This is a genomic window from Ensifer meliloti (genome assembly GCF_030064585.1).
GTDB classification, from domain to species: Bacteria; Pseudomonadota; Alphaproteobacteria; order Rhizobiales; family Rhizobiaceae; genus Sinorhizobium; species Sinorhizobium meliloti.
Genome location: NZ_CP120365.1, coordinates 2,560,655 through 2,783,934, shown reverse-complemented (window position 1 = coordinate 2,783,934; position 223,280 = coordinate 2,560,655). Strand labels below are relative to the sequence as shown.

Below are 223,280 nucleotides of genomic sequence, written 5' to 3'. Positions count from 1 at the left end.
AGCACCCATCGGACCCACTCGATTTAGGGTGTCATGCGGCGATTCATGAGCACGCCGCCGGCGCCCGGGAATTGACTTTATCGGGTTTTTGTCCCTATAAGCCGCGCACGTCCGGTGGAGCCGCCCGTAGGCGGAGCCATGCCCGGCGCGTAAACGCTCTTGCATCATGCAAACCCAAGAAGGACCGCACACCGCGGTATTTAAATAAATGAAGCGTACCTACCAACCGTCCAAGCTTGTTCGCAAGCGCCGTCACGGCTTCCGTGCACGTATGTCCACCAAGGGTGGGCGCAAGGTCCTCACAGCCCGCCGGGCTCGTGGCCGCAAGCGTCTTTCGGCGTAAGCCGGATCTGCCCGAAACCTTATGTCCGGGCAAATGACGACAGATAAAGACAAGATGGCTGTCGGGCGGCTGAAAAGCCGTCCGCAGTTTTTGGCGGTCCGGGCTGGAGAAAGCCGCAGGGGCCCGCTATTTCTCCTCGAAGTTCTCGACCGGAACGATCCGGAGGGAGAAGCCCGCGTCGGCTTCACCGTTACCAAGAAACACGGCAATGCCGTCGAGCGAAACCGAATGCGCCGACGACTCAAGGAAGCCGTGCGGCTTTCGGCCGGGTTTGCAATGAAACCCGGACACGACTATGTGATTGTCGCCCGGCGCGATCTCCTGAATGCCCCTTTCGACGCATTGACTCGGGCGCTTCGGGATCGCATCGAAAACAAGCCGAAACAGAAGCGGCCACCGGCCGGTTCCAGGAAATCATGATGGAAAACAACCGCAATTATTTCGTGGCGATCGCCCTTTCCGTGCTGATCCTCATCGCCTGGCAGTTCTTCTATGTCAGCCCGAAGATGGAGAAGGACCGCATTGCCGCGGAACAGGCGCAGCAGGCGCAACAGACCCAGCAACAGCCAGGCGCCCAGCCGGCTGCACCTGGACAGGCGCTGCCCGGCGGTGCGATCCCGAGCGCAGGCGAAAGCCGCGATCAGGCAATCGGGAAATCGGCCCGCGTCGCGATCGACACGCCGGCGCTTTCCGGCTCCATCAACCTGACCGGCGCACGCTTCGACGACCTGAAGCTCAAGGGCTACCGCGAAACCGTCGACCCGAAGAGCCCGGTCATCACGCTCTTCAGCCCGGCGGAGACCGCCGACGGCTATTTCACGGAAATCGGCTATATCGGATCGGATGCGACCGGGTCGGTTCCGGGTCCGCAGACCACATGGACGCTTTCGGGCGGCGACAAGCTCACCCCCTCGACGCCGGTGACGCTCAGCTACACGAACGACAAGGGCATCACCTTTGCCCGGACCATCTCGGTTGACGACCGCTACATGTTCCAGGTGGTCGACAGCATCAAGAACGAGACCGCGGCGCCGGTTTCCCTGTCTTCCTACGGCCGCGTCACGCGCTTCAACAAGCCGAGGACTCCGAGCATCTACGTGCTCCACGAGGGCTTCGTCGGCGTCGCGGGAGAGCATGGCCTGCAGGAAGTCGGCTATTCCAAGGTCGAAGACGACGAGCCCGTCGAACCGGGTAAGTCGACCGGCGGGTGGCTGGGCATCACCGATAAATACTGGGCCGCGACGATCGTGCCGCCGCAGGCGACGCCCTTCGACATCCGCTTCTCGCATTTCGCCGACGGGCGCCCCCGTTACCAGAGCGACTACAAGAGCGATGCGGTTACGGTTGCCCCGGGCCAATCCGTGGAGCTGAAGAACCTCGTCTTCGCCGGTGCCAAGGAAGTCCCGGTCGTCGACAATTACGAAGTGGCCTATTCGATCCCCAACTTCGACAAGCTGATCGACTGGGGCTGGTTCTACTTCATCACCAAGCCGATGTTCAAAATGATGGATTTCTTCTTCCGTCTCTTCGGCAATTTCGGCATCGCGGTCCTGATCACCACGATCGTCGTCAAGCTCATCTTCTTCCCGCTCGCCAACAAGCAATACGCATCGATGGCGAACATGAAGAAGGTTCAGCCGAAGATGGAGGAACTGAAGAAGAAATTCGGCGACGACAGAATGGGGCTGCAGCAGGCGATGATGCAGCTCTACAAGGAAGAGAAGATCAACCCGCTGGCGGGCTGCTGGCCGATCCTCATCCAGATCCCGGTGTTCTTCGCGCTCTACAAGGTGATCTACGTCACCATCGAGATGCGGCATGCGCCCTTCTTCGGCTGGATTCAGGATCTCTCGGCCCCGGATCCGACGACGATCATCAACCTCTTCGGTCTCCTGCCGTTCGAGGGGCCTGCCTTCCTTCATCTTGGCATCTGGCCGATCATCATGGGTGTCACCATGTTCCTGCAGATGCGCATGAACCCGACGCCGCCGGACCCGACCCAGGCGATGCTTTTCACCTGGATGCCGGTGGTCTTCACCTTCATGCTGGCGTCGTTCCCGGCCGGTCTCGTGATCTACTGGGCCTGGAACAACACGCTGTCGATCCTGCAGCAGGGCATCATCATGAAGCGTCAGGGCGTCAAGGTCGAACTCTTCGACAATCTGAAGTCGCTCTTTTCGAAGAAACCGAAACCGGCGGAATAGAGCACTTCCGGGACAAGCGTGTAACGGTTTTCGTCCGGAAGCGCGCAGTGAATGCGTTGGAGCGTTTCATTGAATCGGTGAAACGCTCCGATCGGCAGGTCCTCTCGCATGGAAGCCTCGGAGCGACGCGTTCCGGGGCTTTTCTTTTAGGTCCTGCTGCATGTTTCCTTTAATCCTATCCGATTAAAGGACAAAAACATGCAGCAGATCAAAGCGCTACAGCGACCTTTGCGCGTCTGATAAGACGCGCGGCGCTGTAGGGATCCGCCGCCGGTACCGGCAGGCGCTCTAAAGCTTGACAAGCCACCCCAAAAGCCTGATGCCGACGAGGCAAAGAGGAAACGCCAGAACATGTCCGCGACGAACAAGCAGAATGCCGCAAGCGTCTTCGGCCGGCCGTGGATCTTCATCCGCGGCGTGCCGTCGATGAAGTTCCTGCCACCTGAGGGACCGACGGAGATCGCCTTTGCCGGCCGCTCCAACGTGGGCAAGTCGTCGCTGATCAACGCACTCGTGGGCCATAAAGGCCTGGCGCGCACCTCGAACACGCCCGGCCGCACCCAGGAACTCAACTATTTCGTGCCGGACGGCTATTCCGGCGAGGCCGGCGACCTGCCGCCGATGGCGCTCGTCGACATGCCGGGCTACGGCTACGCACAGGCTCCCAAGGAACAGGTCGACGCCTGGACGAAGCTGGTCTTCGACTATCTGCGCGGCCGCTCGACGCTGAAGCGCGTCTATGTGCTGATCGACGCGCGCCACGGCATCAAGAAGAACGACGAAGACGTGCTGGCACTCCTAGACAAGGCTGCGGTTTCCTACCAGATCGTGCTGACCAAGACGGACAAGATCAAGGCGGCCGGCGTACCGCGCCTCGTCGCGGAAACGCTCGAAAAGATCAAGAAGCGGCCGGCGGCCTTTCCGGAAGTGCTATCGACATCGTCGGAAAAGGGCGAAGGCATCGAGGACCTCCGCGCGGCGATCGAGCTCGCCGTGACGCGCTGAGGCGCGAAACGGCGCCGCTGAAGGGCGAGCCCCCTCGTCTTCGGTCTCCGTCACTACCCTGACATGAAAAGCGCTCTATCTCTGCTTCGCGGCGGCAGATTGTCTGCCCGAAGGATCAGGAGAGAGACATGTCCGATTTGATTGTCGTGGGATTCGATTCGACGGGTGAGGCCGACAAGGTCCTCTTGAAGCTCAACAGCCTGAGGAAGGAATATCTGATCGATCTGGAAGATGCGGTCGTCGTCGTGCGCGACGCCGACGGCAAGGTGCATCTGAAGCAGAGCATGAATCTGACCACCGTCGGCGCCACGTCCGGCCTTCTTTCCGGCTCCCTCTGGGGCGGGCTCGTCGGGCTGCTCTTCCTTAATCCGCTCGCGGGTTTCGCCCTCGGCGGCGCTATCGGCGCCGGTGCGGGTGCGCTTTCCGGATCGCTCGTCGATTACGGCATCGACGACGACTTCATCAAGTCGCTCGGCAACACGATCCCGAACAATTCCTCGGCGCTCTTCGTCCTGGTGCGCAAGGTGCAGCCGGAAAAGGTGCTGGCCGAATTCTCCGGCCTGCGCGGCCGCGTGCTGAAGACGTCGCTCTCCCCGGAGCAGGAACAGAAGCTTCAGGCTGCCATTTCCGAGGCGCAGACGCCGTCGCCGCAGGCGGGGACATTCTGATCGGTTGCTGAAGGCGATCGGCCCTCATCGCACAACGATCTTCTCGCCGGAGCCGGCGAGAAGACAGCCACGCTCAGGCCGTCTCCGGTACGAATGACAGGGCGAGCCCGTTGATGCAGTGCCGCTTGCCGGTCGGCGGCGGGCCGTCGTCGAAGATGTGGCCGAGATGACCGCCACAGCGGCGGCAGTGGCATTCGGTCCTCGTCACGAACAGGGTGTCGTCCTCGCGCGTGCCGATCGCGTCGGGAAGCGCCTGCCAGAAGCTCGGCCAGCCGGTACCGCTGTCGTATTTCGCGTCAGAGGAATAGACGGGCAACTCGCATCCCGCGCAGTGAAAGACTCCGTTTCGCTTTTCGTTGTCGAGCGCGCTGCTGAACGGCGGCTCCGTGCCCTCCTCGCGCAAAACGCGATAGCGATCCTCGCCGAGCAGCGCCCGCCACTCCGCGTCGGTCCTGGTGATTTCAAAGGCTTCGCCGGCGACGGCGCGTACGGGCCATACGAGACCGCGCAGGGCGACCACCGCGGCCAGGGCCGCGCCCGCCATCAGCAAGTCGCGCCGGCTGATCATCGGAACCTCCATCGGGGCCTGATGTCGTAACTTATGCGGCCGCGGCACTCCTGCCAAAACAAGGCCGATCAAACCGGCGTGACTGAGTGGCCGCCGTGGAACCAGACTTAGAAGGCGCGCGCCGTGCCTTGCGCGATGACCGCACCGGTGGGCGAGCCGGTCGCCGAGCCACCCTTGGGCTCGACGCTGACGGAGAGCCTGGAGCCCGCGACAATCTGGCTTCGCATTCCCGGCTCAAGCACGATTTCCCCCTCGCCGGACGGCGGCAGCACGCCGAGCGAGACCGGCGGATCGTCACCATTGATCAGCCAGAGTTCGAGCGATTTCTCCTCCATCTGTCCGGCGGCGGCCGGCGACAGTCTCAGGCGCCCTGTGGCCGGTTCGAAGTGCGTGACGAGGTTGATGGCGCTGCCATGCGCTTCGAGGCTCACAACGAGTGGCGTACCGCCTCGGCGATCGCTGAAAAGTCCTGCCAGCGCGCCTGCCATCACGACGACCGCCGAAAGCGATACGAGGGCTGCGCTGCGCCAGAGGGGAAGCGAGCCCCAGACACCGCGGGGGTCGTCTGCGCCCCGGCCCGCTTCGAAGACCGCGCGCTCGGAGGAGCGAAACCTGCGGCGCGGCGCGGCCGACTCATATTCGTCGCCGAAGGCCGCAAGATTGTTCTGCCAGCGGATGACCATGGCGGCGAAGTTGCGGTCCGTTGCCATGCGCGCCTCGGCCTTCCGGCGGTCATCGGCAGACAGCGCGCCGAGCACGTACTCTCCCGCGATCACCTCGTCGCGGCGGGAATCTCCGCTTTCGGGCTTCTGCGTCGTCATGGCTCCCTGCACTCTCTCAGCTTCAGAGGGCCGGCACGATTCCCTTCGATCTCTTCCAGGCAAGCTTCGATGCGCCTGCCCTCGGGACTGCGGCGGTCCTTTCCGGATCAATGCAGGATCAGTCAAATCGCCAGCGCCGTCAATCGGCTTGTCGGCCATGCCGCGCACGCCGCAAGCACTTCGGCACAGCCGAGCGACCGCCGTCACAATGGCTTTATGTTGCGTCCGGATCATTCCATCCGCCAGAGAGTTGCGCTAAACAGCAGCCGGTATTTTTCGAGGATCCGCCATGTCCGCATCAGAAAGTGAAATTCAGGCCCGCCTGCTCGCCCAGGCCCTGCCCTATATGCAGCGCTACGAGCATAAGACGATCGTCGTCAAATACGGCGGTCACGCCATGGGCAATGCCGAACTCGGGCGCGCCTTTGCCAGCGACATCGCGCTTCTGAAGCAGTCCGGCGTCAACCCGATCGTCGTTCACGGCGGCGGCCCTCAGATCGGCGCAATGCTCAACCGGATGGGCATCGAGTCCAAATTCGAGGGCGGGCTCCGCGTCACCGACGAAAAGACCGTCGAGATCGTCGAAATGGTGCTTGCCGGGTCGATCAACAAGGAGATCGTCGCGCTCATAAATCAGACGGGCGAATGGGCGATCGGCCTTTGCGGCAAGGACGGCAACATGGTCTTTGCGGAAAAGGCGAAGAAGACCATCCGCGACCCGGATTCCAACATCGAGCGCGTGCTCGATCTCGGCTTCGTCGGCGATGTGGTCGAAATCGACCGCACCCTTCTCGATCTGCTCGCCCGCTCCGAGATGATACCGGTGATCGCGCCTGTGGCGCCGGGACGGGACGGCCACACCTACAACATCAACGCGGACACCTTCGCCGGCGCCATCGCCGGCGCGCTCAATGCGACGCGCCTGCTCTTCCTCACCGACGTTCCGGGCGTCCTCAACAAGAAGGGCGAACTCATCAAGCAGCTCTCCGTCGCCGAGGCGCGGGCGCTGATCGCCGACGGCACCATTTCGGGCGGCATGATCCCGAAGGTGGAGACCTGCATCGAGGCGATCAAGGCGGGCGTCCAGGGCGTCGTCATCCTCAACGGCAAAACGGCACATTCGGTGCTGCTCGAAATCTTCACCGAGCACGGCGCAGGCACGCTGATCGTGCCGTGAGGCGCTCCTTGTTTGCCGTGATTTGCCCCTCACCCTAACCCTCTCCCCGTTCTGACGGGGAGAGGGGACGTGCCCTGCAAGACGCCTCTCGATAGTGCGGCTAGGCGGCGCCACGAGTCCCTTCTCCCCGTCATGACGGGGAGAAGGTCGCGGCAGCGGGATGAGGGGCGAATCTCTTAACTCGCCCTATAAACCTTCTCCGCCTCGCCGCGCAGCCGGGCGATCATCTCCCGGTATGGGAACGGCCCGTAGCTCACCCGCCCGACGCCGGCGGCCGCAAGCGTGGCGATGTCCGGCGCCCCCGGCTTCATCATTACGTTGACCGGCAAGGGAGATGCCGCGCAGAGCCTGGCGATCAGGTCTCGATCGGCGAGGCCCGGTGCGAAGAAGCCGCTCGCGCCCGCATCCGCATAGGCCTCGGCGCGGGCGATCGCATCCTCCATCAGGGCCGCGTGGCGCGCCGCGTCGCTCTCCTGCAGGAAGAGGTCGGTGCGGGCGTTGATGAACAGTGCAATGCCCTGTCGCTCCGCCATCTCTCGGATCGCGCGGATGCGGGCCGCCTGCTTGTCGATCGGATGGACGCCGCCTCTGCCAACCATCTGGTCCTCGAAATTGATGCCGATCCCGCCGGCATCGATCACTTGCGCGACATTGGCCGCGGCCTGGGCCGGGTCCTCCGAATAGGCGCCTTCGAAGTCCACCGAGAGCGGCAGGTCCGTAGCCGCGACGATCTCGCGCACGGTCTCGAGCAGCAGAGGCAGCGGCAGTTTCTGCCCGTCCCCATATCCATGTGCCGCCGCGACCGACCAGCTCCCGGTGGCGAGCGCCTTGGCGCCGGCCTCGGCCACGCACTGGGCGCTGCCTGCATCCCAGATGTTGTACAGAACCACCGGATCGCCTTTCCGGTGCAGTGCCCCGAAGGCAAGCGCTCTTTCTTCCTGGCTCATCGTATCTTCTCCCAGTCCGTCAGGTTGATCGATCCCGTTACATCGTTGGAGTGGCGGCCTGCACAGGCTTCTCCCCGTCCCACCCTCTGAAAAGCCCGACAGGACGCATTCTGCCCTCGTGGCGAAGCAGCCATTGCTTGCGCCGGAGCCCGCCCCCATAGCCCGTCAACGATCCGTCAGCGCCGATGCAGCGGTGGCATGGCACGATGATTGCGAGGCAGTTGGAGCCGTTGGCCCTGGCCACGGCACGCACCGCCTGCGGGGTTGCGACCTTCCGCGCGATGTCGCTGTAGGAGCGTGTCTCGCCCACGGGTATCGCAACGAGTTCTGCCCATACCTGGCGCTCGAAGGCACTGCCGTCGAGGGCGAGCGGTGTCCGAAAATCGGCCGAGCGCCCGGCGAAATAGTCGTTGAGCTCGCGCTCCACCTGATCGATGGGCGGCGTTCTGCCGGGCACCACCGCAGAGTGCGTCTTTCGCTTGAGATTTTCCACTTCGGCCGGGAGGGCCTTGCGGTCGTGGAACTCGATGAGATGAAGATGCGTCTGGTCGGCCACCGCCACCATGGGGCCTAGCGGCGTCTCTATCCAGTCGGCAAAGAGCAGCACGCGCCCTTGCGATTTAGCAGGAGCCTGTCCGATCAGCCGCCCGAAGGCGGCGCGAAAACCGCTCGGAGATTCATAGCCCGCGTCGATCTGCGCCTCGATGACACTGGCGCCGCCGGAGAGCTGCCGCGCGGCTTCGCCCATTCGCCGCTGGCGGGCGAGATCGAGAAAGGTGACGCCGAGGGATCGCTTGAAGGCGCGCCGCACGGTCGACGGATCGAAGCCGCGCCGCACGAGATCGCCCTCCGTCCAGCGATGTTCCGGCCGGCGGTCGAGCAGCTCGATAAGCTCCTTGACGAGCGGATCTTTCCCGGATGCACCTTCCAGCGGGCGGCAACGTTGGCACGGCCGGAAGCCGGAATTGACGCAGGCGGAAATACTGTCGAAGAACAAGGTGTTCTCCCGCTTCGGCTTGCGGGCAGGACATGAGAGCCGGCAGAAGATGCCGGTGCTCTTGACGCAGACGAAGGCCTGGCCCTCATAATCGGAACTGCGGGCCAGCAGCGCATCGTAAAGGATATCGTCATCAGGCAGATCGAAAAGCATATTGCTTTGTAGCATCAGCCACACGCGCCGTCCGCCGAATTTCGGGCATCTATTCGTGCTGTTCGCCGATCCCTCACATGACGAGCAGCATGACCACGCCGAGCACGATAAGCAGGCAGCCGACCAGTTCGAGCCGGTTGATCCACTCCCGGAAGATGAAGAAGGAGGAGGCGAAGGTGAACAGCATCTCCACCTGAGCGACCACCTTGACGATCGCCGCCTGCTGCAGCGTCATCGCCGCGAACCAGCCGAAGGAGGCCGAGGCGCCGACGAAGCCCACGACGAAAGCGGGCTTCCAGGCAGCACCTATGCGTTTCAGTTCGTCGCGTTCACGCGCGACGATCCAGAGAAGCATGACGATCGTCTGAAGCAGGATGACGAAGCCGAGCGTGAAGCTCGCCTGGATCACATAGTCCGGCTGAGGGAGACTCGGCTCCAGCGCCAGCGAGGCCGAGCGGTAGGACACCGCCGAGAGACCGAAGAAGGTACCGGAGAGCAGCCCGATTCCCGCCGTGCGACCGAAGATCGATGTCAGCAGCGACCGCGCGCTGAGCGTCGTTCGGGCGACGGAGATCAGCATGACGCCGACCACCGAAATGGCGATCGCAACCAGCGCTCCCTGGCTTGCCTTTTCGCCGAGGAAGATCAGTCCGAAGAGCGCCGCCTGGGCGGGCTCGGTGCGGGAATAGGCGGTGCCCACCGCGAAGTTGCGGAAGGAGAAGAGATGGACGAGCAGGAAGGTCGCAGCGATCTGCGCCAATCCGCCGACCACCGCCCAGAGATAGAAAGTGCCGTTCGGCACCGGCAGCTGATGCCCGCCGACGCGCCAGAGCAGGACGAGGTAGAGGAGCGCGAAAGGCAGCCCGAAGCCGAAGCGGACGAAAGTCGCGCCGGTGGTGCCCATGACGCCCTTCAGGTGCTTCTGCATGGCGGAGCGGACATTCTGAAGGAAGGCCGCGGCGACGGTGATGAGAACCCAGGTTTCCATATTTGCCCGCTAACACGCAGGCCGAAAACAATCCATGGCCAATCGGGTCGCAGGTGAACAAACCGTTTTGCTTCGCAAGGCCGCCCGTGTCATAAACCCGCCCATGAAGAAGCTCGACCGCATGCCGACCCACGCCGAATTCGCCCATGTCACCGACTGGGTCTTCGACCTCGACAACACGCTCTATCCGCATCACGTCAATCTGTTCTCACAGATCGACCGCAACATGACGGCCTATGTTGCCGAACTCCTGTCGCTGGATCCTGCGGAGGCGAAGAAGCTGCAGAAGGAGTACTACCGCGACCACGGCACCACGCTTCAGGGCCTGATGCTTCATCACGGCATCGATCCCAATGATTTCCTCGAAAGAGCCCACGCCATCGACTATAGCGTGGTGCCGGCCGACCCGGCACTCGGCGAGGCGATCAAGGCGCTGCCCGGACGCAAGTTCATCTTCACCAACGGCAGCGTCGCCCATGCGGAGATGACCGCGCGGGCGCTCGGCATTCTCGAGCATTTCAACGACATCTTCGACATCGTCGCCGCCGGCTTCATACCGAAGCCCGCCGGCGACACCTACGACAAGTTCATGGGCCTTCACCGCATCGACACGGCGAATGCGGTCATGTTCGAGGATCTGCCGCGCAACCTGGTCGTCCCTAAGGCGCTCGGCATGAAGACGGTGCTGCTCGTGCCGCGCAATCTCGAATACGAGTTCGCCGAGGCCTGGGAAACGTCGAGCGACGCGGACGATCAGATCGACTACGTCACGGAAGACCTGGCGGGTTTCCTGCGCAGTGTGATTGTTTAGCCCAAAAGTCAAAGGCCCCTCCCCACAGGCCCTACAGGGGGAGGGGTTCGGGAGGGGCTTTTTTTGTGAACTACCGCCGTCCGGACGCCATCGGGACCGACCGGGGGTCGACCTTCTCGTAAAACCCGGCGATGATTTCCCATGCCTCTTCGGCCGTCTCCACGAAATGCAACAGGTCGACGTCGTCCGGCGCGATGGTTCCGAACTCGGCCAGTGCCTCGAAATTGATGATGCTGCGCCAGAATTTCTCGCCGAAGAGGATGAGCGGCACCAGAGCAAGCCGGCCGGTCTGCATCAGCGTCATGGTTTCGAACAGTTCGTCGAGCGTGCCGAAGCCGCCCGGGAAGACAGTGACCGCCTTGGCACGCAGCAGGAAGTGCATCTTGCGGATGGCGAAATAGTGGAAATTGAAGGACAGGTCCGGCGTCACGAACTGGTTCGGCGCCTGCTCGTGCGGAAGCACGATGTTCAGGCCGATCGAAGGTGCGCCGACGTCGGCTGCGCCGCGATTGCCCGCCTCCATGACGCCGGGGCCGCCGCCCGTGACGACCACATATTCCTTGTAACCGAGCTTTGCCGACTGCTCCGAGCACAATCGCGCGAACTTGCGCGCCTCGTCATAATAGATCGAGGCAGCCTCGAGATTCTTGCGCTGGATGTCGTTCTTGGCGGCCCAGGCCTCGCCGCCCGGCTCCGGAATGCGCGCTCCGCCGAACATCACCACGGTGGAGTTGATGCCGCGCTCCTCGAGCATCATCTCGGTCTTCAGGAGCTCGAGCTGCAGGCGGACGGGCCTCAGTTCCTCACGGCACAGGAAATCGTCGTCGATATAGGCGAGACGATAGGTGGGCGAAGCCGATTGCGGCGTCAAAGGCACGCTCGATGCGCGTTGCCTGCTCTGGGAGCTGTCTGCCAGCGGATCCCAAACCCCATCCTTGCGGCGCAGAGTCCGCTTCTTCATGCGTGCCATGTTTCGTTTCCCGTCGCGTTTCGAACACCGGAGACCTCGTCCGGACGCGTCCCTTCGGATCTTTCTCGGCCATAGAGGCGTCCCTACTGCCGGATTAGTTGAGACTTGCCAAGTCCCGTTGAGGAGCGCGAACCGAAAAGGCCTTCAACTTTTTGAGGATCATGCTCCATGGGCGCCAGGTTTCGGTGAAGCCGCGCGACATCTTGAATCGCTGCATAATCCGTGAAGCCGGTTCCGATTCGGGGAATTATGCAGTAGAGCTTGCAGCACAACGCCGAACTCGAAGGATTTCCGATGACGAACCACGACCTCGCCTCCCTGTCGCAGACGATCGAGACCGCTTTCGAAGGGCGCGACGCCGTCAACACCGGCACCCGCGGCGCGGTTCGCGACGCCGTGGAAACGGCGCTGAACCTGCTCGACAGCGGCAAGGTACGCGTCGCTGAACGCAGTGAGGACGGCACCTGGACGGTCAACCAGTGGCTCAAGAAGGCGGTGCTCCTCTCCTTCCGCCTCAATCCGATGGAACTCGTCAGAGGCGGACCGGGCGAAGCCGTCTGGTGGGACAAGGTTGCCTCCAAATTCGACGGCTGGAGCGTCAACGAGTTCGAGAAGGCCGGGTTCCGCGCCGTTCCGAACTGCGTGGTCCGCCGCTCCGCCTATATCGCACCGAATGCGGTGCTGATGCCCTCCTTCGTCAATCTCGGCGCCTATGTCGGCGAGGGGACGATGGTCGACACCTGGGCGACCGTCGGCTCCTGCGCGCAGATCGGCAAGAACGTGCATCTTTCCGGCGGCGTCGGCATCGGCGGCGTGTTGGAACCGATGCAGGCCGGCCCGACCATCATCGAGGACAATTGCTTCATCGGCGCCCGCTCCGAGGTGGTCGAAGGCTGCATCGTCCGCGAGGGTTCGGTGCTCGGCATGGGTGTCTTCATCGGCAAGTCGACGAAGATCGTCGACCGCGCGACGGGCGAGGTGATGTATGGCGAAGTGCCGCCCTACTCCGTCGTCGTCGCCGGCTCCATGGCTTCCGGCTCCACCATGGCCAATGGCCAGCCGGCGCCGAACCTCTATTGCGCCGTGATCGTCAAGCGGGTCGACGAGAAGACCCGCTCCAAGACCGGCATCAACGAACTGCTCCGGGACTGACGATGGCCAAGGAGGGGCGGCAGCCGAGCATGATGTGGCTGTTCTTCAGCCCCTCCGGCCGTATCGGCCGCCTGCCCTTTCTCCTCGCCTGGCTCTTCTGGTTCGCCGTCGGCTCCATCTTTCTGGTGCAGATGATGAAGAACGAGGTGGACGACGCGGCGCTCGCGCTCTGGACGCTGGCTCTGATCGTCTCCGGCGTGCTTTCGACGCTCTCCATCGCCATGCTGGCGATCAAGCGCCTGCATGATATCGGCTATCCCGGCCCGCTGGCGCTCTGCCTCTTCATCCCGGTTCTGAGCCCGATCGTTTTTATCGGTCTCTGCCTCTGGCCGGGCGCAAACAGGGCAAACGAATATGGCAGCCGCCGCGATGCGCCGGCCGGAGATTGATTCCGCCCTGTACATTTCAACGCTCACCAAGTATGTAGCGCGGCAACTGAATAGGGCCGCGACCACGTTGGCCGCGGCAATCGACGCCTGATGACGACCTGCACCGAGGTCCGCTCTTCCGCCGACGACAACCGAAATCCGAAAGAAGAGACATGACAGAATTCGCAGGGATCGCGCCGGCGATCGCCGAGGCGTTGGCAAAACGCGGTTACGAGACGCTGACGCCGGTTCAGCAGGCCATGCTGGATCCGTCGCTCGGCACCGCCGACGCGCTGGTCTCCGCCCAGACCGGCTCCGGCAAGACCGTGGCCTTCGGCCTGGCACTGGCGCCGACGCTCATCGGTTCGGCAAGGAAATTCGCGCAGGCCGGCGCACCGCTTGCACTCGTCATCGCGCCGACGCGCGAATTGGCGCTGCAGGTCATGCGCGAGCTCGACTGGCTCTACGAGATGGCGGGGGCCACCATCGCCTCCTGCGTCGGCGGCATGGACATGCGCAGCGAACGGCGCACGCTGGAACGCGGCGCCCATATCGTCGTCGGGACGCCGGGCCGGCTTTGCGACCATATCCGCCGTGGATCGCTCGATATATCGGGACTGAAGGCCGTCGTGCTCGATGAGGCCGACGAGATGCTGGACCTCGGCTTCCGCGAGGATCTGGAGTTCATTCTCGAGGCGTCGCCGGCGGATCGCCGCACGCTGATGTTCTCCGCCACCGTACCGCGCTCGATCGCGACGCTCGCCAAGAATTACCAGCGTGATGCAGTCCGCATCGGCGTCACCTCCGAGCAGAAGCAGCACGGCGACATCGAGTACCGCTCGCTGCTCGTGGCGCCGAGCGACCGTGAGAATGCCATCATCAACGTGCTGCGCTTTTACGAAGCGAGGAACGCGATCGTCTTCTGCTCGACGCGCGCCGCGGTCAATCATCTGACCGCCCGCTTCAACAATCGCGGCTTCTCCGTCGTGGCGCTCTCAGGCGAGCTCAGCCAGAACGAACGCACCCACGCACTGCAGGCCATGCGCGACGGCCGCGCCCGCGTGTGCATCGCGACCGACGTTGCGGCGCGCGGGATCGACCTTCCGGGCCTCGAGCTCGTGATCCATGCCGACCTGCCGACCAACTCCGACACGCTGCTGCATCGCAGCGGCCGGACGGGCCGCGCCGGCCAGAAAGGCGTGAGCGCACTGATCGTGCCCGTGAACGCCCGCCGCAAGGCCGAGCGGCTGCTTGAAAACGCACGGATTACCGCCGCCTGGGCAAAGCCCCCGTCGGCCGACGAGGTGGCACGTCGCGACGACGAGCGCATCGCCGCCGATCCGGCCCTTGCCGAAGCTCCGCGCGAGGATGAACAGGCGATCGTCGAGACGCTGATCAGCCGCTACGGGGCGGAAAAGATCGCCGCGGCCTTCGTCCGGCAATTCCGCTCGAACCGTTCCGCTCCGGAGGAACTCGTGGATGTCGCCGTCTACGACGATCGCAGGAAACCCCGTCGCGACGGCCCGGCTTTCACGGGTGACAGCGAGCCGGCTCCGCGCGCGGACTTCGCCGACGGCCAGTGGTTTTCCCTCTCCGTCGGGCGCAAGCAGAACGCCGAGCCCCGCTGGCTGATCCCGATGCTTTGCCGTTACGGCAAGCTGAGCAAGCGCGATATCGGCGCGATCCGCATGCAGCCCGAGGAAACCTATGTCGAGATGACGGCCGACGGCGCAGAACGCCTCCTTGCCGCGATCGGCCCGAACCGGATGCTGGAAAAGGGCATTCGCGTCAAAACCCTTCCGGGTGCCCCGGACAGCTCCAGGCCGCGGCAGGACAAGCCGGACTTCGAGAAGAAGCGGCCGCCGGCGATCGCAGCGGAGCGCGAACACAAGGACTTCAAGCCGAAGCGCAAGTTCGACAAGCAGCCTCCCATCGCGCAGGATGCGCATTCGGACAGCCGGGGCGACAAGCCCTGGAGCAAGAAGAAGGGCAAGCCCGAAGCGCAGAAAACCGGCGACTTCAAGGCCGGTGCCAAGCGCAACAACGCCAAGAAGCGCCAGCCTTGAGATGGCATTTCCCGCCGGCGATCGGCATCGCGGCGGGAAAACTTGAGGTGAATCCCCGCAGATCAAGTCTCCAGGACCGTGCCGCCGCATGTCGAATATCGCCTGAGCGAGGTGGGCCGCTCGCTGAGTGAAGCGCTGGTCGTGCTCGACCGCTGGGCGGAGACCCATTTCGGCACGCTCGACGCCGCGCGCGAACGCTATGACGCGCAGACGAACAGGTGAGAACGGGTCGTCACTCGCCGTTCTGCGACTGCGCCATGACCTTCACGACCCAATCGGCGAAAACGCGCAAACGGCTGCTCAAGTGACGGTTCGGCGGATAGACGAGATAGATCGGCATCGGCTCGACCTGCCAGTCGGGCAGAACCGGAACCATCGTCCCGTTGCGAAGGTCCTCGCGCACCATGAAGAGCGGCGCCTGGATGACGCCCAGTCCCGCCCGGGCGGCGGCAAGATAGGTGGTCGATTCGTTCGCAGCCACCGTATAGCGTCCACTCACCTCGATCTCCTCGTTGCCGCGCCGGAAATGGAACGGCATCTGCTGACCGGTCTTCGGCAGGAAATAGCCGACCACATAGCAATTCTTCTCCAGATCGGAAGGGTGCTGCGGCACCGGGTGTCGCTCGAGAAAATCCCGCGAAGCGCAGGCGACGAACTTCATCTCGGTGATGCGCCGGGCGATCAGCGACTGATCCGTCAGGGTACCGGCGCGGATGGCGCAATCGACGTTCTCCGCGAGATAGTCGATCGTTCGGTCGGAAACCCCGAGATCGATCTGGATATCGGGGTACTTCTTGTGGAACTCGGGCAGCGCCGGAATGATTACCAGATTGGCGAAGGCACTTGCCGTCTCGACTCTCAGTCGGCCCTTCGGCAGGCTCTGGGCCGTCGAAAGGCTGCCGTCCAGTTCGTCGAGGTCGGAAAGCAGCCGTGCGGCGCGCTCGTAATAAAGCGCACCGTCCGGCGTCACCAGGACGCGCCGCGTGGTACGATTGAGCAGCTTCGTGCGCAAATGCGCCTCCAGCCCCTGGATGAGATTGGTGACGGTCGCCTTCGGCATGTTGAGGGAGGCGGAGGCGCGGGTAAAATTGCCGGTCTCCACAACCCGAAGAAAGGCGCGCATGGCCGTGAGTTGGTCCATTTTCAATAACCGAATTGTTCGAAATACCGAATAGTGTAATCACAACCCGCGGACTATTCCAGACGAAAGACAATGATATGCTGCAAACATCGCGAGTTGTCCCTCATCTAGGGATTCACCCGTGGCGGAGACAAGAGAGATGAACGCGCAATTTACGGAAGAGACGATGCAGACGAGCAAAGGCTCGTGCCGCGCGCGTGTCTACCGCGGCGCATCGCTGCTCGCGCCGCCGCCGATCGTGCTGCATCTCCATGGTGGCGGCTTCGTCGGCGATTCGGTCGCGGCGGGCGAAAAAGTGGCCAATGCCTTGGCGGCCGCGGGCGCGGTCGTCATCTCGCCGGAATATCCTTCCGCGTGCATGAACCCGTTTCCGGCGGCACTCGACTGCGCCTATGCGATGCTTTCATCCATGCGCAGCCGCTGTCCGCAGTTCGCGCACAAGAAGTCGATGCTGTTCGTCGCCGGCGAAGAGGCGGGCGGCAATCTTGCGGCCGGCCTGGCGCTGATGGCGCGCGATCAGTTCCTGACCGACCTCAAAGGCCAGATCCTGCTGTCGCCCCTGCTCGACCCGTGCCTGGCAACGGCTTCGTTTCGCAAGTTCTGTCCGCAGAGTTCGGTGCAATCCATCGCCGAAGGCTGGCAACAATATCTCGGCGAGCGCAGCGGGCTCACGCATCCCTATGCGGCGCCGGGCCATTGCAGCCGTCTCGGCGGTCTCGTTCCGGCCCTCGTCGTCACCAGCGAGGAGTGCCCGATGCGCGACGAGGCGGAAGCCTATGCCGAGCGTCTCCGCAAGGCCGGCGTTCCGGTGGAAACCCATGTGCTGCCCGGGCGCGCCTCATGGCTGCCTGTCGGCGGCGCGGCGCAGGAGACCTGGCCATCGCATGAAGAAATCATATCCGGCATCTTCTCCCGCTTCTTCAAGCAGGCGGGAGCGAAGCCGGCCAAAGAGTAACAAATAAAACAGTAAGCACAGAGCCGGGCTCCCAACCGGCGAGGAGAAAACATGACATCGACAGTAACCCGCCGGGTCCTGTGGGGCGCCGGCTTGAGCATTCTTTTGTCCGTCGGCGGCGGCGCAGCCGTCTTCTTCGGACTGCCTCAGCGCTTCCAGGCGGATGCCGCGACCGAAGCGCCCGCCGCAGCGGCGCCGCCGGCCGTGCCGGTCTCCGTCGCCAAGGCCGAATCGCGTCGGATCACCACGTGGGAGAGCTTCTCCGGCCGTCTCGAAGCGATCGAGCGCGTCGAGATCCGTCCTCGCGTCGGCGGCGCGATCCTGAGCGCCCACTTCCGCGAAGGGGCGCTGGTCGAAAAGGGCGACCTGCTCGTCACCATCGATCCCGAGCCCTTCGCCGCGGCAGTCGAGCGCGCCGAAGCGCAGGTTGCCGCAGCCGAAGCGCGCGTCGCGCTCGCCAGAACCGAGCTCGAACGCGGCCGCAAGCTGGTGACCACCAGCGCTATCCCGCAGAGCGGAGTCGATCAAAGGCTCAGCGTCTACGACGAGGCGCGGGCGAACCTCCGCTCGGCGAAGGCCGCGCTGCACACCGCCAAACTCGACTTGGAATACACCGAAGTGCGCGCGCCGATCAGCGGTCGCGTCGGCAGGCTCAACGTGACGGCGGGCAATCTCGTTACCGCCGGCACCGCCTCGCCGGTCCTGACGACGCTCGTGTCCGTGGACCCGATCTATGCGAGCTTCAACGTCAGCGAGGAGGTCGTCGCCGCCGCGCTCGCAAAGCTCTCGGCCTCGGCCGGCAGCATCGATGCGATCGAACGCATCCCCGTCGAAATCGGAACCTCCGCCGACGAGGGGACGCCGATCACCGGCCATATCCAGCTCATCAACAACGAGGTGGACGCGGCAACCGGCACCATTCGCGTGCGGGCGGAACTCACCAATGCCGATGGGCGCCTGATCCCGGGTCAGTTCGTGCGCATTCGGATCGGCGATCCGCAGCCTGAGGAAAAGCTGGTGATCAGCGACCGTGCGGTCAGTTCGGATCAGGACAAGAAATTCGTCCTGGTCGTCGGGGCAGACAACAAGGTGGAGTACCGCCAGGTCACTCTCGGGCCCGTCGCCGATGGTCTCCGGATCGTGGAAAACGGGCTGAAGCCCGGCGAGAGCATCATCGTCAACGGTCTGCAGCGCGTACGCCCCGGCGTCGTCGTCGCCCCGCAGGCCGAGCAAGCGACCGCTTCGATCGCCAAGCCATAGCCAAGCTGCGCCCTGACGGACCATAGCAGGGCGCCGAAAAGACATTCAACGGCATGCATCGGTGCTCGCGGCGATAAGTCTTCGCCGCAGACGCGCTCCGCTTGCCTGAAGTTCCCAAGGGGGATGCCATGAATTTCTCACGCTTCTTCGTCGACCGCCCGGTCTTCGCGGGCGTTCTTTCCGTGATCATCTTCGTCGCGGGCCTGATCGGCATGACCGGCCTGCCGATTTCCGAATATCCGGAAGTCGTGCCGCCGCAGATCGTCGTCAGGGCGCAATATCCGGGCGCCAACCCGGCCGTCATCGCCGAAACCGTCGCCACACCGCTCGAAGAGCAGATCAACGGCGTCGAGGGCATGCTCTACATGCAGAGCCAGGCGACCGCCGATGGCCTGATGACGCTGACCGTCACCTTCGAGCTCGGAACCGATCCGGATCAGGCCCAGCAGCTGGTGCAGAACCGCGTCTCGCAGGCCGAGCCGCGGCTGCCGGAAGAGGTGCGCCGGCTCGGCGTCACCACCGTCAAGAGCTCGCCCGACCTGACGCTCGTCGTGCACCTGATTTCACCCAACGGGCAATACGACATCAACTATCTGCGCAACTACGGCGTCCTGAACGTCAAGGACCGGCTGGCGCGCGTAGATGGTGTCGGCCAGGTGCAGATCTTCGGCGGCGGCGACTATTCCATGCGCGTCTGGATCGACCCCGAGAAGGCCGCAGAGCGCGGGCTTGCCGCGAGCGACATCGCCAATGCCGTCCGCGGGCAGAACGTCCAGGCAGCCGCCGGCGTCATCGGCGCTTCGCCGTCGGTTCCCGGCCTGGACCTGCAACTCTCCGTCAACGCTCAGGGCCGCCTCAAGACACCCGAGGATTTTGCCGACATCGTCGTCAAATCGGGCGAGAGCGGGGAGATCACGCGCCTGGGCGACGTCGCCCGCGTCGAAATGGGAGCCGCTGACTACTCGCTGCGCTCGCTTCTCGACAACAAGGCCGCCGTCGGCATGGGCGTGTTCCAGGCGCCCGGCTCGAACGCCATCCAGATCTCCGAAAACGTCCACAAGGTCATGGCCGAGCTGAAGCAGACCATGCCTGATGGCGTCGATTACGAGATCGTCTACGACACGACGCAGTTCGTCCGGGCTTCGATCGAATCGGTCATCCACACGCTGCTCGAAGCCATTGCGCTCGTGGTCGTCGTCGTCATCGTCTTCCTGCAGACCTGGCGCGCCTCGATCATCCCGCTCGTTGCCGTGCCCGTCTCGATCGTCGGCACCTTCGCGGTGATGTATGTCTTCGGCTTCTCGATCAACGCGCTCAGCCTCTTCGGCCTGGTGCTGGCGATCGGCATCGTCGTCGACGACGCCATCGTCGTCGTGGAGAACGTCGAACGCAATATCTCCCAAGGTCTCTCACCAGTGCAGGCGACCTATCGCGCCATGCAGGAGGTCTCTGGGCCGATCATCGCGATCGCGCTGGTCCTCGTCGCGGTCTTCGTGCCGCTCGCCTTCATCACCGGGCTCACCGGCCAGTTCTACCGCCAGTTCGCGCTGACCATCGCGATCTCGACGGTGATTTCGGCCCTCAACTCGCTGACGCTCTCGCCGGCGCTCGCCGCCCTTCTCCTGAAGGACCACCACGCCCCGAAGGACCGGCTGACGCGGGTCATGGATGGGTTGTTCGGCTGGTTCTTCCGCGGCTTCAACCGCTTCTTCGGAGCGAGTTCGGAGGCCTATGGCCGCGGCGTCGGCGGCATCCTCACCCGCAAGTCGCTAGTCATGGGCGTCTATGTCGTCCTCCTCGGCGTCACCTTCGTGCTCTTCCGCGCGGTGCCCGGCGGCTTCGTGCCGGCGCAGGACAAGCAATACCTCATCGGCTTTGCGCAGCTGCCGGACGCGGCGACGCTCGATCGCTCGGAAGATGTCATCCGGCGCATGAGCGAGATCGCCCTCAAGCACCCGGGCGTCGAACACGCCATCGCCTTCCCGGGCCTGTCGATCAACGGCTTCACCAATTCGTCCAACTCCGGCATCGTCTTCGTGTCGCTGAAGCCGTTCGAGGAGCGTACGACGCCCGAACTTTCGGGCGGCGCCATCGCCATGCAGTTGAACCAGGAGTTCGGGGCGATACAGGATGCCTTCATCGCCATGTTCCCGCCACCGCCCGTCCAGGGTCTCGGCACGACCGGCGGCTTCAAGCTGCAGATCGAGGACAGGAACGGCCTCGGCTACCGGACGCTGGACGATGCGACCAAGGCCGTCCTCGCCAAGGCGATGGCGGCACCGGAACTCGCCGGGCTCTATTCGAGCTTCCAGATCAACGTGCCGCAGCTCTATGCCGACCTCGACCGCACCAAGGCCCGTCAGCTCGGCGTCGCGGTCACGGACGTGTTCGAGACGCTGCAGATCTATCTGGGCTCGCTCTACGTCAACGACTTCAACGCTTTCGGCCGCACCTACAGCGTGCGCATCCAGGCCGATGCGAGCTATCGCAGCCACGCCGACGACATCGGCAAGCTGAAGGTGCGTTCGCAGACGGGCGAGATGATCCCGCTGTCGGCCCTGCTCAACGTCGAGCAGACGGTCGGCGCCGAGCGGGCCATCCGCTACAACGGCTTCCTCGCCGCCGATATCAATGGCGGACCGGCACCCGGCTTCTCCTCCGGTCAGGCGCAGGCGGCCATCGAGCGGATTGCGGCCGAGACGCTGCCGCCCGGCATTTCATACGAGTGGACGGACCTGACCTACCAGCAAATCCTCGCCGGAAATTCGGGCATCCTCGTCTTCCCGCTGGCGCTGCTGCTCGTCTACCTCGTGCTTGCGGCCCAGTATGAGAGCCTGCTGCTGCCGATCGCGATCATCCTGATCGTGCCGATGGGCATCATGGCGGCGCTGACGGGCGTCTGGCTGACCGGCGGCGACAACAATGTCTTCACCCAGATCGGCCTAATCGTTCTGGTGGGTCTGTCGGCAAAGAACGCGATCCTGATCGTCGAATTCGCCCGCGAACTGGAACTGTCCGGCAGCAATGCCGTCAGTGCGGCGATCGAGGCGAGCCGGCTCCGGCTCAGGCCGATCCTGATGACCTCGATGGCCTTCATCATGGGTGTCGTGCCGCTCGTCACCTCCACCGGCGCCGGCGCGGAAATGCGCTCCGCCATGGGCGTGGCGGTCTTTGCCGGCATGATCGGCGTCACGGCCTTCGGCATCTTCATGACGCCGGTCTTCTATGTGCTCATCCGCAAGCTTTCCGGCGAGAAGCCGCTGAAGCACACCGGAGCGCATATCGAAGCCCCGCATCTCGCCCCCGGCGAGTAGCCTTCCCTGCCCCCGAACGGGGTCGATGGCGGGCCGGACATCTGTCCGGCCCGTTCTCTTTCCAGCCGCCCTGCGAAATCCGCCCGGTTCATCGGACGTGACAGCGGGTGGCTGATCGGATAAACCGGCAATCTCTGTTACCGGACTACCGTTTCTTGGCCCACCGGCTTCGCAGGCATACCTTCCATGTTCCCGACCGATCCCGTCTCCAATCTCGCTGCCCTCATTCGCTGCCCCTCCGTCACACCCGCCGAGGGAGGTGCGCTTGCGGCTCTTGAAGCCATGCTTGCTCCGGTCGGCTTCAAGGTCGACCGGGTCGTGGCGAAGGAACCCGGAACGCCCGATATCGAGAACCTTTACGCCCGGATCGGGGGCGAAGGACCGCATCTGATGTTCGCCGGCCACACCGATGTGGTGCCGGTCGGCGACGAGGCCGCCTGGAGCCGACCGCCCTTCTCCGCCGCGATCGCCGAAGGCGAAATGTACGGACGCGGCGCCGTCGACATGAAGGGCGGCATCGCCTGTTTCGTGGCGGCGGTCGCCCGTCACGTCGAGAAGCATGGCGCGCCCAAGGGCTCGATCTCCTTCCTCATCACCGGCGACGAGGAAGGCCCGGCGATCAACGGCACGGTGAAGCTCCTCGAATGGGCGGCGGCAAGGGGCGAGCGCTGGGACGCCTGTCTCGTCGGCGAGCCGACCAATCCGGACTGCATCGGCGACATGATCAAGATCGGCCGGCGCGGGTCGCTCTCCGGCCGGATCACCGTTCATGGCGTCCAGGGCCACGCCGCCTATCCGCATCTTGCGGACAATCCGGTGCGCAGCATCCTGCAGCTCGCACAGGCCCTGATGGACCCGCCCTTCGACGACGGCACCGAAAATTTCCAGCCTTCGAACCTCGAAGTCACGACGATCGATGTCGGCAATACCGCAGTAAACGTCATTCCCGCCAAGGCGAGCGCCGCCTTCAACATCCGTTTCAACGACCGCTGGACGGCCGAAAGCCTGATGGCGGAGATCGTCGCGCGTCTCGACCGCGCAGCAGCCGGTAGCGCGCTGAGGCCCGGCCGGGCTCCGGCCAGATACGAGATCGTCTGGAACGAGCGTCCGAGCCACGTCTTCCTGACGCGCAACAACGCGCTCATCGATTCGCTTTCGGGTGCCGTGGAGGCCGTCACCGGGCGGCAGCCGCAGCTGTCGACCACCGGCGGTACATCGGACGCGCGCTTCATCAAGGACTATTGCCCGGTCGTCGAATTCGGCCTCGTCGGCAAGACCATGCACATGGTCGACGAACGCGTCGCCCTTGCCGATCTCGAAATCCTGACCGGGATATACGAAACCTTCATCGCCCGCTGGTTCGGTCATGCCGCTGCTTGAGGAAGTCCTTGTCTATATCAAGGGGCTGTGGCTGCTGATCCAGGGCAACCTTGAAGGCTATCGCTGGCTGGATATCAGCGAGAGCGGGTTGTGGCGCTCCTTCACGGCGATCCTCTGGACGCTGCCGGCGCTGGCCGTGGGCTGGGCCTCGTGGCGGCTCTATTATCTCTCGGTGATGCCGACCGGTACGACAGTCGGCATCGGCTTCTTCGGGAAGCTTCTCGCCGTCGATCTCGTAAGCTGGCTGCTGCCGATCGTGCTGATCGCCGTCCTCTCGCGCCCGCTCGGCTTTTCCGTCCTGGTGGTGCCGGTGATCGTCACGACCAATTGGCTCCAGGTCCCGCTGACGTATGCCATGGCAGTGCCGGCCGCGTTGCTGCTGGTCATACCCGGCAGCGCCGGGATGGCAGCCCTGCTGTGGCTTCTGCTGCTCGTCGCCAGCTCCGCGCTGCTCTTCCGCCTTTTGCGGACCGTTACCGCCAAGCAGAACCTGCTCGCCGCCGCCCTTGCCGCGATCTTTCTGCTGTCACCGCTGATGATCATGCAGTTCCTGCAGCGCCTGCTCGGCCTGATGCCGGGCTGAATGGCGGCGGATCTGCGGCAGCCCCTCATCCGCCTGCCGGCACCTTCTCCCCGCAAGCGGGGAGAAGGGACAAGCGGCATGAATCGAGCGAGCGCCGCGAGTCTCCTTCGCCCCGCGTGCGGGGAGAAGGTGGCCGGCAGGCCGGATGAGGGGCTGCTGTTTCCAGCTCAGTAATCCACCCGCATGAAATAAAGCCCGTCCGGCGGGGCGACAGGGCCGCACGCCTTGCGGTCCCGCGCCTCCAGTGCCGCCTGCAGGTCGTCCGGCGTCCATTTGCCCTCGCCAACGAGCTTCAGGGAGCCTGCGAAGGAACGGATCTGGTTGTGAAGAAAGCTTTGCGCCGTGGCGCGGATTTCGATGAGCTCGCCCGCACGGGTCACGTCCAGCCGGTCGAGCGTGCGCAAGGGGCTCGTCGCCTGACAGTGGGCCGAGCGGAAGGTGGTGAAATCGTGATGGCCGACGAGGCGCTGCGCCGCCTCGTGCATGGCGTCGTGATCGAGCGGCTTCGGCACCCACCAGGCGCGCCGCGCCTCCAGCGCCAGCGGCGAACGGCGGGAAATGATCCGATAGAGATAATGCCTGCGGATTGCCGAGAAACGGGCGTCGAAATCGCCGGGGGCTTCCGCGACATCGAGGATCGAGACCCGCTCGCCGGCAAGCGCCAGATGCGCGTTGAGGGCGTTTTGCAGCGTGTACGACTTCCACTCGCGCGTGAGATCGAGATGCGCCACCTGCCCTCTGGCATGAACGCCGGAATCGGTGCGCCCGGCGCCGCGGATCGAGACCGTCTCGCGGGTCAGCGACAGGACCGCCTTCTCGATTGCGCCCTGGACCGAGGGACCGTTCTCCTGCCTCTGCCAGCCGACGTAATCGGAACCGTCATATTCGACGGTCAGGCGATAGCGGGGCATCAGGCGATCCTCGCGCCGGCAGCGATGGGCGTGCCGCGCAGGAAATCGGCCGCGTCGAGCGCTTTGCCGCCCGCGCGCTGCAATCTCGTCAGCCGCACCGCGCCCTCTCCGCAAGCGATCCTGAGAGTGTGATCAAGCACTTCTCCGGGAGCACCTTCCCCTTCCGACATCTCGGAGGCCAGCACCTTGACGCGTTCGCGACGGCCGGCAATATCGAGTTCGAACCAGGCGCCGGGAAAGGGCGAGAGGCCGCGGATATGGTTGTGCACCTCGGCCGCCGGCCGGGAGAAATCGATCCGGGTCTCTTCCTTCGATATCTTGGCGGCATAGGCGACGCCCTCTTGCGCCTGCGGCGCGAGCGGAAGCTCACCGGCCTCGAGCCTGGCCATCGCCTCCGTCATCAGCACAGCTCCGACCTGCATCAGCCGGTCGTGCAATTCGCCGGCCGTCACCATCTCATCGATCGGAACCGACTGCGCGAGAGCGACGGGACCGGTATCGAGCCCCTTGTCCATTTTCATCACCATCATGCCGGTCTCGCGGTCGCCGGCCATGATCGCCCGCTGGATCGGCGCCGCCCCCCGCCAGCGCGGCAGGAGCGAGGCATGGCCGTTATAGCAGCCGTAGCGGGTGCCGGAGAGTATTTCCTCCGGCAGCAGCAGCCCGTAGGCGACGACGACCGCCACGTCCGCACCGAAACCCCGAAAGGTCTGGCGGTCCGCGGCATCCTTGAAATTGGCGGGCGTCAACACCGGTATGCCCAGCCGCTCGGCAGCCTGATGCACGGGGGACTTCTGCAGGTCGAGGCCGCGCCGGCCGCCCGGCCGCGGCGGCTGCGTGTAAACGGCGGCGATCTCGTGACCCGCCCCGGCGAGCGCCAGGAGCGTCGGCACGGAAAATTCCGGTGTGCCCATGAAGATCATGCGAAGCGGCAAGTGGCGGCCTCCGTCTCTCTCGATTGCCCGTAAGCGGGCGGCGGCTCCAGCTTGAATGCGGCGCGACGCTAGATCGCCTTTGCGCCGCGCGTCTTGGCCGCCTTGGTGAACCTGCGAATCACCATATCGCGCTTGAGCTTCGAGATGTAATCGATGAACAGGACGCCGTTCAGATGGTCGATCTCGTGCTGCAGGCAGGTGGCGAGCAGGCCCTCGGCCTCGACCGCCTGTTCCTTGCCCTCGCGATCGACATACTCGACCGTGATCGCGGCGGGCCGCTCGACCTCGGCGTAGTAGTCGGGGATCGAAAGGCAGCCTTCCTCATAGACCGAACGCTCCTCGGACGAGCGGACGACCTTCGGATTGATGAAGACGAGCGGCTGCTTCTCCTCGCCCTCCTTCGTCACGTCGAGAACCAGGAGGCGCTTCGGCACGCCGATCTGTATCGCGGCGAGACCGATGCCCGGCGCGTCGTACATGGTTTCCAGCATATCGTCGGCGAGCCGGCGAATATCGGCGTCAATGGTCTCCACCGGTGTCGACACCTGGCGCAGAACCGGATCGGGAAGAATGATGAGCGGCTTGATCGTCATGTCGATCCCCATAGCCGATCTTTCCGTCGACGCGCAAGAAAATTGCCATCGAGAAACCCGTTGTGCTCCAAACGGGGGCGACCGGGGAGCGGAAATGTATGTTCTCGTTTTGATCTGGTTTTCGCACGCGAATCTGTTAGTCTGCGGCCATGGAGCCCATCCCCTTTTCCTTCGATCAGCCGCTGTTCCTCATCGGCACCCTGCCCGTCACGGCCGGCCACCTCGTCACAACCGCCGCCCTTCTCGTGGTGCTGTTCTCGGCCATCATGGTGCGGCGCGCCCGTTCGGCTCGCGCGACCGGCCGCGAAGAGCAAATGTCGGCGCTCATTGCAGCGCAGACGGAGATGCAGGGACGCATCGCCGCCATGACCGAGGTCTTGGGCGCCCGGCAGGCGGAACTGAACCAGTCGCTCAGCCAGCGCATCGACGGAATGACGCACCGCATTGGCGCCTCGATCAGCGAGCAGACGAAGGCGACGCACGAAAATCTGCGGCGGCTCCAGGAGCGGCTCGCGGTGATCGACAACGCGCAGAACAACATCCAGTCGCTCGCCAAGGACATGGCCGGGCTGCAGAGCATCCTCGCCAACAAGCAGACGCGCGGCGCCTTCGGACAGTCGCGCATGGAGGCGATCGTCGCGGACGGACTGCCTATGGGCGCCTTCGCCTTCCAGGCGACGCTTTCCAACGGCGCCCGGCCGGACTGCACCATCCGCATGCCGAACGGCCAGCCGCCGCTGGTCATCGATGCGAAATTTCCGCTCGAGGCCTGGAATTCCATGAGGGACGCGGCGAGCGCCGAACGGCGGCAACAGGCCGCGCAGGCCTTCCGCCGCGACATGGAGGTGCATATCCGCGATATCGCCGGCAAATATCTTCTACCGGGCGACACGCAGGATACGGCCTTCCTCTTCGTTCCCTCCGAATCGATCTTCGCCGAAATCCACGAGCATTTCGAAGCGGTCGTCCAGAAGGCGCACCGCCAGCGGATCGTCATCGTCTCTCCGTCGCTTCTGCTTCTCTCGATCCAGGTCATCCAGGCGATCCTGAAAGATGCCCGCATGCGCGAGCAGGCCCACCTGATACAGGGCGAAGTCGTACGGCTGATGGAAGACCTCTCGCGTCTCGACGAGCGCGTACGCAAGCTCCAGGGCCATTTCGCCATGACCCAGAAGGATGTCGAGGACATCCTGATCTCCTCGGACAAGCTGACCCGTCGGGGCGCCAAGATCGAGGCGCTCGAGCTGCAGGCCGAGGCCGATCCGAGACAGGGCGAAAAGCCGGGCGACGGCAGCGGGCGCCCGGTGGACGGGCGCATGGGGCAATTAAAGCTGAGAGTGGTTGACGAGGACTGACGGCGTCGGGCACTCTCCGGCAAATGCGTGTCGCCCGAAACCGTGCAGCGGTTTTGGGATGACGACAGGCGAAAATCTAAAGAGCAAGCCGACGGGACGCCTCCACATGATCACTGTTTTTGGGTCCATCAACATGGACCTGATTGCCACCACCGCACGCCTTCCGAAGCCCGGCGAAACGGTTGCCGGAACGGACTTTTCCACTGCGGCGGGCGGCAAGGGCGCAAACCAGGCGCTCGCGGCGCGCCGCGCCGGCGCCTCGGTGCGCATGGCAGGTGCCGTCGGCTCCGACGCCTTTGCCGAGGGCGCGCTGGCGCTGCTCAAGGAGGCCGGCACCGATCTCGATCTGACGAAGACCGTCGGCGAGCCGACCGGAACGGCGCACATCATCGTCGGCGGCGACGGCGAAAACGTCATCGTCGTGGTCGCCAGCGCCAATGCACGCGTAAGCGGGGACGACGCCGCGAACGTGGTTGCGCAGATGTCGGCCGGCGACACGCTGATGCTGCAGCTCGAAATTCCCTCCGCCTCGGTGGAAAAGGCACTCTCCGAAGCAAAACGGCGGGGCATCCGATCGATCATCAACATCGCGCCGCTGACGCCGGATGCGGCGCGCCTCGGCCGCATGGCCGATATCGTCATTGCCAACGAGACCGAGTTCGAGCTGCTCGCCGGCAAAGCGGGCATCGCCGGCGCCGAGCGGGAAGAGGCTATGAACGGGCTTCACGCCGAGACCCGCCAGACCGTGATCGTAACCCTTGGTGCTGAGGGCGTGGTGGCGATTCACGAAGGCGAACTCCACCGCGCGAAAGGGCTCACGATCGAGCCCGTCGATACGGTCGGTGCCGGAGATACGTTCTGCGGCTATCTCGCCGCCGGCCTCGACGCCGGTCTCGCATTCTCCGAGGCGCTCCGCCGCGCCGCGATTGCGGGATCGCTCGCCTGCCTCAAGCCCGGCGCGCAGCCCTCGATACCGCTTGCCGCCGAGGTCGCCGCCCGGCTCTAGGGCACTTCCAGGAAAAGTGTGTAGCGGTTTTCCGTCCGGAAGTGCCTAGTTTCGGAGTCTTGGAGTATTTCAGTGTTTCCATGAAATATTGAAACGCTCTAGACGACGGAGAGATAAGCGTCCGCCAGCAACGCCGACGCGCAAATCCTGCCGCCTGAACCGGAATCAGCTTCGGCGTTGGCCGTATTTTAATCTTTGATCGTCTAATCAGGTCAGCGAGAAGGCCAACTCCGGTTCGGCCGCTCCTCCATGCCGGTCGGCATCTGGCGCTCCATGAGGGAGCTTCACCCACAGTTCCGAATATGTCGCGCCGCGGGCTCAATACCTGCGGACCTCTCAGTGCGTGAGGATTTCATGTTCAAGTTCCAAGCCAGATCGCTGGCGACAAAGTTGATCGCGGTGACGGGAGGCACGATCGCCCTCGTGCTGCTCGCGTCGAATTACGTGCTCATCTCCCAGACGCAGGACCGTGTGGAAACGCTGGTCTTCGACGGCGCGAAGACGGAAGCGCGGGCGATCGCGTCCGACATCGCGGGAAGCGTCGGCGAACTTGCCGCCGCCGCGCGGACCATGTCGGGCGTTCTGGGGCGCGGCCATGCCGGGCAGTCCACCGACCGCGCAGGCGCCATCAATCTCCTGAAGGCCAACCTGGAGCAGCATGGCTTTGCCTTCGGCAGCTGGTTCGCCGAAGAGCCCAAGGCCTATGACGGAAAGGACGTCATCGACAACACGGAACTTGGCGGCAATGCCGACGGTGCGTTCACGCCCTATTGGTCCAAGGACCGCAACGGAAATATCCAGCTCTCGACCTTCAAGGCCGATTATGCGGCCGAGTGGTACGGCCTCGCCGCGAAGAGCGGCAAGGGCGCCATCACCCAGCCATATCTCGCCGAGGGCACCGACGTCCCGACCACGATGACGTCGATCGCCTACCCCGTCATGTCGAACGGCAGGATGATCGGAGTCTCGGGTGTCGATATCTCGCTCGCCGCACTCGCCGACCGTCTCTCGGCGGTCAAGCCTTTCGGCTCCGGCCGGGTCTACCTTCTTTCGCAGAGCGGCAAGTGGCTCGCCGCACCTATCCCCGAGCTGCTGATGAAGGAATATGACGGCGAGGGCGCCGAATTGGTGAAGGATGCCCTTTCCACCGGCACGCCCCGCATGATCGAGAACCTGACTTACGACGGCAACGAACCTTTCGACCGGGTCGTCTATCCTTTCAGCCTGCCCGACGTGAACGCGCAGTGGCTGGTGCTGGTCGATGTTCCGCGCTCAGCCATCAATGCGCCGGTCCGCGATCAGACCTATATGATGATCGTCGGCGGCCTGGTGGTCCTCGGCGCGGTGCTCGCCGGCCTCTATTTCGCCGTTCGCCGCTTCGTCCAGAAGCCGCTTGCCGGCCTCGTGGGCGACGTCGAGACGCTCAGCAACGGAGAATATACCCGGCCGATTTCCGGTCAGGAACGCTCCGACGAGACAGGCGCCGTCGCCAGGTCGCTCGAGGGCTTCCGTCACCAGCTTGCCGACAACAGGCGGCTCGAAAGCGAGGCCCGCCACGAGAGAGAACAGGCCGAACTGGAACGCGGACGTTCGGAAAACGAACGCACCGAGGCCAGCGCGCTGCAGCGCGACATCGTCGCACGCCTTGGCAAGGCCCTGTCGCATCTCTCCGCCGGTGACCTCGCCTTCCGCCTTACCGGCGACTTCCCCGGCGAATACGCGCAGCTGAAGCGCGATTTCAACGCGACGATGGAGAGCCTCGAAGAGACGATCCGCACCGTCAACCACTCCGTCGTCAATATCGGCAGCGGCACCAGCGAGATCTCGGGCGCCGCCAACGACCTGTCGCATCGGACTGAACAGCAGGCAGCAAGCCTCGAGGAGACCGCGGCCGCCCTTGACGAACTGACCTCGCAGGTGAACGCCAGCGCCGAAAACGCCAAGGTCGCCGCGAAGTCCGTCGAGGTCGCAAGCAGCGACGCGGAACAGTCCGGCGAGGTGGTGCAGAAGGCGATCGCCGCCATGCAGGGTATCGAGCAGTCGTCGCATGAAGTCAGCCGGATCATCGGCGTCATCGATGAAATCGCCTTTCAGACCAACCTTCTGGCGCTCAATGCCGGGGTCGAAGCCGCCCGCGCCGGCGACGCCGGCAAGGGCTTCGCGGTCGTCGCACAGGAAGTCCGCGAACTCGCGCAGCGCTCCGCCAATGCCGCAAAGGAAATCAAGACGCTGATCAATACATCGGCGGGCCAGGTTCGCGAGGGCGTCGACCTCGTCGGCAAGGCCGGCGGCGCGCTCGAGAAGATCGCCGAGCAGGTGGTGCAGATCAACGGGCTCATCCGCCAGATCTCCAGCTCCGCCTCGGAACAGGCGGTCGGCCTCAAGGAGATCAATTCCGCCGTCAATCAGATGGACCAGGTGACACAGCAGAACGCCGCCATGGTGGAAGAGACGACTGCCGCCAGCATGGCGCTGAACGACGAGGCCCGCGCCCTCAGCGCGCTGGTCGCCCGTTTCCAGATCGCCCCGCAGGCTGCCCAGGCCCAAGCCTCGGCCGAAATGCTGCGCGGTACCGCCGAGCGGATGCGTGCGGCTGCTCCCGCGGAAAATCGTCCGGCACAGGCGCCGCGCAGCGCCGCCTACTCCAATTCGACTCAAAGAGTGCTTGCCAAGACATCCGGCGCCAATGCGCTCGCGCAGGACAATTGGGAAGAATTTTGACCTGAAACGTTCTGCTCCAGACATTGCCCCTCCCCAAACCTCTCCTCACAAGGGGGAGGGTGGGGAGGGGTGTCAGTGAGATGCGGGGGGTCTCTCAGATCCGCGCAAGGCGCTCGGCCAAAAGCTCGAAGAAGCCCTCGTCGTCGATGTGCCGCATGACCTTGGCGTTGTGCGCACGGCCGGTGACCTGCCACCAGTCGACCACGGTCATACCCGTGGTGAGCGGAGACGCCGTTTCGATCTCGACGTTGCAGTCCCGCCCTGTGAAGAGCTCCGGCCGCAAGATATAGGCGATGACGGTCGGATCGTGCAGCGGCCCGCCGTCGGTACCGTATTTCTCGATGTCGAAACGCTCGAAGAATTCCAGCATCTCAGCAAGGGCCACTGCCGCCGGACTGCCGATCGCACGGATTTTCTCCACGCGAGTCTTCCGTGTCAGAACGCGATGGGTGACGTCGAGGGGCATCATTACGATCGGGATGCCGGAGCGGAAGACGATCTCGGCTGCCTCCGGATCGACATAGATGTTGAATTCCGCCGCAGGCGTTATGTTGCCGCCCTCGAAGAAGCCGCCGCCCATCATCACGAGCTCGCGTACCGAAGGTGCGATTTCCGGAGCCTTCGTCAGGGCCAGCGCGATATTTGTCAGCGGTCCGAGCGTACAAAGCGTCACGGCACCCGGCGCCTCCGCGCGCAGCGTTTCGACGATGAAGTCGACGGCGTGCTGCTCTTGAAGCGGCATCGTCGGCTCGTCGAGCGCAGGGCCATCGAGCCCCGTCTTCCCGTGCACGTGCTCGGCCGTGACGAGCGGGCGTGCGACCGGCCGCTCGGCACCTGCGAAGATCTTGACGTCGGTCCTGTTGCAGAGCTCGCAGACGATGCGCGCGTTGCGGGCCGTCAGTGTCAGCGGGACATTGCCGGCAACCGCGGTGATGCCGAGGACCTCGATTTCCTCCGGGCTGCCGAGGGCCAGCATGATTGCCGCCGCGTCGTCCTGGCCCGGATCCGTGTCGATGATGATTTTTCTTGCGCTTGACACTTTTCATCTCCCTGCAGGACCGTCGCTCTCAGGTCAGAGACTATGATTTGCGCGGCCTGCCGAGGCAAGCCGCTTGCACTCATTGCACACAGCCACCATATTGCAGGCAGGATGCTGCTTGGCAGGTCCGACACATGGTCGCTTGAGCTGCAAGGGCTTGGATAATGAGCAGAATAACGCCTTTTACGAGCCCGCTTCTGGTGGGTTTCGACAGCATGGAAAAGACCCTTGAGCGCATCGCGAAGGGCAATGACGGCTATCCTCCCTACAATATAGAGCGAATTCGCGGCGATTCTGCCGCCGGCGCGCCGGAACGCCTGCGGATAACGCTCGCGGTCGCGGGCTTCTCGGAGGAAGACCTCGACGTGACGACCGAGGAAAACCAGCTCGTCATCCGTGGCCGTCAGATCGAAACCGGCGAAAGGGAATATCTGCATCGGGGCATCGCCGCCCGGCAGTTCCAGCGGACCTTCGTGCTGGCCGATGGAATGCAGGTTCTCGGCGCGGAATTGCGCAACGGCCTCCTTGCGGTGGACCTGGTGCGCCCCGAGCCCGCCCGTATGGTAAAGAAAATTAATATTTCGGTCCCAGAATAGGATAACCGGCGAGATTTTTTCCTGCGTCGGCGACCACGGAGCATGACCATGGGACTGAAAGCCATCAACACATCGCTGTCGAAGAACGACCTTGCGCATCTTGGCGCAGGCGAGGTCGGCTATATCCGCAAGATGCGTTCTGAGGAGGTCTCCCGTTGCTTTCCGGAAGCGCCCGAGATGGGACCTGGGATCGATCTATGGGCCCTGTTCGGCGCCGATGGAACGCCTATCCTGCTGACCGACAACCGCTCCAGCACCTTCTTCAAGGCGGCCGAAGACGACCTTCGCACGGTCAGTTTGCATTGAGCGGTTGACGCAAGCCATCGGAATTGAATTGGCCCCTCATCCGGCCTGCCGGCCACCTTCTCCCCGTAAACAGGGCGAAGGAGACTCGCGGCGGACCGTTCAAGTCCCCTCTCCACCTGCGAGAGGGGGGATTTTTAAGCCCGTCGAAACGTCAGATAAGCCGAACTGCGCCCCTCCCGGCGGGCCTTGGCTTCGTAGCGCGTGCTCGGCCATCCGGCAAAAGGCGTCAGCCAGTCGGCCGCTCTTTCCGCCGTCCATTCGAAAGCCGCGTGGTCGCGGCAGTGGATGAGCGTCCAGTTGATGTAGCTGTCGATATCAGAGGCAAAGCAGAAGAGGCCGCCCGGCTTCAGGATGCGGGCGAAGCGGTCGAGGTTGATCTGGGAGACGAAACGCCGCTTCCAGTGCTTTCGCTTCGGCCATGGATCGGGATAAAGCAGGTCGATCTGGTCGACGGATGCCGCCGGCAGCCAATCCAGCACCTGCGTCGCGTCGTCGTCGTAGAGGCGGATGTTCCTGATCGCCTTCGCCTCGATCTGCCCGAGCAGCTTCGCCATCGAATTGACGAAGGGTTCCACCCCGATGAAGCCGGTCGCCGGGTCTTCCGCGGCACGGTGGATCATGTGCTCTCCGCCGCCGAAGCCGATCTCCAGGCGGATTCTTTCGACGGGCTCGGGGAAAAGCGCTGTCAGATCGGCCGGAGCCGGCGCTTCGAGATCGAGCTTCAAAAGAGGCAGCAGGTGTTCGAGATGCGCCGCCTGGCGCTCCCGCAAGGGCTTGCCCTTGCGGCGGCCGAAGAAAGCTTCCGTTGCCCTGGCACCGCGCGTTTCGGTCATGTCGTTTTCCCATAGATGAAGCAGGCTGCGGGTGGAAGGCGCACACCGTTTTCCGCATCCGGTTCCGCATCCATGATTTCGGATCGAGCCGAGCCCGAAATCACAATGAACGAGGCGGACGCTCCTCTCCGGAGCGCCCGCCTGATTGTTGCCACGGCTGATAACAGGCCGCTGCGATATCTTCAATATGCGGCTTCTTTTGAAGCTGCCCCGCTTAGGCCGCGCGGCTCGCCGCTCTTCCGTTGACGGACGACGAATCGCTGTCGATCGCTTCTTTCAGAGGCTTGACCAGGTCGAGCTTTTCCCAGGAGAAGGAACCGTCGCGGCCCGCCTTGCGGCCGAAATGGCCGTAGGCAGAGGTCTTGGCATAGATCGGCCGGTTGAGGTCCAGATGGCGGCGGATGCCGGTCGGCGACAGGTCCATCGTCTTGCGGATGGCGCTCTCCACCTGATCTTCCGAGACTTTTCCCGTGCCGTGCAGATCGACATAGATCGACAGCGGCTGGGCTACGCCGATCGCGTAGGAAAGCTGGATGGTGCAGCGTTCGGCAAGGCCCGCCGCTACGACGTTCTTGGCAAGGTAGCGGGCCGCATAGGCGGCCGAGCGGTCGACCTTGGTCGTGTCCTTGCCGGAGAAGGCACCGCCGCCATGCGGAGCTGCGCCGCCATAGGTGTCGACGATGATCTTGCGGCCGGTAAGGCCCGCATCGCCGTCCGGTCCGCCGATGACGAACTTGCCGGTAGGATTGATGTACCAGGTGCAGTCGTCGGCGATCTTCAGGTCCCCGAGCGCCTCACGGATATAGGGTTCGACCACGGAGCGAACCTTGGTGGAATCCCAGCTCTCGTCGAGGTGCTGGGTGGACAGAACGATCGAGGTGGCCTCGGCCGGCTTGCCGTCGACGTACCGCACGGTCACCTGGCTCTTGGCGTCCGGACCGAGCTTGGCGACTTCGCCTTCCCCCTTCTTGCGGGCCGCAGCGAGCAGATTGAGGATGCGGTGCGAATAGTAGATCGGCGCCGGCATGAGCTCGGCGGTCTCGCGGCAGGCATAGCCGAACATGATGCCCTGGTCGCCCGCGCCTTCTTCGCCCTGCTTGTCGGCGGCATTGTCCACGCCCTGCGCGATGTGCGCGGACTGGAAGTGCAGAAGAACGTCGATCTTCGCAGTCTTCCAATGGAAGCCGTCCTGCTCATAGCCTATGTCGCGGATCGCCTTGCGGGCCGCCGACTTGAACTTCGAGGGGTTGATGACGTCGTTGCCGTTCTTGTCTTTCTTGAGAAGGCTCGGCGGCAGCCGGACCTCTCCGGCGATGACCACACGATTGGTCGTTGCCAGCGTTTCACAGGCGATGCGCACAGTCCACGGATCGACGCCGGTCTTTGCGGCTTCGCGGTAGACCAGATCCACGATTTCGTCGGAGATTCGGTCACACACTTTGTCCGGATGACCTTCGGCTACGGATTCACTTGTGAACAGGTAGTTTGCGCGCATGCGGGAAGTCCCCTCAATGAAAGAAGCGGTCCAAACGTTTAGTGGTTTTGCCGGTGAAAAACAAGCACACAACGACATAAATATATCTTTATATCGGCATCGCAGCGACGTTCCGCTTTCCGGAAAATGCGCGTTTTGTGGAAAATCTTCGCGCTCGGGCGGGAGCCGTGACGCGCTCAGCCCGGAATCCCATCCGGAGCGACCCGCCTCTTGTCGCATGCAGCGTCGAAGCGCTGCCGCCTTCGTCGTTTATCGGTAGGGTTGGAGCTCGCGCAGTACCCAATAGACGAAAAAAGCGGCTTGATGCCGCTTCTTTCGTGCCGGACGACTTGCCGCCTATTCGCTCTCCGCCTCGGCGGCCAGTGCTTTCACGAGGTCTACCAGCTTGCGCCGAACCTTCGGGTCGGAAATCTTCACGAAGGCACGGTTGAGCTGCAGCCCTTCCGAGGAAGACAGGAAATCGACGACGTAGTTGGAGCTCGACGCCTCGGCCATCCCCGGCCCGGTGCCGCCGCCATCGCCCGGAGCATCCTCGAAGAAGAACGACACCGGCACGTTGAGTATCTGCGAAATGTTCTGCAGCCGGCTCGCGCCGACGCGGTTCGTGCCTTTTTCGTACTTCTGGATCTGCTGGAAGGTAATCCCCAGACTCTCGCCGAGCTTCTCCTGGCTCATGCCAAGCATCGTCCGACGAAGGCGAATCCTGCTACCGACATGAATGTCGATCGGGTTCGGTTTCTTCTTGTTCTCGATCATATTCGCCTTCCTAAACACCCTGTTTTCGTTACCAGCAACCCCGCATTGCAAAAACCTGCGCTGCGGCAACCCTGTCACGCTTCGGCGGCAGGCAAAGGTTGATGGCGAAATCCACTATGCAATTTTAGGGGTTTTACGTCAATTCTTCCTAATATTAAAACCTAAGCGCGATATTGCTGCAACCAGAAATAGAATCCCCGTCGTCAGCCAAAAAATCTGGCTGCGCGTTGCGATATTTGTGAGCGTAGGCAGTTTTCCCGGCAGAATTGTGTCTATAACCCCCCTGTAATTGTAGCCCAATACTACCACTAAAACACCACGTGCATCAACAACTGCTGAAATACCAGTATTCGCCGCACGGATCATCGGAGTTCCGGCCTCGACCGCGCGAAGCTGCGCCTGATGGAAATGCTGGCGTGGCCCGGGGGTGTCGCCGAACCAGGCGTCATTGGTGATGTTGAGGAGCGCGTCTGCGAGACGGGCATTGCCGTCCACCTCGTCGGCGAAGATCGCCTCGTAACAGATCATCGGATAGATCCTTCGGCCGCCCGGCAAGGTCAGCACCGGGCGGGTGCTGGCCGCCGAGAAGCCGCCCGGCATCGAAGCCGCGACGGAACTCAGGCCCCAGGAGGTCAGCAGATCCTCGAACGGGAGGTATTCACCGAAAGGCACCAGATGCACCTTGTCCGCCGCACCGACGATCTGCCCTCGATCGTCGATGACATAAACCGAATTGTAATAGCGCGGCGGCAGTCCGGCACCGGCATCCTCGACCCTGACGGCGCCGGCGACGAGAACTTGCCCGTCCTGGAGAACATCGGCGATCCGCGCCAGGGCGTCGGGATTGTCGGTGAGGATGAAAGGGATCGACGTTTCCGGCCAGACGACGATGTCCGGCCGTTTGGCGCCATCCTGGACCGGGGCGGCCGTCAGCGAGAGATGGTCCTCGAAGATCGACGCGCGCTCGCGGTCGTCGAGCTTCTTGGCCTGGTCGATCACCGGTTGGACAACTCGGACGGTCATCTCCGGCTGGAGCGGCGCCGGTGCCGGCTGGGCGAGCCGGTAAAAGCCGAAAGCGACATGCGCCGTGAAGAGCGCTGCGGCGATGGCGAGACCGGCGCGCGCGCCCTTGCCCGTCCAGATCAGAGCCGGCGCGGCGAAGACGAAAACGGCCAGCATGTTGATCGTCGAAAGATTGACGACGCTGGCCGACTGCATCATCAACGGCATCGGCATGGCCGCATAGCCGATGGCATTCCAAGGGAAGCCGGTAAAGAGAAAACCGCGCAGCCATTCGGCGATGCCGAAGCCGAGCGCAAGGGCGGCGATCCGGCCCCAGCCATCCGACCAGAGGCTGCGGGCAATGACGACCGCCAGCGCGTAAAAGAGCCCGAGAACGGCCGGGAGGCCGACGACGGTGAGCGGCAGCGCCCAGGCGAACGCGTCCGCCTCGACCAGAAGCGCATTACCCAGCCACCAGAGACCACCCAGGAAATAACCGAAACCGAAGGACCAGCCGATCGCAGCGGGCGGCATCAGCCGCCGCAGCACGCCGTCGCCGGGATCGGGCGCCACCCCGTCGATCAGCCAGACGAGGACGGGAAAGGAGACGAAAGCCGCCGCGAAAATGCCGAAAGGCGGCTGGGCAAGCACCGCCAGGAGGCCGGCGAGAAAGCCGACGAATGTCCGGGAAACCCCCGAGAGAAGTATGATTCTGCCTGCCAGTCTTTCCATTGAACCTCCAGTCGGCGCCGGACGTGGGGGAGACCTTGCGCGGGACCCTGTCCTCGAGGATTCAAGGACACACGCAGCACGACCGAATCAATCGGCGGCAGTCTTCCAAAAAAGTGGCTGCTTGTCCCGTCTCCTGGCGACGCCGAGCCGGCCCTATTCGAACGAGGACGGGGGCTGGGCACCCGCCCCTGTGGCGCCGGGCGTGGTAAACGCATCGGGCAACGGCTCCTTCTCAACCTTCGGCAGGCGGCGGCGTGACGGCGGACGCTTGCGCATGATCCTGACGCGTTTGACGCGACGCGGATCGGCATCGAGAATCTGGAATTCGAAACCGGGAATCGCCTGCACCACTTCGCCGCGGACAGGAATCCGGCCGAGCGATGCGAAGACGAGTCCGCCCAGCGTGTCGACATCCTCGAGTTGCTCGCGTACGTCGAAGTCCGGCCCGACCGCCTCGGCGATCTCCTCGAGCTCCACCCGGGCGTCGGCGATGAAGACGTCGTCCGAGCTGCGCGCGAACATCACTTCCTCGTCGTCATGCTCGTCCTCGATGTCGCCGACCACCATCTCGACGATGTCTTCGAGCGATACGAGACCGTCCGTTCCGCCGTATTCATCGATGACGAGTGCCATCTGGATGCGCGCAGCCTGCATGCGCTGCATGAGATCCGAGGCGAGCATCGACGGCGGCACGAACAGGAGCTGCCGGACGATCCCCGCCTCCTCCACCGTCTTGTCGAGATCGACGCGGGAAAGATCGAAGCCTGCCTTCTGCTGCCGGGGCGCCCTTTCGGGCTTGTCGCCATTCGTCGTCGTCGCCCCCTGAGCTTTGCCGTTGCGGCGGCGGTTGCGCGCCTGCTTGGTCACATAGGCAAGAAGGTCACGGATGTGCACCATGCCGCGAGGGTCGTCGAGCCCCTCGCTGTAGACCGGCATGCGCGAGCGTCCCGACTCCTCGAAGAGCACCATGAGCTCGCCGATGGTGATATTCTGGTCTACCGCTTCGATGTCGGCTCGCGGAACCATCACGTCCTCGACCCGAACCTCGCGGAAGCGGAGGATGTTGTTGAGCATCGCCCGCTCTTCGGGCGAGAAAGCCGCATTGCCGTCGGCGTCCGTCATGAGCGCGTCGGCAAGATCCTCGCGCAGGCTCGACGGGCTCACACCGCGTAACAGACGCGCGGCACGGCTCCAAAATGATGATGTGGATTTGCTGCCCTCGAATCGGGCGGCGGTACTACTACCGGCCTCGGTGTCGCCGGAGGCTTCCGCCTCCTCGGTCGCGACAGCGGCCGGCTGTGTCTTGAAGTCGCTCATCGTTCCAAACTGTTAATGCGGGGGTTGGTCCCCGTAGGGATCAGATAGGCCAAGACGCGCCAAAATGCGAGTCTCCAACCCCTCCATTCTCTCCGCTTCGTCGTCTTCGATATGATCATACCCGAAAAGATGCAGGAATCCATGCACGAGAAGATGCGTCAAATGCGCGTCGAAGGGCTTATCGAGCTCCGCCGCCTCCCGCCTGAGCGTCTCATGGGCGACCACGATGTCGCCGAGCATAGGCCCGGGCATCCTGCCCGGCGTCACCGGAAAGGCGGGAAAGGACAGAACATTCGTCGCCTTGTCCTGGCCTCGCCACTCCGCGTTGATCGCCCTGATCGACTGGTCGTCGGTGAAGACCAGCGACAGTTCCGCCGCCTGTGCCGGCAGCGGCTGCTTCTCCTCACGCGCGAGAAAATCGGCCGCAGCCTCGAGAACACGCTCGCAAAAGGACTGAAGCTCGCCTTCGGGCGGCCAGTCTCCCGCCTCGACGCTGATCTGAATGTCCAATGCCGTCATGATAAACGCGGCCGCCTCAGCGATCGCTCTGCTCGCTCTCGTCGTGAACCGCCGTCTGGCTGTCATAGGCCCTGACGATCCGCGCCACCAGAGGATGACGGACGACGTCGGCGTCCTTGAAGCGGATCACCGAGACGCCCTCCACGCCCTTGAGTATCTGCAACGCCTCCACCAGCCCGGATTTCACGCCGCGCGGCAGGTCGACCTGACTCGGATCGCCCGTGACGATCATCCGGCCGTTCTCGCCGAGACGGGTCAGGAACATCTTCATCTGCATCGACGTCGTGTTCTGCGCCTCGTCGAGGATCACGGCGGCGTTGGCAAGCGTTCGCCCGCGCATGAAGGCGAGCGGCGCGATCTCGATGACGCCGGCGGTGATTGCCCGCTCGACCTTGTCGCCCGGCATCATGTCGTACAGCGCGTCATAGAGCGGACGCAGATAGGGATCGACCTTCTCCTTCATGTCGCCCGGCAGGAAGCCGAGACGCTCGCCCGCTTCGACAGCCGGACGCGAGAGGATGATCCGGTCGACAGCGCCACGCTCCAGGAGCTGGGCGGCATGGGCGACGGCGAGATAGGTCTTGCCCGTGCCGGCAGGACCGACGCCGAAGACGAGTTCGGCCCGCTCCATGGCGCGGATATAGGAATCCTGCATCGGCGTGCGCGCAGCGATTGTCTTCTTGCGCGTCGAAATCTGCGCCATTGTCAATTTGGCTTTGCGCTCCATCGTCGGCAACTGTAGCTGATCGTCGGCGGCGACCGCCATGCGGATCGCACCTTCGACATCGGATGTATCGATCGAAGCGCCACTCTGCAGCCTTCCGTAGAGATAGTCGAGGGCACGGCGCGCCTGATTGGTTGCGACGACGTCACCGGAGATGGCGACCGAGTTGCCCCGAGGCCGGGCCTCGATGCGCAATCGCTCTTCCAGCAATTTCAGATTCTGGTCGAACTGACCGAAGAGCTCGCTCGCGAAGCGGTTGTTCTCGAAGGTGAGCACGAAGTGATTGGCGTCCGTCGCGGATGTCTTCGACTGGCGAGATGAGGAAGAAATCAGTTCGTGTCCGTTCAAGCGGTCAGCTCCTCGCGTCCGATTCCCCGATCATCTCGGCAAACAGGCTGTTCGGCCCGGCCTTGGTGATTCGCACTCTGATAATGTCACCGATTTGCGATGCTTTTGCATCAACATTCACGGGCTGCAGCCACGGCGACCGGCCGACGAGCTGCCCCGGCATGCGGCCCGGCTTCTCCAGGAGCAGGTCGATCTCCCGACCCACACAGGCCTCGGCGAAACCGCGCTGCTGCTTTACGAGCAAAGCCTGCAATATTTCCAAGCGCTTGGCCTTCACGTCCTCGGGAACCTGTTCCTTGAGCTCGGCGCCCGGCGTGCCGGGACGCGTCGAATACTTAAACGAGAAAGCCTGTGCATAGTTCACTTCTTCCACAAGGCGAAGGGTATCCTCGAAGTCCTGATCGGTCTCGCCGGGGAAGCCGACGATGAAATCGCCCGAAAGCGCAAGGTCGGGCTGCGCCGCACGAATGCGCTCGACGAGCGCCAGATATTCGGCTGCCGTGTGGCGCCGGTTCATCGCCTTCAGGATACGGTCGGAGCCCGACTGGACCGGCAGGTGCAGATAGGGCATCAGCTTCGCCATCGACCGGTGCGCCTCTATGAGGCTGTCGTCCATGTCGCGCGGATGGCTGGTGGTATAGCGCAGGCGCGCAAGGCCGTCGATTTCGCCGAGGCGTCGCAGGAGGTCGCCAAGGCTCCATTCGCGCCCATGCGGACCCTCGCCGTGCCAGGCGTTGACATTCTGTCCGAGCAGGGTGATTTCGCGCACGCCGCCTTCGACGAGCTTCTCCGCCTCCGCCACGATCTGTGCCACCGGGCGCGAGACTTCCGAGCCGCGCGTGTAGGGTACCACGCAGAAAGTGCAGAACTTGTCGCAGCCTTCCTGGACGGTCAGGAAAGCCGTGACGCCCCGCGCACGGGTCTTGGCTTTATCGGGCGCCGGCAGATGGACGAACTTGTCCTCGATGGCATATTCCGTTTCCACGATACGCTGGCCGGCGCGAGCCCGCTTCAGCGCGTCGGGAAGGCGATGATAGGTCTGAGGACCTATGACGAGATCGACCGCCGGGACGCGGCGGAGAATCTCGTCGCCCTCCGCCTGGGCCACGCAGCCGGCGACGCCGATCAGCATCTCGCGGCCCTCGCGCGCCTTGGCCTTTTTCAGTTCGCGCAGGCGACCGAGCTCGGAATAGACCTTCTCCGCAGCCTTTTCGCGGATATGACAGGTGTTGAGCAGGACGAAATCGGCGTCTTCCAGGACATCGGTCGCAACATAGCCGTCGCGCGAGAGCGCATCCGACATGCGGTCGGAGTCATAGACGTTCATCTGACAGCCATAGGTCTTGACGAAGACCTTGCGCGCCGGAACGTTCAGGTCGCCCGCCTCGGGCGACGTCGACAGAAGAGCGGTTTCCTGGGTCATGCGGGTTCTTTAGTGCATAGCGCCCCAAAGTTGAAGCATTTTCGGGCCGTCACGGCGCGAGCCGCGACCTTTGCGCGTCTGACGGGATGTCCGGCGCTGCAGAGCACGCGGGGGCCGGCTCGCCCTTCGCGGCGGATCGGGAGCGCCCTCGCAGCCGATCCGACAGCATCTTGCGGATCCGCTGACCGATGAGGCGGCTTACTTCCTTGCGGTTCGCGTGCCGGTCATAGTCCACCGCCTCGCCGAAATCGACATCGACCTCCAGGGCTCCCTCTCTGAGCACCCCGAGAAGGTGCGGCACCAGGCCGATGTCCCCCGGCCATGCGGCGATCGGCCGATGATAGCGCCCCATCGGCATGCCGTGGATGCCGGTGTAGGAAATCGCCAGCGGCTGGACGTGGACCACGCCGGTCGGCGACTGCGGGACCGCCGAAGCGGCCGCGCCGAACAGCGAGGTCTTGATGTCGAGCAGCCGGTTGCCGTCGGAGGTCGTTCCTTCCGGGAAGAGCACGACGATTTCCCCATCGGCGAGCCGCCGCCCGATGTCATTGACCTGGTGACCGGTGGTGCGCTTCTGCTCGCGTTCCACGAAAACCGATGCCTGAAGGCGGGCGAGAAGCCCGAATATCGGCCAGCTCTTGACGTCCGACTTGGCAACGAAAACGACGTCCGCCACCGAGGAAAGCACCAGGATATCCTTCCAGGAGACGTGATTGGCGCTCAGGAGCAAGGGACGCCGGCGGTCGAGCTCGCCATGGACGCGGACGCGCAGGCCGAGCAGCAGACAGGCGACGCGATGCCAGTGACGCGGCAGCCAGCGCCGCGGTTTCAGATCGAGCCAGAGGCAAAGAATCTGGACCGGCATCAGCACCAGCGAGACCATGACGAGCAGCATGCCGCAAAGAGCGACCCGCACCCAATTGATCATCCGCGGGCACCTTCCAAACTGCGCTTCACCGTTTGCGTGAAACAGTGAACGTGATCTATTCCAATAGGTTGAGACGCGGGATGCGGGCGGAAAACCGCCCGCACTTTCCTCATCCCGCTCTAGCGAAGATCGAGCCGCATGACAAGCGCCGCGCTGCGCTCGCCGGGCCGCGCCTGATAATAGGCCTTGCGCTCGCCGACCTTGCGGAAGCCGAGCTTTCCGTAGAGGCCGATTGCGGCCTGGTTCGTCTCGTCGACTTCCAGGAACAGTGCCTCGGCCCCTTTGACGGCGGCCTCCCGCATGGCCGCCTGCATGAGGCGCCAGCCGAGACCGGAGCGCGCGTAGCGGGCGTCGACCCCGATCGTCAGTATCTCGGCTTCGCCCGCGACCGCCCGCGACAGGACGAAGCCGCCGAAGGCCGGCCGGAACATGCCGTTGGCATTGGTCTGGCGCGCGACGAATCCGAATACCGTCTCCTGACTCAGGAGCCCATGGATTTCGCCGTCGCTCCAGGCGGCGGCGAAGCGCTGGCGATGCAGCGCGGCCGCGGCGCCGAGATCGGCCTCTTCAAGCGCGAAAATGTCGAATTCGGTGCGGCGGGTGAAGTAGTCGGTAAGGCTCATCGGGGGCGTTTCTTGGACGTTCTGGAGAATATACGGGCGAATGGCGTCTTCCGGTCAGGCGCGGGTCACGGCGAATCCGGCCTGGGGCTTGGCGTCCGGTCCGCGCAGATAAAGCGGCTTAGGACGCGCTGAAGCCGGATCGGCCGCAGCCCCCAGCCGGGCGAGGGCCACCATGTCGATCTCGTCCGGCTTGCCGCCCGCCGCGCCGGTGACGACAAGGGCACCGGAGCCGCAGGCGATGCCGGCGAAACCGGAAAAGCGCAGGCGCGCTTCCTCGGCGGGCAGGATTTCCGCCTCCCCCTGCGGCCGTCCCGAAGCATCGAAGGCCTGGAGGTAAACCTCGTCCCGTTTGGCGTCGAGGACGACGAGCACCGGCTGGCCAGCCTGTTTCAGCCTCGCGCTTTCGGCGACGACGTGAAGCGTGGTGATCCCGACCGCGGGCTTTCCGAGCGCCAGCGCGAGGCCGCGCGCAGCGGCAACGCCGACACGGATCCCGGTGAACGATCCTGGACCTATCGTCACGGCAATCCGATCGATCTCGCCGAGTTCCCGGCCCGAGGCGCTCAAGGCCTCATCCACGAATTCCATGAGGCGCTCCGCGTGGCCACGTCCGATATCCGCGCCCGCGCATGCCAGAAGTTCTCCGGCGCCGCCGTCGTAGACGGCAGCGAAACAACCGGACCCGGATGTATCAATGGCAAGAACTAGCATTTCAGCCGCGGTCTCCTCCCCTGCGCCTGCGAGCGGTGCGGCTGCGAGGGTGCGCAGCCGCAGTTACCGCATGTCCAAGTCGCTGCGGCCCTTCGGAATCACACTTGCGATTCTATCCCAAAAACCACACCGGGATAAGGAATATGGAAAGACGATGTAAGGAAAATGAAGCCAAACAGTAAGCAAACGATGCGCGGGCCTGCATGCAGGTTCCCGCGCCCCGATCCACTTCGGATCAGACGGATTCGACCGCTTCGACTTCCGGTACGAAGTGGCGCAACAGGTTCTGCACGCCGTGCCTCAAGGTCGCTGTCGAGGAGGGGCAGCCGGAGCATGCGCCTTTCATGTTCAGGAACACCGTTCCGTCCTTGAAGCCGCGGAAGGTGATGTCGCCGCCGTCCTGGGCAACGGCGGGCCGAACCCGCGTCTCGAGCAGTTCCTTGATCGTGGCGACGATCGCCTCGTCGCCCTCGTCGAAGAACTCGTCCTCTTCATCCGTCTGCTCGGCACGGCCGGCGCCCGACATGATCGGCTGCCCCGACATGAAATGCTCCATGATCGAGCCGAGAATCGCGGGCTTCAGGTGCTGCCACTCCTGCGCTTCCTTGCTCACGGTGATGAAGTCATAGCCGAAATAGACACCGGTAACGCCGGGGATCGAAAAGAGCCGAGCCGCAAGGGGCGATCCCGCAAGGGCCTCTTCTTCGCTCCGGAATTCGGCGGTGCCGTTCTCCATCACCACCTTGCCCGGCAGGAACTTCAAAGTGGCGGGATTCGGTGTGGCTTCGGTCTGGATGAACATGTCTCACTCCATTCTGCCGGGAGCGCTCCTCGACCGGCCTTTTTAGAATTGTTCCAAAATATAGGAGCCTCAAGCGGAGCCCGCAAGGCGTAATAGCGTGATTCAAAGTGCTACAACGACCTTTGCGCGTCCGATATGACGCGCGGGCTCTGTGGAGGTCAGGTCAACGCGTCGATTTCCTCATCCGTCAGCAGGTCGGGAATGACCGTGACAGGTATCGGAAAGGCCGCGGCTTTCCCGGCAATGGACGAAACGAGCGGGCCCGGGCCTTCCTTCGCCGATCCGGCCGCCAGCACCAGGATCGCGATGTCACGGTCCTCCTCGATGGCGGCGTGAATCTGTTCCGTGGCGATGCCCTCGCGAATGACGATTTCCGGCTCGATGCCGATCCGTTCGCGTACCGTCTGCGCGATCTTGGCCAGCGTCGCCTCGGCCTCATCCCGCGCTTCGGCACGCATGATCTCCTCGACGCCCAGCCATTGCTGGAAGTCGCCGTCGGCGATCACGTAGAGCAGCACGAGACCGCCATTGGAGTTCTTCGCGCGCATGCCGGCATAATGCACCGCGCGGCCGCATTCGGGCGTATCATCGATCACCGCCATGAATTTGCGGCGATGGCCTTCCATTCGTGAGAGTCGGGTTGAAACCATGCGCTGAACATTACAACGCCGCGCGGCGCCCGCAAGGTCTCATTTTCGTGAACTACTGCAAAAAGCCGATGATTTCGCGGACCTCGCGCATGGTCGTCTCGGCGCGTTCCCGGGCGCGCTCCCCGCCCTTGCGCAGGATAGCGTCGATATGCGCGGTATCGCCCATCAACCGGCGCATCTCGCCCGTGATCGGCGAAAGTACGCTGACGGCAAGGTCGGCCAGAGCTGGCTTGAAGGTCGAGAATTGCTGGCCGCCGAATTCGGCAAGCACCTCTTCTTTCGACCTGTCGGCGAGCGCTGCGTAAATGCCGACGAGATTTTCGGCCTCCGGCCGATCCTTAAGACCGTCCGCTTCGCTCGGAAGCGCGTCCGGATCGGTCTTGGCCTTGCGGATCTTCTTCAGGATCGTGTCGGCATCGTCCATCAGATTGATGCGCGACAGATCGGATGGATCCGACTTCGACATCTTCTTGGTGCCGTCGCGCAGCGACATGACGCGCGGCGCCGGGCCGCCGATCAGGGGTTCGACCGGCGGGAAATAGGCATGGATCGGCTCTTCGCCGACCACGATGTCGACGCCGTAACCACCGCGGCGGATATGCTCCATGAAGTCGATGTTGAATTTCTGGGCGATGTCGCGGGTGAGCTCCAGATGCTGTTTCTGGTCGTCGCCGACCGGCACGTGGGTGGCGCGATAAACGAGGATGTCGGCCGCCATCAGGCTCGGATAGGCGAGCAGGCCGAGCGAAGCGTTTTCACGGTCCTTGCCGGCCTTGTCCTTGAACTGGGTCATCCGGTTCATCCAGCCGATGCGGGCGACGCAGTTGAATATCCAGGCGAGCTCGGCATGCTGCGGCACGGCCGACTGGTTGAAGACGATGTGCTTTTCGGGGTCGATGCCCGAGGCGATGAAAGCGGCCGCGATCGAGCGGATCTGGCCCGGCAGGTCGTCATGCACGAGCTGCGCCGTGATCGAGTGCAGGTCGACGACGCAATAGATGCAATCGTTGTTTTCCTGAAGGGCGACAAATTTGCGGATCGCGCCGAGATAATTGCCGAGATGCAGGTTGCCGGTCGGCTGAACACCGGAAAATACGAGCGGCTTGAATTCGTTCATGTCGTCCCCAATCGGGCTTGTGGAGGGCCCGGCTCCAGTTGATATCCGCCGCGCTTATGCACGGCGGGCCGGGCGCAATCAAGAGGCATGGTCACGCGGGCTGGAGGAGATCCCACCTATTGCCGAAGGGATCGACGAAGACGGCAACGGTTCCGTAGACCTCATGGCGGGGCGCCTCGAGGAACGTGACGCCTGCGGAAAGCATGGCGGCGTGATCGCGGCCGAAGTCGTCGGTAAAGAGAAAGAAGCCGACCCGCCCGCCGGCCTGATTGCCGATTGCGGCGCGCTGCCTTTCGCCCTCGGCCCGGGCGAGCAGGAGAGCGGTCTCCGCCGCACCTTTCGGCCGCACGACGACCCAGCGCTTGCCGCCGCCGAGGTCGCTATCATCGAGGAGGTCGAAGCCGAGCTTGCCGCAGTAAAAGGCGATGCCCTCGTCGTAGCCGGGCACGACGATGGCGACACGGGCAATCGACTGTCTCATTGCCGATCCGCCCCTTCGCTCGCCCGCTCGACGGACGAGGCCGATGCCCCCCGTTTGACGCTGCGGCGGATCATCGAGAGGCTCGCGCCGCCGATCCCGAACGCGACCGCGAAATAGATCGCCATCGCGGCGGCGATCAGGCCGCAGAGGGTGAGGGCGCGGGTCGCAAGCGGTGCGGCGGAAGATAGCGGGAAGGCGAGCCAATCCACGGCAACGTATAAGGCGGCCGCCATGACCGCAGCGGCGATCACCAGCCGGGGAATCCTCGTCAGCAAGGGGATATCGCGCCCCCAGTGCCCGCGCCAGACGAGCGTCGCGAAAAGAAGCAAGGCGTTCACCCAGCCGGCGACGATTTCGGCCGTCGCGATGCCGCTTGCGGCAAGCGACGGAAAAAGCGTCAGCGCCAGGGAGACGTTCACTGCCACGGAAATCCCGGCGAAGATCATCGGCGTGCGGGTGTCCTCGCGGGCGAAGAAACCGGGAATGAAAGCCTTGATCAGCACGAAAGCCGGCAGGCCGAGGCCGTAGATCGCCAGGATATGCCCGACGACGACGGTGGATTCCGGCGAGAACTGGCCGCGCTCGAAGAGGAGCCGGACGATCGGCTCCGACATGACGAGCAGCGCCGCGGCGGCGGGGAGCGTGAGGAACAGCGTGAATTCGACGGAACGGTTCTGCAGGTTCGCAGCCTCGTTGAGGTTGCCGCCGCGCAGAGCGCGTGCAAGCTCGGGCAGGAGCACGGTCGCAACGGCAATGCCGACGACGCCGAGCGGCAGCTGATAGATGCGGTCGGCATAGACGAGCGACGAGACGGCGCCTTCCTTTGCAGAAGCGATATTGGTGTTGATCAGGAGGTTGATCTGGGTGATGCCGCCGGTGATCGCCGCGGGAAGTGCCAGCACCAGCAGGCGCTTGACGTTCGGCGTCAGCCGGGGCCGGCGAAAGCCGATCCGGATCCCGGCATTGCGCACCGCGACCCAGACGATCGCCAGTTGCACGAGGCCCGCGGCCAGCACCCCCCAGGAGAGGTCGTAGCCCACCGCGACCGCATCCTGGCCGCTGTACCAGGCGTAGGCCAGCACGGCGATCAGGATGAAGTTCAGGAAGACCGGCGCGATGGCTGCGGCGAAATAGCGGTGCAGCGAATTGAGCATGCCCGCCATCATCGCCGCCAGCGACATGCAGGCGAGATAGGGAAACATGATCGTCGCGAAGGTGACGGTGCTTGTGAATTTCGCGGGATCGTCGGCAAATCCGGGAGCGATCAATTGCCCGACGATGAAAGGCATCGACAGTTCCATGGCGATCGTCAGCAGAAGAAGAAAGGTGAAGAGGACGCCGAAGACCTCCTCGGAAAAGCGCCGGGCGCCGTCCATGCCGTGCGCCTCGATCTCCTTGGCGAAAAGCGGCACGAAGGCCGAATTGAACGCCCCTTCGGCAAAAAGCCTGCGGAAGGTGTTCGGCAGCCGGAAGGCGGTGTTGAAGGCATCGGCGACCGGGCCGGTGCCGAGTGCGGCCGCCATGAAGGTTTCCCGGATGAAGCCGAAGAGCCGGCTTCCGAGCGTTGCGCCGCCGACGGTAGCGAATTTCTTGACCAGACTCATGTTTCGGCTTTTGTCGTTTTGGAACCGTGGGGTACACGGGACACAGGGGTCGGCGCAATGATGCCGGAGGGCATGCGCTCGCGCGCTTCGTCCACCTCGCCCGCCAGCACCGCCTTGAGGCGCGCTGCGATGTTCATCTGCCGGTTCTCGCTGGTGATCTTCGAGCCGACCAGGTCGGTGACGTAGAAGGTGTCGATCACCTTTTCGCCGAAGGTGGTGATGTGGGCCGACGCGATGTCGAGCGACAGGTCTGACAGCACGGCGGTCACTTCGGAAAGCAGACCGGTCCGGTCGAGGCCCTCAACCTCGATGACCGTGAACTTGTTCGACAGCGTATTGCTGATCGTCACCTCCGGCGTCACGGTGAAGGCCCTGCTGCGCTTCTTCACACGCGTCCGGCTGGCGATCACCTCGGGCAGCCTCTTGCGGCCGGAGAGGACGTCCTCGATCAGCTTGCCGATACTCGCCGCCCGGCGCGTTTCGTCCTCGGCGACCGAGAATTCGCGGTTGACGAGAATGGTATCGAGCGCCCGGCCGTCCGACGTCGTGTGGATCTGCGCGCCGACGATGTTGGCGCCCGCTGCGGCGCAAGCGCCGGCGATGACGGTCAGCAGGCGCGGATGGTCCGGCGACAGCACCGTGATTTCGGTGATGGCGTGGAAATCATGGGTGCGAACCATGGTCGCGAGCGTCCTGCCCGCGCGGTCGGCTTCGCGGATGAAGCCTGCATGGCGCACCTGCTCCTCGAGCGCCACGGTCAGGAGATAGGGCTGGTAATGCAGCCGCACATAGGCCTGGCGCTCCTTCTTGGGCCAGTCGGCGAGCGCCTCCTCCAGCATGTGGGCGGCGTGCTTCGCCCGCTCCTTGCGCGACAGTTCCGAAAAACCTCCCGAGAGCAGAAGCTCGGTCTCGTAGTAGAGCGTGCGCAGGAGCTGGCCCTTCCAGCCGTTCCAGACGCCGGGCCCGACGGCGCGGATGTCGCAGACGGTGAGGATGAGCAGCATCTTCAGCCGTTCGAGGGATTGGACCCGTTCGGCGAAATCGACGATGGTCTTGCGGTCGTTAAGGTCGCGGGTCTGCGCGACCATCGACATGGTCAGATGTTCCTCGACCAGCCAGACGACCATTTCGGTCTGTTTCGGGGTCAGCCTGAAGCGCGGGCAAAGCTTTCGCGCGACCTTGGCGCCGGCCACCGAATGATCTTCGGGGCGCCCCTTGGCGATGTCGTGCAGCAGAACGGCGACGTAGAGGGCTTCGCGGTCCTCGATGCCAGGCATCAGCATCGCCGTCAGGGGATGCGCCTCCTCCTCCAGGCCCCGCTCGATGCGGGAGAGAACGTCGACCGAGCGCAGGAGATGCTCGTCCACCGTATAGTGGTGGTACATGTTGAACTGCATCATCGAGACGATCTTCCCGAATTCCGGGATGAAGCGGCCGAGCACCCCCGCTTCGTTCATCCGGCGAAGGATCAGTTCCGGATTGCGCCGCGAGGTGAGTATAGACAGGAAAAGCCGGTTGGCCTCTTCGTTTTCACGCAAGTGCGGCGTGATCAGGCCCAGGGAACGGGTCACCTGCTTCAGCGCCGCCGGGTGGAATTCGAGCCCGTTGATGTCGGCGATGTGGAACAGGCGCATGAGGTTTACCGGGTCGCGCTTGAACACATCGGTGCCCGCAAGTGCGATGCGCCCGCCGTCATCGACGAAATCGAGCGTGCCCGCGATCTTGCGGACGCGATTGCGGAAGCGGCTTATGACGCCCGTGATCCCGGGCGTGTCCTTGGCCTGCTGGTCCTCCAGCGCCGAGCAGAAGATGCGGGTCAGGTCGCCGACGTCCTTGGCCACCAGGAAGTAGTGCTTCATGAAGCGTTCCACCGCCGAGAGCCCGGGGTGGTCGTGATAGCCGAGCGCCTCGGCGATCTCGCGCTGGATGTCGAATGAGAGGCGCTCCTCCGCCTTGCCGGTCAGGAAATGCATGTGGCAGCGCACCGCCCAGAGAAAATCCTCGGCCTTCTGGAAGAGCTTGTATTCCTGCTTCGAAAGCACGCCGAGCTTGACGAGATCGGCAGAGTCCTTGACCCGGTAGAAATACTTCGAAATCCAGAAGAGCGTGTGCAGGTCGCGCAAGCCGCCCTTGCCTTCCTTGACGTTCGGCTCGACGAGGTAGCGCGTGTCGCCCGCCTTGCGATGGCGCTCGTCCCGTTCGGCGAGCTTGGCGGCAATGAATTCCGGACCGGTATTGCGGACGATCTCGTGGTCGAAGCGCGTTTCGAGTTCGTTTGCCAGGGCCGCGGACCCGCAGACATAGCGGCATTCGAGGATCGCGGTGCGGATAGTCATGTCCGCACGCGACAGGCGGATGCATTCCTCGATCGTTCGCGTTGCGTGGCCGACCTTGAAGCCGAGGTCCCACAGAATATAGAGCATGAATTCGATCGCCGGCTCCGCCCAAACCGCCTTCTTGGCGGGCAGGAGGAAGAGGAGGTCGATGTCCGAGCCGGGCGCGAGCGTTCCGCGGCCGTAGCCGCCGACGGCGGTGACCGCGATGCGCGAAGCCTCGGGGGCCTTCGCGGCGTCGAACACCTGGTTCAGCACGAAGTCGTGCAAAAGGGTAATCAGCTGGTCCTGAAGCCAGGAGATGCGCTCTGCGCATTTTATTCCTGCGCCGTCTGCGGCGAGCAACTCGCGCGCCTTGGCGCGGCCCGCGACATTTGCCTCCTTGAAGGCCGCAAGCAAGGCCCGGCGCATCGGTTCGCGCTGTTCGGCATGAGCGGAGGCGATGAAGTCGCACCTGGCCCGAAGCGCCGCCACGTCCAGGATTTCGGGAAAGGAGGTTTCGTGTCTGGCCATGAAGTGCCGAGGGGCGTCCTGTCCGACTTAGATCATTCGTTGCAAGCGCCGCTGTATAGCCCTTTTGCCGGCCGAATGACAGGGGAAATAGCCGGGCGAAATCAGCGGTTGGAAAGCTCCTTCTTGAGCGCGTAAAGCGCGTCGAGCGCCTCTCGCGGCGTCATGTCGTCCGGGTTGAGCGCCTTCAGGGCCTCTTCGACCTTCGAAGGACCCGACGATGCCCTCGCCGCCTCCTCTCGCCGGACGGCAACCTGGAACAGCGGCAGGTCGTCGATCAGCTGGCTCGCCGGATTCTTGCGGTCGGCATCCTCGAGCTTGGCAAGCACATCCCTCGCGCGGGCGACGACCGACGCCGGCAAGCCCGCAAGGCGGGCGACCTGGATGCCGTAGGAACGGTCGGCGGCGCCCGGGCCTACCTCGTGCAGGAAGATGACGTCGCCGTCCCACTCCTTGACGCGCATGGTCGCGTTCGACAGCCGCACGAGCTTTTCGGAGAGAACCGTCAGCTCGTGGAAATGGGTCGCGAAGAGCCCGCGGCAGCGATTGACCTCGTGCAGATGCTCGACCGCCGCCCAGGCGATCGACAGGCCGTCGAAGGTCGCGGTGCCGCGGCCGATCTCGTCGAGGATCACCAGCGAGCGGTCCGTCGCCTGATTGAGGATCGCCGCCGTCTCGACCATCTCGACCATGAAGGTCGACCGCCCGCGGGCGAGATCGTCCGAAGCGCCGACGCGCGAGAAGAGCCGGTCGACCACGCCGATATGCGCGGCGGCCGCGGGCACGAAGGATCCCGTCTGGGCCATGATCGCGATCAGCGCGTTCTGGCGCAGGAAGGTCGACTTGCCGCCCATGTTGGGCCCGGTGAGGAGCCAGATCGCGCCGCCCTGCTCGCCGTTCGGCGGAGAAAGATCGCAGCCGTTGGCGACGAAGGGATTGGCAGCCTGGCGCCGCAGGGCCTGCTCCACGACGGGGTGGCGTCCTCCGTCGATCGCGAACATTCGCGAGCGGTCGACCGTAGGGCGCGTATAATTCTGCTCCTCCGCAAGCACTGCGAGCCCGGCCGAGACGTCGATCGTCGCGAGCGCCAGCGCTGCCGCCTTGATCGCCTCGGCCTCGGCGACCACCTCGCGCACCATGGCCTCGAAGGTCTCGAGCTCGATCGCCAGCGCCCGGTCCGCGGCATTGGCGATCTTCGTTTCGAGCTCGGCAAGCTCGGTCGTGGTGAAGCGCATGGCATTCGCCATGGTCTGGCGATGAATGAAGCGGGCGCGACCGGCGTCGGTGTCGGTCATCGATCCGGCATTGCCGGCGGTCACCTCGATGAAGTAGCCGAGCACGTTGTTGTGCTTGATCTTCAGCGACTTGATGCCCGTCTCTTCGCAATATTGCAGCTGCAGCCCCGCGATCACGCGGCGCGACTGATCGCGCAGCGCCCGCATCTCGTCGAGCTCGGCGCTCGCGCCCTCGCGGACGAAGCCGCCGTCGCGCTTCAGAAGCGGCAGTTCCTCGGCAAGGGTCGCGTCGAGGCGCGCGAGCAATTCCCCCGGCAAGGCCGCGATCGCGTCGCGCGCTTCGGTCAGTTCCGCCGAGAGCTCGGCGCCCGAGAGGAGCGCCGATATCGCCGCCGCGGCCCGCATGCCCGCCTGGATGGCACCGAGATCGCGAGGGCCGCCGCGGCCGAGCGCGAGCCGCGACAGGGCCCGCGGCATGTCCGGCGCCCTGCGAAGCGCGTCGCGAACATCCGTCGTAAAGCGCGGCTGATCGGCCAGCACCTCGATCGAATCGAGCCGCTGGTTGATCCGCTCCGGGTCGGTCAGGGGCGACATCAGCCTTTCGGCGAGCAGCCTGGCGCCCCCGCTCGTCATCGTACGATCGAGCGACTTGAGCAGGCTGCCGTCGCGGGAGCCGGAAAGCGTCTTGGCGAGTTCCAGATTGGCGCGGGTCGCCGGATCGATGAAGAGTGTAGAGGCGGCGCTTTCCCTTTCCGGAATGCCGAGCGCCGGGCGCTCCTGGAGCTGGGTCTTCTCGACATAGGAGACCGCCGCCGAAGCGGCCGCGAGCTCCGCGCGCGAGAAGCTGCCGAACCCATCGAGCGTGCCCACGCCGTAGTAGCGTGAAATGCGGCCCTCCGCCGTCGCGCTGTCGAAGAGGACGGCCGGCTGCGGCACCGCGACGCGCCCGAGCACGTCGAAGACGGCCCTGAGATCCGGATCGTGAAAGACGGTGTCGGGCAGGATCAGCTCGCGCGGTTCGATCCGCAATATGTCGGCAAGCAGGCGGCTCTCCGCCGTCTCGGCGAGGCGGAAGATGCCCGTCGAAATGTCGATCCAGGCAAGAGCATAGGCCGGCTCCGAGCCGCTCCTGATGCGCGCCAGCGCCATCAGATAGTTCGATTCCGAAGGCGAGAGCAGCTTGTCCTCGGTGATCGTCCCCGGCGTCACCAGGCGCACGACATCGCGGCGCACGACCGATTTGCTGCCGCGCTTCTTCGCTTCGGCCGGGTCCTCCACCTGTTCGCAGACGGCGACACGGTAGCCGGATGCGATCAGCTTCTGCAGGTAATCGTCGGCCGCATGCACCGGCACGCCGCACATCGGAATCTCCTGTCCCATGTGCTGGCCGCGTTTCGTCAGCGTGATACCGAGCGCGCGCGAGGCCTCGACCGCATCCTGGAAAAACAGCTCGTAGAAATCGCCCATGCGGTAGAACAGGAGCGAATCCGGATTGTTCGCCTTGATCTCGATGAACTGCTCCATCATCGGCGTGGCAGTGGAGCGGCTCTCCTCGCTTGCGAGATCGGACACGGAAAGGACGTCGCCCGAACGGTTCGATGCATCCATCAGGAAATTCATGATTGTTCCAAAAAAAGAGATGTCACACTATCCGCAAGCATTTATAGACGACAACAACAAAGAGGCTGACCAGGAGGGTCGCCCACAGGAGGTTGAGGAAACATGCCGGGTATCGACAAGACCGACCGCGCAATGACCAGCGTCACGGCGCAGGAAGCGCTCGATTTTCATTCTCAAGGTCGCCCCGGAAAACTGGAAATCTCGCCGACCAAGCCGATGGCGACGCAGCGCGACCTTTCGCTCGCCTATTCGCCCGGCGTCGCCGTTCCGGTGAAGGCGATCGCCGACGATCCGGCAACGGCGTACGACTACACGGCGCGCGGCAACATGGTTGCGGTGATTTCCAACGGTACGGCAATCCTCGGCCTCGGCAATCTAGGCGCACTCGCCTCGAAGCCCGTCATGGAGGGCAAGGCCGTCCTCTTCAAGCGCTTCGCCGACGTCGATTCGATCGACCTCGAGGTGGATACCGAAAACGTCGACGAATTCGTCAACTGCGTCCGCTTTCTCGGCCCTTCCTTCGGCGGAATCAATCTCGAGGACATCAAGGCCCCGGACTGCTTCATCATCGAGCAGCGGCTGCGCGAAGTCATGGACATTCCCGTCTTCCATGACGACCAGCACGGCACCGCGATCATCGCCGCGGCAGGCCTCGTCAACGCGCTGACCCTGACCGGCCGCGACTTCAAGACGGCCAAGCTCGTCTGCAACGGCGCGGGCGCGGCGGCGATCGCCTGCATCGAGCTCATCAAGGCGATGGGCTTCAACCCGGAAAACATCATCCTCTGCGATACCAAGGGGGTCATCTACAAGGGCCGTACCGACGGCATGAACCAGTGGAAGTCGGCGCATGCGGTCGAGACCGACCGCAGGACGCTCGCCGAGGCACTTGACGGCGCCGACGTGTTCTTCGGCCTTTCGGCGAAGGGCGCACTTTCCGCGGACATGGTCCGCTCCATGGGCGCACGGCCGATCATCTTCGCCATGGCCAATCCCGATCCGGAAATCACGCCCGAAGAAGTGGCCCTGATCCGCGACGACGCGATCGTCGCGACCGGCCGCTCGGACTATCCGAACCAGGTCAACAACGTTCTCGGCTTTCCCTATATCTTCCGCGGAGCGCTCGACGTGCGCGCCTCGACCATCAACGACGCGATGAAGATCGCCGCGGCGGAAGCGCTCGCCAATCTCGCCAAGGAAGACGTTCCGGACGACGTCGCCGCTGCCTATCAGGGCAACCGGCCGCGCTTCGGGCCGCAATATATCATTCCCGTCCCCTTCGATCCGCGCCTCATCTCGGCGATCCCGATGGCCGTCGCAAAGGCAGCTATGGAGACCGGCGTCGCCCGCAAGCCGATCGAGGACCTCAAGGCCTATGGGCAGCAGCTTTCGGCGCGGCGCGACCCGATCGCCTCGACGCTGCAGCGCATCGTCGAGCGCGTTCGCCGCCAGCCGAAGCGGATCGTCTTCGCGGAAGGCGAGGAAGTGCAGATGATGCGTTCGGCGATCGCCTATGCCAACCAGCAGCTCGGCACGGCGCTCCTGCTCGGGCGCGAGGAAGTGATGCGCGAAACCGCCGAGCGCGAAGGCATCGACCTCGACCGCGCCGGCATCCAGATCGTCAATGCGCGCCTGTCGAAGCGCGTCGGCGCCTATACCGATTTCCTCTATTCGCGCCTGCAGCGAAAGGGCTATCTCTTCCGCGACGTTCAGCGTCTGATCAATACCGACCGCAACCATTTCGCCGCCTCGATGGTGGCGCTCGGCGATGCCGACGGCATGGTGACGGGCCTTACGCGCAACTATTCGACCGCGCTCGAAGACGTGCGCCGCTGCATCGATCCAAAGCCCGGCCACCGGGTGATCGGCGTGTCCATTGCGCTCTGCCGCGGCCGTACGGTGCTCGTCGCCGATACCGCTGTGCACGACATGCCGACCTCCGAGGAGCTGGCGGATATCGCCGAGGAAGCGGCCGGCCTCGCCAAGCGGCTGGGCTACGTGCCGCGGGTGGCGATGCTCGCCTATTCGACCTTCGGCCACCCTTCCGGCGAACGCTCGGAGCGGGTACGCGAGGCGGTAAAGATCCTCGACCGGCGCCGTGTGGATTTCGAGTATGACGGCGAAATGGCCGCCGACGTGGCACTCAATGCCCGGGTGATGGAGCAATATCCGTTCTGCAGGCTTTCCGGCACCGCGAACGTGCTCGTCATGCCGGCTTTCCACTCGGCGTCGATCTCGACGAAGATGCTCCAGGAGCTGGGCGGCTCGACCGTGATCGGCCCGCTGCTGGTCGGCCTCGACAAGTCGGTCCAGATCGCCTCGATGTCGGCAAAGGACTCCGACCTCGTCAACCTGGCCGCCATCGCGGCCTATAACGCGGGGACGTGACGCGGGTCGGCGGAAAGCCGGAAAACTGCCGGCACCTCGTCTGTTGCCGCGTCGCCAGACGATTGAAGCAAGCCTCAAGATCGCGCGAGCGCTCATAAAACAAGAGCCCGCTTCCCGGGAACGGAGGCGGGCTCAATCTATCATGGCTGACCAATTTCGTTCGTGATGAAAATTCGAGATTTGCTCGCGGAGCCTACCCTCGCAGGCAGAGCGGCGAATGTTCTCCTTTATGGTTCAATATGCTTCCGTCATGAAAATTCGAGGTGCAGCGATAGACAATCAGGACACCGGCGAGGAAAAGCGCCCCGCATCGGCGCCGTAATAGTTCAGATAACGGCCGGAAATTTTGCCGATCGGCAGGACGATCAGCACGTCGGTGGTGCGGAACGCTTGATCGACCACAGCCCCGTCGCCGACCATTGCACCGAGCCGCATATAGCCCTTGATCAGCGGCGGCAGCGCCGCGAGCGCCTTCTTCGGGTTGATCGCCTCCGGAGGCATCAGGTCCATCGTCCGGTAAAGCTCCGGCCGGGCGGAAACCGCCCACTCGTCCCGGACCCGGACGTTATGATGCAGGAAGGAGAGCGCGAGCGCGTGCTCTTCGGGAACCACGCCCGGAAACGAACCGCAGCCGAACATCGCATCGATCCCGTGCTTCAGCGCATAGGCCCAATTGCCCTGCCACAGCAGCTCCACCGTGCGCTTGGTGCGATATTCCGGCAACACGCAGGAACGTCCGAGTTCCATGAAGCGCTTGCCGGGATGACGCGAGAGAAGTTCGCCTATTGCAAACTCCGAAGCCGAGTAGAAGCCGCCGGTCCGCTCGGCAACGTCCTGGCGCAGCAGGCGGTAGGTTCCGACGATCTGCTCCTCCGCATCGCCCTCGATCGAGGTATCGAGCACCAGCAGGTGGTCGCAGATCGCATCCCAGCTGTCGACGTCGCGCTTGCGTCGGCCGGCTTCGGGGGCCACCTGCGCCTTCATCTCCTCGACGAACACCCTGTAGCGCACCGCCTGCGCGGCATCGATTTCGGCTGCCGATCGGGCAAGGCGGGTCTCGAGATTGGCGATCCGTCCGAGAACATCGCTCGCCGGAGCCGCAACTGCCTTGCGGATGTAAGCATTGGAGGTGTCAACCACGCCCATCGAATCCAGAAGTTCGATCGTCATATCGTGTCATCCCGAACCGTCATTGCTGCCGGGCTTAGACCACGTTTCTGCAACAACATAGTGACACCAGGGCAGTATACAACCCCGACCCCGGCCCGGTGCCCCGAAGCGTGGGATTCTATTTTGCAACGGGGTCCATGAGGCGGGTGACTTCGGCAAGGAGCCGCTGCGGGTCGGCGGGCTTCGCCAGCACGGCGTCCGCTCCCGCGGCTCGAAGGCGCTCATCGAGATCGCCGCGCGCATCCGCGGTCAGGACGAGCACCGGCACCCGCCGCCTGCCTCCGGCCGCCTCCGCTTCACGTAGACGCCGGAGCACGTCGAGACCATCGCCGCCCGGCATGTTGAGGTCGGTGACGATCAGCGGCGGCGGGGCGGAACCGGCCGAGCGGAGTGCGGCTTCGAGCGCCTTGAAGTCACCGACATGATCGACGGCACGCCCGGCACGGCTGAGAAGCGACCGCAGGACGAGTGCATTCACAGGGTCGTCCTCGGCAAGCAGGATGCCGCGAACATCCGCCGTCATCACCGTCGCTGTCGGCTCTTCCCGCAGCACCGGTCTGTTGTCGTTGATCGCGTCGCGTTTCTCCATTCCTCTGAGCCGCCCGAGCAGCACCTCGACCAGCGATCTCTCGCGAAGAGGGCGGATCAGCCAGGCCTCATAGCCGCCGAGCCGGCTCACCGGATGGCTTGTGCGCTCCTCGGGGCTGATGAGATAGGTTCTGCGCAAACGCAGGCCGGCGATCGCCGGCTCGAGAGCAAGAAGCTCGCGAAACTGCGCCGCATGGCGGTGATCGACGATGACATCCGTCAGCGGCAGCCGATTGCCGAGCGCGCCGGCGACGACCCGTCCCGCGACGGCAAGTGTCGAAGCCCGATGGCACGTACCGCCCAGCGTCTCGATCGTGGCGGCAAGCGCGGCCGAGGAGGGCCCCTCGGGCGCCATGACAAGCACCTGTGCGCCCGCCAGAATGCCGCGCCGGACGGGAACGCCCGAGAGACCGGCGCCAGCCATCGGGAACCGGATCTCGAACCGGCTTCCCTTGCCGGACATGCTCGTGGCGGTCAGGCTGCCGCCGAAGGCCTCCATGATCCGCCGGGATATCGCGAGGCCGAGGCCGGTGCCTTTGGCACGCTGGGCGTCGTCGCCTGCCTGCTCGAACTCTTCGAAAACGCGCGCGAGCTCATCGGCGGACATGCCGGGACCGCTATCGTCGATCCGGATGCGCACGGAGCCGTTCTCGATATCGACGGAGACGAAGACGCCGCCCTTCTCCGTGAATTTCACCGCGTTGCCGACCACGTTGAACAGCACCTGGCGCAGGCGCGCCGCGTCGAAAAGCATCCGCTCGGGTACCTCGATGGCGACCGTCGCACCGATCTCGATGTTCTTCTCGTGTGCGCGGGGCGACAGCATCTCGACCACGTTCTCGACTGTCTGGCGCAGATCCTCCTGCGACGGGCGCAGCTGGAACCGTCCGACGGCAAGCGACGAAAAATCGATCAGATCCTCGACCAATTGAACCAGGGTGTGGCCGGACTGCTGCATGCCGGCGAGATAGTTCTTTTGCTCTTCCGACAACCGCGTCTCGGCAAGGAGCCGGCTCATGCCGAGGATGCCGGAAAGCGGGGTACGGATTTCGTGACTGACGGTGGCGAGCAGACGGGACTTCGCCCGGCTCGTCTCCTCGGCGCGGCGCCGCGCCTCCTCCCTCTGGCTTGCCGCCAGCATTTCCTCCGTAACATCGCGAGCGATGCTGTGGCGCATCGGTCGGCCGCGCGCCGGGTCGCGGACAAGCACGTCGTGCCAATCGTAGAGCCGCGTGCCCGAGGGCGTATAGATATGGACAAAGTAGCGGTCTGGGCCCGTCTTCGGCTCGAAGCGCAATCCCAGCTCCGCGCAGGTCAGCCCCCGCGCGTCCGCGCATCCGCAAAGCTCATGGAAGGCGCCATTGGCCTGCATGATCTTGCCGTCAAGGTCGCGGACGATGGCGAGGTCGCCCATGGCGTCATGGATCGTCGCAAGGAGCGCCGCGGTTTCAATGCCATGCCGTGCGGGGTCCTGCGCAGTCTCGCCGGCGCCGGCAACCCGCTTCCCGGACGCCTCGTCGCGGCCGGACAATAGCAGGAAGGCGCCGGCCAGGCCCCCAGCCGCGATGATCGCCGGCAGCAGGTGCAGACCCGCGCCCGCACCGACGGCAAGGAGCAGCATTGCCGCAACGATGCCGGCGAGAGCATAGGCGACGCGCGCGCCCCCTGCCGAAGGGTCGCCCAACGGCCGCCGCTGCCGGATGACGGCGGCACCGAGCTTCACCGCGGGCGCCGCTGATGCGGTCCTGCCGACCCCCGACCCCGTGCCCGCGCCAGCCCTCATACGCTCTCGAAACATCCGCTCGCTCATGCCCGCGGCCTAGGACCTGTGGACACTTATGGATAGGGGTTTGACGGCCCATATTGCGAGGGACTTTCGTGGAAAATCCGGCGCCGCAGGCCGTCCGCCTGCAAGCCGGATTTTTCGCGACAAGGCACCGCAATATGGGCCGTCCGAAGGGTTTTGCACAAATCGCCCACTGCCGGCGGCTTTTCCCTTGCAAAGGGGGCAACCCTTTGCTGCGGAAAAATCCTTGGCATTGACCGATTTGTGCAAAATCAAACCCCTATCCATAAGTGTCCACAGGTCCTAGCACGGCAAGCCTTCCGAATGCCTTCAGCCGACGCCTAAAGTTTTAGCGAACGCTCCTTTTTCGCCTGCAGCAGTTCATCGAGAATGATCGCGCCGGCGCCGACGGTGATGAAACTGTCCGCGAGATTGAAGACGGCAAAGGACCAGGTGGCCGTGTAGAACAGGATATAGTCGATGACGTAGCCGAAGAGCAGCCGGTCGACGAGATTGCCGAGCGCCCCGGCAATGATCATCGCATAGCCCAGATGAGCGAAGAAACGGTCCTTCGGCGTGCGGCGCCACAGCCAGAGCACGAAGGTGACGACCGCCAGCCGGATGCCGACGATGAACCACCCCTCCATGCCCGAGAGCATCGAGAAGGCAACGCCGTAATTGTAGGTTCGGTAGAGGGCGAGCATCGGCATGACCGGCACCCCCTGCTGGAAGGGCAGATACGCCTCCACCAGATATTTGATGAACTGGTCGGCGGCGAGCGCGACCAGAATGAAGAGCGCGATCGGGAGCGGCCGCGAGAAAAGTGTCTGCTCCTGCCTCATCGGCCGCCATCCAGAGACAGGAGATGGCGCCGCGCCTCGAACAGCATGATGCCGGTCGCGATGGCGAGATTGAGCGAATCGGCACGCCCCGCCTGCGGAATGCGGGCGAGTGCGCCGGCCTCGCGCGCGAGTTCCACCGGCAGGCCCGCCTGTTCATTGCCCATCAGAAGCACGACCGGCTTCGATTTGTAGTCGATCGTGCGATAGTCGACGGAACCCGCCAGATGGGTCGCGACCACCTGAACGCCGGCCGCTCTCTGCCAGCGGATGAAGTCCTCCGTATTCGCCCGCGCGATCGGTATGGCGAAAACGGAACCCATGGTTGCCCGCACGGTCTCGAGCGAAAAGGGATCGGTGGTTTCGCCGACCAGGATGATCCCGGAAGCGCCGGCCGCGTCGGCGGTGCGGATGATGGTGCCGAGATTGCCCGGGTCGCGCACGCGGTCGAGCGCCACATAGGTCTCGCCCTCCTGCGGATGAATATCCCTGAGCGGTGAGTAGCGCTGCTCGAAGATGCCGACGACCATCTGCGGATTGTCGCGCCGTGTGATGGTGGAGATCACCTTTTCGTTGACTTCGAGGACGAGCCCGCCTCTGGCGACCGTTTTCGCCGCCACCTGCTCGACCTGAGGCTTGCCCTTCGCCGCCTTGGCATAGACGAGCGTCTTGATCTTCCAGCCGAGATCGAGCGCGTCGATGACGAGCTTCAGCCCCTCGGCCATGAAGGAGCGCGTCTCGTCGCGATGCTTCTTCTGCGTCAGCGCCCGGATATCCTTGACGATCGGATTGGTGAGGCTGGTGACCTCCTTCACCTGCCCGACGCGTGCCGTGCCCGTGCCGTGGTCGCTTCTGTCGTTGATCATTTCGGTACCCAGCGGCTGAAAAGGGAGGTGGAGAGTGCGCGGCCCGGTGCAGTGCCGTCGAGGCCGCCCTCGCGGATGATGAGCTCGCCCGATTCCACCCGGCCGCCGCGCCCGCGCATGGTCTCGCGCATGAGCTCGTGGATCGAATAGAAGCTCGCCCGGATCGAATAGGCGGTGAGCACGAGGCCCCGGGCGTCCGGCGACAGGATCTCGCGGCAGATGTCCAGCATCGCTGCCAGGTGATCGAACAATTGCCATACTTCGCCGTTCGGACCGCGGCCGAACTTCGGCGGGTCGGTGAGGATGATGTCGTAACGGCTGCCGCGCCGCTCCTCGCGTTGGATGAACTTCATGGCGTCGTCGCAGATCCAGCGGATCGGCAATTTCTCGGCGCGCGCCAGGACCTGGTTCTCGCGCGCCCAGCCGATCGCCTTTTTCGAGGCATCGACATGGGTGACCTCGGCGCCCGCCTTGGCGGCGATCAGCGACGCGACGCCGGTATAGCCGAAGAGATTGAGTACCTTCAGAGGCCGTCCGGCTGCGGCCACCTGGTCGCGCATCCACGACCAGTGGGCGAGCTGTTCGGGAAAGACGCCGACATGGCGGAAGGAGGTGAACCGGCCAAGGAAATCCGTATCGAGGAGCTGCATCGGCCAGGTCTCGCCGAGCACCTCGCCCGGGAAACGCCAACGGCCCATGCCGTCCTCTTCGGTATCGCCGGTAAAGACGGCATCGGCCCGCTCCCATATCCATGCCGGCAGGGCCTTCGGCCAAAGCGCCTGGGCCTCGGGGCGAACGATGCGATAGGGACCGTATTGTTCGAGCTTCTCCCCATCACCGCTGTCGACCAGGTGATAACCGGCAGTAGCGGCGGTCTCGAGGATCAGCGGCACCCTCTCGGCCGGCTTCTCGCCGCTTCTCGGCTCGATGCGCCGCGTCGGAGCACTCTCCTGGACGGACGGACGCTCGCTCTTCCGCGGCGCCGCTTTCGGCGGCGGCCCTCCTGCCGCTGCCTTGGGCCCGGTCTTCCCGGTCTTCGTCCCGGGTCTGGCGCCCTTTGCCGGCGGCAGCCCTTGCTCGTGGCGGCCGCCGCGCGCCTCGGCGCCCCGGCTTTTAGCCGCCGTCACCGATGCGTTCTTCGATCGCCGCTCTTTTTCCTTCACGCGCTGATCCTTGGACTTCGTTCAACCATTCGGCGCAGCCACTCTCGACCGGTTTTCCCGCGCCTTCGCCACGTCCGTAGCATGTTCAGCCTGCAAATAGCATCGCCGGTGCTCTTGGCAAAGCCGTTTCCGATTGCGAAGATCGCCGGCAAGAGTGGACGGGAGGACCGGCATGAATATGAGCGGAGAGGAACGTATCGCGGCTGACCGCGACGCGGTTTGGCGTGGCCTGAACGATGCGGACATTCTGAAGCGATGCATTCCCGGCTGCCAGTCTCTTGAATTGATATCGCCGACCGAGCTTGCGGCCGTGGTCAAGATCAAGATCGGCCCCGTTTCCGCATCCTTCAACGGCACGGTCGTTCTGTCGAACCTCAATCCCCCCGCGAGCTACACCATATCCGGCGAGGGCAAGGGCGGAATAGCAGGCTTTGCCAAGGGCGGCGCCGACGTCACGCTACTGGACGAGGGCGCGGAAACCGTGCTGCGCTACGACGTCAAGGCGGAGATCGGCGGCAAGCTTGCCCAGCTCGGCTCGCGCCTCGTCGATTCGACGGCGCGCAAGCTCGCCCAGCAATTCTTCGCGGATTTCAACCTGGCCGTCAGCGGCGAGGCCGAGGCGGCGAGCTGAGGTCTCGCAACGCGTTCAGCAGCGATCTCAGCCTTGCGGCGCAGGCAGGCTCGCTTGCGTCGCCAGTTTCTCCGCCTGGCCGCGCTGCTTTTCTGCCTCGCGATGCCATTTCAGCGCCTCGTTGGCCTCGTTGCGCGCCCGACGCCGATATTTTCCCTGGGTGAACCAGGTCACGGCGGCGCCGAGCACGAGACCGATAATGACGGCGAGAAAGAGAAATACGAAAAACGGAGCCGAGATCGAAAGCACACTGTCGGCGGGATTGAACGGGTTCAACGCAAGGGTTGCCGTCTGCCGGTTGGCTACGCTCAGGACGATCAGCAGGACTCCGAGCGGCACGAAGACGACGATATTGATGAGTTTCTTGAGCATGCACCCGCTCCGACCAGAATGTTAATGCATGTCGCCCGGGAATCTGGGGCGGCTTCGCGACAACGACATGCATAGGAATAATGACATAAAGCGGGCCGCCCTGTTTCGAAGCGGAGAGCCGCACGACGGCGGATCTCGGCGCCCGCGCGAGAGGCGCCGATTCCTGTGCGCCTCGTTCGTCAGTCGTCTTCGCCGTTATTGTTGTCGTTCATGCCCGGATTGAGCCGCTCACGCAGTTCCTTGCCGGTCTTGAAGAAGGGCACCCACTTTTCTTCGACGAAGACGGAATCGCCGGTGCGTGGGTTGCGGCCTGACCGTGATGGCCGGTTCTTGACCGAGAATGCGCCGAAACCGCGCAGCTCCACCCGGTTGCCGGCAGCAAGCGCGTCCGTGATCTCATCGAGTACCGCATTGACGATATTCTCGACATCGCGGTGATAGAGATGCGGATTGCGCGCCGCCACAATCTGCACCAGCTCTGACTTGATCACGTTCGCCCCCTCGGTTTTTTTGCTTGTTTTGTCTGCGTTTGTGCATTCGGGAAGGCTCGCCTGGAGCTACGGCCTCGTGACGCGGCTAGCACACGTGCTTTCCTCATTGCCCTTCAACCTGCCAAACCGAAACAAGACCGTCAAGAAACAACTTGTCCAGGCCGGTCTTTTCGAGGCTCTTCATCGTCGGAAAAGCCTCATATCCCAACGCCTTGACCGATTCGGCCAGGAGCGATCCGAGGCCGAAGGACAGCGTGCCGCTCGGTGCTTCCCAGTCGAGGACGGGAAGGTCCTTCGAGACCTTCCGTTCGGCCAGGAACGCCCTGATTTCATCGTCGCCGCCGAGCTCGTCGACGAGTTTGCCTTCCAGCGCCTGCCGCCCGGTGAAGATCCGACCATCCGCAAGGGCGAGCGCTTCCGGCCGCGGCAGTTTGCGCCGCTCGGCCACCAGATCGACGAACCATCCGTAGCTGTCGTCGATCATTGCCTGAATCATTGCTCTCGCCTCGTCGCTCGGAGGATGAAACGGCGACGGTTCGGCTTTGAGAGGCCTCGATTTTATCGATTCGAGCGACACGCCGAGCTTGTCCATGAGTGTCTTGACCTGCGGATATTGGAAAATGACACCGATGGAGCCGGTGATCGAGGTCTCCCCGGCAACGATCCGATCGCCGGCAAGGGCGATCAGATAGCCGGCCGACGCGGCAAGCGTGCGCACATCCGAGACCACCGGCTTCTTCTCGGCAACCTTGCGGATGGCCTTGTAGATGACTTCGCCGCCATAGGTGGTGCCGCCCGGTGACGAGATCGTCACGATCAGCGCCTTGACGGACTGGTTGTCGGCGATCCGCTCCAGCCGCTCCACCAGCTCCCGGTCGTCCTGAATAAGGCCTGTGACGGCGACGCGCGCGACGTGATCGCGCGCACGCTCCGTTACGTCGCCCCAGCCCGAGAAGGCAAACAGCGCGAGGCCGCCGGCGACGAGGACGGCCACCGCCGCCCAACGCCAGAAGCTCAGCTTTCTGCGCAGGCTGCGGCGGTCGGCAATGGCGAGTTCGTCCATGGGTGTCTCCGATTTTTGGTAAGGGGGTTCTGTCAGTTTCCCACGGAACATGCTATCTGCCTCAGCCGCGGCAAGCTAGGGTAGTCTGCAACGCGGCGCACGGGAATAGGCGCCGGGCCGACGCGAGTTGCTGCATGAAACCCCTTGGGGTTTGACGCGGCATGGAGTAGAGCATGCCCGGCGGAATGGAATATTGCGGCCGGATTGTCTTACAACGCAAAGTTTGCGCCGCTCCATTGCCGGGCGGCGGCAAGATAACCATATTCGCCGTGGCTTACGCCGATGTATGTATATGTGTCCCTCGGATGCCCGAGGTCAGACGAAACTGACAGGCTCTTGATGCTGAACGAAGCCCGATCCCCCGCAATCTTTGCCGATGTGGGTACGAGCTCTGCCGATGCCTATGCTTCGGCGGCGCGGCATTCGGCGCGCGTAAGGCGCCTGAAAGTCATGCTGCCGCTCATCGCCGGCGCGGTTGCGCTGATCTTCGTCGCCGTTTCCTTCGTGCGCGCTTTCCTGCCCGAAGAGCTGCAGCTCGAGACGGCGACGATCGAGAACGGCAAGATCGTCATGCAGAACCCCGCGATCTCCGGCCGCAACAAGCAGGATATCAGCTATTCGATGAAGGCCCAGCGGGCGCTTCAGGATATCGCCAATCCGAACCTGATCACGCTCGAGACCATTCACGCCGAGATGCCGGTCAACGATACGCTGATCGCCACCGTCGATGCGACGAGCGGCATTTACGACCGAGGCGCGAATACGCTCGACATGAACGCACCGTTCACGATTTCCATGAATAATGGGGTCAATGCCGACTTCCAGTCTGCCTATCTGGATATCAATGCCGGCGAAATGGAGACGAAACACCCGATTGCCATCAGCATGAAGGGCGGATCGATCATTGCGCAGAAGCTGCGAATGACAGATAAGGGACGTGTCGTAACATTCGAAGGCATGGTAAGGGTCAATATCGAACCCAGCGCCATTCGCAAAAACGCCAAATAACAGGACCCCAAGAACAGGATCCCCTGCAGCCATGTCGGTCAAACCTGCCGCTCTCTTTAGGATTTCAGCCGCTCTGGCCGTGGCCGGGCTCGGCGCTTCGCTGATTGCTTCCGCCGCCCTCGCGCAGGCAACCTCCAGTCGCATGCAGGGCCTTCAGCTTTCGAACGACCAGCCGATCCAGATCGAGAGCGACAAGCTGGAGATCAAGGATCCGGAGAGCAAGGCAATCTTCACCGGCAATGTGAAGGTCGTCCAGGGTACGACGACGCTGCAGGCCGGCAACATGACCGTCTTCTACAAGGCGGGCGGCGGCTCGGTCACCAGCGGCAACGCCGATATCGATCGGATCGAGGTCAGCAACAAGGTGTTCCTCAGCTCCGGTGCGCAGCAGGCGACGGGCGAAAGCGGCATCGTCAACCTGACCAACCAGACGATCGTGCTCAAGGGCAAGAAGGTCGTGCTGTCGGAAGGCAAGAACGTCTTCGTGGGCTGCCAGTTGAACGTCCAGATGGACACCGGCGAAGCGCAGCTCGACGCCTGCGGCGGCCGCGTACAGATCCAACTCGATCCGCAGTCCCGCAAGACGAACTGACATAGACCCGCTCGTGCAGATTCCTTTCCTCCACAAACGCAAACGGGGCAAAAAGCCGTCGGCGGCAGCGGCAGCTGCCCGCGCGGTCGACAAGGCGCGCTACGACGGCACGCTGATTGCCCGGGGCCTGACGAAGTCCTACCGCTCGCGCCGCGTCGTCAACGGTGTCTCGCTCGTCGTGCGCCGTGGTGAGGCTGTCGGCCTGCTTGGCCCGAACGGCGCAGGCAAGACGACCTGTTTCTATATGATCACCGGCCTGGTGCCGGTGGACGAGGGCTCGATCGAGATCAACGGCAACGACGTCACGACGATGCCCATGTATCGCCGGGCGCGCCTGGGCGTCGGCTACCTGCCGCAGGAGGCCTCGATCTTTCGCGGGCTGACGGTCGAGGATAACATCCGTGCGGTGCTGGAGGTTCACGACGAGAACGTCGACCGCCGCGAGAGCAAGCTCAACGATCTGCTTGGTGAATTTTCGATCACCCACCTGCGCAAATCGCCGGCCATTGCGCTTTCGGGCGGCGAACGTCGGCGCCTCGAAATCGCCCGTGCGCTTGCGACCGACCCGACCTTCATGCTGCTCGACGAACCCTTTGCGGGCGTCGACCCGATCTCCGTCGCCGATATCCAGGCGCTCGTGCGCCACCTCACTTCGCGCGGCATCGGCGTCCTCATCACCGACCACAATGTGCGCGAGACGCTGGGGCTGATCGATCGGGCCTATATCATCCATGCCGGCGAAGTGCTGACGCATGGCCGCGCCAACGACATCGTCACCAATCCGGACGTGCGCAGGCTCTATCTCGGCGACAATTTCAGCCTCTGATGCCTGCCGGCGACGTGCATTCCGGCAGAACGGACGACCGCCGGCTGAATCGGCACCTCCGCCGCCGTCCACGCTTGACCAAATTCCAGTAATAAGCAATTTTTGGGCCAACTAAGAAAATGGGCCCGTCCAAGCGGACACGGCTCGGAGAACTCGACGGGAGTTTCACGCCAGCATGGCCTTGTCCGCCAGCCTTCATCTGAGACAGTCGCAGTCGCTGGTCATGACGCCGCAGCTGATGCAGTCGATCCAGCTGCTTCAGATGAACCATCTGGAGCTCAGCCATTTCATCGCGCAGGAAGTCGAGAAGAACCCGCTGCTGGAGGTCCAGCCGGCCGATGAGCCAACGATATCGGATCGCGAGGATGCCGGTCCGCATCCGGCGGAGACCGGCGGCGAAACCGACGAGGCGGCAGGTCAGAGCGACCTTTACGACAGCGCCATGTCGAGATCCGGCGAGAGGCTCAGCGAGGGCCTTGACGCCGACTTCGCCAACGTCTTCCCGGACGATACGGCGCCGCAGCGGGCGGATGCGCCAGAGCTTCTCGGCCAATGGAAATCCATGCCGGGTGCCGGCGACGCAGAGGGATACGATCTCGACGATTTCGTGGCCAGCCGCAAGACATTGAGGGAGGCGCTCGCCGAGCAGCTGCCCTTCGCACTCAGCGCTGTCTCCGATCGGCTGATCGCCCGGTATTTCATCGACCAGCTCGATGATGCCGGCTACCTGCACGCCGACCTCGCCGAGACCGCGGAGACGCTGGGCGCGGCAGGCGAGGACGTGGCGCGCGTGCTGCACGTGCTTCAGCAGTTCGATCCGCCGGGCGTCTTCGCGCGCACGCTTGGCGAATGTCTTGCCATTCAGCTGCGCGCCCGCAATCGTCTCGACCCGGCGATGGAAGCGCTCGTGGCCAATCTCGAGCTCCTGGCACGGCGCGATTTCGCAAGCCTCAAGAAGATCTGCGGCGTCGACGAGGAAGACCTGATCGATATGCTCGCCGAGATCCGCAAGCTCGATCCGAAACCGGGCACCAGCTTCGAAACCGGTGTGTTCGAGGCCATCATTCCCGACGTCGTCGTGCGCGCCGCACCCGATGGCGGCTGGCTTGTCGAGCTCAATCCGGATGCCCTGCCCCGGGTTCTCGTCAACCACGACTATTTCACAGAAATATCGCGCTCCAGCCGGAAGAACAGCGGCGAACAGGCCTTCCTCAACGAGTGCCTGCAGAATGCCAACTGGCTGACGCGCAGCCTCGATCAGCGCGCCAGGACGATCATGAAGGTGGCGAGCGAAATCGTCCGGCAGCAGGACGCCTTCCTCATCCACGGCGTCGGCCACCTGCGCCCGCTGAACCTCAGGATCGTCGCGGACGCGATCAAGATGCACGAGTCGACGGTGAGCCGGGTCACCTCCAACAAATACATGCTGACCCCGCGCGGGCTCTTCGAATTGAAATATTTCTTCACGGTCTCGATCGGCTCGGCGGAAAACGGCGATGCACATTCGGCCGAGTCCGTGCGCCATCGCATCCGCACGATGATCAATCAGGAAAGCGCCGATGCCGTGCTCTCGGACGACGACATCGTCGACGTCCTCAAGCAGGCCGGCGTCGATATCGCCAGACGCACCGTCGCAAAATATCGCGAGGCGATGAGCATCCCCTCCTCCGTCCAGCGCCGCCGCGAGAAGCGGGCGCTGGCCAAGGCCGCGGGATTCTGAGCGCTGCCGGCAGGCCGCAAGCGCGTAAGCCGGGTTGCGCTTTGGGCTCTGGCCGGCGGAACCGCCGGGGCCTGATGAACGTTTAATTCCACGACGCGCAATTGACTCTCCGCGGTACAGCGGATATGAGGCCGCCGCGCTTGCCTGAGATAGAACTCCGCGAGGCAGCGCGCGCTCACGATTTCGGTCGTTTCAGGACTCCGGTCGCTGAAGTGCTTGGATGACGGGAGCGCTTGGAATAGACTGGGCACGCAATTCACGAACAAGAGAGGAAACTCCATGAGTGTGCGTGTATCCGGTAAACATATGGAAATCGGCGATTCGTTTCGCGTCCGCATCGGCGAGCAGATCGAGCAGGCCGTAACCAAATATTTCGACGGAGGATATTCGAGCCAGGTCACTGTGGAAAAGTCAGGGTCGCGATTCAGCGCCGACTGCAAGCTTCATCTCGATACGGGCGTGGTATTGCAGGCAAACGGCCAGGCGAACGAACCACAGTCAGCCTTCGACGCGGCTTCGGAGCGCATCGAGAAGCGGCTCCGGCGCTACAAACGCAAGCTCAAGGACCATCACAACGGCAACGGGCAGAATTCCACCGAGGTGGCCTATCGAGTGATGGACTCGGTGCCCTTCGAGGACGAGGAAGTTCCCGACGATTATGCACCGACGATCGTTGCCGAAACTACGAAACAGTTGAGAACAATGTCCGTCGCCAACGCCGTTATGGCCTTGGACATGACGGATGAACCGGTGCTGATGTTCCGCAGCCCCGGCAAGGATGACCTGAACATCGTCTATCGGCGCAACGATGGGAATATTGGCTGGATCGACGCCGCCAATATCAAGGCATGAGTGGGGATGGGGGAAGCCAGCCGGACTGGCGTCCCCCGTCTTTCCGATCAGCGGGACGGCGGAAAGGCTCGACTTTTCTGTGCATTCGAACCGCCAAGACAAAGATGGGTAGAGCCATCACGGCGCATTTGTGATGAGATTGCCAGGCTCTAACCGGCGAACGAGGATAAAAGAATGGCATTGGCAGGCTTGCTGCATCAAAATGCGATCATCCCGGCCATGAGGGCCAACTCGAAGAAGCAACTCCTTCAGGAATTGGCGGCAAAAGCATCGAAGCTCACCGGTCTGCCGGAGCGGGAGATTTTCGACGTCATCCTGCAGCGAGAACGACTCGGCTCGACCGGTGTGGGCAACGGCATCGCCATCCCGCACGGCAAGCTCAGCAATCTTCCGTCGATCGTCGGCATCTTTGCGCGGCTCGATGCGCCGGTCGATTTCGAGGCATTGGACGACCAGCCGGTCGACCTCGTCTTTCTGCTGCTTGCACCGGAAGGTGCCGGCGCCGACCACCTGAAGGCGCTCTCGCGCATCGCGCGCGTGCTGCGCGACCATGACATGGTGTCGCGTATCCGAGCGAGCGACTCGGCAAGCGCGATCTACACGCTGCTTAGCGACGACACGACCTCGCACGCTGCCTGAATATCTTCTGCCTGCCGCCTACCGGAGCCGGTTGGAAGAGCATGCGGCAATTCGAACAACGCCGAAGGGCCGCGCACCTTGCAGAGTGCGCGGCCCTTCGCAAATCGCATTCATGCGCCGTCAGATCACGATGTTTCTAGGTCGGGTCGACCTACTGCATGTTTCCTTTAATCGTATCCGATTAAAGGACAAAAACATGCAGCAGATCAAAGTGTTACAGCGACCTTTGCGCGTCTGATAAGACGCGCGGCGCTGTAAAAACATGAACGTGATCGATTCCAAGAAGTTGAGACGCGGGATGCGGGCGGAAAACCGCACACACCTTTCCTCATCCCGCTCTAAGCAGCAGGCGTCTCGCTTTCAGAGGTGGCTGCTTTCGGGCCGCCCTTGGCAACGCCGACCATCGCCGGGCGCAGGACGCGCTCGCCGATCGTGTATCCCGCCTGGACCACCTGGACGACCGTGTTGTTCGGAACCTCGGTGTTCGGGACCTCGAACATGGCCTGGTGGAAATTCGGATCGAACTTCTGGCCGGTGGGGTCCAACTGCTTCACGCCGTGACGCTCGAGCGCCGCAAGCATCGACCGCTCGGTCATTTCCACGCCCTCGATGAGTGCTTTCAGGCCGGCATCGCCCGCCTCCCTGGCGTCGGCCGGAATCGCATCCAGCGCGCGGCGCAGGTTATCGGAGACCGCCAGCATGTCGCGCGCGAAGCCCGCGACGGAATAGGACTTCGCGTCCTTGACATCACGTTCGGTGCGCCGGCGCAGATTGTCCATCTCCGCAGCAAGGCGAAGATATTTGTCGCGCAGTTCCGCACTCTCGGCCCTGGCAAGCTCAAGCGGATCCGGCGCGGTCGTGGAAGCATCCGCCTCCGGCTTTTCCGCGGCTTGCGGCTCAGCGGCTGTTTCGAATTCTTCAGGCGCCGCGGCCTCGGGTCCGTTCTTGTTCGTTTCGTCGGTCATGACGTTCTCCGAATTTCTGTCTTTTGCTGTGTTCGGCATCATCAAACCAGCGGAAGTCGCTTTGCTTGAACGTACTGTTGCCTGGATTTGAAGCCCGATATCGATGTTTGGGCCCAAAAAATCAAGGGTCGATTGCTTCATCGATCAAAAGGATTCGCTCAGCGCGACAGCCGCGACATGAGCTGGGCGGTGTAATCGACCATGGGAACGATGCGGGAATAGTTGAGCCGGGTCGGCCCGATTACACCGACCGCGCCGACGATGCGGTCGTCGCTGTCGCGGTAGGGAGCGACGATCAGCGAGGAACCGGAAAGCGAAAACAGCTTGTTTTCGGAACCGATGAAGATGCGCACGCCCGGGCCGCTCTCGGCGAGGTTGAGGATCTCGATCAGGCTGTCCTTCTTTTCGAGGTCATCGAAGAGCATACGCAGCCGCTCGATGTCGTCCGTCCCTTCCAATCCTTCGAGCAGATTGGCGCGGCCCCTGACGATCAGCCGCGCCGGCTGGCCGTCGCCCTCGCTTCCGGACCAGATCGCCAGCCCACGCTCGACCAGGTCCTGCGAGAGCGCGTCGAGCTCGCCGCGCACCGTCTCCTTGACCTTTTCCAGTTGCGTCCGCAATTCGGGAATCGTCTGACCGGCAAGGTGAGCGTTGACGAAGTTCGCCGCTTCGGTGAGCTGGGCGCTGGTGATCCCGGCGGGCAGCTCGATGATGCGGTTCTCCACCTGATCGTGCTCGCCGACGAGCACCGCCAGCGCCTTGGTCGGCGCCAGCCGGATAAACTCGACATGCTTGAGGACGGGATCGCTCTTGGTGGTGATTACGAGACCTGCGCCGCGCGACATGCCGGACAGCATCTGGCTCGCCTCGGTAAGAAGGTTTTCGACCGACCTGTCCCGATTTCCCGGGTGAACCTGCCTTTCGATCGAGGCGCGTTCCTCCGGCGAGAGATTGCCCACCTGCATGAAGGCGTCCACGAAGAAGCGCAGGCCCAGCTGCGTCGGAAGCCGGCCGGCGCTGACATGGGGGGAATAGATCAGGCCCAGATCCTCGAGATCGCTCATCACGTTGCGAACCGAGGCCGGCGACAGCGACACCGGCAACAGCCGCGAGAGATTGCGCGAGCCCAGCGGCTCCCCGCTTTCCAGATAGCTCTCGACAATGCGGCGGAAGATCTCGCCGGAGCGCTCGTCCAGCGCCGATGCGATCCCCTTCGTTCCAGGGTTGCGCAGTACCATGTCACTCCGTGATCAGTATTCTGTGTCCGGAAAGAATATAGTGATCCGCGCGGGGAATGGCAAAAGGGAAAAATCACTGCGAAGCTTCGACATCAAGCGGTTCCCTTTGCCTACGCCATGATCTAGAAGGCTCACGAAAGCGCCGCGCGTCTTCAGACGCGCAAAGGCCGCTGGAGCACTTTGAATTCTGCATGTTCTTGTCCTTGAACCGAACAGGACCCAAGGAAGCATGCAGTCGGGATCGACAGGAGTTGACGATGCGGCCATCCGGTAGAAAAACCGACCAAATGCGCAAGGTCTCGTTCGAGCGCAGTTTCTCCAAGCATGCGGAAGGATCCTGCCTGGTACGCTTCGGCGACACGCATGTTCTGTGCACCGCGAGCCTGGAGGAAAAAGTTCCGGCTTGGCTGCGCAACGGCGGCAAAGGCTGGATCACCGCGGAATATGGCATGCTGCCGCGGGCGACCGGCGAGCGCATGAGGCGCGAGGCGGCGACCGGCAAGCAGAGCGGCCGCACGCAGGAGATCCAGAGGCTGATCGGGCGGTCGCTCAGAGCCGTCGTCGATCTTCCGGCGCTCGGCGAACGTCAGATCTCGATCGACTGCGACGTGATTCAGGCCGACGGCGGCACGCGCACCGCGTCGATCACCGGCGCCTGGATCGCCCTCCACGACTGTTTGAAGTGGATGGAAGCGCGCAACATGGTCAAGCTGGAGAAGGTCTTGAAAGATCATGTGGCCGCCATTTCCTGCGGCATCTTCGCCAATCAGCCGGTTATCGACCTCGATTATCTGGAAGACTCGGCTGCGGAGACGGATGCCAATTTCGTGATGACGGGCAGCGGCGGCCTGGTCGAGATCCAGGGAACGGCGGAAGGCAAGCCCTTCAGCGAAGAAGAATTCGCAAGCCTGATGCTGCTCGCCAAGAACGGCATTGCCGAACTCGTCGAAATGCAGAAGCAGGCGATAGCAGGCTAGATCACGATGTTTTTAGGTCGGGTCGACCTAAAACATGAACGTGATCGGAACCAAGAAGTTGAGAAGCGGGATGCGGGCGGAAAAGCGCGCGCACTTTTCCTAATCCCGCTCTAGACCGCTCTCTGCTTCACTGAAGCAGTGAGATGATCTAACGCTTCGACAATACGCACTTCCGGACGGAACACCGTCACGGCTTTACCGGAAGTGCTCTGGATCACTTGAGAGGAACAGGTCCGGTGCCGACATTCGAAGGCATTCTGGAGACCGCGCTTTACGCGGACGATCTCGACCAGGCGGAGGCCTTCTACGGAACGGTCCTCGGCCTTGAAAGGATCACGCGCGCCGGCAGCCGCCATGTCTTCTTCCGCTGCGGCGAAGGCGTGCTCCTGATCTTCAATCCGGCGGAGACGGTGAAGCCGCCTGCACCGGGCGCACTTCCCGTGCCTCCGCACGGGACGAAGGGCAACGGGCACATGTGCTTCCGGGTCGCCGCCGAGGCGCTCGACGGCTGGAAGGCGAAACTGGAGGCAGCCGGGGTCGAGATCGAGGCGGATATCCGCTGGCCGAACGGCGCCCGCTCCTTCTATTTCCGCGATCCGGCCGGCAACAGCCTGGAATGCGCGGAAGCGGGCCTCTGGGCCAAGGATTGATTTCGGTAATACCTGAACGGAACGGAATAGATGCGCAGACTGATCGACAAGACGCTCGTCGTCGCGAGCCATAATGCCGGCAAGATCCGTGAGATCCGCGATCTCATCGGGCCGCTCGGCTTCGAAGCGAAATCGGCAGCCGATCTCAATTTCGTCGAGCCGGATGAGACCGGCACGACCTTCGAGGAGAACGCGACCATCAAGGCGCTCGCCTCGGCCAAGGCCTCGGGACTGCCGGCGCTCTCGGACGATTCCGGTCTTGCCGTCGACGCGCTCGGCGGCGCCCCCGGCGTCTACACGGCCAACTGGGCCGAACGTGAGGACGGCAGCCGCGACTTCCGGATGGCCATGGAGAAGGTCGAAGAGGCGCTCCGCGCCAAGGGTGCGGCGAAGCCCGAAAGCCGTACCGCACGCTTCGTGTCCGTTCTCTGCCTTGCCTGGCCGGACGGGCATGTCGAGCTCTTTCGCGGCGAGGTCGAGGGTTATGTCGTCTGGCCGCCGCGCGGAACCAGTGGCTTCGGCTACGATCCGGTCTTCCAACCGAAGGGCTACGACACCACATTCGGCGAAATGAGTGCGGAGGAGAAGCATGGCTGGAAGCCGGGCGATTCCGAGGCCCTGTCGCACCGCGCCCGCGCATTCAAGCTGTTCGCCGAAACCTGTCTCGGCGCCTGAGTAGGAAGACAATGCAGATAGCCCCGCTTTCAGCGATCGGTGACGGCATGGACCCCGGTTTCGGGGTCTATGTGCACTGGCCCTTCTGCGCGGCGAAATGCCCCTATTGCGACTTCAATAGCCATGTGCGCCATCAGCCGGTGGATCAGCCTCGCTTCGTCGCCGCATTCCTGAAGGAAATGGCCGCGGTGCGCGCGCTTTCCGGTCCGAGAACCGTCACCAGCATTTTCATGGGCGGGGGTACCCCGTCGCTGATGGACCCTCGGACGGTGGAGGCGATCCTCGACGGCATTGCCCGGCATTGGCACGTGCCTGATGGCATCGAGATCACCATGGAGGCGAACCCGTCCAGCGTCGAGGCAACGCGCTTCCGCGGCTATCGGGCGGCCGGCGTCAACCGCGTCTCGCTCGGCGTACAGGCTCTCAACGACCGTGACCTCAAATTTCTCGGGCGGCTGCACGATGTCGAGAATGCGCTGAAGGCGATACGGCTCGCGCGCGAGATCTTTCCGCGCATGTCCTTCGACCTTATCTATGCGCGGCCGAACCAGACGGTCGAGGAATGGGAGCGGGAGCTGAAGGAGGCGGTTTCCTACGCCGTCGATCATCTGTCGCTCTACCAGCTTACCATCGAGGAAGGGACGCCCTTCTACGGCCTGCACAAGGCAGGGAAACTCGTCGTTCCGGATGGCGAGCAGTCGGCGGTTCTCTACGAGGCCACGCAGGAGATCACCGCTGATATCGGCATGCCGGCCTATGAGGTCTCCAATCATGCCCGGCCGGGGGCCGAGAGCCGGCACAACCTCACCTATTGGCGCTACGGCGACTATGCGGGCATCGGCCCCGGCGCCCACGGGCGGCTGGCGATCGGATCAGGCAAGATCGCGACCGCAACCGAGCGCAACCCGGAGGCATGGCTGCAACGCGTCGAAGAGTGCGGCGAAGGCCTGGTCGAGCGGGAACTGCTCGATTTCGAGGCGCAGGCCGATGAGCTTTTGCTGATGGGGTTGAGGCTGCGCGAAGGCGTCGATCTCGCCCGCTGGCAGACCCTCTCGGGCCGCGATCCGGATCCGGCCCGGGAAGAATTCCTGATCGAGCATGGTTTCATCGAACGGATCGGCAATTCGCGGCTGCGCTGCACGCCCGCCGGAATGCTGATCCTCGACGCCGTGGTGGCCGACCTCGCCTGCTGATCGCGGGCCGAGCGGCTCAGCCGCCTTCCTTCACCGGTGCGACGATCCCCCAGGTAACTCCAAAGGGATCCCGGAGCTGGCCGTAATGGTCGCCCCAGAATGCGATCTCCAGCTGCATCGTCACCTCTGCGCCGGCCTCCACCGCCCGATTCCACCAGAAATCAGCGTCATCGACGACGAGGTGCAGCACGAAGCCCTCCGGCGGCTTCCAGGGATGGCCGAATTCCGGGAAAGGATCGTTCAGCATCAATGCGCCGCCATTGATCGTCAGGTGGCAGTGGATGAGGCGCTTTCCATCCTGGGCATGTTTGCGGTCCTCCTCCTTGGCGCCGAAAGCGCGGACATAGAAGGCCGCCGCCGCATCTGCATCCTCCACGTTGAGATAGGCGATGACGCCGGGCATGGGCGGGCGCGACGGCGCTTGCCAGTCGACCTCGGACCGGGGATCGAGATCGATCGCCGCCTTGAAGCTTCCGTCCATGTAGAAGGGGACGGATTCGTGCTGATGGGCGATTTTCCATCCCCTGTCGGTGCGTGTCAGGCCCAAGGTCAGGCGATACCAGAGCGCCGCCTTCTGGCCATCGTGCTTCTCGCCGGAAAGATGCGTCAGCGCAGTGGCGAAGGCGACGTCGCCGCTCACCGAAACGTCGAGCTCCTCGAGGGTGAAGCCGAGCGGCCCTTTCCACGTGGAAAACCACTGCTCAAGGCCGCCGGCATCTGCGTCGGAAGCCTTGAGGGGGGGCGCCAGCGAAAAGACGAGGCAATCTTCCGTGCCGTGGGCGAGGACGCGGGCGGCATCCTTCCGGCGCAGCGCCTCCGCCCAGTCCCCGATTACCTCCTCGATCTCCGCAACGGCCGCACTCCTGCTCTCGGTAATGGTCATGACCCGGTCCTCCTCTCAGAGTTTCGCAACGAGTGTCGCAAGCTGATCGGCGCATTGGCCCCAGCCCTCGTGGAAGCCCATCTTCTCATGGGCATCGCGGTCCTCGACGCTCCAATGGAGCGCGCGGGCCGTATAGCGGGTCTTGCCGCCCTCGTTCTCGAAGGTCATGACCGCCGTCATGAACGGCTTCTCGGACGGCTTCCAGGCTTCCGTAAAGGCATCGGTGACGACGATCTTCTCGTTCGGCACGACTTCCAGATAGATGCCCTGATTAGGATAGAGTTCGCCCTCGGGCGAACGCATGACAAAGCGGTTGGTGCCGCCCGCCCTGACGTCGAGCTCCGCTTCCGTGATCGTCCACGGCAGAGGAGCGAACCACTGCTTCAGAAGCTCGGCTTCCGTGAAGGCCCGGTAGACCTTCTCGCGCGGGGCATCGATCAGCCGTGTCAGAACCAGTTCGCGTTCGCCGCCGGTGTCGGTCGCTGCAGTCATTTTCGAAATCCTCCATGTTGGTTCATTCCAAGGACGAAGGAGGATGCCGCCTGCCGACAGGGGCCAGAAAAAATTTATCGCTTTTCTTCTTCCGCGACCGTCGCCGGCTCGGCCGCGAGGTGATCGAGCTGCATGCGGATATAGGCCGCTTCGGACGCGTTGGTGGCCAGTGCGATCGCCCGGTCGAAGGCGGTGCGCGCCTCGCATGCCCGGCCGAGCTGCTTCAAAAGGCCGCCGCGCAGGCCGTGATAATAGAAATAGCCGGAAAGCCTCTCCCCAAGGGGCTCCACCATCGCCAGTGCGGCCTCCGGTCCCTCGCGTTTCGAGACCGCGACCGCGCGATTGAGCGTGACGACCGGCGAGGGCTGCAGGCGCTCGAGCGCCTGGTAGAGGAGGTCGATCTCCTCCCAATCCGTCTGCTCCGGACGTTCGGCGCGGGCATGCAGGGCCGCGATTGCTGCCTGTATCTGGTAGGGACCGGGGCGGCGATGGCGCATTGCTTTGTCGATCATCGCCAGCGCCTCGGTGATCATCGGCCGGCTCCAGAGCCGCCGATCCTGATCTTCGAGCAGGACGACGGCACCATTGGCATCGAAGCGCGCGCGGGCGCGCGAATGCTGGAGCAGCAGAAGCGCCGTCAGCCCCATGATTTCCGGCTCGGCGGGAAACAGCCGCAGCAGCAGCCGCGACAGGCGGATCGCCTCGTCGCAAAGATCGGCGGAGACGCCCTCGGGGCCGTTCATCGCCGAATAGCCCTCGTTGAAGACAAGGTAGATCATCGTCGCGACCGCTGCGAGCCGCTCGGCGCGATCGACGGCATCGGGTGTCTCGAACGGGATGCCGGCGGCTGCGACGCGGGCCTTGGCGCGGGTGATGCGCTGCTCCATCGCCGCTTCGCTGACGAGAAAGGCACGGGCGATCTGCCTGACGGAGAGCCCCGATACGATGCGCAGTGCAAGCGCGATCTGCTGGGTTGCCGGAAGCGCCGGGTTGCTGCAGACGAAGAGCAGCCGCAGGATGTCGTCGCGGTAATGCGCCCCGTCGAGGCGATCGGCGAGTTCACTCTCCCGGTCGTCGAGATCGGAGAGCAGTTCCTCCGGCGGCAGTGCCGTCTCGCGCGACTGCCGCCGCACCTTGTCGATGCCGCTGTTGCGGCCGACGAAGATGAGCCAGGCGGCGGGATCGCGCGGCGGACCGGTACGGGGCCAGTTTTTCAGCGCCCGGATACAGGCCTCCTGGAACGCCTCCTCCGCCAGATCGAGATTGCGAAAGTAACGCAGCAGCGCACCCATTGCCTGCGGCCGCGCGGAAATAAGAGCAAGATCGATCCAGCCTGTGTCGGTCATGAGGGCAGCTCACCGGGTTTATAAAGCGCGAGCGGCCGGACCTCGTAGGAGCCCGTGCTCGGATTGGCGTTACTCAGATCGCGCGCGAAGTCGAGCGCCTCATCCAGCGAGGCGCAATCGATCAGATAGAAGCCGAGCAACTGTTCCTTGGTCTCGGCGAAGGGGCCGTCCATGACGATCGTCTCGCCGGCGCTGTGGCGCAGCGTCGCCGCCGCCGTCGTCGGCACCAGGCGCGCGACGGGCCCCAGCTTGCCCGCTTCGACATATTTGCGTTGGACGGCGCTCAGATCACGCATGACCCTCTCGTCCTCCTCCTTGCTCCAGGCACTGGTGACGCTTTCATCGTTGTAGCAAAGCACGGCGTAAAGCATTGAAAATCTCCGCTCTGGTCTGAAGACGAATGGCGCTATTGATAGCCGACAAGCGGGGCGAAAAAAACGCTCAACAAAAAAGCCCGGCGGACCGGGCTTTCGTAACGTCGGGCTTTCCTGCCTCTATTCGTTGATCAGTCGCTTCAAAAGCTCGATCTCGTGGCTGAGCTTGGTGTCGGCAGAAATCAGTTCCTCGATCTTGCGCACCGCATGGAGCACGGTCGTGTGGTCGCGCCCGCCGAAGCGGCGGCCGATCTCGGGGAAGGAGCGCGGGGTCAGTGTCTTCGACAGATACATGGCGATCTGGCGCGGCTTGACGATGACGCGGGTGCGGCGGTTGGAGACCAGCTCCTGACGCGAGACATTGTAATGCTTGGCGACGACGCGCTGGATATCTTCGATGCGGACGCGGCGCGGTTCCCCGGCATTGACGAGATGGCCGAGCAGTTCGTCGACCCGCTCGATCGAAAGCTGCGGCTCGAAGGAGCGGCGGAAGAGAAGCTGATTGAAGGCGCCCTCGAGTTCGCGGCCGCTGGCTGTCACGTTGCGGGCGACATGGCTCAGTATCTCGAGCGGAATCTCGAGCGAGGCATCGTCCTGGCGCGCCGCTTCGAGACGACGCTTCAGCATTTCCAGGCGCATCTCGTAGTCCGGCCCTTCCATCTCGATCGCCACGCCGCCTTGCAGGCGCGAGCGAACGCGGCTGTCGAGCGATTCCAGCTCCCAGGGTGCACGGTCTGCGGCGACGACCACCTGCTTGGCGGAGTCGAGCAGCATGTTCAACAGATGGCAGAACTCGTGCTGGATCGACTTGCCCTGCAGGAACTGCATGTCGTCGATAATGAGAAGGTCGATGTTGCGAAGTGATTCCTTCAGCGACAGCGCGTCATTGTCGCGGATCGCCGTTGCGAAACGCCACATGAAATATTCGGCCGTCAGATAGACGACGCGTGGCGCGCGCGCACTCTGGAGGGCCGCGAGAGCGATCGCCTGCAGAAGATGCGTCTTCCCGAGACCAACGCTCGAATGGATGAAAAGCGGATTGAAGCGCACGGCGCCGGCGCCGGCCTCGGCAATCGTACGCGCTGCCGCGAGCGCGACCCGGTTCGACGAGCCCTCTACGAAACTATCGAAACCGTAGCGCTGATCGAGCGGCGAGCCGAAAAGCGGCGCCTGGACGGGTCTCGCCGGAGCTGCCGCAACCGCAGCGGCGGCAATTGCCACGGTGGGGGCCGCCGAACGGCGGGAGGGAGGGACGACCGCCGCTTCGGCAGCCGCGGCAACGCTCTCTTCAGGAGCCGTCGGGCGATGACCGCGGGTCGCGGTGCGCACGAGGATCTCCACCTTCAGTATCTCGCTGTCCTCCTGCTGGACGAGCGTGGTGATCAGATCGAGATAGCGATTATTGATCCAGGACTTCAGAAAAGTCGTCGGGACCGAGAGGCGCACGACGCTTTTCGACACTGAATGGAGCTTGAGGCGTCCAAACCAACTTGCGAAGACATCCGGACCGACCTGGGCTTTCAAGCGCGCACTTACCCGCTCAAACAGTGCGTCATGCCGCATGTCGTGTTTTTCCCCCGCCGCCTGAGACTGATTGCTTCCGGCCTGAAAACCTCCAGGTGCCGTCGCCAAATTCATCCGCATCTTGCCGCCTTCCAATTTCATTATTCCGATGCCGTCATTTCTGGCGGCCTCATCTTTTATGCCCGCCCGCCACGGCCGCTCAAAAGCCATGCCGCGTCAGCCGGACGCTCTGATACGCACCGAACCGGGCTCCTCATATCCCGTCACGGCACGCTGCGCTCATTCGCTTGCCTTCGCCTCAAGCAAATGTCCCCTCGCACTTCGCCTTACCGATTCTGCACGGCTCTTTTCAAGCCGACCGGAACCGTTTTTCCTCGTTGCCGGCTGACCGCACCCTCGTACGTAGCGGACAGCCCGAGCCTCCTTCTTCCTACTCCAACGCATTCACAAGGCTAAGCCCTGTCGGCAACCACAAGACGAAACGTCCTCGCTCCGGTGCGAAGGCTCGCCCGGTTTTATCGTCTCGATTTGTTTGATTGATCGACGTGGAATTAACCCCGCCACAGGCGACGGAAAGCCCAAAGTCACCCCGATTGGAATGACCCTTAAACTTCCTCGTACAGATGTAATCTGTGTCCCCTGTGGAAGGCATTTAGGCAGGATCGTCCGGCAAGATCAATCGCGTTTTTTACCCGCCCGTAAGCGTCGACAGTTGACTCTCGTGCCGGGTTTTGCATCCCGCTCCCCGAGTCCGGCGAGAATCCCTGTTGAATCAAGGGTTTTGTTTTTTGCGTTCTTGCTTAGCTGGCGAAAAAGAAAAAAAATAAAAAATGGCTTGACTCACTTCGGACTCAATCCGCCCGCCCCGCCAGACCACATTTTTGCCGCAACCTCTCATAAGCCACTGAAAAGCTTATAATTTTTTTGTCACGGGATTGACACGAGCGTGGCAAGGTCAATCGCGCAGGCCGTTGGCGGCGGCACGAATCGGAAAAGCCCGGCGAAAACGCCGGGCACTTCATCAACAGCTTTTTTCTTAGCCGGGTTAGGCCGAAAGGCTCTTCACGCGCTGCGCCAGGCGCGAGACCTTACGCGAAGCCGTGTTGGAATGCATTACGCCCTTCGTGGCGGCGCGCATCAGCTCCGGCTGTGCCGCCTTCAGGGCGGCGGCTGCGAGTGCCTGATCGCCGGAAGCGATCGCCTCTTCGACCTTGCGGACGAAGCTGCGGATGCGCGAACGACGGGCCTTGTTCACTGCGGTACGGCGTGCGATCTTGCGGGTCGCCTTTTTCGCCGAAGTTGTATTGGCCATTGATGCCTCTCTTCGAAAACTGACATGGACTCCGCCTCGCCGTGCCGGGTCACTGCGACCTGTCATTCAAGCAATTCGGGAGTATTATCGGAAAGCCTCGAACGAGGGCGTTCCAAACTGAGGGCGGCGTATAAAGGGAAACCGCCCGCACGTCAACGCGCAATTTGAGAAAACCGAGTCCTGTCCATGGCTCATCTGTGTTTGAATTCGGCTTTGCGCTTGGCGACGAAGGCGGCCATGCCCTCTTTCTGGTCCTCCGCTGCGAAAAGCGACTGGAAGAGCCGCCGCTCGAAGCGCAGGCCCTCGGCGAGCGTCAGTTCCAGAGAGCGGCTGACGGCCTCCTTGGCCATCATCGCCGCCGGCAGCGAGAATGACGCGATCTTCTCCGCGGCGCCGAGCGCCTCCTCCAGGAGCCTGTCCGGAGCCACCACGCGCGAAACGAGCCCGGAGCGCTCCGCCTCCGCCGCGTCCATCATGCGGCCGGTGAGAATGAGGTCCATGGCCTTCGCCTTGCCGACTGCGCGGGTCAGGCGCTGCGATCCACCCATGCCGGGAATGACGCCAAGCGTAATCTCCGGCTGGCCGAACTTCGCCGTTTCGGAGGCGATGATGAAGTCGCACATCATGGCGAGCTCGCAGCCACCGCCGAGCGCGAAACCGGATACGGCGGCGATCATCGGTTTGCGGGCGTTCGCGACATGCTCCCAGCCGCCAAGGAAATCGGCGAGGTAACCGTCGACGAAATCGAGCCCCTGCATCTCCTTGATGTCGGCGCCGGCGGCAAAGGCCTTTTCGGAGCCGGCAAGGACGATGGCGCCGACGGCCCTGTCGGCGTCGAAGGCCTTCAGCGCGGCATCGAGCTCGCGCATCAGCACCGCATTCAGCGCATTGAGCGCCTGCGGCCGGTTGAGCGTGATCAGGCCCACGCGGCCCTGCGTTTCGACCAGCAGCGTCTCGTAACTCATTCCCGTCTCCTTCACGCGTTGTCGGAAGATTGAAGAGCGGAATGTGCCATGCCGCCCTATTTCTGGCAGTGCGGACAGTAAAAAGTCGAACGTCCCGCCTGTACTATGCGGGCGACCGTACCGTGGCAGCCGGGCGTGCGGCAAGCCTCGCCTTCCCTGTCATAGACGGAGAAGCTGTGCTGGAAATAGCCGAGACTGCCGTCCGCCTGAATGTGATCCTTGAGCGAGGAGCCGCCGGCGGCGATCGCATCGGCAATCACGGCGCGGATCCTTTCCGTCAGCGCAATCAGCGCCTGTTTCGGGCGGCCTCGCTTGTCGACGAGCGTGCCTGCCGACCTTTTCGGCGAGAGGCCCGAGCGCCACAGCGCCTCGCAAACATAGATATTCCCGAGCCCCGCGATCGTCCTCTGGTCGAGAAGAGCGGCTTTCAGCGGCTGGATCTTGCCGGCGAAACGGGCGGCGAGATAGGCGGCATCGAGGGCATTGCCGGTCGGCTCCTCGCCGAGGCCGCGGAGGAAGACGTGGTCGGCGAGCGCAGAGCGCCGTGCCAGATCCATGAAACCGAAGCGGCGCGGATCGTTATAGATCACCCGTGCCGGCCCGGAGCCGCCATCGAGATGGAAGACGACATGATCGTGCTTCTCGTCCTTGCCGCGCGGGTGGTGGAAAGCGCCGGGCGTGGCCGGATCCGCACCAGCCTCTATCGGGCCCTTCTCGATCCGGAACGACCCGGACATGCCGAGATGGGCGATGATGACGTCGCCGCCCTCGAGCTCGATCATCAGATATTTGGCGCGCCGCGAGAGGGCGATGATCCGGCGGCCCGCGACCGCGTTCGCGAAATTCTCGGGGAACGGAAAGCGCAAATCCGGCCGGCGCAACTCCGCCCGCACCAGAAGCGCACCCTCCATCGTCGGCGCCAGTCCGCGCTTGACCGTTTCCACCTCGGGCAATTCCGGCATCGGCCGTGTTCCTTCATCCTTTATTCATCGCACCCGCCCGCGTGAGCGGCACGCCATTCCCATGACGCCGCCGATAGCCTATATCCCGCTCCATGCGGCAGCCGGTCGCCTCTCGCTCAGATAGCGTGCACGGAGCGATTTCGCTATGGTGCCGGCAAAATTCGTTGAAGTGGAGTTTCGTATGGCGGATGAGCGCGTATCGGCGAGGGGCGGAATGGAGACCTCTTTCGGTTTCCGCGAAGTCGGCACGGGCGAGAAGCAGCCGCTCGTCAACGACGTCTTCCACAAGGTCGCCAAACGCTACGACATCATGAACGACGTGATGTCGGCCGGGCTGCACCGAGTCTGGAAGGATGCGATGATCGCGGCGCTCAACCCGCCGGGCCGCGAGGACTATCGGGTTCTCGACGTCGCCGGCGGCACCGGTGACATCGCCTTCCGCATCGTCGAGCGCTCCGGGCGCAAGGCCCATGCGACCGTGCTCGACATCAACGGCTCGATGCTCTCGGTCGGCGCCGAGCGCGCCCGCAAGAAGGGGATCGAAGCCAATCTCGACTTCGTCGAGGCCAATGCCGAAGACCTGCCCTTCGCGGCGAATTCCTTCGACGCCTACACGATCGCCTTCGGCATCCGCAACGTGCCGCGCATAGAGGTCGCGCTCAAGGAGGCCTACCGCGTGCTGAAGCGCGGCGGCCGGCTGCTCGTGCTCGAATTCTCCGAAGTGGAAATGCCGCTGCTCGACCGCTTTTACGATGCCTGGTCCTTCAATGCGATTCCGAAATTCGGAAAGCTCATCACCGGCGACGATGCGCCCTACCAGTATCTGGTGGAATCGATCCGCAAGTTTCCGAACCAGCGTGATTTCGCCGCCATGATCCGCGATGCCGGCTTCGCGCGCGTCTCCTTCACCAATTATACCGGCGGCATCGCAGCGCTGCATTCCGGCTGGAAAATCTGAGCGCATGAGCACTCCCGGAGCATATTTCCGTCTCATACGGATCGGCTGGGTCCTTGCGCGCGAGAATGCGTTTGCGGCGGTCCCCTCCGAACACCTGCCCCCGCTCGCACGCTTCGTCCAGAAGCTCGCCGGCCTGCTTGCCAGCCGCGAGGCCCGGCTCGGTGCGCGCAGCGGCCGCCTCGCCCGGGCGGTGGAACGGCTCGGCCCTTCCTATGTCAAGATCGGCCAGTTTCTGGCGACGCGCCCGGACGTGGTCGGCGCCGAACTTGCCGCCGACCTGTCGCTGCTCCAGGACCGCATGGCCACCTTTCCTGAGAGCGCATCCAGGGCGGCGATAGAGGCGTCTCTCGGGCGCTCCGTCGGTGAGCTCTTCCTCGAATTCTCCGAACCGATCGCAGCCGCATCGATCGCCCAGGTCCATCCCGCCGTGGTCATGCGCGACGGCACGCGCGAAAGGGTGGCCGTCAAGGTCATCCGCCCGGGCGTGCGCCAGCGCTTCGTGGCCGACATCGAGGCCATGTATCTGGTCTCGCGCATGCAGGAGCGATTCCTGCCCTATACGCGCCGCCTGAGGCCGGTCGAAGTGACGAAGACGCTGGAGCAGACGACCAAGGTCGAAATGGACCTGAGGCTCGAGGCCGCGGCGCTTTCCGAACTTGGCGAGAACACCAGGGAGGATTCCGGGTTTCGCGTGCCCAGGGTCGATTGGGAGCGCACCGGCCGCGACGTCGTGACGATGGAATGGATCGACGGCATCAAGATGTCGGACATCGAAGGGCTGAAACGGGCCGGCCATGACCTGAACCGCCTGGCCGAAACGCTGATCCAGTCCTTTCTGCGCCACACGCTCCGGGACGGCTTCTTCCATGCGGACATGCACCAGGGCAACCTGTTCGTCGACGAGGCAGGCCATATCGTCGCCGTCGACATGGGCATCGTCGGCCGTCTCGGCCGGAAGGAACGCCGCTTCCTGGCCGAGATCCTCTACGGCTTCATCATGCGCGACTATCAGCGCGTCGCGGACGTGCATTTCGAGGCCGGCTACGTTCCCTCGCACCACGACGCCGCAAGCTTCGCCCAGGCGATCCGCGCCATCGGCGAGCCGATCCACGGCCAGCCGGCCGAGACGATCTCGATGGCGAAACTGCTGACGCTTCTGTTCGAGGTCACCGAACTTTTCGACATGCAGACCCGTCCCGAACTGGTGATGCTGCAGAAGACGATGGTCGTCGTCGAGGGCGTCGCCCGCACGCTCAACCCGCGCTTCAACATGTGGAAGGCGTCCGAACCGGTGGTCGGCAAGTGGATAAGGGACAATCTCGGGCCGAAACGCATCGTCGCCGATCTGCGCGACGGCATTCATGCGGCGCTCCGGGTTGCCGAAGCGCTGCCCGAGATTGCGGCGCGGACGGAACGCTTCTCCGGGGAAATCATGGCGATGAGCGAGAACGGCCTGCGCTTCGATCCGGAGACCGCGGAAGCGATCGGCAGGTCCGAGGCGCGCCATACGCGCTCGGGCCGTATCGCACTATGGGTTATCGCGGCGGCGCTCGTCTACATCGCCTGGCAGCTTGCGTGAGCGGAGCGGCGGGCCTCCTTGCCAGCCTGCCGGAGAGAAGTGCCCGGCAGCCAAGAGGCGCCAACGATCAAAGCAGGAGGAAAGAATATGGATCTCGGCATTAGCGGCAAAAGGGCGCTCGTTCTCGGCGGCAGCAAGGGGCTCGGGCGCGGTATCGCCGAAGCGCTCGCGGCGGAAGGCGTTGCGGTCGCGCTGACCGGCCGGAACGAAGAAACCGCAGCCAAGGCCGCAGCGGAAATCGGCCCGGACGCTGCCGGCTTTTCGCTCGACCTTGCAAAGCCTGAAATCGTCGACCCCTTCCTCGATCGGCTCTCCTCCGCATTCGGACAGGTCGATATTCTGGTACTGAACGGTGGCGGTCCGCCGCCGACGAATGCTGCCGACATCGATCCCGGCTTCTGGCGGGCTCAGTTCGAGGCGATGGTGCTTTCCGGCATGCGCATTGCCCACCGCCTGCTGCCGTCCATGCGGGAGCGCCGCTTCGGCCGCATCGTCGCCGTCGCCTCCACCAGCATCCGCGAGCCGATCCCCGGTCTGACGGCGTCCAATGCGCTGCGCAGCGCGCTTGCCGGCTGGATGAAGACGCTCGCCCGCGAGGTGGCAGCCGACGGCGTGACCGTCAACATGCTCCTGCCCGGCAGGCTCGCGACGGACCGGACCCTGGGCTTCGATCGCATGGATGCAGAGGCCGAAGGCGTCAGCGTCGAAACCGTTGCAGCGCGCAGCCAGTCGGAAATTCCGGCCGGGCGCTACGGGACGCCGGCCGAGTTCGGTGCTGCCGCAGCCTTTCTCGCAAGCCGGCAGGCCGCCTACATCACCGGGATTGCGCTGCCTGTCGACGGCGGGCTCAGCCGTTCGATGCTCTGACCATGCTCATCCCGCTTCAGAGACCGGCGGCACGAGGCCTGCGGCGCTGCGCCGTCGTCGCTCTCGTCATTCTTTTCAGTCTAACAGGGATCGTGAGGGCCGCCATGCTGGATGAAGAACTCCTCACGGCCGCCCGGCTGGGCAATGCCGCCGAAATCAGCGCTCTCGTAGAGCGCGGCGCACAAGTGGATGCGCGCGACGAAACAGGCGCGACGGCCCTGCTCATCGCCACTCATGAGAACAATATCGAGGCCGCAAGGGTCCTCATCGCGGCCGGCGCCCACGTCAACGCCAAGGACCGCATCGAGGACAGCCCTTATCTCTATGCCGGCGCGCGCGGCCATCTCGAAATACTGAAGATGACGCTCGCGCATGGCGCCGATCTAGAGAGCACCAACCGCTACGGCGGCACCGCCCTCATTCCCGCCGCCGAGCGCGGCCATGTCGAAACCGTGAAGACGCTGATCGATGCCGGCGTTGCCGTCGATCATGGAAACCGCCTCGGCTGGACGGCGCTCCTCGAGGCGATCATCCTCGGTAACGGAGGCGACAGCCATACGGAGATCGTCAGGCTGCTGATCGAGGCCGGTGCCGATGTCGATCTGGCAGACGGCGACGGCGTTACGCCCCTTGCCCATGCAAAAAGGCGAGGGTTCCGGCAGATCGAGCGCCTCCTCCTCGCCGGCGGCGCTCATCAAACGGCGGAATGAAGGCTTAGAGCGGGATAGGAAAAGTGTGTACGGTTTTCCGCCCGCATCCCGCTCTAACTTTTTGGAATCGATCACATTCATGTTTTCAGGTCGACCCGACCTAAAAACATCGTGATCTAATGCACGTCGAAAATCAGTGACTTATGCGCGGCCACGGCTGCCGTGACGCCATCGCCGACCGCATGCGAGACCGAGCCCGCGCCCCGCGCGGCATCGCCGCAGGCATAGATGCCCTCGACGCTCGTCTCCTTTGCCTCGTTCGTCCGGATATAAGGTCCGAGCGGTCCGTCCTCGAATTCGCAGCCGAGCGCTGCAGGCAGATCGCTCGCCATGCGGGTGCGCGACGCGACGAACAGGCCTTCGAGGGAAACGGACCGGCCGCCATCCAGAACCACGCTCGCCTTCGCGCCGTCAACAGCGACGACCCTCTCCCTTTCGATCTCCACACCGCGCGCTTCCAGCATGGCGGCCTGAGCGGCGTCGGGCTCGAACGCTTCATTGGCGAACAGGATGGTCGGCCCCCAGTCCGGCAGCATCATGGCCTGGTGAAAACTGTGCTCACCGGTTGCGAGAACGCCGATGCGGCCCTGCCCGAGCTCATAGCCATGGCAATAGGGGCAGTGAAAGACGGCGCGGCCCCAGCGTTCCTGAAGTCCCGGTATCGACGGCAATTCATCGACCACGCCCGTTGCCAGGATCAGCCGCCGCGCCGCGATATTTTCGCCCTGCACCGAGACGACCAGATTGGCGCCGTCGCGGCCCGCCGTATCGGCCGTTCCTTCGACGAAACGCACATTGGGATAGGCCAGCAACTGTTCGCGGCCGTGCGCCGCGATCGCCGCCGGCGCCTCGCCGTCCCGGCTGAGGAACCCATGCGACGATTCGGCAAAGCGGTTCCTGCGCGCGCCCGCATCGACGACGACAACGGAGCGTCTGGCTCTGGCCAATTGGAGTGCCGCCGACAGCCCCGCATAGCTTCCACCCACGATCGCCACATCTACCGGCATCACATCAACCGCCATGGTTCTGCTCCTTCATCTGCTGGCGACGGGTCGTCATTCGTCGCTGGAAATCGTTTGAAAGATCCGCCAGGCTTATTCGTTCCAATCGCTGCATGAGAAGCGCCTCGGCATCCCGGAGCGCCCCGTCCATCGCGGCATTGACCGCCTGTTCCACTACGCAGCCGGGAGCCTCGGTTCGGTTGCCGATCGCAAATACGGCCGGTTCACCGAGCGCGGCATGCACGTCCGCAAGGCTGATCGTTGCGAGATCGCGCACGAGCGACCAGCCTCCCCCATGCCCCCTTTCGGAGCGGACGAGACCCGCTTCCCGTAAACCCGCCATGGTGCGTCGGACCACGACGGGATTGGTGGAGAGGCAGGCTGCCAGCTCCTCCGAGGTGATGGTTTCACGCTCCGCCATGTGGAGGAGCGCATGCAGGGTAATGGAGAGTCTGCTATCGCGCTTCATGTAACTCAATGTGTTACGTGACACCGGGAAAGTCAAGCTTCCAAATCTGGTCTGCACTCGAAATCAGGCGCGCAATTGCGCGCGGCAAGGCGGTCGAGTAGGGTCGCCGGAAACGGACGGGAGCGGCTCAAGCCGGAACGGAATGACACTGTCGGGCAAGCGCATTCTTCTCATCATCTCCGGCGGCATCGCGGCCTATAAGAGCCTCGATCTGATCCGCCGCCTGCGCGAGCGCGGCGCCGACGTGCGCCCGGTGATGACGGCGGCGGCGCAGCGTTTCGTGACGCCGCTGACCGTCGGCGCGCTCTCGGCCTCCCACGTTTTCACGGAGCTTTTCTCGCGCGAGGACGAGCAGGATGTCGGTCACATCCGGCTGGCGCGCCATTGCGATCTCGTGGTCGTGGCACCGGCAACGGCCGACCTGATGGCAAAGATGGCGCACGGTCACGCCGACGACCTCGCCTCGACGGTGCTCCTGGCGACCGACCGGCCGGTGCTGCTCGCGCCGGCGATGAACCCGAGGATGTGGTCGCACCCTGCCACGCTCCGCAACCGCGCGACGCTCGCCGGCGACGGCGTCCGCTTCGTCGGGCCTGCCACCGGCGAAATGGCCGAGAGCGGCGAGGCAGGGGAAGGCCGCATGGCCGAACCTCTGGAGATCGTCGCGGCGGTCGAGGAATTGTTCAGCGAAGCAAGGCCGCTCGCCGGGCGCAAGGCTATCGTCACATCCGGACCGACGCACGAGCCGATCGATCCGGTGCGCTACATCGCCAACCGCTCGTCCGGGAAGCAGGGCCACGCGATCGCCGCAGCACTGGCACGGCTCGGCGCCGAGGTCACGCTCGTTTCCGGGACGGTGACGATCGCGGACCCCGCCGGCGTCCGCGTCGTCCGGGTCGAGCGCGCCGAGGAGATGCGTGATGCGGTGTTGGCCGCGCTGCCGGCCGATGTGGCCGTCATGGTGGCAGCCGTTGCCGACTGGCGCGTCGCATCGACAGCCGGCAACAAGATCAAGAAGCGGCCGGGAGAAGCCCCTCCTCCGCTGCAGCTTGCCGAGAATCCCGATATCCTGAAGACCGTCGGCCACCACGCATCGCGGCCGAAGCTCGTGATCGGCTTTGCCGCCGAGACCGAGAACGTCGCCGAGAACGGCCGCGCCAAGCTCCAGAAGAAGGGCGCCGATTACATTCTGGCCAACGACGTTTCGCCCGCAACCGGCATCATGGGCGGCGACCGCAATCGCGTGAAGCTTATCGGCCGTGACGGCACCGAGGAATGGCCGGAAATGGGCAAGGACGATGTCGCGGCGAAGCTCGCAGCGCTGATCGTGGCGAAGCTTTCATCCTGAAAACAGACGGGAGGCGGGCGCCATTGCCACATCGGCCGTCCCGAAAAGGCGAACGTCGACGCCGTTTTCCCCGACGATGATCGCGGATCCGTCCGGAACCTCCACCCAGGCGCTGTCGTCGTCGTTGAGCGGCTCGGAGACGAGGCAATAGCCGCCGTTCGACCCCATCGGACCTGCATAGAGCGTGGGAGCTTTCCAATCCGTAGCATAGCGGATCGCATAAAGATCGCGGCCGTCGGAGAAGGCCGCCGTGAAGCGCACGAGTGCCAGGCGTCCCAGGCGTTCGGCAAGCCGCTCGACGAAGGCGAGCGCCTCGGCCACGGCACCGAGGGGATCACGGTCGAGACCGAACTGCAGGGCAAGCAGGAAAAGCAGCTCCGAATCCGTCGTGCCGCTGCGCGCCGAATAGAGCTCGTTGTCGAGCATGGTCTCCATCGGCCGCCGCAAATGCTCGAAATCGCCGATCTGTCCATTATGCATGAAGGACCAGCGGCCGAAGACGAAGGGATGGCAATTGTCGCGGCGCGTGCCGCCGCCGGTGGCCGCGCGCACATGGGCGAGGAACAGCGGCGAGCGAATCTGCCTCGCAATGCTCTTGAGATTGCAGTCGGACCAGGCGGGCAGGATGTCCCGGTAGCGGCCCGGCTCCGGGCGGTCGCCATACCACGCTATTCCGAAGCCGTCGCCATTGGTCGCCGTTTTCGCCCTGACGGCGCAATGGGATTGCTCGATCAGGGAATGCTTGGGCGACGTCACGAGTTCTTCGAGATAAAGCGGCTCTCCGCGATAGGCTGCCCAACGGCACATGCTCGATCACTCCGATTTCGCCCCACCATATGAAAGCGATTCGTCCACCACCGTCACCAGTGATGTTTCAACGCAACATGGTAAAAATGCGTTAACACATTCTTCCCCAAGCATAGCGGGCCGAGCGGGTACGCTCTGTTCCATCAGGCACGCGGACCAGATTTTCGAACAAATATTCCATATTGACAATTCCCGCGCATTTCATTTCATTTCGCCGAGCACAGACGAGGGCCTGGCCCGGGAGAAACGAGATGAGCGGCAAGCGCAGGCTGGGCATTGGCCTGATCGGGACGGGTTTCATGGGCAAGGCGCATGCCCTTGGCTTCACGATTGCGGCACGAGTCTTCGACCTGCCCTTCGAGCTGGATCTCGTGTCCGTCGCGGACGTGACGCAGGAGGGCGCGGAGGCGGCCCGCGGACGGCTCGGCTTCCGCAAGGCGACCGCCGACTGGCGCGAACTTCTGACCGACCCCGAGATCGACATCATCGACATCACCACGCCGAACCTCCTGCACAAGGAGATGGCGCTCGCTGCGTTTGCCCACGGCAAGCACGTCTATTGCGAAAAGCCGCTGGCACCGACGGTCGCCGACTGCGCCGAGATGGTCGCCGCCGCGGAAAAGGCCGGCGTCGTCACCCAGGTCGGCTTCAACTATCTCAAGAACCCGCTCATTTTTCTCGCGAGCGACATTATCGAAAGCGGCGAGATCGGCGAAATACGGTCGTTTCGCGGCATTCACGCGGAAGATTTCATGGCGGATGAGAGCGTTCCGTGGGGTTGGCGGCTGGACCCGCGCAGCGGCGGCGGTGCGCTCGCCGACATCGGCAGCCACATGATCGCCTGCATGCGCCATCTCGTCGGGCCGATCCGGTCCGTGCTGGCAGAGACCGTCATCCACATTCCGCAGCGCCCTGTCGCGCGCGGCGCCACAGCGACCCGGACGGTCGAGGTCGACGACGTCACGCGGGCCTTCGTCCGTTTCGAGAGCGGCGCGAGCGGAAGCTTCGAAGCGAGCTGGATCGCGACCGGCCGCAAGATGCAGCACGATTTCGAGATTTACGGCTCCAAGGGAAGCATCGTCTTCACTCAGGAGCGCCTGAACGAGATCAGGGTTTACTACGCCGGCGACGACATCAGGAGCCGCGGCTTCCGTACGATCTGGGCGGGACCGGAGCATCCGCCCTACGGAGCCTTCTGCGTGGCACCGGGCCACCAGATCGGCTTCAACGAGCTGAAGGCGATCGAGGCCAACGAGTTCCTGGAAGCGATTGCCAAAGGCAGCAAAACCTCGACCGATTTCCGAGAGGGCTACGAAGTGCAGAAGGTCCTCTCCGCGACCTATCACTCCGCAAGGACGAACGAGTGGGTGGAGATTGGCTGATCTTGGTGGCCCGACTCGCTGTCGTCTTTGCCCCTCTCCTCGGGTTTAACCCGAGGACGTGCCCGGATGGTTCGCGGCCGGTCGGTGCATGGTGGCGAAGGTGGCGCCGCGCGTTTCCTTCGCCCCGCCTGCGGGGAGAAGGTGGCCGGCAGGCCGGATGAGGGGCAGGCTGAGGCGATGCGGGCCTGCGAACTTCGCCTGGGATAAGGAAGCCAAAATGGAACATCCGTTCTATCCCCGCAATGGCTAGTCGATTAGACTGAGGCAAACGACAAGAGCGAGCCCGGAGGCCCGAACGATGCCCACGCCTGAAACGATTGCCGATGTCCCGCAGGATTTCGAAACGCTGAAGGCGGTTATCCTCGAGCGCAAGGCGCAGCTGCCGAAGCGGCTGAAACAGGTGGCAGCCTACTCGCTCGACAATCCGGACGAGATCGCCTTCGGGACTGCGGCGAGCATTGCGACTTCGGCCGACGTCCAGCCCTCCACGCTCGTGCGTTTCGCCCAGCACTTCGGCTTCGAAGGCTTTTCGAGCCTGCAGCAGATTTTTCGCGCACGCCTGCGGGAGCGCACGCCCGGCTACGAGGAACGGCTGAAGGCGCTGCGCCAGAACGATCACAGCAGGCTCGAAAGCGGATCGATCTTCAACGGCTTCGTCGCGGCCGCCCATCGCTCGCTCGACAATATCGCGACCTCGGTCGATCCGGAGGCGTTCGAGCGCGCCGTCGGCATTCTCGCCAAGGCGAACACGATCTACCTCATCGCCAAGCGGCGCTCCTATCCGATCTCCAGCTATATGGCCTACGCTTTCGGCAAGCTGAAGGTGAAGTACCAGCATGTCGGGACCGCCGCCGGGATCGACGAGGACATGCTGGCCATGGCCACGAAGGAGGATGCCGCCTTCGCCGTAAGCTTCTCGCCCTACGCGTCGGAAAGCGCCAGCCAGGCGCGCTTGCTCGCCAACCGCAAGGTACCCGTGGTCTCGCTGACCGACTCCGCCTTCTCGCCGCTCGCCGAATCCTCCAGGGTCTGGTTCGAACTGGTCGAGGCCGATCATGCCGGCTTTCGTTCGCTCTCCGCCAGCATGGCCTTCGCCATGGCGCTGACCGTCGCAATCGCCGAGAAACGGCGTCGCCTCGCCGAGGGCGAGTGAGACAATATAGAATGGAAATTCCATATTGACGAAACAACGGAATTTATGTTTCATATGCTCGTCACCCATGGCATAGGCATATTTGTCGGCGCCGGTCCGGCGTCCGCGGGGAGGAAGCAGTGAGCCAGATTCCATCGGCCCAAGTTCCATCAGGTGCGGGTGCCAAGCCCCTCGACCTCATCACGATCGGCAGAGCTTCGGTCGACCTCTACGGGCAGCAGATCGGCACGCGGCTCGAGGACGTGGCGAGCTTCGCCAAATCGGTCGGCGGCTGCCCCTGCAACATTTCCGTGGGCACAGCGCGCCTCGGCCTGAAATCGGCGCTCCTGACACGCGTCGGCGACGAACAGATGGGCCGCTTCATCCGCGAGCAGCTTCAGCGCGAAGGCGTCGAGACGCGCGGCATCGTCACCGACCCGGAGCGGCTGACCGCACTTGCGATCCTCTCCGTCGAGAACGACAAATCCTTCCCGCTCCTTTTCTATCGCGACAATTGCGCCGACAACGCGCTTTGTGAGGACGATATTTCCGAGGATTTCATCCGTTCCGCGCGCGCGGTCCTCGTCACCGGCACGCATTTCGCCAAGCCGAATGCGGACGCCGCCCAGCGCAAGGCGATAAGGATCGCCAAGGAAAGCGGCGCCAGGATCGTCTTCGACATCGATTACCGCCCTAATCTATGGGGTCTTGCGGGCCACGATGCGGGCGAGAGCCGCTACATCGCCTCGGACCGCGTTTCGGCGCATCTGAAGACCGTGCTCGGCGATTGCGACCTGATCGTCGGCACCGAGGAAGAGGTGCTGATCGCCTCCGGCGAAAGCGACCTCCTCGCGGCGCTCAAGACCATTCGCTCACTCTCCAAAGCCACGATCGTGCTCAAACGCGGGCCGATGGGCTGCATCGTCTATGATGGACCGATCTCGGACGATCTCGAAGACGGTATCGTCGGCAAGGGTTTTCCAATCGAGGTCTATAACGTTCTCGGCGCCGGCGACGCCTTCATGTCGGGCTTTCTGCGCGGCTGGCTCACCGGCGAGCCGCACGCGACTTCCGCCACCTGGGCCAACGCCTGCGGCGCCTTCGCGGTTTCGCGCCTGCTCTGCGCGCCGGAAATCCCGACCTGGACCGAACTTCAATATTTCCTCGAACACGGCAGCAAGGAGAAGGCGCTGCGCAAGGACGAGGCGATCAACCACGTGCACTGGGCGACGACGCGCCGGCGCGACATCCCGCTCCTGATGGCGCTCGCCGTCGACCATCGCAGTCAGCTCGAGGACATTGCCGAGGGAAATCCCGAACTGCTCTCGCGCATCCCGGCCTTCAAGGTGCTCGCCGTCAAGGCGGCGGCAGAGGTGGCTCAAGGCCGCTCCGGCTTCGGCATGCTGATCGACGACAAATACGGCCGCGATGCGCTCTATGCCGCCGGTGCCCATCGCGACTTCTGGATCGGCAAGCCGATCGAGCTTCCGGGCTCGCGGCCGCTCACCTTCGAATTCAGCCAGGACCTCGGCAGCCGCCTTGTCGACTGGCCGGTCGACCATTGCATCAAGGTGCTTTCCTTCTACCATCCCGACGATCCGGCCGAACTCAAGGCCGCTCAGGTCGCAAAGTTGCGTTCGGCCTTCGAGGCGGCGCGCAAGGTCGGGCGCGAGATCCTGATCGAGATTATCGCCGGCAAGCACGGAAAACTCGACGACCGGACCATTCCGCGGGCGCTGGAGGAGCTCTATGATGCCGGCCTGAAGCCGGACTGGTGGAAGCTCGAGCCGCAAGCGAGCCGCGCCGCCTGGGCTGCGATCGACGCCGTGATCGAGACGCGCGATCCGCTTTGCCGGGGCGTGGTGCTCCTCGGCCTGGAAGCACCCTACGAGGTGCTGAAGGACGGATTCGCCGCCGCCAGAACGTCGAAGACGGTCAAGGGATTTGCCGTCGGCCGGACGATCTTCGCCGACGCCGCCAAGGCCTGGCTCGCCGGCAGGATGACCGACGAGCAGGCAGTCTCCGACATGGCGGCGAAGTTCAAGGCGCTCGTCGATCTCTGGCTGCAATTGGGTGAGACCAAGGCGGCGTAGCGGTCAAATGAAAAGGCGGCGCAAGGATGCGGCCGCGAGGAGGAAACAAATGAGCCAGAAAACCGTGCGCCTGACCATGGCACAGGCCGTGGCGCGGTTCCTGACCCGGCAGATGACGATCATCGACGGCGAGCGCGTGCCGATCTTCGGCGGCGTCTTCGCCATCTTCGGCCATGGCAACGTCGCCGGCGTCGGCGAAGCGCTTTACGGCGTTCGCGAAACGCTCCCGACCTACCGTGCCCAGAACGAACAGGGCATGGCGAATGCGGCGATCGCCTTCGCCAAGGCGAGCTTCCGCCGCCGCTTCATGGCCTGCACCACCTCGATCGGCCCGGGCGCGCTCAACATGGTGACCTCGGCCGCGCTGGCGCATGTCAACCGGCTGCCGGTCCTGCTCCTTCCCGGCGACGTCTTCGCCAACCGCAGGCCCGATCCGGTGCTGCAGCAGGTGGAGAGTTTCGGGGACGGCACGATCTCGGCGAATGACTGCTTCAAGCCCGTCTCGCGCTATTTCGATCGCATCACCCGGCCCGAGCAGATTATCCCGGCGCTTCGCCGCGCCATGCAGGTGCTGACGGATCCTGCCGATTGCGGCCCGGTGACGCTATCGCTCTGCCAGGACGTGCAGGCGGAAGCCTATGACTATCCGGAATCCTTCTTCGACGAGAAGGTCTGGGTGCCGCGTCGAATCGAGCCTGATCTCGACGAGCTGGCATCGGCAATCGAGGCGCTCAGATCCGCGAAGAAGCCGATCATCATCGCCGGCGGCGGCGTGCTTTATTCGGAAGCGAGCGCCGAACTCGCCGCCTTCGCCGAGAAACACGGCATTCCGGTCGTCGAGACGCAGGCCGGCAAGTCCGCTCTGCCGCATTCGCATCCGCTGAATATGGGTTCCGTCGGCGTCACCGGCACGTCCGCCTCCAACGCATTGGCGGAAGAGGCCGATGTGGTGCTTGCCGTCGGCTCACGGCTGCAGGATTTCACCACCGGGTCCTGGGCGCTTTTCAAAAACGAGGCACTGAAGATCATCGGCCTCAATGTCCAGGCCTTCGACGCCGGCAAGCACGAGGGACAGCCGCTGATTTCCGACGCGCGGGCCGGCCTCAACCGCATCTCCGGCGGACTCGGCAGCTACAAGGCCGATAGTGCCTGGACCGAGAGGGCAAAAGCGGGCAAGGCCGAATGGCTTGCTGCGGCCGAGAGGGCGACCGCCACCACCAATGCGGCGCTTCCCTCCGATGCCCAGGTCATCGGCGCCGTCCAGCGCGCCCGCGGCGGCAGAAAAACGACGCTCGTCTGCGCCGCCGGGGGGCTTCCGGGCGAGCTGCACAAGCTGTGGCAGGCCGAAGAGCCAGGCGGCTATCACATGGAATACGGCTTTTCGACCATGGGCTACGAAGTCGCCGGCGGCCTGGGCGTGAAGCTTGCCAAGCCCGATAGCGACGTGATCGTCATGGTGGGCGACGGCAGCTACATGATGCTGAACTCGGAGATCGCCTCTTCGATCATGCTCGGCGCCAAATTCACCGTCGTGCTGCTCGACAATGCCGGCTATGGCTGCATCAACCGGCTGCAGATGGAAACGGGCGGCGCCAATTTCAACAATCTGTTGAAGGACACGCATCATGTGGAGCTGCCTCAGATCGACTTCGCCGCGCACGCCGCCGCCATGGGCGCCGTGACCCGCAAGGTCGGCTCGATCCCCGAGCTCGAAGCTGCGCTCGCGGAGACCGCCGACGAGGTGCGCACGACCGTCATCGTCATCGATACCGATCCGCTGATCACAACGGAGGCCGGCGGGCACTGGTGGGACGTCGCGGTGCCGGAGGTTTCCGACCGCGATCAGGTGAAGGCCGCCCGCGAAGGCTACGAAAAGGCCCTCCAGGCGCGGCGGTTTGGTTGACATTGGAATCCGGCCAGCGGCCCCTCTCCTCGGGTGTACCCGAGGACTAGTCCTCGGGAGTCCCTTCTCCCCGCACAGCGGGGGAAGGTGGCGGCAGCCGGATGAGGGGCATATCGGCACGCAACAGAGCGAAGCATCCGCCTTAAGATACGACAGCAGAAAGCAAAACACATGATCCGTTACGGAACCAACCCGATCGCCTGGAGCAATGACGACGACCATTCGATCGGCGCGCATCTGACGCTCGAGGACTGCCTCTCCGATTGCCGGAAGATCGGCTTCGACGGCATCGAAAAGGGTCACAAGATGCCGTCCGACCCCGAAGCGCTGAAGCAGAAGCTCTCAAGTTATGATCTCGTCTTCGTCTCGGGCTGGCACTCGACCAACCTCCTCACCCATGATGTCGAAGCGGAGAAGAAGGCTATCCAGCCGCATCTCGACCTCCTGAAGCACAATGGTTGCAAGGTGGCGATCGTCTGCGAGACCTCGAACGCGATTCACGGAGACGATTCCAAGTCGCTCGTGAAGGACAAGCCGGTTCTGCCGGCGGACAAGTGGGAGCAATTCGGCGCCGACCTCGAGGCGATCGCCGAATTTTGCGCAGGCCAGGGCATCGATCTCGTCTACCACCACCACATGGGCACGATCGTCCAGACCGGCGAGGAGATCGACCTCCTGATGCGGAACACCGGTCCGGCGACCAAACTGCTGCTCGACACCGGCCATGCCTGGTTCGGCGGTTCCGACCCGGCGGAAGTGGCGCGGAAATATATGGGCCGCGTCCGTCACATTCATTGCAAGAACGTCCGCCCGGCGGTCCGCAAGGTGGTCGAAGGCGAAGGTCTCTCCTTCCTCGAGGGTGTGCGACGCGGCGTCTTTACGGTTCCGGGCGATGAGGAAGGCGGCGTCGATTTCCTGCCTGTTCTCAAAATTGCGGCCGAACACGGCTATGACGGCTGGCTGGTGATCGAAGCCGAACAGGATTCGGCGGTGCGCAACCCCTTCGAGTACCAGTCGCTCGGGCTGAAATCGCTGAAGACGTTTGCGAGGGAGGCCGGGCTCGATCGGGCGTAATTGCCCCTCATCCGGCTGCCGCCACCTTCTCCCCGCGCGCGGGGAGAAGGGATATGCCGCGCCGCCTCCCGTGTCTCTCCCCCCGCCTGCGGGGAGAGGCAGACCACAGAAACCCGCGTTCAGGAGACCGTACATGTCGAGACTGCTCGTCAAACCCAAGGTCCAGGCCGGCCTGATGCAGGAGATCACGCCCGAGAGTGCCGGCTGGACCTATGTCGGCTTCGCACTTCATCGGCTGCGGCCCGGCGAAACGGCCGGCGGCGAAGCGGGGGAGAAGGAGCTCTGCCTCGTGCTCGTCAGCGGCAAGGCGAAGATTTCCGTCGGCGGCGAGGACTTCGGCGAGCTCGGCGAGCGCATGACGCCTTTCGAGGGCCGGCCCTATGCGGTCTATGTGCCGAAGGGCAGCAGCTGGCAGGCCGAAGCGGCCACCGATCTCGACCTCGCCGTCTGCTCCGCGCCGGGCGGCGAAGGCTTCAAGGCGAAGGTCATCCGCCCCGGTACGCATCCGCAGATGACGCGCGGCAAGGGCACCAACACACGCTACGTCACGAACATCATGCCGGAGGACGACGGATCGGCGCAGTCGCTGCTGGTCGTGGAGGTGATCACGCCGGGCGGTCACACCTCCTCCTATCCGCCGCACAAGCACGACGAGGACAATCTCCCGGCCGAAAGCTATCTCGAGGAGACCTATTATCACCGCCTCAACCCGCCGCAGGGTTTTGCCATGCAGCGCGTCTATACCGACGACCGCTCGCTGGACGAGACCATGGCGGTGGAGGATGGCGACGTAACGCTGGTACCGAAGGGGTACCATCCAGTCGCTGCGATCCACGGCTACGATTCCTATTATCTCAACGTCATGGCGGGGCCGAAGCGGATCTGGAAGTTCCACAATGCGAGGGAACACGAGTGGCTGTTCACCGGCGTTTAACCGGCGGAGGTCGCACTGGACGAATGGAGCCTTCGCCCTATCGTATCTTGCCGAAGCAAGCGACGAGGAGCGATTCATGCATATCGACGGCCAGTGCCATTGCGGCTTCGTTACCTACGAGGCGGAGATCGATCCGGAGCACGTGACGATCTGCCATTGCACCGATTGCCAACGGCTGACCGGCACCGCCTACCGCGTCAGCACCAGCACGCCTCGATCATCGTTCCGGCTGACCGGCGGCGAGCCGAAGCTTTATGTCAAGACCGGCGAAAACGGACGCAAGCGGCTGCAGTTCTTCTGCCCCAATTGCGGCTCACCGGTCTACACGACGGGCACCGACGAGGACGCCGAGGAGATCGGCATCCGCGTCGGCACCGTAAACCAGCGGCGTGAACTTGCACCACGCAAGCAGATCTGGTGTTCCTCCGCCCTGCCCTGGTCCGGCGACATCGGCAAGCTGCCGGGGCTGCCTCGGGATTGACGGTTCAGGCGACCGGATAGGGCCCATCCGTAAAGACCGTGTCGTGGTAGCCCTTGGACCCGATCTCGATCGCGAGCGGGCTGCGAAAATCCTCGCCGCGGCGCAGGCAATTCAACACATGGGCAAAATCGTATTTCGGCCGCCAGCCGAGGCAAGCCGTCGCGCGCGCGCTCACATAGACCCGATCGATCGTCGGAAAGAGCCGCCACCCGCGTTGCGCATAAAGCGCCTCGCATTCGGGAAAGCGGCTGAAGACGACGGATGGGGCATTCTCCCGAAGAGTTGCGAGATCGTCGCGCGTGAAAGGCGTCGGGGCCGAGACGATGAAGCGGCCAAAGCCGATCTCCCTCGCCCGGTCGAGGGCCGATAGATGGGCGCTCGCGACGTCCTCGATATCCGCGCGCCGGTAGAGCAATTCGTTCGCCTGCGCATTGGCCGTTTCGAAGCGGCCGCGCATTTCCGCATCGTCATCGGCCTCGGGAAAGAAGCGCGAGGTCCGGAGAATGACGGCCGGCAGACCATGCCGCCGCGCGAAAAGCTCGCAGAACCCTTCCGCTGCGACTTTGCTCACACCGTAGATGTTGCGCGGGATCGGCTGGACATCCTCTGTGATCCAGGCTGCCGGCTCACGGGGCGCCGGTGTCAGGGCCGAACCGAACGCGCTCGTGGTGCTGGTGAAGACAAAGGCGCCGACGCCCGCTCCGGCCGCCTCTTCCAGCAGATTGACCGTGCCGGCGACATTGGTATCGACGAATTCGCAATAACCGTGCGTCGCCACGTGCGGCTTGTGCAGGGTCGCGGAATGGATGACGGCGCGCACGTCCTTCATTGCCTGACGGACGAAGCGGCGGTCGGCAATCGACCCGACCGCATCGGTGAAAGGGGAGCCCTTGATGTCGATGCCGCGAACGTCGCGGCCCGCCCCGCGCAACACCCGCATCAATGCTTCGCCCAGGTGGCCGGCGCTTCCTGTCACCAATATCGTCATGCGTCGCTCCTTTTACCTCGCTGCCAAGCCTACCAAACCGCCCGCGCTTTGCGACAGGGGGCGGAAGCGCTATACCACCATCGAGGCACAAGGAAGAACGGAGACGGCGAACCGGGCATGGCGAAAGGGCATTTCAGGGTGCTGCCGCGCCGCATCGCCGGCGTCGACGTGGTGGAAGCGACGACGAACCACAGTTTCGCGCGCCATACGCACGAGCAGTTCGGCATCGGCCTGATCCATGCGGGCGCGCAGACGTCGCTGAGCGGCCGCGGAACCGTCGAGGCGGAAGCGGGCGACGTGATCACCGTCAATCCCGGTGAGGTCCATGACGGCGCCCCCATCGGCGACGCGGGCCGGTCCTGGCGGATGCTCTATCTCGATCCGCCGCTGGTCGCCTCGCTCGTCGATGACGTCACCGAAGGGAAAAGGTCGGGTTGCGAATTCTCGGACCCGGTGATCAGAAGCACCGGGCTGGCAGCCCGCTTCGGCGCGATCTTCGCGGCTGCCGGGGCCGCCGACGGCACCGAGACGATGCTTCGCTGGGATGAACTGGCCGTCACCCTGTTCGCGGAGGCGATGCAGCTTGCCCCGACGGATGCACCGGCAGGCGTGCCGAGGTCGGTCGCCTCGGCCATAAGCCTGATCGAGGACGATCCGCTGGCGTCGCTTACGCTCGCGGACCTCGCCCTCGAGAGCGGCCTGAGCCGCTTCCAGCTCGTGCGCGGCTTTTCCAGGGCGACGGGGCTTACGCCCCATGCCTATCTCCTCCAACGCCGGATAGACATCGTCCGGCGGCTGATCGCCGAGGGCACGCCGCTCGCGGAAGCGGCAGCGGCCGGGGGCTTCGTAGACCAGAGCCACATGACACGCGTGTTCGTGCGCAAATACGGCTTCTCGCCCGGTGCCTATGCGCAAGCGGTGAACTGAATTCAACGCCTTGCAATTCCGTACAAGACCGCGCGCTGCCGATCGGTTCTTCTGCCGCCATCATCAATCGGGAACGGTGGCAGGATGTCGAAGCAGGTTCAGGGATATGTCTTTTTGTCGCTCGCCATGGTGCTCGTCGGCAGCACCGTGATCGCGAGCAAGATCATCGCCGCCGGCCTGCCGCCGTTCACGGCAACGGCGCTGCGTTTTGCCATCGCCTTCCCTCTTTTCCTGGGCCTGATGCGAGCGACCGGGGCGTCCTGGCCCAAGCTGCCGAAGAGCGATTGGCTCATCCTCCTGTTTCAGGCAGGCGCCGGCAGCGTCGGCTATACGACTCTGCTCATTTCCGGCCTGAAGCTCACCTCCGCGGCCGATGCCGGCGTCATCATCGGAACGCTTCCCGTCGTCTCCGCCGCGATCGCCATCATGGTTCTCGGCGAGCGTCCGCATCGCTCCGTGCTCGCGGCCTCTTGCCTGGCGGCGGCCGGCGTTCTCGCGATCGTCTTCCGGCCGGATGCGAACGCCGCGCATTCGCTTGCCGGCAGCGCGCTGATCTTCGGCGCGGTCATCTGCGAAGGCCTGTTCATTCTGCTCAACAAGCGCGTCAGCGTCGCGATTCCGCCGCTTGGCCTGTCGGCGCTGATGACGGGCTTCGGCGGTGCAATTGCGCTCCCGTTCGCGCTTGCAGAGCTTCCTTCGATGGGTGCGACAGGCGCCCCGGCCCTGGCGGCGGTGGCCTATTACGCGCTCGTGCCGACGGTCGGGGGCTTCGTGCTCTGGTATGCGGGACTTCAGAAGGTGAGCGGCACGGAGGCCTCAGTCTTCACCGCCTTGGCACCGGTTTCCGCGCTGCTCCTCGCCGCCGCCGTTCTCGGCGAGACGATCACCGCCAATCAGATGATCGGCATGGCATGCGTGCTGGTCGCCGTGCTGAGCCTCGGCCTTCGCAGGGCCAGTCCGGAGCGGGCCGGAGAGGCGTAATCCGGCGAAGGCGCGATCACGCCGCCTTGGCGACGTGATACTCCTTGATCGCCACCATCTTGACCGCCGGATAGCGCTCCGACTCGTAGTGCAGCGAGAACCCGTCCTGCGCCAGGTATACCGGGTCGCCGTCGAGGTCTCGCGCGATGTCGCCGCGGTGGGTCGCAATGAACTTTTCGAGATCGGCCGGGCTCTCGGCGGAGATCCAGCGGCAGATGGAGAAGCGCGACATCTCGAAGGAGACCGGCAGGCTGTATTCCGCCTGCAGGCGTTCCCTGAGGACGTCGAGCTGAAGCGCGCCGACGACGCCGACGATCGCAGGCGCACCGTCGTCCGGAGAAAAGAGCTGCACGACGCCCTCCTCCGCCATCTGCTGCAGCGCCTCTTTCAGCTTCTTCGCCTTCATCGCATCTTCCAGCCGGACGCGGCGGAGAATTTCCGGTGCGAAGTTCGGCACGCCCTGGAACACGAGCGGCTCGCCCTCCGTCAGCGTATCGCCGATCCTCAGCGTGCCGTGGTTCGGAATGCCGACGACGTCGCCGGCGAAAGCCGTATCGGCGAGCTGGCGCTGCGAGGCAAAGAAGAATTGCGGCGCCGTCAGGCCCATCTGCTTGCCGGTGCGCGACAGCCGCGCCTTCATGCCGCGCTCGAGCTTGCCCGAGCAGACGCGGACGAAAGCGATGCGGTCGCGGTGGTTCGGGTCCATGTTCGCCTGGATCTTGAAGACGAAGGCGGTCATCCTGTCGTCCGTCGCCTCGACGGTGCGGATGTCGGCAACCTGGGCCCGCGGCGGCGGCGCGAAGTCGGCGAGCGCATTGATCAGGTCGCGCACGCCGAAGTTCCGCAGCGCCGAGCCGAAGAACACCGGCGTCAGATGACCCTCGAGAAAGGCCTTGCGGTCGAAGGGCTTGCACGCCTCGATCGCAAGGGACGTTTCCTCGATGAAGGTGTCGCGCTCGTTCTCGGGCAGACGGTGCGAAGCCATTTCCGGATCGTTGACCTTGGTCAGCCGCTCCTGCGTGTCGGCGCCGCGCACCTCGTCGGTGGCAAGATGATAGGTGCCGCAGAAGGTCTTGGAGCGGCCGATCGGCCAGGTGACCGGCGCGCAGTCGAGCGCCAGCTTCTGCTCGACCTCGTCGAGGATTTCGAAGGGGTCGCGGCTTTCGCGGTCCATCTTGTTGACGAAGGTGATGATCGGGATATCGCGCAGGCGGCAGACCTCGAAGAGCTTGAGCGTGCGCGGCTCGATACCCTTGGCCGCGTCGATCACCATGACGGCTGCATCGACCGCCGTCAGCGTGCGATAGGTGTCGTCGGCAAAGTCTTCGTGACCGGGTGTGTCGAGCAGGTTGAAAACGGTATCGTTGTATTCGAAGGTCATCACCGAGGTGACGACCGAGATGCCGCGCTCGCGCTCGATCTTCATCCAGTCCGAGCGGGTCTGGATACGGTCCTTCTTGGCCTTGACCTCGCCGGCGAGCTGGATCGCGCCGCCGAAGAGCAGAAGCTTCTCGGTGAGCGTCGTCTTACCGGCGTCCGGGTGCGAAATGATCGCAAATGTGCGGCGGCGGGAGACCGCCTCGGCAATGCTTTCGGCCATGATCTGAGTATCCTGTGAGTTGCGGCGTCCTTTACAGGCTCGGGGGCCAATATGCAATTGACTGCGGCAAGCCCGGCCGTGCTTATGACGGAATGACCATGCACACGCCCGAAAATCGACCTGCCCTGACCCCTGGCCTCACCCTCGTCCGTCTGCCTCATGGCGAGGGTCTCGACCTGCCGGCCTACGAGACCGCGGGTGCCGCCGGCATGGACCTGCGCGCGGCCCTGCCGGCCGACGAACCGATGACGATCCGGCCGGGAGAGCGCGCATTGGTCCCGACGGGCTTTATCTTCGAGATCCCCGCCGGTCATGAAGGACAGATCCGGCCGCGCTCCGGGCTGGCCTTCAAGCACGGCATCACCTGCCTCAACACGCCGGGCACCGTCGACAGCGACTATCGCGGAGAGGTGAAGGTGCTGCTCGTCAATCTCGGTGCGGAGGATTTCGCGGTCGAGCGCGGCATGCGTATCGCCCAGATGGTAATCGCCCCGGTGACCCAGCTGGCGATCCGCGAGGCGGATGGCGCGACGACGACGGCGCGCGGGGCTGGCGGCTTCGGCTCGACCGGAACTAAATAAGCGGTGGCAGGCGCCGCTTGACCGGCGAGGATTTGACGATCGACGTGTTCGTCTGCGCCTTTTCCGCGATGCGATCGAGGATCGTGTCGAGTTCCGCCATGTCGCGCACCAGCATCTTGGCGATGAAGCAGTCGTCCCCCGTGACCTTGTCGCATTCAATGAATTCGGGCGTTTCCTGGATCAGCCTTTCAACGATATGCAGCATGCCCGGCATCGGCCGGATGCGGACGATCGCCTGCAGCGGATAGCCGAGACGCGCCGGATTGACCGAGATCGTGAAGCCGTCGAGCACGCCGCGCTCCTCGAGCTTGCGCAGCCGCTCCGCCGCACTCGGCGAGGAAAGGCCCGCCTCCTGCGCCAGTTCCTTCAGCGACACCCGGGCGTTGGCGGCCAAAATTTCGAGAATGCGGCGGTCGAGCTCGTCCAACATGTAATTCCCTCATAAGCCAAATTAGCCTTACCACCTTAATCCGTTAGGTGTCTTCCTATATTTCCCTCTCAATATCCATATCCCTGCGCCAACAGGCTCATTATTCTTGAAGCACAATGGATGGAGCCAAGGCCATGGATAAGGACATACGGCGCGGAAGCGCGGAAATGACGGCGGCGATGCTTATTTCGGGAACGATCGGCTGGTTCGTGCTGATGTCAGGCCAGCCCGTCGCGGGCGTCGTCTTCTGGCGTTGCGTGTTCGGGGCTGCAACGCTCGCCGCGCTTGCGGCGGTCTTCGGCCTCATCGACCTGAGACATTTGCGGATGAAGGTCATCGTTCTTTCCGCTCTGGGCGGGGTCGCGATCGTCGTGAACTGGCTCCTGCTCTTCGCCGCCTATCCCCGCGCCTCGATCTCCATCGCGACCATGGTCTACAACACGCAGCCCTTCATGCTGCTCGGGCTCGGTGCGCTTTTTCTCGGTGAGAAGATCACCGCCAGCAAGCTCCTCTGGCTCTCGCTCTCCTTCGCAGGCATGATCGCGATCGTCCTCGCCAAGCCCGCGGGCACTTATGAACCCAGCGACTATCTCGCCGGGATAGCACTGTCGCTCGGCGCCGCCTTCTTCTACGCCATCGCGGCGCTCGTCACCAAGCTCCTCAAGGGCACGCCGCCGCATCTGATCGCGCTGGTGCAGGTCATCACCGGAGCGGCCATGCTCGCCCCCTTCGCCCTTGTCGCGCCGCTGCCGCAGGGAATGGTCCAGTGGGCGCTGCTGCTGACCGTCGGTGTAGTTCATACCGGCATCATGTATATTCTGCTTTACGGCGCCATACAGAAGCTGCCGACCCACATGACAGGCGCCCTTTCCTTCATCTATCCGGTAGCCGCGATCCTGGTGGACCGCATCGCGTTCGGCCACGCTCTGCAGCCGGTGCAGATCGCGGGCTCGGTCGCGATCCTCATTGCTGCCGCGGGCACCAATCTCGGCTGGACCCTTAAGCCTTCGTCACCGTCCGCCAAGCGTCCGGCGGAAGGAAGCCTCTAACGCCGCGCCTCCGCGGCCATGCTGATGGCAAGACCCGCGAGCGCCGTGCTCATGAGCCAGCGCTGCACCAGCATGAAGGACGGGCGGCCAGAGAGGAAGGCGGCCACCGCTCCGGCGGTCACCGCGATCAGCGCATTGACGCTGACGCTGATCGCGATCTGCACGCTGCCGAAGACGAGGGACTGCGCGAGCACGTTGCCGGCCTCGGGGCGGATGAATTGCGGCAGCAGCGACAGGTAGAGGATGGCCACCTTCGGGTTGAGCAGGCTGGTGAAGAGGCCCATCGCGAAGAGCTTGCGCGGGCGATCCTTCGGCAGGTCGCGTACTTGAAAGATCGAGCGGCCGCCGGGACGAACCGCCTGCCAGGCGAGATAAAGCAGGTAAAGCGCACCTGCGAAACGAAGGACATCATAGGCAAAAGGGACCGCAAGAAGCAGGGCGGTAATGCCGAGCGCGGCAGACACCATGTAACAGACGAAGCCGAGCGCTATTCCCCCAAGCGAGATCAGCCCCGCCCCCGGTCCCTGGCAGATCGAGCGCGAGATCAGATAGATCATGTTCGGCCCCGGCGTCAGCACCATGCCGAGTGCGATCAGTGCGAAGCCCAGGAGGTTCTGAATTTCGGGCATGGGGCGCCGGTCTCCGATGTTTTCCGGAAGGTGTACGGCTCTACCGCGAAGGGCAACGCCGTTCTTGTCACCCGATCAATTTTCGCGCCTAAATGGGGATGCCACCCGGATTTTCCTCTGCGGCAGATTGCGGTACACCTGCCCCTATCAGGAGGAACGATCGTGACACTTGCGGCTCTTCTCGCCTATAGCGGCGCTCTCTTCATCGCCGGGATCATTCCCGGCCCGGGCGTGACGGCGCTCGTTGCCCGAGCCCTGGGATCGGGCTTTCGGGAAACCTTCTTCATGGGCCTCGGCCTCATCGTCGGCGACATGGTCTATCTGACGGCGGTGGTGCTCGGGCTCGCCTTCATCGCCCAGACATTCACGACCGCGTTCCTGGTCGTGAAGATCGCCGGCGCGCTCTATCTCGGCTATATCGCCTGGAAGCTCTGGACGGCCGGGCTCCTGTCGCAGAACATCGAGGCGCGGAAGTCGACGAGTGCGGCGCTCTCCTTCCTCTCGGGTCTGACGGTCACGCTCGGCAATCCGAAGACGATGCTTTTCTATGTGGCGCTGGTTCCGACGCTGATCGATCTCGCCTCGATCGGGATGCGCGACTACGGACTGCTGCTTGTGGCGACTTTCCTCGTGCTTCTTGCCGTGCTGCTGCCCTATATGCTGCTTGCGGCCCGAGCCCGCTCGCTCCTGAAAGAGCCGCAGGCACTGAAGGTTCTGAACCGGGCCGCGGCCGGCATTCTCGCCGGAACGGCCGCTTACATTGCGACCCGCGCGACCTGAAAAAAGATTTCCCTGCGGGCCGCTTCGCAACGGTTTTTTCCTTCAGCACCATCGATCCAAGGCGTTCCCGCTCTGGAAGGAAGCCCGCATAGCTCCTATTGTCGCAGCGACAACTTCAAGAACGAAGGGAGAAACCATATGCCTGAAGCGCGCAAGCCCGGCCGCGGCCGCGTCTTTTCCTCGATCACCGAGACGATCGGCGACACTCCCATCGTGCGGCTGGACAAGCTCGCCAAGGAAAAGGGCGTGAAGGCGAACCTGCTCGCCAAGCTCGAATTCTTCAACCCGATCGGCTCCGTCAAGGACCGCATCGGCGTCGCGATGATCGAATCGCTCGAGGCGCAAGGGAAGATCACGCCCGGCCGCACGACGCTGGTCGAGCCGACTTCGGGCAATACGGGCATAGCACTCGCCTTCGTCGCGGCCGCCAAGGGCTACAGGCTGATCCTCACCATGCCCGAGACGATGTCGGTCGAACGCCGCAAGATGCTGACGCTTCTCGGTGCCGAACTGGTGCTGACGGAAGGCGCCAAGGGCATGAAGGGCGCAATCGCCAAGGCCCAGGAACTCACCGAGACGCTGCCCGACGCGATCATTCCGCAGCAGTTCGAGAACCCGGCCAATCCGGAAATCCACCGCACGACGACCGCCGAGGAGATCTGGAACGACACGGAAGGCGCAGTCGACATCCTCGTGTCCGGCATCGGCACCGGCGGCACCATCACCGGTGCCGGCCAGGTGCTCAAGGCCCGTAAGCCATCGGTCAGGGTGATCGCCGTCGAGCCCGAAGAATCCCCTATCCTTTCCGGCGGCGCCCCGGGTCCGCACAAGATCCAGGGTATCGGCGCGGGTTTCGCACCGGCGATCCTCGACACGAGCGTCTATGACGAAGTCGTCACGGTAAATGCCGGCGAGGCCATAGAGGCGGCGCGGCTCGTCGCGAGACTCGAAGGCGTGCCGGTCGGCATCTCCGCCGGTGCCGCGCTCCAGGCGGCGATAGAGGTGGGACAGCGCGAGGAAAACGCCGGCAGGAATATCGTCGTGATCATTCCGTCCTTTGCCGAGCGGTATCTTTCGACGGTGCTGTTCGAGGGATTGGGAGCCTAGCGCCGGCAGTCGCGGCATCCCCCTCATCCGGCCTGCTGTGCCGAGGCTTGCGGATGGATCCTTGGGATCAAACCCGTATGCGCTAACATTGGCATTAGCGGTCACCCGCCCCTCATCCGCCTGCCGGCACCTTGCATAAGAAATGTTGTAAAGGATTCGGTATGCCTTTGGCCGGGCGGCCGCCCGGCCAAAGGCGCCGACCGTCGGATCGCCGGCACCAGAACCTTTGGGGGTTACGGAGAAGCAGGATCGCGGTCGGTTCCTCATCGTGGCCCGAATGGTTGCTGGAACAACCTGGTTCGTATGCAAGGCAGGGACGACAAGGATGACCGAGATTAGCATGAAAGCGGCCGGTATTGATACCGGGAAGATATGGCTTGATGTCGCCACCTACCCGGTGAGCGACAAACAGAAAGTGCCCAACAACGCCGACGGCTGGCAGACTCTGGCTGACTGGCTCGAGCGGCAGGGGATCGGACGGGTCGGGATCGAAGCGTCCGGCGGATATGAGCGCGACGTGATTGCGTATCTGCATCAGAGAGGCTTTGAGGTCGTCCTGCTGCAGCCGCGGCAAGTGCGCGCTTTCGGCCTCTATAAGCTGCGCCGAGCCAAGAACGACCAGCTCGACGCCGCGCTGATCGCCGAGTGCGCTGCCCGTTCGGATGCGCGATGCCATGCGCCGGATAGCCGGCTGATCGCGTTTGGCGAATGGCTGCTGTTCATCGAGCAGATCGAAGCCGATATAGCCTGCCTCAAGACCCGCCGCGAGCGTTTCACCGACAGGCGGATCCTCGAGGAGATCGATCGTTCCATCGGTGAGCTCAAGAGCCGTTGCAAAGCCCAGCTCGCGCTGTTGCAGGCCGCTGTCCGCGAGCATGACGATCTCGCCCGGAAGCTTGATCTGATCGAAAGCATCGACGGCATCGGCATCCGTACGGCACTCACCCTGGTCATTCTGATGCCCGAACTCGGCAGGGTCGACCGTGAGGAGATCGCCGCGCTGACCGGCGTGGCGCCTTATGACGACCAGAGCGGCAAGCGTGAAGGCGAGCGCCATATCGCCGGCGGACGGGCGCGCGTCCGCAGGGCCCTGTTCAATGCCGCCTTACCGGCGTCGCAGCGCTGGAACGAGACGCTGGTTGAGCTCTACGATCGTCTCACCGCAAAAGGCAAATCCCACAAAGCGGCGCTCATCGCCTGCGTCCGCAAACTCATCATCTTCGCCAACACCGTCGTCAAGCGCCAAACCCCATGGACGAAAAGCGCGCCACAACAAAATTCTTGCGCTTAGTCTAATGGTTGCGCTTCTCCCCGCAGGCGGGGAGAAGGGACAAGCGGCGCCAACTGAACCCCGCATTCACCGCCCGCCCGAGGGAGCGAGCGGGCGCGGCATATCCCTTCTCCCCGCCTGCGGGGAGAAGGTGGCGGCAGCCGGTTGAGGGGCAATCCCGACCGAGCGGGGTTGAGGCGGTTGAGTTCGCGAGGGGTCCCTTTCATCAGCAGTATCCGCCGCACCGGCGCGCAAGAGATATGTGCATGCCGTAGCGTCAGAACGGGGAGAAGGTGGCGGCAGCCGGATGAGGGGCGCCCCATCCTCATCGAAGTCGGATCCTACGCGGCGACCGGCAGTCTCTCTCCCGCCACCCTGTAGGAGATCGCTTCGGCGAGGTGGATGCGACCGACCGTCGGCGCCGCATCGAGATCGGCGAGGGTGCGGGCGACCTTCAGCACCCGATGATAGCCGCGCGCCGAGAATTTCATCTTTTCCGCCGCATCGCGCAGTAGCTGCAGGCCGGCGGCGTCGGGCTCGGCGATCTTTTCGATCATCGTCGTCGATGAGCGGGCGTTGCTCGTCAGCTCGGGATGGCCGAGGCCGGCGAAGCGGTCTCTCTGCAGCTCGCGGGCGCGGGCGACGCGGCGGGCGACGGCGGCGCTCGGCTCGGAGGTGCCGGGGCGGATCAAGTCGGCGGCGCTGACGGCCGGGACGTCGACGCGGATATCGATACGGTCCATCAGCGGGCCGGAGATCCGCGCCTGGTAATCGGCCATGCAGCGCGGCCCGCGGGCGCAGCTCCGGCCCGGCTCGCCGGCCATGCCGCAGCGGCAGGGGTTCATGGCGGCAATGAGCTGGATCGCCGCCGGATAGGTGACGCGATGATTGGCGCGCGCGATGATGCAGGTGGCGGTTTCGAGCGGCTGGCGCAGAGCGTCGAGCGCCTGAGGCGCAAATTCCGGAAATTCGTCGAGAAAGAGCACGCCGTTATGGGCGAGCGACGCCTCTCCCGGTTTCGCGCGGAAGCCGCCGCCGATCAGCGCCGCCATGGTGGCGGAATGGTGCGGCGCACGGAAGGGCCGGCGGTCCGAGAGCTTGCCGCCCGGCAATTGCCCGGCGATCGAATGGATCATCGAGACTTCGAGCAGTTCGGCGGGCGAAAGCGGCGGCAGGATGGAGGGGAGCCGCGCCGCAAGCATCGACTTGCCGGAACCGGGCGGGCCGACCATCAGCAGATTATGGTTGCCCGCCGCCGCGACCTCCAGCGCCCGCTTGGCGCTTTCCTGGCCCTTGATGTCGGCAAGATCGGGAAGGCCCCCGGCGGCCGCCCGGACCGCCGGCTCGGGGCGGGAGAGCACCTGCGTGCCGCGGAAATGATTGGCGATCGCGATCAGGCTGCGCGGGGCGAGAATATCGATCTCCGATCCGGCCCAGGCCGCCTCGGGCCCGCTTTCCGCCGGGCAGATCAGCCCCTTGCCGAGCGCATTCGCGCCGATCGCCGCCGGCAGCGCGCCGGCGACGGCTGCGATCGTGCCGTCGAGATTGAGCTCGCCGATGACGACATAACCGGACAGCGCGTCCGCAGGGACAGCGCCGAGCGCCGCCATCAGGCCGAGCGCGATGGCGAGATCGAAATGGCTTCCCTCTTTCGGAAGGTCCGCCGGCGCCAGATTGACGGTCACCCGCTTGGCGGGAAGCGCCAGCCCCGATGCATGAAGCGCCGCCTGGACGCGCTCGCGGCTTTCGGCCACCGCCTTGTCCGGCAGTCCGACGATCTGCATACCGACCTTGCCGGGTGCAACCATCACCTGGACGTCGACCGGAACGCCCTCGATACCCTGAAACGCAACCGTGCTGACGCGCGCGACCATACTGCCCCCTGATTTCGAGCGGAGCGCGAAGGATCATCGTCCTTCCGCAATCCCGCTCCAGCACGGCGGCCCACACACGCCGTCACAACCAAAACCGGTTGCAACGGTAAATCTTGCACGGAATACGCTTGAAAACAAGAACAATGATAGAACACAAGAGCGAGAGTGGCGGTCCGCCGTAAAGATCAGGCGCGCTTCTTCTCGATCGCGTCCCAGAGCAGGCTAGCGACGTCGGCACCGCCGAACTTCTTCACTTCGCGGATGCCGGTCGGCGACGTGACGTTGATCTCGGTCAGGTAGTCGCCGATCACGTCGATGCCGACGAAGAGGAAGCCGCGTTCCTTCAGCGCCGGGCCGATGCGGGTGCAGATCTCCCGCTCGCGCGCCGTCAGGTCGGTTGCCTCCGCGCGCCCGCCCACATGCATGTTGGAGCGAGAATCGTGCTCGGCCGGAACGCGATTGATCGCGCCGACCGGCTCGCCGTCGACGAGCAGGATGCGCTTGTCGCCCTTGCGGACCGCCGGCAGATATTCCTGGGCGATATAAGGCTCGCGGAACATCTGGGCGAACATTTCGAGGAGCGACGAGAAATTGCGGTCGTCACGCGCGGAGTGGAACACACCGGCGCCGCCATTGCCGTAGAGCGGTTTCAGGATGATGTCGCCCATCTCCTGACGGAAGCGGGCGATCTCGTCCGGGTCGCGAGTGATCAGGGTCTTCGGCATCAGATCCGGAAACTCGGTCACGAAGATCTTCTCGGGCGAGTTCCTGACCCAGGCCGGATCGTTGACGACCAGCGTCTTCGGGTGCAGCCGCTCGAGCAGATGCGTCGAGGTGATATAGGCCATGTCGAATGGCGGATCCTGGCGAAGCAGGATGACGTCCATGGTCGAAAGATCGATCCGCTCGTCTTCGCCGAGAGTGAAGTGGTCGCCCCTGACGTCGCGCAACTGCATCTGCTGCGCGGTCGCATAGACCCTGCCGTCCCGGAGCGACAGCTTGTCGGGCGTGTAGTGGAACAGGCGATAGCCTCGGGCCTGCGCCTCAAGGCTCATCGCGAAGGTCGAATCGCCCGCAATGGTGATGCCCGAAACATGGTCCATCTGGACCCCGACATTGACGATTCCTGCCATTTTCCCGTTCCCGATCTGGATCCACGATGCGCATAGTTCCTTCGACCGGCTCCGGTCGGAAATCGAATTATACGGCAATTCGACGCGATGCTCCGCCCCTCGTCTTCGCGACGAGCGGCACCGCAGAAAAGCCCGCAAGATGTAGAATGCGTACCGTGGTTAGGCAAGAAGGTTCCCGCCGCTCCCGCCTATCAAAAGGCGTCATCAAAAGGCGTCCGGCAGGTGCCGCGGCCAGCGCCACGGCGTTACGGCGACGATATCGTAGCGCACCGACAGGCGGTGGAAATCGCCCTGGCGCGACAGCCAGAGATCGCTTGCCGCCCGGATGCGCCGTTGCGCCGTGTCTGTGACGGCGAAGACCGCATCCTCCAGGCTCACCCGGGCCTTTACTTCGACGCAGGCGACCAGGTCGCCGCGCCGGGCGATGATGTCGATCTCGCCGAGCCTGGTGCGATAGCGCATGGCAACGATGCGATAGCCCTTCAGCATCAGGCAGAGCGCGGCGCGGTATTCGGCGATGTGGCCCCGCTTCAGCGCCTTCAGCTTGCGGGTGTCCGGTCGCTCAGCCTTCATCGCCATCCTTGAGATGAAGGAGCCGGTCGTAAAGCTCCTTGCGCGCCAGCCCCGTGCGGCGCGCCGCCTCGGTCGCGGCCTTGCCCATCGGCAGGTCGCGGGCGAGTTCCTTGAGCAGTGCGTCGACGTCGGCCGCCTCCGGCTGGGGCTTTGCCTCTGGCGGACCGACCACGAGGACGATCTCGCCTCTCACATTGGCGCTTTCGTCGTAAATCGCCGCGAGTTCGCCGAGCGTTCCGCGGCGGAACTCCTCGAAGGTCTTGGTCAGTTCGCGGCAGACGGCCGCCCTCCTGTCTGCGCCGAGGACCTCGGCCGCAGCAGTGACGGTCGCAGCAATGCGATGCGGGGACTCGAAGAAGATGAGAGTGGCGGGAACGGCCGCGAGTTCGGCGAGCCGGTCGCGCTTCGCCTTGTCCTTCACCGGCAGAAAGCCTGCGAAGAGGAAGGCATCGCTCGGAAGGCCGGAGCCGACGAGGGCCGCAAGCGGCGCCGAGGGGCCAGGTATGGGAACGACCCGGTAGCCCGCCTCGACCGCCTGCTGCGCCAGGCGATAGCCCGGATCGGAGACGAGCGGCGTACCGGCATCGGAGACGAGCGCCACCGATTTCCCATTGCCAAGTGCTGCAAGCAGTCGCGGCCCCGCCTCGGCGGCATTGTGCTCGTGATAGGCGGTGGGCCGATTGACGATGCCGTAGCGGTCCAAAAGCACCCGCGTCACCCTCGTGTCCTCGCAAGCGAGCACATCGGCCCCGGCAAGCGTCTCTAGGGCTCTCAGCGTGATGTCGCCGAGATTGCCGATCGGCGTTGCCACGAGATAAAGGCACGGCTCCAGCGGGCGCGCAGGAATGTTCGTATTGTGCAGGCGAAAACCGCGCTGCCGTTCCTTTTCGGATGCATCCGTCGATTGCTGCTTTTGCAACGCCGCCTTCCCAATCACTCCTGGCCCGATCATTCCGATCGACCATTCCGGCCAAGCCGGGTTCGCGCCCTTTATGAGTGAGCGGGGAGCCCGGGGCAAGGGCGGGCCGCGCCTGCAGTCTCGCATTTGGGGAAGAGGGCTCAAAACCCCTTGCTTTTGCGGCTCTCTTTCTGCCATTTTGCCCGTCCACATCCTTCCGGCCGAGCGGCCGGGGCACGCAGTTGACGCCGCGGCGGTCCCCTCGCCCGCGCGGCAATGGTTGAAAGCGGTAGCATCCATGCGTATTACTCTCGAGCGGTCCAACCTTTTGAAATCGCTGAACCATGTCCACCGCGTGGTCGAACGGCGAAACACCATCCCCATCCTTTCGAACGTGCTCCTGCGCTCCGACGGCGCCAGCCTCGAAATGAAGGCGACCGACCTCGACCTGGAGATTACCGAGGCGACGCCGGCGCAGGTGGAACAGGCCGGCGCCACCACCGTTCCGGCGCATCTGCTCTACGACATCGTCCGCAAGCTGCCGGACGGCTCGGAGGTGCGGCTCGCCACCAATGCGGAAGGCACGGCGATGACCGTCGCCTCCGGCCGCTCCAAGTTTTCGCTGCAGTGCCTGCCGCAGTCGGATTTTCCCGATCTGACCGCCGGCACGTTCTCGCACTCCTTCCGCCTGAAAGCGCCCGATCTGAAGATGCTGATCGACCGCACCCAGTTCGCGATCTCGACGGAAGAGACACGCTACTATTTGAACGGCATCTTCGTGCACACGGTCGAGAGCAACGGCGACCTGAAGCTGCGCGCCGTCGCGACCGACGGCCACCGGCTCGCCCGGGCGGATGTCGAAGCGCCGTCGGGCTCCGAGGGCATGCCCGGCATCATCATTCCGCGCAAGACCGTCAGCGAACTGCAGAAACTTCTCGACAGCCCGGACGTGGTGGTGACGGTCGAGGTCTCGGACGCGAAGATCCGCCTGACGATCGGCTCCATCGTGATGACGTCGAAGCTGATCGACGGAACCTTCCCCGACTATCAGCGCGTGATCCCCGCCAGCAACGACAAGGAGCTGCGCGTCGATTGCCAGTCCTTCTCGCAGGCCGTCGACCGTGTCTCCACGATCTCTTCCGAACGCGGCCGCGCCGTGAAGCTCGCGCTTGCCGACGGCCAGATGACGCTGACCGTGAACAACCCGGATTCCGGCAGCGCCACCGAAGAACTGCCGGTCGGCTACGAAAGCGATCCGCTCGAGATCGGGTTCAACGCCAAATATCTTCTCGACATCACCGGGCAACTGACCGGCAGCGAGGCGGTCTTCCTGCTGGCCGATCCCGGTTCGCCGACGCTCGTGCGCGATCTGGCCGCGGAGGATGCGCTCTACGTGCTGATGCCGATGCGCGTGTAACGCATGCCGCAGACTGCGATAAAGGCCCGCCGTTCGGCGGGCTTTTTCATATGTACCCGTCGCGCATCGTTCATGATCTGTCGCTTTTAGACGCAGTCGGACTTGTTTTTGCCGCAGATGGAAGCACATTATGAATAAGCGCTCACGCAGCCACACGAATCACGATAAGAGCGCAACTGCAAATCATACTGCGAGGGGATTCGATGAGCTTGCGCTTGAGGGTGAAGGAAAAATTCGGTCGGAAATTCGACGAAGAGATCCGCTTCTTCAAGGGCTGGATGAGCAATACCCGCGCGGTCGGCGCGATCCTCCCGACTTCCGCCATCACGGCACGCCGCATGGCCAGCGTAGTCGATCCGGAATCCGGTCTGCCGGTCCTCGAGCTTGGCCCCGGCACCGGGGTGATCACCAAGGCGATCCTCGAGCGCGGCATAGAGCCTGAAAAGCTGGTTTCCATCGAATACTCCACCGACTTCTACAATCAGCTAAAGGCGCATTTCGACGGCGTGCATTTCATCAACGGCGACGCCTTCGATCTTTCCCGCACGCTTGGGGCCTTCAAGGATCAGCAGTTCGACAGCGTCGTTTCCGCCGTACCGTTGTTGAATTTCCCGATGCATCGCCGCGTCGAACTCATAGAAGACCTGCTCTCGCGCATTCCCTTCGGCCGCCCGGTCGTTCAGATCTCCTACGGTCCGATGTCGCCGGTGGTCGCCATGCCGGACCGCTACCGAATCCAGCATTTCGACTTCGTCGTGCGAAACATTCCGCCGGCGCAGCTGTGGATCTACCGCAAGACGCACTGACGGCGCCAAGTCCGGTGTTCGGCATCTATCTCACCCATCCGCAGGTCAGAATCGATCCCGCCGTCTCCGTGCCCCAATGGGGTCTGTCCGAGCTGGGCGAAGAGCGCATGCGCGCCACGGCGAAACAGCCATGGGTCCGTTTGCTCGGACGCATATTGGCCAGTGGCGAGAAGAAGGCGATCGAAACGGCGCGGTTCCTGGCCGACGCTGCCGGCATCCCGGTCGAAACGGACGAAGAGATGGGCGAGAACGACCGTTCCGCGACCGGCTTCCTGCCGCCGGAGGAGTTCGAGAAGGCGGCCGATCAGTTCTTTGCCCGGCCTGGAGAGAGCTTCAAGGGCTGGGAGCGTGCCGTCGACGCCCAGGCGCGAATCTCCAGGGCCGTCTTCCAGGTTCTCGACCGGCACGATCCGGCGGTGCCCATCGCCTTCATCGGCCATGGCGGCGTCGGTACGCTGCTCAAATGCCGGATGACGGGCACGGCGATCGCCCGCAGCACCGATCAGCCGCCGGGCGGCGGCAATCTCTTCGCCTTCCGTCTTGCGGATCGCGCCGTCACATGCGACTGGACGCCGATGGAGTTCTGGCAGGGGTGATCTCGATATGAGCACAAGCGCGCGCGACCGGCTGATCGTCGGCCTTGATCTTCCGACGGTGAGCGAGGCCGAGAAAATCGTCTCGACGCTCGGCGAGGAAGTCCTCTTCTATAAGATCGGCTATCAACTGGCCTTTGCCGGCGGCCTCGACTTCGCGCGCGATCTCGCCGCGAGCGGCAAGCAGGTCTTCCTCGACATGAAGCTGCTCGACATCGACAACACGGTGGCCAAGGGCGTGGAGAACATCGTCAAGATGGGCGTGTCGATGTTGACGCTGCACGCCTATCCGAAGGCGATGAAGTCGGCCGTCGAAGCGGCCAGGGGCTCGAACCTCTGCCTGCTTGGCGTGACGGTGCTCACCTCGATGGACGAACAGGACGTCATCGATGCCGGTTATGAATATGATCCGCACAGCCTGGTCCTGCGCCGCGCCGAACAGGCCCGCGCCGCAGGCATGGGGGGCATCGTCTGCTCGGCGGAGGAGGCCGCCGCCGTGCGAAAGATCATCGGCGGCGACATGGCGCTGGTGACGCCGGGCATCCGCCCGGCCGGTGCGGAAAAAGGCGACCAGAAGCGGGTGATGACGCCGGCCGACGCGCTTCGCGCCGGCTCGAGCCACCTCGTCGTCGGGCGGCCGATCGTTGCCGCGCCCGACCCTCTCGCAGCAAGCCGCGCGATCCTGGCCGAAATGGAGAGCGCCCTCTCCCGTTGATCCGCCGTATAGCGCTCGGGCGACGTTCGGGCCTGCTTGACCTGGGGCGCATTTTGCCGGAAGTAACCATCCCGTCTGCGTTTCGTGAAAGACGAGGAGTTCATCATGGCCAAAGGATACTGGATCGCTCGGGTCGATATAAGGGACCCCGAACGCTATAAGGACTACGTGATAGCGGCGACGCCCGCCTTCGAAAAATACGGAGCGACCTTCCTCGCGCGCGGCGGGCAGTTCCATCGGCTCGAAGGTGCCGCTCGTACCCGCAACGTCGTCATCGAATTCCCCTCGCTGCAGGCGGCCGTCGACTGTTACAATTCGCCCGAATACCAGATTGCCGCGGCCATCCGCCAGGAAGTCGCCGATGCCGAAATGGTCGTCGTAGAGGGTGTTTGAGGCGAGGTTCCGCGACGCATCGGGGCACGCTTCCGAAGCGCGCGGATTGGCCTTCACCTCGCTCGACGCTTGGGCTATGTAGCAAGCAATTCTACCATTGACATCAGGAGTGCGTTTCTCATGACCTTGTCCAACCTTCCGCCGCTGGTGACGATTTTCGGCGGATCCGGATTTGTCGGCCGTCATGTGGTGCGCGCGCTCGCCAAACGCGGCTACCGCATTCGCGTCGCGGTTCGCCGTCCGGATCTCGCCGGCCACCTGCAACCGCTCGGCAATGTCGGGCAAATCTCCTTCTCTCAGGCCAATCTGCGCTACCGCAGGTCGGTCGATCGCGCTGTCGACGGCGCCGACCATGTGATCAACTGCGTCGGCGTGCTCTTCGAAAGCGGCCGCAACACCTTCGAGGCGGTCCAGGATTTCGGCGCTCGGGCGGTCGCCGAGGCGGCCCGGGCGACGGGCGCCACGCTCACCCATATCTCGGCGATCGGCGCCGACGCAAACTCCGAGTCGAGCTATGCCCGGACAAAGGGACGCGCCGAGGCTGCGATCCTCGAAACGCTTCCGGCCGCGGTGATCCTCCGCCCGTCGATCATCTTCGGCCCCGAAGACGGCTTCTTCAACAAGTTTGCCGAAATGGCCCGGTTCTCGCCGGTCCTGCCGCTCATCGGCGGCGGCAATACCAGGTTTCAGCCGGTTTACGTCACCGACGTTGCCGAGGCCGTGGCCCGCTCCGTCGACGGCAAGCTCACCGGTGGGACGATCTACGAACTCGGCGGGCCGCAGGTGCTCTCGTTCCGCGAATGTCTCGATATCATGCTGAAGACGATCGACCGCAAGCGCTCCTTCGTGTCGCTACCCTTCGGCATCGCCTCGCTGATGGGCAGCGTCGCCTCGCTCGTGCCGTTCATCACGCCGCCGCTCACCGCCGACCAGGTGGTGTTGCTGAAATCGGACAATGTCGTCTCGGCAAAGGCCGAAGCGGAAGGCCGCACGCTTGCAGGTATCGGCATCGAGCCGACGATGCTCGAGTCGATCCTGCCGACTTATCTCGTACGCTATCGCCCGCATGGGCAATATACGCGCAGCGGCCGCGCCGCCTGAGCCGTCGCATCACTACCGTACGCATTCAAGCCGCCGGCTCCGCCAGCGGCTTTTTTGCGGCCCCCCACTGTGCCCGCTCGGCAACAGCGTTGCAGTTCTGCCGCAGTTGCAAATCCGAATCCCGTTTACCGCAGATTCAGCCCGCCCTGATATTGATCATGACATGATCGCAGAATAAACACCGCTCGCACTGACCGCTCGGCGAGCGCCGCCGGTGCAGACATCACACTCGAAAGGCATAACGTCCCATGGGCAAGTCGATCGCAATCTTTTTTGCGTCTGCGGCACTGATCATTCTGGCGGGCTCGTTCATGGCACCCGGCACCGTGGCCAGCAGCAACAAGGGCTGCACGCCGGCCTACGGTGTCAACCCGTGCACGACGGCGTCGATCGGGTTTGCCGGCGAGTAAGCCGGACATTTTCGCCTCGGCTTCGAGCCGGGCATGTTGAGTTTTGGCGGGGGCCAGGAGCCGGGTGCGTTTCGAAAGAGACGCATCCGGCTTTATGTTTCCGGACTGCGTTATCCGAGCAGCCACAGACCGACCAGCCCGGCGGTGCCGACGAGGATGCGCCAGATCGCAAAGGGCGTGAAGCCGCGATGCGCGACGAAGTCGAGCAGCGAACGCACCACGAAAATTCCGGCGATGAATGCGGCGATGAAACCGGCGGCGATCAGTCCGACATCGTCGAAGGAGAGCGCATCCCGGTTCTTGTAGAGGTCGAGCGCAAAGGCTCCGACCATGGTCGGCATGGCCAGGAAAAAGGAAAACTCGGCGGCGGAGCGCTTGTCGGTCCCCATCAGCAGGGCCCCGGCGATGGTCGCGCCGGAACGTGACGTCCCCGGGATCATGGCGAGGCACTGGAAGAGGCCGATCTTCAGCGCGAGCGAAGGCGGATAGTCGAACACGTCGGTGTAGCGGGGCGTTAGAGGGAGCCGGTCGATCGCATAAAGAATGATGCCGCCGACGATCAGCACGACGCATATGAGCATCGGCGTCTCGAAAAGCACCGACTTGATGAACCCATGCGCTGCAGCACCGATAAGCGCCGCCGGCAGGAAGGCGAGGAGAACCGAGAAGACGAAGCGGCGGGCCTTGACGCTCGTCGGCAGGGCGAGCGCGATCGCCAGCAGCTTCTGGAAGTAGACGAGCAGGATCGCCAATATGGCGCCGAGCTGGATCAGAACGGCAAAGGTGTTTCCCGGCGATTTGAATCCGAGGAAGTGTCCGGCAAGCAGCACATGCGCCGTCGACGAGACCGGGATGAACTCCGTCAGCCCTTCGATGAGCCCGAGGACGAGCGCGCTTATGATCGATTGATCCGCCATGTAAAAGCTATTCCTGATATAATTGGATGTGGGAGGAGAAAGTCGATTCTCTTGTGTTTGCCACCGCAACTACCTATAGCTCGTCGTAACGAGCCGTGGCCAGTTGCATATGCCGCGACGCCGATATCCCCGAAAACAGCTGCAATCTGATCATCGATGCCGACACTGTATCATCACCCCATGTCCCCTGCTTCGCGGTTCGTACGCCTTATTCTCTCAGAATATGGCTATCAGACGGAACTGAGCGAAGAACAGCCATGGGAGAATCGGCGCGACTTCCTGACGCTGAATCCCGCCGGCACTCTGCCCGTCTATGTCGATGACAGCATGCGCGCGCTCTGCGGCGCGACGATCATCTCCGAATATCTCGACGAGACCAGCGGCATCATGAAGCGCGACCGCCGTCTTCTTGCCGAGGACCCGTTTCAGCGCGCCGAAATCCGCAGGCTCACCGAATGGTTCCTGCAGAAGATGGAAGCCGACGTGACGCGCCCGCTCGTGCGCGAGCGCATCTTCAAGCTGCAGATGACCCCGGACCAGGGCGGCGGTGCGCCGGATTCGAAAATTCTCCGAACCTCGCGCAGCAATATCCGCCAGCACATGAAGTATCTCTCGTGGCTCGCCGGATCGCGCCCCTGGCTTGCCGGCGATCGCATCTCCTATGGGGATCTCGCCGCAGCCGCGGCGATTTCCGTGCTCGACTATCTCGGAGAGATCGACTGGTCCGATGCGCCGACCGCCAAGGAATGGTACCAGCGGCTGAAGTCACGCCCATCTTTCCGGCCGCTGCTCGCCGAGCGGGTGCGCGGCGTGACCCCCGTCTCACATTATGCGGATCTCGACTTTTAAGGACCAGATCATGCCCGGCGACGCTGCAAAAGCGGAGAACCAGGGCAGGAAACGACGGAACCTCACCGCTTTCCTGAAAGAGGAAGCCGCGGCCAAGGGGTTCGACATCTGTCGCATCACCCATCCGGACGCCATACCCCAGGCGCCCGAGCGGCTGAGGCAGTTCCTGGCTGCCGGCGCCCATGGTACGATGGACTGGCTTGCCGAGACAGCCGAGCGCCGGTCCGATCCGCGCGTCCTCTGGAGCGAAGTGCGCTCGATCGTCCTCTTCGGCATGAATTACGCTCCCGAGGACGACCCGCGCGAGGTCCTCGCCAGACGCGATCGCGGCGCGATCTCCGTCTATGCCCGCAATCGCGACTATCACGACGTGGTCAAGGGCCGGCTGAAAGAGATCGCCACGCGCTTTGCCGCCCGGGCGGGCGAGGACGTGAAGGTCTTCGTCGACACCGCCCCTGTCATGGAGAAGCCGCTTGCGGAAAAGGCCGGCATCGGCTGGCAGGGCAAGCACACCAATCTGGTCAGCCGCGAATTCGGCTCCTGGCTCTTTCTCGGCAGCCTCTTCACGACAGCCGAACTGGATCTGGACGAGCCCGAGCGCGACCATTGCGGCTCCTGCCGGGCCTGCCTCGACGCCTGTCCGACCGATGCCTTTCCGGCGCCCTACCGCATCGACGCGCGACGCTGCATCTCCTATCTCACGATCGAGCACAAGGGATCGATTGCGCCTGAGTTGCGGCCGCTGATCGGTAACCGCATCTATGGCTGCGACGACTGTCTCGCCGCCTGTCCCTGGAACAAGTTCGCGCGCTCGGCATCGGAAATGAAACTCCAGGCGCGGGACGATCTCAGGGAACCGGAGCTCTCCTTCCTGCTGACGCTCGACGACCCAGGTTTCCGGGCCTTCTTTTCCGCATCACCGGTAAAGCGCATCGGGCGTGATCGTTTCGTCCGAAATGCCTTGATCGCCGCCGGCAATTCCGGTGAGAAGAGCCTGATAGAGGTCTGCAAGGCGCTGGCGGCGGATGCATCGCCGACCGTCAGGGGGATGGCGGTCTGGGCGCTTTTGCGACTGATTTCATCCGCCGATCTGGCGGTCTTCGCCCGGCAATGCGGGCCTGAAACCGATGACGAGGTTCTTGCGGAATGGCAAATGGCGGGAGTGAACCGATGAATGTCCTGATCCTTGGTGCGGGCTATTCCGGCACGGCGATCGCGAGCGCGCTCGCTCCCCTGGCGATGTCCGTGTCCGGCACCACCCGGTCGGCAGAAAAGCTCGGCCGCCTGCAGGCTGCCGGTATCCGCCCGATCCTCTTCGACGGCGCGGAAATATCGGACGAGCTCAAGGATGTGATGAGGGAGACCACCCACCTCGTTCAGTCGATTGCGCCGGGCCGCGATGGCGACCCTATGTTTCGCGCCGGAACGCCGCCGCTTGCCGAACTTCTGCCGCGTCTGGAGTGGGTGGGCTATCTTTCCACGGTCGGCGTCTATGGCGATCACGGCGGCGCCTGGGTCACCGAGGATACGCCGCTCAACCCGGTCTCGCAGCGCTCGCTGGAGCGTGTGGAAGCCGAAAACGCCTGGCTCGAGCACGGCGCACAGCGCGGCATTCCGGTGGCGGTGCTTCGGCTTGCAGGCATTTACGGTCCGGGCCGCAATGCCTTCCGCAATCTCTCCGAAGGCACGGCGCGCCGCGTCATCAAGCCGAACCAGGTCTTCAACCGTATCCGCGTCGAAGACATCGGCGCGGCGACCGCCCTTCTCGCAAAGCGGGGCATGGGCGGCGTCTTCAACGTGACCGACGACGGGCCGGCGCCACCACAGGATGTGGTCCAGGAAGCCGCCCGGCTGATGGGCGTCGAACCGCCGCCCGAGATCCCCTTCGAAACCGCAGATATGTCCCCCATGGCGCGTTCTTTCTACGGCGAGAACAAGCGTGTCTCCAATGCGCGACTGCGCCAGGCGGGCTTCGATCCGGACTTCCCGAACTATCGCGTGTCGCTTGCACAGCTGTGGACATCGGGAACCTGGGACCGGAAATAAGCACCTATTTCCTCAAGGCCGACCAGAATATCGCGCGGGATGTCAAGCAAGTCTAACGCCGTTTTGAAAGTATTGATTTCACGCGAATCGCCTTGACACGATTATGCTGTCATTATTCGGTCTATACTTCGCCATTTTCCACAACCTTGACGCTAGTAGCAAGAATTCAACGGTCGCGATTCCCGATTTTTCATGCAAGGCGAAAATTTTAATGATTTTATTTGCGAGAGGCGTCGCTGCGCGGGCCGGCGCGCCGCCAGCAGCGCTTAGTTGCTGATTCCAAAGAACTTCCCTCGCAATTCTAAACTAATTCAATCTGTTGTTTATTTTTAAAATCAACAGGTCTTCAGACATTCCTAATGAGAACTTAACGGTTGAAGCACGTTTTTGCCATGTTTCACCTCAATTAGCTCGATCAACAAAGGGAACTGACGAATTTTTCAAACCGAAGGGGGCATCGCTTGACGCCAGCGAAAATCAAGACTGCTGCCGCGGCAGCACTATTCACCGTCGGGATGGGCTTGGTCTCGGCATCCGAAAGTCAGGCAGCAGGCGCTGGTTGCGGGGGAGCATCCTGGTACGCGCTTTCCTCCAAAACGGCCTCCGGCGAAAGAATGAATGCCGCGCACCTGACCGCCGCGCATCGCAAACTGAAATTCGGCACGAAGGTCCAGGTGACCAACAAGCGTAACGGCAAGTCCGTCGTCGTCCGGATCAATGATCGCGGCCCGTTCATTCGCGGCCGGGTGATCGATCTCTCCAAGGCGGCCGCCTCCAAGATCGGCATGATCCGCTCCGGCACCGCCAGCATCTGTTACACGGTCGTCAATTCCTGACGATGCGCAGGATTCGCCCGGTTCATCTCGGGCGAGCCAGACTGCAAGGGCCGGTCGCGCCCCTTACATAATGCGGCCGCCGTCTTGCTCTTCGATGTCATCGCCGCTACCACGGCGAAAAAGGAGTTCATCGAAGATGCGATTGGGCGGAAGGCTCTCCGGAGCCATCGAGGTTCTTGACGATATCGAAAAGCGCAGGCGACCCGTCGCCGATGCCCTCAAGGATTGGGGCCTGTCCCACCGCTTCGCCGGCTCCGGCGATCGCGCCGCCATCGGCAACATCGTCTATGATGCCCTGCGGATGAAACTCTCCCACGCCTACCTCATGGACAGCGACACCCCGGTAGCCCTCGGCCATGCGGTCATGTACCGGCAATGGGGCTTTCGCGCCGACACGCTTGCGGCGGAACTCGCCGACGACAGGTTCGCGCCCGAAGCGCCTTCGGAAGCGATGATGAAGGCCTTCGCCCAGCGACGGCTCGAAGATGCTCCCCTGCATGTGCAGGGCGATATTCCGGAATGGACGCAAGGCTCGTTCGAAGAGAATTTCTCCGACGACTGGCTCGCCGAGGCGAAGGCTCTTGCCGGCCGGCCGACTCTCGATCTGCGCGTCAACACGCTGAAGGCGACGCGCGAAAAGGTGCTGAAGGCGCTGGAGCGCAGCGGCGCCGAGCCTGCGGCGATTGCCCGGCACGGTGTGCGCATTCCCGCCGGCGAGGGCGCATCGCGCCTGCCGAACGTAACGGCGGAAATCTCGTTCCAGAAGGGTTGGTTCGAGGTGCAGGACGAGGGCTCGCAGATTGTCGCAGACCTCGCCTTGCCTGGCGAGGCCGAGCAGGTCCTCGATTACTGCGCCGGCGGCGGCGGCAAGACATTGGCCATGGCGGCGGCGATGAACAATAAGGGCCAGGTCCACGCTTACGACGCCGACCGCAAACGGCTGGCGCCCATTATCGAGCGTCTGAAGCGTGCCGGCACCCGCAACGTGCAGGTGCACGAGTCGACCGAGTCGCTCACATCGCTCATCGGGCGGGTCGATCGCGTGCTTGTCGATGCGCCATGCACCGGGACCGGAACCTGGCGGCGCCGCCCCGACACGAAATGGCGCCTGACGCAGAAGAACCTCGAGGAACGACTGGCCCAGCAAGAGGAGGCGCTTGCCGGTGCCGCCCAGTTCGTGCGCCCCGGCGGACATCTGATCTACGTCACCTGTTCCGTCCTTCCGGAGGAGAACGAGGCTCAGGTCTACGGCTTCTGCGAGGACAATCCGGAATTCGAGGTCCTCTCGGCCGCCGACAACTGGGCGGCGCTCTTCGGCACCGATAAGCCACAGCCCTGGTCCGCCGATATGAAGACCGTCACGCTGACACCGGCATCGACCGGAACCGACGGATTCTTCTTCTGTCTCATGGGCAGGAAGCGTTAGGCCGCCCGGGGATTCCGGCCGTTCGCGGCGGGCGGCAACTTCAAGCCGTTCTAAACTATACACTTTGACACCAGTTTACTTTTGGTCCATGACTCTTGCGCTTTTCACGGGGTTGGAGCTGTACGCTCTATCGACGAGCAACAAGGAGAGGGTCATGTCCAAGAATTTCATCCGCGCCGCGGCGCTGGCGCTCATGACGGCGACATCGGCGCTGGCGTTGCAGCCGGCGAATGCGGCGACGGACGCAGCCGCGGTCGTCAAGCATTACGCGGCCGTTGCGCACGCCAAATACGAAGATGCACTGGCCACGGCAGAAGCGCTGGAAAAGGCCGTGGATGCACTGATCGCAGGCCCGAGCGAGGAGACCTTGAAGGCCGCGCGGGAGGCCTGGCTGAGGGCACGCAACCCCTATCAGGAAACCGAAGTCTATCGCTTCGGCAACACGATCGTCGACGAATGGGAAGGCAAGGTGAATGCCTGGCCGCTGGATGAGGGCCTCATCGACTATGTCGACGCCAGCTACGGCAGCGAGAGCGATGAGAACGCCCTCTTCACCGCCAATGTGATCGCCAACAAGACGATCAAGGTCGACGGACAGGATGTCGATGCCACGAACATCACGCCGGAGCTCCTCTCCGGCACGCTGCAGGAGGCAGGCGGCATCGAGGCGAATGTCGCGACCGGCTATCACGCGATCGAATTCCTGTTGTGGGGGCAGGATCTGAACGGAACGGGCCCGGGCGCCGGCAACCGGCCCTATACGGATTTCGACACCAAGGCCTGCACCAACGGCAATTGCGACCGCCGCGCCGCCTATCTGAAGGCAGCGACGAGCCTGCTCGTCTCCGACCTCGAGGAGATGGTCGCGAACTGGACGCCGGACGGCGCTGCGACCAAGGCGGTCGAGGCGGATCCGAAGGCCGGCCTCGTGGCGATCCTTACCGGCATGGGCTCGCTCTCCTATGGCGAACTCGCGGGCGAGCGCATGAAGCTCGGCCTGCTCCTCCACGATCCGGAAGAGGAGCACGACTGCTTCTCCGACAATACCCACAACTCGCACCTGCACGACGCGATCGGCATCCAGTCGGCCTATAGCGGCGAATATACCCGCATCGACGGCAGCAAGCTTACCGGCCCTTCGCTTTCCGAGCTCGTCGCGGCCAAGGACGCGGCCCTCGACAAGGAAATGAAGGATGGTCTCGCCACAACGGTCGAGAAGATGCAGGTGATGGCCAAACGCGCAGAAACGGGCGAAGCCTACGACCAGATGATCGGCGAGGGCAACGCGGAGGGCAATGCGACGGTTCAGGCGGCGATCGACGGGCTGATCGCCCAGGCGAAGACCGTCGAACGCGTCATCGCCGCGCTCGATCTCGGCACGGTGGAACTTGAAGGTTCCGACAGCCTGGATAATCCTGGCGCCGTCTTCCAATAAGGTGAAAAGGCGGGCCGCGACGGACAGGTGGCGGCCCGGCCTCCCTCGATGAGAACGATCGCCCGCTTTCTAGCGCTAACCGTTGCCGCGCTCATTGGCCTCGCCCCCGCGGCGTCGCGCGATGGCGGTATCGCGGAAAGGGCAGGTGTCGGGTGCGCGCCTGTTCGCGACGACCTTTCCGCCCATGACCTCGAGCGCGTCCTGACGGTCACGCGCCCAACCACCGATTTTTCCAGACCTGAGCCATTCGAGTCGATGCCGGGCGGCGCTGCGACGACGCCTGCACCTCCCGACCGGAGGGCCTTTTCGCACGCCTCCGCCAATCTCCCTTTCGAGGACGAGCAGGATTTCCACCTCGGCAAGGCGCTCTTCGAAAAACTCTGGGTCTCCTCGCCGTCGTCCACGCAGGCCTCGGACGGGCTTGGGCCGCTCTACAATGCGAGGGCCTGCGAGAGCTGTCATGTCCGCGACAGACGCGGCCGTCCGCCCGAGGGGGCCGTCGACGCGACGTCGATGCTCTTTCGGCTCGCCCGTCCCCCGCGCGACGATGCCGAGCGCGCGGAGATCGCCTCCCATGCACGGCTCAACTTTCCCGACCCGGTCTATGGTGCTCAGCTTCAGGACAGCGCCGTGCCGGGGCTTGCTGCCGAGGGCCGCCTCGACATCACCTATACGGAAGAACCGGTGACGCTTGCCGGCGGCGAAACGGTCCCGCTCCGCAAGCCGCATTACGCGATCGCCGACCCCGGTTACGGACCGCTCGATGCGGCCACGACGCTGTCGCCGCGCGTCGCCTCGCCGATGATCGGCATCGGGCTCATCGAGGCCATCCACGAGGCCGACATTCTGGCGCGCGCCGATCCGGAGGATCGCGACGGCGACGGCATCAGCGGACAGCCGGCCCTCGTACGCGAGCGCCGGACCGGCCTCGTCACCCTCGGCCGCTTCGGCTGGAAAGCGCAGAACCCGTCCGTGCGCCAGCAGGTCGCCGATGCCTTTGCCGTCGATATCGGCATCTCCACCTCCGATCTCGACCGCAGTCATGGCGATTGCACGGCTGCCCAGACGGGCTGCCTCGATCTGCCGGACGGCGTGCAGCCGCGGCTCGGAGCGGTCGAAGCGCCCGACCCGGTGCTCGACCTCGTGACGTTCTATTCCTCCAATCTTGCCGTGCCTGCTCGCCGCAAGGCGAGATTTCCGGAAACCTTGAGGGGCAAACGGCTCTTCCATGACGCCGGCTGCGCCGCCTGCCACGCACCTAAATTCGTGACCCGCCGCGACGCCACGCACCAGGCGCAGGCGTTTCAGCTCATCTGGCCCTATTCCGACTTCCTCCTGCACGACATGGGCGAAGGCCTCGCCGACGGCCAGCAGGTCGGCGAGGCCAGTGGCCGCGAATGGCGCACACCCCCGCTTTGGGGCATAGGCTTGACCAAGACCGTCAGTGGGCACAGCTTCCTTCTCCATGACGGACGCGCCCGAAATCTGGCCGAAGCCATACTCTGGCACGGCGGCGAAGCGGCGAATGCACGCAATGCCTTCGCCGCCATGCCGAAGGACGACCGCAAAGCCCTGATCACATTCCTGGAGTCCCTCTGATGCGCCTTCCCTTCGCGAGCCTTCCCCTCGCCCTTGGCCTGATATTCCTGGGTGCCCCCGCGGCGGCGCAGGAAGGCGGTGCGCTTTCCCCGCGCGTCGTCGAGGAGGCGGCCGTGCCGAGCGTAATGACGCAGGCCGTGGACGGCTTCATCATTCCCGGCTATCGCGATCTCGCGCAGGCGACGAACGCCCTCTCCGAAGCGAGCGCCGCGCTCTGCAAGTCACCTTCCGAGGCCGCGCTCGAAGCCGCGCGGTCGGCCTTCTCCGACGTCGTCGAAACGTGGTCCACAATCGAGATCATCCGCCTCGGTCCGGCCCTCGAGCAGAATCGTTTCGAACGCTTCCTCTTCTATCCCGACCGGAAAAGCACGGGCTTGAAGCAGGTGCAGGCAATCCTCGCCAATAAAGACGAGAGCGCCGCCAGGGCGGAAAATCTCAAGGGGAAGAGCGTCGCGGTCCAGGGGCTCGGGGCGCTCGAATTCGTGCTCTACGGCACCGGTGCGGAAGCCCTCTCCGGCGAAAACGGCGGCTTTCGCTGCCGCTATGGGCTTGCCGTCTCGGAAAACCTGAGGAGCATCGCAGGCGAGTTCCTTGCGGAATGGGAAAAGCCGGACGGCATCCAGGCCGCCTGGAAGGAGCCAGGCCCGGGCAATCCGCTCTTTCGCGACAACAAGGAAGCCGCGACCGCGCTTCTGGGCGTCCTCGTCCACAGCGTCGAGATGATAAAGGATCAGAGGCTGCGGCCCTTCTACGCCGGAACGGTCGACGGGAAGCCCGATAAAGGCCATCCGAAGCTTGCGATCTACTGGCGCTCGGCCAACACGATGCCGGCGATCTCCGCCAGTTTCAGCGCCCTGCACAGGCTCTTCGATACGGCCGGCATGGAGCGCCTTCTGCCGGCTGACAGCCGTTCGATCGCGGGCTCGATCGACTTCCTCTTCAAAGCTCTGATCGCCGCTGCCGACCGGATCGAAGGGCCTGTCGGCGCAGCGCTTGCCGATGAGAGGCAGCGCGCCACGCTCGATTTCATCGCGCTCAACACGGCCGATCTGCTCGACCGGCTCAATCGCGAATTCGGCGGTTCGATCGGGCTTGGCGCCGGTTTCTCCTTCGCCGACGGTGACTGACACGGGAACGTGAAAACGCTGCGGAACCCGATGGTTGACAAGCAGGGCATTTCGGAGCAAAGCGCATCCATGGCCGCCCGCGCGGACATGTCTCACCAACAAGGATCAACTCAAGATGAACCCCGACAGTCGAAGTCGAGCCTTCATGCTCACGGCCGTCCGGACCTGATTTGATCAGGGCTCCGCCGGTCGGATGACTCGGCCCCATGGAGCCCTGAAATGCTGCGCATCTACAAAAGCCAGAACAGCCGTCTTGTGCTCGTCGACCCCCTCGACGGCCTCGCATGCCAGGAACCGGTGATCTGGTTCGATCTCTTCAATCCGTCGAGCGAGGAAACGCGCCTTGTCGAGGAGCGCCTCGGCATTGCCATCCCGACCCGTGACGAGATGCAGGAAATCGAACTTTCCGACCGACTGTACCAGGAGGACGGCGCCGAGTTCATGACGATGACGGCGACCGCCAAGCTCGACAGCGATTACCCGGCCAAGGTGCCCGTCACCTTCATCCTCAAAGGCGCGACACTCGTGACCGTCCGCCACGCGGAACCGAAGCCCTTCCAGGTCTATGCCAACCGCATCATGAAGCCGAACGGCGCGGCTTGCGAGACGGGAGAGCTCGTGATGCTCGGCCTGCTGGAGGCGATGATCGACCGTACGGCGGATGCCCTGGAGCGCGCCGGCAACGACGTCGATCAGATCTCGCGGGAGGTCTTCCGCAAGTCGAACGCCAGCGCCACCAAGAAGACGCGCGACCTGCAGTCGCTGATCGAGCAGATCGGCCAGAAGGGCGACCTGTTGACCGTCATCCGCGAAAGCCTCGTCAGCATTGGCAGGCTCGTCGCTTATCACGTCGCCATCGAAGGGAGCACGCCCCGCAAGGCGGCCAAGGAGAGCCGGCAGCGGATAAAGCTCGTTCAGCGCGACGCGGCATCCCTTGGAGACCACGCGCTGTTCCTGTCGAACAAGATCAATTTCCTGCTCGACGCGACGCTGGGGCTCATCAACCTCGAGCAGAACCAGATCATCAAGATCTTTTCGGTCGCCGCCGTCGTGTTCCTGCCGCCGACGCTCGTCGCCTCGATCTACGGGATGAACTTCGAGGTGATGCCGGAACTCACCTGGCGGTTCGGCTATCCCTATGCGCTGATACTGATGCTCGCCTCGGCCCTGTTGCCGTATGTCTATTTCAAACGCCGAGGTTGGCTGTAAGGTGGAGGTCGAGCCTAAGGTCAAAAGGCCCCTCCCCAACCCCTCCCCACAAGGGGGAGGGGCCGGCAAGGCCACCCCGCCCCGATCCACCAATCCGTCGCGCCAAGCGCGAGGAGGGAAAATGGCTGGGGTCGCCGCGGGGCAAAGCCCCTCCCCCTTGTGGCCCTTGTGGGGAGGGGTTGGGGGTTCCCTCGTCTCCGCCCGTTGCAGGAAATCGCATGAAGACCAATACCCTCATCGACCGCCGCAGCTTCGTTAAAATGGCGGGTGCCGCCTGGGCGGCGGCGCTTTCCCCCCGGGGCGCCTTCGCCCTGGAAAGGGCCGATGCCGTCTTCGCCTCGGCCTTCATGGCGCCGGATGGCAGCTACGGGGTCGCGACGCTCACGGAAGCGGGCGAGATCGTGGAGCGCAGGCTGCTGCCGGCGCGTGCGCACGGCATGACCTTCTCCCCGGCAAGCCGGCGGGCGGTCGCCTTTGCCCGGCGGCCGGGCACCTATGCCATGATCTTTGCGCCGGACGGCACCGCCGAGCCGGTCGTCATCACCTCCGCCGAGGGCCGCCACTTCTTCGGGCACGGCTGCTTCTCGGCCGACGGCCGTCTGCTCTATGCGACCGAAAACGACTTCTCCGCCAATCGCGGCATGGTCGGCATCTATGACGGCCGCCGGGGTTTTGCCCGGATCGGCGAATTCCCGACTTACGGTATCGGCCCCCACGACATGACGTTGGCCGCCGACGGACGCACCCTCGCAATCGCCAATGGCGGCATCGAGACCCACCCGGATTTCGGCCGCACCAAGCTCAATCTCGACCGCATGGAGCCGAGCCTCGCCCTCGTAGACGCCGCGACGGGGGCGCTCATCGAGAAGCATGTGCTGCCGCCTGATCTCAACCGCCTTTCGACCCGCCATGTCGACACCGGCGCTGACGGACGTGTCTGGTTCGCCTGCCAATACGAGGGCGCGCGCAACGACCTTCCGCCGCTGGTCGGGCACTTCGCCAAGGGCGAGGACCTGACCTTCGTCGGTCTGCCGGAACGCACCACGGCGGCGCTCGCCAATTATGTCGGTGCCATCGCGGTCAACCGCCGCGACGGACTGGTCGGCCTCACCTCTCCCAAGGGCAACGTCGCCGTCACCCTGGACGCGAAAACGGGCGCCGTCCTCAGGGAGGAACAGGTAACGGACGCAGCAGGCGTTGCCGCGGCGAAGCACGGTTTTGCCGTCTCCACCTATGGCGGCCGGTTCGAGAAGCGCGTGAGTGCCGTCGCCTGGGACCAGCACATCGTCCGGCTCGGCGATCAGGTCGACGCACCGAAGTCCGAGAGCGTCACGAGATCATCCCAGCGATAAGCAACCTGATCCAGGCTTTCTCTGCCGACGCCGACCCGGCCCTCGCCCACCGCGCGGGCACCGAGCCGCTCGTAGAAGGCCCTGTTGGGGTTGTCTTTCAGCACCCAGGCAAAGAGCGACGTGCCCCCCGTCTCGCGGCAATGGGCGGCGACGCTGCGCACCAGGGCGGAACCGAGCCCGGCGCCATGGAACTCCGGCAGGAGATAGAGCTCGTAGAGTTCCCGATCGAAAGCGGGCGGCATGCCCCTGGCCTTGCCGTAATTGGCGAAGCCGATCACCCGCCCTTCGGCCATGTCGGCGGCGGCCATCATGAAGGAGCCCGGAAAGCGCATGCGCCGCGCGTGCCGGATGGCCTGATCTTCAACGGTCATGGCGTCGAGATAGGCATCCGCGATGATGCCGCGAAACGTCGCACGCCAGGTGCTGACCAGGACCGAAGCGATCATCATGAGATCGTCGGGAACGGCCGGCCGGATTTCGATGCGCCGGAAGCTCTTCATAGGCAACATATAGGTGTCGCCGCTTCGCCGCAAAACCATGAACGGCTGGAAATGATCGTCCCCGGTGCGTTTGAATTACGCTTGCCGCGCTGCAACCGGCATGCCAGTGTCCGGAAAACTCGCACAGTGGTGCTCCGAGGAAATCAAGGCCGGCCGACCGATGGATGAGAGCGATCCCCCCGACTTCAAGAAGCGCATCCGGGAAAGCTTCAGGCGACAGGCCGCCATGCGCACGATCGGGGCCGAGCTCACGCGCGTCGAGCCGGGAACGGTCGAGATCGAGCTGCCCTTCGATGCCAAGCTGACGCAGCAACACGGCCTTCTCCATGCCGGTGTGATTTCCGCCGCGCTCGATGCGGCGGGGACCTATGCCGGCTATTCGGTGATCGACCCCGAGGCATCGCTGCTGACGATCGAGTTCAAGGTCAATCTTCTCTCGCCCGGACGCGGCGAGCGGTTCCTGTTTCGCGGGGAGGTGACGAAGCCCGGCACGACCATCATCGTTTCCGACGGGCGGGCCTATGCGGTCAGGTCCGACGGACCCGCCAAGCTCATCGCCTCGATGACCGGAACGATGATGGTGGTGCGCGGACGCGAGGGTATCGAAGGATGAGTTTCGAGCTGAAAGCCGTAGCGGGGAGAAACATCCTCTATGTGATGGCCGTGGATGCGGAGTACGGCCCTTGCCTCCGTGGCCGGATCGCGCCGCTGATGACGGGCGTCGGACCGGTCGAAGCGGCCGTAAGCCTGACCCGGGCGCTTGCGGAGTTCGACGCGAAAGGCAGCCTGCCGGACCTCGTCGTGTCGCTCGGCTCGGCCGGCTCCGCGACGCTCGAACAGACCGAAGTCTACCAGGCGATCTCCGTCGCCTATCGCGACATGGATGCCTCTCCGCTCGGCTTCGAGAAGGGCGCAACGCCCTTCCTCGATCTGCCGGCGGTCGTCAAACTGCCGCTCAGCATTCCCGGCGTTAGGAAGGCCCGGCTTTCGACCGGCGCCGATATCGTCTCCGGCAACGCCTATGAGCAGATCGACGCCGACATGGTCGAGATGGAGACCTTCGCAGTCCTGCGCGCCTGCCAGGCTTTCGGCGTTCCGCTCATAGGGCTCCGCGGCATCTCGGACGGCAAGGCGGAACTGAAGCATGTCGGCGACTGGACCGAGTATCTGCACGTCATCGACGAGAAGCTTGCGGCCGCCGTCGACCAGCTGGAGGCGGCGCTGGAGAAAGGCGAGATCCAGCTCTGAGCGTTCTGTAGCGGATGCTTGATTGTCCGGGTGCAATGTTATCGTTGCGCCGGCAGCGGGCTTTCATTAAAGGCTCGCCATGATCAAGCTTGCTTGAAGGCCCGCTATGACCCAGACAGCCCATCCCGATACCGTCCTCATCGTCGATTTCGGCAGCCAGGTGACGCAGCTCATCGCCCGGCGCGTGCGCGAATCCGGCGTCTATTGCGAGATCGTGCCGTTCCAGTCGGCCGAGGAAGGCTTCCATCGTCTGAAGCCGAAGGCGGTGATCCTGTCCGGCAGCCCGGCTTCGACGCTGGATACCGGCTCGCCGCGCGCGCCTTCCGTCATCTTCGACAGCGGCCTGCCGGTCTTCGGCATCTGCTACGGCCAGCAGACCATGTGCGCCCAGCTCGGCGGCAAGGTCGAGAGCGGCCATCACCGGGAATTCGGCCGGGCCTTCCTCGAGGTCGAAAAGGATTGCCCGCTCTTCGACGGCCTCTGGTCGCTCGGTTCGCGCCACCAAGTGTGGATGTCGCATGGCGACCGGGTTACCGCATTGCCCGAGGGCTTCGAAGTCGTCGCCACCTCGTCCAATGCGCCCTTCGCCTTCATCGCCGATGAAACGCGCAAGTACTATGCCGTCCAGTTCCACCCGGAAGTGGTGCATACGCCTGACGGCGCGAAGCTCATCGCCAACTTCGTCCACAAGATCGCCGGCATTACCGGCGACTGGACCATGTCGGCCTATCGCGCTAAGGCGGTCGAGGCGATCCGCAAGCAGGTCGGCGAGAAGAAGGTGATCTGCGCGCTTTCCGGCGGCGTCGATTCCTCGGTGGCAGCTCTCCTCATCCACGAAGCGGTCGGGGATCAGCTTACCTGCATCCTCGTCGACCATGGTCTGATGCGCAAGGACGAGGCGGCGAACGTCGTCGCCATGTTCAAGGAGCACTATAACCTCCATCTGCTCCATATCGACGCTTCCGATCGCTTCATCGGCGAGCTCGAAGGCGTCAGCGATCCGGAGACCAAACGCAAGATCATCGGCCGTCTCTTCATCGAGGTCTTCGAGGAAGAGGCCAAGAAGCTCGGCGGCGCCGATTTCCTCGCCCAGGGCACGCTCTATCCTGACGTCATCGAAAGCGTCTCCTTCACCGGCGGCCCCTCGGTGACGATCAAGTCGCACCACAATGTCGGCGGCCTGCCGGAGCGCATGAACATGCAGCTCGTCGAGCCGCTGCGCGAGCTCTTCAAGGACGAAGTCCGCGTGCTCGGCCGCGAACTCGGCCTGCCCGAAAGCTTCATCGGCCGCCATCCCTTCCCCGGCCCCGGCCTCGCGATCCGCTGCCCCGGCGGCATCACGCGCGAGAAGCTGGAAATCCTGCGCGAAGCCGATGCGATCTATCTCGACGAGATCCGCAAGGCCGGCCTCTACGACGCCATCTGGCAGGCCTTCGCCGTGCTGCTTCCCGTGCAGACGGTCGGCGTCATGGGCGACGGGCGCACCTACGAATTCGTCTGCGCGCTGCGCGCCGTCACCTCCGTCGACGGCATGACCGCCGACTTCTACCACTACGACATGGAATTCCTCGGCCGCGCCGCCACCCGCATCATCAACGAGGTCCGCGGCATCAACCGCGTCGTCTACGACGTCACGTCGAAGCCGCCGGGCACGATCGAGTGGGAGTGAGATAAGAGGCTCCCGGCAGTCAGTCGCGATCAAACCATAAGTCGCGTCGGAACGCCGAGCGCTGGCCCCGCCTCGGCAAGTCGACGATCGAGTGTGTGAACCGTAGCGCCATGCTCCGACGCCACGGCAAGATGCAGCGCATCGCCGGCGCGAAGCCCGAGCATGTGTTGATCGGCGAACTTGGCGGCAGCCCGAAACTGTCCGCCCGTCACGGACAGCACGGTCAAGCTCTCGGCGACCAGCTTGTTGAATATCGCAAGCGCCGCGGCGCGCTGCTCCAGGTCGATCTGGCCGGTCCGCAGCTTGATCGCCATGGCTGAGGAAACCTCAGTGACGGTCCAGTCGCTTATCAGCAGTTCAGCCGGATCCTGCTCCGCCAGCCAGCCCTGGACACGCGGCGTCATCGCTTCGTTGGAAAGGGCCGCGACAATCATCGACGTGTCCAGATAGAGCATCAGTAGCGATCGTCATCCCGCATCGAACGCACCAGATCGGCGGCGCTGCCGGACTGTAGCGGCATGGTCGCCGTAAGCGACTGGAGCAGGGCTGCATCGATCCGCTTGCGCGGCCTGGCCACGGCCGTAAGCCGGGCGACAGGCTTTCCGCGCCGGGTGATTTCGATCGAATCCCCCGCCTCGACCCGATCGACAAGCTCACTCAGATGTGCCTTGGCATCCGCCAGATTGACTGCGTCCACGTCACCCTCCTGACCATGTAGATAGTCATATAGCGTGCTGACTTTAAGAATTCCAGTGAATGTCGCCGCCAGCGACGCGGAATTATCGGCGAAGCGCGAATGACGCTGGTAACGTCCACGGCGATCTGCTGCTTGGCCGACCTTGGTGAAGGGATCGTTGGTGCGGGCGTAGTCGTTGAGCGCGCCCGCGCCGCGATCGAGGCGGACTTCCGCTGCCAGCAGCGCACTTTTCCTCATCCAGCTCTTAGCAGATCTTCGCTGAGGATATCCGTGCGACGGCCATTGTCTCGGAAACGCTACTATATAGTCTGGCTTCGCCGATGCCGCCGGAGAGGAGCCCATGGCAAAGCAGGAATGGAAATGGGTGAGGGTGAAAGCGCTATCCGATAACGACAAAGCCGACATCGCCACCGCATGCGAACGGTTCATCGCCGAGACACTCAAGCCGCGACTGCTGCCGGAAATTCGCCCGACGAAATTCAATTACCCACTCGACATCTTTGGCAGGTGGCGAGGCAGCAAGTACAGCTTTCGCGAAAGTCACCAGGAAGCCGCTCGATTGCTCGCGCGCATCGGCGGCTTGCGTGGCGCGGCCGAGCAAACCATCTATGTGGAATCGCTGAAGACGCGCTATGGCCGCAAGCCCAATTTCATGAAGCTCTTAGGGTGAAACCGTGCGGCGCTCCGAGATAGACAGCCAGAATCGATATCTTCTCAAGCTGCAGCAAGATTATCGCCTGGCGGCGGATATCGTCGCCCGCGCGTGGGCCGAGTTCCCTGAAGTTCAGGCGATCGCCGTCATCGGCTCGGTCGCAAAGCCGCTCTGGAAGGAGGTCCCTCGCTTCAGGGAGTTCCGCCGCAGCGGCATCGAGGTCTGGCACGAATGCGGTGATCTCGACATGGCGCTCTGGCTCGACACGCAAGAGCGGCTCGCCGAACTGCGCAAGGCATGCGCCCGCTCCTTGCGCCAGGCATTCGAAGCCGGAGCCGGTATGAGTGTTCCGGACAACAGGGTCGATACCTTTTTGTTCGAGCCGGGAAGCGATCGCTATCTCGGTCGCCTCTGCCGCTACAACGAGTGTCCCAAGGGCAAACGCGATTGCTTCACGCCCGGTTGCGGTGCGGTTCCTTTCAACCAGATCATCCCCGGATTCACGCCCGGAGCCGATCTGCTGGCGCCGGCGCGATATGCGATGCTCTACAAGCGCGGCGTCGGCGTGCTGCGCTCGGCTCTCGACCTTCCGACGGTCGAAGAGGATTGAGATCGGCGACAGCTACGGCCTACAGCCGTTGTCGGGGCTTGCAAGACGACGATGCCAAGCCTCATAACCGGTTTTCCGAATTTGAGGACGAGACGAAGTGGACATTTCCGAGATCATCATCGCCGGCGATACGCCGGGTGTCGAATGGCGGCTGCCGGTGTTCCGGTTCAAGGGGGCAAGTGCTGCGGCGCCGCGCACCTATATCCAGGCGGCGCTGCACGCCAACGAACTGCCGGGCACCGCGCTTCTGCATTTCCTGCTTGAGAAGCTCCGCCAGGCGGATGAGGACGGCGCTATTCTCGGCGATATCACCATCGTTCCGCAGGCAAATCCGATCGGCGCCGCGCAAGCGCATTTCGGCGAGCTGCAGGGCCGCTTCGATCTCGGCTCGCGCACCAACTTCAACCGCGACTTCCCGCTGCTCTCCCTTGGCGAGGGTGACGGCCTGCTCGATGAGCCGGACCGATATTCGGCCATCGATCGATTGAAGCGGCATCTTCTCGACATGGCGCTCGGCGCCGAGCTGGTGCTCGATCTTCATTGCGACGACGAGGGGCTGCAATATGCCTATATCGACGAGGCCTTCTGGCCGGAGGCCGCCGATCTTGCCGCGGCCCTCGACATGCAGGCGGTGTTCCTCTCCGACGGGCAAAGCTCAGCCTTCGAGGAGGCGGTCGCCCATGCATGGAAGCACGAGAGCGACGGCGAGCGCAGGACCGCCCTGCCCGGCCGCCTGTCGGTGACCGTGGAACTGCGCGGCACGCGCGACGTCTATCCGGACATTGCGCTCAAGGACGCCGAAGGCATGTTTCGCTTTCTTGCCGGCCGCGGAGTCGTTGCGAGCACCGGCGCCGGCCTTCCGGCTTTCGCCGGCAAGACCGTGCCGCTCGACAATATCGAGATGATCCGCGCACCGGAGACCGGTGCGATCCTCTTCCACCGCAATATCGGCGACAGCGTCGAGGCCGGGGAACTGCTGGCGACCATCCTGGTCAGGCCCGGCGTTCCGGGGGGCACCGTCGAGGTCCGGGCGCCGCAGAATGGGCTCATCGTCACGCGCGTCTCCACCCGTCTCGCCCGCCGCCGGTCCGACCTGATGAAGATCGCCTGCGCCGAGCCTTCGCGTGCGGCGCGAAAGCCGGGGACGCTGGAGGCCTGAACCCGTCGTTTCGACCGGTCGCGGCGCGGAACCCGCTTGCCTTTCCGGCTGGGGGAAACGACTATGATCCGATCCACTGCTCCACAAGGAATACCGGATGTTCGACGCCCTCGCCCGCCAAGCCGACGATCCCTTGCTGGCCCTGATCGGCCTGTTCAGCAACGATGAGCGCCCCGGAAAGGTCGATCTCGGCGTCGGAGTCTATCGCGACGAGACCGGACGCACGCCGATCTTCCGGGCCGTCAAGGCGGCGGAAAAGCGGCTTCTCGAAACACAGGACAGCAAGGCCTATATCGGCCCCGAAGGGGACCTCGTCTTTCTCGATCGGCTCTGGGAACTCGTCGGCGGCGACACGATCGAGCGGAGCCATGTTGCGGGCGTCCAGACGCCCGGCGGCTCCGGCGCGCTCCGTTTGGCGGCGGACCTCATCGCGCGCATGGGCGGCCGAGGCCTCTGGCTCGGGCTGCCGAGCTGGCCGAACCACGCGCCGATCTTCAAGGCGGCAGGGCTCGATATCGCCACCTACGACTTCTTCGACATTCCGTCGCAGTCGGTCATCTTCGATAACCTGGTGAGCGCGCTGGAAGGCGCCGCATCTGGCGATGCGGTGCTGCTGCATGCAAGCTGCCACAACCCGACCGGCGGCGTCCTGAGCGAAGCGCAATGGATGGAGATCGCCGCGCTGGTGGCCGAGCGCGGCCTGCTGCCGCTCGTCGATCTCGCCTATCAGGGGTTCGGCCGCGGCCTCGACCAGGATGTCGCGGGCCTCCGGCATCTTCTCGGCGTGGTCCCGGAAGCGCTCGTCGCGGTTTCCTGCTCGAAGTCCTTCGGGCTTTATCGCGAGCGCACGGGCGCGATCTTCGCGCGGACCAGCTCGTCTGCCTCGGCGGACAGGGTGCGCTCAAACCTCGCGGGCCTCGCCCGCACCAGCTATTCCATGCCGCCGGATCACGGCGCAGCCGTCGTGCGGACGATCCTTAACGACCCGGAACTCAGGCGCGACTGGGCGGAGGAGCTCGAGACGATGCGGCTCAGGATGACGGGCCTCCGGCGGTCGCTTGCCGAGGGACTCCGCACCCGCTGGCAGAGCCTCGGCGCAGTCGCCGTTCAGGAGGGCATGTTCTCCATGCTGCCGCTTTCCGAAGCGGAGGTAATGCGGCTCAGGACCGAGCACGGCATCTATATGCCGGCATCCGGCCGCATCAACATCGCCGGGCTGAAGACGGCGGAAGCCGCCGAGGTTGCCGGCAAGTTCACCAGTCTCTGATCTCTAGATCACGATGCTTTTAGGCCGGGTCGACCTAAAAGCATGAACGTGACCGGTTCCGATAGGTTCGAGCGGGATGCGGGCGGAAAACCGCACACACTTTTCCTCATCCCGCTCCTGTCCTGTCTCCAGGCCTTTTCCGACGCGCGGCGCCCGGCTATGTCTTCCCGCATCTGGAAGAGCGGGAAGATTCGGCATGACGGTTACGATCTACGGCATCAAGAACTGCGACACGATGAAGAAGGCCCGGAACTGGCTCGACAGCCGCGGCACTTCCTACGATTTCCACGACTACAAGGCGGAAGGCGTCGATCGTGCGCGACTCGAGCGCTGGTGCGCCGAACTCGGTTGGGAGACGCTGCTCAACCGCTCGGGCACCACCTTCCGTAAGCTGGATGAGGCCGACAAGCGGGACCTGACGGCCGACAAGGCGATCGCGCTGATGCTCGAGCAGCCGTCGATGATCAAGCGCCCGGTGCTCGAGGCCCACGGCAAGCTGCTCGTCGGCTTCAAGCCGGAACTCTACGAAGCCGAATTCGGGGCGTAGACCATGTCGAAGACAACCCGGGCGACGCAGGCCCTCGCAAAGGCCGGCGTCATTTTCACCGTTCACAGCTATGACTACGATCCCGGCGCCGAACGCGTCGGACTGCAGGCGGCGGAGGCGCTCGGCGAGGACCCTTCCCGTGTGCTGAAGACGCTGATGGCCGAGGTGGACGGCAAGCCGGTCTGCTGCATCGTGCCTTCGGACCGGGAGGTGAGCATGAAGAAGCTCGCCGCAGCCTTCGGCGGCAAGTCGGCGAGCATGATGAAACCGGCGGACGCCGAGCGGCTCACCGGCTATCACGTCGGCGGCATCAGCCCCTTCGGGCAAAGAAAGACGGTCCCGACTGCGATAGAGGAAGCGGCCCTTGCCGAAGCGCTGGTTTTCATCAATGGCGGGCAGCGCGGCCTGCAGGTGCGGCTTGCGCCCAAGGATGCGCAAGCCGCATTGCGTGCGGTTGCCGCATCTCTGATCGCCTGATTTCTTTAAAAGGACTGGGACCTGTGGACACTTATGGCTAGGGATTTGACGGCCCAAATTGCGAGGGACTTTCGTGGAAAATCCGGCGCCGCAGGCCGTCCGCCTGCAAGCCGGATTTTTCGCGACAAGGCACCGCAATATGGGCCGCCCGAAGGGTTTTGCACAAATCGCCCACTGCCGGCGGCTTTTCCCTTGCAAAGGGGGCAACCCTTTGCTGCGGAAAAATCCTTGGCATTGACCGATTTGTGCAAAATCAAACCCCTATCCATAAGTGTCCACAGGTCCTAGGTGTCAGCCGAGCCTTGAAAGCAGAGAGGCAAGCGCGCCTGCCTCTTCTTCGCCGAGCTTTGCGCCGACGTGACGCGCGATCGATGGCCCATAGGTCTGCCACATGCGCTCCCGCATCGCACGGCCCTTCCCGGTGACGACCACCCAGCAGCCGCGCGCGTCCTCGTCGAATGCCTCTCGCTGCACGAGGCCTTCCTTCTCCAGCCGGTCGATCAGGCGGGAGAGGTTGTATTGGGCAAGCAGCGTGCGGGCTTCGATCTCGAAGGGGCGCAAACGGCCGCCTTCGGCCTTCACGAGCTCCCACAGCACGTCGTACCAGCCAAGCGGCGGCAGGCCCGCCGCCTTGAAGTCCCTTTCGATGGCCGAAAGCGCGCGTCGCTGCGCCCGCATCAGACCGATCCATGCCTCTGTCGCGGCAGCGGTCGGCTCGCTGCTATCCGTCCTCTTCACGCCCATAGATGCAATTACATCCATATTGACGCGTTTGGCAAGCCGCGTTATATGCAGACGCATCTAAATACCGACAGGAGACGACCATGACGGCGCAGCTCACCCTGATCAGCCACCATCTCTGCCCCTATGTGCAACGCGCTGCGATTGTGCTGCACGAAAAAGGCGTGCCCTTCGAGCGCGTCGATATCGATCTCGCCAACAAGCCCGACTGGTTCCTGAAGATCTCGCCGCTCGGCAAGGTGCCGCTGCTCCGCATTTCACAGGATGGCGGCGAAGCGATCCTCTTCGAGAGCACCGTCATCTGCGAATATCTGGAGGAAACACAGGCCGGACCGAAGCTGCATCCCGCCGATCCGCTGATGCGGGCGCGCCATCGCGGCTGGATGGAGTTCGGCTCCGCAATCCTCTCCGACCTCTGGGTCTACGAAACAACGCAGGACGGAGCCACGCTCGAAGCCAAACGCAACGTGCTCAAGTCGAAGTTCGCGACCGTCGAGGCGGAACTCGGCAGCGGCCCCTATTTTGCAGGCAGCGCCTTCAGCCTTGTCGACGCCGTCTTCGCGCCGATCTTCCGCTATTTCGACGTGTTCGACACGATTTCCGACAGCGGCGTCTTTCAGGGCCTGCCGCGCGTCACCGCCTGGCGCGAGGCGCTGGCCGGGAGGCCGAGCGTGAAAGCCGCGGTCGGCGAGGACTACCCGCAGCGGCTGATGGCCTTCCTCGAGAAGCACGAGGCAGCGCTGCTCAAGACGGAAAGGGTGGCTGCCTGAAGGAGCTTCTGTTTTCGGCGGAACCGGTCTAAAACCGCTGACATCCGCAAGAAGACGCGCAGGAGCAGCCATGAACGCCCCCCTCCAATCCACAAGGAATCCAATCGATCCGGTCAAGCTCGAAAAGCTCGCCGAGGTCGCCATCAAGGTCGGTCTGCAATTGCAGAAGGGCCAGGATCTGGTGATGACCGCGCCGATCGCGGCGCTGCCGCTCGTGCGCCTCATCACCAAGCACGCCTATATGGCAGGCGCCGGACTGGTGACGACCTTCTATGCCGACGAGGAAGCGACGCTTGCCCGCTATGCCCATGCGCCGGACGAGAGTTTCGACCGCGCCAGCGACTGGCTTTACGAGGGCATGGCCAAGGCCTATGCGGGAGGTGCTGCGCGCCTCGCCATCGCCGGCGACAACCCGATGCTGCTTTCGGCTCAGGATCCGGCGAAGGTCGCCCGCGCCAACAAGGCGAACTCGATCGCCTACAAGCCGGCGCTCGAGAAGATCTCCAACTTCGACATCAACTGGAACATCGTCTCCTATCCGAACCCCTCCTGGGCGAAGCAGATGTTCCCTGACGATCCCGAGGCGGTTGCCGTGGAAAAGCTGGCAAATGCCATCTTCGCCGCCTCGCGCGTCGACGTCGGCGATCCGATCGCCGCCTGGAAAGAGCACAATGCCAATCTGCACCGCCGTTCGGCCTGGCTGAACGAGGAGCGCTTCGCCGCGCTGCATTTCACCGGCCCCGGCACCGACCTCACCGTCGGGCTGGCGGACGGCCACGAATGGCATGGCGGCGCCTCGGTCGCCAAGAACGGCATCACCTGCAATCCGAACATCCCGACGGAAGAGGTCTTCACTACGCCGCATGCGCTGCGCGTCGAAGGCCATGTGTCGAGCACGAAGCCGCTCTCCCATCAGGGCACGCTGATCGACAATATCCAGGTGCGCTTCGAAGCCGGCCGCATCGTCGAGGCCAGGGCGTCACGCGGCGAGGAGGTGCTGAACAAGGTGCTCGACACCGACGAGGGCGCCCGAAGGCTGGGCGAAGTGGCGCTGGTGCCCCATTCCTCTCCGATCTCGGCCAGCGGCGTCCTCTTCTACAACACCCTCTTCGACGAGAACGCCTCCTGCCACATCGCGCTCGGCCAGTGCTATTCGAAGTGCTTCCTCGACGGGGCGAGCCTCAGCCAGGAGCAGATCCGCGCCCAGGGCGGCAATTCGAGCCTGATCCATATCGACTGGATGATCGGCTCGGGCGAGGTGGACATCGACGGGGTTCGTGCGGACGGCGCCCGTGTGCCCGTCATGCGCAAAGGCGAGTGGGCCTGACACTGCGGGCCCGATGAGCCCCTCAACCGCCTGCCGGCAACCTTCTCCCCGCAGGCGGGGAGAAGGGACAAGCGGCCCCAACTGAACCCCGTACTCACCGCCCCGCCCGAGGGAGCGAACGGGCGCGGCATATCCCTTCTTGCTTCCTTGTGTTGGTTACGCCGGCTTGTTGCCGCCAAGCGTGGAAACGGTTCCCGCCAGAGGAGTATATGTCCCTACTAGCTCGCTCGGGGGAGAGGGTTAGGGGGCGGCTGCCGCGCGGCGAGCGGTCTGTGCGTACTGGCTCATCCACACGCTTGCGAAGACGGTTGCGATCCCAAGCACCTGCACCGCCGTCAGCTGCTGATCGAGCACGCCCCAGCCGATGAGGATCGCGACGACGGGGCTCAAGAAGCCGAGCGGCGAAACCTGGGAGGGTTCGAGCCGCGACAGCCCCCGGAACCAGAGAAGGTAGGTGAAGGCGGTGCCGATCAGGCCGAGATAGGTAAAGCCCATAATGTTTGTGGTAGTGAGCGGCGGCAAAGAGGGTTCCAGCAGGAAGGTGACCGGCACCAGAAGCAGCCCGCCGGCCGCCAATTGCCAGGCGGTGAAGGTGAGCGGCGAGACCGGCGGCGTCCAGTGTCGGCTCAGCACGGTGCCGAAAGCCATGGAGACGGCGCCTGCCAAGCCGGCCGCGACGCCCACCGGATCCAGCGCCGCTTTTGGCGTGAGCACCAGGAGCGCGACCCCCGCCATGCCGGCAATGCCGGCAACGACGCTCAACGCCCGGGCCGGCGAGCCGAGAACGATGCGCGACAGGACGATCACGATCAGCGGCTGAATGGCTCCGACGGTTGCGGCTACACCGCCGGGCAGCCGGTAGGCGGATACGAAAAGCATCGTTTGAAAGAACGAGAAGTTGAGCGCGCCGAGCACGAAACTGCGCGCCAACCACACACCCGTCGGCATCTGCCGGACGACAAGCAGCAGCAGCAGCAGTCCTGCCGGAAGCGCCCTCAGCATTGCGACCGTGACCGGGTAACCGGCCGGCAGGAATTCCGTTGTGACCAGATAGGTACTGCCCCATATGGCCGGCGCTATGGCCGTGAGCAGAATATCGGTGCTGCGCGTACCCATCTCTTCACCTCAAGAATCTTTAGATCAAGATAACTCTACTCCAATTTATCTTGACGTCAAGATACATGGAGGCTACGACTTCGGGAAGGTCGAAACGTTCACTCAGGCCGCTGATGCAGACGGATATGGATCACGTTGACAAAATCCTGGCGCAGTGGCGCAGAGAGCGGCCGGAGCTCGATGCGACAGCCATGGGTCTGCTCGGTCGACTGTCGCGGCTCCGGGCTCATCTCGCTCGTGAGGTAGAAAGCACCCTTGCCGATCACGGCTTGAACTCGGCGAGTTTCGACGTGCTCGCAACGCTGCGGCGCTCCGGTCCGCCCTTCCGGCTCTCGCCGGGCGATCTGCTGGGAACGACGATGGTCACCTCCGGCACGATGACCAACCGCATCGACCAGCTCGAGAAAGCCGGGCTGGTCGAACGCCTGGACAATCCGGAAGACCGGCGCGGTGTCCTCATCGCTCTGACACCGGAGGGTCTCAAGCGCGTGGACGCGGCGGTCACTGCCCATGTCGCCAACCAGCAGCGCCTCGTTGCGGGCCTCGAACCCGATGAACGGGAGGCTCTGGACGCGCTGCTCAGGAAATTCCTCGCGGTCTTCGAATAGGTCGCCGGTCAGATCCGGCTCACCAGAGCCCTCACACGCTCGATATGACGCTTCCGCTTCGCCTCCGTCACCCGATCCATGTCGTGCAGAGTGACCATGCGGAAGTCGAGCCCCTTGCCACAGAAGGCGGCGATGCCGCGCTTCAGCAGCCGCCGCACCGGATTTCCCATGTAGAGATGCACGACCCACCAGGGGGACCCGGTACTGGTCAGCGCCCAGAATAGCCTGATGTTGCGGAGGCGGGGAACGATACGGCCGCCTGCCGCATCATGGTCGAAAGCGACCCCGGGCGCGAAGACGCGATCGAAGAAGCCCTTGAGGATCGCCGGGAAATTGAACCACCATTGCGGAAAGACGAGCACCAGTCCGTCCGCCGCCTTCAGCCGCTCGATCCAGGGGGAGACCCCGGATGCGTCGTAATCTTTATCGAAATAACTGCCCCGCTCGGCCACGGTCAGCCGCGGATCGAAGCCTTCGCGATAAAGGTCGAGCAGATCGACCGTATGGCCCCTGGCCTCGAGCGTTTCCCGGGCAATGCGGGCGACACTCGCAGCGAAGCTCTCCTCGAGCGGATGGGCGAGCACCATCAGGATATGCATCAGAAGAGGCTGCCCTGCTTCGTCGGCTCGCCGGAGCGTGCAGGCCGCTTCTTCGGCGACTGCGGCGCAGTGCCGTCCTCACCGGCGACCGCCGCGATGCGGCCATCGGCGAATTCCAGCGAAAGCGCCATCCCGGGATGCACGGCAGCCGCCTGTTTAACCGGCTCGCCCGCGGCATCGCGCACCAGCGCGAAGCCGCGCTGCAGGACGCTGTGATAGGAGAGCGACTGCAGCACGCGGTCCTGTGCTGCAAGCGCGCTTTTCATCCTGCGCAGATCGGCGGCGATCGCCGCATCCCCACGCCTGCCCAGGCTGGAAACGCGATCCGATGCGCGATGAATCTGGCCGATCAGCCGCGACGGCAGAACGCGGAGCGAGGCATCGGCAGACGAAATGCGCTGAGCGCCACGTTGAACCTTACGCTCGACGATGCGCTCGGCCCGGTTGACGGCATCCAAGACGCGCTGACGGCGATCGACGATCCTTGCCGTCAGGAGCTCCGGCCGTAGATGGGCCGCATTGCGTTCGAAGCTTCGCCGCTTGTTGGCGGTGTTCATCTGCAGGCCGCGGCCGAGTCCGGCGGCCGCCTCGTCGAAGCGACGCCGAGGCAAGGCGAGCAATTGGTCCAGCGAGGGCAGCGCCCGCGCAAGCGAGCGCAGCGTCTGGCGGCGATTGTCCATCTGCCGCGCCGCGGCGCCCTTGAGCCGGGCTGCGAGACTGGCGAGTTGGGCCTCGAGATCGGCCTTCACCGGCACCGCCATTTCGGCCGCACCGGTCGGCGTCGGCGCCCGCTGGTCGGCCGCATGGTCGATCAGCGTCCAGTCCGTCTCGTGACCGACGGCCGAGATCAGAGGGATGGCGGAAGCCGCCGCGGCGCGCACCATCGCCTCGTCGTTGAAGCACCAGAGATCCTCGAGGCTGCCGCCGCCGCGCGCGACGATCAGCACGTCTGGCCGGGGAATGGAGCCGCCCGGCCGCAGCGCGTTGAAACCCTCGATCGCCGCCACGATCTCATCGCAGGCGCCGTCGCCCTGCACGCGCACCGGCCAGACGATGACATGGACCGGGAAACGGTCGGCAATGCGGTGCAGGATGTCGCGGATCACAGCTCCGGTCGGCGAGGTCACGACGCCGACGACCCTCGGCATGAAAGGCAGCGGCCGCTTGCGGCCCGCATCGAAAAGGCCCTCCGCCGCAAGCTTGCGCTTGCGTTCCTCGATAAGCGCCATCAGCGCCCCGGCACCGGCCGGCTCAAGCGAGTCGATGACGATCTGATATTTGGACGAGCCGGGGAAGGTCGTGACCCTGCCGGTCGCGATGACCTCCATCCCCTCCTCCGGCCGGAACTTCAGCCGCGCGAAGGTGGTCTTCCAGACGACCGCATCGATGCGGGCGCGATCGTCCTTCAGGGCGAAATAAGCGTGTCCCGAGGAATGCGGGCCGCGGTAGCCGGAAATCTCGCCCCGCACGCGGACATGCTCGAAGGCCTGCTCGACCGTGCGCTTGATCGAGCCGGACAATTCCGACACCGAATATTCGGCGACGTTGGAGGGAGATTCGGAATCAAAGAACGAAGTCATGCGTCACTTGTAGCCGACACCGCGGCGAAGATCAGCAGCGAGGCGTAGCTATCTGCGGATTTTCTGCATCGTTTCACTGTTTCATCGAACCAGCGAAACGATCTTCCGGACGGAAAATCTATTGGACGTCGCGCCCGCCCTGCCCGAAGAAGCGCCGGGTCGCGTCGTCGGCCGGAAAGAAGGATTCGATCAGAACGCCCTCAACAAGCGCGTCCTGAGTCGAGCCGAAGGTCGAGAGCGTCGTGATGAAGCTAAGCGCCGCGTCACCGAGGCGCAGCTCGATGGGCAGCACCGGCAAGCGGTCTGTCGCCGGGAAGTTCTCGATCGCCACCGCCACCGCCGGGTCGGCAACCAGCCTGTTCAGCCTGCGCTGCAAGGGGCTGCGCGGCCCCTGCAGCCACGCCTCCATGCGAACCCGCTGAACGAGATCGGCTGCGGCGGCTTCCCAATTGACCACGAGGCTGCGGACGCTCTCTGCACCGAGAAAGCCGTCGAGGAAGTTCTCCCCCGGCTTGAACGGAACGCCCGTGGCGTCGACGAGCGCCTGGAAAGCCGGATTGGTCAGCAGCACCGTATACTGGTGGTCGAAAACGAGGCCCGGATAGGGATCGTGCCGGTCGAGCATCAGCCGGATGGCATGGGCGACGGCCGGAGGCATTGCATCGAGGCCCGTTGCCGGCCGCGCCGCAACGCGCGGCCGGTAGCCCGCCGCGGTGAAAAGCGTGCCCTGTTCGCGCGCGGGGACGTCGAGAACCGAGGCGAGCCGCAGGATCATTCCCTCGGACGGCTTGGAGCGGCCGGTCTCCAGAAACGATAGATGGCGCGCGGAAATGCCCGCCGCCATCGCGAGATCGAGTTGGCTCATGCGGCGATGTCCTCGCCATTCCTTCAGGCGGCTGCCGAATTCCATTGATATCTTCCCTGTTGCGGGGGGCAGCCTCGCCCGAACGCGGCACAAAATCCATTACCTCGGAGGTAATTGGTTTGATGACCGCTCTGGTCCAGCATCTGCCCATCGACAACCGATGGAGACAGACATGTTCGATCTTTCCACCCGCTCTCTTCTCAACAAGACGTTTCTCGCCGACGGCATCTTTTCGCTGATCGCCGGCTCGGCTCTCCTCGCGGCAGCGCAGCCGCTGGCGGCGGTCGTCAGCCCCGCCCTATCGCCTGCGGTGATCATGGCGCTCGGCGCCGGGCTCCTCGTCTGGGGCGCCTTCCACCTCGCCACGGCCAGAAAAGGAGGGCCGAGCGCCCTCGCAACACGGATCAGCATCACCGGAGACATCCTGTGGCAGGTCGGAAGCCTCGCCATTCTTGCGTCTGCCTATTCCGCCTTGACGGTCGCAGGAATGGCGCTGATCGTCGTTGCCATGGTCGGTGTCGCCGACTTCCTCTTCTTCAAGATGCGGGGCGCGTCTCAGGCGCGGCTGCTCCAGGCCGCATGAATGGATAGGCCCGGCGCAACGTGCGCCGGGCCTATCCTTCAGCCGGCTTCAGACGGGCTCCCAGCCGTCTTTTTCGCTGGCGCGATAGATCGCGTCGATGAACATCTGGTTCAGGCGCGAGTTTTCCAGTGTCACCACGTCCTCCGCTTCACCTTTCGCAGCACGTGCGAAGGCCTCGGCCTCGAGCTTGTACTGACGCGCATCCTGGAAGCGGAAGAGCTGCGACTGGCCGTGGTTCTGGTTGGTCAGTTCCACCTCTTCCCGGCCGTAGCGATCGGCATTGAAGGGCGACTTCACCTCGATGTAGCCCTTGTCGCCGTGGAAGACCATGACCTGGCGGGCGGCGAGCTGTGTCGAGATATAGAAGCTCAGTTCGAAATCTCCGAAGTCGGCACGAACGCTCGAATAGACGTCGGTGCCGAATTCCGGATCGCGCTCGGTATTGGCCTGCACGCGCAGCGGCTCCTTGCCGGTCGAAAACCGGGTCGTGATTGCCGGATAGACGCCGATATCCGGCAGACCTCCGCCGCCGAGCGACGGGACGTTGCGCATGTTGCCGGGATCGCGGTTGTAATAGGTGAAGGCGCCCTGGACATGCCTGAGGCGCCCGATGGCACCTTCCGCGATGAGCGAGCGCACCTTCCGCCAGACGGGGCTGTAGGTCACCATATAGGCTTCCGAGATCAGCACCTTGTTGCGCTCGCGCGCCGCGATCACGGCGTCGATCTCTTCGGCCTTCAGCGCCAGCGGCTTCTCGCAAAGTACATGCTTGCCGGCATCCGCCGCCTTGATCGCCCATTCGACATGTTGCGACGTCGGCAGCGGGATATAGACGGCGTCGACCGTGTCGGAGGCGAGCATCTCCTCATAGGAGCCGAAAGCATGCGGCACGGAGAAACGGTCGGCCATGGCCCTCGCCTTGGCGAGATCGCGGCTCGCGATCGCCGTGACAACGCAGTTCTCGGCGTCCTGGATCGCGGGTACGACGAGCTCGCGGCCGATCTTGGCCGTCGACAAAATTCCGAAACGCAGCATGAGGCAAACTCCTTTTCGTGCGCGGCGCGAAGGACGCGCGACACTCCCCTGGGCACAAGCTGCGCGAGACTATCCCCGAGGTACGTACCTAGCAAGCCGTGGCGAGGTCAGAAAAACCACGAATGCAGGTGTCATTCGATGGCGAGCTGGCCTATGTTTTTGCCGCAATCCTCCCAATCGCAGCTTGTTTTCATCCAACCACATGGAGCGAAACCATGGAAATGCGCAGACTTGGCCGTACCGGCCTCTCGATTGCCCCGCTCGTCTTCGGCGGCAACGTCTTCGGCTGGACCGCGGATGAGAAAACATCGTTCTCGCTTCTCGACGCCTTTTTCGATGCGGGTTTCAATGCCGTCGACACCGCCGACGTCTATTCCTCCTGGGCGCCGGGCAACAGAGGCGGCGAATCGGAAGCGATCATCGGAAAATGGCTGAAGCAATCCGGACGCTCGCGCGATAGCGCCGTCATCGTCACCAAGGTGGGTTCGGAACTCGGACCGGACCGCAAGGGCCTCTCGCGGCGCTGGATCATGCAGGCAGTCGAGGATTCACTGCGACGCCTGCAGACCGACTATATCGACCTCTATCTCTCCCACTGGCCGGACCCCGACATACCCTATGACGAGACGCTTGCCGCCTACGATACGCTTCTCTCCCAGGGCAAGCTGCGGGCGATCGGCGCATCGAATCTCGACGCGCAGCAGATGCGCGATGCTCTCGACGTTGCGGCCGGGAAGGATCTGCCCCGCTACGACGTGCTGCAGCCCGAATACAATCTCTACGACCGCGCTTCCTATGACGTTCCGCTGCGCAATCTCTGCATCGCCGAGGAGATCGGCGTCATCACCTATTTCAGCCTTGCGAGAGGCTTTCTTTCCGGCAAGTACCGCTCGCACAAGGATCTGGAGGGCTCCGCCCGCGGCGGCGGCGTCAAAAAATATCTCGACGGACGCGGCATGCGGATTCTCGGCGTCTTGGATGAAATCGCCGAGGAGACCGGCGCGAAACAGGCGGAGATCGCGCTCGCCTGGATCATCGCCCGCGAGGGCGTCACCGCACCCATCGCCAGCGCCACCAATCCCGACCAGCTGGCAAGCCTGGTGAGATCGGCGGAATTGGCGTTGCCGGAAGAGGCGATAAGGCGGCTGAACGAGGTGAGCGAATAGAGGGACGTTCTCGATTTTCCCGAAGAGGAAGGCCCCTCCCCGCAGGTGGGAGGGCTAGGCCGGCGGACCGGGCGGCATCTAAGCCCCTCCCCCTTGTGAGACCCTTGTGGGGAGGGGTTGGGGAGAGGCGAGTGCCCCGAACGCAATCGTCGGAAAGCCTTCGTAAAGATGCGCATGGCTGCCTTCGTGGTTGGCCATGCCGGGCTTGGTCAGCAGCCCGCGCGGCTCGGCATAGCTGCTGATTCTGCGCCGCGGCCTCTCGTGCCACTGGATGTTGAAGGCCCAGAGCTTGGGAAAGAAACAGAGCGAGGCGTAGGGAAGGTGGTCGTGAATCCACCACGCCAGGCTTTGCCAGCCGCCTTCGTGACGCTCCCGGTCCCAGACCCAGGGAATGGCGATGCAGGCGGTGGCCCCAATGCAGCCCTCCGCATCGCGCATGTCCCAGATATGGTCGGCTGCCGTTGCCGCATTGGTCGAGCAGTTGAGCCTGTTGGCGTTGCCGAAGGCGTTCACCGCGCGGTTTCGGTAGGCAGAGCGGATGTGCAGCCGACCGAAGGTCGCCTCGAGCGGCTCCAGAAGTTCCTCGCAGAGTTTCCGTCCGGCCTCGATCGCCAGTTCCGGATCGTCGGGGATATTCGGGATCCGGTAGAACTCCGCGATTTCGGAGTGAAGAAAATCGCGCAGGAAAAAGTTCTTCGAGAGGCGTACGCGCCCGAGGTCTTCGAGCGATTTCATCGACCCGGGTTTCTTCATGCTTCCCCGCTTCAGAGCACTTCCAGGAAAAGTATGTAACGGTTTTCCGTCCGGAAGTGCGTTAGATCAAACGGTTAGAGCATTTCAGTGTTTCCCTGAAACAGTGAAATGCTCTAGCTCCTGTGCTCACGCTCTGCGCTCACGCCTTCGTCACCGAAGCGCCGCCGTCGGCCAGCAGCGCAGCGCCGGTCACGAAGCTAGCACCGTCCGAGGCGAGATAAAGCGCCGCTTCGGCGATTTCCTCGGGTCGCGCGATGCGCTTCAATGCATGCAGCCCTTCCACGAAACCGCGCGTCTCGGGCGCCGCTCCCGGCAGGTTCGCGAAATTGGCAGGCGTGTCGGTGCCGCCGGGCAGCAGCGCGTTCACGCGAATGCCGCGCGCGCCGAGTTCGACGGCCAGCGCCTGCACCAGCCCGATCAGCCCCGCCTTGCTCGCCGCATAGGGGGCGACCCCGGCAAAGCCGGCCGTGTGGCCGACGAAGCTCGAAGTGACGGTGAGCGAACCGCCGCCCCGTGCCGCAATTGCCGGAACCTGATATTTCGCCGCCAGGAAGGCGCTCGTCAGATTGGTATCGAGCGTCTCGCGCCAGCCTTCTACGCTAAGCGACGAGATCTCTCCCATCGCACCGAGCGCCCCGGCATTGTTGAAGGCGGTATCGAGGCCGCCGAAGCGGCGCACCGCCAGTTCGACCAGCGCCTCATGCAGGGCTTCGTCGCCCACGTCGCCGGCAAGCGCTGCCGCCTCACCGCCCTCTCCGGCGATCTCGTCGGTAAGCTCCGCAAGTGCATTCCCGTTGCGGGCGGTAACGACGACCTTTGCCCCCTCGCGTGCAAAGAGCAGCGCCGCGGCGCGGCCGATACCTGAGCTTGCGCCGGTGACGATCGCGATTTTACCTTCCAGTCTCGACATGGTTCTTCTCCGTCCGATTGCGTTTACGGCGGGACCATTGCCGATGCGCCACGCTGCAACCACCCGATTTCCGCCTGAGGTGAAACGGACACCTATCGCGCAAGCGGCGGAATTGACCCACGCCTCACGCGCTTTTTGCAGTCGCGAGGAACAAATCTTCGCCCTTTGCTGTTGATTGCGGGTCGAAGGCAACACGAAGCAGACGAGGAAGGAAACGGAAATGGCCAAAGAAAAGACGCTGGACGACCTCTTCCACGATACGCTCAAGGACATCTATTATGCCGAGCGGAAAATCCTGAAGGCTTTGCCGAAGATGGCACGCGCCGCCCAGGCCCCTGAGCTCAAGGCCGCGTTCGAGAAGCACAAGGAGCAGACCGAGACCCATGTGGAGCGGCTGCAGCAGGTATTCGAAATGATCGGCAAGCGCGCGCAGGGCAAGACCTGCGAGGCGATCGAGGGCATCGTCGCCGAGGGCGAAGAGATCATGGACGAATTCAAGGGCACCGCCGCGCTCGATGCGGGCCTCATCTCCGCCGCGCAAGCGGTCGAGCATTATGAAATCTCCCGCTACGGCACCCTGAAGACCTGGGCAAAGACCATCGGTCTCAAGGATGCAGTATCGCTGCTCGACGCGACTTTGAAGGAAGAAGTCGTCACCGACGAGGACCTGACGAAACTCGCGATGGCCCAAGTGAACAAGAAGGCCGCGTAAGCTGCCACGACGGCCGGCGCTCCCCGCCGGCCGTCAGCCGCTGTGCCGGAAGAAATCGATGAAGGCCCGGAGCGCCGGACGCATCAGCCGGCGGGTCGGATAATAGAGGAAAGGCCCCGCATAGGGCGCGCACCAGTCCTCGAGCACCCGGACCAATTTGCCCTCAGCCACATATCCGCTGACGCGCGGCTCGAAGAGATAGGCGAGCCCCGCACCGCCGATGGCGGCCTCGATGATCGGCCGGTCCTCGCCCAGAATGAGCGGGCCGTTCACCGAAACGGTCAGTTCCTCCCCCTCTTTCTCGAACTCCCAGCGATATATGGTGCCGTTGGAGAAGCGGCGGCGGATGCAGCGATGGCCCGCCAGATCGCGCGGGTGCCGCGGCCGCTGGAAGCGCTCGAAATAGGAAGGTGCGGCGACGACCGCGCTTTTCAGTTCCGGCCCGACCTTCACCGCCACCATGTCGGCCTCCAGGCTTTCGCCGAGCCTTATGCCGGCGTCGTATCCCTCCTCTACGATATTGGTGAAGCCGTCTTCATTGGCGATTTCGAGGACGATGTCCGGATAGCGCCCGAGAAAGTCGCCAAGGCGCGGCGCAAGAATGAGGTCGGCGGCAAAACGAGGGGCGGTAATGCGCAGTTTCCCGGCCGGACGATCGCGCGCCTCCGCCGCCCGCTGCAGCGCCTCGGCAATGTCGTCGAGCGCCGGACGCAGCCGCTCCAGCAGGCGCTTTCCCTCCTCCGTGGCGGCGACGCTGCGCGTCGTGCGCGCGAGGAGACGAACGCCGAGGCTCGCTTCCAGACTGCCCACGGCGTGACTGACGGCCGATGGGGCGATGCCGAGTTCCTTCGCCGCGCCGCGGAAGCTGCCATGGGCGGCGACGGCGGAAAGGACGGCCAGTTGGGAGAGCTGTGTGCGGTTCATTGATCGAAATAATAGAACAGCCCGTGAGAATTGACAGAGATTTTCAACCGGCCGTGCGGCACCTATCTTCGCCTTGTCGTTGGGCCCGTGGCGAAAGCTTCGGCCCGACAGGCTACTCCATCTTCTTCGCTAACGCCGCAGGCGACCCTAAGCCGCGCGTTCAGCCCGAAAGGACATCCAATGAAGACCCGCAAGCTCGGTAACGAACTCACCGTTTCGGCCGTTGGCCTCGGCTGCATGGGCATGAGCTTCGCCTATGGCGAAGCCGACGAGAGCCAGTCGATCCGCACGCTCCACCGCGCCATCGAACTCGGCGTCGACTTCTTCGATACGGCGGAAGTTTATGGGCCTTATGAAAACGAGAAGCTCCTCGGTAAGGCGCTGAAGGGCCGGCGAGACCGGGTGGTGATCGCCACCAAGTTCGGTTTCCGCATCGACCCGGGCAAGCCCGCCGCCGAGGCGATCAAAGGCGTCGACGGCCGGCCGGAAAATGCGAAAACCGTCGCCGAGGCCTCCCTCAAGCGACTCGGAACGGACGTCATCGACCTCTATTACCAGCACCGCGTCGATCCCGCCGTGCCGATCGAGGAAACCGTTGGCGCGATGGCGGAACTGGTGAAGGAGGGCAAGGTGCGCGCAATCGGGCTTTCCGAGGCAAGCGCCGCCACCATCCGCCGCGCCCATGCCGTGCATCCGATCGCAGCGATACAGAGCGAGTATTCGCTCTGGTCGCGCGATCCGGAACAGGAGGTACTCGACACCTGCCGCGAACTCGGCATCGGCTTCGTGCCCTATAGCCCGCTCGGGCGCGGCATGCTGACAGGCACCATCCGCAAGGTCGAAGACCTCGCTGCCGACGATTTTCGCCGGTCGCTGCCGCGCTTCCAAGAGGAGAACTTCGAGGCCAACGCCGCGCTGGTCGCGACGCTCGAAAGGCTCGCCATGGAGAGAGGCGTTACAGCCGCCCAGCTCGCGCTCGCCTGGGTCGTCAACCAGGGCGAGGACATCGTTCCTATCCCCGGCGCGCGCAGGATCGAGCACCTCGAGCAGAACGTCGCCGCCGCCGGGATCGTCCTCACCGGCAGCGAACGCGCCGAACTCGGCGAAGCGCTCTCGCCGACGCTGGTCGCCGGCAATCGCTACACCGATGCATCGCTGGCGCTGACGAACAGGTGAACCGATGAACCGGTGGCTCTAACGGTTGGATGGGGCATCGCAATTTCGTTGCGATGTCCTACCTATGAGGGTGTCCGCCTTCATCGGGACTGGAACGGCCTGGGGGCGGATAGTCACCACAGGCGTCTACCGTTCCGGAAAGGAGGGATCATCCATGTCCGAAGAGCAGGCCATCAGCGCGGTTGTCCATCTCTATGTCGACGGCATGGCCTTCGCCAATGAGGGAGCGTTGCGCAAGGCTTTCCATCCGAGCGCATCGATCGTCGGCAATTCAGGCGATGCCGTCGAGTGGCTGACACGCGACGCCTTCATCGCCTCCATCGTCAGGGAAGGCGCGGCGCCGCCGGATGCGCAGCCGCTCATGGAAGTGGAGATGGTCCACATCACCGGCGACGTCGCCAGCGTGAAGGTGATCGATGAATTCGCCGGCGCGCGCTATTCGGACTATCTGTCGCTCTTGAAGGTCGACGGGCGGTGGCTGATCGTCAACAAGGTCTGGCACCGGCACGGCTAGAGCTGGATGAGGAAAAGTGTGCGCGGTGAACTCCGCCCCTCATCCGCCTGCCGGCACCTTCTCCCCGCAAGCGGGGCGAAGGGACTCGCGGGACCCTCCTGCTTCTCCATCGGCTACCGGATAGCTGCTGGCGCGCCGCTTGCCCCTTCTCCCCGTCAGAACGGGGAGAAGGTCGCGGCAGCGGGATGAGGGGCCGCACACGACGTAAACCGCACGTCGCGTCTGTCGAAGGGAACTCCGTCACCCTGCCGGCACCTTCTTCCCGCAAGCGGGGCGAAGGGACTCGCGGGACCCTCCTGCTCCTCCACGGCTACCGGATAGCTGCTGGCGCGCCGCTTGCCCCTTCTCCCCGTCAGAACGGGGAGAAGGTCGCGGCAGCGGGATGAGGGGCCGCACACGACGTAAACCGCACGTCGCGTCTGTCGAAGGGAACTCCGTCACCCTGCCGGCACCTTCTTCCCGCAAGCGGGGCGAAGGGGAATCGTGGCCGCCTTGGCACCGTCCCCCTCCATCCATCAGGCGCGCAGCACGCCGCCTGTGCTCTTCGCCACATTGGCGACGATCCGGGCGGTCAGGGCCTCGAAGTCCTCGTCCGTCAGCGTGCGCTCGACCGGCTGGATCGTTACCTCGATCGCTACCGACTTCCTGCCCTCGCCGAGAGATGCGCCTTCGAAGACGTCGAAGACGTTGACTGCCGTTATCAGTTTCCGGTCGGCGCCGGAGGCGGCCCTGACGATCGCGGCGGCCTCGACCCCCTTGTCTACGACGAAGGCGAAGTCGCGTTTGACTGCCTGGAACGGCGAAAGCTCCAGCGCCGGCTTGGTGCGGGTCGCCTTCTTCTTCGGCTCCGGCATGGCGTCGATATAGATCTCGAAGCCTGAAAGCGGTCCGGAGACATCGAGCGCGTCGAGGGTCTTCGGGTGGAACTCCCCGAAAGCGCCGAGGACGATCTTCGGACCGAGCTTGATCGTCCCCGAGCGGCCGGGATGATACCAGGCCGGGCCGCCGGCTTCGAACTGGACATTGGCCATCGGCACGCCACAGGCCTCGAGCACGGCGATGGCATCGGCCTTCGCGTCGAAGACATCGACCGGCTTGCCGCCGCCCTTTACGGCGTTCGACCACAGCCGGCCAGTGCCGTTGAGCGACGCGGTGCCGCGGCGCACGCCGCCGGCGACACGCCGCTGCGCCTCGGGCGTATCACCCTCATAGGTGCCGGAAACCTCGAAAATGGCGACATCGCCATAGCCCTTGTCGGCATTGCGCTGCGCCGCGGCCAGAAGGCCCGGCAGAAGCGACGGACGCATGTCGGACATGTCGGCGGCGATCGGATTGGCGAGCTTGAGTTCCGGCTGGCCGCCACCGAAGAGCTTCGCATGCCCTTCCGGGATGAAGGACCAGGTGACGGCTTCGAGCATGCCGCGGGTTGCAAGCGCGCGCCTGGCCTGGCGCGTGCGGATCTGCAGGGTCGTCAGTATCTTGCCGTTGACGGCATTGTGGCTTGCAAGCGGCGCGGCGACGATGTTGTCGACGCCATGGATGCGCATGACCTCCTCTACGAGGTCCGCCTTGCCGTCGATGTCCGGCCGCCAGGAGGGAACGGTTACCGTCAGGCGTTCGCCGGAGCCCTCGACGCCGAAGCCGAGCTTCCTGAGGATGGAAACGCTCTCCTCGGAGGAGACCTCGAGGCCGGTCAGGCGCCTGACCTCCGAGACCGGGAAATCGACGGACCTGGGCTCGTGGCCGTCATAGCCGACGACGTCCATCTTGGCCGCGGTGCCGCCGCAGAGCTCCAGCACCAGCTCGGTCGCCCGTTCGAGGCCGGGCGCCATGTATTCCGGATCGACCCCGCGCTCGAAGCGGTAGCGCGCATCGGTGATGATGCCGAGCGTGCGGCCGGTCTTGGCGATATTCATCGGATCCCAGAGCGCCGATTCGATCAGCACGTCGGTGGTGTTCTCGTCACAGCCGGAATGCTCGCCGCCCATGATGCCGCCGATCGATTCGACGCCTTCTTCGTCGGCGATCACCACATTGGCCGGCCACAGCGTATATTCGCGCGTGTCGAGCGCCAGTACCTTTTCGCCTTCCCTTGCACGGCGGACCGTCAGGTTGCCCGCGACCTTCGCTGCGTCGAAGACGTGCAGCGGCCGACCCTGGTCGAAGGTCAGATAGTTGGTGATATCGACCAGCGCGTTGATCGGGCGGAGGCCGATGGCCGACAGCCGTTGGCGCATCCAGGCGGGGCTCGGGCCGTTCTTCACGCCGCGCACGAGGCGAAGCGCGAAGCCGGGGCAGAGATGCCTGTCCTCGCCCAGATCGAGTCGAACCTTGACGGGCGTCTCGCCTTCCACGGCGAAGGACGGCGCCGGCCGCGTCTTCAAGGTGCCGAGGCCGGATGCCGCGAGATCGCGGGCGATGCCGTGGACGCTGGTGCAATCCGGCCGGTTTGGCGTCAGGTTGATCTCGATGACCGGATCGTCGAGGCCGGCATAGTCCGCATAGCTGGTGCCCAGAGGCGCATCCTCGGGCAGGTCGATGATGCCGGTGTGATCGTCGGAGATCTCCAGCTCCTTTTCCGAGCACATCATGCCGCGGCTCTCGACACCGCGGATGTTGCCGACGGAGAGCGTCACGCCGATGCCGGGCACGTAGGTGCCGGGCGCGGCGAAGGCGCCGACGAGGCCCTTGCGCGCGTTCGGCGCGCCGCAGACGACCTGCACCGGCTCGCCGGAGCCGGTATCGACCATCAGCACTCTGAGCTTGTCGGCATTCGGGTGCTGCTCGGCGGAGATCACCCTGGCGATGACGAAGGGCTTGAAGGCCGCCTTGTCGTCGACATCCTCGACTTCCAGCCCGATCATCGTCAGGCGGGCGCAGATTTCCTCGAGCGAGGCGTCGGTTTCCAGATGGTCCTTCAGCCAGGAGAGCGTGAACTTCATGATGTCACCTGTGTCCTTGATTTTCTGCGCGGGTCACGCCGAGAGGCCGCCGAAGAGCGTCGGCATGTCGAGCGGGCGGAAGCCGTAATGGGTCATCCAGCGGACATCGGCATTGAAGAAGTCGCGCAGGTCGGGCATGCCGTATTTCAGCATGGCGATGCGGTCGAGGCCCATGCCCCAGGCGAAGCCCTGATATTCGTCCGGATCGAGGCCGCCGGCCCTGAGCACGTTCGGATGCACCATGCCGCAGCCGAGGATCTCCATCCAGTCCTTGCCCTCGCCGAACTTGACGATCGGGCCGGAGCGGTCGCACTGGATGTCGACCTCGAAGGAGGGTTCCGTGAACGGGAAGAAGGACGGGCGGAAGCGCATCGTCACCTGATCGACCTCGAAGAAGGCCTTGCAGAATTCCTCAAGCACCCAGCGCATGTTGGCGACATTCGCCGTCCTGTCGATGACAAGGCCTTCCACCTGGTGGAACATCGGCGAGTGGGTCGCGTCGGAATCCTGGCGATAGGTCTTGCCGGGAATGATGATGCGGATCGGCGGCTGCCCGGCCTCCATCGTGCGTATCTGCACCGGCGAGGTGTGCGTGCGCAGCACCTTGCGCTCACCCTTCTCGTCGGGCGCGAAGAAGAAGGTGTCGTGCATCTCGCGGGCCGGATGACCTTCGGGGAAGTTCAGCGCGGTGAAGTTGTAGTAGTCGGTCTCGATATCCGGTCCCTCGGCAATCGAGAAACCCATGTCGCCGAAGATCGCGGTGATCTCGTCGACGATCTGGCTGATCGGATGGATGCGGCCGCGCTCGGCCGGCGAGGACCGGACGGGCAGGCTGATGTCCACCGTCTCGCGCGCCAGCCGTTCGGCGATCGCCGCATCCTTGAGCGCCGTCTTGCGGGCGGAGATCGCCTCCGTCACCGTGTTCTTCAGCGCATTGATGCGCGCGCCGCGGGTCTGGCGTTCCTCCGGGCTCATCGAACCGAGCGTCTTCAGCAATTCCGAGATCGATCCCTTCTTGCCGAGCGCGCCGACGCGCACCGCCTCGATCGCGCCCTCGTCGGCGGCAGCGTCGATTTCCGCCAGCAAGGTCCGTTCCAATGTTTCCAGTTCGCTCATTCTGTCCTGCCTCGATGCGGTTCGTGTATCGGTTCGACCCTTCGGCGACAGGATCGCGCCGCGAGCCGAACAAGAAAAACCCGCGCCAGCCCTGCCAGCGCGGGTTTCCCAACAATTTCAGAAACGGTCTTGGGAAAACGCTGGCTTAACGGACAGCGCTTTCAAACTCGTTTGCCGTGCCGGCTTCCTTGAGATAGGCGAGCGCCTTCTTGGAAGCTTCGACCAGGGCGCCGAATGCTGCCGGCTCATGGATCGCCATGTCGGACAGAACCTTGCGGTCGACTTCGATGCCGGCCTTGTTCAGACCGTCGATGAAGCGGCCGTAGGTCAGGCCGAACTCGCGGACGGCAGCGTTGATGCGCTGGATCCAGAGCGCGCGGAAATTGCGCTTGTTGACCTTGCGGTCGCGGTAAGCAAACTGCTTGGAACGATCCACCGCTGCCTTGGCGGCGCGGATGGTGTTCTTGCGGCGGCCGTAGAAGCCCTTGGCGGCCTTGAGCGTCTTCTTGTGCTTGGCGTGGGAGGTTACGCCGCGTTTTACACGTGCCATGTCATGATCTCCTTAAAATCCAAATCGCCAGACGTCTTAAAGACCGTTAGGCAGGTAGTTCTTGACGACCTTCTTGCCATCAGGCTCAGCGAGAACCATGGTTCCGCGCGCGTCGCGAATGAACTTGTTGGACCGCTTGATCATGCCGTGGCGCTTGCCAGCAGCAGCAGCTCTAACCTTGCCGGTTGCGGTGATTTTGAACCGCTTTTTGGCAGACGATTTCGTCTTCATCTTGGGCATTTTGCTACTCCATTGTTCTTGATATGCGAAACAGGCAGACGAAGCCCATTTCCAGCGTTAAGAACGGCCACGGCATGCCCTGCCGGACCGTTCGGACGGGGGCTTATAACCGCACATCCCGGAAAAGGCAAGCGGTCCGGAGGACGCTCGCGCGTAAGCCTTGCCAAAAAGGAAAGCCGCCCCACGAACTCCTCCCGGGGCGGCTTCACCAAGCGTGTCTGGTCTATCAGGCTCCGCCGATCACTTCGGCGCAAGCACCATCATCATCTGGCGGCCTTCGAGCTTGGGTTCGGCTTCCACCTTGGCGATTTCCTGGGTGTCGTCCTTGACCTGCATCAGAAGTTTCATGCCGAGTTCCTGGTGGGCCATTTCGCGGCCGCGGAACTTCAGCGTCACCTTGACCTTGTCGCCTTCCTCGAAGAAGCGGTTCATGGCCTTCATCTTCACCTCATAATCATGGGTGTCGATGTTGGGGCGCATCTTGATTTCCTTGATCTCGACGATCTTCTGCTTCTTGCGCGCCTCGGCGGCTTTCTTCTGGTTCGCGTATTTCAGCTTGCCGAGGTCGAGGATCTTGCACACCGGCGGATCGGAGTTCGGTGCGATCTCTACGAGGTCGAGACCGGCCTCGTCCGCCATGCGGAGCGCCTGGTCGATCGGAATGCTGCCCAAGTTCTGGCCTTCGGCATCGATAAGCTGAACCCGGGGGACCCGGATTTCCTTGTTTGCGCGCGGTCCTTCCTTGACTGGAGCGTCCGCTTTGAAGGGTCTGCGAATGGTCGTACTCTCCTCGAGCTATTGATAGTAAATATTCGGTCAAACGGTCAGCGCGATCTCAAACAGAAGCGCTTGAAACAGTCACTGACGGCAATGTGTGAATTGCGGCTCCAGAGTCAATAGCATGGCCCGCAATGAAAATCATCCTCTGTCGATACCCGAAAGAATCTGTTTTAGAAGGAAATCCGTCATTACCAGGCCTTCAGGAGTTACTCGATGTCAACGACGCCGGCTGAAACCGAGATCACGCGGATCGAAGTAGGAACGGGCGCTGCGGCGAGAAGCATCGCCATGCGTATCTTCCGCACCGGAAATCCGCCGGATATGAAAGACGGGGATCCACGGCATCCGGCGCTGGTCTGGCTCGGCGGCTATCGATCGGACATGACCGGGACGAAGGCGGTGGAGGTCGAGCGGCACGCGCGCGAGGCCGGCACCGACTGCATTCGCTTCGACTATTCCGGCCACGGCGCGTCGGACGGCGACTACAGGGACGGCACGATCTCGCGCTGGGTCGAGGAGAGTCTCGCCGTGATCGATCACGCCGCGACGGGGCGCATGATCCTGATCGGTTCCTCCATGGGCGCCTGGGTCGCGCTGTGCCTTGCCGAGAAGCTCAAAGGCGGCGCCCATCATGGAGAAGGTGGGGTCGGCCGCCTCTGCGGCCTCGTGCTGATCGCCCCGGCCCCGGACTTCACCGCCGAGCTCATCGAGCCCAATCTTACCGACGCCGAAAGGACCTCGCTCGCCGAACGGGGTTATTTCGAAGAGCCATCGGAATACAGCCCCGAGCCCAATGTCTTCACCCGCGCGCTGATCGAGGATGGCCGCAACAACCTCGTCATGAAAGGGCCGATCGAAACCGGCTGCCCGGTGCATATCCTCCAGGGCATGCGCGATCCGGACGTCCCCTACACGCATGCCCTCAAGCTGATGGAGCACATGCCGGCCGACGACGTCGTCATGACCCTGATCCGCGACGGCGACCACCGGTTGTCCCGCGAGGAGGACATTGCCAAATTGAAACAGGCGATCGACGCCATGCTGACCAAAGCCTGAGCGCGCGGTTAATCCATCCGGCCTAATCAAAGTTCCCTGAGATCGCTTCGCAAGGCACAGCCAAGCCCTTGCGCTGGCGGGTTTCTGCGTCCGCCTGCCGCGAACCTTAACCATAAAACGGACTAGTCCGAATCAGGCGATTGACTCCGACAAGCGGAGTATATTAACTCTTTATTAACGATTAGAGCAGCGCAGGGGAAATTCCTAATAAAGCTGTCGACAACTTTTGATTGCGCGGATCGATCCGGAAGGTACGGATGCGGGCGCGTTGCAGGGGATCTGTATGGCGTCTTGGACCGGGGTTAAGGCAAGTTTCGCAGCGCTGTGTGCGCTTTTCATTTCAACGAACACGGCAATTCCCGCACAGGCGGGAGCTACTCCCTGGATGCAGACCGGCGCGGTGACCTCGCAGCCGATCGGGCATTACGAGTTCTGTCAGAAGTACAGGGGCGAGTGCAACGTCCGTTCGAAGGCTAAGGTGCCGCCGCGTGTCACCGCCGGCGGCTGGGCCGCCATTCGGCAGGTCAACGCCTCCGTCAACCGGCAGATCGCGCCGGTAACCGACATCGAGCTTACCGGCCGGGACGAGGTGTGGTCCTATCCGGGGAGACAGGGCGATTGCGAGGACTTCGCGCTCGAAAAGCGCAGACGCCTCATGCAGAAGGGCTTCTCCGCCGGCAACCTGCTGATGACTGTCGTGCGCAAGCCCGATGGCGAGGGCCATGCGGTGCTGACGGTCCGCACAGCTCAGGGCGACTTCATTCTCGACAATCTCGACGATGGGGTGAGGCTGTGGACGCACACGCCCTACCGCTTCCTCAAGCGCCAGGCGACGAACCACAGCGGCCGTTGGGTCACCATCGACAATAGCGGGGAAGTGCTCGTCGGTTCCGTCGGAAACTGATCCTGCCGAAACAGCTCCTTTCAAAAAGGCCGCATCCTGCGGCCTTTTTTGTTGCGTGTCGGTGAAATCGCTCGGATACCCGCAAGCGGACGCTGGCGTAACGCGCACGCCTCCACAAAGCTCCTCATTCCTGTGCTCCTTGGGCTGACAGAACGCTTCCCGCGCCGCAGACGTGGCGCTGCCGGATCTCTGTGACAAGCACAGAGAATGAGGGAGGAGCGGTTGCGGTCTCTAAGCATTCCCTATGACGATGCCGGCGGCAAGAACCAGCCCGCCACCGAGCACCACCTGGAAGGCGGCCCTCAGGAAGGGCGTTTCCATGTAGCGGTTCTGAATGAAGGCGATTGCCCATAGTTCGAAGAAGACGATTGCCGCCGCCGTCATTGTCGCGGTCCAGAAATGCGGAATGAGATAGGGCAGAGCGTGGCCGAGACCGCCGAGTGCCGTCATGATGCCCGAGGCAAGCCCGCGCTTGACCGGCGAGCCGCGGCCGGAAAGCTTGCCGTCATCATGCGCCGCCTCGGTGAAACCCATCGAGATGCCCGCGCCGACGGAGGCCGACAGGCCGACGAGAAAGGTCTGCCATGTATCCTGCGTGGCGAAGGCTGCGGCGAAGATCGGCGCGAGCGTCGAAACGGAGCCATCCATCAGGCCCGCGAGGCCCGGCTGCACATAGGTGAGTATGAACTGGCGGCGTGAGGTCTCATCTTCCTCGTGGCGCACGTCGACCGGCGTATGCTTTTCGCCGAGCCGGCGGGCGAGCGATTCATGCGACTTCTCGGCAATCGCCAGATCGCCCAAGAGCTTGCGCGTCGCCGCGTCCCGCGTGCGCGCCGCGGCCTCGACGTAAAACCGGTGCGCCGCCTCCTCCATCGCCTCGGCTTCCGCGCGCGCCTTCTCGATCGGCATCTCGGCGATCAGCCAATCGGGCTTGCGCTCCGGGAAATCGCGCACGTGCTCGCGCCTAACGAGCGGGATGCGGTTGCCGAAACGGGCGACATGCAGGTCGATCAAGGCCTGACGGTGATGGCTCTCCTCCTCCGCCATTTCCTCGAAGACCTTTGCGGAATGGGGATATTTTGCGCGCAGAGCGTCGGCATAGGCGAGATAGATGCGCCCATCGTCCTCTTCCGAGGATATGGCGAGGGCAAGGATTTCCTGTTCGCTCAAGGACAGGAACGGGCGTTTGTAACGGGAGAAAAGTCGGGAGAGCATCACGAAGCCTTCTTTAGAATAATTCTAAATAGGCGCCGATTCATGACGCGTCAAGGCTGCGGATCGGCGGCACCGCGTCTTCTTCGACGGTGTCCGAACTATATGATCGGCGTCCGCAACCCCTCCCCACAAGGGTCCCACAAGGGGGAGGGGCTTCCCCGCGGCACTCTCCGCGCCAAAACGATGGCGACGCGGTGACGGTAAGGCAAGTTAAGCCCCTCCTCCTTGTGGGGAGGGGTTGGGGAGGGGTAAGCTTGGGATTGAGTTAAACCGCCAGATCGAGGGCCTTTTCCTTTTCGATATAGGTGCGCTGCAGATCGGTGACGTAGTCGCGAACGATCGGCGCCGCGTCTCGTGAACGCGACAGCTGCATATGGAAGACGAGCTGGCTGCCGGTGCGGAACATCATTTCCGCGCTGATCAGGTAGAACTCCCACATGCGGGCGAAGCGCTCGTCATACATCCCCACCACCTTGTCGCGATTCTCATCGAAGCGCGCGCCCCAATGGGCGAGCGTCGTCGCATAGTGCACGCGCAGGAATTCGAGATCGGTCACCCACAGGCTGTTGCGTTCGACCACCTCGAAGACCTCCGACAGTGCCGGGGAATAGGCGCCGGGGAAGATATATTTCCGCAGCCAGGCGCTTGCCATGCCGGGCGGGCTCATATGGCCGATCGAATGGAGCACGGCCAGCCCGTCATCCGGCATCAGCGCATTCAGTTTCTTGAAGAACTCGTCGTAGTGATGGACGCCGACATGCTCGAACATGCCGACCGAAACGATCCGGTCGAACGGCCCCTCGACATCGCGATAGTCCTTGAGCTCAAAGCGCACGCGGTCGGCCATTCCGGCCGCACGTGCCCGCTCGGAGGCGAGCGCCTGCTGTTCCCTGGAAAGCGTGACACCCAGAACCTCGACGTCTTCGAGCGCGGCCAGATAGAGGGCGAGATCGCCCCAGCCGCAGCCGATGTCGAGCACCCTCATGCCCGGCTTCAGACAGAGCTTTGCCGCAAGCAGCCGCAGCTTGTTGCGCTGCGCAGCCTCCAGCGTCTCGTCCGGCTCGCGGAAATAGGCGCAGGAATAGAGCATGTTCTCGTCGAGGAACAGCTTGTAGAAATCATTGCCCAGATCGTAATGATGCGCGACGTTCTGCTGCGCCTTGCCCTTGGGATTGGCCTGCTGGCGCTTGCGGAAACGCATTTTCACCGCCCGCAACAGCTTCTGGATCGGATAGGAGCCGAGCGACAGGCGGTTGATCGAAAAGAGCGTCAGGAAGTCCCGCAGCGTCGAGCCTTCCTCGAACCGCATGGTCCCGTCCATATAGGCTTCACCGGCGGCCAGCTCGGCATTGAAGACGAGGCTGCGATAGAGTCGCTTGTCGGTCAGCCGCATCGTCACGCTCGGCCCCGGCTCGCCGGCAAAGACGTGCCTCTTGCCGTCGGCATCGATTACCGTAAGCGTCCCCTTGCGAATGAACGACTTCATCATATGCGATAGTGGAAACATGCAGTGCCGCACCTCTCATCCCGATCCAGAGGGCGGCATCCTAAAGCACATCCAGGAAAAATGTGTAGCGGTTTTCCGTGCGGACGTGCGTCGTTTCAACGTGCTGGAGCGTTTATGAAATGCGGGCCGGATTTGCGGCTACGCACGGGAAACGAAAACGGGGACGGCAGTCAAAGACTGCCGTCCCCGTTTCGACTTCTGCCCGGACCAGATCAGTCCTTGGCGCGCTCGACATAGGAGCCGTCTTCCGTCGCAATGACGACGCGGGTGCCAGCCTGGATGTGCGGCGGCACCAGGGTACGAACCCCGTTCGAAAGCACGGCCGGCTTGTAGGAGGAGGAGGCCGTCTGGCCCTTGACGACCGGCTCGGTCTCGGTGATTTCGAGAGTGACGTGGCGCGGCAGGTCGATGGCGATGGCAATGCCTTCGTGGATCGACAGCATCACGGCCATGCCTTCCTGAAGATAGGCCTTCAGGTCGCCGATGTCTTCGGAGCTCATGACGAGCTGGTCGTAGCTTTCCGGGTTCATGAAGTGGAAGCCTTCGCCATCTTCATAAAGGAAGGTGTGCTCGCGGTCTTCGACGAAGGCGCGCTCGACCTGCTCGGTCGTGCGGTAGCGCTCGGAGACCTTCACGCCGTCGGAGATGCGGCGCATGTCGACCTGCGTGACCGGCGTGCCCTTGCCCGGATGGAAGTTCTGCGCGGTGAGCACGACATAGAGTTTGCCGTCGACGTCGAGAACGTTGCCCTTGCGGACCGAAGAAGCGATGACCTTGACCATTAGTCTTCCTTGTAACAGAGGTATCAGCGACACGAGCGGGCCGGAGATCGGCCCGGAAGGGACGCGAAAATTCAGTTTTCGCGCCGCCACTATCCTAATTTCGCGCAAATAGCCAGCCTGAGCGGGCATTCGCGCGGAAGAAAGCCTGGACCGAACCGACCATGCCGCATGCTTCTCCCTGGTGGACTCCCGACGTCCATGCCGACCGGCGCCCCTTCCTGATCGGGCGCAACCGCATCCAGTCGGCGCTCCGCCGGTTCTTCGACGAACGCGACTTCATCGAGGTCGACACGGCAGCGCTGCAGGTGTCGCCGGGCAACGAGGCGCATCTGCATGCCTTTGCGACCGAGGCGCTTGGGCTCGACGGCTCCGTCCAGCCGCTCTATCTCCACACCTCGCCCGAATTCGCCTGTAAGAAGCTCATCGCCGCCGGCGAGCGGCGCATCGCCTGTTTCGCCCATGTCTACCGCAACCGCGAGCGGGGCCCGCTGCATCATCCGGAATTCACCATGCTCGAATGGTACCGCGCCGAGGAGGGCTACGAGACGCTGATGCACGACTGCGGCGAGATTCTCGCGCTCGCCGCAGAGACAGTCGCCGCTCGGTCCCTCGTGTATCAGGGGCATGAATGCGATCCTTTCGCCGAGCCGGAGCGGCTCTCCGTCGCCGAGGCCTTCGCGCGCTTCGCGGGGCTCGACCTCCTCGCCTCGGTCCAGGAAGACGGCTCCACCGACCGCGAGAGCCTGGCGGCGGCCATGCGGGAGGCGGGCTTGCGTGTCGCCGGAGACGATGGCTGGGCCGATCTCTTCAGCCGTGTGCTCGTCGAAAGGATCGAGCCCAATCTCGGCTTCGGGCGCGCCACGATCCTCGACGAATATCCGGTTGCCGAGGCAGCGCTTGCCCGGCCTGCAGCCGCAGACCCTCGCGTGGCAGAGCGTTTCGAGCTCTATGCCTGCGGCGTCGAACTCGCAAATGCCTTCGGTGAATTGACCGATGCCGCCGAGCAGCGCCTCCGGTTCGAACTGGAAATGGCGGAGAAGGCGCGGGTCTACGGCGAGACCTACCCGATCGACGAGGATTTCCTCGCGGCGCTCGCCGGCATGCCCGAGGCGAGCGGCATCGCACTCGGCTTCGACCGGCTGGTCATGCTGGCAACGGGCGCATCCCGCATCGATCAGGTCCTTTGGGCCCCGGTCGCGGAGGCCACGCCATGACCGCGGAACGCGCCATCAGAACAGCGCGTGAGCTCGCCGACGCCGGTCTGGTCGGTCGAGAGCAGGAAGAGGCGATCTCCCGTGTCGCGTCCCGCTACGCCGTCGCCATCAGCCCGACGATCGCCCGCCTGGTCGACCCTGACGATCCGAACGACCCGATTGCGCGGCAGTTCGTGCCCGACATGGCCGAACTCACGCTCATGCCGGAAGAGCGTGCCGATCCGATCGGCGACGGCGCGCACAGCCCGGTTGCCGGTATCGTCCACCGCTATCCGGACCGGGTGCTCCTGAAGGCGGTTCATGTCTGCCCGGTTTACTGCCGCTTCTGTTTCCGCCGCGAAATGGTCGGCCCCGAGGGTCTCGGCACGCTCACGCCCGCGGAACTCGATGCGGCGCTCGCCTATATCGCCGGGCGCCCGGAAATATGGGAAGTGATCCTGACCGGCGGCGATCCCTTGGTGCTCTCGCCCCGGCGGCTCGGCGATATCATGGTGCGGCTCGCAGAAATCGACCATGTCAAGGTCGTGCGCTTCCACACGCGCGTGCCGGTGGTCGAGCCGGACCGGGTGGATGCGGGGCTGATCGCCGCTTTGAAGAGCAGCGGCAAGGCGACCTATGTGGCGCTTCATGCCAACCATCCGCGGGAACTCACCGCCGAGGCCCGCGCCGCCGCCGCGCGGCTGATCGATGCGGGCATCGTCATGGTGAGCCAGTCGGTGCTGCTGAAAGGCGTCAATGACGATCCGGACGTGCTCGCCGCACTGATGCGCGCCTTCGTCGAGACACGGATCAAGCCCTATTACCTGCACCATCCGGATCTTGCGCCCGGCACCGGCCATTTCCGGCTGTCCATCGAGGAGGGCCAGGCGCTCGTCGCCTCTCTGCGCGGACGCGTATCCGGCCTCTGCCAGCCCGCCTACATCCTCGACATTCCCGGGGGCCACGGCAAGGCCGTCGTCAGCGCCAGCGCGATCGAGGCGGAGGGCGGCGGCTGCTACACGGTCACCGACTTCCGCGGAAACAGGCACGACTATCCGCCGAAGGGGTGACGCAGCATCGCCCCTCATCCGGCTGCCGCCACCTTCTCCCCGCAAGCGGGGAGAAGGGACAAGGGGCACCACCTTCGCCTCCTAGACTGAGACCAGATCACGAGGCTTTTAGGTCGGGCCGCCCTATGCGGGCGGAAAACCGCGCACACTTTTCCTCATCCCCTCTAGGTCGATCGAGGGACGGAGACGGCGCCGCGAGTCACCTTCACCCCGTCAGCGGGGAGAAGGTGGCCGGCAGGCCGGATGAGGGGCATTTCGGAAATTGAAAAGGCCGCCCGGACAATCCGCGCGGCCCTTCGTCATCGGATTGAAGGCGTTCAGCCCTGTTTGATCGGCGCGATCGAGATTTCGACGCGGCGGTTCTGGGCACGGCCGACCTCGGTGGCGTTCGACGCAATCGGCCGCTCCAGGCCGTAGCCCACTGCCGACATGCGCCGCTGGTCGACGCCGCGGCTGGCGAGATAGTTGGCGACCGAAGCCGCGCGACGCTCCGAAAGTCCCTGGTTGTAGGAGGCGCTGCCGGTCGAGTCGGTGTGACCGTCGACGTCGATCAGCGTCTTGTTGAACTTGCGCAGCACGATCGCAACCGAGTCGAGCGTCGAGTAGAAGGCCGGAATCACCTGGTCGCGGTCGGTCGCGAAGGTGATGTTCGACGGCATGTTCAGGATGATGCGATCGCCGGCGCGGGTGACCGAAACGCCGGTACCCTGCAACTGCGCCCGCAGTTCGGATTCCTGCTGATCCATGTAGTTTCCGACCAGGCCGCCGCCGAGAGCGCCGATGCCTGCGCCGACAAGAGCGGCATCACGCCGGCCCGCCGCACTGCCGCCCACCAGAAGACCGGTCGCAGCGCCGAGACCCGCGCCGATCAAAGCGCCTCCGGCCGTGTTCGACATCTTCTGTTCTCCCGTATAGGGATCGGTGGTGGTGCATCCGGAAAGATAGACGGCCACGACAGCCAGGATGGCGCATTTCTTGATCATCGAATCAATTGTCCCCATTGGTGCTCAGGATCGGTTCATACTATCGATTGCGGCAGGAAGATGAAGGGGCCTTCTACTTTCCTCTATCGGGAGTATTGCGGTGCACCATTTCTGCCAGACCTCGCCACATTGCTGACCAGAGGGCCCGCTAACCGGAGGTTCATGCGCCTGGCGCTATGGTCTGCCAGGCCCGGTTCGGCGTAAAGAATGCGAGCCGCGGGCACCGCATGGAGCGCCCGCAAACCGTGAAGGGAAAAATTATGGCGGTCGAGTTCGGCGATTCGCAACGCAGCCTCAGCGACACGCTCACCGGCATGATCGCGTCGATCAGAGGCAACACGATCACGCTGCGCGAGCTGATGATCGAGATCGGCGAGCAGGGCTTCCTCCTTCTCTGCGCGCTGCTGACCCTGCCGTTCCTGATCCCGGTTTCCATTCCGGGCGTCAGCACCGTCTTCGGGGCGGCCATCATTCTCATTTCGCTCGCGATCACCCTCAATCGCATGCCCTGGCTGCCGAAGCGCATCCTCGACCGGGAGATCGCCACGGAAAAGCTCGTGCCGACGCTCCGAAAAGGTGCGGCACTGGTCTCGAAGCTCGACCGCTATGTGCGCCCGCGGCTCAATTTCCTGACCGAAGGCGCCCTGATGAACCGTTTCAACGGCTTGATGATCATGGCCGGCGGCGTGCTTCTCATGTTTCCGCTCGGGCTGATTCCGCTGTCGAACACCCTGCCCGGCATCGCCATCCTGCTCCTGTCGCTCGGCATCATCCAGCGCGACGGGCTGATGGTGGCCGGCGGCTATTTCTTCCTGGTCGCGACCACCGTCTATTTCGCAGTTCTCGGCTATGCCGCTTTCGCCGCCGGCCAGGGCCTCTCGCACTTCTTCGTTTCGTGATCGCGGCGGCACCGGATGATGCCATCCGAGCCGCCCTATGTGGCAAGGTGCTTGTAGAAGAACGTCGTTGCGCAATAGCGGCCGTCCGGCATCAACGCATAGTCGGGAACGATACCGGCGCGCGTCCAGCCAAAGCGCTCGTAGATCGCTTCCGCCGGCTCGCCGGTCGCCGTGTCGAGGACCAGCACTCTTCTGCCGCGCCTGACGGCTTCCGCCTCGGCCGCATCCATCAGGCGACGCGACAGGCCGAGACCGCGGGCGTCGCGGTGGACGAGCAGCTTTCTGACGTCGGCGCGATGCGGCTGGTTCGGCATGGTGCTGACGCCGAGCTGCACGGTGCCGACCATCCGGCCGTCGACTTCGGCCGCGAGGAGCACCGTTTCGCTGCGCCCGACGGCCGCGGCGACGCCCTCCCAGAAGTGAACGGCGTCATTCGGCGAAAACGGTTGCATGAAGCCGACCGAAGCGCCGCCTTCGACGCAATCGGAGAGAATTTCGGCCAGAGCCGGCAGGGCGGCCAGGGTGTCTTCTGCGGTGAGCACGCGGATTTCGACGTCGGGCATGTCAGACCTTGTTGCGGCAGAGGATGACGGCGTAATGCGCCGGTTCTTCGTGGGGATTGTGAAAGATGTGGGCCTCTTCAAGCCCCATGAACAGGCAGTCGCCCGGCTCCAGGAGCTGCCGTCCGCTTTCCATCGTCAATTCGAGGCGGCCGGAGAAAAGCCAGAGGTGCTGGGTGATGCCGCGGTCCATGGGCTGTCGCTCGAAGACGACACGAGCACCGGGCGGAAACTCGACCTCGACGATGTCGACCGGCGAACCGACGCCTTCGGGTGAAACCGAACGGCGCAGATAGCCGCTTTCGGGATCGCGCCACAGCCGCTGCTCCGCGTGCCGGGCCAAGGGCGAGGCCTCGCTCATTTCGGAAGCAAAAAGCGCCGAAAGCGTCGTGCCCAACGCGCTGCAGAGCTTCGCCAGAAGCTGCGCCGTCGGGCTCGCCTCGCCGCGCTCGATGCGCGAAATCATGGCGCGGCTGACGCCGGAGCGGCCGGCCAGGTCGTCAAGCGTCAGCTCCCGCGCCATGCGCAGCTCGCGCAGGCGCATGGCCATGGTCTCTTCGAGAGGGGCAACCGCGTTTTCCATTATCGGAGATTGCATTTCTCATATAGTGGAGTCAAGACCATCGGAGCGAGAAATAAGTTTTGCACATGCCGCTTTGACGACAGCGCGGGGCCGCGTCCTGCTTTATCGTCCGGATTCTGCGCCGATTCTGAAAAAAACATTCAACTTCAATAATTTAGATCAGCTTCATACGATCGGCAGGAGGACAGGCAGATGCATCGATCTCCTTCGTCGCTGCTGTCGATCGCGAGCATAGTCGCCTCGATGACATCTGTCGCGGTCGGCAACGGCATGATGCTCGCCTATGTGCCCTTCGTGCTGACGCGCTCGGCGGCGCCGGATTGGGTCCCGGGAGCCGCCGTGACGGCGATTGCCTTCGGCGGGCTGATCGGCTGCCTCATGGGCGGCTCGCTCATTCGCCGCGTAGGCCACGCCCGCGCTTTTTCCTGCTCGATGGCGCTGGTCATTCTCGCGGCGCTGATGATCAGCCTCGGCGTCCACCCGCTGCTTTGGGTCGTCGCACGCGGCCTCTACGGCATTGCGGCCAACATGAATTTCATCATCACGCAGAGCTGGCTCAATCATGCCAGCGAGAACCACTGGCGCGGCCGGGCGATGGCGCTCTTCTACATGGCCTATGTCATCGGGCTTGGCGCCGGCGCCTGGCTCTTCGGGCAAATCCCGGTCGAGGGCAATCTCGCCCCGATCGTCACGATCTTCTTCACCGCGGTCGCCATCCTGCCGATCGGCCTCACGCGGCTGCCGACGCCGCCCGCCCCTGCCAGGGTCAGCATCGACATTCCCATGGTCTGGCGGATTTCTCCGGTCGCCTTCATCGGCGTGCTTGCCTCCGGCGGCCTTTCCATGCTGGTGCAAGGCTTTACGCCGATCTATGCCGCCGCCAATTCCGTCAGTCAGAAGGAAGTAGCGGCATTGATGTTCGTCATGCAGTTCGGCCTGCTCTTCATCCAATATCCGATGGGCGCCCTTTCAGACCGCACCGACCGCCGGATCGTCCTCATCGCCACCTGTACGCTCGTCATCGCGGCGGGCATCGCTGCGCTCGCCGTCTCCTTCGACAACCTTCTCCTGCTCATGCTGGTTTTCGCGATGTTCGCGGGGGCGGTCGAGACGGTCTATTCGATCGCCAATGCGCATGCCAACGATCGCACCGATCCGGCAGATTTCGTGCCGCTCGCCAGCACCATGCTGGTCGCCTGGTCGGCGTCGGCGACCCTCGTGCCGATGCTCGTGACCTTGCTGACGCCGGCCTTCGGCCAACGGACCTTCATCTATGCGACGATGACGGTGGCGCTCCTCTACGCCCTTTTCGTGCTCGTTCGCCTCCGCTCGCGCGAACGCGTCCCGCCCGAGCTCTGCGACAGCTTCGAATTCAAAAGCGCCCAGGTGCCGAATGCCGTGGCACTCGCCGAGACGGAAGCGCGAGCGGAACGGCCGGTCAGGCGCCCGGATTTATAGTGAACGAAGCCTTCATTTCCCGCTTTGCGCCGCCTGATCGCGCTGCTATATGCGGCCCATGAGCACACCATCCTCCAAGACGCCCCTGTCGCATATCCGCAACTTCTCGATCGTGGCGCATATCGATCACGGCAAATCGACGCTCGCCGACCGGCTGATCCAGTCGACCGGCGGCCTTGCCGAGCGCGAAATGTCCGAGCAGGTCCTGGACAGCATGGATATCGAGCGCGAGCGCGGCATCACCATCAAGGCCCAGACCGTGCGCCTGCGCTACAAGGCGAACGACGGCGAAACCTATGTGCTGAACCTCATCGACACGCCCGGCCACGTCGACTTCGCCTACGAGGTCTCGCGCTCGCTTTCGGCCTGCGAAGGTTCGCTGCTCGTCGTCGACGCCAGCCAGGGCGTCGAAGCCCAGACGCTCGCCAATGTCTACCAGGCAATCGACAACAATCACGAGCTCGTCACCGTTCTGAACAAGATCGACCTGCCTGCGGCCGAGCCGGAGCGGATCAAGGAGCAGATCGAGGAAGTGATCGGCATCGACGCCTCCGACGCCGTGCTGATCTCTGCCAAGACCGGTCTCGGCATTCCGGACGTGCTGGAGGCGATCGTCCATAAGCTGCCCGCCCCGAAGAGCGAGGGCGGCGACACCGCGCCCCTGAAGGCGCTGCTCGTCGACAGCTGGTACGACGCTTATCTCGGCGTCATGGTTCTGGTGCGCGTCATCGACGGAACGCTGAAGAAGGGCATGACCATCCGCATGATGGGGACGGATGCGAAGTACCAGGTGGAGCGCGTCGGCGTGCTGACGCCGAAGATGGTTGCCATGGAGGCGCTCGGCCCCGGCGAGATCGGTTTCATCACAGCTTCCATCAAGGAAGTGGCCGACACCCGCGTCGGCGATACGATCACCGAGGACAAGCGGCCGACGGCCAAGGCGCTGCCCGGCTTCAAGCCCGCCCAGCCGGTCGTGTTCTGCGGCCTCTTCCCGGTCGACGCCGCCGACTTCGAGGACTTGCGCTCGGCCATGGGCAAGCTGCGCCTCAACGACGCCTCCTTCTCCTTTGAAATGGAGTCCTCCGCCGCACTCGGCTTCGGCTTCCGTTGCGGCTTCCTTGGCCTTCTGCATCTCGAAATCATCCAGGAACGTCTGGAGCGCGAATTCGATCTCGATCTGATCGCGACGGCACCCTCGGTCGTCTACAAGCTGTTCATGACCGATGGCTCGGAGCGCGAGCTTCACAACCCCGCCGACATGCCGGACGTGGTCAAGATCGCCGAAATCCACGAACCGTGGATCCGCGCGACGATCCTGACGCCCGACGAATATCTCGGCGGCATCCTGAAGCTCTGTCAGGATCGTCGCGGCATCCAGATCGAGCTGACCTATGTCGGCACCCGCGCGATGCTCACCTATGACCTGCCGCTCAACGAAGTCGTGTTCGATTTCTACGACCGGCTGAAGTCGATCTCCAAGGGATACGCCTCCTTCGACTACCAGATCACCGAGCACAAGGAAGGCAACCTCGTGAAGATGTCGATCCTCGTCAACGGCGAGCCGGTGGACGCGCTGTCGATGATGGTGCACCGGATGGCGGCGGAAAAGCGCGGCCGCGAAATGTGCGAGAAGCTGAAGGAACTGATCCCGAAGCACATGTTCAAGATCCCGATCCAGGCCGCCATCGGCGGCAACGTGATCGCCCGCGAAACCATCTCGGCGCTGCGCAAGGACGTGACCGCCAAGTGCTACGGCGGCGACGCCACCCGAAAGCGCAAGCTTCTGGAGAAGCAGAAGGCCGGCAAGAAGCGGATGCGCCAGTTCGGCAAGGTGGAAATCCCGCAGGAAGCCTTCATCGCCGCGCTGAAGATGAGCGACGAGTGATTGCTGGTCCGGCGTCGATGCGCGTACAATATGCGCATCGACCTGGAGCAAACATGTCGCGACCGACTGCAAGACGCCCGGCAAATCTCACCCTCGATGGCGATCTGCTTGCGCAGGCGCGCGATCTCAAGATCAATGTTTCACGCGCCGCCGAAGAGGGAATCGCCCGGGCCATCAGAGCCGAACAGGGAAAACTCTGGCAGATCGAGAACGCCGAGGCGATCGCCGATGCAAATGCCTTTGTCGATAAACGCGGACTGACGCTGGCGAAACGCCGGCAGTTCTAAAGAGCTCGGCACCTAGTCACCGACTTGTCAGATCGGCGTGACGAAATCGTCGCCGCTACGGACTTTGCGTTTCAAGGCTTCTGATCTTCTTGAGCGACCCGCAATGAATGAACACGGGCGATGCGGCGCTTCAAGTGGTCACGCTGGGCTTGACTTCACGGGTGAAGTTTCCGACCTTCAGTTCATGCCAGTGCTCGCGATCCATTTCCGCTGTTCTTTCCGGGTCTGCCCCATCGCAGGAACCTGACCCCGGCCCGGATGCGTGCGCTCTCCGGGTAAGGGGGCCTACGCATCGGCGAGCGGATGGCCAAGCCTCCACCCCCGAGCGGCGAGCGTAAATCATCCTCGACATTTCACTTTCGGCGCAAGCAGAGCGGTGCGCCCAAGCACAGGTATCATCATGGCGGACAAGACAACCCGCAAGAAGCTTCCCTCGATCGTCATCAATGCCGAAGACCATGCACGTCTGACGGCGATCGCCTCCTCGGCGCTCGACCGTGTCCCGGACGTCGCGGAGGCGCTGCTTTCCGAACTCGACCGCGCGCGAATCGCCGCTCCCGGCAAGCTGCCCAAGGACAGCGTACAGATGGGCTCGACCGTCGCCTTCGACGCAGACAACGGTTTTGCGAAGGAAGTGAGGCTCGTCTACCCGGGGGAGGCTGACATCGAAGCCGGCAAGATTTCCGTGCTGACGCCGATTGGAGCGGCGCTGATCGGCCTTTCCGTCGGACAGTCGATCGACTGGGTCGACAGGGCCGGCAAGGTACACCGTATGACGATCCGCAGCGTGATGCCGCAGGCGGGCTGAGCGTGCCGCCACCGGTGCGATCGCTGGAAGCGGCCGGATCGAGCCGGCCGCTTCCAGAGCGCTTTCAGGAAAAGTGTGTCGCCGCCCGGAAGAGCTTTAATTCAAAGCGTGAGATCAGAATTGACGGCCGAGCTTGGCGTCGACGGACTGGCTGTTGGCGCCGCGAATGGCAAAGAAGAGCGTGATCGCCGCCCAGAGGATGGATTTCTCCGCCCCGCCAAGACCCTGCCCCTGGACGATGCCGTGGAAATAGACGGTGACGAGCAGCACGATCGTCGCCGCGAAGGCAGCAGGCCGCGTCAGGAAGCCGATGGCAATGAATATGCCGCCGAAGAACTCGGTCGCCGAAAGCAAGGGCGACCAGAAAACGCCCGGATAGAACCCAAGCCCCTCCACCATGCCGGTCGCGCCGAAGGGGTTGAGAATCTTGCCGTAGCCGTGAGTGACCAGCAGCAGGCCTGCGACGACGCGCAGCAACGTCTCGGCGAAAGTATCGAGCGGCAGATAAATCTTTTCGAGCGCCGGCAGGATCGCGCGCGGTCGATTGTTGGCAGCGGTATCGGTCATGAAATCCCTTTCGCATCCATTGCAAATCAGGGGTTTCTCTTGCCTCTGGCCCTTTGGAAAACAAGGGCTCGACGTCAAAAATTTGACGGCTGAAGCTGACATTTATGTGAGACACCCGTGAAGGCATCGATCGCGGCGCTTGCGCGACGACGCTGCTCGATGTTTTCTGGGGCGCGAAAGCCAAGTGAACAGGACATGCGAGATGAGCGAAAAGCCACGCGTCACCATCCTCTACTGCACCCAGTGCAACTGGCTGCTGCGCGCCGGATGGATGGCGCAGGAATTGCTGTCGACCTTCGCCGATACGCTCGGGGAAGTGGCGCTCATCCCCGGGACCGGCGGCAATTTCGAGATTCGCGTCGATGGCGCGTTGATCTGGGAACGCAAGCGCGACGGCGGCTTTCCCGGACCTAAGGAGCTGAAACAACGCATTCGCGACGTGATCGAGCCCGAGCGCGATCTCGGCCACACGGACAGGAGCTAGAGTCCCGCCCAGGCGCAGCTGACGTGCAGCGCGCAAGACTCACCGTCGATCCTCAGGAATCCAGCCAGACCAAGTCCTTGGGCTGGAAAGACTCTCCCGCGCCGCAGACGCGGCGCTGCTGGATCCCTGTGACGAGCACAGGGATGAGGGTAGAGAGGGTGCGGTCCCTCGGCGCGTTTCATATGCCGTGAAGATGGTGAGAGATGTCTTCCCATTCGGGGTTCAATTCCTCTATCAAACTAAGCTTCCACTTCCTCGGCCATTTCTTCATTGTCTTCTCCCGCGTGATGGCGGAAGTCAGCAGGTCGAATTCCTCAAACCACACCAAGGTCTTCACGCCGTATCTTGACGTGAATCCAGGCGTCAGATCGTTCTGATGCTCGAGGAGGCGGCGAGGCAGGTCACGGGTCACGCCCGTATACAGTGTTCCGTTTCGCTTCGATGCGAGAATGTAGACGTAACCTTTCATTGCGTATCAGGTTGAACATTCCCTCGCGTATTCGCAAGCGAAAGTTGCAGAGGCCGTGCATCCCCGCCTCCCTCATTCCTGTGCCTGTCACAGGAATCCAGCCAGACCAAGTCATTGGGCTGGAAGAACTCTTTCCCGCGCCGCAGACGCGGCGCTGCTGGATCCCTGTGACGAGCACAGGGATGAGGGTGGAGCGGGTGCGGTCCCTCGGAATACTTCTCGTAGGCCGTGCGGAAGGAGATGGCGCGCAATCCCCAAACGAGGTTGCGGCAGCGCCCGTGCATCCCGCTTCCCTCATTCCTGTGCTCGTCACAGGAATCCAGCCAGACCAAGTCCTTGGGCTGAAAGGACTCAGCCGCGCCGCAGACCCGGCGCTGCCGGATCCCTGTGACGAGCACAGGGATGAGGAAGAGGGCAACATGCATCAGCTATGCGCGAAGATGTCCGTCTCTTCCCAGCCGAGCAGATCGAGCTTGGCACGCGTGGGGAGAAACGAGAAGCAGGCCTCGGCGAGTTCCATCCGGCCATCGCGCAGGAGCCGCGCCGTCAGCTTGTCGCGCAGCGCATGCAGGTGGAGCACGTCGGAGGCGGCATATTCGAGCTGCGCCGGCGAAAGAATGTCGGCGGCCCAATCGGAAGACTGCTGCTGCTTGGAAATGTCGATGTCGAGCAGTTCCTTGAGATTGTCCTTGAGACCGTGCCGGTCCGTATAGGTGCGGGCGAGGCGCGAGGCGATCTTGGTGCAGAAGACCGGCGACGCGGTGACGCCGAAGGTATGGAACAGCACGGCGATGTCGAAGCGGCCGAAATGGAAGATCTTCTGGCGCGTCGGATCGGCGAGCATCGAGACGAGGTTCGGCGCCTGCTTCTGGCCGGCGGAGATGCGGATCACATCGGCAGTCCCGTCGCCCGACGAGAGCTGCACGACGCAAAGGCGGTCGCGACGCGGGACCAGGCCGAGCGTTTCCGTATCGATCGCGATCGCGCCCGTATAGCGGGCGGCGTCGGTCTCGGAAATGTCGCCCTCGTGGAACCTTATTGTATTCGCCATCGAAAATCCCCAGATCGTTACTTGCATGTTTCCCTGAGAACGGCTCAGGAAGCCTGCTGAGATTCAAGTGCTGCAGCGATCCCGGCCTGTCTGATCAGGCTCGCGGGCGCTGTGGAGCGTAGCTGGCCTATAGCGCATGTTGGCCGGCCGCGATACCTTGTCCTTCGGCGGACGTTCCGTTTGCCGTCACCCCGAGAAAGTTCGTATATGACCTGGTTCCGTTTCGCCCTGGCGCCTCCCGTCATCGCCCTGATATTGACCCTCTCGCCCGGTGCCGGCCTCGCCGGCGAGGCGACATTCGAGCTGGCGCAGGCCTTCCACGACCTGCCGGGCGTGCGGCCGGTGGACCCGCTGCGCGACGATAAGAACATCGTTTGCCGGCAGGTTTTCATCGACCGCTACGGTCCTTTCGAGTCGTCTCACGGCCGCCCGCGTTACGATACGACCTATCGCTGCCGCGAGGGCAGCGGACCGATCTTCCAAAGCGGCGAACTGCCGCCGTCGCTGGAACGGCAGAAGCGCGGCCTCAACTATTGAGGTCGAACCAAGAAAAAAGCACGCTTGCGTTGCACGCTCGGGAAAGACGAAACTACGCCCCGGGACGGCACTGACTGGAGGAAACCATGCCCGAAACCGACAGGCCGCAAACCGACAGGCCACTTGTCATCAGCGCGCCCGCGCCGCGTACGCTCGATCTGATCTTCACGCCCGACGCGCTCGAGCGTCTTCACCGGCGCTACCGCGTGATCGAAGCCGATCCGGAGAACATCGTCGGGCTCGGCTCCGCCGTCCTCTCTGAGGCCCGCTATATCGTCGGACAGCCGCCGCTTTCCGCGGACACGCTCGAGCGCATGCCGCGGCTGCGGGCCGTTCTCAACGTCGAAAGCAATCTCATCGACAACATGCCCTACGACGTGGTTTTCCAGCGCGGCATCCACGTGCTCACCACCGGCCAGGTCTTCGCCGAACCGGTGGCGGAGATGGGGCTCGCCATGGCGCTCAACCTCGCCCGCGGCATCGTCGATGCGGATGTGGATTTCCGAGAGGGGCGCGAGCGCTGGGGCGGTGAGGGCAACAAGTCCGCCCGGCTCCTCTCGGGCTCGGAGATCGGCATCATCGGCTTCGGCGATCTCGGCAAGGCGCTCAACCGCGTCCTTTCGGGATTTCGCGCGAAGATCCGCGTCCATGATCCCTGGCTGCCGGCCTCCGTTCTTCTCGACGCCGACGTCGAACCGGCGTCGCTCGAGACGGTCCTCGCCGAGAGCGACTTCCTGTTTGTCGTCGCAGCGGTAACCAGCGACAATGAGGGCTTCCTCGGCGCCAAGGCCTTCGCGGCCATGCGTCCGGGCGCCGCCTTCATTCTCCTGAGCCGCGCCGGAGTCGTGGATTTCGATGCATTGATCGCAGCCGTCGAAAGCGGCCATATCCGCGCGGCAAGCGACGTCTTCCCGGAGGAGCCCCTGCCCCTCGGACATCCTGTCCGCCGGCTACCCGGCTTCCTGCGCTCGGCGCACCGGGCCGGTGCGCTCGACATCGCCTTCAAGAGGATGGGCGAGATGGTGCTCGAGGATATGGAACTGATGGACCGCAGCCTGCCGCCGATGCGCTGCAAGCGGGCGGAGCGGGAGACGGTGGCCCGAATGCGCTCAAAGCCCGTCACCGTCAACTGAAGAGTGATGGGCAGCACAACTGCCTTTATCCTAGCCGCGCGGCGCTGTAGCGCAGCTCGTACACGGCCGGTGGTGCTATGAAAATCCGGTGCAATGCTGCAAAGATCGGAATCCGGATTCAAGGACATCGAAAGCATGCAAGATTCCAACGCGGACAAGCCTTCCCGGACCTGGACCAGCTCACTGCGGTCGCTGCTCGGTCTCGTGATGGTTGCTATGCTCATCGTCGTGTCCGCGACGCTGGTGGGGCTTGACTACCGCCGCGCACGCAGCGCTGCGATCGCCGGTGCCGAAGACAATATGGATGCCTTCGTCGGTCGCCTGGTCGATCGGCTCGGCGCCCTCTCCGGGGATACCTCCGCGCTCGTCAGCCTCGTCGCATCCGTCGCCAATTCCTTTCTCGTGCCTCCGCCGGAGCGCATCAACGACAAGGTGGCAGTGCTGCGCGAGGGCATCGCCCGCTCGCCGCACATCGACGGCGTCTATGTCGGTTATCCGAGCGGCGCATTCTTTCATGTGGTCGATCTGGATTCGGCCGCCTGGCGCATGGCCCTGGACGCACCGCGGGGGGCGGCGATCGCCGTGCGCTCGATGGAGAGGAACGACCAGGGCAAGCCGTTCGACCGGATCCTGTTCCTGGACGCGAGCGGCCTGCAGTTTGCCGAACGTCACGCTGCCTCCAACGGCTTCGATCCGAGGACGCGGCCTTGGTACCGCGCGGCCGTCAACGGCAAGGCGCCGGTGGCCATCGGTCCCTATGAGATGGCCACCACAGGCAATCTCGGGATGACCATATCGCAAGCGCACCGCGGCAACCCCCAAATCGTCATCGGCGCCGATGTCGTTCTCGATACGATCACGGATTTTCTGTCCCGCGAGCGGCTGACCGACGACTCGGTTTCCTTCGTGCTCGATGCGGTGGGACGACCGATCATCCACTCCGACTCCACCATGATGCGGCGCATCATGGCATCGAAGGGCCGGGACCGGCCGGTGGCCACGCCGCAGGAGGATGGACTGATCGAGAGCATCCGGCGCAACCCGCCACCGGCCGGAAAGGCAACTCTCGTCGAAGTCGGAAACCGCACCTATCTCGTCACGGTGGCGCCGCTCGAATCGGCATTGCTTCTGTCCGGGCACCGGGTGGTCGTCGCCGCCCCTCTCGACGAGCTGCTGGCGGCCGCAAACGAGACGCTGGTTCAGGGACTTGCCGTCTCGGGCGCCGTGGTGGTGGTCGCCGTTCTCCTGGCCCTCGTGCTTGCGCATCTGATCACGAAGTCGCTCAACCAGCTCACCGACAGCGCCAACCGCCTACAGGACCTGGATTTCGCCACTCCTATCGACGTTTCGTCGCATGTGGCGGAAATCTCGACGCTCAACGGCGCAATGAACAGGGCTCGCGACGCGATCTTCACCTTCGCGCTCTATGTTCCGAAGGAGCTGGTGCGCAAGGGCATCGAATCCGGCCATTTCGGCGGCCGCGCCGCATGGCGGCAGGAGGTGACGGCGATGTTCACCGACATCTACGACTTCACCACCATCAGCGAGGGCCGGTCGCCGGAAGAAGTGGTCGCGATGCTCTCAGAGTATTTCGACCTGTTCAGCGAGGTCGTCGCCGCCCACGACGGAACCATCATCCAGTTCCATGGAGACTCGGTCTTTGCCATGTGGAACGCGCCGGTCGCCGATACCAGGCATGCCGAGCATGCCTGTCGATGCGCACTCGCGGTCGAGGAGAGGCTCGAGGCCTTCAATTCTGCGCAACGCGCCAGCGGATTGCCGGAGTTCCGCACCCGCTTCGGCATCCACACCGGAACGGCCGTCGTCGGCAGCGTCGGCGCCAAGGAACGGCTGCAATATACGGCGATGGGCGACACGGTGAACGTCGCCTCGCGGCTCGAGGGCATGAACAAGGATTACGGCACGAGCGTTCTTGCAAGCGGCGCGGTGGTCGCCCAATGCAAGGACATGGTGAAGTTCCGCCCGCTCGGCACCGCCAAGGCAAAGGGCCGTTCGACGGCGCTCGACATTTACGAAGTCGTGGGCGTCGTCCGCGCGGTGAACACTACCGAAGCCGGAACGGCCGCCTGAGGAAAGGCAGATGCCGCGGCGAACGGCGGCCCCGCTGAATTCGCTTCGAAACTCTGAAAGCAAAAAAGCCCGGAAACCCGGGCTTTTTTTGACTTCCGAACCGCAAAAGCGGTTCCTGAAAATGGAATGGTGCCCAGAAGAGGACTCGAACCTCCACACCCTTTCGAGTACCAGCACCTGAAGCTGGCGCGTCTACCAATTCCGCCATCTGGGCGACGGACCGGCATGTAAAAGGCCGTGGCCGAAGTGTCAACAGGCATTTTGAAGTTTTCGTCTCGCATCGCGAAAAAGCGCGGTAAAGCGCGGCCGGGACCTCGATGATAGGGCAAGAATTCCAGTGACATGAGAGCCGGAGAGGCGCATTCTAGAGCAACGGCGAATGGGCGGAATCCGGAACGCCCGCGTCGATACGTGGAGCACGCGCCCACGAATAAACATGCGACATCAAACGTCTGCTGCATGTTTCGTTGGTCGGCCGATCACCGCCAAAAAATGCAGCAACTTGAAGAGTTACAGCGGCCTTTGCGCGTCTGATAAGTCGCGCGGCGCTGAAAGGAGCAGGGACAAAAACCGGAAAGCAACGGCTTTCGGAAAGTGAGGAGAAAATGACGAAATTTCGGAATTTCGTTGTCAGCTGCGCACTCGCCGCCGCCTCCGCGGTTCCCCCTGTAACGTCCGTTCAGGCCATGCCGCGCCCGGCGCTCGACATTGCGATCAAAGCGCCGGCCGGCGTCGAGAATGCCACGCATCGCGGCCGTTACGGGTGGCGCGGCGGCTATTCTCGCCGCGGCTATTATGGAGGATCCGGCTTCTATCCGGGCTGGAGCCCCTATTACAGGCGGTCCGGGATCAGCTTCTATTTCGGACCCAGCTACCGTTACCGCCCGTATTACGGGAACCGCTATTATTACGGGCCGCGCTTTTATGGCCCCGGCTATTACAGCTATCCCGGGCCCGCATATTACGGTTATCGCTCCTATAGGCCACGCTACTATGGCGGCGGCTACGTCCGGAGCGGCGGCAATAGCCATGTCAGCTGGTGCCTGTCGCGCTATCGGTCCTATAACCCTGCCTCCAACCGCTACCTGACCTATGGCGGGGTCTACCGGGTCTGCTACTCGCCCTATCGTTAGGGGAGCGTACCCTTGGATTCATCGAGTCCGCGCGTTCCCTCAGACGCGCGGCGCTCCCGTCAGTCAGCGCTTCCTGACGATCCCGACGCGCGCCATGACTTCCTTCGGAATGCCGTAGCGGCGCACTGCATCGCGGCTGTCGCGAAGGCCGCAGATCTCGCGCTGGATGAGGAAGGCCCAAACCGCGTCGGCCGCCTCGTCGAGCAGTCGCTCGCGTTCGGAAGGCGGGTGCCTGTTGCTGTTGAAGGCATTCAGGGCGGCAATTGCCTTCTCGACCTTCAGGCCGTTGCGCCCCAGCGCGTCGGCGCGCTCGGCCATCAGCTCGTATTCGAGGACGTTCACCCCGTTACCGGTGAGACCGAAACTGCGCAGCGATTGCGGCGGGCGAAATGTCATCGGCGGCTCCATCAAGCTCATGCCAGGATGGGCCGTGAATGAGCTTCCCGCAAGGGGGCGGCGCGGCGACTGCCGCGTGGCGCAAAGTCATCGTCATGGTTAACACTCCCTAAACCCGTTTGACCTAAGCTTGCGGATCATGCCCGATCTGCCCGCCTTCATCGCCATCAGGACAGCCGTCGGATCTGCCGAGGAGACGACGCAGGGCCTGCGCCGCTCGCTGCCGGCGGCGGAGCGTAGCGAGGCGATCCGGAAGATCGTCGATGCGCTGTCCCGCCATCTCTCCGGCAAGGAGGTCCTATCCAAGGACGCACTGGTGAAGCTGGTCGAGGACCTGGCGCTCATCCTCAAATTTCCACCCCTGCCGCAGGAGACCGGACGCGCCTTCATTCGGCGGTTGACCGGCTTCATCGAGGCATTGCCAATGCCGGAACGCCTGCTTCTGGAGAAGCAATTGGCCACCCGCAGCCTCGTGCAGCGCGTCGCCGTTGCGGCGACGATCGCGGGAGACCGCCGGGGCGCGGTGCCGCCTGATCGAACCCCGCTCCGCAGCCTGCCCCTGCCGGCACAGGTCCCGCCAGTGCTTCCGGGCGCCAAAAGACCCGTGCTGAGCGATCTCGCGCTGCTTCAAGCGATGCTCAAGAAGACCTACGGCGCCGATATGGAGGACGTGCGGATCGAGACGACACCCAAGGGCGCGGCAATCGAAGCGGCGCAGGAGGAGGCTCCGGCCGGGCCGCAACGTTCGCCGAAGGCGCCCACGAACGCTCCTGCAGCGCCGCGAGGTGCGGAGATTGCAGCGAGAGACGCTTCGGCAAGCCCGCTTGAGGGGGAGATGGCGGAGATGGCGGATACGGCGGCCATGACGCCGGAAGGCTCCGATGAGCAGCTCCCGGATAGCGAAGCGGATTTGGCGGAACCATCGGCGCCGCGCCGCAGTCAGGCGGCGGGCCTGAACGGGAGTGCGCTCGCCCTGCCGAAAGATGCAAAACCTGCGACAGCCGAGGGCAAAGCTGCAGTCGCGGAAGCCGGCGCTGAAAGCCTCCCTGACGGCGAAGGCTCAGAGGGCACCGACGGCCCCTCGCGCTCCGCGAGGGAGGACGATAGACCACGAGTGCGGATGCAAAGTGCCGCGCGCATGGCGCAACCGCCGGCGGAGGCCTTGAGAGCGGTCATACGCGACAGTCTTGCGCTGCCGGGGACGAGCAAGAGCTGGCAACCTCGCGACATGGAAGACGCAGGACCGGCCGCGCCCCTGCTGCCGCCGGAGAACGAGGCGCCGGCGCGGCCACGGGAGACCACCGGCGCGGTCAGAAGCGCAGCCGCCGCCAGCGAACCGCCGGTGGACGCCGCGTCCGACGCAGGAGCCGATGCATCTCTCCCCGACCTGCCCCCTCCTCAGGCAGAGCGCCGGACCGGCGAGGACGCAATGGCGCCGCAGGGCCTCGCGCGGGTGCCGGAAAGCGGACTTCCGCGGATGTTTCCCTTCGCGCTGGTTCCCTACCCGCCGGCAGAAGAAAGCGATGCCGACGAGGTGGACCGGCGTAAGCGGGAAAGCGAGAGCGAGCCGGAAAAAGACGCCAGGGATGACGAGGGAGAACGGGAAAGCGACGACCAGCAGCAGGGACATGCGGCCGGCGGCGAACAGGATCAGGCCGAAGATCGACCGGCAGCCGACGCCTATGACCTCTACCGAAAGCTCGGCGGCCTGGCCTAGTCTGGGGTTTATGACGGCTGCTGCGAGATGGATGATGGCGTTGAAGCTCCGGTCGGTTTTGCCGGCACGCATGGCTCGATACGCTTGAATTCCTTGAGTACCGACTGCGCGGCCTAGGAACGTATTGGAGGACTGCAATCTCTCCTCCTCCTCATCTCTGTGCTTGTCACAGAGATCCAGCAGCGCCGCGTCTGCGGCGCGGAGAAATGTTCTTTCAGACCAAGGACTTGGTCTGGCTGGATCCCTGTGACGAGCACAGGGATGAGGAGATCAAGCCAGCCGCGGCGGCTATCCCGAATCTCGACAGGCCTTGGAGCACTTTCAGGAAAAGTGCGGAACGGTTTTCGCCCTGCCCACGAAAAAGCCCGCGGAGATCGCTCTCCGCGAGCTTATCATTTCAAGTCCGTCAACGATTACTCGTTGTTCTGGCGGTTCTTGAGCGCAGCGCCCAGAATGTCGCCGAGCGAAGCACCCGAGTCGGAAGAGCCGAACTGAGCGACGGCTTCCTTCTCCTCCGCGATTTCCAGAGCCTTGATCGACAGCTGGATCTTGCGGTCCTTCTTGGAGAAGTTGGTGACCCGCGCATCGACGGTCTGGCCGACCGAGAAACGCTCCGGACGCTGTTCGTCGCGATCGCGCGAGAGGTCGGCGCGACGGATGAAGGCGGTGACGTCCTCGTGGTTGACGAGCCGCACTTCGATGCCGCCATCGTTGACGCCGATGACCTCTGCCGAAACGACGGCGTTCTTGCGCAGTTCGCCGGAAGCGGCAGCTTCACCGACCGCATCACGGCCGAGCTGCTTGATGCCGAGCGAGATGCGCTCCTTGTCGACGTCCACATCGAGAACGACAGCACGGACGACGTCGCCCTTGTTGAATTCTTCGATGACCTGCTCGCCCGGACGGTTCCAGTCGAGGTCGGAGAGGTGGACCATGCCGTCGACATCGCCATCGAGGCCGATGAACAGACCGAATTCGGTCTTGTTCTTGACTTCGCCTTCGACTTCCGTGCCAGCCGGATGGCTATGCGCGAAGGCCTGCCACGGGTTCTCGAGCGTCTGCTTGAGGCCGAGCGAGATGCGGCGCTTGGTCGGGTCGACTTCGAGAACGACCACGTCGACTTCCTGGCTCGTGGACAGGATCTTGCCGGGGTGAACGTTCTTCTTCGTCCAGGACATTTCGGAGATGTGTATCAGGCCTTCGATGCCCGGCTCCAGCTCGACGAACGCACCGTAGTCGGTGATGTTCGTGACGGTACCGGAGATCTTCTTGCCGACCGGATACTTCGCACCGATGCCATCCCACGGATCGGACTCGAGCTGCTTCATGCCGAGCGAGATGCGGTGGGTTTCCTGGTTGATGCGGATGATCTGAACCTTGACCTGCTGGCCGATGTTCAGGATCTCCGACGGATGGTTGACGCGGCGCCATGCCATGTCGGTGACGTGCAGCAGGCCGTCGATGCCGCCGAGGTCGACGAACGCACCGTAATCGGTGATGTTCTTGACGACACCCTCGACAACCTGGCCTTCCTCGAGGTTCTGAACGATTTCAGAACGCTGCTCGGCGCGGGACTCTTCGAGAACCGTGCGGCGCGAAACGACGATGTTGCCGCGGCGCTTGTCCATCTTGAGGATTTCGAAGGGCTGCGGGTTGTGCATCAGCGGCGTCACGTCGCGGATCGGACGGATGTCGACCTGCGAACGCGGCAGGAAGGCTACGGCGCCGTCGAGATCGACGGTGAAGCCGCCCTTGACCTGGTTGAAGATGATGCCTTCGACGCGTTCGCCGGCTTCGAACTTGACTTCCAGGCGCTGCCAGCTCTCTTCGCGGCGGGCCTTCTCGCGCGAGAGGACTGCTTCGCCGAGTGCGTTTTCAATGCGCTCGACATAGACTTCGACTTCGTCGCCGACCTTCAGCGTGCCGTCCTTGGCCTTGGCGCCGAATTCCTTCAGCGGTACGCGGCCTTCGACCTTCAGGCCGACGTCGACGATTGCGACGTCTTTTTCGATCGCCGTGACGATGCCCTTGGCGACATAGCCTTCGGCGAGGTCCGTCTTGGCGAAGGACTCTTCCAGAAGCGCTGCGAAATCATCACGGGTGGGGTTGGTTGCAGACATATAATCTCCTGCTGCATCTCCTGCCGGAGACGCATGTGCGCCGGGGGTTGGTGTTAGACAGGCCTGAACCCAGTCCGCTCCTGTCATGGAGCAATCCGGCGCGTGGACGGAATTTCAGGCTATTTTCAAGAAGGAGACCGGCTGGGCCGAGATCAGGCCTTCTTCAAATCTTCTCTTTCAGGGCGGCGTCGACCAGCGTCTTCGCCGCCTGGAATGCCGCCTCTATACTCATTTCGGAAGTATCAAGCAAGTGCGCGTCCTCGGCAGGTCTCAAAGGACTGTCGGCACGCCCCATGTCGCGTCCGTCGCGCTTCTTCACGTCCTCGAAAATCGCGGTGTAGTCAGCCTTTCCGCCGCCGGCGACGATCTCGTCATGGCGCCGCTTCGCCCGCACTTCGGGGGAAGCGGTCACATAGAGCTTCAGCGCCGCATCAGGGCAGACGACCGTGCCGATGTCGCGCCCGTCGAGGACGGTACCCGGCTCCTTGCGCGCGAAGGCTCGCTGCGCCTCGACCAGTGCCCGGCGCACGGCCGGCATGACGGCGATCTTCGACGCCGCCTCGCCGATCGAATGCTCCGAAAGCACGGCGCGTTCGAGCCCGGAAAGGTCCACCTCGCGCGCCGTCTTCTCGGCCACCGCCTCGTCGTCGAGCGGCAATCCGGCATCCATGAGTGCCTTTGCGGTCGCGCGATAGGTCAGCCCCGTGTCGAGATGGTGGAAGCCGTATTGCTCGGCGATCCGGCGCGAGAGCGTTCCCTTGCCGGCGGCCGCAGGTCCATCGATGGCGATTACGAAGGTCATCAGGCTGCCTTGTTCTCTGCCTCTTCGATCTTCGCGCCCAGTCCTGTCATCAGGCCCATGAATTCCGGGAAGGACGTCGCGATCATCGTCGCATCGTCGACCGTTACCGGATGCTCCGAGGCAAGTCCCATGACAAGGAAGCTCATGGCGATGCGGTGGTCGAGATGGGTCTTCACCTGGCCGCCCGAGATATTGCCCAGGCCCTTGCCGCCCGGCCGGCCGCGTACGACCAGCGAGGCCTCGCCCTCGTCGCAATCCACCCCGTTGAGCTTCAGGCCGTCCGCCACGGCGGACAGGCGGTCGGACTCCTTGACCCGGAGCTCCTCCAGTCCGTTCATCACGGTCGTGCCCTCGGCGAAGGCAGCGGCGACGGCGAGCACCGGATATTCGTCGATCATCGACGGCGCGCGGTCCTCCGGCACCGTCACGCCCTTGAGCTCCGAATGGCGCACGCGCAGATCGGCGACATCCTCGCCGCCGGCAAGCCGCTTGTTCATGACTTCGATATTGGCGCCCATTTCCTGCAGGGTCAGGATGAGGCCGGTACGGGTCGGGTTCATCAGCACGTTGAGGATGGTGATGTCCGAGCCCGGAACGATGAGCCCCGCCACCAGCGGAAAGGCTGTGGAGGACGGATCGCCCGGCACGTCGATCACCTGGCCAGTCAGCTTGCCGCGGCCCTCGAGGCGTATGGTGCGCACGCCCTCGGCATCGGTCTCGACCGTCAGATTGGCGCCGAAGCCCTGCAGCATCTTTTCCGTATGGTCGCGGGTCATCACCGGCTCGACGACGGTCGTGATGCCGGGCGTATTGAGGCCGGCGAGCAGCACGGCGGATTTCACCTGGGCAGACGCCATCGGCACGCGATAGGTGATCGGGTTCGGCGTCTTCGGCCCGCGCAGCGTCACCGGCAGCCGGTCGCCCTCGGCCGACTTCACCTGAACGCCCATTTCGCGGAGCGGATCGAGCACGCGGCCCATCGGGCGCTTGGTCAGCGAGGCGTCGCCGATGAAAGTGGAATCGAAATCATAGACGCCGACAAGGCCCATCGTCAGCCGGCAGCCGGTGCCGGCATTGCCGAAGTCGAGCGGTGCCTCGGGCGCAAGCAGCGCGCCGTTCCCGACACCGTCGATGATCCAGGTGTCGCCCTCCTTGCGGATCCTGGCGCCCATCGCCTGCATGGCCTTGCCGGTATTGATCACGTCTTCGCCTTCGAGGAGACCGGTGATGCGCGTCTCGCCCGCGGCAAGACCGCCGAACATGAAGGAGCGGTGCGAGATCGACTTGTCGCCCGGAATGCGCAAGGTGCCCTTGAGGTCGGAAGACTTGCGTGCGGTGGCGGGCCGCGGGTTCGAGCCGTGAGACATCGTGGTTTTCCTCTGACAATCCGGCTGACGGCTGGCGCGGAAGGTGGTGCTTTCCGGCGCGTTGTTGGCGGACCGCCGGTCTCGCCGGCTCCCTAACACAATGCGCGAAAAGGGTCATCCTCCTGCTGCGAAGAAAATGACGGCCGGAGCTCGCGGAAGTTTATCTTTGACAGAACTCGCCAAGATGATTATGGGGACCGGCTAATCATCATAAGCTTGATACTTTTCTAACCGCCGGCTTTCCGGCAAGAGCCGGCTCGCCGGCCATTCAAGAGGCTTTGACTGTGGCAAAACCGGAACTTGGAACAAAGCGCATCGACCCGGAAACGGGGCGCAAATTCTACGATCTGAACCGTGATCCGATCGTCTCCCCCTACACGGGCAAGTCCTATCCGCTGTCCTTCTTCGAGGAGACCTCCGTCGCCAAGGTGCTCGAGAAGGAAGAAGAGGAAGACGTCAAGGAAGTCGATACCGAGAACACGGAAGTCGAACTCGTCTCGCTCGAGGAAGCGGATGACGAGGCCTCGGGCGGCGACGATCTGCCGGATCTCGGCGACGACGATGTCGAGATCGAGGGCGACGACGACGACACCTTCCTCCAGACCGACGACGAAGACGATGACGATGACATGAGCGACATCATCGGCGTTTCCGACGAGGACGACGACGTCTGAACAGACCGGCGACGCGGGCGGATCAGCGCCCGCATGCCTGCCCGCAAGCGTTTCGAAAGGCGCATGAAACCGCCCCATCCATCGAGCGCGATCGGCATCGAAGCATCCGGCCGGAACCGAAAAATAAATCGTCCCGGCCCTCACTTTTCGGCTTGCCATCTGCACCTAGCAGAAGTAATAAGCCGCCACTCGCCGGGCACAACGCGCCTTGCGATCTTCCCGGACCGGCAAAGCCGGACCCTGATGGGGCTATAGCTCAGCTGGGAGAGCGCTTGCATGGCATGCAAGAGGTCAGCGGTTCGATCCCGCTTAGCTCCACCAAATTTTCCGATGAATTTTTAGGACGCGTTCGGGGGTAAAGGCGATGCGCCGCTCATGCGCCCAGCCTTGCATGGCAATCTCCCGCCGCGACTTTACGTCGGCTGATGCCTGCGAAGCGGTGACAGCGGATTTCTGTTTCATCCTTCAATAATAGCCGAATATCCGGCATTTACCTTCGCTGTTCGCGTCGGGCCGGACCGGCCGGCAGACCGAGCAGAAATCGTAGCCACGGTTGATGAAATCTTAACCCGCAGTCGCGGAGAAACTGGACACATGTTTCTCGTCTCGAAAATCTTCTGGCTCGTCGCGCAGCCGCTGTCGCTTGCCTTCCTCGCGCTCCTCGTCGGGGTGCTGCTTATGCTCGGCCGTTTCCGCCGCAGCGGCGGTACTTCGAGCGCCTTCGGGCTCGCCGTCCTCTTCGTCACACTCTTCACCACCGCCGGCTCCTATTTCCTGCAGATCCTCGAGGATCGGTTTCCCCGCCCCACGCCGGAGCCCACGGAGCTTGCCTGCATCATCGTGCTCGGCGGCGCCTTCGAGAATGTGGTGATGGCCAGCCGCGGCGGCATGGAGCTGAACCAGGCGGCCGAGCGGTTCGTCGAGACCTTGAGGCTCGCGCAGGCCTATCCGCAGGCACGCATCCTTGTCTCGGGCGGAGACGGGTCGCTCAGCGGCATCTACGAGGGCGACGCGCATGCCTCGGAAAATTTCTTCGGGACCTTCGGCATCGGATCCGACCGGCTGATCCGCGAGGGAGAATCGCGGACGACCTTCGAAAACGCACGCTATACCAGGGATCTGCTTGCCAAGAACGGGCTTGAGCGTTGCGCGCTCGTGACCTCCGCATACCACACGCCGCGCTCTATCGGACTTTTTCGCGCAAACGGCATGGAGGTCACGCCCTGGCCGACGGATTATCGCACGAGCGGCAAGGTGCGGCTCGGCTTCGATTTCACCCAGCCCTCGCTCAACGCCCAATTGGCGACGACGGCCGCCAAGGAGTGGACCGGGCTCGTTGCCTATTATCTCCTCGGCCGGACGCAGACGCTGCTGCCGCGGTAGTCTACCGCATGTTTTCTTTAATAGGTTACGATTAGAGGAGACTTGCAGCCAAGCGGAGCAGCCATGCCGATCCTCGAATTCCTCGACTATGCGGGCGTCGCAATCTTTGCGGCGACGGGCGCGCTGTCGGCCTCCCGCAAGCAGCTCGACATCATCGGCTATCTGTTTCTCGCTTCCGCGACCGGTATTGGCGGCGGCACCATCCGCGACCTCGTTCTCGGCGCGACGCCGGTGTTCTGGGTGGTGAACCCTAATTTCATCATCGTCTGCGCGGCGGTGGCGGTCGCCGTCTTCCTCACGTCCCATCTGCTCGAATCGCGCTACCGGATGCTCGTATGGCTCGACGCGCTCGGCCTCTCGGCCTATTGCGTGATGGGCGCGGCAAAGGGGCTGGCGGCGACCGGATCGCCCATCGTCGCCCTGGTCACGGGCGCCCTGACGGCAACCTTCGGCGGGGTTCTGCGAGATCTGCTGGCCGGCGAGCCCTCTGTCCTCCTGAGGCCGGAGATCTACGTCAGCGCCGCCCTCATCGGCGCCGGCGCCTTCGTCCTGGCCAGCCTAGCCGGATTGCCGCTTGTCGCAACGTCCGCACTCGGCGTCATCACGGCCTTCGCCGTGCGGGGCGGCGCGCTTCGATACGGCTGGACGCTGCCGACGGGCAAGGCCGGTCCCGGCCGCGACCCGGACGACGTGATGTGACGAGACTTCGTGACGCGAGAGATGAGGCGACGGACGCTCAGCGCTCGGTCTTGTGGCGCAGCCGGATTACCACGTCGACATGGGAGATTTCCATGCCTTCCGGCGGTTCGGGGAGATTGTCGATCTGAATATTGCTCACCGGAATGTCGAGGACTTCGTTTTCGCCCTCGATGAAGAAATGGTGGTGATCCGAGACATTCGTATCGAAATAGGTCCTGGCGCTCTCGACGGCGAGGACGCGGATCATGCCGGCTTCGGTGAACTGGTGGAGCGTGTTGTAGACGGTCGCGAGCGAAACGGGAACGCCGGCAGTGACGGCCTCCTCATGCAGTTCCTCCACCGTCAGGTGACGGTCGCCCTTGGCGAAGATCAGATCGGCAAGCGCGACGCGCTGGCGCGTCGGGCGCAAACCCGAACTGCGCAGCCTCTCCTGTGAGGACATGTGCGTTGCTTTCGTCATCGACAACCGTTCCGATATACCTGCGGGATCCGTGGATTATCAATTTGCGATATAACTTCTGGCGCCGCGGCTTTCAATAGATTCCGCACATGCGAAAGCCGCAAAGGCCTGAAAATCGGCCCAAAGCGGGGGAAGGCGGGCATTTAACTCTGGCCGCCGCCACATTCATACTGTAAGCGACGGCGGAATGATGTCACCATTCCGAGCGGTTCGGAGACGATGAGAGAGCTTTCCTTAGCCCGCATGCCGCTCTACTTGGAACGTCACGAGCCGCAGCCCGCATCGCAGCCGCGGATGACAGGTTGCGCTTCAAATCAGACCGGACTTGCACTAAAGCAGGTCGGAGAACACATAATAGACTCGGGAAGCAACCATTCATGACCACCAGACAATCCAGCTTCAGCTATGAGGAAATCCTGATCTGCGGCCGAGGCGAAATGTTTGGCCCCGGCAACGCGCAGCTGCCGCTGCCGCCGATGCTGATGTTCAACCGCATCACCGACATTTCGGAAACGGGCGGGCCAAACGACAAGGGTTATGTCCGCGCCGAGTTCGACATTACGCCGGATCTCTGGTTCTTTCCCTGCCACTTCATGGGCGATCCCGTCATGCCCGGATGCCTCGGTCTCGACGCCATGTGGCAATTGACCGGTTTCTTCCTCGGCTGGCTCGGGGAGGCCGGCAAGGGCCGCGCCATCTCCACCGGGGAAGTGAAGTTCACCGGCATGGTGACGCCGAAGACCAAGCTGGTAGAATACGGCATCGACTTCAAGCGCGTCATGCGCGGCCGTCTGGTTCTTGGCATCGCCGACGGCTGGATGAAGGCCGATGGCGAAACGATCTACAAGGCCACCGATCTCAGGGTCGGCCTCTTCCAGGAAAAGGCCGACTGAACTGCGGGCGATCCCCGCACGGTTCCAATCGAAGAAAAGGTCATCTGACATGAGACGGGTTGTTGTAACGGGCCTCGGCATCGTTTCCTCGATCGGCAGCGATGCCGACGAAGTCACCGCGTCGCTGCGCGATGCGCGGTCGGGCATCACGTTTTCTCCGGACTTTGCCGAGCACGGCTTCAAATGCCAGGTCTGGGGAGCGCCGACGCTCGACCCGAGCGACCTCGTCGACCGCCGCGCCATGCGCTTCCTGTCCCAGGGCGGCGCCTGGAACCATGTGGCGATGAAGCAGGCGATCGCCGATTCCGGGCTCGAGGCCGGCGACATCACCAATGAGCGCACCGGCATCATCATGGGCTCGGGCGGCCCTTCTACCCGCGCGATCGTCGAAGCGGCGGAGATCACCCGCAAGAACAACAGCCCGAAGCGGATCGGCCCCTTCGTGGTGCCGAAGGCGATGTCGTCTACGGCTTCGGCGACGCTCGCGACCTGGTTCCAGATCCACGGCGTCAACTACTCGATCTCGTCGGCCTGCTCGACTTCGGCGCATTGCATCGGCAATGCCGCGGAAATGATCCAGTGGGGCAAGCAGGACGTCATGTTCGCGGGCGGCCATGAAGATCTCGACTGGACCATGTCCAATCTTTTCGACGCCATGGGCGCCATGTCGTCGAAGTACAACGACACGCCGTCCGTCGCGTCGCGCGCCTATGACGCGAACCGCGACGGCTTCGTCATCGCCGGCGGCGCCGGCGTTCTCGTTCTGGAAGAGCTGGAGCACGCCAAGGCGCGCGGCGCCAAAATCTATGCGGAAATCGTCGGTTACGGCGCCACTTCGGACGGCTACGACATGGTCGCGCCATCAGGCGAAGGCGCGGTTCGCTGCATGCGCCAGGCGCTGGCCACCGTGAAGGGCGAGGTCGACTACATCAATACCCACGGCACCTCGACGCCGGTCGGCGATCAGAAGGAGATCGGCGCCATCCGCGAGGTCTTCGGCGAGAAGATGCCGCATGTGCAGTCCACGAAATCGCTGACCGGCCACTCGCTCGGCGCGGCCGGCGTGCAGGAATCGATCTACGGTCTCCTGATGATGCAGGCCGGCTTCATCGGCGAAAGCGCTCACATCACCGAGCTCGATCCCGAATTCGAAGGGGTGCCGATCGTCCGCAAGCGCATCGACAATGCCAAGATCGACACGGTTCTTTCGAACTCCTTCGGCTTCGGCGGCACAAACGCGACGCTCGTCTTCCAGCGCTATAACGGATAACACGATGAACGGATTGATGAACGGAAAGCGCGGCCTCATCATGGGCGTCGCCAACAGCCATTCTATTGCCTGGGGAATCGCCAAGTCTCTCGCCGCCCAGGGCGCAGAGCTCGCCTTCACCTATCAGGGCGAAGCCCTCGGCAAGCGCGTCAAGCCGCTGGCTGCAGAGGTCAATTCCGACTTCCTGCTCCCCTGCGACGTCGAGGACATCGGCTCCGTCGACGCGGTCGTCGACGCCATAAAGGAGCGCTGGGGCAAGCTCGATTTCGTCGTCCACGCCATCGGCTTCTCGGACAAGAACGAGCTCAAGGGTCTCTATGCCGACACGACGCGGGACAATTTCAGCCGCACCATGGTGATCTCCTGCTTCTCCTTTACCGAGATTGCCAAGCGTGCAGCGGAGCTGATGAGCGAGGGCGGCACCATGCTGACGCTCACCTATGGCGGCTCGATGCGGGTCATGCCGAACTACAACGTCATGGGCGTCGCCAAGGCCGCGCTCGAGGCTTCGGTGCGCTACCTTGCCGCCGACTACGGATCGCGCGGCATCCGCGTCAATGCGATCTCGGCCGGTCCGATCCGGACGCTTGCGGGCGCCGGCATTTCCGATGCGCGCGCGATGCTCTCCTGGCAGCAGAAGAACTCGCCCCTGCGCCGGACCGTCACCATAGAAGACGTCGGCAGTTCCGCACTTTATCTGCTCTCGGACCTCTCGCGCGGCGTCACCGGCGAAATCCATTACGTCGACTCCGGCTACAACATCACCTCGATGCCGACGCTCGAAGCATTGCGGGTCGCAGACGCGGATTAAATCGCGTGATTGCCACGCTGGCCCACGGCGGTTGGATGAGGCCCCTCCGCAACCCCTCCCCACAAGGGTGAGGGGTTAGGCGCTTGCGGCTGGCGCTTTCCCATTTCGCAAGTTCGCGGATGACGCAAAGGCTGACTTTGGACCCGCGAGGTGCGGCAGAAGTAGCCCTCCCCCTTGTGGGGAGGGGTTGGGGAGGGGTCGCATTACGGCAAATAAATCGACTCAGCGCTTCGCCCAGAGCACCTTGAAGCGCGCATTGCGGCAGGTCTCGCCGATTTCCTTGAAGTTTTCCGTCAGGACCGGCTCATAGGGAAGTCCGCGATTGGCGACGAGCATCAGCCGGCCGCCATGCTTCAGCGCCTTGGCGGCCGCCTTGATCATCGCCGCGCCGAGCGCAGGCTCGGCGGCATGGCCCTCGTGGAAGGGCGGGTTCATGACGATAAGGTCGTATTTGTCGCGCGTCTCTTCGGCCGTCAGGTCGTGCCAATAGAAACGGGCCGCCGTCGAAGGCGCATTCGCTGCCATGTTTGCCCGTGCCGCCTCCAGCGCTTCGAAATCCGCTTCGAACAGATCGATGCCCTTGAGGCTGGGCGAAGCCTCGGCAAGCTTGACCGAGAGATAGCCCCAGCCGGCGCCGAAATCCGCCGCGTGGCCGGTGAAATCGCGCGGCAGGCGCGACGCGAGCAGCTCCGAACCGGCATCGACGCGGTCATGCGAGAACATGCCGGGCGATGCCACGAACAGGCCGTCGACGCGCACCGGGACCTTGGCGAGCGCCGAGATGGCCTCGGCGGCGTCCTCCGGCCGCGTGAACCAGAAGGCGACGCCGTGATATTTCGGCATCGAGTCGCCATCCCAGCCGAACTTGTCGATCCTCTTGCGCAGCGACTGAATGCCGTCCTCCTTGCCGCCGGCGACTACGATCAGGGCACCGGCGCGGGTGCGTTCCAAAGCCTGTGCAATGCGGTCTTCGTTCTCGCCCTTGTGCCTGCCGCAGAGAACGAGGGCAGCGTCGTAGCCGTCGCCGGCCGCGACGGGCACCACATCGGCGCGAGCGGCCGTCAGCGCGCGGTAGAGCGGCTTGAGCGGCTGCACGGCGGAGACGTCCGCAGCAAAGCCTTCCGGCAGGCGGTAGCCCGCCTCGGCGCCGAGGAAGAGTACCCGCTCGCCCTCTCCCGGCGGATCGATGATCCCCATTGCGAAGGGATGGAACAGTGTTTTCAGCGCGTCGCGGCTCATGGTTCGATTCCGTTTTCGTCACAAGAAAGGGCGCGAAGCGATCCGCTCCGCGCCCTGAATGGTTTCAGCCGAGGCCGGCTTACTCGGCGGCTTCGCCGCCGTCCTTCTTTTCGCTCTTCTCGGCAACGATTTCCTTGCCGGTCGCCTGGTCTACGACCTTCATGGAGAGGCGAACCTTGCCGCGCTCGTCGAAGCCCATCAGCTTGACCCAGACCTTATCGCCTTCCTTGACGACGTCGGTGGTCTTGGCAACGCGCTCGGAAGCGAGCTGCGAGATGTGGACGAGGCCGTCGCGGGCGCCGAAGAAGTTGACGAAGGCGCCGAAATCGGCCGTCTTGACGACAGTGCCTTCATAGACCTGACCGACTTCCGGCTCGGCGACGATCGAGTGGATCCACTTGCGGGCGGCCTCGATCTCCTTGGCGGAAGCCGACGCAATCTTGACGGTGCCGTCGTCGTCGATATTGATCTTGGCGCCGGTCTTTTCGACGATTTCGCGGATGACCTTGCCGCCCGAGCCGATGACTTCACGGATCTTGTCGACCGGAATGTTCATGACTTCGATGCGCGGTGCGAACTCGCCGAGCTGGCCGCGGCTCTCGGAGATGGCCTTGGCCATTTCGCCGAGAATGTGCAGGCGGCCTCCCTTGGCCTGGTTGAGGGCAACACCCATGATTTCTTCGGTGATGCCTTCGATCTTGATGTCCATCTGCAGCGAGGTGATGCCGGCATCCGTGCCCGCGACCTTGAAGTCCATATCGCCGAGGTGGTCTTCATCGCCTAGAATGTCGGAGAGGACGGCGAAACGGTCGTCTTCCTTGATGAGGCCCATGGCAATGCCCGCAACCGGCTTGGCGAGCGGAACGCCCGCGTCCATCAGTGCAAGCGACGTGCCGCAGACGGTTGCCATGGAGGACGAACCGTTGGACTCGGTGATCTCGGAAACGACGCGCAGCGTGTAGGGGAACTGTTCCGCGGTCGGCAGCATCGGATGGATGGCGCGCCAGGCGAGCTTGCCGTGGCCGATTTCGCGGCGGCCCGGAGAACCCATGCGGCCGGTTTCACCGACCGAATAGGGCGGGAAGTTGTAATGCAGCATGAAGTTTTCCTTGTACATGCCAGTCAAGGAATCGACATACTGCTCGTCTTCGCCGGTGCCGAGCGTGGCAACGACGATCGCCTGCGTTTCACCGCGGGTGAAGAGCGCCGAACCGTGCGTGCGCGGCAGGATGCCGACTTCGGCGACGATCGGGCGAACCGTGACGAGGTCGCGGCCATCGATGCGGCTCTTCGTGTCGAGGATGTTCCAGCGAACGATCTTGGCCTGCAGGTGCTTGAAGACAGCGGCGATCTCTTCTGCGGTATGGGCCGGGTTCTCGACGCCTTCCGGCAGGAAGTGTTCCTTGACCTTTGCCTTTACCGCATCGACGGCGGCATAGCGCGCGGCCTTCTCGGTGATCTTATAGGCGTTGCGCAGCTCGTCTTCGGCGATCGAGAGCATCGCATTTTCGAGAGCGGAGTGATCTTCCGGATTGAATTCGCGCGGCTCCTTGGCGGCAACTTCCGCAAGCCTGATGACAGCGTCGATCACCGGCTGGAAGCCCTTCTGGCCGAAAACGACGGCGCCGAGCATGACATCTTCCGGCAGCTCTTTCGCTTCCGATTCCACCATCAGCACCGCTTCCTGCGTGCCGGCGACGACGAGGTCGAGGGTGGATTCGTCCATTTCGTCGAGATGCGGGTTGAGAACGTATTCGCCGTTGATGTAGCCGACGCGGGCACCGCCGACCGGACCCATGAAGGGAACGCCGGAAAGCGTCAATGCAGCCGATGCCGCAACCATCGCGACGACGTCCGGATTGTTCTCGAGGTCATGCTGCATGACCGTGATGATGACCTGGGTGTCGTTCTTGTAGCCGTCCGGGAAGAGCGGACGGATCGGCCGGTCGATCAGACGCGACACCAGCGTCTCGTTTTCGCTGGGGCGGCCCTCACGCTTGAAATAGCCGCCGGGGATCTTGCCCGCAGCGTAGGTCTTTTCCTGATAGTTGACGGTGAGCGGGAAGAAATCCTGGCCTGGCTTCGGTGCCTTCGCCGAAACCACCGTGGCGAGCACGACGGTTTCGCCGTAGGTCGCGAGAACGGCACCATCGGCCTGACGCGCGATTTTTCCGGTTTCGAGCTTGAGCGGACGCCCAGCCCATTCGATTTCTACCTTGTGTGTCTCGAACATGTTCTGTCCTTCGTGTGCGACAGACCTTCCGCGGCTCATAAAGCGCGGGCGATCTCAAAGCCGCCTGGTGGCGCATCACGGGCAAGACAACGGGAGGCTTCAAAGAAAACCGGCCGCATACCGCTTTGCCGCGCTGCGTATAGCAGCCGCTTCGGCAAGCAGGCGCCGAAGCATCCCGCAATCCTGCCCCATGACGGGCCATTGGTTGATCCGCGATCCCGGCCCATCCGGTCCGCTGGACGGTTGCGCGTCCGATAAGACGCGCGGCGCTGTGGCGCCCTTTACAATACCCTAGGCTTTTTGAAGAGCGCACGGGCTGCAGAAAAAAAGCCGGCGGGTTGCCGAGGCAACCCGCCGGACCAGTCGTTTAGCGACGGATGCCCAGGGCACCGATCAGCTTGGTGTAGCGCGCCTCGTCCTTCTTCTTCAGATAGTCGAGGAGCGACCGCCGGCTGGAAACCAGCGCGAGGAGGCCACGTCGGGAGTGATTGTCCTTCTTGTGGTCCTTGAAGTGTTCGGTCAGGTTGTTGATCCGTTCCGTCAGGATGGCAACCTGAACTTCCGGAGAACCGGTGTCGCCTTCTACGGTTGCGAATTCCTTGATGATCTGAGCTTTGCGCTCTGCAGTAACCGACATCGTTTGATCCTTTCGTTCGAGGATTTGAGGGTCGCCGGCAGCCGGGATGTCGTCCAGCTACGGCCGTTCGCACGAAGAGGCGGCGCCTTTCGCTGGCGTGCCTATAACCGAATCCGTTCCAAAAGGAAAGGGTCATGAAAGCGCTGCGCGGCACCGCCTCCCGCGCACCGTCAATTCCGGTTGCGCACGGATGCTCCGGCATCCGTTTGAGGTGGTTTGCTGCAGGACGATCCGCCTCTCAACCGCCTGCCTCCTGCGAGGAATGATCCTTGCCGCGCGGGATGCGTATCCGCCATTCGATGCCATCCGCATGCATCGTCCTTTCAAGCTCCGCACGAAGGGCCAGACCGAGCATGCGCTCGAGCACGACCGTGCCGAAGCCTCTGCGGGCCTTCTTCCCCGAAGGCGCGACGATATCGGCACCGCTCTCGCGCCAGCGGATATCGATCGCACCCTCCCCCACCGACCACTCGACCTTGATCATGCCGGTCTGGTTGGCGAGCGCGCCATGCTTTATGGCGTTGGTAGCCAGTTCATGCAGCGCCATGCCGAGGGTCTGCGCCATCTGCGCGTCCAGCCGCAGGGCAGGTCCGCTGAGCACGACGCGGTCGGACTCGGCCGGCATGAACGGCTGAAGCTGGTTGCGCACGAGCTCGCGGAAGTCGACTCCGGAGGCGGCGTTCGCCACCATGAGGTCGGTCGAGCGCGCGAGGCCCGCAAGGCGCTTGCGAAACGCCTCGACGAAATCCGACGGCTCCTCCGCCGAATTGGCCGACTGCGCCAGCATCGACTGGATGACGGTGAGCTGATTCTTCGCCCGATGCGCGACCTCCCGCATCAGCAGGCGGATTTCGCTTTCGGCCTTGGCGCGGGCGGTAGCAGCGCTTGCGAGGGCGGTGGATACCGCTTCGACTTCAGTGATCATGTAGCGGCGCGGTTCGACCGGCTCGCCCGCTCCCAGCCGCCGGGCATCCATGGCCAACAGCCGGACACCCTGCGTGAGCAGCCGCGCAATGGTCAACGAACCGGCGACCGCGATGCTTGCGAAGATGATCCCACCGAAGGACAGCCAGAGGAACGACCAAAGCATCGGCTGATCGACAATCTCGCTCGGCGCCCAGGCGACGATGCGCCAGCCGGTCACCACCGAAAACTCCGACGCGACGCGGTAGTCGACGCCGCCCGCACTGATATTGCCGACACCGATGCTGATCAACGGCAATTCGTCGAGAAAGAACGGGTCGCCGGACTTCACCGAGGAGTCCGAGGAGACGATGACCCTGCCTTTGCCGTCGACGAGCGCGGCATTCCATCCGGGAGAAAGCGTGTCACGATTGACGGCCCTCGTCATCCGCTCGGCATCCTGCCTGAGGCCCAGCAGATACTTCTTTCCGTCGGGCGTCGTCACCGGAAGATAGACGGTGAAGACCCAGCCCCTGCCCACTTCGGATGGAAACACGCCCGAGACAAGCGGCGCCGTACTCTGCAAAGCGAGATCGATCTCCGGATCCGATGCCCGCCCGAGCCGCGTACCGAAAGGAACGCGGGTGCTCAGAAGAAGGTCGTGGTTGCCGTCGACGATGATCAGGTGGGAATCGGTGTCCGCCAATGCGACCGATGCCCGTTCGTAGAGACCTCGCATGTCGGCGAGATCGACGGCGCCGGATTTCGCCAGGACCCGAAGCGTCGTCAGCATGCCGTCGACCTCGCGCTCGACGATGCGTGTGACCGACCCGGTAGAGGCGCGCAGCAGAGAAGTGACTTCCTCTCTCTGCGCGTCCAAATTGCGCTGCAGGATGACAAAGGAAAAGATGAAGGGCGGTATGATGGCTATCAGCAGCAGCGAAATCAGATAGAAGCTGAACGGCCGGCGAAGGTAGTCGCGGACGAAGCCGGCGGCGGCCTGCAGGCTGCCCGATGAAGCATCTTCCCGGCTCTTCTCTGACGCTTCGACCATATTTTACCGCCTCTACCGATCACTACCGCGTTTTGCCGGAGCGGGTACCAGGCGCTTCCTGCCCGCCGCCCCCGTTCCAGATTTCCCGAGCGCAGCCGGCAGCCCATGGCAACATGGGCTCCGGCGCACAACGAGTATACGCCGCGTCTGCCGCTCCGCTCGACTTTAGATCACGATGATTCAGTTCGGGTCGACCTGAATCATGAACGTGGTCGATTCTAGCAAGTTAGAGCGGGATGCGGGCGGAAAACCGCACGCACTTCCTCATCCCGCTCTAAACGCGTGAGATCGGTTTTCGACCAGCAGGATTATTGGGTGGCGAAAACTCGCTTCGGCCGGAACTCGCCCTCGGCGATTTCGCCGATCGCCACGAGCTTGCCTTGGGCCGTGGCATAGGCCTCTGGCGTGGGCAGCGGAGCGTCGCGTCCACGCAGGATGATCGGGTTGCCCATCCGCAGCCGGTGCGCCTGGTCGTCGTTGACGGCGATATGCGGCAGGTCGGACAAGGCCTCTCCCGTGTCGATCAGATACGCGTCGAGCGCGGCGAGACGTTCCGCATCGTCCTCGATCGCCTCCAGGGCGACGAGATCGGCGAGCGGCACCATGTCCTCCTCGCCGAAGGGGGCGACGAAGGTTCGGCGCAGCGACGCGATATGGCCGAAGCAGCCGAGATCGCGGCCCATGTCGCGGGCGAGCGAACGGACATAGGTGCCCTTGCCGCATTCGATCTCGAAATGAGCGAGATTCGGAGCCGATCCGATGAGCGACAGACGGAAGACCTCCACCTCGCGCGCCGGGATCTCGACGGTTTCGCCGTCGCGGGCGAGATCATAGGCGCGCTCGCCGCCGATCTTGATCGCAGAGAACTGCGGCGGCACCTGCGCGATCACGCCGGTATATTTCGGCAGCAGGGCGCGGATCGCCTCTTCCTCCGGACGCGCGGCGGAAGAGCGGACGGCTTCGCCTTCGAGATCGTCGGTGGAGCGCTCCTCGCCCCAGGCCACCGTGAATTCGTAGATCTTGCGGCCGTCCATGACGTAAGGAACGGTTTTCGTCGCGTCGCCGAGCGCGATCGGCAGCATGCCGGAGGCGAGCGGATCGAGCGTGCCGGCATGGCCCGCCTTCTGCGCCTTGAACAGCCACTTGATCTTGGATACGGCCTCGGTCGAACCGAAATCGAGGGGTTTGTCGAGGATCAGCCATCCCGAAATCGGGCGGCCCTTCGGTTTGCGGGGTCTGGACATTGGTTCTGTCGCTTACTCTTCGTCGTCGGCGTCGCGATCGAGGTCGCGACTGACCTCCGGCGAGCGCAGCAGCGAGTCGATCTTCTGATAGTTGTCGAAGCTGGTATCGTCCCGGAACCGGACGTCCGGCATGTATTTCATCTGCCGCAATTGCGGGCCGAGCCGCCCGCGGATGAATTTCGCATGCTTGTTCAGCGCTTCGATGACCGCCGCGTGGTCGGCGACCCCGAGTGGGGTCACATAGGCCGTGGCGATCTTCAGATCGGGCGACATGCGCACTTCGGAAATGGAGATCACGGTATTTTCGATCAGCGGATCGAGTACTTCACCGCGCTGCAGCACCTGCGTGATCGCTGCGCGCACCTGTTCGCCGACGCGCAGCATGCGCTGTGACGGAGCGGAGGATGTGGATTTGGCCATCGTTTCACCCTGGACCGCGCCGATCGGACCGTATCAAGCCCCATCGAAACGCGATCGGTTCCAACATGCGAGAGGCGGGCGGCGTCGCGCGCCTTCTCACTCAAAAAAAAGCGAGCGCCGGAGCCGATCCGGCGCTCGCCAATACCCTGCCGGATCGGATCAGAGCGTCCGCGTGACGTGTTCGACGCGGAAGCACTCGATCGTATCGCCGGCACGGATGTCCTCGTAGTTCTCGAAGGCCATACCGCATTCCTGGCCGGACTGGACCTCGGAGACTTCGTCCTTGAAGCGCTTGAGCGTCTTGAGCTTGCCTTCGTGGATGACGACGTTGTCGCGTACCAGACGGACGCCGACGCCACGTTCGACCTTGCCCTCGGTGACGCGGCAACCCGCGACCTTGCCGACCTTGGTGATGTTGAACACCTCCAGGATCTCGGCATTGCCGAGGAAGGTCTCGCGCCGCTCCGGCGACAAGAGACCGGACATCGCCGCCTTCACGTCATCCACCAGGTCGTAGATGATGTTGTAGTAGCGGATCTCGATGCCGGCACGCTCGGACGCATCCCGCGCCTGCTTGTTGGCGCGGACGTTGAAGCCGATGATGGCAGCGTTCGAAGCTTCCGCAAGCGAGACGTCCGACTCGGTGATGCCGCCGGCACCCGAATGAACGATGCGGGCGCGCACTTCGTCGGTGCCGAGCTTGTCCAGGGCGCCGGAAATCGCTTCGATCGAGCCCTGCACGTCGCCCTTGATGACCAGCGGGAACTCCTTGACGCCGGAGGTCTGGAGCTGGGTCATCATCTGCTCGAGCGAACCGCGCGAACCGGACTGGCGGGCAACCGCCTTCTCGCGGGCGAGCCGCTGGCGATATTCCGAGATCTCGCGCGCCCGGCTCTCGCTCTCGACGACGGCGAAGCGATCGCCCGCCGCCGGCGTTCCGGAGAGACCGAGAACCTCGACCGGTGTCGATGGCCCGGCGGCCTTCACATGTTCGCCCTTGTCGTTGACGAGTGCGCGAACGCGGCCCCACTGGTCGCCCGCAACGATGATCTGGCCCGGAGTGAGGGTACCCTTCTGTACGAGGACGGTCGCGACCGCACCGCGGCCTCGGTCGAGCTCGGCTTCCACCACCGTGCCTTCGGCCGTCCGGTTCGGATTGGCCTTGAGATCGAGGATTTCGGACTGCAGCAGGATCGCCTCGAGCAGCTTGTCGAGGTTGGTCTGGTTCTTCGCCGAAACCTCGACGTCGAGAACCTCACCGCCCATGGATTCGACGAAGACCTCGTGCTGCAGCAGCTCGGTGCGGACCTTCTGCGGATTCGCGGACGGCTTGTCGATCTTGTTGATCGCCACGATGATCGGAACGCCGGCCGCCTTGGCATGGTTGATCGACTCGATCGTCTGCGGCATCACGCTGTCATCGGCCGCGACGACGAGGACGGCGATGTCCGTCGCCTGGGCGCCGCGGGCGCGCATGGCCGTGAAGGCCGCGTGGCCGGGCGTGTCGATGAAGGTGATCTTCTGGCCGTTCTGCTCGACCTGGTAGGCACCGATGTGCTGCGTGATGCCGCCTGCCTCGCCGGCAACCACGTTGGCGTGGCGGATGGCGTCGAGCAGCGACGTCTTGCCGTGGTCGACGTGACCCATGATCGTCACGATCGGCGGCCGCGACTGCATGTCGTCGTCCACGTCGGAGATGTTGAAGATGCCTTCCTCGACGTCCGATTCGGAAACGCGCTTGACCGTGTGGCCGAATTCGCCGGCGATGAGCTCCGCGAGATCGGCGTCGATCAGGTCGCCGGGCTTCATCATCTGGCCTTCCTTCATCAGGAACTTGATGACGTCGACCGCGCGCTCGGACATGCGCTGCGACAGTTCCTGAATCGTGATGGTTTCCGGCAGGACGACTTCGCGGGAGATCTTCTCGCGCGTTTCCTGCATCTGGCTGCGCTTGAACTTCTCCTGGCGGCGGCGCATCGCCGAAAGCGAACGGCCGCGCTGGCTGCCATCCTCGTCGACGGCAGCCGTCGTAAGCGTCAGCTTGCCCTGGCGCCGGCCCTCGTCACCCTTTGCACGGGGAGCAGGCTTTGCCGGCTCCGGACGCACGACCTTGCCGCGGGGAGCACCGGCACCGCTGCGGCGGCGTTCGTCTTCCTCGCTCTCGGTCCCGCGGCGGCCGCGAACTGCTGCACCGTCCGGCGCCGCCGGCGTTGCAGCCGGAGCCGGGCGTCCCGGCTGCGGGCGCGTCTCGGCACGACGTTCGCCGACTGCGGGACTTGCAGCCTCGACCTTCTCCTCGGTCTTTTCAGCCTCTACTGGCGGACGTGCGGCCTCTTCGGCGGCACGGCGCGCGGCCTCTTCCTTCTCGCGGGCGAGACGCTCTTCCTCTTCGCGACGGCGGCGCACTTCGTCCTCGGCGCGGCGTTTGGCTTCCTCGGCGTCGCGAATCTGGGCTTCCGCCAGGGCGCGACGGCGGGCTTCCATCTCACCGGCAGAGAGATCGTTCAGGACAACACCGCCGCGGGGGCGGTTCTGTTCCTGGCGCGGCTGATGCGGCTGCGGCTGAGGAGCCGGACGACCCGAGGGCTGCGGCGGCATCGGACGCTGCTCGGCCGGGCGGGCGGCAGGCGTCGCGGCAACCGGCGTGATCGGGCGCTCGTCCTTGTGCTTCAGCGGGCCGCGCGTTCTCTTGGTCTCGACCACGACCGCCTTGGTGCGACCGCGGCCCATATCCTGACGCACCGTACCCTGTGTCACCCCGGAGGGCTTCAGGGTCAGCGTCTTCTTGCCCGCTACGCTGAGTGTCTTGTCGTCTTTGTTGTCCGTCATTCCGTTCCGTTCCTAGCGATCAGGGCCGGATACGAAACCCCTGACCCTGTCTTCCAAATTGTCTCAAACAATGCTCGCTATGCCGGCCTCTGCCGGTGACGCGCTTCATTGCTGTGGCTTGCCAGCGCCGCCTTCGGCCCGGACCGGGACGGATCCTCGGTACTTTTCGAGCATGATTGCGCGCTTCACTACACCTTCACCGGCCTGCCCTGCAAGCGCTGCGGCATGGATAAAGGCATTACTTCCCAAAAGTCCCTCCATTTCCGCCCCCGTGAAGGGGCGGAAAGCGGGTATTTCCGTTTCGTCCTCGCTGACGAAGCTCATCGCCTTGCGGGCCTGATCGATCTTGCGGACGCCATCCGCGGCCGCATCGATCGCATGAAAGACGGCTAGCGCGGCAAGGCCGCGCACCGCCTGCTCCGTCTTCGTCGCGCCGGAGATGAACTGGCCCGCCTTGCGCGCCATGTTCATCATGCCCGCGAGCTGCTCGGCGAGAAGTCTCTCGACCTCGTCCGCGAGCCCGGCATTCGCCTTTACTTCGGCGCGAAGAGCGCGGGCGAAGAGCTTCTTCGCCACCGCTTTTTCCACGAGCTGCCGCTCGGACTTGACCCAGCATCCGCGCCCCGGGAGCTGCCGCTTCAGATCCGCGACGACGACGCCGTCGGGTCCGGCGACGAAGCGGATCAACTCTTCAGGAGAGCCGCTCTCACGCGTGACGATGCAGGTCCGGTTGTTGCCGTTCCGGTCCTTCGGACCCTTGTCCGCAGGCAGGCTGTCGGCATCGATCTCGACGATCATCGCGATCAGGCGTCCTGATCCGCGCCTTCGGCGACCTCGATCGTCTCATCCTGCTCCTGCTCCTCCTCCTGCTGCTTGACCAGATCCTCTTCGGTGATCCAGCCGGCGGCCAGACGAGCCTGCACGATCATCGCTTCGGCCTCTTCCCGGGTGACTTCGAACTTCGAGAAGATGCCCTCGAAGCGCTTGGTCTCGCCATCCTTGCGCTCGGTCCAGCCGACCAGGTCGTCGGCGGCGCAGCCGGCGAAGTCCTCGATGGTCTTGATGCCTTCCTCGCCGAGAGCGACCAGCATCTGGCTGGTGAGGCCATCGATCGTGCGCAGCTCGTCGGAAACGCCGAGCTCCTTGCGCTTGGCATCCATTTCCGCCTCGATCTTTTCGAGATATTCGCGGGCGCGGGTCTGGAGCTCGTTTGCCGTATCCTCGTCGAAGCCCTCGATCGAGGAGATTTCGTCGAGTTCGACATAGGCGAGCTCTTCGACCTGGGCAAAGCCCTCGGAGGCGAGCACCTGACCGACCATCTCGTCGACGTCCAGCGCATCCATGAAGAGCTGCGTGCGCTCGTTGAATTCCTTCTGGCGACGCTCGCTCTCCTCCTGCTCGGTGAGGATATCGATGTCCCAGCCGGTCAGCTGCGACGCAAGGCGCACGTTCTGGCCGCGGCGGCCGATGGCGAGCGAAAGCTGCTCGTCCGGAACCACGACCTCGATGCGTTCCGCGTCCTCATCGAGAACCACCTTGGCCACTTCCGCCGGCTGCAGCGCATTGACGATGAAGGAAGCCGGATCCGGCGACCAGGGAATGATATCGATCTTCTCGCCCTGGAGCTCGCCGACCACGGCCTGCACGCGCGAGCCGCGCATACCGACGCAGGCGCCGACCGGATCGATCGACGAATCGTTGGAGACGACGGCGATCTTGGCGCGCGAGCCCGGGTCGCGGGCAACCGACTTGATCTGGATGATGCCGTCGTAGATTTCCGGCACCTCCATGGTGAAGAGCTTCACCATGAACTGCGGATGCGTGCGCGACAGGAAGATCTGCGGTCCGCGCTGCTCGCGGCGGACGTCGTAGACGAAGGCACGGACGCGGTCGCCATAGCGCATGTTCTCACGCGGGATCATCTCGTCGCGGCGGATGATGCCCTCGCCGCGGCCGAGATCGACGATGACGTTGCCGTATTCGACGCGCTTGACAGTGCCGTTGACGATCTCGCCGACCCGATCCTTGAACTCGTCGTACTGACGATCGCGCTCGGCTTCGCGCACCTTCTGCACGATTACCTGCTTGGCGGACTGGGCGGCGATACGGCCGAAGTCCATGGGCGGCAGCGGATCGGCGATGAAATCGCCGAGCTTTGCATCGGGATTGCGGTCGCGGGCGAGCTCGATCGGGATCTGGGTCGAATAGTCCTCGGCCTCCTCGACCACTTCCAGGAGACGCTGCAGACGGATTTCACCGGTCTTCGGATTGATGTCGGCGCGGATGTTCGATTCCGAACCGTAGCGCGAACGAGCCGCCTTCTGGATCGCGTCCGCCATCGCGGCCAGAACGATCTCGCGGTCGATCACCTTTTCGCGTGCCACAGCATCTGCGATCTGCAGAAGTTCGAGCCGGTTAGCACTGACTGCCATGTCTTGTCTCCGTCTGTTGCAGGCGCATCGAAAGCGCACCCAGCCTTATTCGTTATCCGTGTCTTCGTCTTCGAAGTTTTCGTTGGCGGCGCGCGCGGCCTTGGCTTTCTTGTCGGCCGTCAGCGCGTCGCGGATGAGCTCGTCCGTCAGGATCAGCCGCGCCTCCGAAAGCGCCGTGAACGGGATCGCGACTGCCGCCTCTTCGCCATAGGCGGGCTGATCGCGCTCGAGCCGGAAACCATCCTCGTCCACCGAAACGATCTTGCCGCGGAAGCGCTTGCGCCCGTCGACCATGACCGACGTCTCGCACTTCACAAGATGGCCCTGCCAGCGGATGAAGTCGGACCTGCGCACCATGGGGCGATCGATGCCCGGGGACGACACTTCGAGATGATACGCCTTGTCGATCGGATCTTCCACATCGAGAACCGGCGAGATCGCCTTGGAGACCTCCTCGCAATCCTCGACGGTCATGGTGCCGTCGTTGCGTTCGGTCATGACCTGCAGCGTCAGGCCGTTCTGACCGGACATACGCACGCGCACCAGGCGGAAACCCATATCCACGAGCACCGGCTCGATGATGTCGGCAACACGCCGGTCGAGGCCTGTTTCGGTAATCAGCCGGGGTTCATTCGTATTTTCAGCCGTTGTCGTGTCGGACAAACGATCCTCTCCTCGTCGGACCGGCTAATAAAAAAGAGCGGGTCCTCACGGCCCCACTCTTCATCTAACCGATCAAGAATTTGAGGCTCATATACGCTTCATCGCCGTAAATTGCAAGGGTCGCGCAGGCGCCGGGCCGGACCTTTCGGCCCGATCGCAAGTTTCAGCGTCTGGCGCATCGCATTTCGAGGTTTATAACGAAGCAATTCAGAATCAATCCACATGACGATCAACCGAAAGAGATCAGAGGTGACGAACCGCATATCGCCGTTGGCGCCCTTCAGGCACGACATCTTCCGCACCATCTGGATCGCGAGCCTTGCCTCCAATTTCGGCGGGCTGATCCAGGCCGTGGGTGCGGCCTGGCTCATGACGTCCATTTCGCAATCGGTGAACATGGTGGCGCTGGTGCAGGCGTCGACCTCGCTGCCGATCATGCTCTTCTCGCTGGTTTCCGGCGCACTTGCCGACAATTTCGACCGGCGGCGGATCATGCTCGTCGCGCAGAGCTTCATGCTCGCCGTCTCGGCGCTGCTCACCGTCTGCGCCTATTACGGTATCGTTACGCCGTGGCTCCTGCTCATCTTCACCTTTCTTCTCGGCTGCGGCACGGCTCTCAACAACCCGTCCTGGCAGGCCTCGGTCGGCGACATGGTTCCGCGCGACGACCTGCCGGCAGCGGTGGCGCTGAACAGCATGGGATTCAATCTTACCCGCAGCGTCGGTCCGGCGATCGGCGGCGCCATCGTCGCGGCCGCGGGTGCGGCGGCCGCCTTCGCCGCCAATACGCTCAGCTATTTCGCGATCCTTTTCGCGCTCGCCCGATGGAAACCGGTCGCTCCGGAAAACCGGCTGCCGCGCGAGACGCTCGGGCGCGCCGTTTCTGCAGGGCTGCGCTACGTGGCGATGTCGCCCAATATCGGCAAGGTGCTCGTGCGCGGCTTCGCCTTCGGCCTTTCGGCGAGCGCCATACTTGCACTGCTGCCGCTGGTGGCACGCGACCTCGTCGGCGGCGGCCCGCTCACCTATGGCGTCATGCTCGGCGCCTTCGGCGTCGGCGCGATCGGCGGCGCGCTCCTGAGCGCAAGACTAAGGGAATTCCTCACGAGCGAGGCGATCGTGCGCTATGCCTTCGCCGGCTTCGCCTTCAGCGCCCTGGTCACGGCCATCAGCTCGCAGGCCTGGCTGACCTGCCTCGTGCTCGCCGTTTCCGGCGCCTGCTGGGTGCTGGCGCTGTCGCTCTTCAACACGACGGTGCAGCTCTCCACGCCGCGCTGGGTCGTCGGCCGGGCGCTTTCGCTCTACCAGACCATGACCTTCGGCGGGATTGCCGGCGGCAGCTGGCTCTGGGGCGTCACTGCCGAACAATACGGCGCGGCCAACGCACTCATCGGCTCCTGTCTTCTGATGCTCGCGGGGGCGGCAATCGGACTGCGCTTCGCCCTGCCGGAGTTCAAGTCGCTCAATCTCGACCCGCTCAACCGCTTCAACGAGCCGCTGCTCGAGCTCGACCTGAAACCGCGCAGCGGCCCCATCGTCGTCATGATCGACTACGAAATCGCCGATGAAGACATCCCCGAATTCCTGAAGACGATGGCGGAGCGGCGGCGCATCCGCATCCGCGACGGAGCCGGCCACTGGGCGCTGATGCGCGACCTCGAGAACCCGACCACCTGGACCGAGACCTACCACGTGCCGACCTGGGTCGAATATGTCCGCCACAATCAGCGGCGCACCCAGGCCGATGCCGCCGTCGGCGACAAGCTGACCGCATTCCATCGCGGCCCGAACCCGCCGCGTGTCCATCGCATGATCGAGCGCCAGACGATCGTCCCGGACCATTACGAGCGCTACAAGCGGTCCGTCGAGATGCATTGAGACCGAGGGGCGTGATCGCTCCCTGGAAATCTCCCCTCCCCAACCCCTCCCCACAACTACGGCATGCACATATCTCTTGTTGTCCAGCCCCTCGCGGACTTACTCCGGAGTGGCGGCATCTGTATTTCCAGCAGTGGCGAGGCTTGCGGATGGGTCCTCGGGATCAAACTCGTATGCGCTGACATTGGCATTATCGGTCACCCGCCCCTCATCCGCCTGCCGGCACCTTGCATAAGAAATGTTGTAAAGGATTCGGTATGCCTTTGGCCGGGCGGCCGCCCGGCCAAAGGCGCCGACCGTCGGATCGCCGGCACCAGAACCTTTGGGGGTTACGGAGAAGCAGGATCGCGGTCGGTTCCTCATCGTGGCCCGAATGGTTGCTGGAACAACCTGGTTCGTATGCAAGGCAGGGACGACAAGGATGACCGAGATTAGCATGAAAGCGGCCGGTATTGATACCGGGAAGATATGGCTTGATGTCGCCACCTACCCGGTGAGCGACAAACAGAAAGTGCCCAACAACGCCGACGGCTGGCAGACTCTGGCTGACTGGCTCGAGCGGCAGGGGATCGGACGGGTCGGGATCGAAGCGTCCGGCGGATATGAGCGCGACGTGATTGCGTATCTGCATCAGAGAGGCTTTGAGGTCGTCCTGCTGCAGCCGCGGCAAGTGCGCGCTTTCGGCCTCTATAAGCTGCGCCGAGCCAAGAACGACCAGCTCGACGCCGCGCTGATCGCCGAGTGCGCTGCCCGTTCGGATGCCCGATGCCATGCGCCGGATAGCCGGCTGATCGCGTTTGGCGAATGGCTGCTGTTCATCGAGCAGATCGAAGCCGATATAGCCTGCCTCAAGACCCGCGAGCGTTTCACCGACAGGCGGATCCTCGAGAAGATCGATCGTTCCATCGGTGAGCTCAAGAGCCGTTGCAAAGCCCAGCTCGCGCTGTTGCAGGCCGCTGTCCGCGAGCATGACGATCTCGCCCGGAAGCTTGATCTGATCGAAAGCATCGACGGCATCGGCATCCGTACGGCACTCACCCTGGTCATTCTGATGCCCGAACTCGGCAGGGTCGACCGTGAGGAGATCGCCGCGCTGACCGGCGTGGCGCCTTATGACGACCAGAGCGGCAAGCGTGAAGGCGAGCGCCATATCGCCGGCGGACGGGCGCGCGTCCGCAGGGCCCTGTTCAATGCCGCCTTACCGGCGTCGCAGCGCTGGAACGAGACGCTGGTTGAGCTCTACGGCCGTCTCACCGCAAAAGGCAAATCCCACAAAGCGGCGCTCATCGCCTGCGTCCGCAAACTCATCATCTTCGCCAACACCGTCGTCAAGCGCCAAACCCCATGGACGAAAAGCGCGCCACAACAAAATTCTTGCGCTTAGTCTAATGGTTGCGCTTCTCCCCGCAGGCGGGGAGAAGGGACAAGCGGCGCCAACTGAACCCCGCATTCACCGCCCGCCCGAGGGAGCGAGCGGGCGCGGCATATCGCTTCTCCCCGCCTGCGGGGAGAAGGTGGCGGCAGCCGGTTGAGGGGCAACCCCGACCGAGCGGGGTTGAGGCGGTTGGGTCCCCGAGGGTCCCTTTCATGAGCAGTATCCGCCGCACCGGCGCGCAAGAGATATGTGCATGCCGTAGCTCCCCACAAGAGGGAGGGGCTTCCGATGCCGCGCTCACGCCATTCACAACTCAACGATCACGGGAACCCAGATGCCGCGAATGGCGTATCTGGGGCAAGCCCCTCCCCCTTGTGGGGAGGGGTTGGGGAGGGGCAATCGGTTCGATCGAAAAAGGCAGAGCCGCCCCATCCGCAACGTCACTCACCGCAGCTTTGCTTTCAGCGAAACATCCGGAAAGCAGGTCGGCTCGAGGCCGCTCTTCGCCTGCCAGTCGCCGAGCGAGCGGCGCGTCTTATAGCCCGGCAGCCCGTCGGCCTTGCCGACGTCGTAGCCTTTCGCGACCAGCGCCTTCTGCATGCCGAGCACATCGGATCGCAGCATGCCGCCGACGTCGCCCCATCTGCCGCGGAAGGCACCGCCGCCGGAAGCGATGCGATCGGCTAGATTGCCGATGTAAAGCGCGTAGAGATCGGAATTGTTGTATTCCTTGATCACGTAGAAATTCGGCGTGACGATGAATTGCGGTCCATGGGTCCCCGCCGGGACGAGCATCATGCCTGCGGCGGCACGTTCTGCTGCCGGGAAGGCCTTGCCCGAAATACGGCCGATCCCCATGCCGGCCCATTCGGCGATCGGGCGGGCAAGATCCGGGCCCTCCTGGGCGCAGGAGACGCCCGAGGGGATCGCGACCTCGAAACCCCAGTCGCGCCCGCTCTGCCAGCCCTTCTGCGCCAGATAATTGGCAATCGAAGCGAGGCTGTCCGGCACGGAATTCCAGATGTCGCGGCGTCCGTCCCCGTCGAAATCGACCGCATATTTCAGAAAGCTCGAAGGCAGGAACTGCGGCTGGCCCATGGCACCCGCCCAGGAGCCGCGCATCTGCGCCTCCTTGACGTCACCGCTGTCGAGAATGTGCAGCGCCGCGATCAGTTCGCGCCGGAAAAGCTCCGGCCGGGTCGACATGAAAGCCTTGGTCGCCAGCACATCCATGATCGGATGCGGGATCTTCGCCCGACCGAAGCCGGATTCCTTGCCCCATATGGCAAGGACGATCTGACCGGGAACACCATAGGTCCGCTCGATCCGCTTCAAGGTCGAGGCGTGGGCGGAGGCGAGGCTGCGGCCCGTCGCAGCAAGACCCTGCAGGCGCTTTTCCGAGAAATAGGACCCGGGAGAGGAAAACTCGGCCTGGCTCTGCTTGCGCTGCTTCGGTTTCGGGAAGCCGGGCGGCGCGAGGTCGGGCAGATCCCAGTCGAGCCTGACGCCCTTGAAGGCTGCTTCGAAGGCCGCGTTCGATATGCCGGCCTTCTTCGCCTCCGGCCAGAGATCGTTTCGAAGCCACTGCCGGAACTGCGTTTCGACGTCGGCCTTGGAAGCGGCGAAGGAGAAGGTGGCGAAAGACAGGCAGGCCAGGAGCAGAACGGAAAGGAATCTCAGCATCTCTTTTCCTTGAAACTGAAGCTGCGGAGGCGAATGCTCAAATCACCGTTCTCGCCCTAAGCGCGGCGGCCAGCGTTCCCTCGTCGAGATAGTCGAGCTCGCCGCCGACGGGCACGCCATGGGCGAGGCGCGTGATCCTCACCTCCATGCCTTCGAGTTGATCGGTGATGTAGTGCGCCGTCGTCTGGCCCTCGACGGTCGCGTTGACGGCGATGATCAGCTCGCGCACGCCACCCTTGGCGACGCGGTCGATGAGGCCCCTTATGTTCAGATCCTCAGGCCCGATGCCGTCGAGCGGCGACAGCGTGCCGCCGAGCACGTGATAGGCGGCATTCATGGCGCCGGCGCGCTCCAGCGCCCAAAGATCGGCGACGTCCTCGACCACGATGATCACCGCCTGGTCGCGCCGTTCGTCGGTGCAGACCGTGCAGGGGTCGATGGTGTCGACATTGCCGCAGCAGGAGCAGATCTTGACCTTGCGATGGGCTTCGCCCATAGCCTCGGCAAGGGGGCCGAGCAACTGCTCCTTCTTCTTGACGAGATGCAGCGCCGCGCGGCGGGCGGAACGGGGCCCGAGGCCCGGGACTTTCGCCAGGAGCTGGATGAGTTTCTCGATTTCCGGACCGGTGACTCGCTTTGCCATGCCCGGCTTTTAGACCAACCGTCTATCGCCGCCAATCGGAATCGTAGCGCTTCAGCGGGTGGCGATAGCCACCGCCGCGCCGGCCATCGTGCCCGCACTGGCACGGTTGACGATCCTGACTGCACGGCGGCTCTTGAGAAACTGCCGTGCCTTTGCGGCCATCAGCACCCAGGCGAGATCGATGACGACGAGGACGACGAACATGGTGGCGACCAGCTCGGCCCAGCCGAAGAGGCCGACCGAGCCGAGATCGATGATCGAGGGCAGCAGCGCCACATAGAACATCATGATCTTGGGATTGCCGAGCGTAACCGTCAGCCCGGCGAAGAACATCTTCGATGCCGATCGCGACTCCGGCAGGCTTTCGCCCGGCATTTGCGGCTCAGCCGACCACATCTTCCAGGCGAGGAAGAGGAGATAGGCGACGCCCGCCCATTTGATTGCGACGAACATCCAGTGGAACGTCTCGGCGATCGCCGCGAGACCGGCAACCGCAAAGGAAAGCCATATCGCCTCGCCGATCCACATGGCCGAGAGGAAAGGCAAGACGTCGCGCGCGCCCTTGGACAGCACCCGGGCGACAAGCGCGGCAATGCTCGGCCCCGGCGACCCGGCGGCAATCAGCAGCGCCCCGGCAAAGACGAGCAGCGATGCGACGGTCATGTCATTCCCTCCTCCGGATAACGGTCCGCAAGATAGCACGCATCCCGGCTGGCGCCAGCCTCTGCGGGCCGAGGATCAGAACGGCAGCTTCATGCCCGGAGGAATCGGCAGCCCGGCCGTCAGTTCGCGGGTCTTTTCCGCCTGCACCGCCTCGGCCTTGTCCTTGGCATCCTTATGGGCCGCGACGATCAGGTCTTCGAGGATCTCGACATCGTCTTCCTTGAAGAGCGAGGGATCGACCTTCAGGCTCTTCATGTGGCCCTTGCCGTCGAGACGGACGGTGACGAGCCCGCCGCCGGAGGTGCCGTCGATTTCGAGCGCGGCGATCTCCGCCTGCATCTTCTCCATCTTGGCCTGCATTTCCTTGACCTTGCCCATCATGCCCATGATGTCGCGCATCGTCGTCTCCTGTTCTCTGGTATTCTTTGTCCCTATGCACTTCCGGACGGAAAACCGTTACACATTTTTCCTGGAAATGCTCTGAAGCGCCGCGTCCGTGCGACGCGGCTACTCGATGTCGTCGCCCGGGACGATGTCGCCGTCCTCGGTTTCGGCCGCGGCCGGAGCGAGGCTCTCGAGCTCCTCTTCCGCCGCGCGGATGCGCACGTCGGTGATCCTAGCCCCGGGAAAGCGCGCAAGAATGGCAGCGACGTCCGGGTCCTGGCGCGCATCGTTGACGCGCTGCTCCTGCGCGCGCTGCTCTGCCTCGACAAGGGTCGGCTCGCCCTGCTCCCGACTGTAGCTCACGACCCAATGGATACCCGTCCATTCCTTGAGCTTGACAGCGAGTTCGTTCAGCAGCGTCTTCGGTGCGTCGTCGGGCAGATTGACGTCGAGCCGGCCGGGTTCGATATGCACGAGCCTCAGGAAACCGCGCACCATCGTCTTCAGCTTGATGTCGCGATTCTTGGCGCAGAGATCAGCGATGTCGCCGATGGAATTGACGGGAACCTTCGGTTCGGGCTTCGCAGCGGCGCTCGCGACCGTGCGCTCTTCGATGCGGCCGACACTGATCGGCTGGGGCGGCGCGGAGCTCGGCACGGCGCGCAGCATGGTCGCGCCATTACCGCTTGGACGCGAGACTGCCGTCTCCACGGCGCGAGCCTCGACGGGGGTGCCTGCAGGCGCCTGCGCACCGCCGCCGCCACCACCGCCGTTCGGGGCCGGGCGACCGCCGCCTTCGCCGCCCGAAAGATCGAGAAGCCGCCGCGCGGCCTCTTCCGGCGAAGGCAGATGGGCGGCATGGGCGAGCCTGATCAGCACCATCTCGGCAGCACCTGCGGGGCGCGCCGAGCTCTCCGCCTCGGGAATGCCCTTGAGCAACATCTGCCAGACGCGCGAAAGCGTCGTCACGGCAACGCTGCCGGCGAATTCGGCCCCGCGCGTGCGCTCGATCTCGCTCAGCGACTGGTCGTTGACCGCGTCCGGCACATATTTCAGCCTTGTCACGAGGTGGGTGAAGTCGGCAAGGTCGGTGAGGACCACGGTCGGATTGGCGCCGGCTTCGTATTGCGCGGCGAACTCGTCGAGCGCGCCGGCGACATCGCCCTTGATGACATGCTCGAACAGGTCGACGATCCGCGCCCGATCGGCAAGGCCGAGCATCGAGCGCACGGTTTCGATCTCGACCGAACCGCCGCCATGGGCGATCGCCTGATCGAGCAGCGACAGGCCGTCGCGCGCCGAGCCTTCCGCTGCCCGCGCCACCATCGCCAGCGCCTCCGGATCGAAGGGCACGCCCTCCTTGCCGAGAATGGTGGAGAAGAGGCCGACCAGATCGGAAGCGCTGATGCGCCGGAGATCGAAGCGCTGGCAGCGCGACAGGACGGTAATCGGAACCTTGCGGATTTCGGTCGTGGCGAAAATGAACTTCACATGCTCCGGCGGCTCTTCGAGCGTCTTCAGCAGGCCATTGAAGGCCTGCGTCGAGAGCATGTGCACTTCGTCGATGATATAGACCTTGTAGCGCGCGGAGACCGGCCGATAGCGTACCTGCTCGATGATCTCGCGGATATCGTCGATCCCGGTATGCGAGGCGGCGTCCATCTCGATCACGTCGACATGGCGGCCGTCCATGATCGCCTGGCAATGTTCGCCGGGGACGCGCAGGTCGATGGTGGGCTTGTCGATCTCGGCGGTCTTGTAGTTCAGCGCCCGTGCCAGGATACGCGCCGTCGTCGTCTTGCCGACGCCGCGAACGCCGGTCAGCATGTAGGCCTGGGCGATGCGGCCGGTTTCGAAGGCGTTGGTGAGCGTGCGCACCATCGGCTCCTGGCCGACCATCAGGTCGGAGAAGTCCTTGGGGCGGTATTTGCGCGCCAGAACACGGTAGGCGGCCGGTTTCTCGACGGGTAAAATCGGGGATGAAGTGGGCGCTTCGTCGCTCATCGACCCTGCCGCTGTTCGAACTCTTGCCCCGACAGGGACAAAGAAAGTGGTGCCCCGACAGGGACGAAGAAGGTGGTGTCCCGACAGGACGGAGAAGGTGGGAGGCTGGCACGATGACCCGTGCCGGGGCTCGTTAGGGCTGCTTCCTTCCGGACCTGACCCGGTTGGCGAGTGGCTCGTCCACCACCAACCTCCCGGCTTTCATATCGGCAATATCCGCAGCAAATGCAAGCCAAGCCTTCAAAAAACTGGTATCGATATGCAAAACAAAGCGAATCCGTTTGATGCCGAGGAGAATTTCTTGACGACCTTCACGCTTGACGAGCGACTTGAGCGCGACGGCATCCCGATCGGCACGCTCGGGCTGTGCCAGGTGCGGCTGATGAACGATCGGCGCTGGCCTTGGCTGATCCTCGTACCCCAGCGCGCCGACATAAAGGAGGTCTTCGAACTGACTCCGCTCGACCAGGCGATGCTGACC

The 223,280-nt window shown here is 63.8% G+C and carries 215 protein-coding genes, 2 tRNA genes, 1 other RNA gene and 1 pseudogene (1 of these 219 cut by a window edge); 111 read left to right on the top strand and 108 right to left on the bottom strand.

All coding sequences use genetic code 11. The annotated features are described in order from the left end of the window. The first annotated feature begins 208 nt into the window (after nucleotides 1–208). From rpmH to PZL22_RS20265, 5 genes are all read left to right on the top strand, one after another. Nucleotides 209–343 (top strand): 50S ribosomal protein L34, encoded by a 135-nt coding sequence (rpmH, locus tag PZL22_RS20285; RefSeq protein WP_003531576.1) that lies wholly within the window; start codon nucleotides 209–211, stop codon nucleotides 341–343. A 21-nt stretch (nucleotides 344–364) separates the two neighbouring features. Next, nucleotides 365–763 carry a ribonuclease P protein component gene (gene rnpA, locus PZL22_RS20280; RefSeq protein ID WP_013843866.1) on the top strand — a complete coding sequence of 133 codons (399 nt, stop codon included), beginning with the start codon at nucleotides 365–367 and terminating at the stop codon, nucleotides 761–763. Beyond that, on the top strand, nucleotides 763–2,547 hold the full coding sequence (gene yidC, locus PZL22_RS20275; RefSeq protein ID WP_033048897.1) for a membrane protein insertase YidC: 1,785 nt from the start codon (nucleotides 763–765) through the stop codon (nucleotides 2,545–2,547). The genes rnpA and yidC overlap by 1 nt, the downstream gene beginning before the upstream one ends. A 351-nt stretch (nucleotides 2,548–2,898) precedes the next feature. Next, nucleotides 2,899–3,552: a ribosome biogenesis GTP-binding protein YihA/YsxC gene (yihA, locus tag PZL22_RS20270; RefSeq protein ID WP_003531582.1), complete on the top strand. Its 654-nt coding sequence runs from the start codon at nucleotides 2,899–2,901 to the stop codon at nucleotides 3,550–3,552. A gap of 128 nt (nucleotides 3,553–3,680) precedes the next feature. After that, complete coding sequence (locus tag PZL22_RS20265; protein WP_003531583.1) at nucleotides 3,681–4,220, top strand: DUF1269 domain-containing protein; 540 nt, start codon at nucleotides 3,681–3,683, stop codon at nucleotides 4,218–4,220. Nucleotides 4,221–4,293: 73 nt separating this feature from the next. Here the strand turns inward: PZL22_RS20265 and msrB are convergent, their stop codons facing one another. Both msrB and PZL22_RS20255 read right to left on the bottom strand, forming a co-directional pair. Then, nucleotides 4,294–4,788 carry a peptide-methionine (R)-S-oxide reductase MsrB gene (msrB, locus tag PZL22_RS20260; RefSeq protein WP_015007107.1) on the bottom strand — a complete coding sequence of 165 codons (495 nt, stop codon included), beginning with the start codon at nucleotides 4,786–4,788 and terminating at the stop codon, nucleotides 4,294–4,296. A gap of 107 nt (nucleotides 4,789–4,895) precedes the next feature. Next, nucleotides 4,896–5,609, bottom strand: a complete 714-nt coding sequence (locus PZL22_RS20255) for an anti-sigma factor (protein WP_003531587.1) — start codon at nucleotides 5,607–5,609, stop codon at nucleotides 4,896–4,898. Between the two features lie 289 nt (nucleotides 5,610–5,898). Here PZL22_RS20255 and argB point away from each other — a divergent pair, with 289 nt between their 5' ends. Continuing rightward, entirely contained in the window at nucleotides 5,899–6,786 is an 888-nt protein-coding gene (gene argB / locus PZL22_RS20250; protein ID WP_003531589.1) for an acetylglutamate kinase, read from the top strand. Between the two features lie 176 nt (nucleotides 6,787–6,962). On the opposite strand, the gene PZL22_RS20245 is transcribed toward argB, so the two are convergent. From PZL22_RS20245 to PZL22_RS20235, 3 genes are read right to left on the bottom strand one after another with little or no spacing between them, the layout of a single operon-like run. Next, a complete protein-coding gene (locus PZL22_RS20245; protein WP_003527613.1) occupies nucleotides 6,963–7,733 on the bottom strand; it encodes an isocitrate lyase/PEP mutase family protein in 771 nt (256 codons plus the stop codon). A 37-nt stretch (nucleotides 7,734–7,770) separates the two neighbouring features. Then, nucleotides 7,771–8,898 carry a bifunctional transcriptional activator/DNA repair enzyme AdaA gene (locus PZL22_RS20240; protein WP_015007106.1) on the bottom strand — a complete coding sequence of 376 codons (1,128 nt, stop codon included), beginning with the start codon at nucleotides 8,896–8,898 and terminating at the stop codon, nucleotides 7,771–7,773. Nucleotides 8,899–8,956: 58 nt separating this feature from the next. Then, nucleotides 8,957–9,871, bottom strand: a complete 915-nt coding sequence (locus PZL22_RS20235; protein ID WP_003527615.1) for an EamA family transporter — start codon at nucleotides 9,869–9,871, stop codon at nucleotides 8,957–8,959. A 34-nt stretch (nucleotides 9,872–9,905) separates the two neighbouring features. Between PZL22_RS20235 and PZL22_RS20230 the strand changes: the two genes are divergently transcribed. Then, nucleotides 9,906–10,682 (top strand): pyrimidine 5'-nucleotidase, encoded by a 777-nt coding sequence (locus PZL22_RS20230; RefSeq protein ID WP_003527616.1) that lies wholly within the window; start codon nucleotides 9,906–9,908, stop codon nucleotides 10,680–10,682. Nucleotides 10,683–10,752: 70 nt separating this feature from the next. Here the strand turns inward: PZL22_RS20230 and PZL22_RS20225 are convergent, their stop codons facing one another. Further along, nucleotides 10,753–11,652: an LOG family protein gene (locus PZL22_RS20225; RefSeq protein ID WP_003527617.1), complete on the bottom strand. Its 900-nt coding sequence runs from the start codon at nucleotides 11,650–11,652 to the stop codon at nucleotides 10,753–10,755. Nucleotides 11,653–11,946: 294 nt separating this feature from the next. Here PZL22_RS20225 and dapD point away from each other — a divergent pair, with 294 nt between their 5' ends. The 4 genes from dapD to PZL22_RS20205 all read left to right on the top strand — a co-directional run bounded on the left by dapD (nucleotide 11,947) and on the right by PZL22_RS20205 (nucleotide 15,460). After that, nucleotides 11,947–12,804: a 2,3,4,5-tetrahydropyridine-2,6-dicarboxylate N-succinyltransferase gene (gene dapD / locus PZL22_RS20220; protein WP_003527620.1), complete on the top strand. Its 858-nt coding sequence runs from the start codon at nucleotides 11,947–11,949 to the stop codon at nucleotides 12,802–12,804. Between the two features lie 2 nt (nucleotides 12,805–12,806). Next, complete coding sequence (locus PZL22_RS20215; protein WP_003527621.1) at nucleotides 12,807–13,193, top strand: DUF805 domain-containing protein; 387 nt, start codon at nucleotides 12,807–12,809, stop codon at nucleotides 13,191–13,193. Between the two features lie 152 nt (nucleotides 13,194–13,345). After that, complete coding sequence (locus PZL22_RS20210) at nucleotides 13,346–15,238, top strand: DEAD/DEAH box helicase (protein WP_003527622.1); 1,893 nt, start codon at nucleotides 13,346–13,348, stop codon at nucleotides 15,236–15,238. Nucleotides 15,239–15,289: 51 nt separating this feature from the next. Further along, the gene (locus tag PZL22_RS20205) at nucleotides 15,290–15,460 is read left to right on the top strand and encodes a winged helix-turn-helix transcriptional regulator (RefSeq protein WP_197538217.1); all 171 of its coding nucleotides are present in this window, start codon (nucleotides 15,290–15,292) and stop codon (nucleotides 15,458–15,460) included. Between the two features lie 10 nt (nucleotides 15,461–15,470). Here the strand turns inward: PZL22_RS20205 and PZL22_RS20200 are convergent, their stop codons facing one another. Beyond that, on the bottom strand, nucleotides 15,471–16,379 hold the full coding sequence (locus PZL22_RS20200) for a LysR family transcriptional regulator (protein WP_003527624.1): 909 nt from the start codon (nucleotides 16,377–16,379) through the stop codon (nucleotides 15,471–15,473). A gap of 139 nt (nucleotides 16,380–16,518) precedes the next feature. Between PZL22_RS20200 and PZL22_RS20195 the strand changes: the two genes are divergently transcribed. The 5 genes from PZL22_RS20195 (at nucleotide 16,519) to PZL22_RS20175 (ending at nucleotide 23,871) form a co-directional block, all read left to right on the top strand. Beyond that, nucleotides 16,519–17,334, top strand: a complete 816-nt coding sequence (locus tag PZL22_RS20195) for an alpha/beta hydrolase (RefSeq protein ID WP_003527633.1) — start codon at nucleotides 16,519–16,521, stop codon at nucleotides 17,332–17,334. A gap of 51 nt (nucleotides 17,335–17,385) precedes the next feature. Beyond that, entirely contained in the window at nucleotides 17,386–18,594 is a 1,209-nt protein-coding gene (locus tag PZL22_RS20190) for an efflux RND transporter periplasmic adaptor subunit (RefSeq protein ID WP_003527635.1), read from the top strand. A 128-nt stretch (nucleotides 18,595–18,722) separates the two neighbouring features. Then, the gene (locus tag PZL22_RS20185; RefSeq protein WP_003527637.1) at nucleotides 18,723–21,908 is read left to right on the top strand and encodes an efflux RND transporter permease subunit; all 3,186 of its coding nucleotides are present in this window, start codon (nucleotides 18,723–18,725) and stop codon (nucleotides 21,906–21,908) included. A 186-nt stretch (nucleotides 21,909–22,094) separates the two neighbouring features. After that, nucleotides 22,095–23,288: a succinyl-diaminopimelate desuccinylase gene (gene dapE, locus PZL22_RS20180; protein ID WP_003527639.1), complete on the top strand. Its 1,194-nt coding sequence runs from the start codon at nucleotides 22,095–22,097 to the stop codon at nucleotides 23,286–23,288. After that, nucleotides 23,275–23,871, top strand: coding sequence for a hypothetical protein (locus PZL22_RS20175; RefSeq protein ID WP_003527641.1), 597 nt, complete (start codon nucleotides 23,275–23,277; stop codon nucleotides 23,869–23,871). The genes dapE and PZL22_RS20175 overlap by 14 nt, the downstream gene beginning before the upstream one ends. Before the next feature lie 167 nt (nucleotides 23,872–24,038). On the opposite strand, the gene truA is transcribed toward PZL22_RS20175, so the two are convergent. From truA to def, 3 genes are all read right to left on the bottom strand, one after another. Continuing rightward, nucleotides 24,039–24,782, bottom strand: coding sequence for a tRNA pseudouridine(38-40) synthase TruA (gene truA / locus PZL22_RS20170; RefSeq protein ID WP_003527644.1), 744 nt, complete (start codon nucleotides 24,780–24,782; stop codon nucleotides 24,039–24,041). Continuing rightward, on the bottom strand, nucleotides 24,782–25,717 hold the full coding sequence (gene fmt / locus PZL22_RS20165; RefSeq protein WP_003527646.1) for a methionyl-tRNA formyltransferase: 936 nt from the start codon (nucleotides 25,715–25,717) through the stop codon (nucleotides 24,782–24,784). The genes truA and fmt overlap by 1 nt, the downstream gene beginning before the upstream one ends. 68 nt (nucleotides 25,718–25,785) lie before the next feature. Next, the gene (gene def / locus PZL22_RS20160) at nucleotides 25,786–26,310 is read right to left on the bottom strand and encodes a peptide deformylase (protein ID WP_003527648.1); all 525 of its coding nucleotides are present in this window, start codon (nucleotides 26,308–26,310) and stop codon (nucleotides 25,786–25,788) included. A gap of 149 nt (nucleotides 26,311–26,459) precedes the next feature. On the opposite strand from def, the gene PZL22_RS20155 reads away from it, so the two are divergent. The 3 genes from PZL22_RS20155 (at nucleotide 26,460) to PZL22_RS20145 (ending at nucleotide 31,392) form a co-directional block, all read left to right on the top strand. Then, nucleotides 26,460–27,665 (top strand): DNA recombination protein RmuC, encoded by a 1,206-nt coding sequence (locus PZL22_RS20155; protein ID WP_003527650.1) that lies wholly within the window; start codon nucleotides 26,460–26,462, stop codon nucleotides 27,663–27,665. 106 nt (nucleotides 27,666–27,771) lie between these two features. Further along, entirely contained in the window at nucleotides 27,772–28,671 is a 900-nt protein-coding gene (locus tag PZL22_RS20150) for a ribokinase (protein WP_010968559.1), read from the top strand. Between the two features lie 354 nt (nucleotides 28,672–29,025). Then, complete coding sequence (locus PZL22_RS20145) at nucleotides 29,026–31,392, top strand: methyl-accepting chemotaxis protein (RefSeq protein WP_003527655.1); 2,367 nt, start codon at nucleotides 29,026–29,028, stop codon at nucleotides 31,390–31,392. A gap of 94 nt (nucleotides 31,393–31,486) precedes the next feature. Here the strand turns inward: PZL22_RS20145 and PZL22_RS20140 are convergent, their stop codons facing one another. Then, nucleotides 31,487–32,431 (bottom strand): nucleoside hydrolase, encoded by a 945-nt coding sequence (locus tag PZL22_RS20140; protein WP_003527657.1) that lies wholly within the window; start codon nucleotides 32,429–32,431, stop codon nucleotides 31,487–31,489. A gap of 164 nt (nucleotides 32,432–32,595) precedes the next feature. On the opposite strand from PZL22_RS20140, the gene PZL22_RS20135 reads away from it, so the two are divergent. Next, nucleotides 32,596–33,027: an Hsp20 family protein gene (locus tag PZL22_RS20135; protein WP_003527659.1), complete on the top strand. Its 432-nt coding sequence runs from the start codon at nucleotides 32,596–32,598 to the stop codon at nucleotides 33,025–33,027. Nucleotides 33,028–33,075: 48 nt separating this feature from the next. Continuing rightward, on the top strand, nucleotides 33,076–33,333 hold the full coding sequence (locus tag PZL22_RS20130; protein ID WP_003527660.1) for a BQ00720 family protein: 258 nt from the start codon (nucleotides 33,076–33,078) through the stop codon (nucleotides 33,331–33,333). Between the two features lie 134 nt (nucleotides 33,334–33,467). Here PZL22_RS20130 and trmB read toward each other — a convergent pair whose 3' ends face one another. The 18 genes from trmB to mutS form a co-directional block, all read right to left on the bottom strand. After that, nucleotides 33,468–34,166, bottom strand: coding sequence for a tRNA (guanine(46)-N(7))-methyltransferase TrmB (gene trmB / locus PZL22_RS20125; RefSeq protein ID WP_003527662.1), 699 nt, complete (start codon nucleotides 34,164–34,166; stop codon nucleotides 33,468–33,470). 214 nt (nucleotides 34,167–34,380) lie between these two features. Beyond that, nucleotides 34,381–35,661, bottom strand: a complete 1,281-nt coding sequence (gene metK, locus PZL22_RS20120) for a methionine adenosyltransferase (protein WP_003527663.1) — start codon at nucleotides 35,659–35,661, stop codon at nucleotides 34,381–34,383. 336 nt (nucleotides 35,662–35,997) lie between these two features. Next, entirely contained in the window at nucleotides 35,998–36,417 is a 420-nt protein-coding gene (locus PZL22_RS20115; RefSeq protein ID WP_003527670.1) for a helix-turn-helix domain-containing protein, read from the bottom strand. Nucleotides 36,418–36,555: 138 nt separating this feature from the next. Next, the gene (gene lnt, locus PZL22_RS20110) at nucleotides 36,556–38,151 is read right to left on the bottom strand and encodes an apolipoprotein N-acyltransferase (RefSeq protein ID WP_003527672.1); all 1,596 of its coding nucleotides are present in this window, start codon (nucleotides 38,149–38,151) and stop codon (nucleotides 36,556–36,558) included. Between the two features lie 153 nt (nucleotides 38,152–38,304). Continuing rightward, nucleotides 38,305–39,468, bottom strand: a complete 1,164-nt coding sequence (locus tag PZL22_RS20105) for a hemolysin family protein (RefSeq protein ID WP_003527674.1) — start codon at nucleotides 39,466–39,468, stop codon at nucleotides 38,305–38,307. A gap of 12 nt (nucleotides 39,469–39,480) precedes the next feature. Next, entirely contained in the window at nucleotides 39,481–39,987 is a 507-nt protein-coding gene (gene ybeY, locus PZL22_RS20100; protein ID WP_003527677.1) for an rRNA maturation RNase YbeY, read from the bottom strand. A gap of 16 nt (nucleotides 39,988–40,003) precedes the next feature. Beyond that, a complete protein-coding gene (locus tag PZL22_RS20095; RefSeq protein ID WP_003527679.1) occupies nucleotides 40,004–41,059 on the bottom strand; it encodes a PhoH family protein in 1,056 nt (351 codons plus the stop codon). A gap of 4 nt (nucleotides 41,060–41,063) precedes the next feature. Then, nucleotides 41,064–42,482, bottom strand: a complete 1,419-nt coding sequence (gene miaB / locus PZL22_RS20090) for a tRNA (N6-isopentenyl adenosine(37)-C2)-methylthiotransferase MiaB (RefSeq protein WP_003527681.1) — start codon at nucleotides 42,480–42,482, stop codon at nucleotides 41,064–41,066. 49 nt (nucleotides 42,483–42,531) lie between these two features. Then, a complete protein-coding gene (gene olsA / locus PZL22_RS20085) occupies nucleotides 42,532–43,410 on the bottom strand; it encodes a lyso-ornithine lipid O-acyltransferase (RefSeq protein WP_003527683.1) in 879 nt (292 codons plus the stop codon). A gap of 119 nt (nucleotides 43,411–43,529) precedes the next feature. Then, nucleotides 43,530–44,033, bottom strand: a complete 504-nt coding sequence (locus PZL22_RS20080) for a GNAT family N-acetyltransferase (protein WP_003527685.1) — start codon at nucleotides 44,031–44,033, stop codon at nucleotides 43,530–43,532. A 54-nt stretch (nucleotides 44,034–44,087) separates the two neighbouring features. Further along, a complete protein-coding gene (gene tsaB, locus PZL22_RS20075; RefSeq protein ID WP_003527687.1) occupies nucleotides 44,088–44,744 on the bottom strand; it encodes a tRNA (adenosine(37)-N6)-threonylcarbamoyltransferase complex dimerization subunit type 1 TsaB in 657 nt (218 codons plus the stop codon). Between the two features lie 235 nt (nucleotides 44,745–44,979). Next, nucleotides 44,980–45,546 (bottom strand): NifU family protein, encoded by a 567-nt coding sequence (locus PZL22_RS20070; protein WP_003527690.1) that lies wholly within the window; start codon nucleotides 45,544–45,546, stop codon nucleotides 44,980–44,982. Between the two features lie 158 nt (nucleotides 45,547–45,704). Beyond that, complete coding sequence (locus PZL22_RS20065; RefSeq protein ID WP_003527692.1) at nucleotides 45,705–46,196, bottom strand: universal stress protein; 492 nt, start codon at nucleotides 46,194–46,196, stop codon at nucleotides 45,705–45,707. A gap of 52 nt (nucleotides 46,197–46,248) precedes the next feature. Then, nucleotides 46,249–47,313 carry a tryptophan--tRNA ligase gene (gene trpS / locus PZL22_RS20060; RefSeq protein WP_003527693.1) on the bottom strand — a complete coding sequence of 355 codons (1,065 nt, stop codon included), beginning with the start codon at nucleotides 47,311–47,313 and terminating at the stop codon, nucleotides 46,249–46,251. Nucleotides 47,314–47,404: 91 nt separating this feature from the next. Continuing rightward, nucleotides 47,405–47,794, bottom strand: a complete 390-nt coding sequence (locus tag PZL22_RS20055) for a VOC family protein (protein ID WP_003527694.1) — start codon at nucleotides 47,792–47,794, stop codon at nucleotides 47,405–47,407. Continuing rightward, nucleotides 47,791–49,398, bottom strand: a complete 1,608-nt coding sequence (gene murJ, locus PZL22_RS20050; protein ID WP_003527695.1) for a murein biosynthesis integral membrane protein MurJ — start codon at nucleotides 49,396–49,398, stop codon at nucleotides 47,791–47,793. The genes PZL22_RS20055 and murJ overlap by 4 nt, the downstream gene beginning before the upstream one ends. Further along, complete coding sequence (locus tag PZL22_RS20045) at nucleotides 49,395–52,244, bottom strand: [protein-PII] uridylyltransferase (protein WP_003527696.1); 2,850 nt, start codon at nucleotides 52,242–52,244, stop codon at nucleotides 49,395–49,397. Before PZL22_RS20045 ends, murJ begins: the two co-directional genes overlap by 4 nt. A gap of 101 nt (nucleotides 52,245–52,345) precedes the next feature. After that, nucleotides 52,346–55,096, bottom strand: coding sequence for a DNA mismatch repair protein MutS (mutS, locus tag PZL22_RS20040; protein ID WP_003527697.1), 2,751 nt, complete (start codon nucleotides 55,094–55,096; stop codon nucleotides 52,346–52,348). 102 nt (nucleotides 55,097–55,198) lie between these two features. On the opposite strand from mutS, the gene PZL22_RS20035 reads away from it, so the two are divergent. Then, nucleotides 55,199–57,484 carry an NADP-dependent malic enzyme gene (locus tag PZL22_RS20035; protein ID WP_010968547.1) on the top strand — a complete coding sequence of 762 codons (2,286 nt, stop codon included), beginning with the start codon at nucleotides 55,199–55,201 and terminating at the stop codon, nucleotides 57,482–57,484. 279 nt (nucleotides 57,485–57,763) lie between these two features. On the opposite strand, the gene olsB is transcribed toward PZL22_RS20035, so the two are convergent. From olsB to PZL22_RS20010, 5 genes are all read right to left on the bottom strand, one after another. Continuing rightward, nucleotides 57,764–58,654, bottom strand: coding sequence for a l-ornithine N(alpha)-acyltransferase (gene olsB, locus PZL22_RS20030; RefSeq protein ID WP_003527699.1), 891 nt, complete (start codon nucleotides 58,652–58,654; stop codon nucleotides 57,764–57,766). 118 nt (nucleotides 58,655–58,772) lie between these two features. Further along, nucleotides 58,773–61,052, bottom strand: a complete 2,280-nt coding sequence (locus tag PZL22_RS20025; RefSeq protein ID WP_033048510.1) for a PAS domain-containing hybrid sensor histidine kinase/response regulator — start codon at nucleotides 61,050–61,052, stop codon at nucleotides 58,773–58,775. Between the two features lie 317 nt (nucleotides 61,053–61,369). After that, the gene (gene lspA, locus PZL22_RS20020) at nucleotides 61,370–61,870 is read right to left on the bottom strand and encodes a signal peptidase II (protein ID WP_003527708.1); all 501 of its coding nucleotides are present in this window, start codon (nucleotides 61,868–61,870) and stop codon (nucleotides 61,370–61,372) included. Further along, nucleotides 61,867–62,733, bottom strand: coding sequence for a TrmH family RNA methyltransferase (locus tag PZL22_RS20015; protein ID WP_003527709.1), 867 nt, complete (start codon nucleotides 62,731–62,733; stop codon nucleotides 61,867–61,869). Before PZL22_RS20015 ends, lspA begins: the two co-directional genes overlap by 4 nt. Continuing rightward, nucleotides 62,730–63,896, bottom strand: coding sequence for a class I SAM-dependent methyltransferase (locus tag PZL22_RS20010; protein ID WP_003527710.1), 1,167 nt, complete (start codon nucleotides 63,894–63,896; stop codon nucleotides 62,730–62,732). Before PZL22_RS20010 ends, PZL22_RS20015 begins: the two co-directional genes overlap by 4 nt. Before the next feature lie 172 nt (nucleotides 63,897–64,068). Between PZL22_RS20010 and PZL22_RS20005 the strand changes: the two genes are divergently transcribed. After that, the gene (locus tag PZL22_RS20005; RefSeq protein WP_003527711.1) at nucleotides 64,069–64,527 is read left to right on the top strand and encodes an SRPBCC family protein; all 459 of its coding nucleotides are present in this window, start codon (nucleotides 64,069–64,071) and stop codon (nucleotides 64,525–64,527) included. 27 nt (nucleotides 64,528–64,554) lie between these two features. Here the strand turns inward: PZL22_RS20005 and PZL22_RS20000 are convergent, their stop codons facing one another. From PZL22_RS20000 to sppA, 3 genes are all read right to left on the bottom strand, one after another. Beyond that, nucleotides 64,555–64,899 (bottom strand): DUF1049 domain-containing protein, encoded by a 345-nt coding sequence (locus tag PZL22_RS20000; RefSeq protein WP_003527712.1) that lies wholly within the window; start codon nucleotides 64,897–64,899, stop codon nucleotides 64,555–64,557. Nucleotides 64,900–65,078: 179 nt separating this feature from the next. Then, nucleotides 65,079–65,390 carry an integration host factor subunit beta gene (locus PZL22_RS19995; RefSeq protein ID WP_003527713.1) on the bottom strand — a complete coding sequence of 104 codons (312 nt, stop codon included), beginning with the start codon at nucleotides 65,388–65,390 and terminating at the stop codon, nucleotides 65,079–65,081. Nucleotides 65,391–65,493: 103 nt separating this feature from the next. Next, nucleotides 65,494–66,453, bottom strand: a complete 960-nt coding sequence (gene sppA, locus PZL22_RS19990; protein WP_010968542.1) for a signal peptide peptidase SppA — start codon at nucleotides 66,451–66,453, stop codon at nucleotides 65,494–65,496. A gap of 339 nt (nucleotides 66,454–66,792) precedes the next feature. Here sppA and lptC point away from each other — a divergent pair, with 339 nt between their 5' ends. From lptC to ptsN, 6 genes are all read left to right on the top strand, one after another. Further along, entirely contained in the window at nucleotides 66,793–67,461 is a 669-nt protein-coding gene (gene lptC / locus PZL22_RS19985; protein ID WP_003527716.1) for an LPS export ABC transporter periplasmic protein LptC, read from the top strand. A 31-nt stretch (nucleotides 67,462–67,492) separates the two neighbouring features. Next, nucleotides 67,493–68,053, top strand: coding sequence for an LptA/OstA family protein (locus PZL22_RS19980; protein ID WP_003527719.1), 561 nt, complete (start codon nucleotides 67,493–67,495; stop codon nucleotides 68,051–68,053). 19 nt (nucleotides 68,054–68,072) lie between these two features. After that, nucleotides 68,073–68,879 carry an LPS export ABC transporter ATP-binding protein gene (gene lptB / locus PZL22_RS19975; RefSeq protein WP_371070287.1) on the top strand — a complete coding sequence of 269 codons (807 nt, stop codon included), beginning with the start codon at nucleotides 68,073–68,075 and terminating at the stop codon, nucleotides 68,877–68,879. Nucleotides 68,880–69,054: 175 nt separating this feature from the next. Beyond that, complete coding sequence (gene rpoN, locus PZL22_RS19970) at nucleotides 69,055–70,599, top strand: RNA polymerase factor sigma-54 (RefSeq protein WP_003527723.1); 1,545 nt, start codon at nucleotides 69,055–69,057, stop codon at nucleotides 70,597–70,599. Nucleotides 70,600–70,878: 279 nt separating this feature from the next. Continuing rightward, entirely contained in the window at nucleotides 70,879–71,451 is a 573-nt protein-coding gene (gene hpf / locus PZL22_RS19965; RefSeq protein ID WP_003527725.1) for a ribosome hibernation-promoting factor, HPF/YfiA family, read from the top strand. Between the two features lie 174 nt (nucleotides 71,452–71,625). Beyond that, nucleotides 71,626–72,090, top strand: coding sequence for a PTS IIA-like nitrogen regulatory protein PtsN (gene ptsN, locus PZL22_RS19960; protein WP_003527726.1), 465 nt, complete (start codon nucleotides 71,626–71,628; stop codon nucleotides 72,088–72,090). A 338-nt stretch (nucleotides 72,091–72,428) separates the two neighbouring features. On the opposite strand, the gene grpE is transcribed toward ptsN, so the two are convergent. After that, entirely contained in the window at nucleotides 72,429–73,055 is a 627-nt protein-coding gene (gene grpE, locus PZL22_RS19955) for a nucleotide exchange factor GrpE (RefSeq protein ID WP_003527728.1), read from the bottom strand. Between the two features lie 158 nt (nucleotides 73,056–73,213). Beyond that, on the bottom strand, nucleotides 73,214–74,293 hold the full coding sequence (gene hrcA / locus PZL22_RS19950) for a heat-inducible transcriptional repressor HrcA (protein ID WP_003527730.1): 1,080 nt from the start codon (nucleotides 74,291–74,293) through the stop codon (nucleotides 73,214–73,216). A 257-nt stretch (nucleotides 74,294–74,550) separates the two neighbouring features. Between hrcA and rph the strand changes: the two genes are divergently transcribed. The 4 genes from rph to hemW all read left to right on the top strand — a co-directional run bounded on the left by rph (nucleotide 74,551) and on the right by hemW (nucleotide 77,788). Further along, nucleotides 74,551–75,270: a ribonuclease PH gene (gene rph, locus PZL22_RS19945; protein ID WP_003527732.1), complete on the top strand. Its 720-nt coding sequence runs from the start codon at nucleotides 74,551–74,553 to the stop codon at nucleotides 75,268–75,270. A gap of 236 nt (nucleotides 75,271–75,506) precedes the next feature. Beyond that, the gene (locus PZL22_RS19940; RefSeq protein WP_003527734.1) at nucleotides 75,507–75,920 is read left to right on the top strand and encodes a VOC family protein; all 414 of its coding nucleotides are present in this window, start codon (nucleotides 75,507–75,509) and stop codon (nucleotides 75,918–75,920) included. Between the two features lie 30 nt (nucleotides 75,921–75,950). Further along, nucleotides 75,951–76,595, top strand: coding sequence for an RdgB/HAM1 family non-canonical purine NTP pyrophosphatase (rdgB, locus tag PZL22_RS19935; RefSeq protein ID WP_003527736.1), 645 nt, complete (start codon nucleotides 75,951–75,953; stop codon nucleotides 76,593–76,595). Between the two features lie 11 nt (nucleotides 76,596–76,606). Beyond that, entirely contained in the window at nucleotides 76,607–77,788 is a 1,182-nt protein-coding gene (gene hemW / locus PZL22_RS19930; RefSeq protein WP_003527738.1) for a radical SAM family heme chaperone HemW, read from the top strand. 16 nt (nucleotides 77,789–77,804) lie between these two features. Here the strand turns inward: hemW and PZL22_RS19925 are convergent, their stop codons facing one another. The 8 genes from PZL22_RS19925 to mutM all read right to left on the bottom strand — a co-directional run bounded on the left by PZL22_RS19925 (nucleotide 77,805) and on the right by mutM (nucleotide 85,646). Then, the gene (locus tag PZL22_RS19925) at nucleotides 77,805–78,671 is read right to left on the bottom strand and encodes a nuclear transport factor 2 family protein (protein WP_003527739.1); all 867 of its coding nucleotides are present in this window, start codon (nucleotides 78,669–78,671) and stop codon (nucleotides 77,805–77,807) included. 15 nt (nucleotides 78,672–78,686) lie between these two features. Further along, nucleotides 78,687–79,163, bottom strand: a complete 477-nt coding sequence (locus PZL22_RS19920; protein ID WP_003527748.1) for an SRPBCC family protein — start codon at nucleotides 79,161–79,163, stop codon at nucleotides 78,687–78,689. A 74-nt stretch (nucleotides 79,164–79,237) separates the two neighbouring features. Then, nucleotides 79,238–80,509, bottom strand: coding sequence for an RNA polymerase sigma factor (locus PZL22_RS19915; RefSeq protein WP_003527750.1), 1,272 nt, complete (start codon nucleotides 80,507–80,509; stop codon nucleotides 79,238–79,240). Then, nucleotides 80,506–80,880, bottom strand: coding sequence for a YciI family protein (locus PZL22_RS19910; protein ID WP_003527752.1), 375 nt, complete (start codon nucleotides 80,878–80,880; stop codon nucleotides 80,506–80,508). The genes PZL22_RS19915 and PZL22_RS19910 overlap by 4 nt, the downstream gene beginning before the upstream one ends. 123 nt (nucleotides 80,881–81,003) lie before the next feature. Beyond that, the gene (gene dnaA, locus PZL22_RS19905) at nucleotides 81,004–82,617 is read right to left on the bottom strand and encodes a chromosomal replication initiator protein DnaA (RefSeq protein ID WP_013843849.1); all 1,614 of its coding nucleotides are present in this window, start codon (nucleotides 82,615–82,617) and stop codon (nucleotides 81,004–81,006) included. An 835-nt stretch (nucleotides 82,618–83,452) separates the two neighbouring features. Then, a complete protein-coding gene (gene rpsT, locus PZL22_RS19900) occupies nucleotides 83,453–83,719 on the bottom strand; it encodes a 30S ribosomal protein S20 (protein ID WP_003527759.1) in 267 nt (88 codons plus the stop codon). Between the two features lie 191 nt (nucleotides 83,720–83,910). After that, nucleotides 83,911–84,684, bottom strand: a complete 774-nt coding sequence (locus tag PZL22_RS19895; RefSeq protein ID WP_284718545.1) for an enoyl-CoA hydratase — start codon at nucleotides 84,682–84,684, stop codon at nucleotides 83,911–83,913. Between the two features lie 56 nt (nucleotides 84,685–84,740). Next, nucleotides 84,741–85,646 (bottom strand): bifunctional DNA-formamidopyrimidine glycosylase/DNA-(apurinic or apyrimidinic site) lyase, encoded by a 906-nt coding sequence (gene mutM, locus PZL22_RS19890; RefSeq protein WP_027989521.1) that lies wholly within the window; start codon nucleotides 85,644–85,646, stop codon nucleotides 84,741–84,743. Nucleotides 85,647–85,827: 181 nt separating this feature from the next. On the opposite strand from mutM, the gene ubiE reads away from it, so the two are divergent. The 4 genes from ubiE to PZL22_RS19870 all read left to right on the top strand — a co-directional run bounded on the left by ubiE (nucleotide 85,828) and on the right by PZL22_RS19870 (nucleotide 89,760). Then, complete coding sequence (gene ubiE / locus PZL22_RS19885) at nucleotides 85,828–86,604, top strand: bifunctional demethylmenaquinone methyltransferase/2-methoxy-6-polyprenyl-1,4-benzoquinol methylase UbiE (protein ID WP_003527766.1); 777 nt, start codon at nucleotides 85,828–85,830, stop codon at nucleotides 86,602–86,604. A 4-nt stretch (nucleotides 86,605–86,608) separates the two neighbouring features. Next, nucleotides 86,609–88,183, top strand: a complete 1,575-nt coding sequence (gene ubiB, locus PZL22_RS19880; protein WP_003527768.1) for a 2-polyprenylphenol 6-hydroxylase — start codon at nucleotides 86,609–86,611, stop codon at nucleotides 88,181–88,183. Nucleotides 88,184–88,270: 87 nt separating this feature from the next. Next, a complete protein-coding gene (locus PZL22_RS19875; RefSeq protein WP_003527770.1) occupies nucleotides 88,271–89,050 on the top strand; it encodes an SDR family oxidoreductase in 780 nt (259 codons plus the stop codon). 104 nt (nucleotides 89,051–89,154) lie between these two features. After that, entirely contained in the window at nucleotides 89,155–89,760 is a 606-nt protein-coding gene (locus PZL22_RS19870) for an ankyrin repeat domain-containing protein (protein ID WP_284718544.1), read from the top strand. Between the two features lie 116 nt (nucleotides 89,761–89,876). On the opposite strand, the gene PZL22_RS19865 is transcribed toward PZL22_RS19870, so the two are convergent. Together PZL22_RS19865 and PZL22_RS19860 are read right to left on the bottom strand one after the other, a co-directional pair. Next, nucleotides 89,877–90,782, bottom strand: coding sequence for an NAD(P)/FAD-dependent oxidoreductase (locus PZL22_RS19865; RefSeq protein ID WP_003527774.1), 906 nt, complete (start codon nucleotides 90,780–90,782; stop codon nucleotides 89,877–89,879). After that, nucleotides 90,772–91,230, bottom strand: coding sequence for an Rrf2 family transcriptional regulator (locus tag PZL22_RS19860; protein ID WP_003527776.1), 459 nt, complete (start codon nucleotides 91,228–91,230; stop codon nucleotides 90,772–90,774). Before PZL22_RS19860 ends, PZL22_RS19865 begins: the two co-directional genes overlap by 11 nt. Nucleotides 91,231–91,372: 142 nt before the next feature. Here PZL22_RS19860 and coaBC point away from each other — a divergent pair, with 142 nt between their 5' ends. Beyond that, nucleotides 91,373–92,578: a bifunctional phosphopantothenoylcysteine decarboxylase/phosphopantothenate--cysteine ligase CoaBC gene (gene coaBC / locus PZL22_RS19855; RefSeq protein ID WP_284718543.1), complete on the top strand. Its 1,206-nt coding sequence runs from the start codon at nucleotides 91,373–91,375 to the stop codon at nucleotides 92,576–92,578. Here the strand turns inward: coaBC and PZL22_RS19850 are convergent. Then, nucleotides 92,570–93,385: a class II glutamine amidotransferase gene (locus tag PZL22_RS19850; protein WP_003527780.1), complete on the bottom strand. Its 816-nt coding sequence runs from the start codon at nucleotides 93,383–93,385 to the stop codon at nucleotides 92,570–92,572. The genes coaBC and PZL22_RS19850 overlap by 9 nt on opposite strands. A 251-nt stretch (nucleotides 93,386–93,636) precedes the next feature. Here PZL22_RS19850 and PZL22_RS19845 point away from each other — a divergent pair, with 251 nt between their 5' ends. From PZL22_RS19845 to PZL22_RS19815, 7 genes are all read left to right on the top strand, one after another. Further along, nucleotides 93,637–94,767, top strand: coding sequence for a Gfo/Idh/MocA family protein (locus PZL22_RS19845; protein WP_003527783.1), 1,131 nt, complete (start codon nucleotides 93,637–93,639; stop codon nucleotides 94,765–94,767). A gap of 298 nt (nucleotides 94,768–95,065) precedes the next feature. Further along, entirely contained in the window at nucleotides 95,066–95,920 is an 855-nt protein-coding gene (locus PZL22_RS19840; RefSeq protein WP_003527785.1) for a MurR/RpiR family transcriptional regulator, read from the top strand. Nucleotides 95,921–96,039: 119 nt separating this feature from the next. Next, nucleotides 96,040–97,992, top strand: a complete 1,953-nt coding sequence (locus PZL22_RS19835) for a bifunctional 5-dehydro-2-deoxygluconokinase/5-dehydro-2-deoxyphosphogluconate aldolase (protein ID WP_003527786.1) — start codon at nucleotides 96,040–96,042, stop codon at nucleotides 97,990–97,992. A 49-nt stretch (nucleotides 97,993–98,041) separates the two neighbouring features. Beyond that, entirely contained in the window at nucleotides 98,042–99,895 is a 1,854-nt protein-coding gene (gene iolD, locus PZL22_RS19830) for a 3D-(3,5/4)-trihydroxycyclohexane-1,2-dione acylhydrolase (decyclizing) (protein ID WP_003527787.1), read from the top strand. Between the two features lie 171 nt (nucleotides 99,896–100,066). After that, nucleotides 100,067–100,969, top strand: a complete 903-nt coding sequence (iolE, locus tag PZL22_RS19825; protein WP_003527788.1) for a myo-inosose-2 dehydratase — start codon at nucleotides 100,067–100,069, stop codon at nucleotides 100,967–100,969. Between the two features lie 133 nt (nucleotides 100,970–101,102). Further along, nucleotides 101,103–101,903, top strand: a complete 801-nt coding sequence (gene iolB / locus PZL22_RS19820; protein ID WP_003527789.1) for a 5-deoxy-glucuronate isomerase — start codon at nucleotides 101,103–101,105, stop codon at nucleotides 101,901–101,903. 76 nt (nucleotides 101,904–101,979) lie between these two features. Further along, a complete protein-coding gene (locus PZL22_RS19815; RefSeq protein WP_003527790.1) occupies nucleotides 101,980–102,384 on the top strand; it encodes a GFA family protein in 405 nt (134 codons plus the stop codon). Nucleotides 102,385–102,388: 4 nt separating this feature from the next. Here PZL22_RS19815 and PZL22_RS19810 read toward each other — a convergent pair whose 3' ends face one another. Then, on the bottom strand, nucleotides 102,389–103,372 hold the full coding sequence (locus PZL22_RS19810) for an NAD-dependent epimerase/dehydratase family protein (RefSeq protein WP_003527791.1): 984 nt from the start codon (nucleotides 103,370–103,372) through the stop codon (nucleotides 102,389–102,391). A gap of 117 nt (nucleotides 103,373–103,489) precedes the next feature. Between PZL22_RS19810 and PZL22_RS19805 the strand changes: the two genes are divergently transcribed. Then, a complete protein-coding gene (locus PZL22_RS19805; RefSeq protein WP_003527793.1) occupies nucleotides 103,490–104,299 on the top strand; it encodes an AraC family transcriptional regulator in 810 nt (269 codons plus the stop codon). Between the two features lie 84 nt (nucleotides 104,300–104,383). After that, nucleotides 104,384–105,280 (top strand): DMT family transporter, encoded by an 897-nt coding sequence (locus tag PZL22_RS19800; protein WP_003527795.1) that lies wholly within the window; start codon nucleotides 104,384–104,386, stop codon nucleotides 105,278–105,280. A gap of 16 nt (nucleotides 105,281–105,296) precedes the next feature. Here PZL22_RS19800 and PZL22_RS19795 read toward each other — a convergent pair whose 3' ends face one another. After that, entirely contained in the window at nucleotides 105,297–106,880 is a 1,584-nt protein-coding gene (locus PZL22_RS19795; protein WP_284718542.1) for a peptide chain release factor 3, read from the bottom strand. A gap of 98 nt (nucleotides 106,881–106,978) precedes the next feature. Between PZL22_RS19795 and dut the strand changes: the two genes are divergently transcribed. Next, the gene (gene dut, locus PZL22_RS19790; protein ID WP_003527798.1) at nucleotides 106,979–107,461 is read left to right on the top strand and encodes a dUTP diphosphatase; all 483 of its coding nucleotides are present in this window, start codon (nucleotides 106,979–106,981) and stop codon (nucleotides 107,459–107,461) included. Here the strand turns inward: dut and PZL22_RS19785 are convergent. Beyond that, complete coding sequence (locus PZL22_RS19785; RefSeq protein WP_003527801.1) at nucleotides 107,454–107,891, bottom strand: Lrp/AsnC family transcriptional regulator; 438 nt, start codon at nucleotides 107,889–107,891, stop codon at nucleotides 107,454–107,456. The two genes, dut and PZL22_RS19785, sit on opposite strands and share 8 nt — an antisense overlap. A 134-nt stretch (nucleotides 107,892–108,025) precedes the next feature. Between PZL22_RS19785 and PZL22_RS19780 the strand changes: the two genes are divergently transcribed. Further along, the gene (locus PZL22_RS19780; RefSeq protein ID WP_010968515.1) at nucleotides 108,026–108,940 is read left to right on the top strand and encodes a DMT family transporter; all 915 of its coding nucleotides are present in this window, start codon (nucleotides 108,026–108,028) and stop codon (nucleotides 108,938–108,940) included. On the opposite strand, the gene PZL22_RS19775 is transcribed toward PZL22_RS19780, so the two are convergent. Continuing rightward, a complete protein-coding gene (locus tag PZL22_RS19775) occupies nucleotides 108,937–109,569 on the bottom strand; it encodes a LysE family translocator (RefSeq protein WP_003527805.1) in 633 nt (210 codons plus the stop codon). The two genes, PZL22_RS19780 and PZL22_RS19775, sit on opposite strands and share 4 nt — an antisense overlap. A gap of 162 nt (nucleotides 109,570–109,731) precedes the next feature. On the opposite strand from PZL22_RS19775, the gene PZL22_RS19770 reads away from it, so the two are divergent. The 3 genes from PZL22_RS19770 (at nucleotide 109,732) to PZL22_RS19760 (ending at nucleotide 112,747) form a co-directional block, all read left to right on the top strand. Beyond that, nucleotides 109,732–110,349, top strand: a complete 618-nt coding sequence (locus tag PZL22_RS19770; RefSeq protein ID WP_003527807.1) for a LysE family translocator — start codon at nucleotides 109,732–109,734, stop codon at nucleotides 110,347–110,349. A 138-nt stretch (nucleotides 110,350–110,487) separates the two neighbouring features. Then, a complete protein-coding gene (gene cysK / locus PZL22_RS19765; RefSeq protein WP_003527809.1) occupies nucleotides 110,488–111,456 on the top strand; it encodes a cysteine synthase A in 969 nt (322 codons plus the stop codon). Between the two features lie 325 nt (nucleotides 111,457–111,781). Next, nucleotides 111,782–112,747: an IS110 family RNA-guided transposase gene (locus tag PZL22_RS19760; protein WP_013844028.1), complete on the top strand. Its 966-nt coding sequence runs from the start codon at nucleotides 111,782–111,784 to the stop codon at nucleotides 112,745–112,747. Nucleotides 112,748–113,067: 320 nt separating this feature from the next. Here PZL22_RS19760 and PZL22_RS19755 read toward each other — a convergent pair whose 3' ends face one another. The 4 genes from PZL22_RS19755 to rsmI all read right to left on the bottom strand — a co-directional run bounded on the left by PZL22_RS19755 (nucleotide 113,068) and on the right by rsmI (nucleotide 117,258). Then, the gene (locus PZL22_RS19755) at nucleotides 113,068–114,600 is read right to left on the bottom strand and encodes a YifB family Mg chelatase-like AAA ATPase (RefSeq protein WP_003529769.1); all 1,533 of its coding nucleotides are present in this window, start codon (nucleotides 114,598–114,600) and stop codon (nucleotides 113,068–113,070) included. A 185-nt stretch (nucleotides 114,601–114,785) separates the two neighbouring features. Further along, nucleotides 114,786–115,733: a glutathione synthase gene (gshB, locus tag PZL22_RS19750; protein WP_003529770.1), complete on the bottom strand. Its 948-nt coding sequence runs from the start codon at nucleotides 115,731–115,733 to the stop codon at nucleotides 114,786–114,788. A 204-nt stretch (nucleotides 115,734–115,937) separates the two neighbouring features. Further along, on the bottom strand, nucleotides 115,938–116,306 hold the full coding sequence (locus PZL22_RS19745) for a YraN family protein (RefSeq protein ID WP_003529772.1): 369 nt from the start codon (nucleotides 116,304–116,306) through the stop codon (nucleotides 115,938–115,940). Continuing rightward, entirely contained in the window at nucleotides 116,296–117,258 is a 963-nt protein-coding gene (gene rsmI, locus PZL22_RS19740; protein ID WP_015008045.1) for a 16S rRNA (cytidine(1402)-2'-O)-methyltransferase, read from the bottom strand. The genes PZL22_RS19745 and rsmI overlap by 11 nt, the downstream gene beginning before the upstream one ends. 244 nt (nucleotides 117,259–117,502) lie before the next feature. Between rsmI and dnaN the strand changes: the two genes are divergently transcribed. The 7 genes from dnaN to PZL22_RS19705 all read left to right on the top strand — a co-directional run bounded on the left by dnaN (nucleotide 117,503) and on the right by PZL22_RS19705 (nucleotide 122,639). Beyond that, complete coding sequence (gene dnaN / locus PZL22_RS19735; RefSeq protein ID WP_003529776.1) at nucleotides 117,503–118,621, top strand: DNA polymerase III subunit beta; 1,119 nt, start codon at nucleotides 117,503–117,505, stop codon at nucleotides 118,619–118,621. Nucleotides 118,622–118,824: 203 nt separating this feature from the next. Next, nucleotides 118,825–119,427, top strand: coding sequence for a phospholipid N-methyltransferase PmtA (gene pmtA, locus PZL22_RS19730; protein WP_003529777.1), 603 nt, complete (start codon nucleotides 118,825–118,827; stop codon nucleotides 119,425–119,427). A gap of 14 nt (nucleotides 119,428–119,441) precedes the next feature. Then, a complete protein-coding gene (locus PZL22_RS19725; protein ID WP_003529778.1) occupies nucleotides 119,442–120,023 on the top strand; it encodes a histidine phosphatase family protein in 582 nt (193 codons plus the stop codon). Between the two features lie 7 nt (nucleotides 120,024–120,030). Beyond that, on the top strand, nucleotides 120,031–120,735 hold the full coding sequence (pyrF, locus tag PZL22_RS19720; protein WP_003529779.1) for an orotidine-5'-phosphate decarboxylase: 705 nt from the start codon (nucleotides 120,031–120,033) through the stop codon (nucleotides 120,733–120,735). Nucleotides 120,736–120,840: 105 nt separating this feature from the next. Further along, nucleotides 120,841–121,128, top strand: a complete 288-nt coding sequence (locus PZL22_RS19715) for a DUF1330 domain-containing protein (protein WP_284718541.1) — start codon at nucleotides 120,841–120,843, stop codon at nucleotides 121,126–121,128. Between the two features lie 120 nt (nucleotides 121,129–121,248). Beyond that, nucleotides 121,249–122,229 (top strand): complex I NDUFA9 subunit family protein, encoded by a 981-nt coding sequence (locus PZL22_RS19710; RefSeq protein ID WP_003529781.1) that lies wholly within the window; start codon nucleotides 121,249–121,251, stop codon nucleotides 122,227–122,229. 248 nt (nucleotides 122,230–122,477) lie between these two features. Continuing rightward, nucleotides 122,478–122,639 carry a hypothetical protein gene (locus PZL22_RS19705; RefSeq protein WP_003529782.1) on the top strand — a complete coding sequence of 54 codons (162 nt, stop codon included), beginning with the start codon at nucleotides 122,478–122,480 and terminating at the stop codon, nucleotides 122,637–122,639. Nucleotides 122,640–122,749: 110 nt separating this feature from the next. Here PZL22_RS19705 and PZL22_RS19700 read toward each other — a convergent pair whose 3' ends face one another. After that, complete coding sequence (locus PZL22_RS19700; protein WP_003529783.1) at nucleotides 122,750–123,556, bottom strand: undecaprenyl-diphosphate phosphatase; 807 nt, start codon at nucleotides 123,554–123,556, stop codon at nucleotides 122,750–122,752. Nucleotides 123,557–123,712: 156 nt separating this feature from the next. Between PZL22_RS19700 and PZL22_RS19695 the strand changes: the two genes are divergently transcribed. The 10 genes from PZL22_RS19695 to PZL22_RS19650 all read left to right on the top strand — a co-directional run bounded on the left by PZL22_RS19695 (nucleotide 123,713) and on the right by PZL22_RS19650 (nucleotide 135,435). Further along, a complete protein-coding gene (locus PZL22_RS19695) occupies nucleotides 123,713–124,405 on the top strand; it encodes a glutathione S-transferase family protein (protein WP_003529784.1) in 693 nt (230 codons plus the stop codon). A 10-nt stretch (nucleotides 124,406–124,415) separates the two neighbouring features. Further along, complete coding sequence (gene queG / locus PZL22_RS19690) at nucleotides 124,416–125,579, top strand: tRNA epoxyqueuosine(34) reductase QueG (RefSeq protein ID WP_003529785.1); 1,164 nt, start codon at nucleotides 124,416–124,418, stop codon at nucleotides 125,577–125,579. Continuing rightward, on the top strand, nucleotides 125,576–126,451 hold the full coding sequence (locus tag PZL22_RS19685; protein ID WP_003529786.1) for an SDR family oxidoreductase: 876 nt from the start codon (nucleotides 125,576–125,578) through the stop codon (nucleotides 126,449–126,451). The genes queG and PZL22_RS19685 overlap by 4 nt, the downstream gene beginning before the upstream one ends. Before the next feature lie 461 nt (nucleotides 126,452–126,912). Beyond that, on the top strand, nucleotides 126,913–127,287 hold the full coding sequence (locus PZL22_RS19680) for a septal ring lytic transglycosylase RlpA family protein (protein WP_003529787.1): 375 nt from the start codon (nucleotides 126,913–126,915) through the stop codon (nucleotides 127,285–127,287). Nucleotides 127,288–127,423: 136 nt separating this feature from the next. Further along, complete coding sequence (locus PZL22_RS19675; RefSeq protein ID WP_003529788.1) at nucleotides 127,424–128,713, top strand: RsmB/NOP family class I SAM-dependent RNA methyltransferase; 1,290 nt, start codon at nucleotides 127,424–127,426, stop codon at nucleotides 128,711–128,713. Between the two features lie 154 nt (nucleotides 128,714–128,867). Beyond that, entirely contained in the window at nucleotides 128,868–130,148 is a 1,281-nt protein-coding gene (locus PZL22_RS19670) for an imelysin family protein (RefSeq protein WP_003529789.1), read from the top strand. A 48-nt stretch (nucleotides 130,149–130,196) separates the two neighbouring features. Further along, complete coding sequence (locus PZL22_RS19665; RefSeq protein WP_003529790.1) at nucleotides 130,197–131,747, top strand: di-heme oxidoreductase family protein; 1,551 nt, start codon at nucleotides 130,197–130,199, stop codon at nucleotides 131,745–131,747. Further along, a complete protein-coding gene (locus tag PZL22_RS19660; RefSeq protein WP_003529792.1) occupies nucleotides 131,747–132,874 on the top strand; it encodes an imelysin family protein in 1,128 nt (375 codons plus the stop codon). The genes PZL22_RS19665 and PZL22_RS19660 overlap by 1 nt, the downstream gene beginning before the upstream one ends. 219 nt (nucleotides 132,875–133,093) lie before the next feature. Next, entirely contained in the window at nucleotides 133,094–134,083 is a 990-nt protein-coding gene (locus PZL22_RS19655; RefSeq protein ID WP_003529803.1) for a magnesium transporter CorA family protein, read from the top strand. Between the two features lie 218 nt (nucleotides 134,084–134,301). Then, nucleotides 134,302–135,435 (top strand): DUF1513 domain-containing protein, encoded by a 1,134-nt coding sequence (locus PZL22_RS19650; RefSeq protein ID WP_003529804.1) that lies wholly within the window; start codon nucleotides 134,302–134,304, stop codon nucleotides 135,433–135,435. Here the strand turns inward: PZL22_RS19650 and PZL22_RS19645 are convergent. Continuing rightward, a complete protein-coding gene (locus PZL22_RS19645; RefSeq protein ID WP_015445544.1) occupies nucleotides 135,384–135,935 on the bottom strand; it encodes a GNAT family N-acetyltransferase in 552 nt (183 codons plus the stop codon). The two genes, PZL22_RS19650 and PZL22_RS19645, sit on opposite strands and share 52 nt — an antisense overlap. A 160-nt stretch (nucleotides 135,936–136,095) precedes the next feature. Here PZL22_RS19645 and PZL22_RS19640 point away from each other — a divergent pair, with 160 nt between their 5' ends. The 3 genes from PZL22_RS19640 to guaA all read left to right on the top strand — a co-directional run bounded on the left by PZL22_RS19640 (nucleotide 136,096) and on the right by guaA (nucleotide 138,852). Next, entirely contained in the window at nucleotides 136,096–136,548 is a 453-nt protein-coding gene (locus PZL22_RS19640; RefSeq protein WP_003529806.1) for a PaaI family thioesterase, read from the top strand. Continuing rightward, nucleotides 136,545–137,183: a 5'-methylthioadenosine/S-adenosylhomocysteine nucleosidase gene (locus PZL22_RS19635; RefSeq protein ID WP_003529808.1), complete on the top strand. Its 639-nt coding sequence runs from the start codon at nucleotides 136,545–136,547 to the stop codon at nucleotides 137,181–137,183. The genes PZL22_RS19640 and PZL22_RS19635 overlap by 4 nt, the downstream gene beginning before the upstream one ends. Nucleotides 137,184–137,289: 106 nt before the next feature. After that, the gene (gene guaA / locus PZL22_RS19630; protein ID WP_003529809.1) at nucleotides 137,290–138,852 is read left to right on the top strand and encodes a glutamine-hydrolyzing GMP synthase; all 1,563 of its coding nucleotides are present in this window, start codon (nucleotides 137,290–137,292) and stop codon (nucleotides 138,850–138,852) included. 29 nt (nucleotides 138,853–138,881) lie between these two features. On the opposite strand, the gene PZL22_RS19625 is transcribed toward guaA, so the two are convergent. The 3 genes and pseudogenes from PZL22_RS19625 to PZL22_RS19615 form a co-directional block, all read right to left on the bottom strand. Then, nucleotides 138,882–139,307 carry a type II toxin-antitoxin system VapC family toxin gene (locus PZL22_RS19625; protein WP_003529815.1) on the bottom strand — a complete coding sequence of 142 codons (426 nt, stop codon included), beginning with the start codon at nucleotides 139,305–139,307 and terminating at the stop codon, nucleotides 138,882–138,884. Then, a complete protein-coding gene (locus tag PZL22_RS19620; protein ID WP_010968496.1) occupies nucleotides 139,307–139,549 on the bottom strand; it encodes a type II toxin-antitoxin system Phd/YefM family antitoxin in 243 nt (80 codons plus the stop codon). The genes PZL22_RS19625 and PZL22_RS19620 overlap by 1 nt, the downstream gene beginning before the upstream one ends. An 86-nt stretch (nucleotides 139,550–139,635) precedes the next feature. Further along, nucleotides 139,636–139,759, bottom strand: a pseudogene (locus PZL22_RS19615) (VirB8/TrbF family protein); the annotation flags it as partial. 130 nt (nucleotides 139,760–139,889) lie between these two features. Here PZL22_RS19615 and PZL22_RS19610 point away from each other — a divergent pair. The 6 genes from PZL22_RS19610 to ybaK all read left to right on the top strand — a co-directional run bounded on the left by PZL22_RS19610 (nucleotide 139,890) and on the right by ybaK (nucleotide 144,261). Further along, on the top strand, nucleotides 139,890–140,219 hold the full coding sequence (locus tag PZL22_RS19610; protein ID WP_004435405.1) for a hypothetical protein: 330 nt from the start codon (nucleotides 139,890–139,892) through the stop codon (nucleotides 140,217–140,219). Between the two features lie 4 nt (nucleotides 140,220–140,223). Further along, a complete protein-coding gene (locus PZL22_RS19605; RefSeq protein ID WP_004435406.1) occupies nucleotides 140,224–140,811 on the top strand; it encodes a hypothetical protein in 588 nt (195 codons plus the stop codon). Between the two features lie 97 nt (nucleotides 140,812–140,908). After that, a complete protein-coding gene (locus tag PZL22_RS19600; protein ID WP_004435407.1) occupies nucleotides 140,909–141,970 on the top strand; it encodes a M14 family metallopeptidase in 1,062 nt (353 codons plus the stop codon). Between the two features lie 97 nt (nucleotides 141,971–142,067). Beyond that, nucleotides 142,068–143,237: a tyrosine aminotransferase gene (gene tatA / locus PZL22_RS19595; protein ID WP_004435408.1), complete on the top strand. Its 1,170-nt coding sequence runs from the start codon at nucleotides 142,068–142,070 to the stop codon at nucleotides 143,235–143,237. A gap of 196 nt (nucleotides 143,238–143,433) precedes the next feature. Then, a complete protein-coding gene (locus PZL22_RS19590) occupies nucleotides 143,434–143,784 on the top strand; it encodes an ArsC family reductase (RefSeq protein ID WP_004435411.1) in 351 nt (116 codons plus the stop codon). A 3-nt stretch (nucleotides 143,785–143,787) separates the two neighbouring features. Beyond that, nucleotides 143,788–144,261 (top strand): Cys-tRNA(Pro) deacylase, encoded by a 474-nt coding sequence (gene ybaK / locus PZL22_RS19585; protein WP_004435416.1) that lies wholly within the window; start codon nucleotides 143,788–143,790, stop codon nucleotides 144,259–144,261. Between the two features lie 291 nt (nucleotides 144,262–144,552). Here the strand turns inward: ybaK and PZL22_RS19580 are convergent, their stop codons facing one another. Beyond that, nucleotides 144,553–145,005, bottom strand: a complete 453-nt coding sequence (locus PZL22_RS19580; RefSeq protein ID WP_004435420.1) for a MarR family winged helix-turn-helix transcriptional regulator — start codon at nucleotides 145,003–145,005, stop codon at nucleotides 144,553–144,555. Between the two features lie 80 nt (nucleotides 145,006–145,085). On the opposite strand from PZL22_RS19580, the gene PZL22_RS19575 reads away from it, so the two are divergent. Continuing rightward, entirely contained in the window at nucleotides 145,086–145,772 is a 687-nt protein-coding gene (locus PZL22_RS19575) for a glutathione S-transferase family protein (RefSeq protein ID WP_004435423.1), read from the top strand. 70 nt (nucleotides 145,773–145,842) lie between these two features. Then, nucleotides 145,843–147,099: an aminopeptidase gene (locus PZL22_RS19570; RefSeq protein ID WP_004435431.1), complete on the top strand. Its 1,257-nt coding sequence runs from the start codon at nucleotides 145,843–145,845 to the stop codon at nucleotides 147,097–147,099. 240 nt (nucleotides 147,100–147,339) lie between these two features. Here PZL22_RS19570 and PZL22_RS19565 read toward each other — a convergent pair whose 3' ends face one another. Further along, nucleotides 147,340–148,215 carry an EamA family transporter gene (locus PZL22_RS19565; protein WP_004435432.1) on the bottom strand — a complete coding sequence of 292 codons (876 nt, stop codon included), beginning with the start codon at nucleotides 148,213–148,215 and terminating at the stop codon, nucleotides 147,340–147,342. Nucleotides 148,216–148,328: 113 nt separating this feature from the next. Here PZL22_RS19565 and PZL22_RS19560 point away from each other — a divergent pair, with 113 nt between their 5' ends. Continuing rightward, nucleotides 148,329–148,823 (top strand): MarR family winged helix-turn-helix transcriptional regulator, encoded by a 495-nt coding sequence (locus PZL22_RS19560; RefSeq protein WP_010968485.1) that lies wholly within the window; start codon nucleotides 148,329–148,331, stop codon nucleotides 148,821–148,823. 8 nt (nucleotides 148,824–148,831) lie between these two features. Here PZL22_RS19560 and PZL22_RS19555 read toward each other — a convergent pair whose 3' ends face one another. The 3 genes from PZL22_RS19555 to PZL22_RS19545 all read right to left on the bottom strand — a co-directional run bounded on the left by PZL22_RS19555 (nucleotide 148,832) and on the right by PZL22_RS19545 (nucleotide 151,912). After that, nucleotides 148,832–149,422: an NAD(P)H-dependent oxidoreductase gene (locus PZL22_RS19555; protein WP_004435438.1), complete on the bottom strand. Its 591-nt coding sequence runs from the start codon at nucleotides 149,420–149,422 to the stop codon at nucleotides 148,832–148,834. Then, complete coding sequence (xseA, locus tag PZL22_RS19550) at nucleotides 149,422–151,002, bottom strand: exodeoxyribonuclease VII large subunit (protein WP_004435440.1); 1,581 nt, start codon at nucleotides 151,000–151,002, stop codon at nucleotides 149,422–149,424. Before xseA ends, PZL22_RS19555 begins: the two co-directional genes overlap by 1 nt. Nucleotides 151,003–151,120: 118 nt before the next feature. Beyond that, entirely contained in the window at nucleotides 151,121–151,912 is a 792-nt protein-coding gene (locus PZL22_RS19545; RefSeq protein ID WP_004435442.1) for a helix-turn-helix domain-containing protein, read from the bottom strand. Between the two features lie 127 nt (nucleotides 151,913–152,039). On the opposite strand from PZL22_RS19545, the gene PZL22_RS19540 reads away from it, so the two are divergent. Then, the gene (locus PZL22_RS19540; RefSeq protein ID WP_004435446.1) at nucleotides 152,040–152,450 is read left to right on the top strand and encodes a hypothetical protein; all 411 of its coding nucleotides are present in this window, start codon (nucleotides 152,040–152,042) and stop codon (nucleotides 152,448–152,450) included. Nucleotides 152,451–152,498: 48 nt separating this feature from the next. Here the strand turns inward: PZL22_RS19540 and PZL22_RS19535 are convergent, their stop codons facing one another. Continuing rightward, the gene (locus PZL22_RS19535; RefSeq protein WP_004435452.1) at nucleotides 152,499–153,485 is read right to left on the bottom strand and encodes a Gfo/Idh/MocA family protein; all 987 of its coding nucleotides are present in this window, start codon (nucleotides 153,483–153,485) and stop codon (nucleotides 152,499–152,501) included. 215 nt (nucleotides 153,486–153,700) lie between these two features. Between PZL22_RS19535 and PZL22_RS19530 the strand changes: the two genes are divergently transcribed. Then, on the top strand, nucleotides 153,701–154,651 hold the full coding sequence (locus PZL22_RS19530; protein WP_284718540.1) for an aldo/keto reductase: 951 nt from the start codon (nucleotides 153,701–153,703) through the stop codon (nucleotides 154,649–154,651). A gap of 78 nt (nucleotides 154,652–154,729) precedes the next feature. Here PZL22_RS19530 and PZL22_RS19525 read toward each other — a convergent pair whose 3' ends face one another. Beyond that, nucleotides 154,730–155,404 (bottom strand): hypothetical protein, encoded by a 675-nt coding sequence (locus PZL22_RS19525; protein ID WP_033048670.1) that lies wholly within the window; start codon nucleotides 155,402–155,404, stop codon nucleotides 154,730–154,732. Between the two features lie 139 nt (nucleotides 155,405–155,543). Then, on the bottom strand, nucleotides 155,544–156,314 hold the full coding sequence (locus tag PZL22_RS19520; protein ID WP_004435456.1) for an SDR family oxidoreductase: 771 nt from the start codon (nucleotides 156,312–156,314) through the stop codon (nucleotides 155,544–155,546). A gap of 220 nt (nucleotides 156,315–156,534) precedes the next feature. Between PZL22_RS19520 and PZL22_RS19515 the strand changes: the two genes are divergently transcribed. Beyond that, nucleotides 156,535–157,026: a YciE/YciF ferroxidase family protein gene (locus tag PZL22_RS19515; protein ID WP_004435461.1), complete on the top strand. Its 492-nt coding sequence runs from the start codon at nucleotides 156,535–156,537 to the stop codon at nucleotides 157,024–157,026. 33 nt (nucleotides 157,027–157,059) lie between these two features. Here PZL22_RS19515 and PZL22_RS19510 read toward each other — a convergent pair whose 3' ends face one another. Next, on the bottom strand, nucleotides 157,060–157,950 hold the full coding sequence (locus PZL22_RS19510; RefSeq protein ID WP_004435466.1) for a LysR family transcriptional regulator: 891 nt from the start codon (nucleotides 157,948–157,950) through the stop codon (nucleotides 157,060–157,062). A 180-nt stretch (nucleotides 157,951–158,130) separates the two neighbouring features. Here PZL22_RS19510 and PZL22_RS19505 point away from each other — a divergent pair, with 180 nt between their 5' ends. Together PZL22_RS19505 and PZL22_RS19500 are read left to right on the top strand one after the other, a co-directional pair. After that, nucleotides 158,131–159,126: an aldo/keto reductase gene (locus PZL22_RS19505; RefSeq protein WP_004435470.1), complete on the top strand. Its 996-nt coding sequence runs from the start codon at nucleotides 158,131–158,133 to the stop codon at nucleotides 159,124–159,126. 154 nt (nucleotides 159,127–159,280) lie between these two features. Next, nucleotides 159,281–159,640 (top strand): nuclear transport factor 2 family protein, encoded by a 360-nt coding sequence (locus tag PZL22_RS19500; RefSeq protein WP_004435473.1) that lies wholly within the window; start codon nucleotides 159,281–159,283, stop codon nucleotides 159,638–159,640. Nucleotides 159,641–160,155: 515 nt separating this feature from the next. Here the strand turns inward: PZL22_RS19500 and pheT are convergent. The 5 genes from pheT to infC form a co-directional block, all read right to left on the bottom strand. Further along, a complete protein-coding gene (pheT, locus tag PZL22_RS19495) occupies nucleotides 160,156–162,582 on the bottom strand; it encodes a phenylalanine--tRNA ligase subunit beta (protein WP_004435475.1) in 2,427 nt (808 codons plus the stop codon). Nucleotides 162,583–162,615: 33 nt separating this feature from the next. Then, a complete protein-coding gene (gene pheS, locus PZL22_RS19490) occupies nucleotides 162,616–163,698 on the bottom strand; it encodes a phenylalanine--tRNA ligase subunit alpha (protein ID WP_004435478.1) in 1,083 nt (360 codons plus the stop codon). 145 nt (nucleotides 163,699–163,843) lie between these two features. Beyond that, entirely contained in the window at nucleotides 163,844–164,248 is a 405-nt protein-coding gene (gene rplT / locus PZL22_RS19485; protein ID WP_004435481.1) for a 50S ribosomal protein L20, read from the bottom strand. A gap of 36 nt (nucleotides 164,249–164,284) precedes the next feature. Next, complete coding sequence (rpmI, locus tag PZL22_RS19480; RefSeq protein ID WP_004435490.1) at nucleotides 164,285–164,488, bottom strand: 50S ribosomal protein L35; 204 nt, start codon at nucleotides 164,486–164,488, stop codon at nucleotides 164,285–164,287. A gap of 240 nt (nucleotides 164,489–164,728) precedes the next feature. Next, nucleotides 164,729–165,265 (bottom strand): translation initiation factor IF-3, encoded by a 537-nt coding sequence (infC, locus tag PZL22_RS19475; RefSeq protein WP_014527030.1) that lies wholly within the window; start codon nucleotides 165,263–165,265, stop codon nucleotides 164,729–164,731. Nucleotides 165,266–165,481: 216 nt separating this feature from the next. Between infC and PZL22_RS19470 the strand changes: the two genes are divergently transcribed. Both PZL22_RS19470 and PZL22_RS19465 read left to right on the top strand, forming a co-directional pair. Next, nucleotides 165,482–166,324, top strand: a complete 843-nt coding sequence (locus PZL22_RS19470) for an alpha/beta hydrolase (RefSeq protein ID WP_033048672.1) — start codon at nucleotides 165,482–165,484, stop codon at nucleotides 166,322–166,324. A gap of 283 nt (nucleotides 166,325–166,607) precedes the next feature. Then, nucleotides 166,608–167,228, top strand: coding sequence for a transglutaminase-like cysteine peptidase (locus tag PZL22_RS19465; protein WP_010968472.1), 621 nt, complete (start codon nucleotides 166,608–166,610; stop codon nucleotides 167,226–167,228). A gap of 231 nt (nucleotides 167,229–167,459) precedes the next feature. Here PZL22_RS19465 and mbfA read toward each other — a convergent pair whose 3' ends face one another. From mbfA to efp, 3 genes are all read right to left on the bottom strand, one after another. Beyond that, the gene (gene mbfA / locus PZL22_RS19460; RefSeq protein ID WP_004435498.1) at nucleotides 167,460–168,443 is read right to left on the bottom strand and encodes an iron exporter MbfA; all 984 of its coding nucleotides are present in this window, start codon (nucleotides 168,441–168,443) and stop codon (nucleotides 167,460–167,462) included. A gap of 265 nt (nucleotides 168,444–168,708) precedes the next feature. Then, nucleotides 168,709–169,950 carry a cyclopropane-fatty-acyl-phospholipid synthase gene (gene cfa1, locus PZL22_RS19455; RefSeq protein ID WP_004435499.1) on the bottom strand — a complete coding sequence of 414 codons (1,242 nt, stop codon included), beginning with the start codon at nucleotides 169,948–169,950 and terminating at the stop codon, nucleotides 168,709–168,711. Nucleotides 169,951–170,162: 212 nt separating this feature from the next. Beyond that, nucleotides 170,163–170,732 (bottom strand): elongation factor P, encoded by a 570-nt coding sequence (efp, locus tag PZL22_RS19450; RefSeq protein WP_004435501.1) that lies wholly within the window; start codon nucleotides 170,730–170,732, stop codon nucleotides 170,163–170,165. A gap of 161 nt (nucleotides 170,733–170,893) precedes the next feature. Here efp and epmA point away from each other — a divergent pair, with 161 nt between their 5' ends. Together epmA and PZL22_RS19440 are read left to right on the top strand one after the other, a co-directional pair. After that, nucleotides 170,894–171,946, top strand: coding sequence for an EF-P lysine aminoacylase EpmA (epmA, locus tag PZL22_RS19445; protein ID WP_004435504.1), 1,053 nt, complete (start codon nucleotides 170,894–170,896; stop codon nucleotides 171,944–171,946). Continuing rightward, entirely contained in the window at nucleotides 171,943–172,995 is a 1,053-nt protein-coding gene (locus PZL22_RS19440) for a lysine-2,3-aminomutase-like protein (RefSeq protein WP_004435508.1), read from the top strand. The genes epmA and PZL22_RS19440 overlap by 4 nt, the downstream gene beginning before the upstream one ends. Nucleotides 172,996–173,312: 317 nt before the next feature. Here the strand turns inward: PZL22_RS19440 and PZL22_RS19435 are convergent, their stop codons facing one another. Further along, the gene (locus tag PZL22_RS19435) at nucleotides 173,313–173,978 is read right to left on the bottom strand and encodes a YiaD family glycine zipper/OmpA-like lipoprotein (protein ID WP_004435511.1); all 666 of its coding nucleotides are present in this window, start codon (nucleotides 173,976–173,978) and stop codon (nucleotides 173,313–173,315) included. Nucleotides 173,979–174,238: 260 nt separating this feature from the next. Between PZL22_RS19435 and PZL22_RS19430 the strand changes: the two genes are divergently transcribed. Next, complete coding sequence (locus PZL22_RS19430) at nucleotides 174,239–174,877, top strand: exopolysaccharide biosynthesis protein (RefSeq protein WP_014530016.1); 639 nt, start codon at nucleotides 174,239–174,241, stop codon at nucleotides 174,875–174,877. A gap of 35 nt (nucleotides 174,878–174,912) precedes the next feature. Here PZL22_RS19430 and PZL22_RS19425 read toward each other — a convergent pair whose 3' ends face one another. Both PZL22_RS19425 and PZL22_RS19420 read right to left on the bottom strand, forming a co-directional pair. Beyond that, entirely contained in the window at nucleotides 174,913–175,440 is a 528-nt protein-coding gene (locus PZL22_RS19425) for a GNAT family N-acetyltransferase (RefSeq protein WP_004435518.1), read from the bottom strand. A gap of 1 nt (nucleotide 175,441) precedes the next feature. Then, on the bottom strand, nucleotides 175,442–176,020 hold the full coding sequence (locus PZL22_RS19420) for a type II toxin-antitoxin system RelB family anti-toxin (protein WP_004435521.1): 579 nt from the start codon (nucleotides 176,018–176,020) through the stop codon (nucleotides 175,442–175,444). Nucleotides 176,021–176,212: 192 nt separating this feature from the next. On the opposite strand from PZL22_RS19420, the gene PZL22_RS19415 reads away from it, so the two are divergent. From PZL22_RS19415 to rnk, 4 genes are all read left to right on the top strand, one after another. Beyond that, nucleotides 176,213–177,478: an MFS transporter gene (locus tag PZL22_RS19415; RefSeq protein ID WP_004435524.1), complete on the top strand. Its 1,266-nt coding sequence runs from the start codon at nucleotides 176,213–176,215 to the stop codon at nucleotides 177,476–177,478. Between the two features lie 49 nt (nucleotides 177,479–177,527). After that, nucleotides 177,528–179,363: a translation elongation factor 4 gene (gene lepA / locus PZL22_RS19410; protein WP_284718539.1), complete on the top strand. Its 1,836-nt coding sequence runs from the start codon at nucleotides 177,528–177,530 to the stop codon at nucleotides 179,361–179,363. A 53-nt stretch (nucleotides 179,364–179,416) separates the two neighbouring features. Beyond that, on the top strand, nucleotides 179,417–179,650 hold the full coding sequence (locus PZL22_RS19405) for a type II toxin-antitoxin system CcdA family antitoxin (protein ID WP_004435531.1): 234 nt from the start codon (nucleotides 179,417–179,419) through the stop codon (nucleotides 179,648–179,650). 400 nt (nucleotides 179,651–180,050) lie between these two features. Next, nucleotides 180,051–180,458 (top strand): nucleoside diphosphate kinase regulator, encoded by a 408-nt coding sequence (gene rnk / locus PZL22_RS19400; protein WP_004435534.1) that lies wholly within the window; start codon nucleotides 180,051–180,053, stop codon nucleotides 180,456–180,458. A gap of 114 nt (nucleotides 180,459–180,572) precedes the next feature. On the opposite strand, the gene PZL22_RS19395 is transcribed toward rnk, so the two are convergent. Beyond that, a complete protein-coding gene (locus PZL22_RS19395; RefSeq protein WP_004435537.1) occupies nucleotides 180,573–181,025 on the bottom strand; it encodes a DoxX family protein in 453 nt (150 codons plus the stop codon). 202 nt (nucleotides 181,026–181,227) lie between these two features. Here PZL22_RS19395 and PZL22_RS19390 point away from each other — a divergent pair, with 202 nt between their 5' ends. Continuing rightward, complete coding sequence (locus tag PZL22_RS19390) at nucleotides 181,228–181,509, top strand: Rdx family protein (protein ID WP_004435540.1); 282 nt, start codon at nucleotides 181,228–181,230, stop codon at nucleotides 181,507–181,509. Between the two features lie 178 nt (nucleotides 181,510–181,687). On the opposite strand, the gene PZL22_RS19385 is transcribed toward PZL22_RS19390, so the two are convergent. Next, on the bottom strand, nucleotides 181,688–181,978 hold the full coding sequence (locus PZL22_RS19385) for a GIY-YIG nuclease family protein (RefSeq protein ID WP_004435543.1): 291 nt from the start codon (nucleotides 181,976–181,978) through the stop codon (nucleotides 181,688–181,690). Between the two features lie 424 nt (nucleotides 181,979–182,402). Continuing rightward, nucleotides 182,403–183,029: a ribonuclease D gene (locus tag PZL22_RS19380; RefSeq protein ID WP_003534411.1), complete on the bottom strand. Its 627-nt coding sequence runs from the start codon at nucleotides 183,027–183,029 to the stop codon at nucleotides 182,403–182,405. A gap of 207 nt (nucleotides 183,030–183,236) precedes the next feature. On the opposite strand from PZL22_RS19380, the gene PZL22_RS19375 reads away from it, so the two are divergent. The 3 genes from PZL22_RS19375 (at nucleotide 183,237) to cya1 (ending at nucleotide 186,790) form a co-directional block, all read left to right on the top strand. Continuing rightward, nucleotides 183,237–183,566: a hypothetical protein gene (locus tag PZL22_RS19375; RefSeq protein ID WP_003534409.1), complete on the top strand. Its 330-nt coding sequence runs from the start codon at nucleotides 183,237–183,239 to the stop codon at nucleotides 183,564–183,566. Between the two features lie 86 nt (nucleotides 183,567–183,652). Then, complete coding sequence (locus tag PZL22_RS19370) at nucleotides 183,653–184,699, top strand: hydroxyacid dehydrogenase (protein ID WP_003534407.1); 1,047 nt, start codon at nucleotides 183,653–183,655, stop codon at nucleotides 184,697–184,699. Between the two features lie 93 nt (nucleotides 184,700–184,792). Further along, complete coding sequence (gene cya1, locus PZL22_RS19365; RefSeq protein ID WP_003534405.1) at nucleotides 184,793–186,790, top strand: adenylate cyclase Cya1; 1,998 nt, start codon at nucleotides 184,793–184,795, stop codon at nucleotides 186,788–186,790. Between the two features lie 127 nt (nucleotides 186,791–186,917). Here the strand turns inward: cya1 and PZL22_RS19360 are convergent. Further along, nucleotides 186,918–187,004: transfer RNA gene (locus PZL22_RS19360), tRNA-Leu, on the bottom strand. A gap of 391 nt (nucleotides 187,005–187,395) precedes the next feature. Between PZL22_RS19360 and PZL22_RS19355 the strand changes: the two genes are divergently transcribed. After that, the gene (locus PZL22_RS19355) at nucleotides 187,396–187,923 is read left to right on the top strand and encodes a BA14K family protein (protein WP_003534404.1); all 528 of its coding nucleotides are present in this window, start codon (nucleotides 187,396–187,398) and stop codon (nucleotides 187,921–187,923) included. A 63-nt stretch (nucleotides 187,924–187,986) separates the two neighbouring features. Here PZL22_RS19355 and PZL22_RS19350 read toward each other — a convergent pair whose 3' ends face one another. After that, a complete protein-coding gene (locus tag PZL22_RS19350; protein ID WP_003534402.1) occupies nucleotides 187,987–188,319 on the bottom strand; it encodes a DUF6665 family protein in 333 nt (110 codons plus the stop codon). 139 nt (nucleotides 188,320–188,458) lie between these two features. On the opposite strand from PZL22_RS19350, the gene PZL22_RS19345 reads away from it, so the two are divergent. Next, complete coding sequence (locus PZL22_RS19345; protein ID WP_003534400.1) at nucleotides 188,459–190,036, top strand: hypothetical protein; 1,578 nt, start codon at nucleotides 188,459–188,461, stop codon at nucleotides 190,034–190,036. A 413-nt stretch (nucleotides 190,037–190,449) separates the two neighbouring features. Here PZL22_RS19345 and rpsA read toward each other — a convergent pair whose 3' ends face one another. The 3 genes from rpsA to aroA form a co-directional block, all read right to left on the bottom strand. Then, complete coding sequence (gene rpsA / locus PZL22_RS19340) at nucleotides 190,450–192,156, bottom strand: 30S ribosomal protein S1 (protein WP_003534399.1); 1,707 nt, start codon at nucleotides 192,154–192,156, stop codon at nucleotides 190,450–190,452. A 163-nt stretch (nucleotides 192,157–192,319) separates the two neighbouring features. Next, nucleotides 192,320–192,958, bottom strand: coding sequence for a (d)CMP kinase (gene cmk, locus PZL22_RS19335; protein ID WP_003534397.1), 639 nt, complete (start codon nucleotides 192,956–192,958; stop codon nucleotides 192,320–192,322). Further along, nucleotides 192,958–194,325: a 3-phosphoshikimate 1-carboxyvinyltransferase gene (gene aroA, locus PZL22_RS19330; protein ID WP_003534382.1), complete on the bottom strand. Its 1,368-nt coding sequence runs from the start codon at nucleotides 194,323–194,325 to the stop codon at nucleotides 192,958–192,960. The genes cmk and aroA overlap by 1 nt, the downstream gene beginning before the upstream one ends. Before the next feature lie 284 nt (nucleotides 194,326–194,609). Between aroA and PZL22_RS19325 the strand changes: the two genes are divergently transcribed. From PZL22_RS19325 to PZL22_RS19310, 4 genes are all read left to right on the top strand, one after another. Then, nucleotides 194,610–194,999, top strand: coding sequence for a TIGR02300 family protein (locus tag PZL22_RS19325; protein ID WP_003534381.1), 390 nt, complete (start codon nucleotides 194,610–194,612; stop codon nucleotides 194,997–194,999). A 245-nt stretch (nucleotides 195,000–195,244) separates the two neighbouring features. Further along, nucleotides 195,245–195,320, top strand: a tRNA-Ala gene (locus tag PZL22_RS19320). Nucleotides 195,321–195,593: 273 nt separating this feature from the next. Further along, a complete protein-coding gene (locus tag PZL22_RS19315; RefSeq protein WP_003534380.1) occupies nucleotides 195,594–196,382 on the top strand; it encodes a YdcF family protein in 789 nt (262 codons plus the stop codon). A gap of 63 nt (nucleotides 196,383–196,445) precedes the next feature. Continuing rightward, complete coding sequence (locus tag PZL22_RS19310) at nucleotides 196,446–197,081, top strand: trimeric intracellular cation channel family protein (protein WP_003534379.1); 636 nt, start codon at nucleotides 196,446–196,448, stop codon at nucleotides 197,079–197,081. A 37-nt stretch (nucleotides 197,082–197,118) separates the two neighbouring features. Here PZL22_RS19310 and irrA read toward each other — a convergent pair whose 3' ends face one another. Beyond that, entirely contained in the window at nucleotides 197,119–197,541 is a 423-nt protein-coding gene (gene irrA / locus PZL22_RS19305) for an iron response transcriptional regulator IrrA (RefSeq protein ID WP_010968450.1), read from the bottom strand. Nucleotides 197,542–197,918: 377 nt separating this feature from the next. Here irrA and fabA point away from each other — a divergent pair, with 377 nt between their 5' ends. The 3 genes from fabA to fabI are packed head-to-tail and all read left to right on the top strand — an operon-like array spanning nucleotide 197,919 to nucleotide 200,515. Continuing rightward, nucleotides 197,919–198,434, top strand: a complete 516-nt coding sequence (fabA, locus tag PZL22_RS19300) for a 3-hydroxyacyl-[acyl-carrier-protein] dehydratase FabA (RefSeq protein WP_003534377.1) — start codon at nucleotides 197,919–197,921, stop codon at nucleotides 198,432–198,434. Between the two features lie 49 nt (nucleotides 198,435–198,483). Beyond that, nucleotides 198,484–199,704 (top strand): beta-ketoacyl-ACP synthase I, encoded by a 1,221-nt coding sequence (gene fabB / locus PZL22_RS19295; RefSeq protein ID WP_003534376.1) that lies wholly within the window; start codon nucleotides 198,484–198,486, stop codon nucleotides 199,702–199,704. Nucleotides 199,705–199,708: 4 nt separating this feature from the next. Next, complete coding sequence (fabI, locus tag PZL22_RS19290; RefSeq protein WP_003534375.1) at nucleotides 199,709–200,515, top strand: enoyl-ACP reductase FabI; 807 nt, start codon at nucleotides 199,709–199,711, stop codon at nucleotides 200,513–200,515. 222 nt (nucleotides 200,516–200,737) lie between these two features. On the opposite strand, the gene PZL22_RS19285 is transcribed toward fabI, so the two are convergent. From PZL22_RS19285 to rimP, 10 genes are all read right to left on the bottom strand, one after another. Beyond that, entirely contained in the window at nucleotides 200,738–201,754 is a 1,017-nt protein-coding gene (locus tag PZL22_RS19285) for a class I SAM-dependent methyltransferase (protein ID WP_027990438.1), read from the bottom strand. A 79-nt stretch (nucleotides 201,755–201,833) separates the two neighbouring features. Further along, entirely contained in the window at nucleotides 201,834–203,987 is a 2,154-nt protein-coding gene (gene pnp, locus PZL22_RS19280) for a polyribonucleotide nucleotidyltransferase (protein ID WP_003534371.1), read from the bottom strand. Between the two features lie 367 nt (nucleotides 203,988–204,354). Next, a complete protein-coding gene (gene rpsO, locus PZL22_RS19275; RefSeq protein WP_003534369.1) occupies nucleotides 204,355–204,624 on the bottom strand; it encodes a 30S ribosomal protein S15 in 270 nt (89 codons plus the stop codon). Between the two features lie 238 nt (nucleotides 204,625–204,862). Beyond that, the gene (locus PZL22_RS19270) at nucleotides 204,863–206,581 is read right to left on the bottom strand and encodes a sensor histidine kinase (protein ID WP_003534368.1); all 1,719 of its coding nucleotides are present in this window, start codon (nucleotides 206,579–206,581) and stop codon (nucleotides 204,863–204,865) included. Between the two features lie 308 nt (nucleotides 206,582–206,889). Continuing rightward, the gene (truB, locus tag PZL22_RS19265) at nucleotides 206,890–207,825 is read right to left on the bottom strand and encodes a tRNA pseudouridine(55) synthase TruB (RefSeq protein ID WP_003534367.1); all 936 of its coding nucleotides are present in this window, start codon (nucleotides 207,823–207,825) and stop codon (nucleotides 206,890–206,892) included. A 12-nt stretch (nucleotides 207,826–207,837) separates the two neighbouring features. Then, nucleotides 207,838–208,245, bottom strand: a complete 408-nt coding sequence (gene rbfA / locus PZL22_RS19260; RefSeq protein WP_003534366.1) for a 30S ribosome-binding factor RbfA — start codon at nucleotides 208,243–208,245, stop codon at nucleotides 207,838–207,840. 159 nt (nucleotides 208,246–208,404) lie between these two features. Then, nucleotides 208,405–211,074: a translation initiation factor IF-2 gene (gene infB, locus PZL22_RS19255; protein WP_003534365.1), complete on the bottom strand. Its 2,670-nt coding sequence runs from the start codon at nucleotides 211,072–211,074 to the stop codon at nucleotides 208,405–208,407. A 105-nt stretch (nucleotides 211,075–211,179) separates the two neighbouring features. Next, on the bottom strand, nucleotides 211,180–211,872 hold the full coding sequence (locus tag PZL22_RS19250; RefSeq protein WP_003534364.1) for an RNA-binding protein: 693 nt from the start codon (nucleotides 211,870–211,872) through the stop codon (nucleotides 211,180–211,182). 5 nt (nucleotides 211,873–211,877) lie between these two features. After that, nucleotides 211,878–213,506: a transcription termination factor NusA gene (gene nusA / locus PZL22_RS19245; protein ID WP_003534363.1), complete on the bottom strand. Its 1,629-nt coding sequence runs from the start codon at nucleotides 213,504–213,506 to the stop codon at nucleotides 211,878–211,880. Between the two features lie 45 nt (nucleotides 213,507–213,551). Next, nucleotides 213,552–214,169 carry a ribosome maturation factor RimP gene (rimP, locus tag PZL22_RS19240; protein ID WP_003534362.1) on the bottom strand — a complete coding sequence of 206 codons (618 nt, stop codon included), beginning with the start codon at nucleotides 214,167–214,169 and terminating at the stop codon, nucleotides 213,552–213,554. Nucleotides 214,170–214,391: 222 nt separating this feature from the next. Between rimP and PZL22_RS19235 the strand changes: the two genes are divergently transcribed. Then, nucleotides 214,392–216,047, top strand: coding sequence for an MFS transporter (locus tag PZL22_RS19235; protein WP_003534361.1), 1,656 nt, complete (start codon nucleotides 214,392–214,394; stop codon nucleotides 216,045–216,047). 421 nt (nucleotides 216,048–216,468) lie between these two features. Continuing rightward, nucleotides 216,469–217,431 (top strand): IS110 family transposase, encoded by a 963-nt coding sequence (locus PZL22_RS19230; RefSeq protein WP_284718538.1) that lies wholly within the window; start codon nucleotides 216,469–216,471, stop codon nucleotides 217,429–217,431. A 435-nt stretch (nucleotides 217,432–217,866) separates the two neighbouring features. Here PZL22_RS19230 and PZL22_RS19225 read toward each other — a convergent pair whose 3' ends face one another. From PZL22_RS19225 to ffs, 6 genes are all read right to left on the bottom strand, one after another. Next, complete coding sequence (locus PZL22_RS19225) at nucleotides 217,867–219,105, bottom strand: lytic murein transglycosylase (protein WP_003533407.1); 1,239 nt, start codon at nucleotides 219,103–219,105, stop codon at nucleotides 217,867–217,869. 37 nt (nucleotides 219,106–219,142) lie between these two features. Next, a complete protein-coding gene (gene recR, locus PZL22_RS19220) occupies nucleotides 219,143–219,748 on the bottom strand; it encodes a recombination mediator RecR (protein WP_003533410.1) in 606 nt (201 codons plus the stop codon). A gap of 51 nt (nucleotides 219,749–219,799) precedes the next feature. Continuing rightward, the gene (locus PZL22_RS19215) at nucleotides 219,800–220,411 is read right to left on the bottom strand and encodes a LysE family translocator (RefSeq protein ID WP_003533411.1); all 612 of its coding nucleotides are present in this window, start codon (nucleotides 220,409–220,411) and stop codon (nucleotides 219,800–219,802) included. Nucleotides 220,412–220,486: 75 nt separating this feature from the next. Beyond that, on the bottom strand, nucleotides 220,487–220,810 hold the full coding sequence (locus tag PZL22_RS19210; RefSeq protein WP_003533413.1) for a YbaB/EbfC family nucleoid-associated protein: 324 nt from the start codon (nucleotides 220,808–220,810) through the stop codon (nucleotides 220,487–220,489). A gap of 108 nt (nucleotides 220,811–220,918) precedes the next feature. Continuing rightward, entirely contained in the window at nucleotides 220,919–222,799 is a 1,881-nt protein-coding gene (locus PZL22_RS19205) for a DNA polymerase III subunit gamma/tau (protein WP_003533414.1), read from the bottom strand. 97 nt (nucleotides 222,800–222,896) lie between these two features. Then, an RNA gene (gene ffs, locus PZL22_RS19200) (signal recognition particle sRNA small type) lies at nucleotides 222,897–222,994 on the bottom strand. A gap of 64 nt (nucleotides 222,995–223,058) precedes the next feature. Between ffs and PZL22_RS19195 the strand changes: the two genes are divergently transcribed. Further along, nucleotides 223,059–223,280, top strand: partial view of an HIT domain-containing protein gene (locus PZL22_RS19195; RefSeq protein ID WP_003533416.1) — the 5' portion only. Its footprint extends 225 nt past the window's final position; only the first 222 of its 447 coding nucleotides appear in the window; its start codon is at nucleotides 223,059–223,061; its stop codon lies off the right edge, out of view.

Bases quoted from the DNA above. Each gene is read 5' to 3' on its own strand.
- rpmH (WP_003531576.1), top strand. From the start codon at position 209: ATGAAGCGTACCTACCAACCGTCCAAGCTTGTTCGCAAGCGCCGTCAC.
- rnpA (WP_013843866.1), top strand. From the start codon at position 365: ATGTCCGGGCAAATGACGACAGATAAAGACAAGATGGCTGTCGGGCGG.
- yidC (WP_033048897.1), top strand. From the start codon at position 763: ATGGAAAACAACCGCAATTATTTCGTGGCGATCGCCCTTTCCGTGCTG.
- yihA (WP_003531582.1), top strand. From the start codon at position 2,899: ATGTCCGCGACGAACAAGCAGAATGCCGCAAGCGTCTTCGGCCGGCCG.
- PZL22_RS20265 (WP_003531583.1), top strand. From the start codon at position 3,681: ATGTCCGATTTGATTGTCGTGGGATTCGATTCGACGGGTGAGGCCGAC.
- msrB (WP_015007107.1), bottom strand. From the start codon at position 4,788: ATGATCAGCCGGCGCGACTTGCTGATGGCGGGCGCGGCCCTGGCCGCG.
- PZL22_RS20255 (WP_003531587.1), bottom strand. From the start codon at position 5,609: ATGACGACGCAGAAGCCCGAAAGCGGAGATTCCCGCCGCGACGAGGTG.
- argB (WP_003531589.1), top strand. From the start codon at position 5,899: ATGTCCGCATCAGAAAGTGAAATTCAGGCCCGCCTGCTCGCCCAGGCC.
- PZL22_RS20245 (WP_003527613.1), bottom strand. From the start codon at position 7,733: ATGAGCCAGGAAGAAAGAGCGCTTGCCTTCGGGGCACTGCACCGGAAA.
- PZL22_RS20240 (WP_015007106.1), bottom strand. From the start codon at position 8,898: ATGCTACAAAGCAATATGCTTTTCGATCTGCCTGATGACGATATCCTT.
- PZL22_RS20235 (WP_003527615.1), bottom strand. From the start codon at position 9,871: ATGGAAACCTGGGTTCTCATCACCGTCGCCGCGGCCTTCCTTCAGAAT.
- PZL22_RS20230 (WP_003527616.1), top strand. From the start codon at position 9,906: ATGGCCAATCGGGTCGCAGGTGAACAAACCGTTTTGCTTCGCAAGGCC.
- PZL22_RS20225 (WP_003527617.1), bottom strand. From the start codon at position 11,652: ATGGCACGCATGAAGAAGCGGACTCTGCGCCGCAAGGATGGGGTTTGG.
- dapD (WP_003527620.1), top strand. From the start codon at position 11,947: ATGACGAACCACGACCTCGCCTCCCTGTCGCAGACGATCGAGACCGCT.
- PZL22_RS20215 (WP_003527621.1), top strand. From the start codon at position 12,807: ATGGCCAAGGAGGGGCGGCAGCCGAGCATGATGTGGCTGTTCTTCAGC.
- PZL22_RS20210 (WP_003527622.1), top strand. From the start codon at position 13,346: ATGACAGAATTCGCAGGGATCGCGCCGGCGATCGCCGAGGCGTTGGCA.
- PZL22_RS20200 (WP_003527624.1), bottom strand. From the start codon at position 16,379: ATGGACCAACTCACGGCCATGCGCGCCTTTCTTCGGGTTGTGGAGACC.
- PZL22_RS20195 (WP_003527633.1), top strand. From the start codon at position 16,519: ATGAACGCGCAATTTACGGAAGAGACGATGCAGACGAGCAAAGGCTCG.
- PZL22_RS20190 (WP_003527635.1), top strand. From the start codon at position 17,386: ATGACATCGACAGTAACCCGCCGGGTCCTGTGGGGCGCCGGCTTGAGC.
- PZL22_RS20185 (WP_003527637.1), top strand. From the start codon at position 18,723: ATGAATTTCTCACGCTTCTTCGTCGACCGCCCGGTCTTCGCGGGCGTT.
- dapE (WP_003527639.1), top strand. From the start codon at position 22,095: ATGTTCCCGACCGATCCCGTCTCCAATCTCGCTGCCCTCATTCGCTGC.
- PZL22_RS20175 (WP_003527641.1), top strand. From the start codon at position 23,275: ATGCCGCTGCTTGAGGAAGTCCTTGTCTATATCAAGGGGCTGTGGCTG.
- truA (WP_003527644.1), bottom strand. From the start codon at position 24,782: ATGCCCCGCTATCGCCTGACCGTCGAATATGACGGTTCCGATTACGTC.
- def (WP_003527648.1), bottom strand. From the start codon at position 26,310: ATGACGATCAAGCCGCTCATCATTCTTCCCGATCCGGTTCTGCGCCAG.
- PZL22_RS20155 (WP_003527650.1), top strand. From the start codon at position 26,460: ATGGAGCCCATCCCCTTTTCCTTCGATCAGCCGCTGTTCCTCATCGGC.
- PZL22_RS20150 (WP_010968559.1), top strand. From the start codon at position 27,772: ATGATCACTGTTTTTGGGTCCATCAACATGGACCTGATTGCCACCACC.
- PZL22_RS20145 (WP_003527655.1), top strand. From the start codon at position 29,026: ATGTTCAAGTTCCAAGCCAGATCGCTGGCGACAAAGTTGATCGCGGTG.
- PZL22_RS20135 (WP_003527659.1), top strand. From the start codon at position 32,596: ATGAGCAGAATAACGCCTTTTACGAGCCCGCTTCTGGTGGGTTTCGAC.
- PZL22_RS20130 (WP_003527660.1), top strand. From the start codon at position 33,076: ATGGGACTGAAAGCCATCAACACATCGCTGTCGAAGAACGACCTTGCG.
- trmB (WP_003527662.1), bottom strand. From the start codon at position 34,166: ATGACCGAAACGCGCGGTGCCAGGGCAACGGAAGCTTTCTTCGGCCGC.
- metK (WP_003527663.1), bottom strand. From the start codon at position 35,661: ATGCGCGCAAACTACCTGTTCACAAGTGAATCCGTAGCCGAAGGTCAT.
- PZL22_RS20115 (WP_003527670.1), bottom strand. From the start codon at position 36,417: ATGATCGAGAACAAGAAGAAACCGAACCCGATCGACATTCATGTCGGT.
- lnt (WP_003527672.1), bottom strand. From the start codon at position 38,151: ATGGAAAGACTGGCAGGCAGAATCATACTTCTCTCGGGGGTTTCCCGG.
- PZL22_RS20105 (WP_003527674.1), bottom strand. From the start codon at position 39,468: ATGAGCGACTTCAAGACACAGCCGGCCGCTGTCGCGACCGAGGAGGCG.
- ybeY (WP_003527677.1), bottom strand. From the start codon at position 39,987: ATGACGGCATTGGACATTCAGATCAGCGTCGAGGCGGGAGACTGGCCG.
- miaB (WP_003527681.1), bottom strand. From the start codon at position 42,482: ATGACCCAGGAAACCGCTCTTCTGTCGACGTCGCCCGAGGCGGGCGAC.
- olsA (WP_003527683.1), bottom strand. From the start codon at position 43,410: ATGATCAATTGGGTGCGGGTCGCTCTTTGCGGCATGCTGCTCGTCATG.
- PZL22_RS20080 (WP_003527685.1), bottom strand. From the start codon at position 44,033: ATGAGCCTTACCGACTACTTCACCCGCCGCACCGAATTCGACATTTTC.
- tsaB (WP_003527687.1), bottom strand. From the start codon at position 44,744: ATGCTAGTTCTTGCCATTGATACATCCGGGTCCGGTTGTTTCGCTGCC.
- PZL22_RS20070 (WP_003527690.1), bottom strand. From the start codon at position 45,546: ATGTTCATCCAGACCGAAGCCACACCGAATCCCGCCACTTTGAAGTTC.
- PZL22_RS20065 (WP_003527692.1), bottom strand. From the start codon at position 46,196: ATGGTTTCAACCCGACTCTCACGAATGGAAGGCCATCGCCGCAAATTC.
- trpS (WP_003527693.1), bottom strand. From the start codon at position 47,313: ATGAACGAATTCAAGCCGCTCGTATTTTCCGGTGTTCAGCCGACCGGC.
- PZL22_RS20055 (WP_003527694.1), bottom strand. From the start codon at position 47,794: ATGAGACAGTCGATTGCCCGTGTCGCCATCGTCGTGCCCGGCTACGAC.
- murJ (WP_003527695.1), bottom strand. From the start codon at position 49,398: ATGAGTCTGGTCAAGAAATTCGCTACCGTCGGCGGCGCAACGCTCGGA.
- PZL22_RS20045 (WP_003527696.1), bottom strand. From the start codon at position 52,244: ATGGCCAGACACGAAACCTCCTTTCCCGAAATCCTGGACGTGGCGGCG.
- mutS (WP_003527697.1), bottom strand. From the start codon at position 55,096: ATGAATTTCCTGATGGATGCATCGAACCGTTCGGGCGACGTCCTTTCC.
- PZL22_RS20035 (WP_010968547.1), top strand. From the start codon at position 55,199: ATGCCGGGTATCGACAAGACCGACCGCGCAATGACCAGCGTCACGGCG.
- olsB (WP_003527699.1), bottom strand. From the start codon at position 58,654: ATGACGATCGAACTTCTGGATTCGATGGGCGTGGTTGACACCTCCAAT.
- PZL22_RS20025 (WP_033048510.1), bottom strand. From the start codon at position 61,052: ATGAGCGAGCGGATGTTTCGAGAGCGTATGAGGGCTGGCGCGGGCACG.
- lspA (WP_003527708.1), bottom strand. From the start codon at position 61,870: ATGAGGCAGGAGCAGACACTTTTCTCGCGGCCGCTCCCGATCGCGCTC.
- PZL22_RS20015 (WP_003527709.1), bottom strand. From the start codon at position 62,733: ATGATCAACGACAGAAGCGACCACGGCACGGGCACGGCACGCGTCGGG.
- PZL22_RS20005 (WP_003527711.1), top strand. From the start codon at position 64,069: ATGAATATGAGCGGAGAGGAACGTATCGCGGCTGACCGCGACGCGGTT.
- PZL22_RS20000 (WP_003527712.1), bottom strand. From the start codon at position 64,899: ATGCTCAAGAAACTCATCAATATCGTCGTCTTCGTGCCGCTCGGAGTC.
- sppA (WP_010968542.1), bottom strand. From the start codon at position 66,453: ATGGACGAACTCGCCATTGCCGACCGCCGCAGCCTGCGCAGAAAGCTG.
- lptC (WP_003527716.1), top strand. From the start codon at position 66,793: ATGCTGAACGAAGCCCGATCCCCCGCAATCTTTGCCGATGTGGGTACG.
- PZL22_RS19980 (WP_003527719.1), top strand. From the start codon at position 67,493: ATGTCGGTCAAACCTGCCGCTCTCTTTAGGATTTCAGCCGCTCTGGCC.
- rpoN (WP_003527723.1), top strand. From the start codon at position 69,055: ATGGCCTTGTCCGCCAGCCTTCATCTGAGACAGTCGCAGTCGCTGGTC.
- hpf (WP_003527725.1), top strand. From the start codon at position 70,879: ATGAGTGTGCGTGTATCCGGTAAACATATGGAAATCGGCGATTCGTTT.
- ptsN (WP_003527726.1), top strand. From the start codon at position 71,626: ATGGCATTGGCAGGCTTGCTGCATCAAAATGCGATCATCCCGGCCATG.
- grpE (WP_003527728.1), bottom strand. From the start codon at position 73,055: ATGACCGACGAAACGAACAAGAACGGACCCGAGGCCGCGGCGCCTGAA.
- hrcA (WP_003527730.1), bottom strand. From the start codon at position 74,293: ATGGTACTGCGCAACCCTGGAACGAAGGGGATCGCATCGGCGCTGGAC.
- rph (WP_003527732.1), top strand. From the start codon at position 74,551: ATGCGGCCATCCGGTAGAAAAACCGACCAAATGCGCAAGGTCTCGTTC.
- rdgB (WP_003527736.1), top strand. From the start codon at position 75,951: ATGCGCAGACTGATCGACAAGACGCTCGTCGTCGCGAGCCATAATGCC.
- hemW (WP_003527738.1), top strand. From the start codon at position 76,607: ATGCAGATAGCCCCGCTTTCAGCGATCGGTGACGGCATGGACCCCGGT.
- PZL22_RS19925 (WP_003527739.1), bottom strand. From the start codon at position 78,671: ATGACCATTACCGAGAGCAGGAGTGCGGCCGTTGCGGAGATCGAGGAG.
- PZL22_RS19920 (WP_003527748.1), bottom strand. From the start codon at position 79,163: ATGACTGCAGCGACCGACACCGGCGGCGAACGCGAACTGGTTCTGACA.
- PZL22_RS19915 (WP_003527750.1), bottom strand. From the start codon at position 80,509: ATGACCGACACAGGCTGGATCGATCTTGCTCTTATTTCCGCGCGGCCG.
- PZL22_RS19910 (WP_003527752.1), bottom strand. From the start codon at position 80,880: ATGCTTTACGCCGTGCTTTGCTACAACGATGAAAGCGTCACCAGTGCC.
- dnaA (WP_013843849.1), bottom strand. From the start codon at position 82,617: ATGGCTTTTGAGCGGCCGTGGCGGGCGGGCATAAAAGATGAGGCCGCC.
- rpsT (WP_003527759.1), bottom strand. From the start codon at position 83,719: ATGGCCAATACAACTTCGGCGAAAAAGGCGACCCGCAAGATCGCACGC.
- PZL22_RS19895 (WP_284718545.1), bottom strand. From the start codon at position 84,684: ATGAGTTACGAGACGCTGCTGGTCGAAACGCAGGGCCGCGTGGGCCTG.
- mutM (WP_027989521.1), bottom strand. From the start codon at position 85,646: ATGCCGGAATTGCCCGAGGTGGAAACGGTCAAGCGCGGACTGGCGCCG.
- ubiE (WP_003527766.1), top strand. From the start codon at position 85,828: ATGGCGGATGAGCGCGTATCGGCGAGGGGCGGAATGGAGACCTCTTTC.
- ubiB (WP_003527768.1), top strand. From the start codon at position 86,609: ATGAGCACTCCCGGAGCATATTTCCGTCTCATACGGATCGGCTGGGTC.
- PZL22_RS19875 (WP_003527770.1), top strand. From the start codon at position 88,271: ATGGATCTCGGCATTAGCGGCAAAAGGGCGCTCGTTCTCGGCGGCAGC.
- PZL22_RS19870 (WP_284718544.1), top strand. From the start codon at position 89,155: ATGCTGGATGAAGAACTCCTCACGGCCGCCCGGCTGGGCAATGCCGCC.
- PZL22_RS19865 (WP_003527774.1), bottom strand. From the start codon at position 90,782: ATGGCGGTTGATGTGATGCCGGTAGATGTGGCGATCGTGGGTGGAAGC.
- PZL22_RS19860 (WP_003527776.1), bottom strand. From the start codon at position 91,230: ATGAAGCGCGATAGCAGACTCTCCATTACCCTGCATGCGCTCCTCCAC.
- coaBC (WP_284718543.1), top strand. From the start codon at position 91,373: ATGACACTGTCGGGCAAGCGCATTCTTCTCATCATCTCCGGCGGCATC.
- PZL22_RS19850 (WP_003527780.1), bottom strand. From the start codon at position 93,385: ATGTGCCGTTGGGCAGCCTATCGCGGAGAGCCGCTTTATCTCGAAGAA.
- PZL22_RS19845 (WP_003527783.1), top strand. From the start codon at position 93,637: ATGAGCGGCAAGCGCAGGCTGGGCATTGGCCTGATCGGGACGGGTTTC.
- PZL22_RS19840 (WP_003527785.1), top strand. From the start codon at position 95,066: ATGCCCACGCCTGAAACGATTGCCGATGTCCCGCAGGATTTCGAAACG.
- iolD (WP_003527787.1), top strand. From the start codon at position 98,042: ATGAGCCAGAAAACCGTGCGCCTGACCATGGCACAGGCCGTGGCGCGG.
- iolE (WP_003527788.1), top strand. From the start codon at position 100,067: ATGATCCGTTACGGAACCAACCCGATCGCCTGGAGCAATGACGACGAC.
- iolB (WP_003527789.1), top strand. From the start codon at position 101,103: ATGTCGAGACTGCTCGTCAAACCCAAGGTCCAGGCCGGCCTGATGCAG.
- PZL22_RS19815 (WP_003527790.1), top strand. From the start codon at position 101,980: ATGCATATCGACGGCCAGTGCCATTGCGGCTTCGTTACCTACGAGGCG.
- PZL22_RS19810 (WP_003527791.1), bottom strand. From the start codon at position 103,372: ATGACGATATTGGTGACAGGAAGCGCCGGCCACCTGGGCGAAGCATTG.
- PZL22_RS19805 (WP_003527793.1), top strand. From the start codon at position 103,490: ATGGCGAAAGGGCATTTCAGGGTGCTGCCGCGCCGCATCGCCGGCGTC.
- PZL22_RS19800 (WP_003527795.1), top strand. From the start codon at position 104,384: ATGTCGAAGCAGGTTCAGGGATATGTCTTTTTGTCGCTCGCCATGGTG.
- PZL22_RS19795 (WP_284718542.1), bottom strand. From the start codon at position 106,880: ATGGCCGAAAGCATTGCCGAGGCGGTCTCCCGCCGCCGCACATTTGCG.
- dut (WP_003527798.1), top strand. From the start codon at position 106,979: ATGCACACGCCCGAAAATCGACCTGCCCTGACCCCTGGCCTCACCCTC.
- PZL22_RS19785 (WP_003527801.1), bottom strand. From the start codon at position 107,891: ATGTTGGACGAGCTCGACCGCCGCATTCTCGAAATTTTGGCCGCCAAC.
- PZL22_RS19780 (WP_010968515.1), top strand. From the start codon at position 108,026: ATGGATAAGGACATACGGCGCGGAAGCGCGGAAATGACGGCGGCGATG.
- PZL22_RS19775 (WP_003527805.1), bottom strand. From the start codon at position 109,569: ATGCCCGAAATTCAGAACCTCCTGGGCTTCGCACTGATCGCACTCGGC.
- cysK (WP_003527809.1), top strand. From the start codon at position 110,488: ATGCCTGAAGCGCGCAAGCCCGGCCGCGGCCGCGTCTTTTCCTCGATC.
- PZL22_RS19760 (WP_013844028.1), top strand. From the start codon at position 111,782: ATGACCGAGATTAGCATGAAAGCGGCCGGTATTGATACCGGGAAGATA.
- PZL22_RS19755 (WP_003529769.1), bottom strand. From the start codon at position 114,600: ATGGTCGCGCGCGTCAGCACGGTTGCGTTTCAGGGTATCGAGGGCGTT.
- gshB (WP_003529770.1), bottom strand. From the start codon at position 115,733: ATGGCAGGAATCGTCAATGTCGGGGTCCAGATGGACCATGTTTCGGGC.
- PZL22_RS19745 (WP_003529772.1), bottom strand. From the start codon at position 116,306: ATGAAGGCTGAGCGACCGGACACCCGCAAGCTGAAGGCGCTGAAGCGG.
- rsmI (WP_015008045.1), bottom strand. From the start codon at position 117,258: ATGATCGGGCCAGGAGTGATTGGGAAGGCGGCGTTGCAAAAGCAGCAA.
- dnaN (WP_003529776.1), top strand. From the start codon at position 117,503: ATGCGTATTACTCTCGAGCGGTCCAACCTTTTGAAATCGCTGAACCAT.
- pmtA (WP_003529777.1), top strand. From the start codon at position 118,825: ATGAGCTTGCGCTTGAGGGTGAAGGAAAAATTCGGTCGGAAATTCGAC.
- pyrF (WP_003529779.1), top strand. From the start codon at position 120,031: ATGAGCACAAGCGCGCGCGACCGGCTGATCGTCGGCCTTGATCTTCCG.
- PZL22_RS19715 (WP_284718541.1), top strand. From the start codon at position 120,841: ATGGCCAAAGGATACTGGATCGCTCGGGTCGATATAAGGGACCCCGAA.
- PZL22_RS19710 (WP_003529781.1), top strand. From the start codon at position 121,249: ATGACCTTGTCCAACCTTCCGCCGCTGGTGACGATTTTCGGCGGATCC.
- PZL22_RS19705 (WP_003529782.1), top strand. From the start codon at position 122,478: ATGGGCAAGTCGATCGCAATCTTTTTTGCGTCTGCGGCACTGATCATT.
- PZL22_RS19700 (WP_003529783.1), bottom strand. From the start codon at position 123,556: ATGGCGGATCAATCGATCATAAGCGCGCTCGTCCTCGGGCTCATCGAA.
- PZL22_RS19695 (WP_003529784.1), top strand. From the start codon at position 123,713: ATGCCGACACTGTATCATCACCCCATGTCCCCTGCTTCGCGGTTCGTA.
- queG (WP_003529785.1), top strand. From the start codon at position 124,416: ATGCCCGGCGACGCTGCAAAAGCGGAGAACCAGGGCAGGAAACGACGG.
- PZL22_RS19685 (WP_003529786.1), top strand. From the start codon at position 125,576: ATGAATGTCCTGATCCTTGGTGCGGGCTATTCCGGCACGGCGATCGCG.
- PZL22_RS19675 (WP_003529788.1), top strand. From the start codon at position 127,424: ATGCGATTGGGCGGAAGGCTCTCCGGAGCCATCGAGGTTCTTGACGAT.
- PZL22_RS19670 (WP_003529789.1), top strand. From the start codon at position 128,868: ATGTCCAAGAATTTCATCCGCGCCGCGGCGCTGGCGCTCATGACGGCG.
- PZL22_RS19665 (WP_003529790.1), top strand. From the start codon at position 130,197: ATGAGAACGATCGCCCGCTTTCTAGCGCTAACCGTTGCCGCGCTCATT.
- PZL22_RS19660 (WP_003529792.1), top strand. From the start codon at position 131,747: ATGCGCCTTCCCTTCGCGAGCCTTCCCCTCGCCCTTGGCCTGATATTC.
- PZL22_RS19655 (WP_003529803.1), top strand. From the start codon at position 133,094: ATGCTGCGCATCTACAAAAGCCAGAACAGCCGTCTTGTGCTCGTCGAC.
- PZL22_RS19650 (WP_003529804.1), top strand. From the start codon at position 134,302: ATGAAGACCAATACCCTCATCGACCGCCGCAGCTTCGTTAAAATGGCG.
- PZL22_RS19645 (WP_015445544.1), bottom strand. From the start codon at position 135,935: ATGAAGAGCTTCCGGCGCATCGAAATCCGGCCGGCCGTTCCCGACGAT.
- PZL22_RS19640 (WP_003529806.1), top strand. From the start codon at position 136,096: ATGGATGAGAGCGATCCCCCCGACTTCAAGAAGCGCATCCGGGAAAGC.
- PZL22_RS19635 (WP_003529808.1), top strand. From the start codon at position 136,545: ATGAGTTTCGAGCTGAAAGCCGTAGCGGGGAGAAACATCCTCTATGTG.
- guaA (WP_003529809.1), top strand. From the start codon at position 137,290: ATGACCCAGACAGCCCATCCCGATACCGTCCTCATCGTCGATTTCGGC.
- PZL22_RS19625 (WP_003529815.1), bottom strand. From the start codon at position 139,307: ATGCTCTATCTGGACACGTCGATGATTGTCGCGGCCCTTTCCAACGAA.
- PZL22_RS19610 (WP_004435405.1), top strand. From the start codon at position 139,890: ATGGCAAAGCAGGAATGGAAATGGGTGAGGGTGAAAGCGCTATCCGAT.
- tatA (WP_004435408.1), top strand. From the start codon at position 142,068: ATGTTCGACGCCCTCGCCCGCCAAGCCGACGATCCCTTGCTGGCCCTG.
- PZL22_RS19590 (WP_004435411.1), top strand. From the start codon at position 143,434: ATGACGGTTACGATCTACGGCATCAAGAACTGCGACACGATGAAGAAG.
- ybaK (WP_004435416.1), top strand. From the start codon at position 143,788: ATGTCGAAGACAACCCGGGCGACGCAGGCCCTCGCAAAGGCCGGCGTC.
- PZL22_RS19580 (WP_004435420.1), bottom strand. From the start codon at position 145,005: ATGGGCGTGAAGAGGACGGATAGCAGCGAGCCGACCGCTGCCGCGACA.
- PZL22_RS19575 (WP_004435423.1), top strand. From the start codon at position 145,086: ATGACGGCGCAGCTCACCCTGATCAGCCACCATCTCTGCCCCTATGTG.
- PZL22_RS19570 (WP_004435431.1), top strand. From the start codon at position 145,843: ATGAACGCCCCCCTCCAATCCACAAGGAATCCAATCGATCCGGTCAAG.
- PZL22_RS19565 (WP_004435432.1), bottom strand. From the start codon at position 148,215: ATGGGTACGCGCAGCACCGATATTCTGCTCACGGCCATAGCGCCGGCC.
- PZL22_RS19560 (WP_010968485.1), top strand. From the start codon at position 148,329: ATGCAGACGGATATGGATCACGTTGACAAAATCCTGGCGCAGTGGCGC.
- PZL22_RS19555 (WP_004435438.1), bottom strand. From the start codon at position 149,422: ATGCATATCCTGATGGTGCTCGCCCATCCGCTCGAGGAGAGCTTCGCT.
- xseA (WP_004435440.1), bottom strand. From the start codon at position 151,002: ATGACTTCGTTCTTTGATTCCGAATCTCCCTCCAACGTCGCCGAATAT.
- PZL22_RS19545 (WP_004435442.1), bottom strand. From the start codon at position 151,912: ATGGAATTCGGCAGCCGCCTGAAGGAATGGCGAGGACATCGCCGCATG.
- PZL22_RS19540 (WP_004435446.1), top strand. From the start codon at position 152,040: ATGTTCGATCTTTCCACCCGCTCTCTTCTCAACAAGACGTTTCTCGCC.
- PZL22_RS19535 (WP_004435452.1), bottom strand. From the start codon at position 153,485: ATGCTGCGTTTCGGAATTTTGTCGACGGCCAAGATCGGCCGCGAGCTC.
- PZL22_RS19530 (WP_284718540.1), top strand. From the start codon at position 153,701: ATGGAAATGCGCAGACTTGGCCGTACCGGCCTCTCGATTGCCCCGCTC.
- PZL22_RS19525 (WP_033048670.1), bottom strand. From the start codon at position 155,404: ATGAAGAAACCCGGGTCGATGAAATCGCTCGAAGACCTCGGGCGCGTA.
- PZL22_RS19520 (WP_004435456.1), bottom strand. From the start codon at position 156,314: ATGTCGAGACTGGAAGGTAAAATCGCGATCGTCACCGGCGCAAGCTCA.
- PZL22_RS19515 (WP_004435461.1), top strand. From the start codon at position 156,535: ATGGCCAAAGAAAAGACGCTGGACGACCTCTTCCACGATACGCTCAAG.
- PZL22_RS19510 (WP_004435466.1), bottom strand. From the start codon at position 157,950: ATGAACCGCACACAGCTCTCCCAACTGGCCGTCCTTTCCGCCGTCGCC.
- PZL22_RS19505 (WP_004435470.1), top strand. From the start codon at position 158,131: ATGAAGACCCGCAAGCTCGGTAACGAACTCACCGTTTCGGCCGTTGGC.
- PZL22_RS19500 (WP_004435473.1), top strand. From the start codon at position 159,281: ATGTCCGAAGAGCAGGCCATCAGCGCGGTTGTCCATCTCTATGTCGAC.
- pheT (WP_004435475.1), bottom strand. From the start codon at position 162,582: ATGAAGTTCACGCTCTCCTGGCTGAAGGACCATCTGGAAACCGACGCC.
- pheS (WP_004435478.1), bottom strand. From the start codon at position 163,698: ATGAGCGAACTGGAAACATTGGAACGGACCTTGCTGGCGGAAATCGAC.
- rplT (WP_004435481.1), bottom strand. From the start codon at position 164,248: ATGGCACGTGTAAAACGCGGCGTAACCTCCCACGCCAAGCACAAGAAG.
- rpmI (WP_004435490.1), bottom strand. From the start codon at position 164,488: ATGCCCAAGATGAAGACGAAATCGTCTGCCAAAAAGCGGTTCAAAATC.
- PZL22_RS19470 (WP_033048672.1), top strand. From the start codon at position 165,482: ATGTCAACGACGCCGGCTGAAACCGAGATCACGCGGATCGAAGTAGGA.
- PZL22_RS19465 (WP_010968472.1), top strand. From the start codon at position 166,608: ATGGCGTCTTGGACCGGGGTTAAGGCAAGTTTCGCAGCGCTGTGTGCG.
- mbfA (WP_004435498.1), bottom strand. From the start codon at position 168,443: ATGCTCTCCCGACTTTTCTCCCGTTACAAACGCCCGTTCCTGTCCTTG.
- cfa1 (WP_004435499.1), bottom strand. From the start codon at position 169,950: ATGTTTCCACTATCGCATATGATGAAGTCGTTCATTCGCAAGGGGACG.
- efp (WP_004435501.1), bottom strand. From the start codon at position 170,732: ATGGTCAAGGTCATCGCTTCTTCGGTCCGCAAGGGCAACGTTCTCGAC.
- epmA (WP_004435504.1), top strand. From the start codon at position 170,894: ATGCCGCATGCTTCTCCCTGGTGGACTCCCGACGTCCATGCCGACCGG.
- PZL22_RS19440 (WP_004435508.1), top strand. From the start codon at position 171,943: ATGACCGCGGAACGCGCCATCAGAACAGCGCGTGAGCTCGCCGACGCC.
- PZL22_RS19435 (WP_004435511.1), bottom strand. From the start codon at position 173,978: ATGATCAAGAAATGCGCCATCCTGGCTGTCGTGGCCGTCTATCTTTCC.
- PZL22_RS19430 (WP_014530016.1), top strand. From the start codon at position 174,239: ATGGCGGTCGAGTTCGGCGATTCGCAACGCAGCCTCAGCGACACGCTC.
- PZL22_RS19425 (WP_004435518.1), bottom strand. From the start codon at position 175,440: ATGCCCGACGTCGAAATCCGCGTGCTCACCGCAGAAGACACCCTGGCC.
- PZL22_RS19420 (WP_004435521.1), bottom strand. From the start codon at position 176,020: ATGGAAAACGCGGTTGCCCCTCTCGAAGAGACCATGGCCATGCGCCTG.
- PZL22_RS19415 (WP_004435524.1), top strand. From the start codon at position 176,213: ATGCATCGATCTCCTTCGTCGCTGCTGTCGATCGCGAGCATAGTCGCC.
- lepA (WP_284718539.1), top strand. From the start codon at position 177,528: ATGCGGCCCATGAGCACACCATCCTCCAAGACGCCCCTGTCGCATATC.
- PZL22_RS19405 (WP_004435531.1), top strand. From the start codon at position 179,417: ATGTCGCGACCGACTGCAAGACGCCCGGCAAATCTCACCCTCGATGGC.
- rnk (WP_004435534.1), top strand. From the start codon at position 180,051: ATGGCGGACAAGACAACCCGCAAGAAGCTTCCCTCGATCGTCATCAAT.
- PZL22_RS19395 (WP_004435537.1), bottom strand. From the start codon at position 181,025: ATGACCGATACCGCTGCCAACAATCGACCGCGCGCGATCCTGCCGGCG.
- PZL22_RS19390 (WP_004435540.1), top strand. From the start codon at position 181,228: ATGAGCGAAAAGCCACGCGTCACCATCCTCTACTGCACCCAGTGCAAC.
- PZL22_RS19385 (WP_004435543.1), bottom strand. From the start codon at position 181,978: ATGAAAGGTTACGTCTACATTCTCGCATCGAAGCGAAACGGAACACTG.
- PZL22_RS19380 (WP_003534411.1), bottom strand. From the start codon at position 183,029: ATGGCGAATACAATAAGGTTCCACGAGGGCGACATTTCCGAGACCGAC.
- PZL22_RS19375 (WP_003534409.1), top strand. From the start codon at position 183,237: ATGACCTGGTTCCGTTTCGCCCTGGCGCCTCCCGTCATCGCCCTGATA.
- PZL22_RS19370 (WP_003534407.1), top strand. From the start codon at position 183,653: ATGCCCGAAACCGACAGGCCGCAAACCGACAGGCCACTTGTCATCAGC.
- cya1 (WP_003534405.1), top strand. From the start codon at position 184,793: ATGCTGCAAAGATCGGAATCCGGATTCAAGGACATCGAAAGCATGCAA.
- PZL22_RS19355 (WP_003534404.1), top strand. From the start codon at position 187,396: ATGACGAAATTTCGGAATTTCGTTGTCAGCTGCGCACTCGCCGCCGCC.
- PZL22_RS19350 (WP_003534402.1), bottom strand. From the start codon at position 188,319: ATGACATTTCGCCCGCCGCAATCGCTGCGCAGTTTCGGTCTCACCGGT.
- PZL22_RS19345 (WP_003534400.1), top strand. From the start codon at position 188,459: ATGCCCGATCTGCCCGCCTTCATCGCCATCAGGACAGCCGTCGGATCT.
- rpsA (WP_003534399.1), bottom strand. From the start codon at position 192,156: ATGTCTGCAACCAACCCCACCCGTGATGATTTCGCAGCGCTTCTGGAA.
- cmk (WP_003534397.1), bottom strand. From the start codon at position 192,958: ATGACCTTCGTAATCGCCATCGATGGACCTGCGGCCGCCGGCAAGGGA.
- aroA (WP_003534382.1), bottom strand. From the start codon at position 194,325: ATGTCTCACGGCTCGAACCCGCGGCCCGCCACCGCACGCAAGTCTTCC.
- PZL22_RS19315 (WP_003534380.1), top strand. From the start codon at position 195,594: ATGTTTCTCGTCTCGAAAATCTTCTGGCTCGTCGCGCAGCCGCTGTCG.
- PZL22_RS19310 (WP_003534379.1), top strand. From the start codon at position 196,446: ATGCCGATCCTCGAATTCCTCGACTATGCGGGCGTCGCAATCTTTGCG.
- irrA (WP_010968450.1), bottom strand. From the start codon at position 197,541: ATGACGAAAGCAACGCACATGTCCTCACAGGAGAGGCTGCGCAGTTCG.
- fabA (WP_003534377.1), top strand. From the start codon at position 197,919: ATGACCACCAGACAATCCAGCTTCAGCTATGAGGAAATCCTGATCTGC.
- fabB (WP_003534376.1), top strand. From the start codon at position 198,484: ATGAGACGGGTTGTTGTAACGGGCCTCGGCATCGTTTCCTCGATCGGC.
- fabI (WP_003534375.1), top strand. From the start codon at position 199,709: ATGAACGGATTGATGAACGGAAAGCGCGGCCTCATCATGGGCGTCGCC.
- PZL22_RS19285 (WP_027990438.1), bottom strand. From the start codon at position 201,754: ATGAGCCGCGACGCGCTGAAAACACTGTTCCATCCCTTCGCAATGGGG.
- pnp (WP_003534371.1), bottom strand. From the start codon at position 203,987: ATGTTCGAGACACACAAGGTAGAAATCGAATGGGCTGGGCGTCCGCTC.
- rpsO (WP_003534369.1), bottom strand. From the start codon at position 204,624: ATGTCGGTTACTGCAGAGCGCAAAGCTCAGATCATCAAGGAATTCGCA.
- PZL22_RS19270 (WP_003534368.1), bottom strand. From the start codon at position 206,581: ATGGTCGAAGCGTCAGAGAAGAGCCGGGAAGATGCTTCATCGGGCAGC.
- truB (WP_003534367.1), bottom strand. From the start codon at position 207,825: ATGTCCAGACCCCGCAAACCGAAGGGCCGCCCGATTTCGGGATGGCTG.
- rbfA (WP_003534366.1), bottom strand. From the start codon at position 208,245: ATGGCCAAATCCACATCCTCCGCTCCGTCACAGCGCATGCTGCGCGTC.
- infB (WP_003534365.1), bottom strand. From the start codon at position 211,074: ATGACGGACAACAAAGACGACAAGACACTCAGCGTAGCGGGCAAGAAG.
- PZL22_RS19250 (WP_003534364.1), bottom strand. From the start codon at position 211,872: ATGATCGTCGAGATCGATGCCGACAGCCTGCCTGCGGACAAGGGTCCG.
- nusA (WP_003534363.1), bottom strand. From the start codon at position 213,506: ATGGCAGTCAGTGCTAACCGGCTCGAACTTCTGCAGATCGCAGATGCT.
- PZL22_RS19235 (WP_003534361.1), top strand. From the start codon at position 214,392: ATGACGATCAACCGAAAGAGATCAGAGGTGACGAACCGCATATCGCCG.
- PZL22_RS19230 (WP_284718538.1), top strand. From the start codon at position 216,469: ATGACCGAGATTAGCATGAAAGCGGCCGGTATTGATACCGGGAAGATA.
- PZL22_RS19225 (WP_003533407.1), bottom strand. From the start codon at position 219,105: ATGCTGAGATTCCTTTCCGTTCTGCTCCTGGCCTGCCTGTCTTTCGCC.
- recR (WP_003533410.1), bottom strand. From the start codon at position 219,748: ATGGCAAAGCGAGTCACCGGTCCGGAAATCGAGAAACTCATCCAGCTC.
- PZL22_RS19215 (WP_003533411.1), bottom strand. From the start codon at position 220,411: ATGACCGTCGCATCGCTGCTCGTCTTTGCCGGGGCGCTGCTGATTGCC.
- PZL22_RS19210 (WP_003533413.1), bottom strand. From the start codon at position 220,810: ATGCGCGACATCATGGGCATGATGGGCAAGGTCAAGGAAATGCAGGCC.
- PZL22_RS19205 (WP_003533414.1), bottom strand. From the start codon at position 222,799: ATGAGCGACGAAGCGCCCACTTCATCCCCGATTTTACCCGTCGAGAAA.